Origin of the sequence: Mesorhizobium sp. M7A.F.Ce.TU.012.03.2.1, assembly GCF_004006095.1 — a bacterium.
GTDB lineage: Bacteria > Pseudomonadota > Alphaproteobacteria > Rhizobiales > Rhizobiaceae > Mesorhizobium.
Map to the genome: position 1 here is coordinate 2,832,386 of NZ_CP034779.1, position 225,988 is coordinate 3,058,373.

216 protein-coding genes, 2 tRNA genes, 2 rRNA genes and 1 pseudogene (1 of these 221 only partly in view) are annotated in these 225,988 nt (G+C 63.3%); 118 read left to right on the forward strand and 103 right to left on the reverse strand.

Translation table 11 applies throughout. The annotated features are described in order from the left end of the window. Positions 1–253 precede the first annotated feature (253 nt). The 12 genes from EJ079_RS13670 (at position 254) to EJ079_RS13730 (ending at position 15,962) form a co-directional block, all read left to right on the forward strand. A 23S ribosomal RNA gene (locus EJ079_RS13670) occupies positions 254–3,074 on the forward strand. A 152-nt stretch (positions 3,075–3,226) separates the two neighbouring features. Further along, positions 3,227–3,341, forward strand: a 5S ribosomal RNA gene (rrf, locus tag EJ079_RS13675). A gap of 248 nt (positions 3,342–3,589) precedes the next feature. After that, positions 3,590–3,666, forward strand: a tRNA-Met gene (locus EJ079_RS13680). A gap of 932 nt (positions 3,667–4,598) precedes the next feature. Beyond that, entirely contained in the window at positions 4,599–5,630 is a 1,032-nt protein-coding gene (locus EJ079_RS13690) for a substrate-binding domain-containing protein (RefSeq protein WP_013529471.1), read from the forward strand. Positions 5,631–5,726: 96 nt separating this feature from the next. After that, entirely contained in the window at positions 5,727–7,262 is a 1,536-nt protein-coding gene (locus EJ079_RS13695; protein WP_127809239.1) for a sugar ABC transporter ATP-binding protein, read from the forward strand. A gap of 76 nt (positions 7,263–7,338) precedes the next feature. Next, complete coding sequence (locus tag EJ079_RS13700) at positions 7,339–8,262, forward strand: ABC transporter permease (protein WP_236383556.1); 924 nt, start codon at positions 7,339–7,341, stop codon at positions 8,260–8,262. Between the two features lie 25 nt (positions 8,263–8,287). Continuing rightward, positions 8,288–9,268, forward strand: coding sequence for a sugar-binding transcriptional regulator (locus EJ079_RS13705; protein ID WP_127321031.1), 981 nt, complete (start codon positions 8,288–8,290; stop codon positions 9,266–9,268). Beyond that, a complete protein-coding gene (locus EJ079_RS13710; protein ID WP_127809240.1) occupies positions 9,265–10,260 on the forward strand; it encodes an aldo/keto reductase in 996 nt (331 codons plus the stop codon). The genes EJ079_RS13705 and EJ079_RS13710 overlap by 4 nt, the downstream gene beginning before the upstream one ends. 21 nt (positions 10,261–10,281) lie before the next feature. After that, positions 10,282–11,979 (forward strand): glycerol-3-phosphate dehydrogenase/oxidase, encoded by a 1,698-nt coding sequence (locus EJ079_RS13715; RefSeq protein ID WP_127809241.1) that lies wholly within the window; start codon positions 10,282–10,284, stop codon positions 11,977–11,979. A gap of 14 nt (positions 11,980–11,993) precedes the next feature. Further along, positions 11,994–12,812 (forward strand): aldolase, encoded by an 819-nt coding sequence (locus EJ079_RS13720; protein ID WP_174800347.1) that lies wholly within the window; start codon positions 11,994–11,996, stop codon positions 12,810–12,812. Positions 12,813–12,834: 22 nt separating this feature from the next. Beyond that, the gene (locus EJ079_RS13725; RefSeq protein WP_127809243.1) at positions 12,835–14,349 is read left to right on the forward strand and encodes an FGGY-family carbohydrate kinase; all 1,515 of its coding nucleotides are present in this window, start codon (positions 12,835–12,837) and stop codon (positions 14,347–14,349) included. After that, the gene (locus EJ079_RS13730) at positions 14,346–15,962 is read left to right on the forward strand and encodes a GMC family oxidoreductase (protein WP_127809244.1); all 1,617 of its coding nucleotides are present in this window, start codon (positions 14,346–14,348) and stop codon (positions 15,960–15,962) included. The genes EJ079_RS13725 and EJ079_RS13730 overlap by 4 nt, the downstream gene beginning before the upstream one ends. A gap of 12 nt (positions 15,963–15,974) precedes the next feature. On the opposite strand, the gene EJ079_RS13735 is transcribed toward EJ079_RS13730, so the two are convergent. Beyond that, on the reverse strand, positions 15,975–16,892 hold the full coding sequence (locus EJ079_RS13735; RefSeq protein ID WP_127809245.1) for a LysR family transcriptional regulator: 918 nt from the start codon (positions 16,890–16,892) through the stop codon (positions 15,975–15,977). 131 nt (positions 16,893–17,023) lie between these two features. On the opposite strand from EJ079_RS13735, the gene EJ079_RS13740 reads away from it, so the two are divergent. Both EJ079_RS13740 and EJ079_RS13745 read left to right on the forward strand, forming a co-directional pair. Next, complete coding sequence (locus tag EJ079_RS13740) at positions 17,024–17,662, forward strand: DsbA family protein (RefSeq protein WP_127397363.1); 639 nt, start codon at positions 17,024–17,026, stop codon at positions 17,660–17,662. A 40-nt stretch (positions 17,663–17,702) separates the two neighbouring features. Then, positions 17,703–18,314, forward strand: a complete 612-nt coding sequence (locus EJ079_RS13745; protein WP_127809246.1) for an NAD(P)-dependent oxidoreductase — start codon at positions 17,703–17,705, stop codon at positions 18,312–18,314. Between the two features lie 25 nt (positions 18,315–18,339). Here EJ079_RS13745 and EJ079_RS13750 read toward each other — a convergent pair whose 3' ends face one another. The 5 genes from EJ079_RS13750 to EJ079_RS13770 all read right to left on the reverse strand — a co-directional run bounded on the left by EJ079_RS13750 (position 18,340) and on the right by EJ079_RS13770 (position 23,820). Continuing rightward, complete coding sequence (locus EJ079_RS13750) at positions 18,340–19,140, reverse strand: ATP-binding cassette domain-containing protein (RefSeq protein ID WP_127809247.1); 801 nt, start codon at positions 19,138–19,140, stop codon at positions 18,340–18,342. Beyond that, positions 19,137–20,150, reverse strand: coding sequence for an ABC transporter ATP-binding protein (locus EJ079_RS13755; protein ID WP_164873787.1), 1,014 nt, complete (start codon positions 20,148–20,150; stop codon positions 19,137–19,139). Before EJ079_RS13755 ends, EJ079_RS13750 begins: the two co-directional genes overlap by 4 nt. Further along, positions 20,147–20,977 carry an ABC transporter permease gene (locus EJ079_RS13760; RefSeq protein WP_127809248.1) on the reverse strand — a complete coding sequence of 277 codons (831 nt, stop codon included), beginning with the start codon at positions 20,975–20,977 and terminating at the stop codon, positions 20,147–20,149. Before EJ079_RS13760 ends, EJ079_RS13755 begins: the two co-directional genes overlap by 4 nt. Beyond that, positions 20,974–21,960, reverse strand: coding sequence for an ABC transporter permease (locus EJ079_RS13765; protein ID WP_127809249.1), 987 nt, complete (start codon positions 21,958–21,960; stop codon positions 20,974–20,976). The genes EJ079_RS13760 and EJ079_RS13765 overlap by 4 nt, the downstream gene beginning before the upstream one ends. Positions 21,961–22,209: 249 nt before the next feature. Continuing rightward, positions 22,210–23,820 (reverse strand): ABC transporter substrate-binding protein, encoded by a 1,611-nt coding sequence (locus EJ079_RS13770; protein WP_127809250.1) that lies wholly within the window; start codon positions 23,818–23,820, stop codon positions 22,210–22,212. A gap of 370 nt (positions 23,821–24,190) precedes the next feature. On the opposite strand from EJ079_RS13770, the gene EJ079_RS13775 reads away from it, so the two are divergent. After that, on the forward strand, positions 24,191–25,381 hold the full coding sequence (locus tag EJ079_RS13775) for a Xaa-Pro peptidase family protein (protein ID WP_127809251.1): 1,191 nt from the start codon (positions 24,191–24,193) through the stop codon (positions 25,379–25,381). Positions 25,382–25,575: 194 nt separating this feature from the next. On the opposite strand, the gene EJ079_RS13785 is transcribed toward EJ079_RS13775, so the two are convergent. From EJ079_RS13785 to EJ079_RS13795, 3 genes are read right to left on the reverse strand one after another with little or no spacing between them, the layout of a single operon-like run. Next, positions 25,576–25,992 carry a cupin domain-containing protein gene (locus EJ079_RS13785; protein WP_127809252.1) on the reverse strand — a complete coding sequence of 139 codons (417 nt, stop codon included), beginning with the start codon at positions 25,990–25,992 and terminating at the stop codon, positions 25,576–25,578. 5 nt (positions 25,993–25,997) lie between these two features. Then, a complete protein-coding gene (locus EJ079_RS13790; RefSeq protein WP_127809253.1) occupies positions 25,998–26,861 on the reverse strand; it encodes a phosphoenolpyruvate hydrolase family protein in 864 nt (287 codons plus the stop codon). Positions 26,862–26,874: 13 nt separating this feature from the next. Next, positions 26,875–28,071 carry a Tm-1-like ATP-binding domain-containing protein gene (locus tag EJ079_RS13795; protein ID WP_127809254.1) on the reverse strand — a complete coding sequence of 399 codons (1,197 nt, stop codon included), beginning with the start codon at positions 28,069–28,071 and terminating at the stop codon, positions 26,875–26,877. Positions 28,072–28,183: 112 nt separating this feature from the next. Between EJ079_RS13795 and EJ079_RS13800 the strand changes: the two genes are divergently transcribed. The 9 genes from EJ079_RS13800 (at position 28,184) to EJ079_RS13840 (ending at position 36,300) form a co-directional block, all read left to right on the forward strand. Then, positions 28,184–28,879, forward strand: coding sequence for a TetR/AcrR family transcriptional regulator (locus EJ079_RS13800; RefSeq protein WP_127809255.1), 696 nt, complete (start codon positions 28,184–28,186; stop codon positions 28,877–28,879). 360 nt (positions 28,880–29,239) lie between these two features. Then, positions 29,240–30,556, forward strand: a complete 1,317-nt coding sequence (locus EJ079_RS13805) for an extracellular solute-binding protein (protein WP_023812445.1) — start codon at positions 29,240–29,242, stop codon at positions 30,554–30,556. A 70-nt stretch (positions 30,557–30,626) separates the two neighbouring features. Next, positions 30,627–31,532 carry a sugar ABC transporter permease gene (locus tag EJ079_RS13810; RefSeq protein ID WP_023812446.1) on the forward strand — a complete coding sequence of 302 codons (906 nt, stop codon included), beginning with the start codon at positions 30,627–30,629 and terminating at the stop codon, positions 31,530–31,532. 1 nt (position 31,533) lies between these two features. Further along, positions 31,534–32,493: a carbohydrate ABC transporter permease gene (locus EJ079_RS13815; protein WP_127268334.1), complete on the forward strand. Its 960-nt coding sequence runs from the start codon at positions 31,534–31,536 to the stop codon at positions 32,491–32,493. Continuing rightward, positions 32,490–32,711: a hypothetical protein gene (locus EJ079_RS13820; RefSeq protein WP_127268335.1), complete on the forward strand. Its 222-nt coding sequence runs from the start codon at positions 32,490–32,492 to the stop codon at positions 32,709–32,711. Before EJ079_RS13815 ends, EJ079_RS13820 begins: the two co-directional genes overlap by 4 nt. Continuing rightward, positions 32,708–33,811, forward strand: coding sequence for an ABC transporter ATP-binding protein (locus tag EJ079_RS13825; protein ID WP_127809256.1), 1,104 nt, complete (start codon positions 32,708–32,710; stop codon positions 33,809–33,811). The genes EJ079_RS13820 and EJ079_RS13825 overlap by 4 nt, the downstream gene beginning before the upstream one ends. Positions 33,812–33,917: 106 nt before the next feature. Next, on the forward strand, positions 33,918–35,003 hold the full coding sequence (locus EJ079_RS13830; protein WP_127268316.1) for an ABC transporter ATP-binding protein: 1,086 nt from the start codon (positions 33,918–33,920) through the stop codon (positions 35,001–35,003). A 149-nt stretch (positions 35,004–35,152) separates the two neighbouring features. Further along, a complete protein-coding gene (locus EJ079_RS13835) occupies positions 35,153–35,503 on the forward strand; it encodes a transposase (RefSeq protein ID WP_127809257.1) in 351 nt (116 codons plus the stop codon). Further along, entirely contained in the window at positions 35,452–36,300 is an 849-nt protein-coding gene (locus EJ079_RS13840; RefSeq protein ID WP_127809258.1) for an IS3 family transposase, read from the forward strand. Before EJ079_RS13835 ends, EJ079_RS13840 begins: the two co-directional genes overlap by 52 nt. Before the next feature lie 74 nt (positions 36,301–36,374). Here EJ079_RS13840 and EJ079_RS13845 read toward each other — a convergent pair whose 3' ends face one another. The 4 genes and pseudogenes from EJ079_RS13845 to EJ079_RS13860 all read right to left on the reverse strand — a co-directional run bounded on the left by EJ079_RS13845 (position 36,375) and on the right by EJ079_RS13860 (position 39,053). Next, positions 36,375–36,806, reverse strand: coding sequence for a DUF4437 domain-containing protein (locus tag EJ079_RS13845; protein WP_127397009.1), 432 nt, complete (start codon positions 36,804–36,806; stop codon positions 36,375–36,377). A 171-nt stretch (positions 36,807–36,977) separates the two neighbouring features. After that, the gene (locus EJ079_RS13850) at positions 36,978–37,949 is read right to left on the reverse strand and encodes an AraC family transcriptional regulator (protein ID WP_164873788.1); all 972 of its coding nucleotides are present in this window, start codon (positions 37,947–37,949) and stop codon (positions 36,978–36,980) included. Between the two features lie 401 nt (positions 37,950–38,350). After that, a pseudogene (locus EJ079_RS33895) lies at positions 38,351–38,464 on the reverse strand (AraC family transcriptional regulator); the annotation flags it as partial. A 10-nt stretch (positions 38,465–38,474) separates the two neighbouring features. Then, complete coding sequence (locus tag EJ079_RS13860; protein WP_245481867.1) at positions 38,475–39,053, reverse strand: TetR/AcrR family transcriptional regulator; 579 nt, start codon at positions 39,051–39,053, stop codon at positions 38,475–38,477. 99 nt (positions 39,054–39,152) lie between these two features. On the opposite strand from EJ079_RS13860, the gene EJ079_RS13865 reads away from it, so the two are divergent. Continuing rightward, a complete protein-coding gene (locus EJ079_RS13865) occupies positions 39,153–40,061 on the forward strand; it encodes an SDR family oxidoreductase (RefSeq protein WP_127318772.1) in 909 nt (302 codons plus the stop codon). Between the two features lie 60 nt (positions 40,062–40,121). Here EJ079_RS13865 and EJ079_RS13870 read toward each other — a convergent pair whose 3' ends face one another. Beyond that, positions 40,122–40,469, reverse strand: a complete 348-nt coding sequence (locus tag EJ079_RS13870) for a GFA family protein (protein WP_127268321.1) — start codon at positions 40,467–40,469, stop codon at positions 40,122–40,124. 119 nt (positions 40,470–40,588) lie between these two features. Here EJ079_RS13870 and EJ079_RS13875 point away from each other — a divergent pair, with 119 nt between their 5' ends. Further along, positions 40,589–41,887: an amidase gene (locus tag EJ079_RS13875; protein WP_127809261.1), complete on the forward strand. Its 1,299-nt coding sequence runs from the start codon at positions 40,589–40,591 to the stop codon at positions 41,885–41,887. A gap of 18 nt (positions 41,888–41,905) precedes the next feature. Here the strand turns inward: EJ079_RS13875 and EJ079_RS13880 are convergent, their stop codons facing one another. Genes EJ079_RS13880 through EJ079_RS13900 form a run of 5 tightly spaced genes read right to left on the reverse strand, consistent with a single transcriptional unit; the run spans position 41,906 to position 46,157 of the window. Beyond that, the gene (locus EJ079_RS13880) at positions 41,906–42,292 is read right to left on the reverse strand and encodes a hypothetical protein (protein WP_127809262.1); all 387 of its coding nucleotides are present in this window, start codon (positions 42,290–42,292) and stop codon (positions 41,906–41,908) included. A 42-nt stretch (positions 42,293–42,334) separates the two neighbouring features. Further along, entirely contained in the window at positions 42,335–43,315 is a 981-nt protein-coding gene (locus EJ079_RS13885) for a hydroxyacid dehydrogenase (RefSeq protein WP_127809263.1), read from the reverse strand. Between the two features lie 5 nt (positions 43,316–43,320). Next, positions 43,321–44,037 carry a FadR/GntR family transcriptional regulator gene (locus EJ079_RS13890; protein ID WP_013529506.1) on the reverse strand — a complete coding sequence of 239 codons (717 nt, stop codon included), beginning with the start codon at positions 44,035–44,037 and terminating at the stop codon, positions 43,321–43,323. A gap of 2 nt (positions 44,038–44,039) precedes the next feature. Further along, complete coding sequence (locus EJ079_RS13895; RefSeq protein ID WP_127318762.1) at positions 44,040–45,209, reverse strand: mandelate racemase/muconate lactonizing enzyme family protein; 1,170 nt, start codon at positions 45,207–45,209, stop codon at positions 44,040–44,042. Between the two features lie 60 nt (positions 45,210–45,269). Further along, a complete protein-coding gene (locus EJ079_RS13900) occupies positions 45,270–46,157 on the reverse strand; it encodes a sugar phosphate isomerase/epimerase (protein ID WP_027037785.1) in 888 nt (295 codons plus the stop codon). Between the two features lie 399 nt (positions 46,158–46,556). Between EJ079_RS13900 and EJ079_RS13905 the strand changes: the two genes are divergently transcribed. The 3 genes from EJ079_RS13905 to EJ079_RS13915 all read left to right on the forward strand — a co-directional run bounded on the left by EJ079_RS13905 (position 46,557) and on the right by EJ079_RS13915 (position 50,028). Then, on the forward strand, positions 46,557–47,612 hold the full coding sequence (locus EJ079_RS13905; protein ID WP_127269536.1) for a sugar phosphate isomerase/epimerase: 1,056 nt from the start codon (positions 46,557–46,559) through the stop codon (positions 47,610–47,612). 150 nt (positions 47,613–47,762) lie between these two features. After that, positions 47,763–48,950: a Gfo/Idh/MocA family oxidoreductase gene (locus EJ079_RS13910; protein WP_127269535.1), complete on the forward strand. Its 1,188-nt coding sequence runs from the start codon at positions 47,763–47,765 to the stop codon at positions 48,948–48,950. A gap of 226 nt (positions 48,951–49,176) precedes the next feature. Then, complete coding sequence (locus EJ079_RS13915; RefSeq protein WP_127809264.1) at positions 49,177–50,028, forward strand: sugar phosphate isomerase/epimerase; 852 nt, start codon at positions 49,177–49,179, stop codon at positions 50,026–50,028. 269 nt (positions 50,029–50,297) lie between these two features. Here EJ079_RS13915 and phnE (EJ079_RS13920) read toward each other — a convergent pair whose 3' ends face one another. From phnE (EJ079_RS13920) to EJ079_RS13955, 9 genes are all read right to left on the reverse strand, one after another. After that, a complete protein-coding gene (gene phnE / locus EJ079_RS13920; protein WP_164873789.1) occupies positions 50,298–51,656 on the reverse strand; it encodes a phosphonate ABC transporter, permease protein PhnE in 1,359 nt (452 codons plus the stop codon). Positions 51,657–51,664: 8 nt separating this feature from the next. Further along, on the reverse strand, positions 51,665–52,615 hold the full coding sequence (gene phnE, locus EJ079_RS13925) for a phosphonate ABC transporter, permease protein PhnE (RefSeq protein ID WP_127809266.1): 951 nt from the start codon (positions 52,613–52,615) through the stop codon (positions 51,665–51,667). Between the two features lie 57 nt (positions 52,616–52,672). After that, on the reverse strand, positions 52,673–53,581 hold the full coding sequence (phnD, locus tag EJ079_RS13930) for a phosphonate ABC transporter substrate-binding protein (protein WP_127809267.1): 909 nt from the start codon (positions 53,579–53,581) through the stop codon (positions 52,673–52,675). A 92-nt stretch (positions 53,582–53,673) separates the two neighbouring features. Continuing rightward, positions 53,674–54,531 carry a phosphonate ABC transporter ATP-binding protein gene (phnC, locus tag EJ079_RS13935; RefSeq protein ID WP_127809268.1) on the reverse strand — a complete coding sequence of 286 codons (858 nt, stop codon included), beginning with the start codon at positions 54,529–54,531 and terminating at the stop codon, positions 53,674–53,676. Between the two features lie 245 nt (positions 54,532–54,776). Next, positions 54,777–54,902 carry a hypothetical protein gene (locus tag EJ079_RS34195; RefSeq protein ID WP_281040156.1) on the reverse strand — a complete coding sequence of 42 codons (126 nt, stop codon included), beginning with the start codon at positions 54,900–54,902 and terminating at the stop codon, positions 54,777–54,779. Then, positions 54,892–55,509 carry a DapH/DapD/GlmU-related protein gene (locus tag EJ079_RS13940; protein WP_127809269.1) on the reverse strand — a complete coding sequence of 206 codons (618 nt, stop codon included), beginning with the start codon at positions 55,507–55,509 and terminating at the stop codon, positions 54,892–54,894. Before EJ079_RS13940 ends, EJ079_RS34195 begins: the two co-directional genes overlap by 11 nt. Continuing rightward, positions 55,506–56,213, reverse strand: coding sequence for a phosphonate C-P lyase system protein PhnL (gene phnL / locus EJ079_RS13945; RefSeq protein ID WP_127809270.1), 708 nt, complete (start codon positions 56,211–56,213; stop codon positions 55,506–55,508). Before phnL ends, EJ079_RS13940 begins: the two co-directional genes overlap by 4 nt. A gap of 2 nt (positions 56,214–56,215) precedes the next feature. Then, complete coding sequence (phnK, locus tag EJ079_RS13950; protein ID WP_127267988.1) at positions 56,216–56,992, reverse strand: phosphonate C-P lyase system protein PhnK; 777 nt, start codon at positions 56,990–56,992, stop codon at positions 56,216–56,218. Continuing rightward, on the reverse strand, positions 56,989–57,888 hold the full coding sequence (locus EJ079_RS13955) for an alpha-D-ribose 1-methylphosphonate 5-phosphate C-P-lyase PhnJ (protein WP_127809271.1): 900 nt from the start codon (positions 57,886–57,888) through the stop codon (positions 56,989–56,991). The genes phnK and EJ079_RS13955 overlap by 4 nt, the downstream gene beginning before the upstream one ends. Before the next feature lie 65 nt (positions 57,889–57,953). Here EJ079_RS13955 and EJ079_RS13960 point away from each other — a divergent pair, with 65 nt between their 5' ends. Continuing rightward, entirely contained in the window at positions 57,954–58,157 is a 204-nt protein-coding gene (locus EJ079_RS13960) for a hypothetical protein (RefSeq protein WP_127382629.1), read from the forward strand. A 2-nt stretch (positions 58,158–58,159) separates the two neighbouring features. Here EJ079_RS13960 and EJ079_RS13965 read toward each other — a convergent pair whose 3' ends face one another. The 3 genes from EJ079_RS13965 to phnG are packed head-to-tail and all read right to left on the reverse strand — an operon-like array spanning position 58,160 to position 60,346. Continuing rightward, positions 58,160–59,272 carry a carbon-phosphorus lyase complex subunit PhnI gene (locus EJ079_RS13965; RefSeq protein ID WP_127809272.1) on the reverse strand — a complete coding sequence of 371 codons (1,113 nt, stop codon included), beginning with the start codon at positions 59,270–59,272 and terminating at the stop codon, positions 58,160–58,162. Position 59,273: 1 nt separating this feature from the next. Beyond that, positions 59,274–59,885 carry a phosphonate C-P lyase system protein PhnH gene (phnH, locus tag EJ079_RS13970; RefSeq protein ID WP_127809273.1) on the reverse strand — a complete coding sequence of 204 codons (612 nt, stop codon included), beginning with the start codon at positions 59,883–59,885 and terminating at the stop codon, positions 59,274–59,276. Then, on the reverse strand, positions 59,885–60,346 hold the full coding sequence (phnG, locus tag EJ079_RS13975) for a phosphonate C-P lyase system protein PhnG (protein WP_127809274.1): 462 nt from the start codon (positions 60,344–60,346) through the stop codon (positions 59,885–59,887). The genes phnH and phnG overlap by 1 nt, the downstream gene beginning before the upstream one ends. 127 nt (positions 60,347–60,473) lie before the next feature. On the opposite strand from phnG, the gene phnF reads away from it, so the two are divergent. Then, a complete protein-coding gene (gene phnF, locus EJ079_RS13980) occupies positions 60,474–61,226 on the forward strand; it encodes a phosphonate metabolism transcriptional regulator PhnF (RefSeq protein ID WP_127809275.1) in 753 nt (250 codons plus the stop codon). A gap of 299 nt (positions 61,227–61,525) precedes the next feature. Here the strand turns inward: phnF and EJ079_RS13985 are convergent, their stop codons facing one another. From EJ079_RS13985 to EJ079_RS14010, 6 genes are all read right to left on the reverse strand, one after another. Next, entirely contained in the window at positions 61,526–62,545 is a 1,020-nt protein-coding gene (locus EJ079_RS13985) for a zinc-binding alcohol dehydrogenase family protein (protein WP_127809276.1), read from the reverse strand. Between the two features lie 66 nt (positions 62,546–62,611). Next, positions 62,612–63,577, reverse strand: a complete 966-nt coding sequence (locus EJ079_RS13990) for an ABC transporter permease (protein ID WP_023812479.1) — start codon at positions 63,575–63,577, stop codon at positions 62,612–62,614. Continuing rightward, positions 63,574–65,127, reverse strand: a complete 1,554-nt coding sequence (locus tag EJ079_RS13995; protein ID WP_127328220.1) for a sugar ABC transporter ATP-binding protein — start codon at positions 65,125–65,127, stop codon at positions 63,574–63,576. Before EJ079_RS13995 ends, EJ079_RS13990 begins: the two co-directional genes overlap by 4 nt. Before the next feature lie 155 nt (positions 65,128–65,282). Then, positions 65,283–66,275 carry an ABC transporter substrate-binding protein gene (locus EJ079_RS14000; protein WP_127272465.1) on the reverse strand — a complete coding sequence of 331 codons (993 nt, stop codon included), beginning with the start codon at positions 66,273–66,275 and terminating at the stop codon, positions 65,283–65,285. 300 nt (positions 66,276–66,575) lie between these two features. Next, a complete protein-coding gene (locus EJ079_RS14005) occupies positions 66,576–67,574 on the reverse strand; it encodes an aldo/keto reductase (protein WP_127809277.1) in 999 nt (332 codons plus the stop codon). Between the two features lie 60 nt (positions 67,575–67,634). Then, positions 67,635–69,140 (reverse strand): altronate dehydratase family protein, encoded by a 1,506-nt coding sequence (locus EJ079_RS14010; RefSeq protein ID WP_127809278.1) that lies wholly within the window; start codon positions 69,138–69,140, stop codon positions 67,635–67,637. A 226-nt stretch (positions 69,141–69,366) separates the two neighbouring features. Between EJ079_RS14010 and EJ079_RS14015 the strand changes: the two genes are divergently transcribed. From EJ079_RS14015 to gndA, 7 genes are all read left to right on the forward strand, one after another. Then, entirely contained in the window at positions 69,367–70,269 is a 903-nt protein-coding gene (locus EJ079_RS14015) for a GntR family transcriptional regulator (protein ID WP_127809279.1), read from the forward strand. A gap of 197 nt (positions 70,270–70,466) precedes the next feature. Beyond that, on the forward strand, positions 70,467–70,823 hold the full coding sequence (locus EJ079_RS14020) for a hypothetical protein (RefSeq protein WP_127809280.1): 357 nt from the start codon (positions 70,467–70,469) through the stop codon (positions 70,821–70,823). A gap of 98 nt (positions 70,824–70,921) precedes the next feature. Further along, positions 70,922–71,461 carry a copper chaperone PCu(A)C gene (locus tag EJ079_RS14025; protein WP_127809281.1) on the forward strand — a complete coding sequence of 180 codons (540 nt, stop codon included), beginning with the start codon at positions 70,922–70,924 and terminating at the stop codon, positions 71,459–71,461. 41 nt (positions 71,462–71,502) lie between these two features. Beyond that, positions 71,503–72,021, forward strand: coding sequence for a YcnI family protein (locus tag EJ079_RS14030; protein ID WP_127328226.1), 519 nt, complete (start codon positions 71,503–71,505; stop codon positions 72,019–72,021). Between the two features lie 53 nt (positions 72,022–72,074). Further along, a complete protein-coding gene (locus EJ079_RS14035; protein ID WP_127809282.1) occupies positions 72,075–73,712 on the forward strand; it encodes a copper resistance CopC/CopD family protein in 1,638 nt (545 codons plus the stop codon). A gap of 182 nt (positions 73,713–73,894) precedes the next feature. Continuing rightward, a complete protein-coding gene (locus tag EJ079_RS14040) occupies positions 73,895–75,040 on the forward strand; it encodes a serine protease (protein WP_127809283.1) in 1,146 nt (381 codons plus the stop codon). 230 nt (positions 75,041–75,270) lie between these two features. Next, positions 75,271–76,698 (forward strand): NADP-dependent phosphogluconate dehydrogenase, encoded by a 1,428-nt coding sequence (gene gndA / locus EJ079_RS14045; RefSeq protein WP_127809284.1) that lies wholly within the window; start codon positions 75,271–75,273, stop codon positions 76,696–76,698. A gap of 9 nt (positions 76,699–76,707) precedes the next feature. Here gndA and EJ079_RS14050 read toward each other — a convergent pair whose 3' ends face one another. After that, positions 76,708–77,763 carry a LacI family DNA-binding transcriptional regulator gene (locus EJ079_RS14050; RefSeq protein WP_127271211.1) on the reverse strand — a complete coding sequence of 352 codons (1,056 nt, stop codon included), beginning with the start codon at positions 77,761–77,763 and terminating at the stop codon, positions 76,708–76,710. Between the two features lie 404 nt (positions 77,764–78,167). On the opposite strand from EJ079_RS14050, the gene EJ079_RS14055 reads away from it, so the two are divergent. The 7 genes from EJ079_RS14055 (at position 78,168) to mgrA (ending at position 85,535) form a co-directional block, all read left to right on the forward strand. After that, positions 78,168–79,406, forward strand: coding sequence for an ABC transporter substrate-binding protein (locus EJ079_RS14055; RefSeq protein WP_127382134.1), 1,239 nt, complete (start codon positions 78,168–78,170; stop codon positions 79,404–79,406). 81 nt (positions 79,407–79,487) lie between these two features. Beyond that, positions 79,488–80,375, forward strand: coding sequence for a sugar ABC transporter permease (locus tag EJ079_RS14060; RefSeq protein ID WP_127322195.1), 888 nt, complete (start codon positions 79,488–79,490; stop codon positions 80,373–80,375). Beyond that, positions 80,372–81,310, forward strand: a complete 939-nt coding sequence (locus tag EJ079_RS14065; RefSeq protein ID WP_081738772.1) for a carbohydrate ABC transporter permease — start codon at positions 80,372–80,374, stop codon at positions 81,308–81,310. The genes EJ079_RS14060 and EJ079_RS14065 overlap by 4 nt, the downstream gene beginning before the upstream one ends. Positions 81,311–81,315: 5 nt before the next feature. Further along, positions 81,316–82,413 (forward strand): sn-glycerol-3-phosphate ABC transporter ATP-binding protein UgpC, encoded by a 1,098-nt coding sequence (ugpC, locus tag EJ079_RS14070; protein ID WP_023812494.1) that lies wholly within the window; start codon positions 81,316–81,318, stop codon positions 82,411–82,413. A 53-nt stretch (positions 82,414–82,466) separates the two neighbouring features. Then, positions 82,467–83,213, forward strand: a complete 747-nt coding sequence (locus EJ079_RS14075) for a sugar phosphate isomerase/epimerase (RefSeq protein WP_127809285.1) — start codon at positions 82,467–82,469, stop codon at positions 83,211–83,213. Positions 83,214–83,224: 11 nt separating this feature from the next. After that, positions 83,225–84,367: a Gfo/Idh/MocA family oxidoreductase gene (locus EJ079_RS14080; RefSeq protein ID WP_127809286.1), complete on the forward strand. Its 1,143-nt coding sequence runs from the start codon at positions 83,225–83,227 to the stop codon at positions 84,365–84,367. 121 nt (positions 84,368–84,488) lie between these two features. After that, positions 84,489–85,535: an L-glyceraldehyde 3-phosphate reductase gene (gene mgrA, locus EJ079_RS14085; protein WP_127809287.1), complete on the forward strand. Its 1,047-nt coding sequence runs from the start codon at positions 84,489–84,491 to the stop codon at positions 85,533–85,535. Here mgrA and EJ079_RS14090 read toward each other — a convergent pair. Continuing rightward, on the reverse strand, positions 85,486–86,613 hold the full coding sequence (locus EJ079_RS14090) for a trypsin-like serine protease (protein ID WP_127809288.1): 1,128 nt from the start codon (positions 86,611–86,613) through the stop codon (positions 85,486–85,488). The genes mgrA and EJ079_RS14090 overlap by 50 nt on opposite strands. 397 nt (positions 86,614–87,010) lie before the next feature. On the opposite strand from EJ079_RS14090, the gene EJ079_RS14095 reads away from it, so the two are divergent. After that, entirely contained in the window at positions 87,011–88,105 is a 1,095-nt protein-coding gene (locus EJ079_RS14095) for a serine protease (RefSeq protein ID WP_127809289.1), read from the forward strand. A 63-nt stretch (positions 88,106–88,168) separates the two neighbouring features. Here the strand turns inward: EJ079_RS14095 and EJ079_RS14100 are convergent, their stop codons facing one another. The 3 genes from EJ079_RS14100 to EJ079_RS14110 form a co-directional block, all read right to left on the reverse strand. Continuing rightward, positions 88,169–88,876 carry a hypothetical protein gene (locus EJ079_RS14100; protein ID WP_127809290.1) on the reverse strand — a complete coding sequence of 236 codons (708 nt, stop codon included), beginning with the start codon at positions 88,874–88,876 and terminating at the stop codon, positions 88,169–88,171. After that, entirely contained in the window at positions 88,873–89,253 is a 381-nt protein-coding gene (locus EJ079_RS14105; protein WP_127809291.1) for a hypothetical protein, read from the reverse strand. The genes EJ079_RS14100 and EJ079_RS14105 overlap by 4 nt, the downstream gene beginning before the upstream one ends. Positions 89,254–89,375: 122 nt before the next feature. Then, positions 89,376–91,571, reverse strand: coding sequence for a caspase family protein (locus tag EJ079_RS14110; protein ID WP_127809292.1), 2,196 nt, complete (start codon positions 91,569–91,571; stop codon positions 89,376–89,378). Between the two features lie 243 nt (positions 91,572–91,814). Here EJ079_RS14110 and EJ079_RS14115 point away from each other — a divergent pair, with 243 nt between their 5' ends. Continuing rightward, a complete protein-coding gene (locus EJ079_RS14115) occupies positions 91,815–92,219 on the forward strand; it encodes a Fur family transcriptional regulator (protein ID WP_109658718.1) in 405 nt (134 codons plus the stop codon). Positions 92,220–92,450: 231 nt separating this feature from the next. On the opposite strand, the gene polA is transcribed toward EJ079_RS14115, so the two are convergent. Beyond that, positions 92,451–95,402 (reverse strand): DNA polymerase I, encoded by a 2,952-nt coding sequence (polA, locus tag EJ079_RS14120; RefSeq protein ID WP_164873945.1) that lies wholly within the window; start codon positions 95,400–95,402, stop codon positions 92,451–92,453. 415 nt (positions 95,403–95,817) lie between these two features. Here polA and EJ079_RS14125 point away from each other — a divergent pair, with 415 nt between their 5' ends. From EJ079_RS14125 to EJ079_RS14160, 8 genes are all read left to right on the forward strand, one after another. Beyond that, a complete protein-coding gene (locus EJ079_RS14125) occupies positions 95,818–97,203 on the forward strand; it encodes a M20/M25/M40 family metallo-hydrolase (protein ID WP_127809294.1) in 1,386 nt (461 codons plus the stop codon). 124 nt (positions 97,204–97,327) lie between these two features. Then, positions 97,328–97,948: a ribonuclease D gene (locus EJ079_RS14130; protein ID WP_127809295.1), complete on the forward strand. Its 621-nt coding sequence runs from the start codon at positions 97,328–97,330 to the stop codon at positions 97,946–97,948. Between the two features lie 104 nt (positions 97,949–98,052). Then, on the forward strand, positions 98,053–98,256 hold the full coding sequence (locus tag EJ079_RS14135; RefSeq protein WP_013529550.1) for a hypothetical protein: 204 nt from the start codon (positions 98,053–98,055) through the stop codon (positions 98,254–98,256). A 110-nt stretch (positions 98,257–98,366) separates the two neighbouring features. Then, a complete protein-coding gene (locus EJ079_RS14140; RefSeq protein ID WP_013529551.1) occupies positions 98,367–98,621 on the forward strand; it encodes a GlsB/YeaQ/YmgE family stress response membrane protein in 255 nt (84 codons plus the stop codon). A 25-nt stretch (positions 98,622–98,646) separates the two neighbouring features. Further along, a complete protein-coding gene (locus tag EJ079_RS14145; protein WP_013529552.1) occupies positions 98,647–98,793 on the forward strand; it encodes a hypothetical protein in 147 nt (48 codons plus the stop codon). A 33-nt stretch (positions 98,794–98,826) separates the two neighbouring features. After that, positions 98,827–99,741: a hypothetical protein gene (locus EJ079_RS14150; RefSeq protein WP_127809296.1), complete on the forward strand. Its 915-nt coding sequence runs from the start codon at positions 98,827–98,829 to the stop codon at positions 99,739–99,741. 23 nt (positions 99,742–99,764) lie between these two features. Continuing rightward, on the forward strand, positions 99,765–101,735 hold the full coding sequence (locus EJ079_RS14155; protein ID WP_164873790.1) for an acyltransferase family protein: 1,971 nt from the start codon (positions 99,765–99,767) through the stop codon (positions 101,733–101,735). Between the two features lie 149 nt (positions 101,736–101,884). Next, positions 101,885–104,146, forward strand: a complete 2,262-nt coding sequence (locus tag EJ079_RS14160) for a transglycosylase domain-containing protein (protein ID WP_127809298.1) — start codon at positions 101,885–101,887, stop codon at positions 104,144–104,146. Between the two features lie 9 nt (positions 104,147–104,155). On the opposite strand, the gene EJ079_RS14165 is transcribed toward EJ079_RS14160, so the two are convergent. Further along, positions 104,156–104,521, reverse strand: a complete 366-nt coding sequence (locus EJ079_RS14165; RefSeq protein ID WP_127809299.1) for a nuclear transport factor 2 family protein — start codon at positions 104,519–104,521, stop codon at positions 104,156–104,158. A 162-nt stretch (positions 104,522–104,683) separates the two neighbouring features. On the opposite strand from EJ079_RS14165, the gene EJ079_RS14170 reads away from it, so the two are divergent. Next, positions 104,684–105,436, forward strand: coding sequence for an SDR family oxidoreductase (locus EJ079_RS14170; RefSeq protein WP_023812510.1), 753 nt, complete (start codon positions 104,684–104,686; stop codon positions 105,434–105,436). Between the two features lie 13 nt (positions 105,437–105,449). On the opposite strand, the gene EJ079_RS14175 is transcribed toward EJ079_RS14170, so the two are convergent. Then, positions 105,450–106,370: a zinc-binding dehydrogenase gene (locus EJ079_RS14175; protein ID WP_127809300.1), complete on the reverse strand. Its 921-nt coding sequence runs from the start codon at positions 106,368–106,370 to the stop codon at positions 105,450–105,452. Between the two features lie 197 nt (positions 106,371–106,567). Here EJ079_RS14175 and EJ079_RS14180 point away from each other — a divergent pair, with 197 nt between their 5' ends. Next, positions 106,568–107,377, forward strand: coding sequence for a helix-turn-helix transcriptional regulator (locus EJ079_RS14180; protein ID WP_127809301.1), 810 nt, complete (start codon positions 106,568–106,570; stop codon positions 107,375–107,377). A 69-nt stretch (positions 107,378–107,446) separates the two neighbouring features. On the opposite strand, the gene ybaL is transcribed toward EJ079_RS14180, so the two are convergent. Further along, positions 107,447–109,243: a YbaL family putative K(+) efflux transporter gene (gene ybaL, locus EJ079_RS14185; protein ID WP_127809302.1), complete on the reverse strand. Its 1,797-nt coding sequence runs from the start codon at positions 109,241–109,243 to the stop codon at positions 107,447–107,449. A 223-nt stretch (positions 109,244–109,466) separates the two neighbouring features. Next, on the reverse strand, positions 109,467–109,916 hold the full coding sequence (locus EJ079_RS14190; RefSeq protein ID WP_127809303.1) for a host attachment family protein: 450 nt from the start codon (positions 109,914–109,916) through the stop codon (positions 109,467–109,469). Between the two features lie 420 nt (positions 109,917–110,336). Here EJ079_RS14190 and cysG point away from each other — a divergent pair, with 420 nt between their 5' ends. The 6 genes from cysG (at position 110,337) to EJ079_RS14220 (ending at position 116,940) form a co-directional block, all read left to right on the forward strand. Continuing rightward, complete coding sequence (cysG, locus tag EJ079_RS14195) at positions 110,337–111,788, forward strand: siroheme synthase CysG (protein ID WP_127809304.1); 1,452 nt, start codon at positions 110,337–110,339, stop codon at positions 111,786–111,788. Further along, a complete protein-coding gene (locus tag EJ079_RS14200) occupies positions 111,785–112,078 on the forward strand; it encodes a DUF2849 domain-containing protein (RefSeq protein ID WP_027037731.1) in 294 nt (97 codons plus the stop codon). The genes cysG and EJ079_RS14200 overlap by 4 nt, the downstream gene beginning before the upstream one ends. 43 nt (positions 112,079–112,121) lie before the next feature. Next, positions 112,122–113,792, forward strand: coding sequence for a nitrite/sulfite reductase (locus EJ079_RS14205; RefSeq protein WP_127272508.1), 1,671 nt, complete (start codon positions 112,122–112,124; stop codon positions 113,790–113,792). Continuing rightward, the gene (locus EJ079_RS14210; protein WP_127272509.1) at positions 113,767–114,531 is read left to right on the forward strand and encodes a phosphoadenylyl-sulfate reductase; all 765 of its coding nucleotides are present in this window, start codon (positions 113,767–113,769) and stop codon (positions 114,529–114,531) included. Before EJ079_RS14205 ends, EJ079_RS14210 begins: the two co-directional genes overlap by 26 nt. A gap of 172 nt (positions 114,532–114,703) precedes the next feature. Beyond that, positions 114,704–115,237, forward strand: coding sequence for a DUF934 domain-containing protein (locus tag EJ079_RS14215; RefSeq protein WP_127809305.1), 534 nt, complete (start codon positions 114,704–114,706; stop codon positions 115,235–115,237). Positions 115,238–115,335: 98 nt separating this feature from the next. Further along, positions 115,336–116,940 carry a GMC family oxidoreductase N-terminal domain-containing protein gene (locus tag EJ079_RS14220; RefSeq protein WP_127809306.1) on the forward strand — a complete coding sequence of 535 codons (1,605 nt, stop codon included), beginning with the start codon at positions 115,336–115,338 and terminating at the stop codon, positions 116,938–116,940. A gap of 117 nt (positions 116,941–117,057) precedes the next feature. On the opposite strand, the gene EJ079_RS14225 is transcribed toward EJ079_RS14220, so the two are convergent. The 3 genes from EJ079_RS14225 to EJ079_RS14235 form a co-directional block, all read right to left on the reverse strand. Further along, positions 117,058–118,080 carry a fatty acid desaturase gene (locus EJ079_RS14225; RefSeq protein ID WP_127273297.1) on the reverse strand — a complete coding sequence of 341 codons (1,023 nt, stop codon included), beginning with the start codon at positions 118,078–118,080 and terminating at the stop codon, positions 117,058–117,060. Positions 118,081–118,231: 151 nt separating this feature from the next. Further along, the gene (locus tag EJ079_RS14230; RefSeq protein WP_127397791.1) at positions 118,232–118,609 is read right to left on the reverse strand and encodes a hypothetical protein; all 378 of its coding nucleotides are present in this window, start codon (positions 118,607–118,609) and stop codon (positions 118,232–118,234) included. Positions 118,610–118,708: 99 nt separating this feature from the next. Beyond that, entirely contained in the window at positions 118,709–118,909 is a 201-nt protein-coding gene (locus EJ079_RS14235) for a hypothetical protein (protein WP_127319283.1), read from the reverse strand. A gap of 239 nt (positions 118,910–119,148) precedes the next feature. Here EJ079_RS14235 and grpE point away from each other — a divergent pair, with 239 nt between their 5' ends. Both grpE and EJ079_RS14245 read left to right on the forward strand, forming a co-directional pair. Then, positions 119,149–119,784 carry a nucleotide exchange factor GrpE gene (gene grpE / locus EJ079_RS14240; protein ID WP_027161324.1) on the forward strand — a complete coding sequence of 212 codons (636 nt, stop codon included), beginning with the start codon at positions 119,149–119,151 and terminating at the stop codon, positions 119,782–119,784. Positions 119,785–119,903: 119 nt separating this feature from the next. Then, a complete protein-coding gene (locus EJ079_RS14245; protein WP_127319279.1) occupies positions 119,904–120,536 on the forward strand; it encodes a trimeric intracellular cation channel family protein in 633 nt (210 codons plus the stop codon). Between the two features lie 77 nt (positions 120,537–120,613). Here EJ079_RS14245 and EJ079_RS14250 read toward each other — a convergent pair whose 3' ends face one another. The 6 genes from EJ079_RS14250 to EJ079_RS14275 form a co-directional block, all read right to left on the reverse strand. Further along, positions 120,614–121,489 (reverse strand): GNAT family N-acetyltransferase, encoded by an 876-nt coding sequence (locus EJ079_RS14250; RefSeq protein WP_023812526.1) that lies wholly within the window; start codon positions 121,487–121,489, stop codon positions 120,614–120,616. Between the two features lie 180 nt (positions 121,490–121,669). Next, complete coding sequence (locus EJ079_RS14255) at positions 121,670–123,961, reverse strand: PAS domain-containing hybrid sensor histidine kinase/response regulator (protein WP_127809307.1); 2,292 nt, start codon at positions 123,959–123,961, stop codon at positions 121,670–121,672. Between the two features lie 138 nt (positions 123,962–124,099). Beyond that, positions 124,100–125,089: an MDR family oxidoreductase gene (locus tag EJ079_RS14260; RefSeq protein WP_127809308.1), complete on the reverse strand. Its 990-nt coding sequence runs from the start codon at positions 125,087–125,089 to the stop codon at positions 124,100–124,102. Between the two features lie 57 nt (positions 125,090–125,146). Continuing rightward, on the reverse strand, positions 125,147–125,635 hold the full coding sequence (gene lspA, locus EJ079_RS14265; RefSeq protein WP_127809309.1) for a signal peptidase II: 489 nt from the start codon (positions 125,633–125,635) through the stop codon (positions 125,147–125,149). A gap of 13 nt (positions 125,636–125,648) precedes the next feature. Further along, a complete protein-coding gene (locus EJ079_RS14270; RefSeq protein WP_127809310.1) occupies positions 125,649–126,506 on the reverse strand; it encodes an RNA methyltransferase in 858 nt (285 codons plus the stop codon). Then, positions 126,503–127,597: a class I SAM-dependent rRNA methyltransferase gene (locus EJ079_RS14275; RefSeq protein WP_127809311.1), complete on the reverse strand. Its 1,095-nt coding sequence runs from the start codon at positions 127,595–127,597 to the stop codon at positions 126,503–126,505. The genes EJ079_RS14270 and EJ079_RS14275 overlap by 4 nt, the downstream gene beginning before the upstream one ends. A gap of 135 nt (positions 127,598–127,732) precedes the next feature. On the opposite strand from EJ079_RS14275, the gene EJ079_RS14280 reads away from it, so the two are divergent. The 3 genes from EJ079_RS14280 (at position 127,733) to EJ079_RS14290 (ending at position 129,326) form a co-directional block, all read left to right on the forward strand. Beyond that, positions 127,733–128,425 (forward strand): YafY family protein, encoded by a 693-nt coding sequence (locus EJ079_RS14280; RefSeq protein WP_127809312.1) that lies wholly within the window; start codon positions 127,733–127,735, stop codon positions 128,423–128,425. 71 nt (positions 128,426–128,496) lie between these two features. Beyond that, entirely contained in the window at positions 128,497–128,892 is a 396-nt protein-coding gene (locus tag EJ079_RS14285) for a VOC family protein (protein WP_127809313.1), read from the forward strand. After that, the gene (locus EJ079_RS14290; protein ID WP_127271652.1) at positions 128,889–129,326 is read left to right on the forward strand and encodes an EVE domain-containing protein; all 438 of its coding nucleotides are present in this window, start codon (positions 128,889–128,891) and stop codon (positions 129,324–129,326) included. The genes EJ079_RS14285 and EJ079_RS14290 overlap by 4 nt, the downstream gene beginning before the upstream one ends. Here EJ079_RS14290 and EJ079_RS14295 read toward each other — a convergent pair. From EJ079_RS14295 to sppA, 4 genes are all read right to left on the reverse strand, one after another. Further along, a complete protein-coding gene (locus tag EJ079_RS14295) occupies positions 129,323–130,288 on the reverse strand; it encodes an ornithine cyclodeaminase family protein (RefSeq protein ID WP_127809314.1) in 966 nt (321 codons plus the stop codon). The genes EJ079_RS14290 and EJ079_RS14295 overlap by 4 nt on opposite strands. Before the next feature lie 37 nt (positions 130,289–130,325). Continuing rightward, the gene (locus EJ079_RS14300) at positions 130,326–130,694 is read right to left on the reverse strand and encodes a LapA family protein (RefSeq protein ID WP_127809315.1); all 369 of its coding nucleotides are present in this window, start codon (positions 130,692–130,694) and stop codon (positions 130,326–130,328) included. Between the two features lie 57 nt (positions 130,695–130,751). Continuing rightward, positions 130,752–131,036: an integration host factor subunit beta gene (locus EJ079_RS14305; protein ID WP_006200394.1), complete on the reverse strand. Its 285-nt coding sequence runs from the start codon at positions 131,034–131,036 to the stop codon at positions 130,752–130,754. An 82-nt stretch (positions 131,037–131,118) separates the two neighbouring features. Beyond that, positions 131,119–132,075 (reverse strand): signal peptide peptidase SppA, encoded by a 957-nt coding sequence (gene sppA, locus EJ079_RS14310; RefSeq protein ID WP_127269998.1) that lies wholly within the window; start codon positions 132,073–132,075, stop codon positions 131,119–131,121. Positions 132,076–132,476: 401 nt separating this feature from the next. Here sppA and lptC point away from each other — a divergent pair, with 401 nt between their 5' ends. From lptC to ptsN, 6 genes are all read left to right on the forward strand, one after another. Beyond that, complete coding sequence (gene lptC / locus EJ079_RS14315) at positions 132,477–133,190, forward strand: LPS export ABC transporter periplasmic protein LptC (RefSeq protein ID WP_127809316.1); 714 nt, start codon at positions 132,477–132,479, stop codon at positions 133,188–133,190. Continuing rightward, positions 133,177–133,758 (forward strand): LptA/OstA family protein, encoded by a 582-nt coding sequence (locus tag EJ079_RS14320; protein WP_127328297.1) that lies wholly within the window; start codon positions 133,177–133,179, stop codon positions 133,756–133,758. Before lptC ends, EJ079_RS14320 begins: the two co-directional genes overlap by 14 nt. Continuing rightward, positions 133,758–134,576: an LPS export ABC transporter ATP-binding protein gene (lptB, locus tag EJ079_RS14325; protein ID WP_013529586.1), complete on the forward strand. Its 819-nt coding sequence runs from the start codon at positions 133,758–133,760 to the stop codon at positions 134,574–134,576. Before EJ079_RS14320 ends, lptB begins: the two co-directional genes overlap by 1 nt. Positions 134,577–134,775: 199 nt before the next feature. Then, entirely contained in the window at positions 134,776–136,302 is a 1,527-nt protein-coding gene (rpoN, locus tag EJ079_RS14330; RefSeq protein WP_127809317.1) for an RNA polymerase factor sigma-54, read from the forward strand. A gap of 264 nt (positions 136,303–136,566) precedes the next feature. Continuing rightward, positions 136,567–137,151 carry a ribosome-associated translation inhibitor RaiA gene (gene raiA, locus EJ079_RS14335; protein WP_013529588.1) on the forward strand — a complete coding sequence of 195 codons (585 nt, stop codon included), beginning with the start codon at positions 136,567–136,569 and terminating at the stop codon, positions 137,149–137,151. Between the two features lie 122 nt (positions 137,152–137,273). Then, on the forward strand, positions 137,274–137,738 hold the full coding sequence (ptsN, locus tag EJ079_RS14340) for a PTS IIA-like nitrogen regulatory protein PtsN (protein ID WP_127412739.1): 465 nt from the start codon (positions 137,274–137,276) through the stop codon (positions 137,736–137,738). 67 nt (positions 137,739–137,805) lie between these two features. Here ptsN and EJ079_RS14345 read toward each other — a convergent pair whose 3' ends face one another. Then, positions 137,806–138,060: a DUF1150 family protein gene (locus EJ079_RS14345; protein WP_023760740.1), complete on the reverse strand. Its 255-nt coding sequence runs from the start codon at positions 138,058–138,060 to the stop codon at positions 137,806–137,808. A gap of 121 nt (positions 138,061–138,181) precedes the next feature. Beyond that, complete coding sequence (locus EJ079_RS14350) at positions 138,182–138,607, reverse strand: Hsp20 family protein (RefSeq protein WP_023760739.1); 426 nt, start codon at positions 138,605–138,607, stop codon at positions 138,182–138,184. A 315-nt stretch (positions 138,608–138,922) separates the two neighbouring features. On the opposite strand from EJ079_RS14350, the gene EJ079_RS14355 reads away from it, so the two are divergent. Next, entirely contained in the window at positions 138,923–139,867 is a 945-nt protein-coding gene (locus EJ079_RS14355; protein ID WP_127398895.1) for a nucleoside hydrolase, read from the forward strand. A gap of 36 nt (positions 139,868–139,903) precedes the next feature. Here the strand turns inward: EJ079_RS14355 and EJ079_RS14360 are convergent, their stop codons facing one another. From EJ079_RS14360 to EJ079_RS14410, 11 genes are all read right to left on the reverse strand, one after another. Further along, entirely contained in the window at positions 139,904–140,281 is a 378-nt protein-coding gene (locus EJ079_RS14360; protein WP_127809318.1) for a hypothetical protein, read from the reverse strand. 3 nt (positions 140,282–140,284) lie between these two features. After that, the gene (locus EJ079_RS14365) at positions 140,285–140,557 is read right to left on the reverse strand and encodes a hypothetical protein (protein WP_245481868.1); all 273 of its coding nucleotides are present in this window, start codon (positions 140,555–140,557) and stop codon (positions 140,285–140,287) included. Positions 140,558–140,708: 151 nt separating this feature from the next. Beyond that, complete coding sequence (locus tag EJ079_RS14370) at positions 140,709–141,323, reverse strand: LysE family translocator (RefSeq protein ID WP_127809319.1); 615 nt, start codon at positions 141,321–141,323, stop codon at positions 140,709–140,711. Positions 141,324–141,437: 114 nt separating this feature from the next. Beyond that, a complete protein-coding gene (locus EJ079_RS14375) occupies positions 141,438–142,889 on the reverse strand; it encodes an amidase (RefSeq protein ID WP_127809320.1) in 1,452 nt (483 codons plus the stop codon). Position 142,890: 1 nt separating this feature from the next. Continuing rightward, entirely contained in the window at positions 142,891–143,796 is a 906-nt protein-coding gene (locus tag EJ079_RS14380) for a ribokinase (protein ID WP_127397828.1), read from the reverse strand. A 153-nt stretch (positions 143,797–143,949) separates the two neighbouring features. Next, the gene (locus tag EJ079_RS14385; RefSeq protein WP_164873791.1) at positions 143,950–144,432 is read right to left on the reverse strand and encodes a hypothetical protein; all 483 of its coding nucleotides are present in this window, start codon (positions 144,430–144,432) and stop codon (positions 143,950–143,952) included. Then, on the reverse strand, positions 144,407–144,919 hold the full coding sequence (locus EJ079_RS14390) for a hypothetical protein (RefSeq protein ID WP_127809322.1): 513 nt from the start codon (positions 144,917–144,919) through the stop codon (positions 144,407–144,409). Before EJ079_RS14390 ends, EJ079_RS14385 begins: the two co-directional genes overlap by 26 nt. Next, positions 144,886–145,278, reverse strand: coding sequence for a hypothetical protein (locus EJ079_RS14395; protein WP_127322477.1), 393 nt, complete (start codon positions 145,276–145,278; stop codon positions 144,886–144,888). Before EJ079_RS14395 ends, EJ079_RS14390 begins: the two co-directional genes overlap by 34 nt. A 21-nt stretch (positions 145,279–145,299) precedes the next feature. Beyond that, positions 145,300–145,770 carry a hypothetical protein gene (locus EJ079_RS14400; protein WP_127809323.1) on the reverse strand — a complete coding sequence of 157 codons (471 nt, stop codon included), beginning with the start codon at positions 145,768–145,770 and terminating at the stop codon, positions 145,300–145,302. A 221-nt stretch (positions 145,771–145,991) separates the two neighbouring features. After that, entirely contained in the window at positions 145,992–146,867 is an 876-nt protein-coding gene (locus EJ079_RS14405) for a bifunctional helix-turn-helix domain-containing protein/methylated-DNA--[protein]-cysteine S-methyltransferase (protein ID WP_127809324.1), read from the reverse strand. A 124-nt stretch (positions 146,868–146,991) separates the two neighbouring features. Continuing rightward, positions 146,992–147,486 (reverse strand): DUF2244 domain-containing protein, encoded by a 495-nt coding sequence (locus EJ079_RS14410; RefSeq protein WP_127397029.1) that lies wholly within the window; start codon positions 147,484–147,486, stop codon positions 146,992–146,994. Between the two features lie 22 nt (positions 147,487–147,508). On the opposite strand from EJ079_RS14410, the gene nth reads away from it, so the two are divergent. Next, positions 147,509–148,333 (forward strand): endonuclease III, encoded by an 825-nt coding sequence (gene nth / locus EJ079_RS14415; protein WP_127397028.1) that lies wholly within the window; start codon positions 147,509–147,511, stop codon positions 148,331–148,333. Position 148,334: 1 nt separating this feature from the next. On the opposite strand, the gene EJ079_RS14420 is transcribed toward nth, so the two are convergent. The 5 genes from EJ079_RS14420 to EJ079_RS14440 all read right to left on the reverse strand — a co-directional run bounded on the left by EJ079_RS14420 (position 148,335) and on the right by EJ079_RS14440 (position 154,004). After that, the gene (locus EJ079_RS14420; RefSeq protein WP_127809325.1) at positions 148,335–149,843 is read right to left on the reverse strand and encodes a tripartite tricarboxylate transporter permease; all 1,509 of its coding nucleotides are present in this window, start codon (positions 149,841–149,843) and stop codon (positions 148,335–148,337) included. Positions 149,844–149,853: 10 nt separating this feature from the next. Further along, entirely contained in the window at positions 149,854–150,327 is a 474-nt protein-coding gene (locus EJ079_RS14425; protein ID WP_127271254.1) for a tripartite tricarboxylate transporter TctB family protein, read from the reverse strand. A 76-nt stretch (positions 150,328–150,403) separates the two neighbouring features. Continuing rightward, complete coding sequence (locus EJ079_RS14430) at positions 150,404–151,381, reverse strand: tripartite tricarboxylate transporter substrate-binding protein (RefSeq protein ID WP_127809326.1); 978 nt, start codon at positions 151,379–151,381, stop codon at positions 150,404–150,406. 424 nt (positions 151,382–151,805) lie between these two features. Further along, on the reverse strand, positions 151,806–152,687 hold the full coding sequence (locus EJ079_RS14435; RefSeq protein WP_127809327.1) for an NmrA family NAD(P)-binding protein: 882 nt from the start codon (positions 152,685–152,687) through the stop codon (positions 151,806–151,808). A 36-nt stretch (positions 152,688–152,723) separates the two neighbouring features. Further along, positions 152,724–154,004, reverse strand: a complete 1,281-nt coding sequence (locus EJ079_RS14440; RefSeq protein ID WP_127809328.1) for a serine hydrolase domain-containing protein — start codon at positions 154,002–154,004, stop codon at positions 152,724–152,726. A gap of 170 nt (positions 154,005–154,174) precedes the next feature. Here EJ079_RS14440 and EJ079_RS14445 point away from each other — a divergent pair, with 170 nt between their 5' ends. After that, complete coding sequence (locus EJ079_RS14445) at positions 154,175–155,077, forward strand: LysR family transcriptional regulator (protein ID WP_127809329.1); 903 nt, start codon at positions 154,175–154,177, stop codon at positions 155,075–155,077. A gap of 30 nt (positions 155,078–155,107) precedes the next feature. Here the strand turns inward: EJ079_RS14445 and EJ079_RS14450 are convergent, their stop codons facing one another. Next, positions 155,108–155,563 carry a DUF2214 family protein gene (locus tag EJ079_RS14450; RefSeq protein ID WP_127809330.1) on the reverse strand — a complete coding sequence of 152 codons (456 nt, stop codon included), beginning with the start codon at positions 155,561–155,563 and terminating at the stop codon, positions 155,108–155,110. Between the two features lie 199 nt (positions 155,564–155,762). Between EJ079_RS14450 and EJ079_RS14455 the strand changes: the two genes are divergently transcribed. After that, entirely contained in the window at positions 155,763–156,296 is a 534-nt protein-coding gene (locus EJ079_RS14455; protein WP_127379946.1) for a GNAT family N-acetyltransferase, read from the forward strand. A 137-nt stretch (positions 156,297–156,433) separates the two neighbouring features. On the opposite strand, the gene EJ079_RS14460 is transcribed toward EJ079_RS14455, so the two are convergent. After that, on the reverse strand, positions 156,434–157,204 hold the full coding sequence (locus EJ079_RS14460; RefSeq protein WP_127397554.1) for an IclR family transcriptional regulator: 771 nt from the start codon (positions 157,202–157,204) through the stop codon (positions 156,434–156,436). Between the two features lie 184 nt (positions 157,205–157,388). Between EJ079_RS14460 and EJ079_RS14465 the strand changes: the two genes are divergently transcribed. The 5 genes from EJ079_RS14465 (at position 157,389) to EJ079_RS14485 (ending at position 162,595) form a co-directional block, all read left to right on the forward strand. Then, complete coding sequence (locus tag EJ079_RS14465; RefSeq protein ID WP_127397555.1) at positions 157,389–158,363, forward strand: tripartite tricarboxylate transporter substrate-binding protein; 975 nt, start codon at positions 157,389–157,391, stop codon at positions 158,361–158,363. A 122-nt stretch (positions 158,364–158,485) separates the two neighbouring features. Further along, a complete protein-coding gene (locus EJ079_RS14470) occupies positions 158,486–159,022 on the forward strand; it encodes a tripartite tricarboxylate transporter TctB family protein (RefSeq protein ID WP_127397556.1) in 537 nt (178 codons plus the stop codon). A gap of 4 nt (positions 159,023–159,026) precedes the next feature. Further along, on the forward strand, positions 159,027–160,550 hold the full coding sequence (locus EJ079_RS14475) for a tripartite tricarboxylate transporter permease (protein WP_127269607.1): 1,524 nt from the start codon (positions 159,027–159,029) through the stop codon (positions 160,548–160,550). A gap of 15 nt (positions 160,551–160,565) precedes the next feature. After that, positions 160,566–161,750: a CoA transferase gene (locus tag EJ079_RS14480; RefSeq protein ID WP_127809331.1), complete on the forward strand. Its 1,185-nt coding sequence runs from the start codon at positions 160,566–160,568 to the stop codon at positions 161,748–161,750. Then, positions 161,747–162,595 (forward strand): citryl-CoA lyase, encoded by an 849-nt coding sequence (locus EJ079_RS14485; RefSeq protein WP_127809332.1) that lies wholly within the window; start codon positions 161,747–161,749, stop codon positions 162,593–162,595. Before EJ079_RS14480 ends, EJ079_RS14485 begins: the two co-directional genes overlap by 4 nt. Positions 162,596–162,599: 4 nt before the next feature. Here the strand turns inward: EJ079_RS14485 and EJ079_RS14490 are convergent, their stop codons facing one another. Both EJ079_RS14490 and EJ079_RS14495 read right to left on the reverse strand, forming a co-directional pair. Further along, entirely contained in the window at positions 162,600–163,076 is a 477-nt protein-coding gene (locus EJ079_RS14490; protein ID WP_127270867.1) for an NUDIX hydrolase, read from the reverse strand. 126 nt (positions 163,077–163,202) lie between these two features. Further along, positions 163,203–163,511, reverse strand: a complete 309-nt coding sequence (locus tag EJ079_RS14495; protein WP_127270866.1) for a hypothetical protein — start codon at positions 163,509–163,511, stop codon at positions 163,203–163,205. Positions 163,512–169,321: 5,810 nt separating this feature from the next. On the opposite strand from EJ079_RS14495, the gene EJ079_RS14505 reads away from it, so the two are divergent. Further along, positions 169,322–172,399 carry an autotransporter outer membrane beta-barrel domain-containing protein gene (locus EJ079_RS14505; protein WP_245481912.1) on the forward strand — a complete coding sequence of 1,026 codons (3,078 nt, stop codon included), beginning with the start codon at positions 169,322–169,324 and terminating at the stop codon, positions 172,397–172,399. A 35-nt stretch (positions 172,400–172,434) separates the two neighbouring features. Continuing rightward, on the forward strand, positions 172,435–173,013 hold the full coding sequence (locus EJ079_RS14510; protein ID WP_127328335.1) for an invasion associated locus B family protein: 579 nt from the start codon (positions 172,435–172,437) through the stop codon (positions 173,011–173,013). A gap of 87 nt (positions 173,014–173,100) precedes the next feature. On the opposite strand, the gene coaBC is transcribed toward EJ079_RS14510, so the two are convergent. The 5 genes from coaBC to ubiE form a co-directional block, all read right to left on the reverse strand. Next, positions 173,101–174,333 carry a bifunctional phosphopantothenoylcysteine decarboxylase/phosphopantothenate--cysteine ligase CoaBC gene (gene coaBC / locus EJ079_RS14515; RefSeq protein WP_127809333.1) on the reverse strand — a complete coding sequence of 411 codons (1,233 nt, stop codon included), beginning with the start codon at positions 174,331–174,333 and terminating at the stop codon, positions 173,101–173,103. A gap of 25 nt (positions 174,334–174,358) precedes the next feature. Next, positions 174,359–174,760: a type II toxin-antitoxin system VapC family toxin gene (locus tag EJ079_RS14520; protein ID WP_127809334.1), complete on the reverse strand. Its 402-nt coding sequence runs from the start codon at positions 174,758–174,760 to the stop codon at positions 174,359–174,361. Positions 174,761–174,762: 2 nt separating this feature from the next. Continuing rightward, positions 174,763–175,017, reverse strand: a complete 255-nt coding sequence (locus EJ079_RS14525; protein ID WP_127809335.1) for a hypothetical protein — start codon at positions 175,015–175,017, stop codon at positions 174,763–174,765. A 274-nt stretch (positions 175,018–175,291) separates the two neighbouring features. Beyond that, a complete protein-coding gene (gene ubiB / locus EJ079_RS14535) occupies positions 175,292–176,866 on the reverse strand; it encodes a 2-polyprenylphenol 6-hydroxylase (RefSeq protein WP_127379938.1) in 1,575 nt (524 codons plus the stop codon). A gap of 70 nt (positions 176,867–176,936) precedes the next feature. Further along, positions 176,937–177,713: a bifunctional demethylmenaquinone methyltransferase/2-methoxy-6-polyprenyl-1,4-benzoquinol methylase UbiE gene (gene ubiE / locus EJ079_RS14540; RefSeq protein ID WP_127328341.1), complete on the reverse strand. Its 777-nt coding sequence runs from the start codon at positions 177,711–177,713 to the stop codon at positions 176,937–176,939. A gap of 134 nt (positions 177,714–177,847) precedes the next feature. Between ubiE and EJ079_RS14545 the strand changes: the two genes are divergently transcribed. The 3 genes from EJ079_RS14545 (at position 177,848) to EJ079_RS14555 (ending at position 180,387) form a co-directional block, all read left to right on the forward strand. Further along, a complete protein-coding gene (locus EJ079_RS14545; protein WP_127266930.1) occupies positions 177,848–178,822 on the forward strand; it encodes an adenosine deaminase in 975 nt (324 codons plus the stop codon). A 146-nt stretch (positions 178,823–178,968) separates the two neighbouring features. Next, the gene (gene upp, locus EJ079_RS14550) at positions 178,969–179,598 is read left to right on the forward strand and encodes a uracil phosphoribosyltransferase (protein ID WP_127266929.1); all 630 of its coding nucleotides are present in this window, start codon (positions 178,969–178,971) and stop codon (positions 179,596–179,598) included. Positions 179,599–179,823: 225 nt separating this feature from the next. Next, complete coding sequence (locus tag EJ079_RS14555; RefSeq protein ID WP_127809337.1) at positions 179,824–180,387, forward strand: TIGR02281 family clan AA aspartic protease; 564 nt, start codon at positions 179,824–179,826, stop codon at positions 180,385–180,387. A gap of 84 nt (positions 180,388–180,471) precedes the next feature. On the opposite strand, the gene deoA is transcribed toward EJ079_RS14555, so the two are convergent. Genes deoA through EJ079_RS14585 form a run of 6 tightly spaced genes read right to left on the reverse strand, consistent with a single transcriptional unit; the run spans position 180,472 to position 186,721 of the window. Beyond that, positions 180,472–181,791, reverse strand: a complete 1,320-nt coding sequence (gene deoA / locus EJ079_RS14560) for a thymidine phosphorylase (RefSeq protein WP_127809338.1) — start codon at positions 181,789–181,791, stop codon at positions 180,472–180,474. Next, the gene (locus tag EJ079_RS14565) at positions 181,791–182,600 is read right to left on the reverse strand and encodes a purine-nucleoside phosphorylase (RefSeq protein ID WP_127809339.1); all 810 of its coding nucleotides are present in this window, start codon (positions 182,598–182,600) and stop codon (positions 181,791–181,793) included. The genes deoA and EJ079_RS14565 overlap by 1 nt, the downstream gene beginning before the upstream one ends. 30 nt (positions 182,601–182,630) lie before the next feature. After that, positions 182,631–183,023: a cytidine deaminase gene (cdd, locus tag EJ079_RS14570; protein WP_023812575.1), complete on the reverse strand. Its 393-nt coding sequence runs from the start codon at positions 183,021–183,023 to the stop codon at positions 182,631–182,633. 56 nt (positions 183,024–183,079) lie between these two features. Further along, positions 183,080–184,051, reverse strand: a complete 972-nt coding sequence (locus EJ079_RS14575) for an ABC transporter permease (RefSeq protein ID WP_127809340.1) — start codon at positions 184,049–184,051, stop codon at positions 183,080–183,082. Position 184,052: 1 nt separating this feature from the next. Then, a complete protein-coding gene (locus tag EJ079_RS14580) occupies positions 184,053–185,192 on the reverse strand; it encodes an ABC transporter permease (protein ID WP_023812577.1) in 1,140 nt (379 codons plus the stop codon). Further along, the gene (locus EJ079_RS14585; RefSeq protein ID WP_127328351.1) at positions 185,189–186,721 is read right to left on the reverse strand and encodes an ABC transporter ATP-binding protein; all 1,533 of its coding nucleotides are present in this window, start codon (positions 186,719–186,721) and stop codon (positions 185,189–185,191) included. Before EJ079_RS14585 ends, EJ079_RS14580 begins: the two co-directional genes overlap by 4 nt. Before the next feature lie 229 nt (positions 186,722–186,950). Between EJ079_RS14585 and EJ079_RS14590 the strand changes: the two genes are divergently transcribed. Then, positions 186,951–187,157, forward strand: coding sequence for a SlyX family protein (locus tag EJ079_RS14590; protein ID WP_174800349.1), 207 nt, complete (start codon positions 186,951–186,953; stop codon positions 187,155–187,157). A 22-nt stretch (positions 187,158–187,179) separates the two neighbouring features. After that, positions 187,180–187,587 (forward strand): hypothetical protein, encoded by a 408-nt coding sequence (locus EJ079_RS14595; RefSeq protein WP_127266920.1) that lies wholly within the window; start codon positions 187,180–187,182, stop codon positions 187,585–187,587. Here the strand turns inward: EJ079_RS14595 and EJ079_RS14600 are convergent. The 5 genes from EJ079_RS14600 to EJ079_RS14620 all read right to left on the reverse strand — a co-directional run bounded on the left by EJ079_RS14600 (position 187,582) and on the right by EJ079_RS14620 (position 191,454). Next, on the reverse strand, positions 187,582–188,043 hold the full coding sequence (locus EJ079_RS14600) for a GNAT family N-acetyltransferase (protein WP_127809341.1): 462 nt from the start codon (positions 188,041–188,043) through the stop codon (positions 187,582–187,584). The genes EJ079_RS14595 and EJ079_RS14600 overlap by 6 nt on opposite strands. Before the next feature lie 115 nt (positions 188,044–188,158). Continuing rightward, entirely contained in the window at positions 188,159–189,148 is a 990-nt protein-coding gene (locus EJ079_RS14605; protein WP_127266918.1) for a BMP family ABC transporter substrate-binding protein, read from the reverse strand. Between the two features lie 208 nt (positions 189,149–189,356). Continuing rightward, entirely contained in the window at positions 189,357–190,022 is a 666-nt protein-coding gene (gene msrA, locus EJ079_RS14610; protein ID WP_127809342.1) for a peptide-methionine (S)-S-oxide reductase MsrA, read from the reverse strand. A 100-nt stretch (positions 190,023–190,122) separates the two neighbouring features. Next, positions 190,123–190,446, reverse strand: a complete 324-nt coding sequence (locus EJ079_RS14615; RefSeq protein WP_127266916.1) for a hypothetical protein — start codon at positions 190,444–190,446, stop codon at positions 190,123–190,125. A 303-nt stretch (positions 190,447–190,749) separates the two neighbouring features. After that, a complete protein-coding gene (locus tag EJ079_RS14620; RefSeq protein ID WP_245481871.1) occupies positions 190,750–191,454 on the reverse strand; it encodes a hypothetical protein in 705 nt (234 codons plus the stop codon). 361 nt (positions 191,455–191,815) lie between these two features. Between EJ079_RS14620 and EJ079_RS14625 the strand changes: the two genes are divergently transcribed. Then, a tRNA-Ser gene (locus EJ079_RS14625) sits at positions 191,816–191,905 on the forward strand. Between the two features lie 191 nt (positions 191,906–192,096). On the opposite strand, the gene EJ079_RS14630 is transcribed toward EJ079_RS14625, so the two are convergent. Together EJ079_RS14630 and EJ079_RS14635 are read right to left on the reverse strand one after the other, a co-directional pair. Further along, complete coding sequence (locus EJ079_RS14630; RefSeq protein WP_127809344.1) at positions 192,097–193,314, reverse strand: FAD-dependent oxidoreductase; 1,218 nt, start codon at positions 193,312–193,314, stop codon at positions 192,097–192,099. 15 nt (positions 193,315–193,329) lie between these two features. Then, entirely contained in the window at positions 193,330–194,094 is a 765-nt protein-coding gene (locus tag EJ079_RS14635; protein ID WP_127395399.1) for an HpcH/HpaI aldolase/citrate lyase family protein, read from the reverse strand. Positions 194,095–194,203: 109 nt separating this feature from the next. Here EJ079_RS14635 and EJ079_RS14640 point away from each other — a divergent pair, with 109 nt between their 5' ends. The 27 genes from EJ079_RS14640 (at position 194,204) to EJ079_RS14775 (ending at position 223,721) form a co-directional block, all read left to right on the forward strand. Continuing rightward, the gene (locus EJ079_RS14640; protein WP_127809345.1) at positions 194,204–195,094 is read left to right on the forward strand and encodes a 2-hydroxy-3-oxopropionate reductase; all 891 of its coding nucleotides are present in this window, start codon (positions 194,204–194,206) and stop codon (positions 195,092–195,094) included. Between the two features lie 6 nt (positions 195,095–195,100). Beyond that, complete coding sequence (locus EJ079_RS14645; protein WP_127268820.1) at positions 195,101–195,913, forward strand: shikimate dehydrogenase; 813 nt, start codon at positions 195,101–195,103, stop codon at positions 195,911–195,913. Next, a complete protein-coding gene (locus EJ079_RS14650; protein WP_127268819.1) occupies positions 195,906–196,712 on the forward strand; it encodes an SDR family oxidoreductase in 807 nt (268 codons plus the stop codon). The genes EJ079_RS14645 and EJ079_RS14650 overlap by 8 nt, the downstream gene beginning before the upstream one ends. 31 nt (positions 196,713–196,743) lie before the next feature. Beyond that, a complete protein-coding gene (locus EJ079_RS14655) occupies positions 196,744–197,091 on the forward strand; it encodes a RidA family protein (RefSeq protein WP_023810158.1) in 348 nt (115 codons plus the stop codon). 50 nt (positions 197,092–197,141) lie between these two features. Further along, the gene (locus EJ079_RS14660; protein ID WP_164761873.1) at positions 197,142–197,930 is read left to right on the forward strand and encodes a FadR/GntR family transcriptional regulator; all 789 of its coding nucleotides are present in this window, start codon (positions 197,142–197,144) and stop codon (positions 197,928–197,930) included. Positions 197,931–198,241: 311 nt separating this feature from the next. Then, positions 198,242–198,952, forward strand: coding sequence for an SDR family oxidoreductase (locus tag EJ079_RS14665; RefSeq protein WP_127321703.1), 711 nt, complete (start codon positions 198,242–198,244; stop codon positions 198,950–198,952). A gap of 11 nt (positions 198,953–198,963) precedes the next feature. Further along, complete coding sequence (locus EJ079_RS14670; RefSeq protein WP_127397377.1) at positions 198,964–199,713, forward strand: SDR family oxidoreductase; 750 nt, start codon at positions 198,964–198,966, stop codon at positions 199,711–199,713. A 96-nt stretch (positions 199,714–199,809) separates the two neighbouring features. After that, positions 199,810–200,760: a LysR substrate-binding domain-containing protein gene (locus EJ079_RS14675; RefSeq protein WP_023810154.1), complete on the forward strand. Its 951-nt coding sequence runs from the start codon at positions 199,810–199,812 to the stop codon at positions 200,758–200,760. Positions 200,761–200,846: 86 nt separating this feature from the next. After that, a complete protein-coding gene (locus EJ079_RS14680) occupies positions 200,847–201,881 on the forward strand; it encodes an amino acid ABC transporter substrate-binding protein (RefSeq protein WP_127397376.1) in 1,035 nt (344 codons plus the stop codon). An 82-nt stretch (positions 201,882–201,963) separates the two neighbouring features. Further along, positions 201,964–203,127 (forward strand): ABC transporter permease subunit, encoded by a 1,164-nt coding sequence (locus tag EJ079_RS14685; RefSeq protein WP_127809346.1) that lies wholly within the window; start codon positions 201,964–201,966, stop codon positions 203,125–203,127. Between the two features lie 3 nt (positions 203,128–203,130). Beyond that, positions 203,131–204,210, forward strand: coding sequence for an amino acid ABC transporter permease (locus tag EJ079_RS14690; RefSeq protein WP_127395253.1), 1,080 nt, complete (start codon positions 203,131–203,133; stop codon positions 204,208–204,210). An 11-nt stretch (positions 204,211–204,221) separates the two neighbouring features. Then, the gene (locus EJ079_RS14695) at positions 204,222–204,986 is read left to right on the forward strand and encodes an amino acid ABC transporter ATP-binding protein (protein WP_127395254.1); all 765 of its coding nucleotides are present in this window, start codon (positions 204,222–204,224) and stop codon (positions 204,984–204,986) included. Positions 204,987–205,018: 32 nt separating this feature from the next. Beyond that, entirely contained in the window at positions 205,019–206,449 is a 1,431-nt protein-coding gene (locus EJ079_RS14700) for an FAD-binding oxidoreductase (protein ID WP_245481872.1), read from the forward strand. A 95-nt stretch (positions 206,450–206,544) separates the two neighbouring features. After that, positions 206,545–208,215, forward strand: a complete 1,671-nt coding sequence (locus EJ079_RS14705) for a thiamine pyrophosphate-binding protein (protein ID WP_127395255.1) — start codon at positions 206,545–206,547, stop codon at positions 208,213–208,215. Further along, positions 208,212–210,305, forward strand: a complete 2,094-nt coding sequence (locus tag EJ079_RS14710) for a hydantoinase/oxoprolinase family protein (protein WP_127395256.1) — start codon at positions 208,212–208,214, stop codon at positions 210,303–210,305. The genes EJ079_RS14705 and EJ079_RS14710 overlap by 4 nt, the downstream gene beginning before the upstream one ends. Next, positions 210,302–211,921, forward strand: a complete 1,620-nt coding sequence (locus tag EJ079_RS14715) for a hydantoinase B/oxoprolinase family protein (RefSeq protein WP_127320509.1) — start codon at positions 210,302–210,304, stop codon at positions 211,919–211,921. The genes EJ079_RS14710 and EJ079_RS14715 overlap by 4 nt, the downstream gene beginning before the upstream one ends. Beyond that, positions 211,918–213,120 carry a pyridoxal phosphate-dependent aminotransferase gene (locus EJ079_RS14720; RefSeq protein WP_127395257.1) on the forward strand — a complete coding sequence of 401 codons (1,203 nt, stop codon included), beginning with the start codon at positions 211,918–211,920 and terminating at the stop codon, positions 213,118–213,120. Before EJ079_RS14715 ends, EJ079_RS14720 begins: the two co-directional genes overlap by 4 nt. 3 nt (positions 213,121–213,123) lie before the next feature. Further along, positions 213,124–213,936, forward strand: a complete 813-nt coding sequence (locus EJ079_RS14725; RefSeq protein ID WP_127809347.1) for an NAD(P)-dependent oxidoreductase — start codon at positions 213,124–213,126, stop codon at positions 213,934–213,936. 364 nt (positions 213,937–214,300) lie between these two features. Continuing rightward, the gene (locus EJ079_RS14730; protein WP_013529641.1) at positions 214,301–214,525 is read left to right on the forward strand and encodes an alkylphosphonate utilization protein; all 225 of its coding nucleotides are present in this window, start codon (positions 214,301–214,303) and stop codon (positions 214,523–214,525) included. 259 nt (positions 214,526–214,784) lie between these two features. Next, the gene (locus EJ079_RS14735; protein ID WP_127269540.1) at positions 214,785–215,087 is read left to right on the forward strand and encodes a DUF982 domain-containing protein; all 303 of its coding nucleotides are present in this window, start codon (positions 214,785–214,787) and stop codon (positions 215,085–215,087) included. A 449-nt stretch (positions 215,088–215,536) separates the two neighbouring features. After that, entirely contained in the window at positions 215,537–215,626 is a 90-nt protein-coding gene (locus EJ079_RS14745) for a K(+)-transporting ATPase subunit F (RefSeq protein WP_032808122.1), read from the forward strand. Between the two features lie 20 nt (positions 215,627–215,646). Next, entirely contained in the window at positions 215,647–217,350 is a 1,704-nt protein-coding gene (gene kdpA / locus EJ079_RS14750; RefSeq protein ID WP_127809348.1) for a potassium-transporting ATPase subunit KdpA, read from the forward strand. 7 nt (positions 217,351–217,357) lie between these two features. Further along, complete coding sequence (locus EJ079_RS14755; protein ID WP_127270652.1) at positions 217,358–217,573, forward strand: hypothetical protein; 216 nt, start codon at positions 217,358–217,360, stop codon at positions 217,571–217,573. Beyond that, positions 217,570–219,663 carry a potassium-transporting ATPase subunit KdpB gene (kdpB, locus tag EJ079_RS14760; RefSeq protein ID WP_127809349.1) on the forward strand — a complete coding sequence of 698 codons (2,094 nt, stop codon included), beginning with the start codon at positions 217,570–217,572 and terminating at the stop codon, positions 219,661–219,663. Before EJ079_RS14755 ends, kdpB begins: the two co-directional genes overlap by 4 nt. A gap of 12 nt (positions 219,664–219,675) precedes the next feature. After that, entirely contained in the window at positions 219,676–220,242 is a 567-nt protein-coding gene (gene kdpC, locus EJ079_RS14765; protein ID WP_127321033.1) for a potassium-transporting ATPase subunit KdpC, read from the forward strand. 54 nt (positions 220,243–220,296) lie between these two features. Next, a complete protein-coding gene (locus EJ079_RS14770; RefSeq protein WP_127809350.1) occupies positions 220,297–223,032 on the forward strand; it encodes a sensor histidine kinase KdpD in 2,736 nt (911 codons plus the stop codon). Continuing rightward, positions 223,029–223,721 (forward strand): response regulator transcription factor, encoded by a 693-nt coding sequence (locus EJ079_RS14775; protein ID WP_127409005.1) that lies wholly within the window; start codon positions 223,029–223,031, stop codon positions 223,719–223,721. The genes EJ079_RS14770 and EJ079_RS14775 overlap by 4 nt, the downstream gene beginning before the upstream one ends. A gap of 12 nt (positions 223,722–223,733) precedes the next feature. Here the strand turns inward: EJ079_RS14775 and EJ079_RS14780 are convergent, their stop codons facing one another. The 3 genes from EJ079_RS14780 to EJ079_RS14790 all read right to left on the reverse strand — a co-directional run. Then, positions 223,734–225,170 (reverse strand): MFS transporter, encoded by a 1,437-nt coding sequence (locus EJ079_RS14780; protein WP_127409006.1) that lies wholly within the window; start codon positions 225,168–225,170, stop codon positions 223,734–223,736. A 211-nt stretch (positions 225,171–225,381) separates the two neighbouring features. Continuing rightward, positions 225,382–225,861 carry a DUF992 domain-containing protein gene (locus tag EJ079_RS14785; protein ID WP_023810132.1) on the reverse strand — a complete coding sequence of 160 codons (480 nt, stop codon included), beginning with the start codon at positions 225,859–225,861 and terminating at the stop codon, positions 225,382–225,384. Between the two features lie 94 nt (positions 225,862–225,955). Continuing rightward, positions 225,956–225,988, reverse strand: partial view of a DUF992 domain-containing protein gene (locus EJ079_RS14790; protein ID WP_127290636.1) — the 3' end only. 444 nt of this gene lie beyond the right edge of the window; the window shows 33 of its 477 coding nt (coding positions 445–477); its start codon lies beyond the right edge, outside the window; the stop codon is at positions 225,956–225,958.

A 225,988-nucleotide genomic window follows, 5' to 3' on the forward strand; every position in this document is an offset into this window, starting at 1 on the left:
ATGAGCTTGAAAAGGTTTGTGATTTGTCGCGGGAGACGCTCAATCTCCCGCATATGATGGGCTTGCCTAACCGCACCCTCGAACCGATCTCGAGAAGCTGGTCTTTTTGTGCCAATGACATCGAATTGGGTCCCGCACAGGATCCGGTTCAGGCGACAATCTCTTCGGGATTGCGCGGACGCTAACCTCGCAAGGGGAAGGCTGAAGCGACAGTCCCTTCGGGATTGCGCAGGTGGGCATTGGCAATGAGAACGATCAAGTGTCTTAAGGGCAATTGGTGGATGCCTTGGCATGCACAGGCGATGAAGGACGTGATACGCTGCGATAAGCTACGGGGAGGTGCGAATACCCTTTGATCCGTAGATTTCCGAATGGGGAAACCCACCTAAGGTACTTGGAAAATCAGAGCAGCCGGAGGTCGCAAGGCCGACTTGCTGCTGTGGTTTCCAAGTATCGATAATAGGTAACTTACCCTGAATACATAGGGGTAAAGTGGCGAACGCGGGGAACTGAAACATCTAAGTACCCGTAGGAAAGGACATCAACCGAGACTCCGGAAGTAGTGGCGAGCGAACCCGGACCAGGCCAGTGGCGATTGAGAGACAAGCGGAACCTTCTGGAAAGTAGGGCCATAGTGGGTGACAGCCCCGTACGCGTAATGCAATCAATCGTCCTCGAGTAAGGCGGGACACGTGAAATCCTGTCTGAAATTGGGGGGACCACCCTCCAAGCCTAAGTACTCGTGCATGACCGATAGCGAACTAGTACCGTGAGGGAAAGGTGAAAAGCACCCCGACAAGGGGAGTGAAAGAGTACCTGAAACCGATTGCCTACAAACAGTGGAAGCCCAAGGTTCGTCCTGGGTGACCACGTACCTTTTGTATAATGGGTCAGCGACTTAGTGTGACGAGCAAGCTTAAACCGCTAGGTGTAGGCGCAGCGAAAGCGAGTCTGAATAGGGCGTTCAGTTCGTCGCATTAGACCCGAAACCGAGTGATCTAGCCATGAGCAGGTTGAAGGTAAGGTAACACTTACTGGAGGACCGAACCCATAACTGTTGCAATAGTTCGGGATGACTTGTGGCTAGGGGTGAAAGGCCAATCAAACTCGGAAATAGCTGGTTCTCCGCGAAATCTATTTAGGTAGAGCGTCGACCGAATACCCCAGGGGGTAGAGCACTGGATGGGCTAGGGGTCCTCACCGGATTACCAAACCTAACCAAACTCCGAATACCTGGGAGTACTAGTCGGCAGACACACGGCGGGTGCTAACGTCCGTCGTGAAAAGGGAAACAACCCTGACCTACAGCTAAGGTCCCCAAGTTATGGCTAAGTGGGAAAGGATGTGAGGATCCCAAAACAACCAGGATGTTGGCTTAGAAGCAGCCATCATTTAAAGAAAGCGTAACAGCTCACTGGTCTAAATAAGGGTCTTTGCGCCGAAAATGTAACGGGGCTAAAGCCATACACCGAAGCTTAGGGTTTGGTCCGCAAGGGCCAAGCGGTAGCGGAGCGTTCTGTAAGCTGATGAAGCCATACCCGTGAGGGGTGGTGGAGGTATCAGAAGTGCGAATGCTGACATGAGTAACGTAAGGGGAGTGAGAGACTCCCCCGCCGAAAGACCAAGGGTTCCTGCTTAAAGCTAATCTGAGCAGGGTTAGCCGGCCCCTAAGACGAGGCGGAAACGCGTAGTCGATGGGAACCACGTTAATATTCGTGGGCTTGGAGGTAGTGACGGATCATTGAGGTAGTCCAATCTTATCGGATTGAACGGGCTGCTGCGTGGTTCCAGGAAATAGCTCCTCCTTATAAACCGTACCCGAAACCGACACTGGTGGTCTGGTAGAGTATACCAAGGCGCTTGAGAGAACTATGCTGAAGGAACTCGGCAAATTGCACGCGTAACTTCGGAAGAAGCGTGACCCTTTTCTACGCAAGTAGAGGAGGGTGGCACAGACCAGGGGGTAGCGACTGTTTATCAAAAACACAGGGCTCTGCGAAGTCGCAAGACGACGTATAGGGTCTGACGCCTGCCCGGTGCTGGAAGGTTAAGAGGAGGGGTGCAAGCTCTGAATCGAAGCCCCAGTAAACGGCGGCCGTAACTATAACGGTCCTAAGGTAGCGAAATTCCTTGTCGGGTAAGTTCCGACCTGCACGAATGGCGTAACGACTTCCCCGCTGTCTCCAGCATAGACTCAGTGAAATTGAATTCCCCGTGAAGATGCGGGGTTCCTGCGGTTAGACGGAAAGACCCCGTGCACCTTTACTATAGCTTTACATTGGCATTCGTAGTGGCATGTGTAGGATAGGTGGTAGGCTTTGAAACCTGGGCGCCAGCTCAGGTGGAGCCACCCTTGAAATACCACCCTTATTACTATGGATGTCTAACCGCGGCCCGTTATCCGGGTCCGGGACAATGTATGGTGGGTAGTTTGACTGGGGCGGTCGCCTCCTAAAGAGTAACGGAGGCGCGCGATGGTGGGCTCAGAACGGTCGGAAATCGTTCGCTGAGTGCAATGGCATAAGCCTGCCTGACTGCGAGACTGACAAGTCGAGCAGAGACGAAAGTCGGTCATAGTGATCCGGTGGTCCCGCGTGGAAGGGCCATCGCTCAACGGATAAAAGGTACGCCGGGGATAACAGGCTGATGACCCCCAAGAGTCCATATCGACGGGGTTGTTTGGCACCTCGATGTCGACTCATCGCATCCTGGGGCTGGAGCAGGTCCCAAGGGTATGGCTGTTCGCCATTTAAAGCGGTACGTGAGTTGGGTTCAGAACGTCGTGAGACAGTTCGGTCCCTATCTGCCGTGGGTGTAGGAATATTGAAAGGATCTGTCCCTAGTACGAGAGGACCGGGATGGACGGATCTCTGGTGGACCTGTTGTGGCGCCAGCCGCATAGCAGGGTAGCTATATCCGGACGGGATAACCGCTGAAGGCATCTAAGCGGGAAACCCACCTTAAAACGAGTATTCCCTGAGAACCGTGGAAGACGACCACGTTGATAGGCCGGGTGTGGAAGAGCGGCAACGCTTGAAGCTTACCGGTACTAATAGTTCGATCGGCTTGATCGTTCTCATTCCTTATGCTCATCGCTCCAAATCGGAGGATGACAGGCACAAAAAAGACCAGCGAATAGCCCCGAGAGGCACCCGACAGCTCCGCTGCCGATGCCTCTTTGTGCTCCTTCGCTCAAAAGCTTCTCGAACAACGTGCGTTTTGCCGACCTGGTGGTTATGGCGGAGCGGCTGCACCCGATCCCATTCCGAACTCGGCCGTGAAACGCTCCAGCGCTGATGGTACTTCGTCTCAAGACGCGGGAGAGTAGGTCGCTGCCAGGTCTGCTAAACGCACGTTGAACTCACATCCAATCGGATGGAGTGATGTCTTCTCTTTATGAAATGGCCCGCCAAGGGATCACGGGCCGCGTAAGCGGCCCTTTCATTTGGTCAGCTATATACCTATCTGTAGGCCTCGGCTTACACAAAAAAGCAAGCAAACGCTTGCTTAGGAACGCAAGCAAGCGCTTGCTTAGATTAGCAAGCAAACGCTTGCTAAGATTAGCAAGCAAACGCTTGCTAAGAGGTGACGCGGGGTGGAGCAGCCCGGTAGCTCGTCAGGCTCATAACCTGAAGGTCACAGGTTCAAATCCTGTCCCCGCAACCAAACTTCACTAAACAAACAGCCCGCCTCGTGCGGGCTCTTTTGTTTTTTGCCCTGGTGCCGGCGTTTAACCCGTCATGTCATCAGGCGCCCCCAAGCAGGCCAAGCCCAAGCCGCCAGACAGAAAACTCAAATCCTCTCCCCAACCAAACTTCGGTAAGCAAACAATCCGCCAGGAACAATGCCNCGCCCCCAAGCAGGCCAAGCCCAAGCCGCCAGACAGAAAACTCAAATCCTCTCCCCAACCAAACTTCGGTAAGCAAACAATCCGCCAGGAACAATGCCGGCGGACCGTTTTGATGTTCATCTTGGCTGGCCACCGATTGCCCCGGATCAGGCGCCCGCAACAAGGCGAAGCCCAGCTGCGGAACAAAAAAACCAATCCCGTCCCCTGCAAACCAATCTGCACCAAACAAACAGTTCGCCAGGCACCAGCCAGCGGGCCGTTCGCATTCGGGGGACAGCCGAAGGTTCTCGGAATACTCCGGGTGGTCAAGGCTGCTGTAAGCCGACGCAGCAGCAGACTTCTTGGCCAAGCGACATGGAGAGCGTCACGCCGCGCCCGGAGCAGATGCTTATCAAACAAGATCTGGGCTTCACGTGATAAGACGCGGCCGGCGGGAGGGCACCGCGCGAACTCCTGGGTGCAGATACTCCAACCACACTCCCCGGTTCGCGGCCAAAAAGGCCGGAAAGGCCTTGCCTGGCCCACCTTGGCGGCCTGCGACCACCTTCGTCGACCGGAGCGTATGACTCCCCGGAAGTAGGTTGTGAAATATATTTCAATATCTGAATTATATTGACAACATGCGCCGAGGTTGTAATGTCCCGATCGTCGGCTTTCGGAGGAAGGTCGGCATCATCAAATCCATACGGCAGCGCTCGGTGAGCGCCTGCGACGGTCATTGAGGATGGCTTCGGCCAAGGGAGGAAACTTGCGCAAATTTCTGAGCACGCTCGCAATCGCGGCGGCTGCATCGACCTGCTTTGGGTCGATGCAGGTACGCGCCGAAACCCCAAACCCGTTCAAATGCGAGCCGGGTGAAAAATACGTCATGAACGTCATGGTCTCGGGCGTCGAATACTGGTTCCCGGTCTATGAAATGTTCAAGCAGGCCGGCCAGCAGTTCGGCTGCGAGACCGCCTATACGGGTACGCCGGAATACGACGTCAACAAGCAGATCGCCACCTTCGACCAGGCACTGGCGCAGAAGCCGGCCGGCATATTGGTGCATCCGATGAATTCCGATCCATTCATAGAGCCGATCAACCGCGCCATCGAACAGGGCACCGCGGTGGTGACCTTCGCCGCCGACTCGCCGAATTCCAAGCGCGTCTCCTACATCACTTCCGACAACAATGCCGAAGGCACCTATGCCGCCGACGCCGTTGCCAAGGCGATGGACGGCAAGGGCGAATATGCGGTGCTGGAGAATCCCGGCCAGGACAACCACGACAAGCGCGTCAACGCGTTCGTTGCCCGCATGGAAGCCAAATGGCCTGACATGAAGCTCGTCGGCCGCGCCGCTTCGAACCAGGATCCCACCAAGGCCTATCAGGCGGTTCTGAGCCTGGCGCAGGCGCATCCTGATCTTGGCGCCGTGTTCATGCCGGAGGCCAACTCGGCCATCGGCGCTGCCCAGGCCGCCAAGGAAGGCGGTGGCAAGATCCGCGTCATGCTCGCCGACGTCAACGCCAAGATCCTCGACATGATCAAGGCCGGCGAGATCTTCGGCTCGGTCAATCCAAACCAGGGCATGCAGGGCTATATGGGCTTCATGCTGTTGTGGATGGCCAAGCATCCCGGCCTGATCGATCCGATGAACGACGCCAAGCGTTCGGGTTTCAACCCGATGAGCGTGCCCTTCGTCGACAATGGCTTCTCCATTGTCTCCAAGGACAATGCGGATGACTTCTACTGGGACAAGTACCTCAAGCGTCGCGGCACCAAGGGCATCGAGGAATAGTCTCGATCTCGCCGCCCGGCCTCGGCATGGCCGGATTAACCGGGAAGGAGGCTTCGGCCTCCTTCCTCCCCCGCAGGTTCATCGCAGGAGCACGGCGTGACCCAGGCGCCCATTCTTGAAATCCGTGGCCTGTCCAAGGCGTTCGGCCCGGTCAAGGCGCTGAGCGACGTACGGTTCGAGCTGCGGCGCGGCGAAATCCATGCACTGTGCGGAGAGAACGGCGCCGGCAAGTCGACGCTGATGAACATGATCGCCGGTGTATTGCAGCCCGACGAGGGCGACATCCTGATCGATGGCGAGCGCATTTCGATCCACTCGCCCGCAGCCGCGCAACGTCTCGGCATTGCGCTTGTCCACCAGGAGATCGCGCTCTGCCAGGACGCGACGGTTGCCGAAAACATCTACATGGCCGCGATCAACAGCCGGCGCGCGCCGCTGATGAATTTCCAAAAACTCTACGCCGACGCCCAGAAGGTCATGGACCTGCTCGCGCCCATTCCGGTGCGTACCAGGGTTGCCGACCTCTCCATTTCCAACCAGCAGCTTGTCGAGATCGCCAAGGCGCTGACGCTCGACTGCAAGGTGCTGATGCTCGATGAGCCGACCGCGGCGCTGACCGAAAGCGAAGCGCAGCGTCTGTTCTCGATCGTGCGCGGGCTCAAGGAGCGGGGCATTTCGGTGGTCTATATCAGCCACCGCATGGCCGAGATCTTCTCGCTGTGCGACCGCGTCACCGTCTTCCGCGACGGCCGCTACGTGGCGACCGATCCGATCGCAACCGTCTCACCGGACGATGTCGTACGCAAGATGGTCGGCCGCGAAATCACCCAGCTCTATCCCGACAAGCTGGCGCCGCAGGAGCCTGGGCGCCTGCTTCTCTCGGTCGAGGGGCTTTCCGATGGCCGCCGTTTCGCCGACGTCGATCTGCAGCTTCGTGCCGGCGAAATTCTGGGCATAGGCGGCCTGATCGGCGCCGGCCGCAGCGAGATCGCGCAAACGGTCTGTGGTCTGAGGCCAAGGACGTCTGGAACCGTCGCGCTCGACGGAAAGCAGCTCCGGCTGCGCGGCTATGGCGATGCGGTCAAGGCGGGGCTGGTCTACCTTTCCGAGGACCGCAAAGGCTCCGGCGTGTTCCTCGATCTGCCGATCGCGGCGAACATCTCCGCGCTCGACCTCGCCAGGCTGACCGGGCGCCTCGGCCTGCTTGACCGCAAGGCCGAGGATCGTCAGGCGAAGGAGCTGACCGGCAGGCTCGGCGTGCGCATGGCCGGCATCGATGCCGCCGTCTCGACGCTGAGCGGTGGCAACCAGCAGAAGGTCGCCATCGCCAGGCAGCTGTCCGTCAGTCCCAAAGTCATCATCATGGACGAGCCGACGCGCGGGATCGATGTCGGCGCCAAGGTCGAGATCCACCGGCTGCTGCGCCAGCTTGCCGGCAGCGGTGTCGGCGTCATCGTCATCTCGTCGGAACTGCCGGAGCTGATTGGCTTGTGCGACCGCGTTGTCGTGGTGCGCGAAGGCAGGATCGCCGGCGAACTCACCGCCAGCGAGCTCGGCGAGGAAGCCATCATCATGCTCGCCTCTGGCGTTCAAGACAGTTCAAATCAAAGGCAGGCCCAGAATGTCGCCTAGGGAATCAGGAGAAGCGCTCGTGCACGCCGAGATCAAGGCCGCCGGGCGGCGCATCAATTTCGCTCAGCTCGCCTCGATGCGCGAGGCCGGGCTGATCGTCATCATCCTGGCGCTGTGCATCGCCATGAGCTTCGCCTCGCCGCACTTCCTGACATGGGGCAATTTCCGCGCCATGCTGATGAGCTTTTCCATCGAAGGCATCGTCGTCGTCGGAATGACGATCCTGCTCATCGTCGGCGGCATCGACCTTTCCGTCGGCTCGGTCGTGTGTTTCTCGATGGTGGTCTCGGGTGCGCTGTTCCTTGCCGGCCTCGATCCCTGGACGGCAAGCCTGATCGGCATCGGCGTCAGCGCGCTGATCGGCGCGGCGATGGGCTTCTTCGTCACGGTGATAGGCCTCAATCATTTCATCACGTCGCTGGCGGCCATGGTCATCGTGCGCGGCATGTGCCTGGTCGTCACCAAAGGTACGCCGCTGTCGCTGTTCACCCTGCCGCCGGCCTTCAAGGCCATCGGCCAGGGCAGCTTCAACAACATCCCCTATGTCATCCTGATCTTCATCGTCGTGGTGGCGATCTTCGACTTCCTGCTGCGTCGCGCCACGGCCTTCCGCAAGGTTTTCTACACCGGCTCCAACGAGAAGGCCGCGCAGTTCTCCGGCATCAGGACCAATCAGGTGAAGTTCTGGGTCACGGTGCTGTGCTCGACGCTGGCCGGACTGGCCGGTGTCATCTACATGGCGCGCTTCGGCGCGGCGACACCGACCTTCGGCGCCGGCATGGAACTCAACATCATCGCCGCGGCCGTCATCGGCGGCGCCTCGCTCAATGGTGGCTCGGGCACCATCTTCGGAGCGATCCTCGGCATGGCGTTGCTGTCGGTGGTGACGAGCTCGCTTATCCTGCTCGATGTCTCGGTCTATTGGCAGGACATGATCAAGGGATGCATCCTGCTCGCAGCCGTATCGATCGATCACTTCCTGCATCGCAAGAAGTCCTGAACTCTAAAGGCACCGCAGCAAGACCATGGCCCCTCCCAACACCCGCGACGACATCGCCGCTGTTCGTCAAATGCACCAGGCGCTTGTCCTGCATTACGTCGAAGGCAAGACCCAGGCCGAGATCGCCGGGGAACTCGGCATCTCGCACGCGACGGTCAACCGGCTGATCAAGCGCGGCCACCAGCTCGGCCTCGTCGAGATCAAGATCAAGTCACCGATCGACCATCTGGTCGACCTGGAAGCACGGCTGGTTGCGCTGGGCGGCATCGAGCGGGCGATGGTGGTGCCGTCGGTCTCCGAGAATCCGCACACGGCCCTGCAGCGGGTCGGCGAGGCGGCGGCTGGGCTGCTGCTCGACACCATCAAGGACGGCGACACGATCTCGATCACCGGCGGCAAGGGCGTCAGCGCGCTGGTCGCCGGTCTCAAGCCGGGGCGCCGATATGACGTCGAGATCATTCCCGCAACCGGCCTGGTGCAGGGCAAGCACTACACCGACGTCAACCACGTCGCCTCGCTGATGGCCGACAAGCTCGGCGGCCGCGCCTATCAGATTCATGCGCCGCTGTTTGCCGACACCGTGCAGCAGCGCGAAATGCTGATGGGCATCAGCTCCGTCGCCGACGTGTTTCGCAAGGCGCGCGAGGCGGATGTCGCGGTGGTGGGTGTCGGCTCCATCCTGACCGACGATTCCAGCTACTACGACCTGCATCCGTCCTCGAATGCCGATCGCCAGGCGATCGAGAAGTCCGGGGCGACAGGCGAGCTGCTCGCTCATCTCATCGACCGCCAGGGCAAGCTTTGCAACTACTCGCTCAACCGTTCGCTGGTCTCGTTGACGCTTGACGAGTTCGCGACCATCCCGCGCTCGATCGGCATTGCAAGCGGCCCCAGCAAGGTCGCGCCGATCCTCGCCGCCCTGCGCGGCAACCATCTCGACACCATCGTCACGGACGAGGCCACGGGGCTCCAGATCCTCGAGCTGGCCGAACAGGAGGTAGCATGAATTCTCGACAGATCCAGCGGCAGATCGGCAAGTCCGGCATATCGGCGTCGGCCGTAGGCCTGGGCACCTGGGCGATTGGCGGGTGGATGTGGGGCGGCACCGACGAGAAGGAGTCGGTCAGGGCGATCGAAGCCTCGATCGATGCCGGCCTCAGCCTGATCGACACAGCGCCGGCCTACGGTCTTGGCCGCAGCGAGGCGATCGTCGGCACCGCCATCAAGGGCAAGCGCGACAAAGTGGTGATCGCGACCAAATGCGGGCTGAACTGGCATTCGGGCAAGGGCGGCCATTTCTTCGATCAGGACGGCAAGCCTGTGCATCGCTATCTCGGCGCCGACGGCATTGCCTATGAGGTCGAGCAGAGCCTGCGCCGTCTGGGCACCGACTACATCGACCTCTATATCACCCATTGGCAGGATCCGACGACCCCGATCGCCGAGACGGTGGCGGTGCTGGAAAAGCTCAAGGCAGCCGGCAAGATCCGCGCCATTGGCGCCAGCAACATCAGCGCCGAGGATCTTGGCCAGTATATCGATGCCGGCCAGCTCGATGCGATCCAGGAGCGCTATTCGATGATCGACCGCGACCTCGAGAGCAGCCTGCTGCCGATCACCCGCCGCCATGACATTGCCACCCTCAGCTACTCGTCGCTGGCGCTGGGCCTGCTCACCGGCACGGTCGACCCGGGCCGCACATTCGGCGGCGACGACCAGCGCAAGGACAACCCACGCTTTTCCACGGCCAACCGGCAGAAGGTCGCAAAGCTGAAAGAGGCCATCGCCCCGATCTCCGAGAGCCACCAGGCGTCGATGGCGCAGGTCGTCATCGCCTGGACGCTCGCCCAGCCGGGCATCACCTTCGCCCTGTGCGGCGCGCGCAATCCCGAACAGGCGCTCGACAATGCACGGGCCGGCGAGATCACGCTTGCGGCAAGCGAGCTAGCGGCAATCGACGCCGCGGCAGCCGCGCATCTCACCGCGATGGATGCCTGAGCAAAAAAGGCAACAGCCCCGATGAACCGAAGCCATACGTTAGCCGGTCTGCGCGACCGGCCTGATATCGCCGTGCTCGTCATCGGTGGCGGCATCAACGGCATCAGCGTCTTTCGCGAACTGGCCCTGCAAGGCGTCGATGTCGTGCTGGCGGAAAAGGGCGATTATTGCAGCGGCGCCAGCGCCGCCCTGTCGCGCATGGTGCATGGCGGCCTGCGCTACCTTGAAAACGGCGAATTCAAACTGGTGCGCGAATCGCTGCTCGAACGCGACCGGCTGCTGAGGAATGCCCCGCACTATGTGGCTCCGCTGCCGACGACGGTGCCGATCTTCGACATTTTCTCCGGTCTCGCCAACGGTGCGGTGCGTTTCCTGGGGCTGACGCGGCGGCCCAGCCGGCGCGGGGCGCTGGTCATCAAGGCTGGGCTTGCCATGTATGACCTTTTCACCGCTGCACGGCGTATGATGCCGACGCACCGGTTCAGGGGCCGCGCCGAAACCCTGAAGACATGGCCGGCGATCAACCCGGCGATCCGCAATTCGGCGACCTACTACGACGCCTGGGTGAGCCGGCCCGAGCGCCTCGGCCTGGAGATGCTGCTGGACGCCATGGCGAGCGCGACGAATGCCCGCGCCTTGAACTATGCGCAGGTGTCGTCGACAGGCGATGGCCTTGTCATCACCGACACGCTGACCGGCGAAGAGCTGCCGGTGCGGCCGCAACTGGTCATCAACGCCACCGGCGGCTGGATCGACCTGACCAACAAGGCCATCGGGGCAACGGCGCAGACGATGATGGGCGGTACCAAGGGGTCGCATCTGATCGTCGACAACGGCGAACTGCTCGACGCGCTCGGCGGCCATATGGTCTACTATGAGAACGAGGACGGGCGCATCTGCATCCTGTTTCCCTATCTAGGCAAGGTGCTGATCGGCTCGACCGACATCCGGGTGGACGATCCGGACCAGGTCCGTTGCGAAGAGGACGAGCAGCGCTACATCCTGCAGTCGCTCGCCTTCGTCTTCCCCTCGATCAAGGTTAGCGATGACCAGATCGTGTTCCGCTTTGCCGGCGTGCGTCCTTTGCCCGCCAGCGAAGACAGTTTTACGGGCCGCATACCGCGCGATCATTTTTGCGAGTTCGTCGAACCGGCCGGACATCTGCCGGCGACGTTGTGCATGATCGGCGGCAAGTGGACCACCTTCCGTTCGTTTGGAGCGCTGGCCGCCGACATGGCGCTGAAGCGGCTCGGCCTCGCGCGCAGCCAGGGCACGCAGGACATGGCCATCGGTGGCGGCCGCGATTTCCCCGCCGATCCGGACGCCTGGTGCGCGTCATTCGCCGCCGAGCATGGCCTGCCGGTCGAGCGCGCGCGCACACTTCTGCAGCGCTATGGCACGTCGGCCAGGGATTTCGTTTCGCACCCGGCGGGCGAACAGATGCTGCCGCGGTCGGACTATTCGGCAAACGAGATAGGGCGCATCATCGAGCGCGAGCAGGTCGAGTGCCTCGCCGACCTGTTCCTGCGCCGCACCGCCATCGCCATTTCGGGCGGTCTCAGTTTCGACCTCGTCAATGCCGTTCTCGACATGCTGGCGGCGCACAAGGGCTGGAGCGCCAGCGAGGCCGCCACCCAGCGCTCGACCTTCCTCACCTTGCTGGCCTACCGGCACGGCATCGATCTCCAGACGCATCAAAGGAGCGCCCTATGCGCATAAACAAGAAAGTCCGCATGAACCGGCTGTTCGATGGCGGCCGCTGCCTCGACGTAGCCATCGATCACGGTGTCTGCAACGAGCCGAGCTTCCTTGCCGGGCTGGAAGACATGGCCGGTGTCGTCACCCAGTTGGTCAAGGCGGGCCCCGACGCCATCCAGATGAACTACGGCCAGGCCGATCTGCTGCAGGCCGTGCCGGGCAAGGACAAGCCGGCGCTGGTGATGCGCATCGACATGGGCAATCCCTATAACAGGATACGCCACCGCGCGATGTGGGCGGTGCTGCAGAACGAAGCCGAGCCCTTGCTTGGCGCCATCGAGATGGATGCGGCTTGCGTCGTGGTCAATCTGTTCATGCTGCCCGACGAACCCGACCTGTTCCGGCAATGCGTGCAGAACATCGCCCGCGTGCGCGCCGATTGCGAGAAATACGGCCTGCCGCTGATGATCGAGCCGCTGGCCATGCTGCCGGTCGCAGAGCATGGCGGCTACATGGTCGACGGCGATGCCGAAAAGATCGTCACCTTGACCCGGCTTGCCCGTGAAATGGGTGCTGATATCGTCAAGGCCGATCCGACCACCGATCCCAACGACTTCCACCGCGTCGTCGAGGCGGCGCGCTGCCCGGTGCTGGTGCGCGGCGGCGGCAAGGAGGATCTGCGTGCCGTGTTCGACAAGTCGGCCGCCTTGATGGCACAGGGTGCGCTTGGCATGGTCTATGGCCGCAACATCTACCAGCACGCCAACCCGAGCGCTGTCGTGCGCGGGCTGATGGCGATCATTCACGACGATGCCGATGGCGGCACGGCCTGGGATCTGTACAACCAGGCCTAGGCTGCGGCCTCGGGAGGCGCCAATGGCAAGCTATATCCTCGGTCTCGATGCCGGCAACACCGTCATCAAGGCCATCCTCTTCGACCTGTCCGGCCGCGAACTGGCATTCGCCGCCCGTGACGGCCGCTCGTCCATGCCAAAGCCCGGACATGTCGAACGCGACCTCGACGAACTCTGGCGCAACGCGGTTTCGGTCATCGGCCAATGCATCGCTGAAGCCGGCATCGACGCCGGCGAGATAGTCGCCATCGGCTGCGCCGGTCATGGCAACGGGCTCTACGCGCTCGATCGCACGGGCGCGCCATTGATCGGCATCCAGTCGCTCGACACACGCGCGGTCGGCATCGTTGCCGAATGGGCAAAACAGAATGTCGGCGACCGCACCTATGCACATTGCCTGCAACGGCCGTGGGCGGCGCAGACGCCGACCCTGCTTGCCTGGCTCAAGCGCTTTTCGCCGGCTTTGTTCGCCAGCATCGGAACTGTGTTCCTGTGCAAGGATTTCGTCGTCAACCGCCTGACTGGTGCGCGCAGCAGCGACACTTCAGACATGTCGGGCTGCGGCCTGCTGCAGATGCAGGACCGCCGCTACGAGCCGGACCTGCTTGCCGCCTATGGGCTCGGCGATTGCATGGACCTGCTGCCGCCAGTGCTGGAATCGGCCGACATTGCCGGTCATGTGAGCGCGGAGGTGGCGGCCCTGACGGGACTGCGCGCCGGCACGCCGGTCGTCGCCGGGCTGTTCGATGTCGTCGCCAGTGCGGTCGGTTCGGGCGTGACCAGAACCGGCGCCGCATCGGTTATCGCAGGGACCTGGAGCATCAACCAGGTCATCACCGACGAACCGATCCGCGACCAGTCGATCTTCATGCTGTCGACTTTCGACCGCCAGCGCTATCTGGCGATCGAATCCAGTGCCACCTCGGCCGCCAATCTCGAATGGATCGTTCGCGAATTCCTCGAACATGGTGGCGAAGCCGGCAAGTCGCCGTTCGAATTGTGCAGCGAACTGGTGGCGTCCGTCGATCCCAACAGCGACATCCCGATCTATCATCCCTTCCTCTACGGCTCGCAGCAGAATGGCCATGCGCGCGCCGGCTTCTACGGCATCGCCGGCTGGCACAGCCGGGCCCATCTGCTGCGTGCGCTGTTCGAGGGCGTTGCCTTCGAGCATAAGCGCCATGTCGAGACCTTGCACAAAGCGGGCGCTGATTTCGACCAGGTGGTGCTGTCGGGCGGCGGCTCGCGCAGCAGCGTCTGGCCGCAGATATTCGCCGATGTGCTCGGCGTGCCCGTCACCGTGGCGCGCAGCCGCGAAACCGGCGCGCTGGGAGCGGCGATCGCGGCGGGCACCGGCGTCGGCATTTTCGCGGACTACAGCGCAGGTGCCGCCGCCATGACTGCGGCCGCCCGACATTTTGTACCCAACGAGGCGGTTGCCGATGCATATGCGGGACGGTATCGACTGTACGGCGAGATCAACCAGGCGATGACCCCGATGTGGGAGCGCATCGCCGGACAGCAGGCGCGCACGTGACCGAAGCTCCACCGTCCCCGTTCGGCAGTTACGACTACGTCATCGTCGGCGCCGGCTCCGCCGGCTGCGTGCTCGCCAACCGGCTCTCCGCCGATCCGCGCAACAATGTGCTGCTGCTCGAGGCCGGCGGCAGCGACCGCTATCACTGGGTCGATATCCCGATCGGCTATCTCTTCTGCATGGGCAACCCGCGCACCGACTGGATGATGAAGACCGAGCCGGAAGCCGGTCTCAATGGACGCAGCCTCAACTATCCGCGCGGCAAGGTGCTTGGCGGCTGTTCATCGATCAACGGCATGATCTACATGCGCGGCCAGGCAGCCGACTACGATGGCTGGCGTCAGGCCGGCAATGCCGGCTGGGGCTGGGACGACGTGTTGCCCTATTTCCTCAAATCGGAAGACTATCACGGCGGCAAAGGCGCCATGCACGGGAGCGGCGGCGAGTGGCGGGTCGAACGGCAACGGCTGTCATGGCCAATCCTTGACGCCTTCCGGGACGCGGCCGAGGAACTCGGCATTCCGCGCACCGAAGACTTCAACACCGGCACCAATGAAGGCTCGGGCTATTTCGAGGTCAACCAAAGGAAGGGCGTGCGCTGGAACACATCGAAGGCCTTCCTGCGCGGTATAGCGGCGCGCAAGAACCTGCGCGTGGTGCTCGGCGCGGAGACCGAACGGCTCGAATTCGACGGCCGGCGCGTCACCGGCCTGATTTTCCGCCGAGGCGGCCGCCTGCATCAGGTCCGCGCTGGACAGACGATCCTTGCGGCCGGTGCCATCAACTCGCCGAAGCTGCTCGAACTGTCGGGGGTGGGCCGCCCCGACCTGCTTTCGAGCATCGGCGTGGATGTTCGTCACGCCTTGCCGGGCGTCGGAGAAAACCTGCAGGACCATTTGCAGATCCGCACGGTCTTCAAGGTCGCCAACACCGCCACGCTCAACCAGCGCTACCACAATCTGGTCAGCCGTGCGTCGATGGGGCTGGAATACGCGCTCAAGCGCAGCGGGCCGCTGTCGATGGCGCCGAGCCAGCTCGGCATCTTCGCCAGGAGCGATCCGCGTCTCGCAACCCCCGACCTCGAATACCATGTGCAGCCGCTGAGCACCGACCGTCTGGGCGAGCCGCTGCATCGCTTTCCCGCGGTCACCGTCTCGGTCTGCAATCTGCGTCCCGAAAGCCGGGGCAGCGTGCACATGGGTTCAGCCGACGTGCGGGAGGCGGCGAAGATCCGGCCGAACTATCTTTCCACCGAGGGGGACCGCAGCGTGGCCGTCGCGTCGTTGCGTCATGTCCGCAGTTTGATGAAGGCACAGGCGGTGGCGCGCTTTGCGCCGGAAGAGATGCTGCCCGGCACGCAGTATGACAGCGACGAAGAACTCATCCGCAAGGCCGGCGATATCGGCACGACGATCTTCCACCCCGTCGGCACCTGCAAGATGGGTTCGGATACGATGGCGGTGGTCGACGACGGCCTGCGTGTTCACGGGCTTGGCGGGCTGCGCGTGGTCGATGCCTCGATCATGCCGACAATCGTCTCGGGCAACACCAACTCGCCGGTCGTCATGATCGCGGAAAAGGCAGCCGAGATGATCCTGCAAGAGGCCCGCTGACCGCCATCGGCTTCAAGCCGCGGCAACACCGCGCGATCGCCGTCTCTCGGCCGCCGCGAGCAGATCGACGAAGGTGCGCACCTTGGCGGGCCGGAACCGGGCCGGCGGAAAGACCGCGTGGATGCCGCCTGACGGCAGGCTCCAGTCGGCAAACACCGGCACCAGCCGTCCTTCGGCGATATCGTCGCTGACACTGTAGTCCGGAAAGACGCCGAGCCCGATGCCGGCGAGCACGCAAGCCAGGGCGGCGGGGCTCTTGTCGCACATGATCACCGGATTGAGCTCGGTCAGCACCGTCTCGCCATCCCTGGAAAACAGCCATTGGCCGATGCCGCGCAACTGGGTGTTGCCGACCCAGGCCAGCGATCTTGCCTGGCGCGGCGTCACGTCGGGCGGCAGGCTCGCCGCGAAGCCAGGGCTCGCCACCACGATCTGCCGGATCGTCCCCAGGCGCCGCGCCTGGTTCGAGGAATCGGTGAGCCAGCCGACGCGGATGCCGAGATCGATCTGCTCGTCCACCAGATTGCTGACGGCGTCGTCGAAGATCGCCTCGACGCGCATATGCGGGTAGGTTCTGAGATAGGCGGCCATGACCGGAGCCACGATCTTGGTGCCGTAGTCGAGTGGCGCCGTCAGCCTCAGCGTTCCGCTCGGTTCGACGGCTCCGCGCGAGATTTCGCCATAGGCCGCCTCCGCTTCGCGCAGGATGATCATCGCGCGGTCATAGAAGAGGCGGCCCTCTTCGGTCGGCGTGACACGCCGGGTCGTGCGTTGCAGCAGCGTTGCGCCCAGCTCCTCTTCGAGCTTGCCGATCTGATGGCTGACCACGGCCTTGGCGACGCCAAGCCGGTCGGCCGCGGCAGTGAAAGAGCCGGTTTCCATGACCGTGGTGAAGTAGGCGAGTCGATTGAGGTTCAGAAGTTCGGCCAAGCTGGCTGCCCTTTGTATGATCAGATCAGACAGTTTGTATAATTGGGCGCCATTTATCGCAAGGCTGCCGTCTGCCACATATGAGCGACGGCCTCGACGAGTCCGGTGGCCGGGCAGGAATGGCAGCGACTATGAGCAATTCAGAAGTGACCTATCTTTTCGATCCGCTCTGCGGCTGGTGCTATGGCGCCACTCCGATGCTCGACCGGTTGTCGGCCGCCGGCCTGAACGTCGAACTGCTGCCGACCGGCCTGTTTTCCGGCGCCGGCGCGCGTCCGATGGATGAAGGCTTTGCGGCGCATGCCTGGGCGAACGACCAGCGCATCGAGCGCCTGACCGGACAATCCTTCACGCCGGCCTATCGGCACAATGTCCTCAATGTCCGTGGGACCCTGCTCGACTCACATGCCGCCACACTCGGCATCAGTGCCGCTGGCCTGGAAGATCCCAGCCGCCGGCTTGCGGCGCTGAAGACGATCCAGCATGCGCGCTATGTAGAAGGACGCGATGTCGTGACGATCGGCGGTGTGGCCGAGGTGCTCGCCGCCGCCGGCATGGCGGACGCCGCCGAAATGCTCAAGGCGCCGACTGAAACATTGCTGACGGCTCACCGCGATCTGGTTGGCCGTGGCCGTGCGCTGTTCCAGCGCCTGCATGCCGATGGCGTACCTTCGCTCTCGGTCATCCGCAATGATGCGCCCCGGCTCATCGGTTCGAACGCGCTGTTCGGCAGCTTCGACAATCTCGTCGCCCATATCGCGGCGGCGTGATCCCATCCTCCAGACCCCAACAAGAAATAAGGAAACAGACATGGCAAAAGTCGCTCTCATTGGTGCATCGGGCGCCGTCGGTTCACGCCTTCTCAGGGAACTCTCCGATCGCGGCCACACCGTCACCGGCATTGCGCGCAACCCGGAAAAGATCGCCGCGCTTCCGGGCGTGACGGCGAAGAAGGGCGATGTCTTCGACAGACAAGGTCTCGCCGACCTGATCCGCGGCCATGACGCGGTGATCAGCTCCGTGCATTTCCTGGACAGCGATGCCGATACGCTGATCGAGGCGGTGCGCGCCTCCGGCGTGAAGCGCTATCTCGTCGTCGGCGGCGCCGGCAGTCTCGAAGTCGCACCGGGCAAGCGGCTGGTCGATAGCCCCGACTTCCCTGACATCTACAAGGCCGAAGCGCAGAAAGGCGCCGACTTCCTGGACAGATTGAAGACGGTCGACGACCTCGATTGGACGTTCCTGTCGCCATCCGCCATGTTCGTGCCTGGCGAGCGCACCGGCAAATTCCGCCTCGGCAAGGACACACTTCTCGCCTCCGACAAGGGCAGCAGCATTTCCTTCGAGGACTACGCGATCGTCATGGTCGACGAGATCGAGAAGCCAGCCCATATCAGGCAGCGCTTCACCGTCGGCTATTGAGCGAACGGGTGGCGGCGGCCGGGTCTCAATCGAGGCCGGCCGACGCCAGCCGCATCAGGGTCCGGTTCAATCTCGGTGCTGCCGCCATCAGCGCCTTGCCGATGGCCGATTGCGGTGCGTCGATGACGGTTTGGGCATCGCCACTTTCGGCAATCCGGCCGGCATCGAGAAGGATGACGCGGTGGGCGACCGACCTGATGACGCCGAGATCATGTGAAATGAAGAGATAGGCGATCTTTTCCTGGCGTTGCAGGTCGATCAAAAGCTCGAGGATCTCCCCGCGCACGGAGACGTCGAGCGCCGACACCGCCTCGTCGAGCACGATCAGCGACGGCTTCGTGGCGATGGCGCGGGCAATGGCGACGCGCTGCCGCTGTCCGCCGGAGATCTCATGGATGGCACGCGGGGCGAGGTTCGCCGTCAGCCCGACGCGCTCCAGCAAGGCGGCGATGCGGCGCGGGCGCTCGGCGCGGGAGGCGATGCCATGGATGCGTAGGGGATCGTCGAGCACACGCGCCACCGTGGCGCGCGGATTGAAGGCGGCCAATGGATCCTGGAACACCATTTGCAGGCGTGCGCGGCGTGCTCGCAGTGCTGTGCTGCGCAGGGCCAGGAAATCGTCGCTTTCGAATTCGATGCGCCCGGCGTCCGGCTCGATCAATCGCAGCACCAACCGCGCGATCGTCGACTTGCCGCTGCCGGAAGGTCCGGCTAACGCCAGCGTTTCGCCGGGGTCGATGTGAAAGGAGACATCGTCGACGGCAGCGATGGTCTTGTTGCCGCGACGGTAGCGCTTGGTCAGGTTGGACACCGCCAGCAGGCTCATGCGTGGAGCCTTGCTCGGTTCAGCAATGGCCTGGTGTCGAGGCCGATATGGGCATCAAGCAGTGCGCGCGTATAGGGCTGGGCCGGGGCGCCGACAATCTGCGCCGTCATGCCAAGCTCGACCAACTGGCCATGACGGAAAACAGCGACACGCTCGGCAAGCTCGGCCGCCAGCGCGATGTCGTGGCTGATGAACAGCAGCGTCATGCCGTCCTCGGTCACCAGGCGTCGGATCAAGGCGACGATCTCGGCCTGCACGATGGTATCGAGCGCGCTGGTCGCTTCGTCGGCGATCAGCAATTTCGGACCGGCCGCAATGGCTGCGGCGATCGCCACACGCTGCTTCTGGCCGCCGGAAAGCTGATGCGGGAAGGCGCGCAAGGCTGAGTCCGGGTCCGGCAGGCGGACGCGCTCCAGCAGGCTTTTGGCCCTGGCATAGGACTGGGACCAGGTGAGGCCGAGATGCGTGCGCGCTACTTCGGCGATTTGCTTGCCGATGGTCATGACAGGATCGAGGCTGGCGGAGGGGTCCTGGAAGACGAAGCCGATGTCGCGGCCGAGGCGGGGGATGTAGCTCTGTTTGAGGGAAGACTTTCGGACTTCGCGCCTTACGAGGCCCCCCTCTGTCCTGCCGGACATCTCCCCCTCAAGGGGGGAGATTACGCCCTTATTTCCGCCTTCGCCAATCACCAACGTTGCAGGAGATGAGCCGACAGCGAAACTGCCAATCTCCCCCCTTGAGGGGGAGATGTCCGGCAGGACAGAGGGGGGCGCCTTGGCGCCCAACGGCGGATGTAAGAACCAATCGATCCGCCCATCAACCTTGGCGGACGCAGGCAGCAGCCCGGCAATCGCCAGCGCCAGTGTGCTTTTGCCCGAACCGCTTTCGCCGATGATGGCGAGGCGTTCGCCATTGGTGACGTCGAGGCTTACACCCCTCAGCGCTGCGACCTCATTGCCGTCACGCCGATAGGTCACCGTCAGGTCGCGGATCGAAGCGAGCGTGGTCACGACAGGCCTCTCCTGACCGCTGTCGTCTCGACAATGCCTTCGCCGGCGAGATAGACGCCGAGCACGGTCAGCACCAGCGCTATGCCCGGGACAATCGACAGGAAGGGCGCGGTACGCAGGACAGCGCGGCCTTCGGCGATCATTCCGCCCCAGGTGACCCGGTTGGGGTCACCGAGGCCGAGGAACGACAACGCCGCTTCGGTGAGGATCGCGGCGGCGACGATCACCGACGACATCGCCAGCACCGGCGGCAGGGCATTGGGCAGCACCTCGCGAAAGGCGATCGCCAGCGGGTGCATGCCGATGACCCTGGCTCCGGCGACATAATCGCGTTCGCGAATGGAGAGGACTTCCGCGCGGGCGACCCGGGCTGGTCCGGTCCAGGTGCCGAGCGCGATGGCAATCACGACGACGCCGAGCGACGGTCCGACGACGCTGACGAAGGCCAGTGCCAGCAGGAAGCTCGGCACGGTCTGGAAGGCGTCGGTGATGCGCATCAGCACCTCGTCGACGAGGCCGCCGGCAAAGCCGGCCAATGTGCCGACCACGGCGCCGACGACAAGTGCGGCGGCCGCAGCCGCGAGCCCGACAGCCAGCGATGTGCGGGCGCCGTGGAAAAGCTCGGCCAGTACGTCGCGGCCAAGCCGGTCGGTGCCGAGCGGCAGCGACCAGTCCTGGAACGGCGGCAGCAGCGCCGGGCCGGCGATGGCCTGCGGGTCGCCGGGGAACAGCAGCGACGCCGACAGCGCCATAGCGATCAGCGCCGCCAGGAGCATGGCGCCGGCGACCGCCTCGGGCGTGCGCAGAAAGCGGCGGAGCGGGCTCATGCGCCGGCCTCGCTGGCGCCTACGCGCGGATCGAGCAAGGCGTAGGCGATGTCGACGAGCAAATTGATGACGATGACCAGGACGGCGCTGGTGAGGATAATGCCGAGCAGAAGCGGCGTATCGCGGGAGGCGACCGCCTCCTGCGCCAGGCGGCCGAGGCCGGGCACGGAAAACACGCTCTCGATAACGACGCTGCCGCCGAGCATCTGCGCCGATTGCAGGCCGAGCATGGTGACCAGCGGCAGCAATGCGTTGCGGGCGACGTGGGCGAGCACGATGCGGCGGCGTGACAATCCTTTGGCGCGTGCGGCCAGGACGAAATCCTGCCGCCAGACCTCGGCCATGCCGGCGCGCATCATGCGCAGATAGAGCGCCAGGTAGATGAATCCGAGGGCGGAAACGGGCAGGGCGAGATGGATGGCAATGTCGGCTGCGCGATCAAGGCCGGTCTTGTCAGAGGCCAGGGTTTCGATGCCGCCGATCGGCAGCCAGCGGAGGTCGACGGCAAAGACGACGATCAGCACCAGTCCGAGCCAGAAACCCGGCACGGCATAGAGCGCGAGCGAGCCGATCGACAGGAAGCGGTCGCGAAAACTGCCCGGACGCGCGCCGGCATAGATGCCGAGTGCCGAGCCGAGCCCGAAGGAGAGCGCGGTGGCGCTGACCATCAACAGCAGCGTGTTGGGCAGGCGTTCGAGGATCACGTCGCGGATCGGCCTGGAGAAGGTCACCGACTGCCCGAGATCGAGATGCAACAGCGCCCAGAGATAGTTGGCGAGCCGCGTCAGCTCCGACTGGTCGAGACCCCAGCGATGTCGCAACAGCTCGATCATGCCGGCGTCGCCACCGGTCGAGACGATATAGGCGTCGACCGCGTCGCCGGGGGCGGCCTCGAGCAAAAGGAACGTGCCGACGACGACGATCAGCAGCACGAAGACACTGCCGATAAGGCGACGGCGGATGAGCGTGAGGGCGCGGGTCATGCGGGCGTCGGAGGCTTGGCACTGAGTCGCCCAAGAGAGATGTCGCGCCTGAGCGCCCCCCTCTGTCCTGCCGGACATCTCCCCCTCAAGGGGGGAGATCGGAAGTCATTTATGGTTTCGCCAATGTTCGACGCTGCAGGAAAATCAGCCGACGGTGCGGCCAGCCAATCTCCCCCCTTGAGGGGGAGGGGGGCCTCGTAGGGCTCAACGCCTACGCTGATTTCGCGAACTTTCATCCGCCCAATTCTGTCACGATTCCAAATACGTGTCCGCCCAGTTCGACACCGCCCAGCGCGGGTTGTTGGCGATGTTGCCGACAGTGTCGCGCGCGACGCTGATAAAACTCCATTCGGCGACGTTGATCAGCGGCAGGTCGGTGGCCACCTCCTTCTGGAATTCCTTGTAGAGGTCGGTGCGGGCTGATGTATCGAGCGTCTCCGACGCCTTGGAGATGAGCGCATCGAGCGCGTCGTTCTTGTAGCCGCCCTGGTTGGAGAACGGCACGCCGTCCGGAATGCCGCTCTGCACCAGAATGGTGGTCGAGATCGCCGGATCGCCGCGGAACACCGGCGGGCCGACTGCGAGGTCGAAGGCGTGGTCGGTGTAGACCGCCTTGATGTGCGCGGCCGAGTCGTTGTTGACCAGCTGAGCATCGATGCCGATGGCGGCGAGCGCCTGGCGCAGATAGTCGCCGAACTGCTTGGTCTCGTTGAAATAGGGCGCAGGCAGCAGCTTGAGCGAAAAGCGGTTGCCGTCGGCGCCTTTCTTGTAGCCAGCCTCGTCAAGCAGCGCGTTGGCCTTGGCGACGTCGAAGGCATAGGTCGGCACGTCGGCGGTGTAGAATTGCGGATCGTTCTTCGGCACCGGGCCGGTGGCTGTCGCGGCATAGCCGAGGAACACCGTCTTGACGACGAAATCCTTGTCGATGGCATGCGCGATCGCCTGGCGGACCTTCACGTCTGCCAGCTCCTTGCGGCGATGGTTGATCTCGACGACGAGCTGATAGGTCAGCCCTTCGTAACCTTTGGAGATCACCTTCAGGCCCGGCACCTTGGAGATGCGGTCGAGGTCGGCCAGCGGCACGGCGGAAAAGGCCGCCAGTTGGATCTCTTCGGCCTCCAGCGCGCTCGCCGCTGACGTGCGATCCGGCAGCACCTGATAGATGATCTCGTCGAGATAGGGCTCGTCCTTGCCCCAGTAGTCGGCGTTTTTGGTCAGCCGGTAATATTGGCCGGCCTTGTACTCGCCGAATTTGAACGGTCCGGTGCCGATGGGCGCGTTGTTGGCCGGGTTGTCCTCGATCTTGCCGACCTCATAGATGTGCTTCGGCACCACACTGCTCAGCGCCGGCAGCGCGTTGCGGATCAGCTGGAACGGCGTCGGCTTGGCGAATTTGAACACGGCGGTGAGATCGTCGGGGATGTCGACGCTGGCCAGATCCTTGAATACGGTGCGGCCGAGATTCTGCAGCGGCTTCCAGATCTGCAGCGCCGAGAAGGCGACGTCGGCCGAGGTGAACGGCTTGCCGTCATGCCATTTGACGCCGTCGCGCAGTTTGAACGTTACCGAGAGCCCGTCGGCGGCACCCTCCCAGCTCAGCGCCAGCCGTGGCGCGAGACCGTCCTTGCCGTCGAAGGAGGCTTCGGCCAGCGTTTCGACGATCTTGCTGGAAATGAAGAAGACGCCGTTGGAGGCGACGATCGCCGGGTTGAGGTTGCGCGGTTCGGAATCGGCGGCAAGCACCAGCCGCCCGCCCTTCTTTGGCGTCTGCGCCCAGCCCGGTGCCGGCATTGCGGTGGAGGCCAGCAGCATTGCCGAGCCGGCAAGCATCGTGCGTCTGGAAATCGTGAAACCTGACATGATCGAACTCCGTCCTCTCCGCGACCCGGTCGGGTGCGCCAATACCCCTCGGACGCCGGCAAGCCCACCGGCATCCTTGCGGCGGCGATTATGAGCCTTGCCGAGGGTTTCGCCAGAGACGGAATTGGCGCATCCTCGCTTGGCTTTGAAATTTTCGTCCGCTGGACCAGTTTGGAGGGCGTGGCTCAATTTGATCATTCTGGTAGGACCAGATTGGTTGAATATGCGACGTATGACGGGACGGAGACATAGAGAGGCGACATTTCATCTGTTTCTGGCTGGACCAGAACGGGCAAAATGGTGCAGATTTGACCGCTGCCAAGGGATCGGGAGCGGAACAGCGGCGATCCGGCAATTCAGGGAGAGAGAGATGAACATTGCTCCGGGCAAGAATGCGGTCGGCAATATCCCGTTCGACCAGGCAAGGGTCGACCGGCTGATGGAGGAGGCCGGCATCGATGTGCTGCTCGCCACCTCCAAGCACAACACGCAATACCTGCTGGGCGGCTACAAGTTCATCTTCTTCGCCGCCATGGATGCGATCGGCCACAGCCGATACCTGCCGATCGTGGTGTACGAAAAGGGCGGGCCGGACCATGCAGCCTATATCGGCAACCGCATGGAGGGCGGCGAGCATCAGAACAACCCGTTCTGGACGCCGACGCTGCACGCCGCCTGCTGGGGCACGCTCGACGCCGCCAACCTTGCGGTCGAGCATCTGCAGAAGATCGGCAAGGCGGGCGCGCGCATCGGCATCGAGCCCGGCTTCCTGCCGTCGGACGCCTATACGCTGATCCGCAACGCATTGCCGGATGCCAGGCTGATCGATGCGACCGATATGCTGGAGCGCATGCGTGCCATCAAGACCGATGCCGAACTGGAGAAGCTGAGTAGGGCCTCCGAACTGATCACCGATTCCATGCTGGCGACCATCGCCTGGGCGCGCGAAGGCACGACCAAGGGCGAGATCATCGAACAGCTGCGGCGGGAGGAAACCAATCGCGGCATCCATTTCGAATATTGCCTGCTGACCCTGGGCTCCAGCCACAACCGCGCCGCCTCGCCGCATGCGTGGAAGCAAGGCGAGGTGCTGTCAATCGATTCCGGCGGCAACTATCACGGCTATATCGGCGACCTCTGCCGGATGGGCATTCTCGGCGAACCAGATGCCGAACTGGAAGATCTGCTGGCCGAGGTCGAGACGGTGCAGCAGGCGGCCTTCTCAAAAGTCAAAGCGGGCACGCTGGGCGGCGACATGATTTCCCATGCCGAGGGCGTGCTGAAGGCTTCGAAGGTCGCACCCTACACGGATTTCTTCGCCCATGGCATGGGGTTGATCACGCACGAGGCGCCGTTCCTAATGACCAACCACCCGGTGACCTATGAAGGCACCTATGCGGCCAAGCCGCTGGAGAAGAACATGGTGCTGTCGGTGGAGACAACCATGCTCCACCCGACGCGGGGCTTCATCAAGCTGGAGGACACGCTGGCGGTGACGGATGCTGGTTATGCGATGTTCGGCGACCGGGGTCGGGGCTGGAACAGGGGTGGTACTCTTTAGGACGAAGGCGGGCGCTGCCCCCGCCTGCCGGCACCTTCTCCCCGTATAGTGACGGGGAGAAGAGGGCAGCCGCGCCCTCGGCACCTATTTGAAAAAGGCGAAAGCGCCGATGACTGCGTCTTTCTCCCCGTCACTATACGGGGAGAAATGTCCGGCAGGACAATGAGGGGCAGCGCTACCCTAGAACAAGTTCATCACTGCCCCCGCGGGATCAGCCTGAAATCCGGCAGCTCGCGCAAAACCAGTTCAGGGCCGGCCGGCGAATAGACGACGAAAAGCTGCATCGGCCCGTCACCGGTGTTGAGCGTCGAATGAAAGCGGCTTTCCGGCACATAGATGGTGCAGCCGGGGCCGACTTTTTCGACCACCGGATTGCCTTTCTCGTCCTCGACCATCTGCTCGCCATGACCGGAGATGACGAAGATGATTTCTTCCGCGCCCGGATGGTTGTGGCGCGTGTGACCCTTGCCGGACGGCAGGTCGACGACGCCGCCGGAAAACCGGGTTGCGCCATTCACTTCGGGCGCCACCGTCAGCGCCAATTTTCCCCAGTCGAAGCCGAAGGCGCTGACGTCCTTCGGATAGACAAACATTTTGCTCTTGTCGGTCATCTCTCTCATCCCTTCTTTTTCTTCGTGGTCTTCTGGCCACCAAGTGTCACCGCCTTGAAATCGGCCGTCTGTTTGGCGATCGCGGCTTCCGCCGGCAGCCGTTCCATCGAGCTAGCGCCATAGAAGCCGTGCAGACCCTTGGCATGGGAGAGGATGTAACGGGCGTCGTCCGGCATCGAGATCGGCCCGCCATGGCAAAGCAGGATGACATCCTTGCGCACCGAGCGCGCGGCATTGGCGATGGCGTCGATCTCGACGATGCAGTCGTCGAGCGACTTGGCTGAGGTGGCGCCGATCGAGCCGCCGGTCGTCACGCCCATATGGGCGACGATGATGTCGGCGCCGGCCTTGGTCATGGCGCGGGCCTCGTCGGGGTTGAAGACATAGGGCGTGGTCAAGAGGTCGAGCTTGTGCGCCTCGGCGATCATGTCGACCTCGAGGCCGAAGCCCATGCCGGTTTCCTCGAAGCTTTGCCGCATGCTGCCGTCGAACAGGCCAATGGTGGGAAAATTCTGCACGCCGGAAAAGCCCATCGTCTTCAGCTCTGCCAGAAGCAGCGGCATGATGACGAACGGGTCGGTGCCGTTGACGCCGGCCAGCACAGGCGTGTGTCTGACCACCGGCAGCACCTCGTAGGCCATCTCCTTGACGATCTCGTTGGCATTGCCATAGGCGAGCAGGCCAGCGGCCGAGCCGCGCCCGGCCATGCGGTAGCGGCCGGAATTGTAGATGATGATGAGGTCGATGCCGCCGGCCTCCTCGGCTTTCGCCGACAGGCCGGTGCCGGCGCCGCCGCCGACGATCGGCACGCCCTTGTCGATCATTCCCCTGAATTTCTTCAATATGTCCTTGCGCGGTATGGCGGGCATTTTTTGAGATCTCTCACTGTCTGGCGATGTCGAGGAAGGCCGATGTTGCAGCCTTTGCGAATTCCGGGTCGTTGATATGCAGCGGCAGGCGCGTCACGCGGCGCTTGCCGTTGGGCTGGATGGTGCGCTCGATGGCTTCGAACAGAACGGCGTCGGCTTCCGGGTCGAAGAAGGCGCCGCCTTCGATGTCGAGCGCCGAGACGCCTTTTTCCGGAATGAGAAAATGCACCGGCCCTCCGCAGCGGGCGAGCCTGGTGCCGATCCACTCGCCGATCGCGCGGCATTCGTCCGCCGTGGTGCGCATCAGCGTGACATTGGGATTGTGTTCGTAGAACAGCCGATCGCGATAGGGCTCCGGAATGGTCGAAGGCGCCCAGAAATTCACCATGTCGAGCGCGCCGACGGAACCGACATAGGGCAGCCTAGTGCGGGCGATGGCGCCGAACCGATCTTCCGTTGCCGGCAGCACACCGCCGAACAGGAGGTCGGAGACTTCGGTCGTGGTGATGTCGACGATACCGGACAGCAAGCCGCTGTCGGCCAGCTTTTCCATGCTGCGGCCGCCGGTGCCGGTGGCGTGGAAGACCATGCAGTCATATCTGGAACGGAGCTGGTCGGCGATGGCGGTCACGCAAGGCGTTGTGACGCCGAACATGGTGAGGCCGATCGATGGTTTGCCGTCGGGTGGCGGCGCCGGCTTGGTTGTCATGCCTACGATCGCCTGGGCGGCATTGTGCAGCACGACACGGGAGAGCCGGTTCAGTCCGGCCATGTCGGTCACCGCCGGCATCATGATGATGTCGGAGACATCGACATAGGGTGCGGTATCGCCGGAGGCGAGCGTCGAGACCATGATCTTGGGCAAGCCGAGCGGCAGGGCGCGCATGCCCGACGTGATGATCGATGTGCCGCCACCGCCGCCGATGCCGATCATGGCTGCGACGTCGTTGCGCGATGGGGCAAAGCGGGCGAAGGCGATGCCCATCGCGGCGACCGCGGCGCCACGGTCATTGCCGCCGAGCACGGCGTCACGGCCGCCGGGATGATGGTCGGCGATTTCCATAGCGCCGATATCGACGGGGATGGTTGCGTCGCGCGTTCCGACATCGACACGGCAAACGATGGCGCCCGCAGCAGTGATCGCATCGGCCAGGAAGGCGAGCTCCTCGCCCTTCGTGTCCGCGGTACCCACCACATAAATACGCTTCATTTGCGCTCCCCCGATCCTGGCAGGCGCGATGCCGCCCCCATTGCTCATTGCCCGGGCCACTCGACGATGCGGACACCATTGCAAATTTTTGAGACGCGCGTATCGTATTGGCATGAATGTCTCACGTCAACAATCCGCTGCGAGCGACGACGCTGAACGGGCAACCGGCCCGGTGCCCGAACGTGGTCCGCGCGCGCGGACCAAACGGCTGATGCTGGAGACGGCAACAAGGCTGATGCAGGCGGGCGTCACGCCCTCGGTCAGCGAGGTCGCCGAGGCGGCCGAGGTTTCCCGTGCCACCGCCTATCGTTACTTCCCGAGCCAGTCGGCACTGGTGCAGGCCGTCGTCGACGAGGGGCTGGGGCCAATCCTCACCTGGCAATCGACCTCCGCCGATGCCGAGCGCCGGGTCGCGGAGCTGTTCGATACGGCCATGCCGCGCATCGAGGCCTTCGAGGCCACGTTCAAGGCAGCACTGAAGCTGTCGCTCGATCAATGGGCGCGGCGTCAGGCCGGCACGCTGGGCGGCGAGCCCGCCTTTACGCGCGGCCACCGCATCGACTTGCTGAAAGATGCGATCGCGCCGCTCGAGGGCCGTTTGCCGCCGCGCGACTTCAAGCGGCTGGCGCAGGCGCTGTCGCTGATCTTCGGCGTCGAGGTGCTGATTGTGCTCAAGGATATCTGGGGACTGGACAGCCGCCGGACGAGGGCGGTCGCACAGTGGGCAGCCGGGGCGCTGGTGCGTGCGGCAGTCGCGGAATCGATCGATGAAGGAGGCAGCCCCGATCCGAAGGCAGTCATGAAATAGAGCCTATCTGGTTCGACCAGATTGGCATGCACGCTACTGATCTTAGCCGTTGAGTGGGGTGTCGGACAATACCCAATCATATCACTGAGTAGGAAAATCTTGGTAAAACAGGCAGATAAAGCCGGAATCCGATGGCAATGACCACGTCAAGCTGTCAAGAAAGGGCTTGACGTGCATGCAAAATTGGTAATACCAGATTGGATCAGAAAAGCGGATCGAAAGTGAGGGCTGCGATCCATTTTCCGGCAGGGGCGAGGAGGCTCGAAACCGGGAAGGTGCGATCACGGGAGGAACTACCAGGGCCGGCCCCGTTGCCGGCTCGCACGATAAGGTAGAACGCGCACAAGGGAGGAAATCATTATGCGCAAGTTAGTGACCAGCGCACTTGCTGGTATCGGCTTAACGCTTGCCTGCGGAACGTCCGTTTACGCGCAGGACAAAGAACTCACCATATTCTGGGCGGAATGGGATCCGGCGAACTATTTGCAGGAACTCGTCAATCTTTACGAGGCCGAGACCGGCGTGAAGGTCACGGTCGAAACCACACCTTGGTCCGACTTCCAGACCAAGGCATTCACCGAGTTCAACGCCAAGGGCAGCGCCTACGACATGGTGGTCGGCGACTCGCAGTGGATCGGTGCCGCATCCGAGGCGGGCCACTATGTCGACCTTACCGACTTCTTCAACAAGCATAATTTGAAGGAGGTGATGGCGCCGGCGACTGTCAAGTACTACGCAGAATATCCGTCGGCCTCCGGCAAGTACTGGTCGATCCCGGCCGAGGGTGACGCAGTCGGCTGGTCCTACCGTAAGGACTGGTTCGAGGACCCCAAGGAAATGGAAGCGTTCAAGGCCAAGTATGGCTACGATCTCGGCGTGCCGAAGGATTTCAAGGCGCTGCGCGACATTGCCGAATTCTTCCACCGTCCCGACCAGAAGCGCTACGGCGTCGCCATCTACACCGACAATTCATATGATGCCCTGGTTATGGGCGTCGAGAACGCCATCTTCTCCTACGGCGGCGAACTTGGCGACTATGCCACTTACAAGGTCGACGGGATCATCAACTCCGATCAGAACGTCAAGGCGCTCGAGGTCTACAAGGAACTCTATTCCTTCACACCTCCTGGTTGGGCCAAGAGCTTCTTCATCGAGGACAACCAGGCGATCACCGAGAATCTGGCTGCGATGAGTATGAACTACTTCGCCTTCTTCCCGGCGCTCATCAACGAAGCCTCGAACCCGAATGCCAAGAACACAGGCTTCTTCGCCAACCCTGCCGGCCCGAACGGCGACCAGTTCGCCGCGCTCGGCGGCCAGGGCATCTCCGTCATCTCCTATTCCAACAACAAGGAAGAGGCGATGAAGTTCCTGGAATGGTTCATCAAAGACGAGACGCAGAAGAAGTGGGCGGAACTCGGCGGTTACACGGCAAGTGCCAAGGTGCTCGAGTCGCCTGAATTCCAGAACGCCACGCCTTACAACAAGGCCTTCTACGAAACCATGTTCAAGGTGAAGGACTTCTGGGCGACGCCGGAGTACGCCGAGCTGCTCATCGCGATGAACCAACGCGTCTATCCGTACATCACCGGCAATCAGGGCACGGCCAAGGAAGTGCTCGATTCGCTCGCCGCGGACTGGAACGCGACGTTCAAGAAGTACAACCGCGTGAAGTAAGCGGTACTAACGCTCGGAAGGGGTGGGAGCCCACCCCTTCCGTTTTCTTTTCTCAAGGAAGGAACTGGCTTTGGCCACTGCAGTCATGACCACGCTGGATCCCAACTCGCGCTCCGCCACCCGCGGCATGAGCGACCTCACGATCCGAAATCTCTTCATCATTCCGACGATCGTTTTCCTGATCGTCTTCAACATCTTTCCACTGCTCTATTCGCTCGGCTATTCGTTCACCGACTTTCGCGCGTCGAGCCCGGCGGCGGCCAATTTCGTCGGACTGCAGAATTATCGCGAACTGCTCAACGACCCGTTCATCTGGTCGAATTTCGCCATCACCGCCAAATATGTCATCGTCTCCGTGGTCGGTCAGGTCATCGTCGGCTTTGGCGTGGCGTTGCTGCTCAACCGCGATATCCCGCTGAAGGGCCTGCTGACGACACTGCTGCTGTTGCCGATGATGCTGTCGATGGCCGTCGTCGGTCTGTTCTGGAAACTGCTCTATGATCCGTCATGGGGTGTCATCAACTATGCACTCGGCCTCGGCAATTTCGAGTGGCTGTCCAACCCTGACATGGCGCTCTACGCGGTTGCCATCACCGACATCTGGATGTGGTCGCCCTTCGTCATGCTGCTGTCGCTTGCCGGCCTGTCGGCAGTGCCGAAGCACCTCTACGAGGCGGCGGCGATCGACCGCGCCGGCTCGTTCTATACCTTCTTTCGCATTACGCTGCCGCTGGTCGCGCCGATTCTGATGATCGCGATCATCTTCCGCACCATGGAGGCGTTCAAGACCTTCGATCTCGCCTACATCCTGACCAGCCAGCCAACCACCGAGGTGATCTCGATCCGACTCTACAAGATGGCGTTCCAGGAATGGCAGACCGGGCGCTCCTGCGCGCTTGCCTACATCGTGCTGATCATGGTGCTGGCTATCACCAACATCTACGTCAAATACCTCAACAAGGTGAAGGAGCGCTGAGATGGCCGCCGTCCGCACTTCTTCCGAAATCGGCTTCAATCGCGTCGCCATCGTCGTCGTCCTTTTGGTGACGATCATCTTCCTGGCGCCGATCTACTGGATCGCCTCGACGGCGTTCAAGCCGCGCAATCTTGCCACGACCATCCCGCCGACGGTGGTGTTCCAGCCGGAGATATCGCCCTTCGTCAAACTGTTCACCAAGCGCTCGCAACTGCGCAGCGCGCCGACGCCGGAAGAGTATGCGGCAGCGCCCTGGTGGGAGCGCGTCGTCTTCGACGGCGGTGAAAAGATCGTGCGCGACGGCAAGGGCCAGGTGCAATGGTCCGGCTATCCGAGCCGCTTCATGAACTCGCTGATCATCGCCATCACCTCCACGGTGCTGGCGGTCGGCATGGGCACCTTCACCGCCTATGGCTTTTCGCGCTTCAAGGTGAAGGGGGAGGCTGACCTGCTCTTCTTCATCCTGTCGACACGCATGCTCCCGCCGGTGGTGGTGGCGATCCCGATGTTCCTGATGTACCGGGCGGTCGGCCTCAACGACACGCATGTGGGCCTGATCATCCTCTACACCGCCTTCAACCTGTCCTTCTCGGTGTGGCTGATGAAGGGTTTTATGGATGAGATACCGAAAGAGTATGAAGAGGCGGCCCTGGTCGACGGTTACACGCGCATGGAGGCCTTCTTCAAGATCGTGCTGCCCGAGGCGGCCACCGGCATCGCCGCCACCGCGGTGTTCTGCTTCATCACCGCGTGGAACGAATATGCCTTCGCACTGATCATGACCAACCGCCGCGCCCAGACCGCACCGCCCTTCATCCCGAGCCAGGTCGGCTCGGGCCTGCCGGACTGGACGGTGATCGCCGCCGGAACCTTTCTGTTCCTGCTGCCGGTCGCGATCTTCACGTTCCTGCTCCGCAACCATCTGCTGCGCGGCATGTCCTTCGGAGCGATTCGCAAATGAGCTTTCGTGCCATCAACCAGAAATATCTGGAGCCCGGTTCGCAGGTGCTGATGGTGCTCGGCATCATAGCACTCTGCCAGCCCTGGAACCTGTTGTTGCACACATATGGCCTGACCATCATCCTGATCGGGCTGGTCGGCTTCAACGTAACCTCCAAGATCGCGCCTGAGGAAAAGGCCGGCACCGGCCAGGTGCGCAATCCGGGAGCACAGCATTGACCCAGATCGAGCTTCGCGGCGTCCAGAAATTCTTCGGCGCCGTCCAGGTCATCAAGGACCTGAACCTCAAGATCGCCGACAACGAGTTCATCGTTCTGCTCGGCCAGTCGGGCTGCGGCAAGACGACGACGCTGCGGGCCATCGCCGGGCTGGAAACGATCGACGAGGGCGACATCCTCATCGACGGCAAACCGATCCAGCATCTAAAGGCCGCCGACCGCGACATTGCCATGGTCTTCCAGTCGTTCTCGCTCTATCCGCATATGAGCGTCTACGAGAACATCGCCTTCCCCTTGCGCGCCACGCGCAAGAGCAAGACGGAGATCGACAGCGAGGTTCGCTCCGTCGCCAAGACGCTGCAGATCACCGATCTGCTGGATAAGAAGCCATCGGCGCTCTCGGGTGGCGACATGCAGCGCGTCGCCATTGGCCGGGCGCTGGTGCGGCGGCCGAAGGCCATGCTGATGGACGAGCCGATCGGCGCGCTCGACGCCAAGCTGCGCGAGGAGATGCGGGCCGAGATCAAGCGGCTGCACATCAAGCAAGGGTCGACGACCATCTATGTGACGCACGACCAGATCGAGGCGATGAGCCTCGCCGACCGCATCGTCATCATGCATGAAGGCGTGCTGCAGCAGGTCGGCTCGCCCGACGAGGTCTATTCGCACCCGGCCAATCTGTTCGTGGCGCAATTCGTCGGCAGTCCGGTGATGAACGTCGCCGATGCGGCAGTCGCCGACACGGCGTCCTCGGTCTCGGTGACGGTCGGCGGGGCTCCCGCCGGCTTCGAGTTCCCGCGGGCGCTGCTGTCGAAGCTCAACGGCCATGCAGGCGGCCAGCTCGCGCTCGGCATCCGGCCGGAAGGCGTTCTCATCCGCCGCGAGGCGACGGAGGGGTTTTTGCCGGTCGAGACGCAGATCGTCGAGCCGCTTGGCTCCTTCGACATTGTCGATCTCAAGGTCGGCTCAAAGATGCTGCGCGCACGCACCAAGAGCGGCTTCGTCGCCGGTCCCGGCCAGAAGGTGTTCGCCAGGATCGATCCGGCCCAAGCGCATTTCTTCGACACGGCAAGCGGCAAGTCGCTGGGAGTGAGATTGTGATGGCCGAAGGACACGAAAGGCCAATGACTTGGCCCTTCGAACAATCGAACGCCCGGAGCTATAGCGGAGGGCAGACGCCCTCGAAAAAGAGATCGGGACGATAGACATGGCCCATATCCAGCTCAAGAACATCTCGAAGACTTTCGGCAACCACACTGCGCTCACCGGGCTCGATCTCGATATTGCCGATGGCGAGTTCTTCGTGCTGCTGGGCGAGACGGGCGCCGGCAAGACGACGACGCTGCGGCTTATCGCCGGCCTGGAAAAGCCGAGCGAAGGCCAGGTCTTCATCGACGGCGTCGACGTCGCCGACTGGGGTGCGGCCGAGCGTGACGTGGCGCTGGTGCTGCAGCAATACTCGCTCTATCCGCGCTACACGGTGCGCGAAAATCTCGAATTCCCGCTGAAGCCAAAAATTCGCCGGCTGCCCGACGCCGAGATCAAGGATCGCGTCGACCGTGCCGCCCGTACGCTGCGGATCGAGCACCTGCTCGACCGCAAGACGGATCGGCTGTCCGGCGGCGAGATGCAGCGCGTCTCGATCGGCCGCGCCATCGTGCGCAAGCCGCGTGTGTTCCTGATGGACGAGCCGCTGTCTGCGCTCGACGCCAAGCTGCGCGAGGCGCTGCGGACTGAACTGAAGAACCTGCAGATGCAGCTCGGCGCCACCTTCCTGTTCGTCACCCACGACCAGATCGAGGCGATGTCGATGGGCGACAAGGTCGGCGTGCTCAACCATGGCCGCATCGTTCAGACCGGCACGCCGCACGAGATCTACAACAATCCGCGCGATACCTATGTGGCGAGCTTCGTCGGCTCGCCGCCGATGAACCTCATCGACGGCAAGCTTGTGAACGGCCGCGCGGTGATGGCTCCGTTGAACTTCGAACTGCCTTTTTCGGGGGGAGCCAAAGCGGGCGGGGCGACCGACGGTCGCCCGCTCGTCTTCGGCATTCGTCCCGAGGACGTCTATCTCGAGAGCGGCGCGCCGGTCGAGGCGCATGTTCACGACGTCGAGAACCACGGCGTCGAAAAGATCCTGACGCTGCGCGTCGGCGACGCGACACTGCGTGCCACCGTGCCGGCCAGGACCGACGTCGCCATCGAGCAGGCGGTGCGCTTTGCCTGGAACCCCGACAAGGTGGTGCTGTTCGACAAGGGCAGCGGCGTCAGCTTGCGACACGCCTCATAAAGCGCGTCGCGCTGAAACGGATTCATGCGACGCGCTTTAGGTCTTTGTTTTTGTGCATGTCGTTCTCCCAAAATTGGAGTGCGCCCCTGGGGGTGGACAGATCGTCCTGAGGAATTGACCATGGCTGTCGGGTTTTCGGAGAGAGAACCATGGCAAGACATCGTAGCTACAGCATCACGTTCAAGCGTCAGGTCGTGCAGGAATATCTGTCGGGCGAGACGCTGCACAGTTTGGCGAAACGGCATGACATCACCCGCACCCTGATCGGTGTCTGGATTGGCAAGTATGAGGCAGGCGGCTTCGATGAAGATACGGCTTCGGCCACTCTGATCACGGAATATGAGGCGCGGATCGCCGCGCTTGAGCGGCTGGTCGGCAAGCAGGCTCTGGAGCTGGAGTTTCTAAAGGGGGCTCTGAAAAGCGCTCCGCGGCCGAAAAGCGGGACTACATCCGCCATCATCGGCCCCCCGGCCTCTCCGTCGCCGAAGGATGCCGGCTGATGGATCTGGCGCGTTCGACCTTTTATGACCGTCCGCAATGGCCGGCCGATGACACCGCTATCGTTGAGACGATGTTCGCGATCTGCGACGAATTCGAGTTTTATGGCTATCGCCGCGTGAGCGCGGCCTTGCGCCAGCAAGGCTTTGTGGTGAACCACAAGAAGATCCGCCGCCTGATGCGCGATCACGACCTGCAACCGAAGGTCAGACGCCGGTTCGTCGCCACGACCGACAGCAATCACAACAGTCCGATCTTCCCCAATCTGGCAAAGGACATCGTCCCGACCGGTCCGAACCAACTCTGGGTCGGCGACATCACCTATGTCGCGCTACCGGTCCGCTTCGTCTACGTCGCCATCATTCTCGATGTTTGGTCGCGCATGATCGTCGGCTACGCCATCAGCCGCGCCATCGATGCTCGCCTGACGGGCGCCGCCTTGCGCGCCGCAATCGAGCGCAGAAAGCCTCCGCCAGGCTGCGTTCACCATTCCGATGGCGGCTCCCAATATGCCGCCGAGACTTACCGGCAGCTTCTCGCCGGCCACGGTCTGGCGGGCTCGATGGGCCGCAAGGGCAATCCTTATGACAATGCCAAAGCGGAGAGCTTCATGAAGACCCTGAAGCTCGAGGCGGTCTATCCGATGGCGCTTGAAACCTTCGAGGAGGTTGCCGAGCACCTTCCCCACTTCATCGACCAGGTCTACAACAAACGCAGGCTCCATTCGGCGCTGGGATATCTCAGCCCGCAACAGTTCGAGGATCAACATATCCGGCAGACGGGCAAAACCGCAGCCTGATCAGTGTCCACCCCCAGGGGCGCACTCCAAACCGAGGTCACTTTTGGGCGACATGCGTGAGGCCGCATCCCAGCCTATTTCTGGAAGTAGGTTTCGTAGGGCGTGTCGTTGATCAGCAGGATCACGCATTCCGTGTCGGAGACGCAGGCGTCGTCATGCATCTCATTGGCTTTCTGGGTCCAGTAGGATCCAGGAGGCAGTTCGACCTTGGTCGCCTCGCCGCCATCCATCTGCCAGTGCGCCCACAGCCCCTTTATAACCACCGCACGGTAATCCGCGGTGTGCGCATGGACCGGTGCACGCCAGTTGCCGGGAACCTTCAGCAACGTGCCTGCCGGACCCTTGGCCCGCTCGCCCCACAATGGGCCAAGACGATGCGGCTGGTCGGGTACTTCCGCCACATAGGGGATCTTGTCGGCCGGCAGGTAGCTGTCCTCGAGGGCAAAGGCGCGCCCGGGAACCGCAAGCATGACGGCGAGTGCGATGACCTTCAGATGATTTGGCATGGTTCTCCTCTTCGGACCCGACTGGACGCCGGCCGCTGGCTGCCTGGTTATGGCAAGCTATTGCATGCGGGTGGCCCGGCAATGGCATTGCGTCCGGAAGGCTTGGCAATTCATCCAGACCCGGCAATTCATCCAGACCCTGCGATCCATGGCCGCGGATCCGGGATCGTCTCAGCGGTTTTCGGAGGTGCCGTCGACGGTGCGCAGGTGGCTGGGCGCGATGCCTATGATGCGCTTGAACGCCCGGCTGAACGACGCTTCGGAATCGTAACCCAGTCTGGCGGCGACCACCGAAACCCGCATCCGATCGTCGATCAGCCATTGCCGCGCCTGGTGCATGCGTATCCGGGCGACATATCTCGCCGGTGTTTCGCCAACGACGGCCGTGAAGCGTTCGGCGAAGGCCGATCGCGAGGCGCCCATTTCGCGCGCCAGCGCTTCGACAGTCCAGTTCCTGTCGGGCTGCAGATGAATGGCGGCAAGTACGCGGCCGATGTCGCGATCCCTGATCGCCGCGATCCAGCCTCTGGTGTCGCCGCCGCTGTTTTCCACCCATGAACGGATGATGCTTGCAGCCAGTACGTCGGCCAGCCGCGCCAGCATGCCGCCGGAACCGGCGCGGTTCATGGTGATCTCGCCGGCCATGGCTTGCAGCAGATGCGGAATACCTGGCTCGCCAGCCATCAATTCCTTGGCGCGCATCATGTCCGGCATCATGCCCAGCAAGGGGTGCGATCCGTCCAGGTTGAAGTGCATGCTGCCGCAAAACAGCAAGATTTTCGGGCCGTGGCCGCCATTGGAGACATTGAAGACATTGTCCTGCAAAGGCTCGACAGTGTAGCTTTCGATCGGCACGGCAGGAATGCCAGGCGCGCTGGCAACGACATGCTCGGCGCCGCGCGGCAAGAGCAACGCATCGCCGGGTGTCAGCTCAATCCATTCTCCGGCTGGCGAGAACAGCCAGCATCCGCGGCGGCCAATGAAGTGAAACCGTGCTGCCTTCTGGGCAGGAAACAACACGGCCCATGGCTCCGAAAGTTCGCAGCGGCCATAGTCGACGCCATCTAGCCGCAATCCGCGCAAGATGTCGGTGAGCGGACCCTCCGAGGCCGGCAAGGCAGTCTTGGGCGAGGTGAAAACCATGCGGATTTTTCTGAAGCAGTTCATCGTTTAACGGAAACGTTGAACCGCTCTATCTCTTTGTTTTGACGCAATTCCGGACGGAAAAACCGCTTCACACTTTTCCTGGAATTGCTTTAGCCTGGAATCGCCAGTCCGTCACGGCCTCCATGCGTCGGTCAGGGCAACGAACTCGGGTCAACGGGTTCCTTCGGAGCTTCGCCAGGCGTAGGGACGGAGCATCAAACGAAAAACCCGCCTGTGCGGCGGGTCACTGGCGCAAATCAGCACCATAGACAGAAATGTAGCATAGCTGAGGTCATCGAGTTAAGAAAAAATTCCTATCGCGAAAAGCCGGCACAAAAGCTGCCGGGACCGCCGAACTGGCTGCTGCCTTTGGCAAGCTGAGTTCGAAACCCTGTGCGTCAGCTGGCCTGGCGGATATCGGCCTGTTCCTCGCCCCGGAGATGGCTGCGCGCCAAGCCGATGACGCGCTTGAAGGCGCGGCTGAAAGCGGCATCGGATTCATAGCCGAGACGCCAAGAACCATCACGGTTTTCGGGCCGGCGCCGTTGTGATGGCTGCGACGAAGCGGTTCAGGCCGTCCTCGACATAGGCGGCCACTTCGATCGCCGGGTCAAAGCTCCACCACAGCAGCGAGCCTTGCCAATGCGAGGCCATCAGCAGGCCGATGTCGCGTGGCGGGTTGGGCGTCTTGGCAAAACAGGCTGCAAGTGTGTCGCACAGGAACGCCTTCCAGGCCGCACCCCGCGCCCTGAGCACGGGATCGCGCAGATCCTCGCGTAGGACAAGCAGGCCTTCGGCATAGGATTCGATGCCGCCATAGAATTGCGACAGGGCCACCAGCAACGCGACCGCACCGGTGGGGGTTCTGGGAACGGTGGCTGCCAGCTTTCTGGTGTTCTCGTCGAGACCGTCCCAGGCGTGCAGCAAAGTGCGCTGTTTCAGCTGCGCCTTGTTCTTGAAGCGCTGCACCAGCGTTGCACCGGAGAGACCGCAGGCCTTTGCCAGACGCTCGAAGGTGAGTGCTTCGGGACCATGCTCGTGGATTAGCCGGTGCGCGGTCTCCAGCACCTGCTCGTCGGACTGGGTTTTTGGCCGTGTCATCTTGACATCCCGATATAACCGAATGATCATTTATATATATGGCGCGAACAGCACAAGCCAGCCTTGTCGGATCGATGAGTCCGTTTTTGGGAGAGTTCAATGACGCTGCAAGGGAAAGTTGCTCTGGTCGCCGGCGGGACGCGCGGCGCCGGACGGGGCATAGCGATCGAACTCGGCGCAGCCGGCGCCACCGTCTATGTCACCGGGCGCAGCACGCGGGCCCAGCAATCCGAATATGCCCGGCCCGAAACCATCGAGGAAACAGCGGAACTGGTCTCGGCGAACGGAGGCAAGGGCATCGCCGTTCAGGTCGATCATCTGGTGGCCGACGATGTGCGCAAACTGGTCGAGCGCATCCGCACCGAACAAGGCCGGCTCGACATACTGGTGAATGACATCTGGGGTGGCGAGAAACTGTTCGAGTGGGACAAACCGGTCTGGGACCACAATCTGGACAATGGCCTGCGCATGCTGCGGCTCGGCATCGACACGCATCTGATCACCGCGCACCATGCGCTGCCGCTGTTGATCGAACGTCCGGGCGGGCTGCTCGTCGAGGTCACAGACGGCACGGCCGAATACAATGCCGATCACTACCGGCTGTCGCCATTCTACGATCTCGCCAAGGTCGCGGTGACGCGCATGGCATGGGCGCATGCCCAGGATCTCGCCAAACACGACGCAACGTCCGTGTCGCTGACGCCCGGCTGGCTGCGTTCGGAGATGATGCTGGAAGCCTTTGGCGTGAGCGAGGGCAATTGGCGCGACGCCACCGCTGAGGTGCCGCATTTCGTCATTTCCGAGACACCACGTTTCGTCGGCCGCGCCGTTGCGGCTTTGGCGGCGGATCCGGACCGCTCGCGCTGGAACGGACAGTCGCTGTCCAGCGGCGGGCTGGCGCAGGTCTACGGCTTTACCGACCTCGACGGCTCACGGCCCGACGCCTGGCGTTATGTTCCCGAGGTTCAGGACGCCGGCAAGCCCGCCGATGCGACGGGCTATCGATAGGTAATTGGTTCCTGCGCAATTTCGGACGGAAAACCGCTGCGCACTTTTCCTGGAATTGCGTCAGGCGGACCGCCCGTCGAAATCGAAGACCGACAGCGTCGAAGGGTCGAGATCGGCCACGCAGTTAATGTTGATATAGGCGCTGCGTTCACGGCCCTCGCGGACATCCTCCGCAAAGGGATGGATGCCGCAAGCCCGGCAGAACCGGTGCGCGATGGCATGGTTGCCGAATGTGTAAGTGCCCAAATCGTCGCCCCAGGCCAGGACCCGCAAGGTCTCATGCGGAATGGCACACAGCAGGGCGCCCTTGCGCGTGCAGATCGAACAATTGCACCTGATGGCACCGGTCAGTTCGGCCTTGAATTCGAAGGCCACCTTGCCGCAGTGGCAGCTGCCTTTGTAGAGCATCGGGCTTTTCCTCGTATTCGACAGGGTGCAAAACTGCCTGCGCCGGGTTAAGTCTGGGCAAGCCATGCACTGGCCGCACCCCTTAAGACGTTCAAGGCGTCCGGAGCCCGACACCGAAAATGCAATCCGTTCGTGATCATCTGGAAATCATTCTTGCGCGCCTCGCCGCCCGTGCCGGCGAAGAGCACGTGTTCACGAAGCTCTATGCCGAAGCCGCACGGGCCGCGGCTGATGCCAGCGATGCCCGCAAGCGGGCAAGTGTGACGCTAGGGCCGCTCGACGGCACCATCGTCTCGATCAAGGACCTGTTCGATGTCGCCGGCGAGCCGACCACGGCCGGTTCGCTGATGCGCAAGACCGCGGCACCCGCCCAAAGCGACGCGGCAATTGTCAGCCGGCTGCGACAGGCCGGCGCGGTCATCATCGGCAAGACCAACATGACCGAATTCGCCTTCACCGCGATCGGCGACAACCAGCATTTCGGCACGCCTGGCAATGCCGTTGACGCCAGCCGCATTCCGGGCGGCTCGTCCTCGGGCGCAGGCGTTTCCGTCGGCGAGGGGACAAGCGAAATCTCGATCGGTTCCGATACCGGCGGTTCGATCCGCATTCCGGCTTCACTCAACGGTGTCGTCGGCTTCAAGCCGACAGCGCGACGCGTGCCGCTGACTGGCGCGTTCCCACTGTCCGCCACGCTGGACTCGATCGGGCCGCTTGCCCGAACCGTCGCCCAGTGTGCCGCCGCCGACGCCGTGATGGCCGGCGAGGTGCTGCCGACCGCGCTGACGCCGATTGCCCTTGCAGGGCTTCGCATAGGCATTCCGCGCGGCGTCCTTTTCGAAGAGACGGAAGACGAGGTGGCGACCGCGTTCGACCGCTGCCTTGGCAAGATCGAGCAGACAGGCGCGCGGATCGCCGACCTGTCGATCGACGATCTGCTTGCCGATTTGCGCGCGGCGACCAAGCGTGGCTCGATCGCTGCGATGGAAGGGGCCGAAGTGCATGCCGACTGGCTGGCGACAGGAGCGTCGGTGCCGGTCGACCCGCATGTCAGCGGACCTTTGTCGCGGGCGGCCATGCTGCCGACGCCTGTCTACATCAGGGCAATGCGCCGTCGCACAGCGCTCGTCGCCGCCATGGACGAGCGGCTGGCATCGGTCGATGTGCTGGCTCTGCCGACCACGCCGGTGACGGCGCCGACCATCGTCTCGATGGCTGACGGCGCCGAGCTGCGCGACCGCACCGAGGGCCTGCTGCTGCGCAACACGCAGGTTGCCAACCAGTTCGATCTCTGCGCGATCTCGATACCGATGCCGGGTACTCCGCTGCCCGCCGGATTGATGCTGGTGGCGCGCAACGGGCATGACCGGCGCCTGCTGCGGATTGCTGCCGAAATAGAGCAGCTGCTTGGCGCGTGACCAGGGCTGAACCGCCTATCAGTGCGACGAACAGTGCTTGCGTTCGCTGTCCTTGGCGGTCCGCACGATACGGGTCGCGACCAGCCAGGGCAGATTGTACTTCTCGCCGGTGATGGTCTGGGTGCGGTGCTCGATCGAACCCCTGACGACGATCTTGCCGGCATAAAGCGCGTCGGAAAGATCGGTTATCGCCTTGTCGGCCTGCGGCAATCCGCTTGGATCGATCGAGACGCCCTTGATGATCGCCCCGGTGGCAAGGTCGAGCACGCTGTTCGACGGGCAGGGCGCCTTGAAGCAGCGCAGTCCGTTGTCGCAATAGACATAACTGCTTTCGGCCGCGAATGACGGCATGGCGCAGAGCGAACAGACGACGACTACCAGGAATGCGAGCCGTGGATCGGACATGGCTCTCAACGTCGCGGAGAATTGGGGCGAAACCGCGATGTGTTACGGGCTCGCCGGAAACCGCCGCCGATAGTGATCGACCACTTCCGGATTGCGCAGATTGACCGGCAGCTTGTTGGCCAGCACCAACAAGGCTTCACCCGCCGCGCCGACGCCCATGCGCATCATCGATTCCTCGGTGATCCCGGCCATGTGCGGCGTGATGATGACATTGTCGAAGCCGAAATAGGGATGGTTCGACGGCAGCGGCTGTGTCGCAAAAACATCGAGCGCGGCACCGCCGATACGGCGTTTCTGCAACGCCTCGATCAGCGCATCGTCATCGATGACCGGTCCGCGCGACACGTTGATCAGCAGCGCATGCGGCTTCATGCGGGCGATCCGCTCACGGTTGATCAGGCCGCGCGTTTCCGGCGTCAGCGGGCAGCACAGAACGATGATGTCGCTCTGCTCGACGAGAGCGTCGATCGACAGGAAACCGACCTTGTCAGGCGCCGGCTGCATGCTGCGCGTCGTTGCCACCACCTTCAGGTCGAAGCCGTGCGCGGCGATATGGCCAACCGCCTGGCCGACGGCGCCGAGGCCGACGATGCCGATCGTCTTGCCGGCAAGCTCGCTGCTGGAATTGGCGTGCTCGCGGCCGGCGAGCCAGCCTTTGGTGCGCAGGTCGCGGTCAACGACACGGAAGTTGCGCAGCAAGGCGAGCGCCGCGAACATGACGTGCTCGGCAACCGAGCGGGCATTGACCGCCGGCACATTCGCCACCAGCACGCCGGCCGCCGCCGCTGCTTCCATCGGGATCATGTCGAGCCCGGCGCCATGACGGATTGCCGCCCGCAGCAGCTTTGCGCCGTCGAAAAGCTGTGGTGGCAGCGGCGCGCGCACGATGACGATATCAGCATCCTTCGCCTCGGCAGCCAGCGTGGCCGGATCGATGGCGGAGGCGACGACGAGTTCTCCGGCGCCGGCCAGCATGGCCGAGGCGCGCGGGTGCAGGGCGTGGGTCGTGAGGATACGGGCCATGTCGGTCAAGCTTTTTCGAGCGCCGGGCTTTGAGGTTCCTCGCCATGGCCCTCGATCAGGCCTTTCCAGTAGCTCTCAGCCCCTTGCAAATGGGCGCTCATCAGCGCCTGGGCGAGATTGCCATCGCGGCGCAGCAGCGCCTCATAGATCTGGATATGCTCGGCATGCGAGCGCACGTTGCGCTCGGGGTCGTTGAAATAGATCGGCAGGCGCTGCTCGCCCATCATGTAGTAGACGCTGCAGACATTGTGGAAGACGCTGTTCTTGGTGGCGCGCACGATCTCGAGGTGGAATTCACGGTCTTCCCTGGCAAGCCCTTCGCCGGCGGCAATGCGCTCTTCCGAAGCTTTCAGTATCTCGCGCAGCCGCTCGAAATTCTCCTCTGTGGCGCGCGAACAGGCAAGTTCGGCCGCCTTGATCTCGTGGATTTTGCGCAGTTCGACCGTTTCGTAGATCTGGATCGGGTCGAGCGGCAGGCCCGCGCGCGCAAAAAGCGCCATGGCCTCCACGCTGGCCTGCTTGGTGTCGATGTAAATGCCGGACTTGGCCCGGCGCTCGACGATGCGCATGGCCTCCAGGATGGCCAGCGCCTCGCGGATCTGGCCGCGGCTGACGGCGAAATGCTCCGCCAGTTCGCGTTCCGAAGGCGTTCGGCCGCTCTCCTTGTCCGAATGGGAGAACAGGTAGGCAGCGAGTTCCGCGAGGAGGTTCTTTTCTTTCATCGTCAACCGCGTTGCGCGTGCGCCTCCAGGAACCGCTCCGAAATGGTGAATCCCAGACCCGGTTTTTCCGGGATCGCTATCATGCCGTCCCTGGCTTCGACAGTCTCTTCGACCAGATCATGGATCATCGGGTTGGCGCCGAGCGAATATTCGACGGTGAAACTCGACGGCGAGGCGGCGCAGACATGCAAGCCTGCGAAAAAACAGGGCGCGCCGGCCCACAAATGCGGTGCAAAGCGCAGATTGAAGGCGCTGGCGATGGTGCCGATCTTCATCGCCTCGCTGATACCGCCGCAGAAGGCGGGATCCGGCTGGAAAATGTCGGCGGCTTTCAGCACCGCGAGATCGCGGAAGGCATAGCGTGTCGCCTCGCTTTCGCCGGTGGCGATCGGGACGGCACCTGACGCCCGCACTTCAGCCATGCCGGGCTTGTCGTCGGCGATGATAGGCTCCTCGAACCAGGCGAGGTCCAGATCGTTGACGAGATGGATGAAGCGCTTGGCCTCGGCCACCGTGTAGGTGCCGTGCGCGTCGACCATCAGTTCGACATCGGGGCCGAGCGCCTGCCGTGCGGCCCGCACGCGGCCGGCCGAAATGTGCGCCGCGCCATCCATGGCGCCCACCCGCATCTTCAGTGCCTTGAAACCGCCCTTGGCGATGTAGGATTTCAACTGCTCGCCGATGGCGTCGGCAGCCGCCCAGCCGCCGGACGCGTAAGCCGGCATGCGATCGAGCTTGCGGCCGCCCAGCAGCCGCCAGACCGGAACGCCAAGCGATTTGCCAAGAATGTCCCACAGCGCGATGTCGACGGCGCTGATGGCGGCGATGCTCATGCCGCGCCGCGCCAGTTGCGGCATGGCGTGGCCGCCACGCGCGGCGCTGTCGTGGCGCACGCCATTGTAGAGCATCTCCCATATGACGCCGATGTCCGCCGGATCGCGGCCGACCAGCTGAGGCCCGACCTCATGGTTCAGCATGTGGACGAGTGCACCGTAGCTGCCGGCACTGCCGGCGGCGTTCTTGCCTTCGCCCCAGCCGACCAGCCCGTCATCGGTTTCGATGCGCAGAATGGCGGCGTCGAAGGTCGTCACCTGACCGAAGTCGCTGCGGTGCTGCCGAGCGGCTTCGATCGGAACGCGGATCCACCAGGCTTGGACGGACTTGATACGCATATTCTTCCCCAGCCCCGCCGCCGGTCAGGGCGGAAGGGCGAATTTCCCAGAGGCAGTCGGCTACTTGATCAGCGGCAATAACGTTTCGGCGTTGATGCGCATCTGGTCGGTGTAGAATTTCTCGGTGAGCACGCTGGAGCCGTGGTCCTGGATGAACTTCAGCTGCTCGGGCGAGATGTCGACCGGATTGCGCTCGACCATGTCGGGATAGGGGGCTGCCGGCGTCCGGTCGACGGGCGCGACGAACTCATTGGTCAGCGCGCCGTCGTAGCCGATCTCGCGCAAGGTGGCGACGATCTTCGGCCAATCGATCTGGCCGAGGCCGGCGGCAAACCGGTTGTTGTCGGCGACGTGGAAGTCGAACAGGCGCTTTCCGACCTGCCGGATCGCGTCATGGACGTTAAATTCTTCCATGTGGATGTGGTAAGCGTCTAGGCACACGCCGCATTCGGGGCTGACCGCGTCAGCCAGCGCCAGTGCCTGGGCGCCGCGATTGAACAGATAGGTCTCGAAGCGGTTGAGGGGTTCGACAGCGATCTTGACGCCGACCTTCTTGGCGTGGGTGAAGCATTCACGGGTGGCGTCGACGACCCACTTCCATTCCTCTTCCTCGGTCCCGTCAGGCACGACCTTGCCGACGGTGGCCGGAACCAGCGTGATGATCTCGCCATCGAGTTCGCTGACCATGGTCAGCACGTCCTTGACATACTGAACGGAACGCTCGCGCTGGCCCTGGTTCCTGGCGGCAAGATTGCGCTCGCCCAGCATCAGGGTCACCGCGCCCCAGCAGCGAATACCATGCTCCTTCAGCAGCGCCCGGGTCTCCTTGGTCTTGTACTGCTCGGGCTCGCCGGAAATCTCGATCGACTCATAGCCGAATTTCTTGATGCGCTTGAGCGTCGTCTCCAAGGGTTCCGCGCGCATCCAGTTGTGCGTCGAAAGATGCATGGTCTGTCCTTCCCAAATCGTCTCTATGGTTCGCCTGCGACATGCATCGCCAAAAGGCGACACAAAGGTTCCTCCCCAAGGCGTTCCCAGCCTTTTTTCGCAAACTGGTTCGACCAATTGGGCCTGAAGCGAGGTCTACAGCAAATTCTCCAGATCGGCAAGAAGCGCTGGGGTGCAACTCTCTCAATGGATTGTTTCCTTGATTATATTGAGATATATAGGCCTGCAACAGTTGATTTTGGGGTCTTGATGGCGCATTGCGCGGCTTGACCAAATTTCCACATTTGGTAATACCAGAATGGCGGTGCGTGCAAGCACCCGTTGAGAAAAGACCAAAGTGGCTGGCCCTGCTTCCAATCGGCGCTATGCTCGGTCGAGAGAGAAATGAGGGAGGATGCGATGCCGACGACAATGAAGGGCCCTGGGCTGTTTCTGGCGCAGTTCGCGGGCGACGCCGCGCCGTTCAACTCACTGGCGTCGATCACCAAATGGGCGGCCGGTCTCGGCTACAGGGGCGTGCAGATCCCGACCTGGGACGCGCGGCTGTTCGACCTCAAGAAGGCGGCTTCTTCCAAGGCCTATTGCGATGAGGTGAAGGGCATCTGCGCTGACGCCGGCGTCGAGATCACCGAACTGTCGACGCATCTGCAGGGGCAGTTGGTCGCGGTTCATCCAGCCTATGACGCGCAGATGGATGGCTTTGCGCCGCCGTCGGTGCACAACAATCCCGCAGCCCGGCAGGAGTGGGCTGTCGAGCAGATGAAGTTCGGCGCTAAAGCATCGCGCAATCTGGGCCTGAATGCTTCAGTGTCGTTTACCGGCTCGCTGGCTTTCCCTTACCTCTATCCGTTCCCGCAGCGACCGGCTGGACTCATTGAGGAAGCGTTTGGCGAGCTCGGCAAACGCTGGAAGCCGATCCTCGACGTCTACGAGGACAACGGCGTCGATGTCGGCTATGAAATTCACCCCTCTGAGGACGTGTTCGACGGCGCCACTTTCGAGATGTTCCTCGACGCGGTCGGCGGCCACAAGCGCTGCAATATCAACTACGATCCGTCGCACTTCCTGCTGCAGCAGCTCGACTATCTAGAATTCATCGACATCTATCACGAGCGCATCAAGGCGTTTCACGTCAAGGACGCCGAGTTCAACCCGACCGGCCGGCAAGGCGTCTATTCCGGCTACCAGAGCTGGACCAACCGCGCCGGGCGCTTCCGTTCGCTGGGCGATGGACAGGTGGATTTCGGCGGCATCTTTTCCAAGCTGACGCAGTACAATTATGATTCCTGGGCGGTACTGGAGTGGGAGTGCTGCCTGAAGCATCCGGAGGATGGTGCGGCCGAAGGCGCGCCTTTCATCGAGCACCATATCATCCGGGTGACCGAAAAGGCATTCGACGACTTCGCCGCCGGCACCACCGACAAGAAGATGCTGCGCGCCATGATGGGCATCTAGCGCGGTTTCCCCTCCCCCTCGAGGGGAGGGTGGCCCGAAGGGCCGGGAGGGGTCGGTTCATGCCGAGCTCTGCCTCAACGACCCCACCCGATCCGCTGCGCGGATCGACCTCCCCTCAAGGGGGAGGTGAGCAACAGCGAGGAGCAAGATATGGTCGGCGCATCGAAGTCGGAAACGGGAGGCGGCCCGATCCGCTATGGCATGGTCGGCGGCGGGCAAGGCGCGTTCATCGGCGCGGTGCACCGGATCGCGGCGCGGCTGGACAATGATTTCGTGCTGGTTGCCGGTGCTTTGTCAGCCGACCCGGCCCGTGCCAAGGCCTCGGCCGCCGAACTGGGGCTCGACCCCGCACGCAGCTATGCATCCTATGCCGAGATGGCCAAGGCCGAGGCGAAGCGCCCCGACGGCATCGAGGCAGTGGCCATCGTCACGCCCAACAATGTCCATGTGCCGGCGGCAAAAGCTTTCCTCGAGGCCGGCATCCACGTCATCTGCGACAAGCCGCTGGCGACGACCCTGGCCGAGGCGAAAAAGCTTGCGGCGATAGTCGAGAAGACCGGCAAGGTGTTCGTGCTGACGCACAACTACACCGCCTATCCGATGATCCGGCAAGCACGCGAAATGGTCGCCAAAGGTGTTCTCGGCGACATCCGCATCGTGCAGTCCGAATATCCGCAGGACTGGCTGACCGAGGATTTGGCCGCGACAGGCCAGAAGCAGGCGGCGTGGCGCTCCGACCCCAAGCAGGCAGGCGCCGGCGGTGCGCTGGGCGATATCGGCACGCATGCCTACAACCTCGCCCGCTTCGTCTCAGGGCTGGAACTGGACTCCCTGTCGGCCGATCTCGACGCCTTCGTGCCGGGCCGGCTACTCGATGACAACGTCAACGTCATGCTGCGCTTCAAACCTATCGGCAAGACGCATCCGGCCAAGGGCATGATCTGGGCAAGCCAGGTGGCGCCCGGCCACGAGAACGGGCTGAAGCTGCGCATCTACGGCTCCAAGGGCGGGCTGGAATGGGTGCAGGCCGACCCGAACTATCTCTGGTACACGCCGTTCGGCCAGCCGAAGCAATTGATCACCCGCAACGGCGCCGGCGCGCTGCCGGTGGCGGGCCGTGTCAGCCGCGTGCCGTCGGGTCATCCCGAGGGCTATCTCGAAGGTTTCGCCAACATCTACCAGGAGGCCGCACGCGCCATCCGCGCGGCACGCCGCAAGGGCGGCAAGCCGCCCAAGGACGTCGTCTTCCCGACCATCCAGGACGGCGTCGAGGGCATGGCCTTCATCGAGGCCTGCGTGAAATCGTCGAAGAAGAATGGGGCGTGGACGAAGCTGTAGTCGCACGGCGGGTAACGAAGGCCCCCTCACCCGGATTGCCAGCCGAATTGCGAAGGGCAATTCGGGGCAATCCGACCTCTCCCCGAGGGGAGAGGAGGAAGCCGAGGCCCGTGCTCGTCTCTTCTCCCCTCGGGGAGAAGGTGACCGCGAAGCGGCCGGATGAGGGGACTTTGCGCGAAGCTGACGGGAACAGCCCGCACGCAGCATCAAATGGGGAGGGGCGTCGATGAAAATCGGCATGTGCATGTTCTTGTGGACGACGGCGGTGTCGAAGAAACACGAGCCGCTGTTGCGCGACATCAAGGCGACCGGCTTCGATGGCGTCGAGATACCGATCTTCGCCGGCGCGCCGGACGACTACAAAAAACTCGGCGATCTGCTCGACCGCATCGGACTGGAGCGAACCTCTGTTTCGGCCATGGGCGATCCGGCGATGAATTTGATCTCGGCCGACGCGGCGACGCGCAAGGCCGGGGTCGACTACATGAAATGGGCGATCGACTGCGCGCAGGCACTTGGCGCCAGCACGCTGAGCGGCCCGCTGCATTCGACGCTCGGGTCGTTTTCCGGCTCCGGACCGACCTCTGCCGAGAAAAAGCGCTCCGTCGCCTCGCAACGCGCCATCGGCGACCATGCCGGCAACAAGGGCGTCACCATCGGCCTCGAGGCGCTCAACCGCTTCGAATGCTATCTCCTCAACACGATGGCGGATCTGTCGGAGCATATCGACGCCATCGACCGGCCGCACATCAAGGCGATGTACGATACTTTCCACGCCAATATCGAGGAGGCCGACCCGATCGGCGCCTACACGAAACATCGCAGGAATGTCGTGCATATCCATATTTCGGAGAATGATCGCGGCGTGCCGGGGCGCGGCAACATTCCCTGGACAGAAACATTCTCAGCCATCCGCAAGAGCGGCTATGACGACTGGCTGACGATCGAGGCGTTCGGCCGCTCGCTGAAGGACTTGGCGGCGGCAACGAAGGTGTGGCGCGATTTTTCCGAGACGCCGGAAGCGGTCTATCGGGAGGGGTATAGGCATATCAAGAGCGGGTGGAAGAAGGCGGCTTAGGCGCCCTGACCCATTTTCTATTTGCGTTCGCGGCGGTTGCCAGGTGGTTCCCCCGCTCCGTCTCGGCTTCGCCGAGCCACCTCTCCCCCCTCCGGAGGGAGAGGAAAGGGAGCTTGGTGGCTGGTCTAGAAAGACAGGCGTCGGCTCGCACAGCCTGGCGCCTTTCCTCTACCCCGTCGATCGGGGGAGAGGTGTCGAGCGTAGCTCGACGGAGTGGGGGGCGATCCTTGGGCGCCGGACGAGACGACTTGCGCTTCTGCATCACAAGCCTACCCCTGCTCGGCCTGGATCCTGTTGTAGTCGTGGATTGTCCGGCTCAGCCGGCGGCGCAGGAAGTTGGAGATGTTGTCGAAGATGAAGACGACGAACAGGATCAGCAGCACCATGTAGAAGACGTTGGCCCAGTTGGAATTGGTGCGCATCGCTTCCCAGAGCTTGAGGCCAATGCCGCCGGCGCCGACGGCGCCGATGATGGTGGCGCCGCGGGTGTTGGATTCCCACTGGTAGAGCGTCTGGCTGATGAAGATGGGGATGACTTCCGGCATCACGCCATAGCGCTGCACCAGCAAGCCATTGGCGCCGGTCGACTTGATGCCCTCGCGTGGCTTGTCGTCGATGTTCTCGAGGCTTTCCGAATAGACTTTGCCGAGGGTGCCGATCTCGGTGAAGAAGATGGCGGCACTGCCTGCCAGTGGGCCGGGGCCGAAAGCGCGGGTGAAGAACAGCGCCCAGATCAACATGTCGACTGAGCGCATGAAATCAAAGAAGCGCTTCAGGATCTGGCTGAGCAACCCGCTGGGCGTGATGTTGCGGGCGGCGAAGAAGGCAAGCGGAAAGGCGACGATGCCACCGAGCAGCGTGCCCAGAAAAGCCATGACAATGGTCTGTAGCAGCTTCGTCCAGACGTCGCCGTGCTGCCATTGGGCGTTGTTCCAGATGTTGTTGCCGGCCAGCGCGAGGTTCGAGGTGCCCGGCTTGAGTTCGGGCCCGGACACGATCAGCGAGATGACTTCGCCAGCGGACTTGCCGAAGAAGGGTGAGCGTGTGTCGAACACGAAATTTGCCCAGCCGAGGAAGCGTTTGCGGACTTTTACCCGGTCTACGGTGACGCGCACCTCGCCGACAAAGCCCATCTTGGCGACGATTTCATCGTCATGCACGGTCACCCAGTCCGGCACAGGGCCCGAGACTACCGGCTTGCCGCTGGTCAACGCCACCGGCACTGTTTGTCCATGAGCAACAATGGTCGCATAGGTCTTGTCGAACGTGACGGACTTTGCTTGGCCATCGATCCGCACGGTGAAGGAGCCGTCGGCATTCTTGATTACCCAATCCGGATTGGGATTCTCGCCCAGCGCCGAAAAACGCGGATATCTGGGCGTAATCTCCGGCTGGTCGAGCCGGAATTCCGGTTGCAGATCGTAGCTGACCCATTGCGTCAGGAAGAGCGGCAGCCGTTCCCAATGCGATTCGCGCAAAACCTGCGGCAGGCTGAAGAACCATAAGGCATAGACGAGATAGAGCAGCGTGCCGACGAACAGGAGCAACGGGCCGAAGCGCTTGTAGGCCGGACGCCGGAACACGTGCGGGTAGCGTTCCTCGATCGCTTTGATTTCATCGACGGTCATGGCCATGGTCAGGTGGCGCTCATCAAAAAGGCCTGTTCGCCGACCAATTTGCGGCGCAGCCAGGCGGAGAACTGGTCGATGATGAAGATGGTCGTGAACAGGAGCAGCACCAGCGCCAGCGTCTTGGCGCCGAAGCCGCGCGAGATGGAGAGCTTCAGCTCCTCGCCGATGCCGCCGCCGCCGACGGCGCCGATGATCGTCGAGGCCCGAACATTGATCTCGATCCGCAGCAGCGTGTAGGACATGAAATTGGGCAGCACCTGCGGCAGGTCGGCGAAGCGCACCCGCTCGAACCAGTTGGCGCCGACCGCCGTCAAGCCTTCCTCGGCGCGCATGTCGATGTTCTCGTTGATCTCGTAGAACAGCTTGCCGAGTGCGCCGATCGAATGCAGGCCGATGGCGATGATGGCGGCGATGGGACCGGTCGAGACGATGGCGGCGAAGAGGCCGGCAATGACGATTTCAGGAAAGGCGCGCAGCAATTCCATGAGGCGCTTGACGACGAGCCGCAGCACCGGGTGCGGCGTCAGATTGCGCGCCGCGATGAACGAGAAGGGCACGGCGAAGACAAAGCCGATGAAGGTCGAGACCAGCGCCACATTCACCGTGGTCAGCATCAGCTCGAAATATTCGGGGATGTAGAGCCCGCCCCAGATATAGACCCGGCCGAGCGAAAAATTGAATTCCTGGGTACCGGTGTCGTGTGGCGAGGCGATGTCGAACAGCGCGCGCCAGACGTCGTTCCAGTCCTTGGGAACCAGCCAGCTCAGGAAATCCAGAATGTGCGGCAGGCGGTCAAAAAAGTGCCCGGCATTGGCTTCGTCGGCAAACCACATGCTGGAAAACATCGCAACAAGCAGCAAGCCAACGCCGAGTGCTGTATAGCGCCGGCGCAGGGACGTCTGGCTTCGCCAGGCATCGGCCATCTGGTGGGTGGGGGCTGTCACTGAAATGGTCATGATCGGAGATGCAGAAAGGGCGGTACTTTGAACGCACCGCCCTTTCCGGTTTCGCCGTTAGCCGCCGATGGCTGCCTTACGGGCTTCGACGATGACGTTGTAGAAGTCCGCCTTCACCGGGACGTAGCCGGTAAAGTCGCCGCCTTCGACGCCTTCGAAGCAGGCCTTGTCCTTGGTCGGCAAGGCGGTGAAGAAGGCGGCCAGCTTGGCGGTCATCTCGTCGCCGAGCGCGGCGCGCACGACCAGCGGGCCGTTCGGGATCAGGCCCGAGCGCCAGACTTCGACCAAGTCGTTGGGGTCGACGGCGCCCTTGGCGACTACCTTGTGGAAGCTACCGGAGGTGAAGCCGTTCTTGAAGTCGCCGACGCCCGAAGAATCGTCTACCGCGACATCGACCTTGCCGTCGCGCACGGCGAGAATGTTGTTCTCATGGCCGCCGTTGAACTGGGTCGAGGCAAAGAACGTCTCGTTCGAAGCGCCGGTGTCCTTCGGAATCTGGGTCAGCGGGATCAGATAGCCGGAGGTCGAATCCGGATCGGCATAGCCGAGTTTCTTGCCTTTGGCCGACTTGATGTCGGTGATGCCGGAGGATTTCAGTGCCAGGCCGATCGAATAATAGCCGGTGGCGCCGTCGGTCTGCTGGGTGGTGAGGATCGGGGTGACCGCCTTAGGGTCCTTGAGAACGACGCTGGCATAGCCGGAAGCGCCGAGTTCGGCGAAGTCGAGCGTGCCGCCGAGCAGACCCTGGATGACGCCGTCATAGTCGGCGGCGGGGAACAGCGAGACCTTTTCGAAGCCGAATTCGGCCTTCAGATGATCGGCGAGGCACTGGTAGTTGCGCAGGCGGTCGGTTTCGTTTTCACCGCCGAGAATGCCGACGCGAAATTCCTTCATGTCGGCGGAATGGGCCATGCTGGTCGCCATGGCGAGCACCGAAACGGCGCCAAAAACCATCTTCCTGAACATCTGTTATCTCTCCTGTAGGTTCCGGCCCCGCGCCGGCAGCGTTATCGATTTTGACAGGTGCCCTTGACGTGGGCTGGCGATCCCAACCGCTCTCAATACCCTGGGAATGCGGGCTCGAGCGGTCCGGCGGATGCGGCGATCTTTCGGCTGAAGGCAACGCTGGTCGAGGTGATGGCCTCGGAGATTTCCTGGCCATTGCTGTCGGCGCCATAGACGAGACGCACGGCCTCGCGGTTGAGTTCTTCCGGTGGGCCGTCGAAGACGACCTTGCCGGCGGCCATGCCGATGATGCGGTTGCAGTAGGTGCGCGCGGTATCCAGCGTGTGCAGATTGGTGACGACGGTGATGCCCTCGCGCAAATTGATGTCCTGCAGCGAATCCATCACCACCTTGGCGTTGAGCGGGTCGAGCGAGGCGATAGGCTCGTCGGCGAGGATCACCTTGGGCTGCTGCATCATGGCGCGGGCAATGGCGACGCGCTGCTGCTGGCCGCCCGACAGCGTGCCGGCCGGCTGCAGCGCGGTGCGGGCGATATCGAGCCGCTCGAGCGCGGCGACAGCCTCGGCGCACTCGGCGCGGGAAAACATACCGAGAAGGTTGGACATGGTCGAACGGTGGTTCAGCTTGCCGAGCAGCACATTGGTCAGCACGTCGAGGCGCGGCACCAGGTTGAACTGCTGGAAGATCATGGCGCAGTCGCGCTGCCAGCGCCGCAGCGGCGAGCCGCGCAGTTGCGAGACCTCGGCGCCGTCAAAAAAAATCGACCCCTGGCTGGGATCGATGAGACGGTTGATCATGCGAAGAAGAGTCGATTTGCCGGCGCCCGAACGGCCGATGACGCCAACCATCTGACCCTGCGGGATGGCGATGTTGATGTCGCTGACGGCGGTGTTCTTGCCAAATCGTCGGGTGACACCGCGGATTTCGAGCGTGGCGGAATTTGCTGGCATGGGGGCAGGTTCCAGTCCGGACCATTGATCGTCAGGCATTCGCCTAGCGCAGCCACATGAACCTGCCGTGTCGCGGTGATGTCAGTTTTGTTACGCTCCACAGGCCGGAGCCTGTGGCCGGCCCAGGACCAGCAGTCGAAGGTGATGTGGAATGCAGGCCTGGCGAGTTGGTGCCGATGGCAAGACGGCACCACGTGATGCGCACATACTCGCCCGTGGCGCGCTGGCGACGGCGAGGCCTTCCTTCAGGCGTTCCAGACAAGGGCCGTCATGGTGTCGAGAGGCACGTCATGCGGATAGCAGGGGCCAGGCGGTTTGCCCCGCTGCCCGGCGTCAGTGGCGGCCCATTCCTGGACGTCGCTATCCGCCATATTTCTCCAGGAAGGCCTCGGCCTCAAGCTCCCGGAAGTCATCCAACGCGGTCCGCAGCCTTGCATGATCCCAGTCCCACCAGGCGAGCGCCTGGTAGCGTTCGGCCGTGCGGCGATCGAAGCGCTCGCGGATCGGCTTTGCCGGCACGCCGGCGACGATGGTGTAAGGCGCGACATCTTTCGAGACGACAGCACCGGCGCCGACCGCGGCGCCATCGCCGACGATGACGCCGGGCAGGATGGTCGAGCCATGGCCGAGCCAGGTGTCGTGGCCGATGGTGACACGTTTGGCGCGGCGCTGGGCGAAGAATTCTGTCTCGTGCTCGGCATCGTCCCAGTAGTCCGAGGCGCGATAGGTGAAGTGATGCAGCGTCGGCCGCCAGGTCGGGTGGTTGGTGGCGTTGATGCGCACAGCGGCGGCGATGTTGGCGAACTTGCCGATTGTCGCGCACCAGACGGAGCAGTCCTGCATCATGTAGGAATAGTCGCCAAGTTCGCTTTCCGAGACCCGGCTGCGGTCGGCGATCTCGGTCCAGCGGCCGAGCGTCGAATTCTGTACATCCGCCGTCGGGTGGATCAGCGGCGTCTCGGACAATTTCCTGCTCATGCGGCGATTTTTCCGGACGCGAAAGCGGTGACGTCGATGATGCGGTCGGCAACCGCCTCGCGCACGTCGTGGTCATGGAAGATGCCGAGCAGGGCGACATCAGCCGCCTTCTTGGCGGCGATGAGTTCGATCACGACGTCGCGGTTCCTGGCGTCGAGCGAAGCGGTCGGTTCGTCGAGCAGCAGGATCGGATGCTCGGTGATGAAGCCGCGCGCGATGTTGACGCGCTGCTGCTCGCCGCCGGAAAAGGTCGCAGGCGGCAAAGCCCAGAGTTTCTCCGGCAGGTTGAGCTGTGCCAGCAAGGCGCGCGCCTTGCCGCGGGCAATCTCGCGATCCTCGCCGCGCTCGACCAGCGGTTCGGCGACGACATCGAGCGCCGAAACGCGCGGCACGGTGCGCAGGAACTGGCTGACATAGCCGATCGTTTGCCGGCGCACCGCAAGCACGGTGCGAGGGCTGGCGGTGGCCAGGTCGATCAGCCCGTCATCATGCGTGACGATGATCTGGCCTTCGTCGACGGCATAGTTGCCGTAGAGCATCTTCAGGATCGAACTCTTGCCGGCACCGGACGGGCCGCCGAGCACGGTGCATTCGCCGGCCCTGATCGAGAACGAGACACCGGCGACAACAGGCAGTTTGATGCCGTCGCGCAGGTGCATGGTGAAGCTCTTGGCAACGTCGGAGACAACGAGGGGGGTCGGCATGGTTATACCTGAAGTATCGAGGAAACGAGGAGCTGCGTGTAAGGCGCGCGCGGGTCGTCGAGCACGCGGTCGGTGAGACCGCTTTCGACGACGCGGCCGTCCTTCATCACCATCATGCGCTGCGACAAAAGCCGCGCCACGGCAAGGTCATGGGTGACGACGATGGCCGCCAGACCAAGATCGGTGACCAGACCGCGCAGCAGGTCGAGCAGGCGCGCCTGGACCGAGACGTCGAGGCCGCCGGTTGGCTCGTCCATGAACACCAGACGCGGGCCGGTGACGAGGTTGCGGGCGATCTGCAGGCGCTGGCGCATGCCGCCGGAAAAGGCGCGGGGCTCGTCGTCGATGCGGTCCTCGTCGATCTCGACGCGCGATAGCCAGTCGACGGCGGTGGCGCGGATCTTGCCGTAGTGGCGGTCGCCGACCGCCATCAGCCGCTCGCCGACATTGGCGCCGGCCGACACCGTCATGCGCAGGCCGTCGGCCGGGTTCTGGTGGACAAACCCCCAGTCGGTGCGCATCAGGAAGCGGCGCTCGGCCTCACTCATGCGGTAGAGCTCGCGGAACTGGCCGTCGCGCATGCGGTAGCTGGCGCTGCCGGAGGAGGGCAGCAGCCGCGTCGACAGGCAGTTGAGCAATGTCGTCTTGCCGGAGCCGGACTCGCCGACCACAGCCAGGACTTCGCCCGGCCACAGGTCGAAGGAGACGTTGTCGCAGCCGACGCGCGAGCCGTAGAATTTGGAGAGCGCCGAGACGCGCAGCAGCGGTTCGTCGGTCATTGCGCCGGCTCCATTTTTTCCGAGGCAAGATGGTTTTCCGGGGCAAGGTGGCCGTGATAGCCGTCCGCCCGCCGCTTCTCGCAATGATCCGTGTCGGAGCAGACGAACATGTGGCCGCCATGGTCGTCGAGGATGACCTCGTCGAGATAGACATTCTCGGCCGCGCACAGCGCGCAGGGCTGGTCGAAGGTCTGCACCTCGAACGGATGATCCTCGAAGTCGAGGCTGACCACTTCGGTGAAGGGCGGCACCGCATAGATGCGCTTTTCGCGCCCGGCGCCGAACAGCTGCAGCGCCGGCGAGCGGTGCATCTTGGGATTGTCGAATTTCGGCGTCGGCGACGGGTCCATCACATAGCGGCCCTCGACCTTGACCGGATAGGCATAGGTGGTGGCGATGCGGCCGTGCTTGGCGATGTCCTCGTAAAGTTTCACATGCATGAGGCCGTATTCTTCCAGCGCATGCATTTTCCGCGATTCGGTCTCGCGTGGCTCGAGGAAGCGCAAGGGTTCCGGAATCGGCACCTGGTAGACAAGCACCTGGCCCGCCGTCAGCGGATGTTCGGGGATGCGGTGGCGGGTCTGGATGATGGTGGCGCTGGCAGTATCGGTGGTCACCGCGACGTTGGCGACCTTCTTGAAGAAGGCGCGGATCGACACCGCATTGGTGGTGTCATCGGCGCCCTGGTCGATGACCTTCAGCACATCGTCCGGGCCGATGATCGAAGCGGTGACCTGGACGCCGCCGGTGCCCCAGCCATAAGGCATCGGCATTTCGCGCGAGGCGAACGGCACCTGATAGCCGGGAATAGCTATGCCCTTGAGGATCGCCCGGCGGATCATCCTCTTGGTCTGTTCGTCGAGATAGGCGAAGTTGTAGGTGGCGATGTCGGTCATGGCGATCACATCCACATTGTGCTATCGAATTGGCGTCCAGGACGCGGAAACAGGGGCGAAATCGGATGACCCAGACCGCTTGGCTGCATATCGGAATTCTGCTGCTGGCGTTCGTCGGCGTGATCGCCTTTATCCTCCGAAGAATGGTTTTTCCCGGAGCCAGGGAAGGCGCGCATGGCGGGAGCATTGGCATCGGCGGCGGCCACAGTGGCGGGCATGGCGACCATTCGCACGACAGCGGTGGCGGTGACGGCGGATCGGGCGACTAGGCTCATTCTGCCGCCTCCTTCTTGTCTTTCAGCATGTCGGCATTTTCGCGGGCGTCGTACTCGGCGCGCATGCGGCGCACGAGGTCGAGTTCGGCCTGGAAATCGACATAGTGCGGCAGCTTCAGATGCTCGACGAAGCCGGTCGCCTGGACATTGTCGGAGTGAGAGATGACGAACTCCTCGTCCTGGGCCGCGGCGACGACATCCTCGCCGAGCTCCTTCGCGCGCAGCGCCCGGTCGCAGAGCGCCATCGCCATCGCCTTGCGCTCGCTCTGGCCGAAGACGAGGCCATAGCCGCGGGTGAACTGCGGCGGCGCCTTGGCTGAGCCTTTGAACTGGTTGACCATCTGGCATTCGGTGACGCGGACAGTGCCGAGCGGCACCGCGAAGGGCAGTTCGGGCACGTCGAGCTCGAGCTCGACCTCGCCGATGCGGATCTCGCCGACGAAGGGATGATTGCGGGCATAGCCGCGCTGGGTGGAATAGCCGAGCGCCAGCAGGAAACCTTCGTCGCCGCGTGACAGCGCTTGCAGGCGGATGTCGCGCGCCATCGGGAATTCCAGGGGCTCGCGGGTGATGTCGCCGAGGACATGGTCCTGCGGCATCTCGCCATCCGGCTCGATCAGGCCTTCGCGGGCGAGGATCGCCGAGACGCGCGGCATGGCTTGCGCTTCGGTCTCGCGCTGCAGCGGTTCGGCGACATCAGCGCCGGCGGCAAGCTCGGGATCGAGAAGCCGGTGGGTGTAGTCGAAAGTGGGCCCGAGCAACTGGCCGCCGGGCAGGTCCTTGTAGGTCGCCGACACGCGCCGCTCGACCAGCATGGTGGCGGTGTCGATGGGCCTGGAGTAGCCGAAGCGCGGCAGCGTGGTGCGATAGGCGCGCACCAGGAAGATCGCCTCGATCAGGTCGCCACGCGCCTGGACGATGGCTAGGGCGGCCAGCTCCCGATCGTAGAGCGAGCCTTCGCTCATCACCCGGTCGACGCCGAGCGCCAGCTGCTCGACGATCTGGTCGAGGCGAAGCGCCGGCACCGAACGGTCGCCGCGCCGGCGGTCGGCAAGCAGGCTGTGGGCGTTGGCGATTGCGGCTTCGCCACCTTTTACCGCGACATACATCTTACGCCTCCATCGTCTTGATGCGTGTGGTGCGCGGCAGGCAGGCAATGCCGTTAGTGGTGGCGAGGATGATGTCGACGCCGCGCGGGAAGCGCTTGATATTCTGTTTCCACTGCTCGACGAAATGGCGCGGCATCTGCGCCGGCGCGATCGAGGCGCTGGTTTCGATGCCGGGACCTTCAAGCAACAGCGGCGTGCCGGAGACGAGATCGCCGACTTGCAGGATCAGCGTGGTCGAACGGTCGGGATAGTCCTGCGTGCCCTGCGAAAAACCATCGAAAGACATCATCTCGGCCGGGGCCGCGATGAAGGCGAAATGCGCATCGGCCGGTGTGTTGGCCACGGGCGCGCCCGTGTGGAACCCAAGCCAGGATCTGATGGCGGTGGAAGCTTGCAGGGCCTGGTCGAGCCAGAGCGGGGTGTCGTTGTCGCACAGCGCCAGTGCGATGGCGCCGGCGGTCGCCGAGAGCGGCGCCGGCGGGCGGGCGAAGGCCGGCAGCGGCTGCACGGAGCCTGGCCGCGCCATTGCGTCCATGACGGCGCGGAACACGGTCTGGGCATTGAAGACCGGATCGGCGAAACCGCCCTCGATCGATTGCGCTGCAATGTCCATCAGTCTTCTCCGCGAACCATGGTGAAGAAATCCACCTTCGTTGCCGCCGTCTCGGCGCGGCGTTTTTCATGCGCTGCGGTCAGAGCCGACCGCAGGGGCGCTATCAGCCCGGTCTCGACCCCATTGCGGCGGGCAGGGTCCTGCCACAGCGCGTCGGCGATGGCCGCCAGCTTCGCCTTCTGCTTGTCGCGGCCAAGCGCATAGCAATGGCCGACCTGACCGGAGGGCAGCCGGACGGTGGCGCGGGTAACGGTCGCCTCGCCGACATTGAAAGGGGCGCCGCCGCCGCCGATGCGGCCGCGCAGGGTGACAAGGCCGGTTTCGGGGCCGCGCAGCAACTCGGCGTCCGAAGGCAGTCCGGCCTCATTCCAGAGCCGTACGATGTCATCGCCGCTGGATTGCGAAAGGGTTGCCATGGCGGCTTTGCGCTCGGCCTGGTCGCGGGCTTCCTGTCCTCGCATCAGCAGCATTCCTATTCGTGAATTTGTCTATTGATATAGACAACCATACAAATTATACCTATTATCTAACGCGTGTCCATGACGGGTGGATGACAGCGATAGAAGACCGGGCGCTGGAGGTGGGGCAATGAAGGTCGGGCGGCTGTCAGCGGACAGCATCGAGCGGCGCAGTGGCGTTTCGCTGTGGCGGCAGATTGCCGACAAGATCCTGCATGCGATCGCCATCGGCGATTTCACGGAGAATGCAGCGCTGCCGCCGGAGGTGGCGCTGGCAGAGCGCTATGGCGTCAACCGTCACACGGTGCGCAGCGCCATATCAGCCCTTGTAAGGGAAGGCGTGCTGCGGGCCGAGCAGGGCCGCGGCACCTTCGTACTGTCGCGCAAGCGGCTGTCCTATCCGATCGGGGCGCGCACACGTTTTTCGACAGGGCTGCAAGGGCAAACGACGGAACGGCACATCGTCCTGCTCGCCTCGTCGGTCGAGCCGGCCAGCCAGCGCGTCGCCGAGGGACTGGGTCTTCCCAAGGGAGCCGATGTGATCCGGCTGGAAACGCGCGGCGAAGCCGACGGACGGCCGGTGTCGCGCGCTGCCGGCTGGTTCGAGGCCCGGCTCTTTGCCGGCATCGATGCCGCGATGGCGGAAACAGGCTCGATCACCGCATCGCTGGCGCGTTTCGGCATCGACGACTATCTCCGGCAATCGACCGTGCTGTCGGCGCGCCATGCCGATGCGGCGGACCTTGCCGACCTCGACCTGCAGCCGGGCGCCATCGTGCTGGTCACGGTCGCCGTCAATGTCACGCCGGACGGCCAGCCGATCCAGTTTTCCGAGTCGCGCTTCCCGGCCGAACGGGTGGAACTGAAGCTGTCGGCGCTGTAGGGAGTGACGGGCTCACTCGGTCGCGCTCACTTGTCAGCGGCGGCGCATTTGACTACCGCCTTCCCCCACTCCGTCTCGGCTTCGCCGAGCCACCTCTCCCCCCTCCGGAGGGAGAGGAAAGGCGCCACGCTTGGCGGCGGGAGAAGCAGGGAGTCTGGTTGAGGAGCGTTGGCTGCAATAGGCTCGCACCCTTCCTCTACCCCGTCGATCGGGGAGAGGTGGCTCGGCGAAGCCGAGACGGAGTGGGGGTCGACCTGCGCGGGCGTCGTCAATTCGGGCCGGGTTCGCCGTTTGCCATGTTATGATCCGACCTCGATCACAGCCTTGATCAGGCCCGATTTCTCATGTGCCCAACGAGCCAGATCGCGCGGCGTGCCGGCGAGTGTGGTGCGATGTGTGACGAGCTTGGCCAGGGGAACGGCGCCGTTGCGGATCGAGGCGGCGACGTGATCGAAGTCGGCGCGCAAGGCGTTGCGGCTGCCGATCAGCGTCATCTCGCGCTTGTGGAATTCCGGATCGGAAAAGCTGATGTCGTCCTTGACAACGGAGACCAGCACCAAGGTGCCGCCATGCGCGACATGGGCAAAGGCCGACTGCACCGACTGGGTGTTGCCGGTGGCGTCGAAGACCACATCGAAGCCTTCGCCTGATGTCGCTTGCCTGACCAGATCGGGCACCGCGCCGCGCGAGCCGTCGAGGGTCTGGAAACCAAGCTCATTTGCGGCGAAGGCGAGCCTTTCACTGCTCATGTCGAGCAGCGTCACGTCGAGTTCGGCGATGCGGGCGAAGATGGCGGTGCCGAGCCCGATCGGGCCGGCGCCGATGACCAGCGTGCGGGCGCCGGGGTCGGCGCGGGCGCGCCGCACGGCATGCGCGCCGATGGCCAGGAACTCGACTGCGGCGGCGTCGGCCAGCGACAGGCCGTTGGCCGGGTAGAGATTTTGCGCCGGCACCAGGATGCATTCGCACATGGCGCCGTCGCGATGCACGCCCAGCACCTCGATCCTGACGCAGCAATTCGGCTTGCCGTGCCGGCAGGCGATGCACTTGCCGCAGGAAAGATAGGGGTTGATCACCACGGGCTCACCAACGGCAAGATCGACGCCGTCGCCGGTCTCGATCACAGTACCCGACACCTCATGGCCCATGATGCGGGGATAGGCGAGGAACGGGTGCTTGCCCTCGAAAATATGGTAGTCGGTGCCGCAGATGCCGACATGGCTGACCGCCACCAGCGCCCAGCCGGGAGGCGGTGCCTCTGGTGCGGGCCGGTCTTCAAGGACGAGATCGCCGGGCGAACGGCAGAGGACGGCTTTCATGCGCTAATCCAGTCATGAAATCGCCGGCCCGTTGGTGTGGTGGGCCGGCGGTTGATTGCGGGATCGCTACTTGCCGCGGCGGCGCAGGCCGTCGAAGTAGACGATGATGATGATCAGCGCGCCGGTGATGATGCGCTGCCAGAACGAGTTGACGTTGAGCAGGTTGGCGCCGTTGTTGATGGTGGCCAGGATGAAGGCGCCGAGCAGCGGCCCATGCACCGAGCCGACGGCGCCGAACAGCGAGGTGCCGCCGATGACCGAAGACGCGATCGCCTGCAGCTCCCAGCCCTCGGCCTGCGTCGGGTTGCCGATGCCGATGCGGGCGGCCAGCAGCACGCCGACAAAGGCGGCGCACAGGCCCGACAGCGTGTAGGCCATGTAGATGGTGCGCTGGACATTGACGCCAGACAGGCGCGAGGCCTCGGCGTTGGAGCCGACCGAGAACAGATACCGGCCCCAGCGGCTGTGGTGCAGGAAGATATAGGCCGGAATGCCGACCAGGATCACCATCCAGAACAGGTTGGGGATGCCGATAAAGGAATTGCGCGAGAAGGCGGTGAAGGTGTCGCTGTTGATGTTGATCGAATTGCCGTTGGTCATCAAAAGGCCGATGCCGCGCAGCGAGGTCAGCGTTGCCAGCGTGATGATGAAGGGCGGCAGGCCCATCTTGACGATGCCGAAGCCGTGGAACATGCCGATGGCGACGCCGACCAGCAGCGTCACCAGAATGGCGAGCCAGATGGGGAAGCCGGCATTGATCATCATGGCCACGACCACCGTGGCGAAACCGACCACGGCGCCGACCGACAGGTCGATGCCGCCGGTGATGATGACGAAAGTCTGGCCGACCGCCATGATGGCGATCATCGAGCCCTGGCGCAAGAGATTGGCCATGTTGTTGGCGGAGGCGAAGCTCGTCGTCGCCACGGAGAGAAGAATCCAGAGCAGAACCAGCAGCGCCAAAAGCGTCAGCCCAAACAGGACGTTGTAGTTGCGCTTCGGTTTTTCGACGGCGATCGCCTCGGTGCTCATATCTGTCCTCCCAGCTTTTCTTGTTTCTCGGCGAGCGCCTGAGTGAGAATATCCTCGTGGCTGGCGGCGTGAAAACCGTGCGTCGCCACCAGTTTGCCGCGCCGGAACACATGCAGCGTGTCGGCGAGTTCATAGACTTCCGGCAGATAGGACGAGATCAGGATGATGCCGGCGCCCTTTGACAAAAGTGCGCTGAACAGGCGGTAGATCTCGGCCTTGGTGCCGACATCGACGCCGACCGTCGGTTCGTCGAAGATGAACAGCTTGGCGCCGTGCGCCAGCCATTTGCCGATGACGATCTTCTGCTGGTTGCCGCCCGACAGGCTGGATGCCAGCGCGCCGCGCGTCGGTGTCTTGATGCGCAGATCGGCGATCTGGCGATCGGCTTGCGTCTTCTCCTGCGTGCTCGAAATCAGCAGATTGTTCGAGATACGCTTGTAGATCGGCAGGTTCAGGTTGAAGCCGACTGGCAGATTGAGGCAGAGGCCCTGGTCGCGGCGGCTTTCCGGCGCCAGCGCCATGCCGAGCTTGATCGCGTCATGCTCGGAATTGACCTGCACCTCCTTGCCTTCCCAGAGGATCTGGCCGGCGGATTTGCGGTGGCGGCCGTAAAGCGTGGTGACGAACTCGCTGCGTCCGGCACCGATCAGGCCATAGAGTCCGACGATCTCGCCGGCGCGGACCGTCATCGAGACATTTTCGAAGCCCTTGCCGGACAGGTTCCTCGCCTCGATGAGGGCGGCGCCCGGCGTGAAATGCTCCTTGTGGTAGACCTGCTCGATCGAGCGGTTGATCATCATCTTGACCAGTTCGGCATCGTTGGTCTCGGCGATGTTGCGGGTGCCGACCAGCGTGCCGTCGCGCAGCACGGAAACGCGGTCGGCGAGCTCGAACACTTCCTCCATGCGGTGGCTGATGTAGATGATCGTCACGCCTTCGCCCTTCAGCCGACGGATCAGGGTGAAAAGCTGGTCGGCCTCCTTGCGGGTGAGGTAGGCGGTCGGCTCGTCGAAGATCAGGAATTTGGTGCCGCGCACGGTGGCGCGGGCGGCGGCTATCAACTGCTGCTGGCCGATGGTCAGGTCGCCAAGCGTGACATGCGCCGGCAGGTCGAAGCCGAGGTCGTCGATGATCGTCTGCGCCTGCCTGACCATGGCGCGCTGCTGCAGGATGCCGAAGCGTGAATTCTCCTCGCCGAGGAACATGTTGGCGGCGACCGTCAGGTGACGGCACAGCACGACTTCCTGGTGCACGGCATTGATGCCGAGCGCCATCGCCTCGTGCGGCGTCGCCAGGGCGGCCGGCTGGCCCTCCCAGGCGATCTCTCCGGAGGTGCGCGGCATGACGCCGGTCAGAAGCTTGATGAGCGTGGATTTGCCGGCGCCGTTCTCGCCGACGATGGCGTGGATCTCACCGGACTTGAAGGCGAGGTCGACCGGCTTCAGCGCGTGGGTGCCGGGATAGCGCTTCTCCAGCCCGCGCAATTCGAGGATGGTCCGCCCCGGTTCCAGCACAGGGGCCGGATGCAGTTCCTGCGCCGTCGATGTCATGACAATCCTCCCAGATTGGCCTCACGATTGGCACGCGGCGAGACAAGGATATGTCTCGAAAACAGCCTAGCCTACGCTTATGGATTGCCAAGTCGTTTGCGCGGCAGCTTGTCCCCGGGGCGATGTGCCCCGGGGACCATTGCGGATGCGACGGCTCAGAGCTTCGGATTGAGCAGCGCGTCGATCTTGGGGTCTTTCATGTTGTCCTTGGTCACCAGATTGGCGCCGGTGTCGACATTGGCTTCGACCTTCTCGCCCTTGGAAGCGGCGAGTGCGGTCTTGATGCCGTCATAGCCCATCCGGTACGGATCCTGGACGACGAGGGCGGAAATGACGCCGTCGTTGAGGAACTTGATCAGCTTCTCGTCGCTGTCGAAACCGACCAGCGCCAGCTTGCCGCCAAGGCTGTTTTCCGCGACAGCCTGACCGACGCCCTGCGCCATGATCAGGTTGGAAGCGAAGATGCCCTTGAGGTTCGGGTTGGCGGTGATCAGGTCGGTGGCGATGTTGAGGCCGGTGGTGGCCTGGCCGTCGGCATATTTATCGGCGACCAGCTTGAGGCCCGGATATTTGGCGGCCAGCTGTTCGGTGAAGCCCTGCTTGCGCTGTTCGAGCGAGCCGGCGCCCGGCGCGTTGGTGATCAGGGCGACGTCGCCCTCGATCTTGCCGCCGTTGGCGGCGCCGATGGCGGCTGCGAGGCCGTCGGCAGCGACGCGGCCGCCCTGGACGTTGTCGGTGGTCAGGAACGAGGTGAAGGCCTTGGAGTCGGCGCCGGAGTCGATGCCGATGACCTTGACCTTGGCAGCGGCTTCATCGATCGGCTTGCCAAGCGCCTTGAACTCGGTCGGCGCAATGACGATGGCCGCCGGGTTGCTGGCAACGGCGTTCTCGAGGATCGAGACCTGGCCGTTGACGTCGGTTTCAGCCTGGGCACCGAGTTCCGGCACGTTGACGCCGAGATCCTTGCCGGCCTTGCGGGCGCCGGCCAGAACGATCTGCCAGTAGAACGACGTGGTGTCCTTGACGATGATCGGAATGGTGACGTCCGCCGCCGAAACCGGCGCCGAATGCATGACGCCGGCGAGCATCGAAGCTGCTGCCAGCGCCATGACGGCGCGGCGGTTGAGAATGCTGGTCACGAATTTCATGAGGTTTCCTCCCTAAGTCGCCCGGTGAACGATACGGAAGCTCCGTCCGGATAGGCGTGGTCCAAAACAGAACTTTATCAATAAAAAACAATTGCCATGTTTTGATAATGCATCGAACAGATCGATGCAAGCGCTGTTTGATCAGTCCTTGCGAGGCCTGGCAGAGGCAAATCCACCGCGCTGCTCCCCATTGGCGCCGTCACACTTCCGTTCCGTTCCGGGAACGTATGGAATATTAATTCCATCATTTCGTCAATATAGAATGTCCATTCCTTCGTGTGACCGCAAGAGTATGGAGTTTCACACCAGCTCCTGCACCAGCGTGTGGGGACGATATCTGGCGTATTCCGTCTCCGGCACGTCGATGTCGAGCAGTTGGAGGTTGCGCGTCAGGTTCGCCAGCTTGGCGGTGCCGGTCAGCACGGTGGCGACGGCAGGTTCATGCAAGGGGAATTGGAACGCTGCGGCGGCGAGCGGATAGCCTCCCTCGGCGGCGATCCTTTCCATTGCGCCGACGCGGTCGAGCACGTCATGGCTGGCAGGGCGGTAGTCGAAATGCGCGCCTTGCACCGGCCCGGTCGCCAGGATACCGGAGTTGAACACGCCGCCAATGACCAAGGAGGTCTGCCGCGCCCGGCACAGGGGCAGCAACTCCGCTTCGGCGCTGCGGTCGAGCAAGGAATAGCGGCTGGCGAGCAGGATGCAGTCGAGCGGCGCCTCGCGCATCACGTCCAGACAGATCTGCACTTCGTTGACGCCAAGCCCATAGGCGGAAATGACGCCGGACCGTTTCAGCTCTTCAAGTGCCTTGAGGCCGCCGTCCATCAGGTTGCGAAAGTGCAGCTTGGTCTTCTCGACACCATGGGTGTAGGCGCCGATGTCGTGGACAAACAGGATGTCTATCCTGTTTAGGCCAAGCCGCGCATAGCTGAACTCGACCGACCGCATGATGCCGTCATAGGAATAGTCGTAGTCGAGCGCGAAGGGCAGCGGATCGACATAGGAGTGATCGGGAACCTGATCGTCCGGCACCGGGCGGAACAGCCGGCCGACCTTGGTCGACAGCACATAGGAATCGCGCGGCTTGTAGCGCAGGAAGTCGCCGAAGCGGCGCTCCGACAGCCCGAAACCGTAGAAGGGTGCGGTGTCGAAATAGCGCAGGCCGGCATCCCAGGCGCCCTGCAGCGTCTCCATCGCCGCTTCGCGCGAACAGGCGCGGTAAAGGCCGCCAAGTGCAGCGCCGCCGAAGCTGACCTCGGTGACTTCCAGCGCTGTCTGGCCGATGCGGCGTCTTTCCATGCACAACCTCCCCGTTGCCCGCCGCTGACCGGCGCGCAGTCTACTTTATATCAGTAAAATCTAAAGTGTTGCGCCCAGATGCCAGGGCACGAACTCGTTGTCGCCGTAGCCGAAGTCCTCGCTCTTGGTCTTGCGGCCGGAAGCCGTCTCGACGATCAGTTCGAAGATCTCGCGACCCATACCGGCGATGGTCTTTTCGCCCGAGGCGATGACGCCGCAATTGACGTCCATGTCCTCTTCCATCTGGTGGTACATGGTCGAGTTGGTGGCGACCTTGATCGACGGCGTCGGGCGGCAGCCGAAGCATGAGCCGCGGCCGGTGGTGAAGACGATGACGTTGGCGCCGCCCGCCACCTGGCCGGTCGCCGAAACCGGGTCGTAGCCGGGCGTGTCCATGAACACCAGGCCGCTGCCAGTGACTTTTTCGGCGTAGCCGAAGACGCCGTTGAGGGGCGTCTGACCGCCCTTGGCGACCGCGCCGAGCGACTTCTCCAGGATGGTGGTGAGACCGCCGCGCTTGTTGCCGGGCGAGGGGTTGTTGTCGATCGAGGCGCCATGCTTGGCGACGTGGTCCTCCCACCATTTCACGAAGCCGTCGAGCTTCTGCGCGATCTCCGGCGTTGCCGCGCGGTAGGCAAGCAGATGCTCGGCGCCGTAGATCTCCGTGGTCTCGGAGAGGATGCCGATGCCGCCGACGCCGGCCAGGATATCGACAGCCGCGCCCAGCGCCGGATTGGCCGTGATGCCCGACATGCCGTCCGAGCCGCCGCATTGCAGGCCGACGACGATCTCGCTGACCGGGATCGGCTCACGCTTCAACTGGCCGACTTCCTCGGCGATCTCGGCCAGCACGCCCATCGCTTTTTCGACCGATTTGCGCGATCCGCCGGCGTCCTGGATGTTGAAATGGCGTTTGCCCGCAGCGACGCCCTTCTGGCCGTATAGGGTGAGCTGGTTGACTTCGCAGCCGAGGCCGACCATCAGCACGCCGCCGAAATTCGGGTGGCGGGCGTAGCCGGCGAGTGTACGGTGCAGCACCATCATGCCGTCGCCGGTGCCGCTCATGCCGCAGCCCTGGCCGTGCACGATCGGCACGAAACCGTCGATGCCGGGATAGTTCGGCAAAAGCGTGCGGTTGGCGGTGTCGGCGATGGAATGGCAGACGGTGGCCGAGCAATTGACGCTGGCGATGATGCCGATGAAGTTGCGCGTGCCGGCGCGGCCATCGGCGCGGCGATAGCCCATGAAGGTGCGGGCGCGGTCGGCCTCCGTCGCGTGCTCGGCCTCGCTCGGCGGCACGACCGGCAAGCGGCCTGATTCGAAAACCAGATTGTGCGAATGAACGTGCTCGCCCGGCGCGATATCCTGTGTCGCGCGACCGATCGCCTGGGCGTATTTCACCACGGCCTCGCCGGCGGCGATCGGCTTGATCGCCACCTTGTGGCCGGGCTCGATCAGCACACTGGCGACGGCACCGCCCGGCAACGCGGTGCCGATCTCGATGCGGCCGTTGGCGACGGCGACATTGTCGGCAGGGGACAGGAGAATGCAGTTGGAGGCGTTCACGGGCGGTTTCCTGGGTGATCCTGGGTTGCGCGGACGGATTGACACGCGTCTGTTTAGAGATAATGTCTTTTATCGTGAAAAAACAGTTTTGCGTCAATTGTTTTTTCGTGGGGAGTTCCGCATGTCTGGGTTGTTCCGGGAAGCAATTTCGCTTCTCAGGGCCATGGGAACGTCATATTGCGCTTCAAACCGGCCGCCGCAAGCGACGGCGTGCAACGGGTCAGGGATGTCGAAGAGCAACAACGTCTACAAGGATGCCTACAACCGCTGCCTGCGGCTGCTCGACGAAACGCGCAGCCTGCCTTCGGAGCCGGAACTGGGCACCTTGCTTGGCGTCAGCCGTACGACCGTCCGCACCATTCTTGCGCGCATGGAAGAGACAGAGCTGATCGCCTGGGACAAGCGCGCCAAGACGGTGCTGCGCGAAGCGCGTCCGGACGATTTTTTCCCCGAAGAAGAGACCGACACGCTGGCCGAGATCATCGAACGGTCGTTCATGCGCAGGCTGCTCGCCGGCGGCGCCGAGGCCGGCATGCAGATCAACGAACTCGAACTGGCGCGTGAGATCGGCGTCGGCACCACCAGCGTGCGCGAGTTCCTGATCCGCTTCTCCCGCTTCGGCCTGATCGAGAAGCGCCGCAACAGTCACTGGGTGCTGAAGGGCTTTACGCGCGCCTTCGCGCTGGAGCTGACCGAAATCCGCGAGATGTTCGAACTGCGCTCGGCGGCCGCCTTTGCCGCTTTACCGCAGGACAGCGCGGTCTGGACCGATCTCGACCGCCTGGAAGACGAGCATCGCCAGTTGGCAAACGACATCGCCACCCGCTTCACCGAGTTCTCCGAACTCGACGAGCGCTTCCACCGGCTCATCCACCGGGCGTCGCGCAACCGCTTCATCGTCGATTTCTACGATGTCATCGCCATGATCTTCCACTACCATTACCAGTGGAACAAGGCGCAGGAACGCGAGCGCAACGAAGTCGCGATCGGTGAGCATCTGGTCTACATAGAGGCGCTGAAATCACGCGATCTCGGCAAGGTCGACGCCGCTTGCCGCAAGCACCTGAAGTCGGCGCGCCAGACATTGCTGACCTCGATCCCGGAGAGCCGATCGCTGCAAAAATCCTGAGCCGCATAGCGGCTCGGAGCCTCGTTTCATGCATGTCGTTGTCCCAAAACCGCTATACACTTTTGGGCGACATGCATTGAGCCTGCCGCGTTGGCGCCGCGGCGATTTGGCGATTTTCCACCCGCCAGCCTCGTGCTAGGAATGTCGCATTGCTGCGAAGAGGCAGGGCTTTGAGCGTATCGAGGAGACGGTGGAGCATGCCGGTCGCGCTGGTCGCGGCCTATCTGCTGTTGCTCCAGTCGACGCTCGGAGCATTCGCCTTCGGCACCGGTCCCAATGCATCGCAGCTCGACGCCTTCGGCAACGTCATCTGCACCCATGAGGGCGCAGCCCAGCTTCCCGGCGGCAACCAGCCGCCGTCCCATCTTCCGGCATGCTGCGTGCTCGGCTGCAGCATGGCTTCGGCGGCCTTTGCGCCGCCGCCCGGTGCTGGTCTGGCGCTGGGCAGCCTTTCCTTCAAAACGGTCGCCTTTGTTTTTCCGGCGGCCATCCATCTCGACTTTGCGCGTGAGCGCTCACCGTCGAACCCGCGTGCGCCGCCGCTGACGGCCTGAGCCTGTTTGCCCGGCGGAACCTTTTCGTGGGCGTACCCATCCAAAGATCAAACTGCTCGCGACCGGCAACGGCGCGACCTTCACTTCATGGAGCAACCATGTCCTATTTTTTCCCTGACGCCGCGCGTCTTATGCCCGGCGGCATTCTACGCGGCATCGAAGAGCGTGTCGGCATTGCCGTGCTGGCTCTTGCGCTGCTGTTCACAGGCTCCCAGTCCGTCCTCGCGCATGAATTCAAGGTTGGCGATCTCGAGATCGGCCACCCTTGGTCGCGCGCCACACCGGCCGGTGCCAAAGTGGCCGGGGGTTATTTCACCGTCACCAATAACGGCAGTGCACCGGACCGGCTGGTGTCGATTTCCTCCGATGTTTCTGAAAAGGCCGAGCTGCATGAGATGGGCGTCAAGGACGGCGTCATGACCATGCGTCCGGTTGCCGGGGGCTTGGAGATTCCGGCCGGCGGCAAGGTCGCGCTCGCACCCGGCGGCTATCATTTGATGTTCATCGGTCTGAAGCGGCAACCCAAGCAGGGCGAGAAGTTTTCCGCCACGCTGACCTTCGAAAAGGCCGGCGCCGTCAGCGTCGATTTTGCCGTCGAAGGCATGGGTGGTGGCGCCATGGACGACCACGCCGATTGATCGCGCCAGCTAGACAAATTTTGAAAATCCGAGGGACCATCATGAACAAATATGTTTTGTCGGCCGGCGCACTTCTCGCGCTCGGAACCAGCGCCGCCTTCGCGCATATCACGTTCGAAACCCAGGAGGCGGCGGTCGGCTCGACCTACAAGGCCGTTTTGCGCGTGCCGCATGGCTGCGAAGGCAAGGCGACGACCGCCGTGCGCGTGCAGATTCCGGAAGGGGTGATCGCGGTGAAGCCGATGCCGAAGCCTGGCTGGACGCTACAGACCAAGAAGGGCAAGTACGACAAATCCTACCAACTCTACGGTCAGGCGGTGACCGACGGGGTCAAGGAGGTCGACTGGAGCGCCGGCAGCCTGCCCGATGAATTCTACGACGAGTTCGTCTTCCGCGCGACGTTGACGGCGGATCTCCCGGCGGGCCAAAAACTCTACTTCCCGGTGGTGCAGGAATGCGACGGCGCCGCCGATCGCTGGATCGAGATCCCAGCGGCAGGGCAGGATGAAGACGCGCTGGAAAGCCCGGCACCCGGCATCAAGCTGCTGCCGAAGAAATGATCTCCCAAGCGGCGCGCCCTTTCGAGCGCGCCTCTCCTTTTCGTGGCGGTGACATGAGCACGACCTCCTTCCTGCAAACGGCTTCCATGACCGGCCAACGCGCCGGCCGGCTTGCCGCCGGCCTGTTGGCCGTGATCGTGTTTCTTGCCAGCCTTGCCGTGTCGGATCAGGCCTTTGCCCATGCCGCGCTGGTCAAGACCGACCCGGCCGACGGCGCGGTGCTGGCACAGGGGCCGGCGCAGTTCTCGCTGACCTTCAGCGAGCCGGTCTCGCCTCTGGTGCTGACGCTGGTGAAGCCCGACGGCAAGCCGGTTCCGCTAACGTCATTCCGGCTCAGCGACCAGACCGTCGAGATCGACAATCCGCAGCCACTCAAGTCCGGCACGCATGTCTTGAGCTGGCGCGTCATCTCCGCAGACGGTCATCCCGTCGGCGGATCGCTGCTGTTTTCCATCGGCGCGCCCAGTGAGCCGCCCGCCGTATCCGAAGCCGTCGACTGGCCGTTGCGGTCGGCTATCTGGACGGGCAAAATCTTTCTCTACGTCGGCCTTTTCCTCGGCGTTGGCGGCGCCTTCGCGCTTGCCTGGCTGGCCGGAAGTGGCCGCGCCGGGCAGCGCTTCGTTGCAGCTGCAATCCTGAGCGGGCTGGTCACGGCATCCTTATCGCTCGGTTTCCAGGGGCTTGATGCGCTTGGGGTGCCGCTCTCCCATCTGGCGCAGCCGGTCATCTGGCGGACCGGGCTCGGCACCAGTTTCGGCTCGACAGTGCTGGTCGCGCTGATCGCGCTGGGGCTTGGCCTGCTGTCGCTGGCCGGTCCCCTCGCCACCGCCAAACCATTGGCGCTGGCCGGCCTGGCCGGGGTGGGGATTGCCCTTGCCGCCAGCGGCCATGCCGGTGCCGCCGAACCGCAATGGCTGACGCGGCCGATGGTGTTCCTGCATGGGGTCTGCATCGCGTTGTGGGCCGGCGCATTGGTTCCACTCGGGCTGGCGCTGAAGAGGCAATCGGCGGAGGCCACGCCATTCCTGCGGCGGTTTTCTTGGGCGATCCTGCCCGTGGTGGCGGTGCTTGCCGCTGCCGGCATCGTGCTTGCCGTCATCCAGGTGCAAACACCCGCGGCATTGGTCGACACCGCCTATGGAAGGCTGCTGCTGATCAAACTCGGGCTGCTGGTCTTTCTGTTCACGCTTGCCGCCGTCAACCGCTGGAAACTCACCGCGTCGGCCGAGGCGGGATCGACGGAAGTTCAACGCAGGCTGGTCCGCTCGATCGGCGTCGAGATGTTGATCGTGTTGGCTATTTTCGGCGTTGCCGCCGGCTGGCGCTTCACACCGCCGCCCCGAGCCCTGGCGATTGCGGCAGCGCAACCGGTGTCGGTTCATATCCACGCGCTGCAAGCGATGGCCGATCTCAGCATCACTCCCGGCCATGCCGGCCCGGTCGTTGCCTCGATGGTCATCATGAGCGGCGATTTCGGCCCGCTCGACGCCAAGGAGGTGACGCTTGTGCTGTCAAAACCCGATTCCGGCATCGAGCCGCTGAAGCGCGCTGCGAGCAAGCCCGGTGACGGCACCTGGCGCGTCGACAATCTCGTCATCCCGGTGCCGGGCCGGTGGACGGTGCGCATCGACATCCTGGTCTCGGACTTCGAGATGGTGAAGATCGAGGCGCCCGTCGATATCAGGCCGTAGCGTCGGCCTTATTGTCCTCACGAAATAGCACCCGCAAAAAGGAGCGACCCAGTCGGCAAATGACGACTGTCAAAATGGTCGCTTTCGTTCGACCTTGGCGGCCATCACTTCGGTTTCGATGCCAATCGCGGTCGTCTCGCCCTATCGAGGCGCATTGGCAAGGGCAAGCTAGGACAAATCGCATGAAGAAGGATCAACGCCTCTCCACTGCGGGGAACGAGAATGCCGGGCGCAACAGGCGACCACCAAACCTCAAGGCGCTGGCTGCGCACAACGACCTTGGCGCTTTCATCGAAAAACTTGATCGTGATCCGACGGAGCCGATGCCTGTCGACATCATCAATCATCTCAGCCTGGGCCGATTTCCGGACGCCCGCAAGGTGGCTGAGCGGGTCTCTGCGCCGAAGGGCTATGTGCCGCGATTGGAATCGAGGCTCAACCTGCCTGTTGCGAAGGCCGTCGCGCGGCCTGAGGGCAAGCCGACGCGCACGGGCAGGCGAAACGAGGATCTGCTCAAGGCCTATGTTCCTCGCCATCTCGCCGTGCGAACGGTCCCACGGTTGCGACCGTTCTTTGCTGGACCGGACGGCGATATTGCCGTCAAGCGGTCGGGGCTTACGGCTATCGGCATGGATCTGGTGGCGTTTCCCTGGTCGGCGATAGGCCACATCCGCACCTTATCCGAAGGCAAGGAGCTTCCAGGAGGCACCGCCTTCATGGTTGGGCCGAACCTGTTGATGACAGCCAGCCATGTCATGCCGTGGGACTACAGCGGCAACTGTCAAATCGAATTCACGCCGGCTATGTACCCGGGTCACTCCCCTCGCTTCGGCTCCACATGGGTCAGCGACTGGTATGGCGTCAGGCATGACGGCTTCTGGGATATGGCGTTCAAAGCGGATGCCAGCGACTATGCAATCTGCAGGACGATTGATCCGATTGGCAACGTCTGCGGCTGGCTGGGTACGCAGGCCTTCGACGACCACGATGAGTATTTCGACCATCTTTACATGAGCGCTGGCTATCCTGATTTCGCCGCCGGATACCCGGCTGTCGAGCTGGCTGCCTTCATCAGAGATGTCGACGGAGACAAGCATGCGCGCGAGCTTGAAACGACAAACTTCGCCGGCCACGGGTGGTCGGGAGGACCTCTGTTCGGCTTCATCCGCGACGACTGGCGCGTCGTGGGAGTTTGCCATGGCCAGGAAACCGAGTTCGTGGTTCCCTTCCCGCCTTGGAACCCGCCTTGGAATGTGAATCTGCTCTTTGCCGGAGGGGACGCAATGGTGGATTTGGTCTACCATGGTTATGCCAACTACAATTTCTGAACCCGCTTTTCCCTCGACGCCGGCACCTGAATTTCCCGGCGGCTGCGCCAATTGCCAATCTTCTCGGCTCTGGTCTTCACGTTCGATCCGCGCAACACAATTCGGCGAGGCGGTTGACGCGGCCCGAAAGGCCCGTCAATCATCCCGTGAAGAATGGCATCCCGTGATGAATGGGCATCCCCGCAAATCGCGGGCTCGAACCAACAAGATCCGAAAGCAGGGAAGAAACGATGGAAAATGCCGAAATCGGCCTGATCGGCCTTGGCACGATGGGCTCCAACCTGGCGCTCAACATCGCCGAGCACGGGCACCGCATCGCTGTCTTCAACCGCACCAGGGCGCGCACCGACGCTTTCATCGAGAATGCCGGCGCGCTCAGGGACATGGTCGTGCCCTGCTACAGCCTGGAAGAGCTTGCCGCCGCGATCCGGCCGCCGCGCCCGATCATCATCATGGTGCTGGCCGGCAAGCCGGTCGACGAACAGATCGCGGCTCTGCGCGGCGTTCTGTCGGCCAACGACATCGTCATCGACGCCGGCAATGCCAATTTCCGCGACACGATGCGGCGCTTCTCCGAGCTTTCCGGCTCGGACCTCACCTTCATCGGCATGGGCGTGTCCGGCGGCGAGGAGGGCGCGCGCCACGGGCCGTCGATCATGGTCGGCGGTACGGAGGACTCGTGGAAGCGCGTCGAGAAGGTGCTGACGGCGATCTCCGCCAAGTTCAAGGACGAACCCTGCGCGGCATGGCTCGGCACCGACGGCGCCGGGCATTTCGTCAAGACCATCCACAACGGCATCGAATATGCCGACATGCAGATGATCGCGGAGATCTACGGCATCCTGCGCGACGGCCTGGGCATGGACCCGAAAGAGATCGGCACGGTGTTTGCCAACTGGAACAAAGGCCGGCTCAATTCCTACCTGATCGAGATCACCGCCAAGGTGCTGGCCGCTGACGATCCGAAGACCGGCAAGCCGGTGGTCGACATCATCCTCGACCGCGCCGGCCAGAAAGGCACGGGCAAATGGTCGGTCATCGAGGCGCAGCAACTCGGCATTCCGGCGACGGCGATCGAGGCGGCGGTGGCGGCACGCGTTCTGTCATCGATCAAGGACGAGCGGCTGGCGGCGGAAAAGGCCTATGGCAACGTCGGCGTGACGAAGATTTCCGGTGACAAAGATGCCCTGCTGAAAGATCTGGAACTGGCGCTGTTCGCCGGCAAGATCGCCGCCTACGCCCAAGGTTTTGCGGTGATGAGCGGCGCCTCCAAGGAATTCAACTGGAACCTGCCGATGCCGACCATCGCCAGGATCTGGCGCGCCGGCTGCATCATCCGCTCGCAGATGCTCGACACCATGGCGGAAGCCTTCAGCAAGGGCGGCGCCTCGACCAACCTCCTGATGGCCCCGGCCTTCATCGCGCTGATGCAGGAAGCGCATCCGTCGCTGCGCCGTATCGTGGCGAGGGCTTCGGAGGCCGGCTCGCCGGTTCCGGCGCTGTCTTCCGCACTTGCCTATTTCGACAGCTACCGTCAGGGCCGCGGCACCTCGAACCTGATCCAGGCGCAGCGCGACTTCTTCGGCGCGCACGGCTTCGAGCGCATCGACGACAAGGGCGCGTTCCATGGGCCGTGGGGAAGCGGTGCGGCTGGCTAGCCCAAGGGCCTAAACGGAAACCGGCGGGCTGAACGCCCGAACCTCGCTGGTGGCGACCAGGCGCTGCAACGAGCCGGGTGCGGCGCCGCCGATCCAGCCGAGCACGGAGCGGGCGAGATCGGAGCCGGCCAGGCGGAAGTTCTCGTTGACGACGAGCAATTCCGGCCGGAACAGGTGCAACAGGTCCGACGACTGCTTGGACACGACATCGACGTCGCGGCCAAGCTTGAGGCCGGCATCCTCGATGCCGGCGACGATCGCCAGTGTCGCGGCGGCAGCGCTGCTGACGAAGCCGTCCGGCCTGTTCTCGCGACGCATCACCTGCGCGGTCCTGGTCCTGATCTGCTCGATCGTGTGATCGATGGAAACGGTGTTGAACGGAATTTCGCTGGCTCCGACCTCGCTCAGCGCATCGGCAAAGCCGTTCAGCGTGTGGCCATAATAGGTCAGCCCGGGCGGCGGCGACAGAAGCGCCAGCTTGTGCCTGCCCATGCTCGCCAGGCGGCGCACGGCCTCCATCGCGAAAACATGGTTGTCGAAGTCATGGTAGGGATGGACGAGGCCCATGTCGGTGCGGCCATGCGTGGCAAAGGGCATGCCGTGCTCGAGCATGTAGCGGGCGCGCGGATCGTTCGGTTGGGTGCGCGAAATGATGACGCCGTCGGCCGAGCCGGTCTCGACGAGATAGCGGATCGGCTCCATCGGATCCTGCGAGCGGGAATAGGGCGTGACGATCAGGTGATAGGGCGTTTCGGCGAGCACTTCCGAAACGCCGTAGATGATGTCCGAGACAAAGCTCATGATCTCGCGGTCAGTGTTGAGCACGAGGCTGATGACATTGGTCCTGCCGGTGCGCAGACGCACGCCGGCGCGGTTCGGCCGGTAGCCGATCTGCTTGGCGACGAGCTGGACGCGGCGCCTGGTTTCGGCGCCGATTTCCGGGGCATCCTTCAAGGCGCGTGACACGGTGGTGACGCCGAGCCCGGTCATGAAGGCAAGCGTCTTCAACGTCGGCCGTCCCTGTGCCGAGGTCTCCCCGCTCTTGTCCGTACGCTGTCTGTCCATTCGTCCCGCCCGTCAGGCGCATAGCAGCCGCGAGCCATGTCGGCAATCGCCGTCATGGCGATACGATATGCGTTCCAGCCCCGGTAAAGTCTCAATATACTGAAACGTTACAGATTGCCATATCGAGTTACATGTCCCTCGCCCACGAGGTGGATGGTTCTTTTGCGAAACGCTTGGGATTCCAGGAGAAATCGCCTCTGCCGCCGCCTTTTTGCCCGTATCAGGCGGCATTTCGGTGTTTGCGCCGCAGCAAACCATGCTGCAGTGCATGAGAAGCGCGATCATCCATGCGAATTTGTTCGCAGCCCGAAAAAATATCGAGGGTGCTTCGTTGATGGGTTGCACAGCCCGCGCAATTGCCGTATCGAAAATCTGTAACGTTTCAGATTCTGGGAGGAGCCGAAATGCGATACAAACTTTTGACCGCTGCGCTGGCAGCGACGGCCGCGTTGCAGTTTGCCGGCCAGGCGGCCGCGACGGACCTGGAAGTCACCCATTGGTGGACGTCGGGCGGCGAGGCGGCGGCGGTTGCGGAACTTGCCAAGGCATTCGATGCGACCGGCAACCACTGGGTGGACGGCGCCATTGCCGGCTCCGGCGGCACGGCGCGGCCAATCATGATCAGCCGCATCACCGGTGGCGATCCGATGGGCGCCACGCAATTCAACCATGGCCGGCAGGCGGAAGAGCTGGTGCAGGCCGGCCTGATGCGCGACCTCACCGACGTCGCCACCAAGGGCAAGTGGACTGATGTCGTCCGGCCGAAGAGCCTGCTCGACGGCTGCACCATCGACGGCAAGATCTATTGCGTGCCCGTCAACATCCATTCCTGGCAGTGGTTGTGGCTGTCCAACGAGGCCTTCGAGAAGGCCGGCGTGCCGTTGCCGAAGGACTGGAATGAATTCGTGGCGGCAGCGCCGGCGCTGGAAAAGGCCGGCATCATCCCGCTCGCCGTCGGCGGACAGGCCTGGCAATCCTCCGGTGCCTTCGACGTCCTGCTTGCGGCTGTGGGCGGCACGGACACATTCCTCAAGGTCTACAAGGACAAGGATGCCAAGTTCGCCGCCGGGCCCGAAGTCGCCAAGGTCTTCAAGGCCGCGGACGATGCCCGCAAGATGGCGAAGAACACCAATGTGCAGGACTGGAACCAGGCGACCAACCTGGTCATCACCGGCAAGGCCGCTGGCCAGATCATGGGGGACTGGGCACAGGGCGAGTTTCAGGTTGCCGGCAAGACCGCGGGCAAGGATTACACCTGCCTGCCAGGCCTTGGGCTGAACGAGGTCATAGCCACGGGCGGCGATGCCTTCTACTTCCCGCTGCTCAAGGATGCCGACAAGAGCAAGGCGCAGGAGGTGCTGGCCGAGACGCTGCTCGATCCCAAGACGCAGGTTGCCTTCAATCTGAAGAAGGGATCCCTGCCGGTGCGCGGCGACGTCGATCTCAATGCGGCCAACGATTGCATGAAGAAGGGCCTCGCCATCCTTGCCAAGGGCGCCGTCATGCCGTGGACGGACCAACTGCTTTCGCAGGACACCCAGAAACAGAAGGAAGACCTTTTCGCCGAATTCTTCGCCAAGCCGGAACTGACCGTCGAAGACGCGCAGAAGCGCTTCGCCGACCTCATCGCTTCGGCGGACTGACGCTGGAGGCAACCCGCCTCGCTCCCGGCCTTGCGAGTGCAGGGCCGGGAATGCACCGCCCTTACCCAGCCGGCTGACGAGATGAGCAAGAGCGCACGCCCCAACCTTCTGTTCCGCAACCTCAATGCGAAGGTCGCCTCGATCCCGATGATCCTCACCGCCATGGTGGTTTTCGTCGGCGGCACCGTTTGGACGGTGCTCTATTCCTTCACCAATTCGAAGCTCCTGCCGCGGCTGAATTTCGTCGGACTAGACCAGTATTACCGGCTGTGGGCGGCGCCGCGCTGGCTGATCTCGATCGAGAACCTGTTGATCTACGGCGCGATCTCGCTGGTGTTCTCGCTGGTCATCGGTTTTCTGCTTGCCGCGCTGCTCGATCAGAAGATCCGCTTCGAGGACACGTTCCGCACCATCTTCCTTTATCCTTTCGCGCTCTCCTTCATCGTCACCGGCCTGGTCTGGCAGTGGTTGCTCAATCCGGATTTCGGCATCCAGCATGTCGTGCGGGACTTAGGCTGGACGAGCTTCAGCTTCGACCCGCTCTATAATTCCAGCATCGTCATCTACGGCATATCGATCGCTGCGCTGTGGCAAGGCACCGGGCTCATCATGTGCCTGATGCTGGCCGGCCTGCGCGGCATCGACGAAGACATCTGGAAGGCGGCGCGCGTGGATGGGATCCCGATGTGGAAGACCTATCTGTTCATCGTCATCCCGATGATGCGGCCGGTCTTCATCACCACGCTCGTCATCATCGCTTCCGGCATCGTCAAGGTCTATGACCTGGTCGTGGCCCAGACCAGCGGCGGCCCGGGCATCGCATCCGAAGTGCCGGCCAAATACGTCTACGACTATATGTTCTTCGCCCAGAACCTCGGCCAGGGTTTTGCCGCCTCGACCATGATGCTGCTCTCGGTGGTGATCGTCATCGTGCCTTGGGCCTATCTCGAGTTCGGGCGACGCAAATGAGCATTGCAGACATCACCGCTCAAGCAAGCGTTGCCGCCGGCGCGCGCCAGGAAATCGCAGGGCCCTACGGTCCAAAGCCGCGCCGCATGATTTCGCGCCGCAACGTCTTCCTCTACGGCACATTGTTCGTCATGGCGGTCTACTACCTCTTGCCGCTCTATGTCATGATCGTCACCTCGCTCAAGGGCATGCCGGAGATCCGGCTCGGCAACATTTTCTCACCGCCGCTCGAGATCACCTTCGAGCCGTGGGTCAAGGCGTGGTCAACGGCCTGCACCGGCCTTAACTGCGACGGGCTCTCGCGCGGCTTCTGGAATTCGGTGCGCATCACCGTGCCGTCGGTGCTGCTGTCGATCGCCATCGCCTCGGTGAATGGTTATGCACTGGCCAATTGGCGCTTCAAGGGCGCCGATACGTTCTTCATCATCCTGATCGTCGGCGCCTTCATTCCCTACCAGGTGATGATCTATCCGATCGTCATCATCCTGCGCGAAATCGGCCTCTATGGCAGCCTCAGCGGGCTGGTGATTGTCCATTCCATTTTCGGCATGCCGATCCTGACGCTGCTGTTCCGCAATTATTTCGCCTCGATGCCGGAGGAGCTGTTCCGGGCGGCACGCGTCGACGGCGCCGGCTTCTGGGGCATCTTCCTGCGCATCATGCTGCCGATGTCGCTGCCGATCTTCGTCGTCGCCATCATCCTGCAGGTGACCGGCATCTGGAACGACTTCCTGTTCGGCGTCGTCTACACCCGCCCCGACACCTATCCGATGACGGTGCAGCTCAACAACATCGTCAATTCGGTGCAAGGCGTGAAGGAGTACAACGTCAACATGGCCGCAACAATCCTGACCGGGCTTGTGCCGCTCATCGTCTACTTCATTTCCGGCAAGCTTTTCGTACGCGGCATCGCCGCCGGCGCGGTGAAGGGGTGACGGCGATGACGGCAGCCAATGATACCAGCGTTTCGATCCAGGACCTGTCGCTGAACTTCGGTGCGGTGACCGTCCTGGAGACGCTCAATCTCGATGTCGCCGATGGCGAGTTCATCGTGCTGCTCGGGCCGTCCGGCTGCGGCAAGTCGACCTTGCTCAACTGCATTGCCGGCCTGCTCGACGTTTCCGAGGGCCGCATCTTCATCAAGGGCAAGAACGTCACCTGGGAAGAGCCCAAGGACCGCGGCATCGGCATGGTGTTCCAGTCCTATGCGCTCTATCCGCAAATGACGGTGGAGAAGAACCTGTCCTTCGGGCTGCGTGTCGCCGGCACGCCAAGAGAAGAGATCGCCAAGCGGATCGCGCGGGCGGCTGAAATCCTGCAGATCGAACCGCTGCTGCAGCGTAAGCCGGCCGCCCTTTCCGGCGGCCAGCGCCAGCGCGTCGCGATCGGACGGGCGCTGGTGCGCGATGTCGACGTGTTCCTGTTCGACGAGCCGCTGTCCAATCTCGATGCCAAGCTGCGCGCAGAACTGCGCGTCGAGATCAAGCTGCTGCATCGCAAGCTGCAGAACACCATGATCTACGTCACCCACGACCAGATCGAGGCGATGACGCTGGCCGACCGCATCGCGGTGATGAAGGGCGGCGTCATCCAGCAGCTCGATGCGCCGCAGACCATTTACAACCGCCCGGTCAACCGCTTCGTCGCCGGCTTCCTTGGCTCGCCCGCAATGAACTTCGTCGATGGCCGCCTGGAAGACGCCGACGGCGGCTGGCGGTTCGCGGCCGAGGATATCAAGATCCCGCTCGGCACTTACGACTTTGCCAAGCCTCCGGCTCCCGGCCCCGTCACATTCGGTATCAGGCCCGAGCATGTCAGTCTGAACAGCGGCACCGGTTGGCCGTTTTCGATAGCCGCCAATGTCGAGGTGGTCGAACCCATGGGCTCCGACACGCTGGTCTGGCTGAAGCTTGCCCAGCAGAATTTCAGCGTCCGAGTGACCTCGGAACGCACGCCCAAGAATGACGAGGCGGTGACGCTTGGCTTCGATCCGATGCGCGCTTCGCTTTTCGACACTGCAACGGGCACACGCATCTAGCTTTTGAGAACCAACCTTCCAACGACAATCCCCAAGCGAAACGGACAGAGACGATGAATTGGTCATTCCAACTTTACAGCGCCCGCAATTTCCAACCCTGGGACGGTGTGCTCGCCATGCTCGGCAAGCTCGGCTACGCCCAGGTCGAAGGCTTTGGCGGCGTCTATGATGATCCCAAGGCATTCCGTGCCGAGCTCGACAAGAACGGGCTTGCCATGCCGACTGGGCATTTCTCGATCGACGCGCTCGAGAACGATTTCGACGGCGTGCGCAGAACCGCCGACGCACTTGGTATCACGCTGCTCATCTGTCCCTTCCTGATGCCCGATCAGCGGCCATCCGACGTGGCCGGCTGGCGCGGCTTCGGCGAACGCCTGGCCAGGGTCGGCGACGTCGCGAAAAAGGCCGGCTACGGCTTTGCCTGGCACAACCATGATTTCGAGTTCAAGAAACTTGCCGACGGATCGGTGCCGCAGGATCACATCCTGTCATCCGCGCCCGATGTCAGCTGGGAGATGGACGTTGCCTGGGTGGTGCGCGGCGGCGATGATCCGTTGTCGTGGATCGAAAAGCACGGCAAGCGCATCAGCGCCGTCCACGTCAAGGACATGGCCAAGCCCGGCGAGGGGCTGGATGAGGATGGCTGGTCGGATGTCGGCCATGGCACCATCGACTGGGCCGGCCTGATCAAGGTGTTGCGTGCCAAGAGTGCTGCCCAATACTACGTCATGGAACAGGACAACCCCAACGACATCGAGCGTTTCGCCCGCCGCTCCATCGCAGCCGCCAAAACCTATTAGGAGCAATCAGCATGGCAAAGAAACTTGGCATCGGCGTGATCGGCTGCGGCAACATCTCGAAAGCGTATTTTTCGCTGGCGCCGCTGTTTCGCGGCATCGAAATGCGTGCGTGCGCCGACATCAACATGGAGGCGGCCAAGGCGCGGGCGAAGGAGTTCAAGTTGCGCGCCGAGACCGTCGAAGACCTGCTCAAGGCCGACGACATCGACATCATCGTCAACCTGACCATCCCGGCGGTGCACTACGAAGTATCGAAGCAGATCCTCGACGCCGGCAAGCACGTCTATTCGGAAAAGCCGTTCGTGCTGTCGGTCAAGGAAGGGCTCGACCTTAAGAAGCGGGCGGAGAAAAAGGGCCTGCGGATCGGCTCGGCGCCAGACACTTTCCTCGGCGGCGCGCACCAACTGGTGCGCAACCTGATCGACACCGGCAAGCTTGGCAAGGTCACGAGTGGTACCTGTCATGTCATGGGCCACGGCATGGAGCATTGGCACCCCAATCCGGATTTCTTCTTCCAGCCGGGCGCCGGTCCCGTGCTCGATATCGGGCCTTACTACATCACCAATCTGATCCAGCTGATCGGACCGGTGAAACAGGTCGCGGCCTTCGCGACGACGCCGGCCAAGGAGCGGACGATCAGTTCAAAGCCGCGCGCGGGTGAAAAGATACCGGTCAACACGCCGACGACCATACATGGACTGCTGGAGTTCGAGAACGGTGCAGTTATAACGCTCAACACCAGCTGGGACGTCTGGGCCCACGGCCACGCGCCGATGGAACTCTATGGCGAGGCGGGTACGGTGTTCGTGCCAGACCCGAACTTCTTCGGTGGTGACGTTCGCTTCACCGACGCGGCCAAGCCGGTCAAGAAGCTGCCGAACTGGCCGCATCCGTTCGGCGTGCCCAACGAGATGCATTCGCAAGGCATGATGGCCAACTACCGCACATCGGGCCTCGCCGACATGGCAGTGGCGATCGCGGAAGGCCGGCCGCACCGCTGTTCGATGGAGCTGGCGCTGCACGCCGTCGACGTGATGACCGGGCTGTTGCGCTCCGGCGAAACCGGCAAGTTCGTCGCCATGCAGACCACCTGCGGACGGCCGGCCGCACTTGGCGTCAAGGAAGCCAAGGCGCTTTTGGCGAAGAAGAAATAGGGCAGCACACCTCAACCCTCTCCCCGTTCCGACGGAGAGAGGGTAAAGGTGAGGGGCAGAGCCAACTCGCCGCGCTGTCGCGATGCAGCCGACCGGCTCGCTGCCATTTGAGGATTTTCCGATGCCCTACACGCCTGCCGAAAACCGCTATGAAAAGATGATCTACAACCGCTGTGGCCGCTCCGGCCTGAAGCTGCCGGCAATCTCGCTCGGCCTGTGGCATAATTTCGGCAACGACACGCCGCACAAGACCAAGCAGGCGATCGCGCGCAAGGCCTTCGACCTCGGCATCACGCATTTCGACCTCGCCAACAATTACGGTCCGCCGCCCGGTTCTGCCGAAACCGCCTTCGGCGAGATCCTACGCACCGACTTCGCCGCCTACCGCGACGAGTTGATCATCTCGACCAAGGCCGGCTACGAAATGTGGGCCGGTCCCTACGGTGAATGGGGCGGGCGCAAATACATTCTGGCCAGCCTAGATCAGAGCCTGAAGCGGATGGGTCTCGACTATGTCGATATCTTCTATTCGCACCGTTTCGATCCCGACACGCCGCTGGAAGAAACCATGGGTGCGCTCGACCATGCCGTGCGCTCGGGCAAGGCGCTCTATGCCGGCATCTCGTCCTACAATTCGCAGCGCACGCGCGAGGCCGCCGATATCTTGAAGCAGCTTGGCACGCCTTGCGTCATCCACCAGCCGAGCTATTCGATGCTGAACCGCTGGGTGGAGGAAGATGGCCTGCTCGACACGCTCGAAGGGCTCGGCGTCGGCTCCATCGTGTTCTCGCCGCTGGCGCAAGGCATGCTGACCAACAAGTATCTCGGCGGCATTCCCGATGGCAGCCGTGCCTCCCAGGGCAAGTCGCTGAAGACAGCCTTCATCAACGACAAGACCATCGCCAACATCAAGGCGCTCAACGCCATCGCCGGCAAGCGCGGGCAGACGCTGGCGCAGATGGCGCTGGCCTGGGTGCTGCGCAAGGGCAGGGTGACCTCGGCGCTGATCGGCGCCAGCCGGCCGGAGCAGGTCGAGGACTGCGTCGGCGCGCTCAAGGTGCTCGACTTCAGCGATGCCGAACTCGCCGAGATCGACACCTATGCGCGCGAATCCGACATTAATCTGTGGGCGGCTTCCGCCGAGCGCAAAGGCCCGCCGCGAAAATAAGTCCTCTCGATAAGCCGGCAAGCAAAACGGCGGGAACCTCTCCCGAGGTCTTCATCTTCGCCTCGATCCAGCCGGTGTAGTTGGCCAGCCGCGTGTAGATGCCGTAGGCCTCCTTGTGGCCGCACGCCGCGCTGCCGTCCGCCGGGCCTTCGCCCCAGCTGACGACGCCGACCTGGACCGGGCCTTCGGCACCGGTCATGAACAGCGGGCCGCCACTGTCGCCGTTGCAGGCATCGCGCACGCCGCTGGTGGTGCCGGCGCAGATCATGTTGCCGGTCAGCGGGTCGGTCATGTCGGCGGCGATCGCATTGGCGGCCGCGTCGATGCCTTTTTCCGAATAGCGCATACGGCGGGACAGATCACCGAGCGCTGCCTTCAGATCACGCGCATAGATGGCCTTGATGCCGCTGTTGCAGGCCTGGTTCGGCTGCAGGTCGAGATCGACAACCATCAGCGTGGTCGGAAAGGTGCCGTCCTGCATCTTGCCCCAGCCGGTGACCGTCGTCTTGCCGGTCTCGGGGGTTGCCTCATGGGCGACCTTGATGGTCGGCGCATCGGCCGGTTCGGCAAGCCGGAGCAGGGCGAGATCGTTGTCGAGCGTTTGCTCGCTGTAGGCTTCGTTGACGATGACCTCCACCACCTTGTGGCGCTTGCCCTCGCTGAGATCGGTTGCACCGGTCAGCACGGTGACGCTCTCCGGCGAAACCGGCTGACCCTTGTCGTTGAGGCAGTGTGCTGCCGTCAGCACCCATTGCGGCGCGATCAGGCTGCCGCCGCAGAATTGGGCATTGGCCTGCGAGGCCGGGTTCTCGTCCAGCCTGTCGGTGGTGAGCAGCGCGACCTGGAACGGATAGGCTCCCTTTTCGGCCTGGTTGCCACCATAGACGCGGTCGGCCGCGTCGGGGTTCTCCGCCGCGGCTTTCGCCCTGGCTTCCGTCACGCGCTTCATTGGCGAGACCGCTGCCTCCGGTCGGGCGACCGCTTCGTCGGCCTGGGTGGAATTGGCTGCCGCAAGGGCGGCTGCGATGCCGAGCAGCGATGCAGCGGCGATCGGCCTGAACCGATGGATGATGTTCATCTGAAGCCCTCCTGATATGTACCCGAGCGGACCAGCCCCGGCGCATGATCAACAAAGCAAGCCTCAGACTGGTGGTCAGGCCGCGCAGCTTTCGTTGTAGCGGCACGGCAGGGACACCAAGTCAGGCACTGCTTCGCGTATCGCGTTCCTGTGCAGACCCCGTTCAAAACCCTATAGCCCCCCACGGGCTATGTGGAAGCTAATTGTCATTCCAATGTTGTATTAATTTAGGCAATATATCCGCGCGGGTGTCTTTAGCGGGGGCTTTTGACCGACCGCATAGGCGATGGTCATATTTCAAGTGCGGTAACCAAACTCCTTTTTCGACGCCACCACGATCTCGACAATATTTCTGTATTTTGATCCAGTCCTTGCTGACTTATGGGAGAGTCTCACCATGACAAAACTGACAAACGCACTCATTGCGTCCACATTGCTTTACACCGCAATGTGGACGGTTCCGGCTTTCGCCGCCGATCCTGGCTCCGCCAGTGCCGGCAATGGCGAAAGCGCGCGCGACGTGACTTCAGGCGACTACAAGCCCGGGCGGGCAAAGCCGATCGCGCCACCGAAGCTGACCGACGACGACAGCCGCGCCGCGCCGCTTGCCGACGAGGCAACGGCTGTCAAATCCTACGGCATCGTCGGACGGTCCGCCGATGGCAAGGAGATCAAGATCGAGCCGAGCGAAGCGCTGCGGGAGCTTATCATCAAGGAACTGAACGCTCCGGCCACCGGAAAAGACGGGGCCGAGCGCAAGACCGAGGATCCGGACCTCGGCGAAGGCGAAGCCGGCCGTCAGGTCTTCGGCACCGACGATCGCGAGCAGGTCAAGAACACCAAGACCTATCCGTTCTCGGCAATCGGCTATCTCGAAGCTAAATCGCCGAAGACGGGCAGCTTCGGCAGCTGTTCGGCAACGCTGATCGGCCCGCGCACGGTGCTCACCGCCGCGCACTGCCTCTACAGTCATGAGGACAAGGATTGGCTCTCCGACTATCTGTTCGTGCCGGGGCTGAACGGCAGCACGGCCGACGACGCACCGTTCGGCGCCTTCGCCTTCGAAAGCGCCTATGTGCTGCAAGGCTTCATCGACAACTACCAGGGTTATTATGGTTCGGTCCTGCTGTGGGATCTCGGCGTCGTCACGCTAAAGCAGGATGTCGGCACCAATCTCGGCTGGCTGGGCTATGCCAACTATGAGGATCTCGGCGATTTCACCGCCAATCTCGTCGGCTATCCCGGTGACAAGCCGATGGGCACGATGTGGAAGGCAAACTGCGAAGTGCACGCCGAAAACATCGCGCCGGAATATTTCCAGTATGACTGCGATACGTTCCCAGGGTCGAGCGGCAGCTCGGTCTATGCCTATGACAACAAGGCCAAGCAGCGCATCGTCACCGGTGTCAACGTGGCGGAAAGCCCCGACGCGAACACCGCCGTGCGCCTCAACGCTGCCAACGTCCAGTGGATCAACAGCCTGTATAAATAATCGCTGCGCATTCGCGGTGGAGACAAAGGCGGCGGCGCAATCCCGCCGCCTTTTTTCGCGCCGCTATTTGGCTGCGGGTGCAGGCGGGCCGTTGCGCACATAGTTCTCGATTGCCGAAGCGAAAGTGGGAGAACCCGCCTTGCGCTGCTTGTCTATGTAGCCGGCAAAATAGCTCCAGAACGAGACGGCATAGTCGCGGAAATAGGCGTCGGTCACCTTGCGCGAACACAAATCGCCGTCGACACAGAAGGACAGACGGTTGAGGAAATAGACGATGCGGTCGAAATTCTCGCTGAAATCGGCGAGCGGCATGTCGCCGCCGGAGGCGGTCATCGCCTCGATGCCGATCCGTTGCCGGAACACCTGCTCCTCGGTCGGCGAGGGGTTGGCGCTGAGCAGATTATCATATTTGGCGTTGAGGCCCGTCAGACGATCTTTCAGCGCGCGCTGCGCCTGCTGGTAGTCCTTGTTTTCCCAGAGTTCGACAAGCGACATGGTCTGCTCGACGCGCTTCTGTTCCTGGTTGGCCAGGAACTGATAGATCGAAAACATCAAGGTGAAGATGATGGCGAGACGCACCGCCATGCCCGACCAGGCATAGACCAGCATGCGCCAGTCGGGGTCGGTGAAGGGATTGCTCTCCTTCTTGATCTCGTGGGCGCTTGGCCAAGGGAAACCTTCGGTGGTTTCCGGCAGCGCCGTTTTGCCGGCCGGCGCCTTTGCTGGTGCGGTCACTGCCGTCTGCCTGGTGTTGCCCGTTGGCTTCTTCATCCGCAGCTGTCCAGTTCAATGGTGGCGGAGGGATCCAGCACAATGCCCGGCGTCTCCAGCTTCCGTTTCAGGCATTCCAGTTGCAGGCGCGAAATCATGAACTGTACGTCGGGCTCCGCCGCCCCCTTGTTGGGGGACGGCAAGGCTTCGACGACGCCGCGCGAGGCGCAGTTGCTGAGATCGACGATAACCGCGTCGCTGCCGCTTTTGGCGAACTGGTCGTACTGATCGAGAAAACACGTCGCCAGTTCCGAGTTGGTGACGATCTGCTTGACGCACAGGCCGCAGGCCTCGTCCGCCGAAGCGTTGGCGATCAGCAACAGGCCGCCGGCAAGGCCGGTTACCGTTCCACGCCAGGAAAACACAGAATTCTTCACAATCGATCCTATCCGTTTCATCCGGCCGTCATGCGCCAGGACGCGGCCGGGAATGTTCTCATATCGCGCCGATCGCGCAAGAGCCGCCACAGAGCCATATGGCCCTGGTCGCCGACATCCGCTCAGGCGCGCGGCACCGTTTCCATCGGGAAGATCATCACCGCGCCTTTCGGGCCGCTCTTGTCGGCAAGCCGCATCACCGAGCGGGTGGCCGGCGCCATGCCGAGATCGGTCAGCATGTCGGAGAAGCCTGCGGAGCCCATTCCGCGTGTCGCCGAGGCGACGCCGTCCTGTGCCAGGAAGCTCAGATCCTGCTTCTCGCTCTCCGGCGGCGCCTCGGTCAAAACAGCGATCATCCGCTCCATGCCGAAACTGGTGTCGGTGAAAGCCAGCAGCCCCTCTTCGAGCATGGCTTGCGGGGCGAGGCGTTCGGCAACGATATGAGTGATCGAATAGTCGCTGCCGACATAGAGCACGTTGATGTCGACCAGCAGGTCCGAGCCGTTCTTGGCCAGCACATGCACTTCGTCGCCCGGCGAGACGCGCGGCACAACCGAAGCCTGCAGCGGTTCGAGGCCATCCTTGTCGCGACGTTTGACCTGGAACTGGACGTCGACGTCCTCGGGCTTGTAGTCTGAGGCCGCCGCCAGCCGCGAAAGCCCGGTGGCACGGAAGATGGTGCGCAGGTTCCTGGCCGTTGCATCGGCCAGCTTGTGGCGGTCGTGAATGATGATCAGCGGCGGTTTGCCGCCCTCCTTCAGGCTCACGTCGCCCGACGCCGGCAGGAACCACAGCGCCGGCTTGTCGGTCGCATCCTTGACGCCGGGAACGGCATTCTCGCGCATCACCGCGAGGCGGAGGTCGGCGCTCTTGCCGGGTTCGACCAGCTCGATGTTGAAGCCGGTCTCCCTGGCTGTGGCCAGTTCGTCGAGAACCGCATCGACGAGAGCGGTTTCCTTCTCAAGTCCCTTGGCTATGGCCGGCCGCGCCAAGACGAGCTTGTAGTCGACGGCGATCTCCGCCACCCGCGCATAGGCGTTGGCGGGAATGTCGGCGACTTTGAGCGCCGGCTTCTTGTCGAACTCGACCGGCTTGACGCGGCTTTCCAGGTTTTTTGCCGACTGCACTTCCAAAAATCCGACAGCGTCGGACAGCGGCGATAACGCCGACGGCAGGATGGCGAGCTTGCTGCCGGTGGTGAGGCGATGCAGCAGCCCGGCGCCGATCGTCGCTTCGCCGTCCTTGATGACGACAGGCCACTGCATGACTGCATCGGTCTTGTCGGTGCCGAAGACGCGGGCATCCAGTTCGCCCTCGAACAGCGGTGTCGGCCGGGTGCGGCTGTCGGCCGAATATTGCTGCAGCACGGCCTGGCCGAGTTGGCGATAGGTTACGTTGGGATTCTCGGCCAGTTTGGACAGGATGGTGAAGGTGAACAGGCCCAAGCGCGGCGCATCCGCGATGCCCTTGGGCAACGGCATCTCGGGCGTCGTCTCCACCGTCTGCGCGGCATAGAAGGCGACCAGCTTGCCCTTGGTGATCGGTTCGCCACCGGTCGGCGTCAGGGTGAAGGCGGGCTTGCGCGTGCCATTGTCGTCGATGCCGCGCGAGCCAGCGACCGAAATCACCTCGTCATAGGCCTTGATCGCGGCAGCCCGCTCGGACTCGTTGCCGCCGACCAGGTCGGCGAACTCGACCTTGCGCTCCAGCTCGTCATCGACCTCGACGGCGCGTGTCGCGGTTCCGGAATGGCAGCAGTCGAACACAACCCATACGAAAGCACCCTTGTCGCGGATGGCGTCGAGTGCCGCGCCGATTTCGTTGTCGATCAGCGCATTGGGCACGCCGGCATCGCGGTTGATCCATTTGCCGATATCGACGGGCAGGAAGATCTCGTCGAGCCCGTCGGTCTCGTCGCCCTTGACCATCTGCGGCTGCTGGGCGCCGTGACCGGACAGATGCAGGTAGACGAAATCGTCGCGCTGGACCTTGGCAGCAAGGTCGGCCAATGCAGCCTTGATCGCCGCATGGGTCGGCAGGCCACTGGCGCCGGGGACATCCTTGGCGAGCAGCGTGACGTTTTCCGGCGCGAAGCGCACGGGGTCGGGCACATTCTTCAGGAGATAGTCGCGGACGAGGGCTGCATCGTTCTTCGGCCCGACAAGCCAGTTCCTCTGCGGCAGGTTGGGATATTCGGTGCAGGCGACCAGCAGCGCATGGTAGGTGCGCGATGCGGCCATGGTCCGGAACGATACCATGCCGGCCATGGTCAAGGCGGACGTGCCGACCAGCAGCGTCCGCCGCGTCAATTTGATCATGATTGCTTCCCCAAGCCCGACCGAATTTCCAAGCGCGGCAATCCTTGCCGAAGATATTGTCAGTATTTTGAACGTCACATCGCAGAGCAACCTGCCTGTTGCCCCGCTCCGATCGATGTTCTCGACCGCCTCGCGGGCAGAATGCTGGAAACAGTAGCAAAAATGCCTGTTCGTCGCTATCTGGATGGGACATGGATCGTTGTGCGCGGCACAAGCGACGCAAGGCGAGTTGGAAACAGGATCATGGCGGCAAGGGATGTGCTGACGAAGAACCAGCTGTGCGTGCTCGAGAAACTCGAGACCGCCAGCGGACCGCTCAGTGCCTACACCTTGCTCGACCAATTGCGCGAGCGCGGTTTTCGCGCGCCGCTCCAAGTCTATCGCGCGCTCGATACGCTGGTGAAGTCAGGTTTCGTGCATCGGCTCGAAAGCATCAACTCCTTCGTCGCCTGCGCCGAGCCGCACGACCACAGCCATTCGATGACCGCCTTCGCGATTTGCGACACATGCGGGCAGGTCACCGAAATGTCCGACCACGATGTCGGCCACCAATTGGACGAATGGGTGCGCTCCACCGGCTTCGCCGCCAAGAAGGCGGTGATCGAATTTCGCGGGACGTGTGCCAAGTGCCTGGCCGAAGCGGCCTAAGGCCCATCGCTTCGTCATCCTAGGGCGAAGCAGGAGCGAAGCGACGTCGCGGAGACCCTAGGATCCATGCCGTGACATGAGAATGTCGCGGCGGCCCAGATTTAAGGATACTTGGCGCAGCCTCGGAAGCGGCTTCATTTTGCACCGTTGCATCCAAGGCTAATGTAACGGCATGGATCCTAGGGTCTGCGCTCCGCTTCGCGTCGCTCCGCCCTAGGATGACGACGACGGCTAATGCGCCTCGTCCCAGTTGTTCGCCGCCCGCGCGTCGACGTGCAGCGGCACCGACATCGAGACCGCCGGCATCGCCGCGTTCTCCATGACGTGACGCACGACCGGGATCGTTGCCTCGACTTCCGCCTCGACGGTCTCGAAGATCAATTCGTCATGCACCTGCAGCAGCATGCGTGCCGAAAGGCCTGCTTTTTCCAGCGCCTCCTCCATGCGGATCATGGCACGGCGGATGATGTCGGCGGCGGTGCCTTGCAGGCGGGCGTTGATCGAGGCGCGCTCGTTGAACGCGCGGAGCGAGGGATTGGACGATCTTATATCGGGGTAATGGATGCGGCGGCCGAAGATCGTTTCGACAAAGCCATGCTCGCGGGCATAGGCCTTGGTCTCCTCGATATAGTCTCGGATGCCGGGGAAGCGCTCGAAATATTTCTTGATGTAGTTGCCTGCCTCCTCGCGCGGGATCGACAGCTGGTTGGCGAGACCGAAGGCCGAGATGCCGTAGATGATGCCGAAATTGATCGCCTTGGCGCGGCGGCGGACTTCCGAAGGCATGCCTTCGACCGGCACGTTGAACATCTCCGACGCGGTGATGGCATGGATGTCGGCGCCGTCGGCGAAAGCCTGCCGCAATTGCGGGATTTCGGCGACATGGGCGAGCACCCGCAGCTCGATCTGGCTGTAGTCGGCCGAGACCAGGCGGTGGCTCTTGTCGGTGATGAAGGCGGTCCTGATCTTGCGGCCTTCGGCGGTGCGAACCGGGATGTTCTGCAGGTTCGGGTCGGAGGACGACAGCCGGCCCGTCGTCGTCGCGGCCAGCGCGTAGGACGTGTGGACGCGCTTGGTGTCGGGGTGGATGAAGCCCGGCAGCGCATCGGTATAGGTCGATTTCAGCTTGGTCAGCTGGCGCCAGTCGACGATCTTGCGCGGCAGTTCGTGGCCTTCGGCAGCGAGATCTTCGAGAAGCTGCGCCGAGGTCGACCACTGGCCGGTCTTGGTCTTGGAACCGCCGGGCAGGCCCATGCGCCCGAACAGGATGTCGCCGAGCTGCTTTGGCGAGCCGATGTTGATGCGTTCGCCGATGAGCTGGTAGATTTCCTCTTCAAGGCGAGCGGCGCCCTGGGCCAGTTCGCCGGAGAGCCGCGACAGGATCTGCCGGTCGACCGAGATGCCGCGCTGTTCCATGCGCGCCAGCACCGGCACCAGCGGCCGCTCCAACCGCTCATAGACAGACACCAGGCCCTTGGCGGCAAGCCGCGGTTTCAGCACCAGCCAGAGCCGAAGCGTCACATCGGCGTCCTCAGCGGCATGAGCCGTCGCCTTGTCGATGTCGACCTGATCGAAACCGACGGAGCTTTTGCCCGAGCCGGTCACATCCTTGAGTTGGAGAGGGGTATGACCGAGCCACTTTTCGGCAAGCGCATCCATGCCATGACCATGGGGCGTGCCAGCATCGAGCACGTAGGAGATCAGCATGGTGTCGTCGAATGGCGCGACATCGATGCCGTAGCGGCTCATGATGACAAGATCGTATTTCAGATTCTGCGCCACCTTGAGAACCGATCGGTCTTCGAGCAGCGGTTTCAGCACGGCCAGCGCCTCGCGCAGCGGAATCTGGTTTTCGAGCGCGCCACCACCGAGCAGGTCGCCATTGCCGCTCATGTGGGCAAAAGGAATGTAGGCGGCGCGGCCGGGCGCTGTGGCGATGGCCATGCCGATGAGTTCGGCCTGCATCGGATCAGCCGATGTTGCCCGGACATCGAAGGCGGCGATGCCCGCCTCCCGTGCCTCGGCCACCCAGGCTTTCAGGGTCGAGACATCGCGAATGCAATGATAGGCAGAAATATCGATCTTGCCGGTGGCCGCGCGCTCCAGCCGCAGTGCCGCGAGCAGGGAAGGGGTATCGCCTTGTTTTGACGTCTCCGCCGTCCCGCCGGCTTCGTCCGGTTCAGTGCCGGACGCGTTTCGGGCAACCGGCGGCAACCCGGCCCCGACATCTGGGCCATGAGCATGATCGGCGCGTTCGACGGTGACCGCGACGGCCTGGACGTCGCCGGCGTCGGTGCTGGTCGCTTCCGCCACACGGCGGGTCAGTGACGTGAATTCCATAGTCTTCAAGAAACCGATCAGCTTCGGGCCGTCCGGCGCGTGCAGCACGAAATCCTCCAGTCCCTCGGTCACCGGCACATCGTTCATCAGCGTCACCAACTGACGAGAAATGCGCGCCTTGTCGGCATTGGCGATGATCGATTCGCGCCTCTTGTCCTGCTTGATCTCGCCGGCCCGGGCCAGCAGCGTGTCGAGGTCACCGAACTGTTCGAGCAGTTGCGCCGCCGTCTTCGGCCCTATGCCGGGCACACCAGGCACATTGTCGACCGAATCGCCGGTCAGCGCCTGCAGATCGACCATCTTCTGCGGCGGCACGCCCCATTTTTCTATGACTTCCGGAATGCCGATCTGGCGGTCCTTCATCGGGTCGTACATGGCGACCGTATCGCCAACCAGCTGCATCAGGTCCTTGTCGGAGGAGATGATGGTGGTATCGCCGCCGGCTTCGCAGGCGAGCCTCGCATAGGTGGCGATCAGATCGTCGGCCTCGTAGCCTTCGATCTCGACGCAGGGCAGGTTGAACGCCCTGGTCGCCTGGCGGATCAGGCCGAATTGCGGGATCAGATCTTCCGGCGGTGCCGAGCGGTTGGCCTTGTATTCGGGGTAGAGGTCGTTGCGGAAGGTTTTCGACGAATAGTCGAAAATGACGGCGAAATGCGTCGGCACAATGCCTACATCGGTGTTGCGGGCGTCGAGCATCAGCTTCCACAGCATGTTGCAGAAGCCGGAAACGGCGCCCACCGGCAGGCCGTCGGATTTGCGGGTCAGCGGCGGCAGCGCGTGATAGGCACGGAAGATGTAGCCGGAGCCGTCGACAAGGAAGAGATGATCGCCTTTTTTCATGCCGGCAGGGATAGCGCGGCGCGGCGGCTTGGTCCATGCCAAAGGCAGCGTCGACTATCGGTTCCGGCAACACCCTGACAGATCGCCGTCACCCTGCTCACGCCTATGTTACAAAACTGTAATTTTCGTGCCCTTGAATCGCCACGTTCAGAGACCCAAATACACGTCATCGGCAGTTTTCGCCGAGTCCGGAGCAAGGCCCGTCCCCCGCCTATCCCGGACACCTGCGGCAGCCTATCCCCCCTCTCCGGGCTGCCGCATCGTTTCGAGTAGAAGGCCGCCGTGGTTCCCCCTCCACCACGGCGGTCTTTTTTATCCCAGACAGACGTTTGCAGCCCGTGGTCCAATGATCGCGGGCTTTTCGTTTTCCTGTCCTGCCTTTACGGTTCGGGTTCTGAATCGAAAGGCTTCACATATGTCCGCAATTTCCCCCGTCCTCGACCGTCTCGACAACAATCTCGACCAGAGCCTCGAGCGCCTGTTCGGCTTGCTCAGGATCAAGTCGATCTCCACCGATCCGGCCTTTGCCGCCGATTGCCGCAAGGCGGCGGAATGGCTGGTGGCCGAACTCAAGCTGATCGGCTTCGACGCCAGCGTTCGCGACACACCAGGCCACCCGATGGTGGTTGCGCACCATGACGGCCCGGCCGGTTCGCCGCATGTGCTGTTCTACGGCCATTATGACGTTCAGCCGGTCGATCCGATCGAATTGTGGGAAAGCGATCCGTTCGCGCCTGCTGTCAAGGAGGTCGGGCCGGATCACAAGGTGATCACCGGACGCGGGTCGGCCGACGACAAGGGCCAGTTGATGACCTTCGTCGAGGCTTGCCGCGCCTGGAAACAGGTGCACGGCAATCTGCCTTGCCGCATCACCATCTTGTTCGAGGGCGAAGAGGAGTCCGGCTCGCCCTCGTTGAAGCCGTTCCTCGAAGCCAATGCCGACGAACTCAAGGCCGATTTCGCGCTTGTCTGCGATACTGGCATGTGGGACCGCGACACGCCGTCGATCTGCGTCGGGCTGCGCGGGCTGGTCGGCGAGGAGATCACGGTGAAGGCGGCCGATCGCGACCTGCATTCCGGCCTCTATGGCGGTGCCGCCGCCAATCCGATCCGCATCCTGGCCAGGGTGTTGGCCGATATCCACGACAAGGACGGCCATATCACCATCCCCGGCTTCTATGACGGCGTCGAGGAAACACCGTCGCAGATCCTGAAATCATGGGAGACGCTCGGCGAGACGGCCGAGACGTTCCTCGGACCGGTCGGCCTGTCGATCCCGTCGGGCGAAAAGGGCCGCTCGGTGCTGGAGTTGACCTGGGCGCGGCCGACAGCCGAGTTCAACGGCATCATCGGCGGCTATACCGGCAAGGGCTTCAAGACGGTGATCGCGGCGGAAGCCTCGGCGAAGGTGTCGTTTCGCCTTGTCCACAAGCAGGATCCCAAGAAAATTCGCGCTGCGTTCCAGAAATTCGTCAAGGAGCGGATTCCGGCCGACTGTTCGGTCGAATTCCATCCGCATGGCGGCTCGCCGGCAATCCAGCTTTCCTACGACTCGCCCTTGCTGGCCAAGGCCAAGAATGCGCTGTCCGACGAATGGCCGAAGCCGGCGGTGACGACGGGCAGCGGCGGCTCCATTCCGGTTGTCGGCGATTTCCAGACCTATCTCGGTATGGAATCGCTGCTGGTCGGGTTCGGCCTCGACGACGACCGCATCCACTCGCCCAACGAGAAATACGAGCTCAGCTCCTTCCACAAGGGCCAGCGCTCCTGGGCGCGGATTCTCGATGCCTTGACGCGCTGAGCGGCGGAACCCCTGTTTTCCTGTTGATTTTTCAGCGGATCGCGGCGAGGACGAACCACAAGACAAAGCGCTGCAGCGTCCCTTGCGGGTCAGGGGACACTGTAGGGCTCGACCGGAGAAGACAATGGCCGATATCCGTTTCCACAAGCATGATCTGCCCGACCTCTCGCATTACAATGTCGGGGCAGTGGCCATCGACACCGAGACGCTCGGGCTCAATCCGCATCGTGACCGGCTGTGCGTGGTGCAGATTTCGCCCGGCGACGGCACGGCCGACGTCATCCAGATCGCGCCTGGCCAGAAGAAGGCGCCGAACCTCGTCAGCCTGCTGCGGAACCGTGGCGTAACCAAGCTGTTCCACTACGGACGCTTCGATCTTGCCGTGCTCTACAATGCGTTCGGCGTGATGCCGGAGCCGGTGTTCTGCACCAAGATCGCCTCGCGGCTGACCCGCACCTACACCGACCGCCACGGGCTGAAGGACATCTGCTTCGAGCTTCTTGGCGTTGGCCTGTCCAAGGCGCAGCAATCGTCGGACTGGGCGGCCGAGACGCTGTCGCCCGAACAGCTCGAATATGCAGCTTCCGATGTGCTTTATCTGCACCGGCTGCGCGATGTGCTCGCCGGACGCCTGGCGCGCGATGGGCGGACCAAGGAGGCCGATGCCTGCTTCCGCTTCCTGCCGACGCGTGCCAAGCTTGACCTGATGGGCTGGGACGAAGAGGATATCTTCGCCCACAGCTGACGGTCGTCCGGCCAGCACATCGCGCAGCCGGTACCGGCTGGAACCGGATGCGGGCCGCGGCGTTCTGTCGGCTCAGTTTGTCGGTGCAATTGGGGGATGATGACATGGCGGACAGAAAGCCGATTGCGACCGCGCCGACAGACGGCTCCAAGGTCTCCGTCACGTGGAAGGATAGCGACGGCGTGATCAACGAATCCATCGCGCAATATCGCGACGATGGCTGGTGGGTCTATATCGACAGTCACACGCAAAAGAAGGTCGAGCCGACCAGCTGGCGCCCTGCCGCAAGCGACGATGACGATCAATGAGTGCGCCGCTGGTGAGGCTGGTCGCTTTCGAATAGCCTGAAGTCGTTGATATCGAGGCCGATTCGGAGCTTTCCGTTCCGCCGTCGCCCTCTTGCTCGGAGGAACTCTCTATGGGTGTCGAAAGCCTGCTCGTCTTCATCATCATCGGTGCCATCGCCGGCTGGCTCGCCGGTCTTATCGTTTCCGGCTTCGGCTTCGGCCTTATCGGCAACATCATCGTCGGCATCGTCGGCGCGTTCATCGCCGGCTGGCTGTTTCCGAGGATCGGATTTTCCATCGGCGGCGGCACTCTCGCCGCGATCATCCATGCCACCATCGGCGCCATCATCCTGCTGGTGCTGGTCAAGGTCCTGAAACGAGCCTGAGGCTCGACAACGCAAAGAGCGCGCCATGAAACAGAATACGCTCTATCTCGTCATTGGCGCGCTCGTCGTCGTGGTCATTGCGCTCGGCATCTACGTCTATCGCGAGCAGACCAAACCCAAGGGCGTCGAACTCAAGATCGACGACAAGGGCATTTCGATCCAGCAGAACTAGCCTGCACCGGTGGGGCAGATGCAGGAGCGCGACATGGGGGCTTCCGACGCGCCGGAAGGCGACGATCCGCCCAGAATTACCGTCGCGGAATGGGAGAGGCTGAACAGGCCGCCAAGGCGCGAGGCACTGTTGCGCTATCATTGGCGGGTGTTTCGCTTCCTGAGAGCATCCGCGCCGGTCTTCGATTTGCAGGGGCAAGAGCAGGTATTCCGCGATGGCATAGTCGCCACCGTGGCCTTCAACCGGCCCGAAATGATCGAATGGCAGATCCACCTGGTGCGCCGATACCTGGCCGAGCACGAGAGCTACATCGTCTTCGACAACAGCAAGAAGGACGAGGCGAGGCAAGCAATCCGCGATCTCTGCCGTCGCCAGCATGTCCCCTATGTGGCATTGCCGAAGAACAGGCTGGTCGTCAGCAGATCGCACGGTCAAGCGCTCAACTGGATCGTGCGGAATTTCTTGCCTGGGTTCGGGCCGAAGCTTTTCGGCTTCATCGATCATGACATCTTTCCAACTGAACCATTTTCGATCCGCGACCGGATGAAGGGCAAGAGCCTCTACGGCAGCGTGCGGCGCGATACGCCGACACCAGGCGGCTGGTTCCTGTGGCCCGGCTTCTGTTTTTTCGATGGAAGCCTGTTGCGGCGGCGGCTGGATTTCGCCCCGAGCTACAAGTTTCATATGGATTCCGGCGGCGGCAACTGGCCGGTGCTCTACAGGTCGATCGACCCGGCGATGGTTCGGTTCGCCGAAAACAAATCGCTTCGCTTCGGCGCGGGACATGATCAATCCGAGGATTTTTTCATGGTGGTCGATGGCTGGCTGCACGTGACTAACGCCTCGAACTGGAGGCGACAGCAGGTTGACAGGAGCGAACACATTCTCGCGCTGTTGCGGCAAGCCGGCGGTCCCGACCAGCCGGATGTGAAGTTCGAGCCCATCTGAAATCAGGTCTGAGGCGGGTGGTGTTGACAGAAGACGCTGAGGGGCCTGTTGCATTGCGGCCTGAAATCCAGGGGCTGCGTGGCATTGCCGTTGCCCTGGTGGTGGTTTTCCACATCTGGCCCGCGGTTCTTCCTGGCGGGTATGTCGGAGTCGATGTGTTCTTCGTCATCTCGGGCTATCTCATCACCGGTCTGCTTGCCCGCATGGCGCTGCGCGACGGCCGCATCTCGCTGATGGCCTTTTATTCGCGGCGAGTGCGGCGACTGCTGCCGACTGCGATCCTGGCCCTTCTTGCCACGCTCGCAGGAACGCTGGTCTTCCTGTCCATGGCACGTTGGGAAGAGACGGCAATCCAGGTCTCTGCCAGTGCGCTCTATGTGCAGAACTGGCGGCTTGCCTGGCAGGCGGTCGACTATCTCGGCGCCGAGGAGGCGGCGAGCCCGGTGCAACATTACTGGTCTCTATCGATCGAGGAGCAGTTCTATATCGTCTGGCCATTGCTGATGGTGGCAGGCCTTTGGCTGGCGCGCCGTCTCGGGCGGCCAGCGAAAGGCGTATTCCTCGTAGGGCTGACCGCGGTTTTTGCCGGATCGCTGATCGCCTCGGTTGTCATCACCCGGAGCGATCCGGCCGCCGCTTATTTCGTAACCCATACCCGTCTGTGGGAGCTGGCGCTCGGTGGCCTGCTGGCGCTGACGGTCCATCGGTTCAGGGCAGGGCTGCCATTGCGCGCCGCAATGGCCATGACCGGTATTGGCGCCATCGGGTTTTCAGCGCTTTTCTTTTCGGCCTCGACGCCATTTCCTGGCGCCGTTGCGTTGCTGCCGACCCTGGGGACGGTGCTCATCATTGCCGCCGGCGGCATCAAACTAGGCCGGTTTCGCGGGCTTGACGCCAGCATCCTTTGCTATGTCGGCGACCGGTCGTATTCGATCTACCTCTGGCATTGGCCGCTGGTTGTTTTCTATTCGGCGCATCGCCCCGCCGCCGGGCTCCTTGCAGGTGTCGTGCTGATCGCCCTGACGCTGGCAATCTCGGATCTGTCCTACCGATATGTCGAACAGCGCTACCGGCAGCCGCGGTCGGATACGGAACGGAAACCTCTGGCCTATGCCACTGCCGCCGTTGCCGTCTGCGTGATGGTGTCGGGTGGGCTCGGCTATGCGCTCGACAGGCAAGACGTCGATATCAGCCTGATCGGGACACCGAATTATCCAGGGCCGGCAGCGCTGCTTGCCAACGCTTCGGTTCCGCGCGACGTGGAACTGCTGCCATCCCTCGGCAAACTCAGGCGTGACGTACCGATCGTCTATCGACTGAAATGCCATCAGGAGCAGGACAGCACGCAAGCTGTGGGCTGCCAGCTCGGCGATCCCCAGGGAACCAGGACCATTGTCGTCGCAGGCGATTCACACGCAGCACAATGGATCCCTGCCATCGACAAGATTGCCAGGGACCGCAAGTGGAAATTGGTCACCTTCACCAAGGCTGCATGCCCTTTCACCCTTGCCGCTGTGACGGATGACGGTAAGCCGTATGAGGCCTGCGCAACATGGCGCGACAACGTTCTCGCCGAGATCAGGAAATTGCGGCCAGACCTGATGTTCACCAGCCAGTCTCGCTATTCCGACACACCGGAGCCGGCAATGATCGACGGTTTGCGCAGCATCTGGAGCGACTTGAACAGAACGGGCGTGCGTATTATCGCCATTCGGAACACGCCTTTCGTCAAGTTCGATCCCGGTGATTGCCTGGCCGCCGATGCCGACAAATGCGTCAACGCGCGACAGGAGGTGGAGACGAGCGATGTCTTCGCCCTCGCCGCGGGGGCATTGCCAGGGGTCCGTGTCGTTGACATGAACGATGCCTTATGTGGCAAGGACAGCTGTTCGGCCGTGGTCGGCAACATCATCGTCTGGCGCGACCATCACCATATGACGGCCACCTATGCGCTGGCGCTGGCGCCCTATCTGGCGAAGGCGGCGGGTCTCTAGCGAGATATCAAGGCGTAGCGGCTTTTTCGCATCAACATCGTTGACCAACGCCAGGGCCGGCATTCGAACACGACTTAACCCGCCTTTAAACCGCCGCATCTACTCTTCAACCCGAACGCCATAGGCATCGGGGATATCAAGCACAGCGCATGGCGAACCGCAGGGACAGTCGCATCGAACCCAGTTTCGAGGGGCCGCCGCAGGCGCGGTCCTCGGCGGGTCTTTCGGTGAACGAGGAGGATCGCGTCGTGCCGAGCAATCGCAAAGCCTCCGCAAAACGCAAGCCGGCCAAAGGGAAATCGTCGCGGGCCAAGCGCGGCAGAAGCCGGCGCGGCCTGTTCGGTGTGCTCGGCCGGCTGTTCTACTGGTGCTTCGTGTTCGCCATCTGGGGCGGCATCGCGGTGGCCGGCATCGTCGTCTACTATGGCGCCAAGATGCCGGCGGCGACGACCTGGTCGATTCCCGACCGCGCCCCCAACATCAAGATCGTCTCTGCCGACGGCCAATTGCTCGCCAATCGCGGCATGAGCGGCGGCGAGGCCGTCGGCCTGCATGAAATGTCGCCCTATATCCCGGAAGCCGTCATCGCCATCGAGGACCGGCGCTTCTACTCGCATTTCGGCATCGACCCGATCGGGCTGTCCCGCGCCATGGTCACCAATGTGCTTGGCGGGCGTTTCTCGCAGGGCGGTTCGACGCTGACCCAGCAATTGGCGAAGAACCTGTTCCTGACACCCGACCGCACGCTGGAACGCAAGGTGCAGGAAGTGCTGCTGGCGCTGTGGCTGGAGCACAAGCACACCAAGGACCAGATCCTCGAAATGTACCTGAATCGGGTGTATTTCGGTTCCGGCGCCTATGGCGTCGAGGCCGCCTCGCGCCGCTATTTCGGCAAGAGCGCGCGCGACGTCACCCTGTCGGAAGCCGCATTGCTTGCCGGCCTGTTGAAGGCGCCGTCGCGGCTGTCCCCGGCACGCGATCCGAAGGCGGCCGAGGAACGCTCGCAACTGGTGCTTGCCGCCATGCGTGACGAGGGAAAGATCAGCGCCAAGGAAATGACCTCGGCGATGAGCGCGCCGGCAACGCGCGCGCCGTCCTACTGGACCGGCTCGGAGAATTATGTCGCCGACACCATCATGGAGGAATTGCCCGACCTGATCGGCGATGTGCGCGGCGACATCGTCATCGACAGCACCGTCGACCTCAACCTGCAAAAGCTCGCCGAACAGTCGATCCGCAGACTGATCGACGAGAGCGGCAAGAAGCTCAACGTCACACAGGGCGCGCTGGTGTCGATCGACGATTCCGGTGCGGTACGTGCCATGGTCGGCGGCTACGACTATTCGACGAGCCAGTTCGACCGTGCTTCGGAGGCACGTCGCCAGCCGGGCTCGGCGTTCAAGCCGTTCGTCTATATGGCCGCGCTCGAAGCCGGTCGCACGCCCGACAGCATCCGCAACGATGCGCCGATCAAGATCGGCAATTGGACACCCGACAATTACGGCGGCAAGTATTTCGGCAAGGTGACGCTGGCCACCGCGCTGGCCAAGTCGCTGAACTCGGTGGCGGCGCAACTGACCATGGAGGTCGGGCCGAACGCGGTCGTCGAGGCGGCGCACCGCATGGGCATCCAGTCCGACCTGATAGCCAACACCTCGATCGCGCTCGGCACTTCGGAAGTGACGCCGCTGGAGCTGACCTCGGCCTATGTCCCCTTTGCCAATGGCGGCTACAAGCCGGACATCCATTTCATCCGGCGCGTGACGACCACCGAGGGCAAAGTGCTTTACGACAGCGGCGGCGGCAGCGCGCCGCGCGTCGTCAAGCCTGAGATCGTCGGCATGATGAACTCGATGATGACGGGCACGGTTGAGATCGGCACTGCCCGGAAAGCGGCTTTCGCCTGGCCATCGGCCGGCAAGACCGGCACCAGTCAAAATTCGCGCGACGCCTGGTTCGTCGGCTACACCGCCAACCTCACCACGGGTGTGTGGTTCGGCAATGATGATGGCAGCCCGATGAAGAAGGTCACCGGCGGCGCACTGCCGGCGCAGGCCTGGCACGAATTCATGGTTGCGGCCCACGAGGGTGTGCCGGTGCGGCCGCTGCCCGGCACCTGGAAATCGACGCCAGCCGACACTATCGTCCCCGACGAGATACCCTCGGCGAACAACACGGCGCCGGTTCCGTCAACCTCGGTCGGCCAGCAGGCACCGGCGCGGCCAGCAGCGCCGGTTGCCCAAGCACCGGCCCGCGCGGCCCGTCCCGCCCAAACCGTCGATGCCGATGGCCTTTCCATGCCGGAGGATGACGGCGCCACCGCGTCGATCAAGCATCCGGTGCCGCTAAGCGACGTGGGCGGTCCGCGCAAGAAGCGGCAGACCTCGATCCTCGACCTCCTTGGCGGCTGAGTAGATCCGCTAATTCGCCTTTGGCTTGGCGCTGCCCAACTTCTTGCTGTCAAAGGTCAGTTTGTCGCTGTGAATCTTGCCTTCGCTGATGGTGAGGTGCTTGGCGCAGGAAAGCGCGCCGGACGACTTTGTCATCAAGTCATACATCAGCAGCGCCTGGTGATCGTCGCCGAAGGCCGCGATCATGCGCACACCGGTCACATCCTGTGATAGTTTGGTCAGGCCCTCGAGATAGGGTTTCTTGCCGGTCGATTGCTGCATCGGCCCATCAAAGACGACGTCGTCGGCGACCAAGGATGCTGCTTTTTCGAGGTCGTGGCTTGTCCACGCCTTGGTGAAGGCGGTGGCTATGTCGAGGGGTGCTGTCTGTGTCATGGCTCTGTCCCGATTGATTGATTCAGAACCCCGCGCCCTTTCCGCATTCACGGACCAACGGCGAGCGGGCCCGCCAGTTCCCTCATCGAGGTGAATGGTGACATTTCGGCCTCTCGCCACCTCGGCGGCGTTCGGCTACATCTGCCGGCCGGAGACCTTGAAATGACTGAGCTCGACACCCGAAAGACCATCGTGCTGACCGGCGCCAGCCGCGGCATCGGCCATGCCACCGTCAAGCGTTTTTCGCGCGAGGGCTGGCGCGTCATCACCTGCTCCAGGCAGGCTTTCGCCGAGGACTGCCCGTGGCCGGCCGGGCCGGAAGACCACATCAAGGTCGATCTCGCCGATCAGGAGGATGTCGGCATCGCCGTCTCCGAAATCCGCCACCGGCTGGAAGCGCATGGCGGCCAGCTGCACGCGCTGGTCAACAATGCCGGCATTTCGCCGAAGCTCAAGGACGGCAACAGCCGCATGGATTCGATCGACACGCCGATGCATGTCTGGCGCGACGTGTTCCAGGTCAATTTCTTCGCGCCGATCATGCTGGCGCGCGGCCTGTTCAAGGAACTGGCGGCGGCCAAGGGCTCGATCGTCAACGTAACCTCGATCGCCGGAACCCGCGTGCATCCCTTCGCCGGCACGGCCTACGCGACATCGAAGGCGGCACTAGGCTCGCTGACGCGCGAGATGGCACATGATTTCGGCCCGCACGGCATCCGCGTCAATGCCATTGCGCCCGGCGAGATCGACACCGCGATCCTGTCACCGGGCACTGACAAGATCGTCGAGACCATTCCTCTCAGGCGCCTTGGCACCACGGCCGAAGTCGCCGACATCATCTTCTTCCTATGCTCGCAGCAGGCGTCCTATGTGACGGGCTCGGAAATTCACATCAATGGCGGCCAGCACGTGTGACAAAACAGGATGCTCATCCTGTTATGGTGAGAACGGCCTTGCCGCTGAAGCTGCGCTGTCGCAGTGCGTCCAGCGCTTCGGCGATGTCTGTCCACGGCACGGTCAAGGCCACGCGCGTTTCGAGCCGGCCGGCCGCGACCAGAGCGAGCAGCGAGGCGATGTCCTCGCCAATGCCTGGACCGGACGTGTAGTACGCAAAAGTCTGAAGCCTTGCTCCCTCATGATCCGGAACGAACTGGCGGAACCCGACAGGCGTCAGTTCGCCGCTGCTCGAACCGAACATGACGATGGTCCCGCCAGGTGCGATGCGTTCGATCGCGTGTGCGAGGCTTTTGCCGCCCACCGACTCCGTGATCAGCGAAAACGGTCCCTCGGCCAGCTCGATCGCTTCGACAATCTGCTCGGCGCCGAGGCCGCGGAGATCCTCGGCGTGCCGGGCAGCGGCGATTGCCGTCACCGAGGCGCCCTGCTCGCGGGCAAGCTGGACCTGGAAACGACCGACCGCGCCGCTTGCGCCGGTGATCAAGACCTGCTGGCCGGCGAGGTCCCCGCCATGGCGTAGAGTCCTCAGCGCCGTCGTACCGGCGACAGGAAGCGTGGCTGCGGAAACGAAGCTGACGTCATCCGGCAGGACGGCGAGACGGTCGGTTGGGACTGCGATGCGTTCGGTCCAACCAGCCTCGTCGACCAACGCGACAACCCGGGCGCCGACGGTTGGCCCGGAACCATCGGCTGCTCTCCGTTCGACAATCCCCGCAATGTCCTGGCCGGGTATCCAGCCCTTGGGGCGTATGGCAAGCAGGCGCAGTTCGCCGCGATTCAACGAAGTGGCGTGGACCGAGACAAGCGCTTCATTCGAGGCCGGTTGAGGCTCGGCGACGTCGGCGAGCCTCAACCCGGTCGCACTTTCGGGAGAGATGACCAGGGCGAGCATGGCGTACCTTGTTGCTGGCTTGCCGGTGCCAGCTTGCGTTGGAAAGCACGGCAAGCTGAGTACCCATGTGGGTAGCGAGCCATACCGGCGACGGCGCGCAGCCTCACACGATCAACCCTGCGCGAACCGGAGCCTATCGACTTCCGCGGTTAAAGAATTTAGCTATCATGGCGGTTCATCGCTTATAACAGTCAATCATGAGACAGCCCCTCAGCTACCCCTGGCTTGATCTCGATGTGGATGACCCTTCCGCGTTGTCGATTGCCGTGCGCGTCGACATCCCCGACACCCGAGCGGAAGTCCCCGCCCACCGGCACCGCAAAGGCCAGCTCGTCTTCGCGCTCGGCGGCGGCGTCACATGCCGCGTCCCAAGCGGTCTATGGATGGTGCCGCCGCATTGCGGGGTGTGGATCCCCGGCGGCATGGAGCACAGCAATGTCGCGACCGCCAACGCCCGGATTTTTTTCGTCTACATAGAGCCGGGAGCCGCCGACCTGCCGGAGCGGTGCTGCACGCTTTCGATCTCGCCACTGCTGCGCGAATTGATCATCGAGCTTTCCGATCGGCTGCAGGACGACGAGGCGAGGGGCGAGCTCTTGACCAAGATACTGCTCACCGAATTGTCACGCATGCCTGTCCAGCAATTGCACCTGCCGATCTCATCCGAGCCGCGCTTGAACAGGATCGCCGAAGCGTTGGCGCAAGACCCTGCCGACCGCAGTACGCTGGCGGACTGGGCCAAGCGCATGGCGCTCAGCGAGAGCAGCCTCGCCCGCCTTGTGACAAAGGAGACAGGGCTGAGTTTCGGGCGCTGGCGCCAGCAATTGCACTTGATTGTTGCAATTCGGGAACTGGCTTCCGGCAAGAGTGTCCAGCAAGTCTCGGGCGATCTCGGCTATGGTTCGGTCACGGCCTTCATCACCATGTTCAAGAAGGCGCTTGGGAAGCCGCCGGCCAAATACCTCAGTGGTATCGCGCAAAATGGCGGCTCTGCATTCGTGGCGTAATGCTCACTTGAAGGCTGGGTCGAGCCGATCACGTTGCCAGCGCGCGAGAGTGCAGCTTGGGCTTGGGACTCAGGCCACCGATGGCTCGGCGGTTTCGCGCCTCAACTCCGGTTTGGAACCGAGAACTTCTTCCACAATCCCGCGCGCAATCTCGCGTTCACCCATGATCACCGTATCGGCGCCCAAACCCTTGAGATGTTCGACCTCGGCATCGGAATGGGCACGAGCGGTGACGTTGATACCGGGATTGGCGGCGCGGGCTCGGAGAACGATCTGACCGGCTTCGAAGGCATTGGGGATGGCAAGGATCAGCCGGCTGGCGCCTTCGGGATTGGCGGCGGCGAACACTTCGGCATTGGCCGCATTGCCGGCGACGGTCTCGATGCTGTCCGCTTTCAGCTTGGTCAGGGTCTTGTCGGCGTCCTCGATGACCAGGAAGGGCAGTGCCGCGTCTTTCAGCGCCGAGCCGACCAGGCCACCGACACGGCCGTAGCCGATGAGGATGGCATGGCCGGTGAGTGCCGTCTTTGGCGGCGGCCCGTCCTCCCTTTTCGCCGTTGTCGCGACAGAGGCCACCTGGCCCGGCTCCGTCGCCGGACCAACCGGTTTTGCTTCGACCGGCGGTGCCGTCCTGGCGGCGCGCCGTTCCAGCCACGGCTTCATCCAGTCGATGGCCAGGAACATCAGCGGGTTGAGGACGATCGACAGGATGGCGCCGGCCAGAATGAGGTCGCGACCTTGTTCGGGCAACAGTTTCAGCCCGACGCCGAGCTCGGCCAGGATGAAGGAGAATTCGCCGATCTGGGCAAGGCTTGCCGAAATCATCAATGCGGTGGCCAGGGGATAGCCGAAGGCAACGACGATGACGAACGCCGCCAGCGATTTGCCGATGACGATGATGGCCAGCGTTGCCAGGATCGGCCAGCCATTGCTGATCAGGCTGAACGGGTCGAACAGCATGCCGACCGAGACGAAGAACAACACGGAAAAGGCATCGCGCAGCGGCAAGGATTCTTCGGCGGCACGGTGACTGAGTTCGGATTCGCTCATGATCATGCCGGCGAAGAATGCGCCCAGCGCCAGTGAGACCCCAAACAGTTTGGCCGCGCCAAAGGCGACGCCGAGCGCTATGGCAAGCACCGCCAGCCGGAAGAGCTCGCGCGAGCCGGTGTGGGCGACATAGTGCAGGATCCAGGGGATGACCCGGCGGCCGACCACCAGCATGACGACGACGAAGGCGGCGACCTTGGCCAGCGTGATGCCGACGACGCCCCAGATGCCGTAGCTGGCCGGCAGCGACAGCAGCCCGCTCGCATGGGCGTCGGTCTGCTCCTGGCCGCCGAGCACGCCGGCCAGCGCCGGCAGCAGCACCAGCGCCAGCACCATGGCCAGGTCCTCGACGATCAGCCAGCCGACAGCGATGCGGCCGCGCTCGGTCTCAATCATCCGCCGCTCTTGCAGAGCGCGCAGCAGCACGACCGTCGAGGCGACCGATAGTGCCAGGCCGAACACCAGTCCCGCGCCCATCGACCAGCCGAGCATCCACGACAACCCGGCACCGAGTGCGGTGGCAAAGCCGATCTGGACGACGGCGCCCGGCACGGCTATGGCGCGCACCGACAGAAGATCCTTCAACGAGAAGTGCAACCCTACGCCGAACATCAGGAGGATGACCCCGATTTCGGCCAGTTCGTTGGCAAGGCCGGCATCGGCGACGAAGCCAGGCGTGTTCGGCCCGACCAGCACGCCGGCTACGAGATAACCGACCAGCGGCGGGATACGGAAGCGGTTGGCGAGAGCCCCGAAGATGAAAGCCAGCCCCAGACCGGCGACGATGGTGGCGATAAGGGGCGTGTCATGCGGCATTGTCTATGGAGCGCCTTTCAAAAACAGCGATGTTGGATGAGCGCCGCCCAAAGCCGCCGCCTGTTTGGCAATATGGTGGATGGTATGTCGGCGATGCAACCCGCGAATCCGTGAAATCGACGGCGCTGCCGCAAAAATTTGACCGGCAGCTGAGAAGCTGCCGGCCGGATCGGAATTTGTGCGGTGCTATTCGTCTCGATCCGTCAGGGCCGATCGACAATGATCAGCCTGCCCGCAGCAGGGCCTCGATTTCCGGTATGGCATGGTTGGTCAATGTCTTGGGAATTTCGGCGGTCACCTTGTCCTCGACCTCCTTGTGCAGCTTTTTGCGCATTGTCCCAAGCACCACCGGCGGTGCGACGAGCACGATCTCGTTGAATTCGCCGTCATGCGCGAGCTTGTAGAGCCGGGCGGCGATTTCATCGGCGAAACGCTCCTTGCCGATGCGGTGCCAGTCCGTATCCTGGACTGCGCTGCGGTGTACGGAGGGACCATCATTGTACCGGCCCGGGCTGTCGCTGCCTTGCTCGCGGGTGGGCGGGTTGTCCTGCTGTATTTCCTGCACCACCTCGAGATTCGGATATTTGTTGTCGCCGGCGTTCCTGAGGAAAAGCGCCTTCTCGCCATCGGCCACCATGACCCAGATACCGTGCTTGAGTATGATTGTGTTCATGATGACAGGCTCCTTTTCAGCCGCGTGGTGGCCTTTCGTGGCGTTCCGCAGCCGGGGTTTCGATCCGATATGACAGGCCTTTTGAGAACGCGCCCCGAGCCACTAATGTTCCAGTCGGCCGCCGCGTCAGCGTTGAACATTCTGGCTATCCAGAGTTCGCGGCTTTAATCTACTAATTTGGTAGAATTTAGAAAAAACAGTTTTGCGGCTTTTCTCCCCGGGCGCTAAAAGACCCGGAAAACAAGGCCTGCGACAGCAGCTTGAATCCGCTCCATCTGCAAACGAGAAATATTTTTCTCTTGGCTGGGATGCTTTCAGAAAAGCAATTGCATCCCGACAAGGGATGCGCGAGTGCGTTCCTTCTGGTTTCTCGCGCCCGCGCGTAGAACTGCAAGCTCATTCAGGATTCCGCTCGCGTCCATGTCGCACACTGCTCCCAAGCTCAGCGCCTTCCCCGTGTTCATGCGGGTCGAGGGCGAAGCCGTGGCCATCGTTGGCGGCGGCGAAGAGGCACTGGCCAAGGCGCGGCTGATCGGACAGTCGAGCGCGGTCCTGCGGATCATCGCGGAACACGCCGAGCCCGACCTGCTCGCCTTCATCGCCCAGGCCGGCGCGAGCCATTTTGCCGCCGCTTACGACGCATCGCAGCTCGAAGGCGCGATCATGGTGTTTGCCGCCAGCGGCGACGAGGAACTCGACCGTCGGGTGGCTGCGGATGCGCGCCGCCTAGGCATTCCGGTCAATGCCGTCGACCGGCCTGAGCTTTGCGATTTCTTCACCCCGGCGCTGGTCAACCGCGCGCCGGTCGCCATCGCCATCGGCACCGAAGGTGCAGGCCCGGTGCTTGCCCAGATGTTGCGCGGCCGCATCGACCGCATGCTGTCGCCGTCGCTCGGGCCGCTGGCAATTCTTGCGGCGTCGTTTCGCGGGGCTGCCGAGAAGCTGCTGCCGAAAGGCAATGCCCGCCGCCGCTTCTGGAATGATTTCTTCTCTGGCGCTCCTGCGCGCGCGGCCGAAGCCGGCCAGCTTTCGCAGGCGCATGACGCTGCCGTCGATCTTCTGCTGTCGGACACGCCCGCTTGCGGTCACATCGCGCTGGTTGGCGCCGGTCCGGGCGCCGAGGATCTTTTGACCTTGCGGGCCCATCGTCTGCTGATGGAAGCCGATGTCATCGTCCATGACGCGCTGGTGCCCGAGGCGGTCGTTGCCATGGGGCGCCGCGATGCCGAGCGCCTGCCGGTCGGAAAGCGTAAGGGCTGCCACACCAAGAGCCAGGCTGAGATCAATGCGCTGCTGGTCGAGCTTGGCCGTGAAGGCAAGCGTGTCGTGCGGCTGAAGTCAGGCGATCCGCTGGTGTTCGGCCGGGCGGGCGAAGAGATGGCCGCACTTCGTGATGCCGGCATCGCCTATGAGGTGGTTCCGGGTGTCACCGCGGCCTTTGCCGCCGCCGCCGATTTCGAACTGCCGCTGACCTTGCGCGGTGTCTCCTCGTCGATGGTGTTCACCACCGGCCACGACCTCAAGGGCAATTCGCTGCCCGACTGGGCCAAGCTCGCCATTTCCGGCGCCACCGTCGCCGTTTATATGGGCCGCTCGGTGGCCGCCGAGGTTGCCGGACGGCTGATCGAGGCCGGTCTGTCGCCGGACACCGCGGTGGCCGTGGTCGAGAATGCCAGCCTCGCCAACCGGCGTCGCTTCCACGGCACGCTTGCCGACCTGCCGTCGCTGGAAGCGCGCGCCGATCTTTCCGGCCCGGTCATGACCATCATCGGCGATGCGGTCGCCGGCGCCAACTTTGAGCGATCCGAGCCGCTGGCGGCACACAGGCATGAAGGTGCGTCCAGTTCGATCGCCGAAGGAGTTCAGCAATGAAGATACTGACCGCCAACCGCCTCACCGACGGCATTGCCGTCTGGTACGCCGACGGCGGCTGGGCCGAGACGGTGGACCATGCTGACCTCGCCCACGACAAGGCAGCCGAGGACAGGCTCGAGGCGATCGGCGCCAAGGCCTATGCCGCCAACGAAGTGGTCGACGTCAATTTGATCGACGCTGAAGTCGTCAACGGTGTCGTCCAACCGGTGCGGCTGCGCGAGAAGATCCGCGCCGCCGGCCCGACCATCCGCAACGATCTCGGCAAGCAGGCTGCGCGGGCAGCATAACCAAGACACCAGGCATGGGCGGACGCGCCCTGAAAGACCAAGCATGTACCGTTACGATGAGTTCGACCACGATTTTGTCCAGGCCCGCGTCGCCGAGTTCAGCGACCAGGTGCAGCGTCGTCTTGCCGGCGAGATCACCGAGGACCAGTTTCGCCCATTGAGGCTGATGAACGGCGTCTATCTTCAACTGCATGCCTACATGCTGCGCATCGCGGTGCCTTACGGCACGCTGAACGGCAAGCAGTTGCGCATGCTTGGTCACATCGCCCGCAAATACGACAAGGGCTATGGCCATTTCACCACCCGCCAGAACATCCAGTTCAACTGGCCGGCGCTGTCGGACATTCCGGCGATCCTGGCGGATCTCGCGAGCGTTGAGATGCATGCCATCCAGACCAGCGGCAATTGCATTCGCAACGTCACCGCCGATCACTTCGCCGGCGCTGCCGCCGACGAGGTCGCCGATCCGCGTCCCTACGCGGAAATCCTGCGGCAGTGGTCGTCGGTGCATCCGGAATTCTCGTTCCTGCCGCGCAAGTTCAAGATCGCGGTGACGGGTGCCGAGCGCGACCGCGCCGCCATTCAGACCCACGACATCGGCCTGCACCTGAAGAAGAACGCCGCCGGCGAACTCGGTTTCGCCGTCTATATCGGCGGCGGCCAGGGCCGCACGCCGATGGTTGCCCGCAAGATCCGCGACTTCCTGCCGGAAGCCGACCTTCTGTCCTACTGCACGGCGATCCTGCGCGTTTACAACCTCTATGGCCGCCGCGACAACAAGTACAAGGCGCGCATCAAGATCCTCGTCCATGAGACCGGCGTCGAGGAGATCACCCGCCAGGTCGAGGCCGAGTGGCAGGAGTTGAAGGACGCCGAGCTGAAGCTGCCGGAAGCCGACATCCGCGCCATCGAGGCCTATTTCGCGCCACCGGTGCTCGCCGGACGGCCGGAAGGCGACCAAGCGGTCAAGCTGGCGCGGCTCGATTCCAAGGGGTTCTCGGAGTGGCTCGATCAGAATGTCGTGACGCACCGCCATCCCGACTATGCGGCGGTGACGATCTCGCTGAAGGGCATCGGCGAGGTGCCCGGCGACGCCTCGGACAGCCAGATGGAAGCAATCGCCGACATCGCCGAGAAATATGGCTTTGACGAACTGCGCGTCAGCCATGAGCAGAACCTGATCCTGCCGCATGTGGCCCGCGCCGACCTCAAGGCGGTCTATGATGCGCTGGTCGGCATCGGCCTGGCGACGGCCAATTCCAATTTGATATCGGACATCATCGCTTGCCCGGGCCTCGACTACTGTGCGCTGGCCACGGCGCGCTCGATCCCGATCGCGCAGGAAATCTCGCGCCGCTTCGCCTCGCTTGAGCGGCAGCGCGAGATCGGCGAACTGAAGCTGAAGATCTCCGGCTGCATCAACGCCTGCGGTCATCACCATGTCGGCCATATCGGCATCCTCGGGGTCGAGAAGAAGGGCTCTGAGCTCTATCAGGTGACGCTGGGCGGCTCGGCCGACGAAAACACCTCGGTCGGCGAGATCATCGGCCGCGGCTTCTCGTCGGAAGAGATCACCGACGCCATCGAGCAGATCGTCGAGACCTATCTCGGCCTCCGGCTCGACCCGCAAGAGAAATTCATCGACGCCTACCGCCGAGTCGGTCCCGCGCCGTTCAAGGAGGCGCTCTATGCTGGCGAAGCCAAGGCCGCTTGACCGTATCGGAGACGTCGATGACGGTATCGCCGCCAAAGCGGCGGGGCTCGATGCGCTCTATGGTCATCTGAAGCCGATCGAGATCATCGAACGCTCGGCCCGCGAACTGTTCCTCGACGAGATCGCGGCGGTGTCGTCGTTCGGCGCGGATTCGGCTGTGCTGCTGCACATGATCGCCAAGATTGACCGGACGCTGCCGGTCATTTTCCTCGACACCGGCAAGCATTTCGAGGAGACGCTCGGCTATCGCGACGCGCTCGCCGCCGATTTCGGGCTGACCAACATAAGGGTGATCAAACCCGAGGAAGCAGCACTCGAACGGATCGATCCGACGGGCAATCTGCATCAGAGCAACACCGACGCCTGCTGCGACGTGCGCAAGGTGGAGCCGCTGGCGCGCGGTGTCGCGCCATTTCGTGCCTGGCTCACCGGCCGCAAGCGTTTTCAGGCCGCGACGCGGGCGGCGCTGCCGGTGTTCGAGGCGGTCGGTCCGCGCATCCGCATCAATCCGCTGGCGCATTGGACGACATCGGACCAGGCGGACTACATGCGCGCGCATGCGCTGCGCGAAAATCCGCTGGTCGCCTATGGCTATCTGTCGATCGGCTGCTTCCCGTGCACGCAGCCGGTGCAGCCGGGCGAGGACGCGCGCAGCGGCCGCTGGGCCGGTCACGCCAAGACCGAGTGCGGCATTCACCTGTCGGGGCTGGAGAAGTCGCTGACCGACGCATCCCTTTAGGATATGCTGATATTCAGGTGAGGCTGGCCTGCAAACGGCAGCTTCCTGCGCTTCCGGTGCTCACGTACTTCAAGTACGCTCCGCTCCGGTTCTCGGAAGCTGCCATTTTCGACTCAGCCTGACCTGAATCTCAACACATCCTTGGTTCGTTTGACTATTTAGGAACTTTTTGATGACTGAACCGACGACACCGGAGACCCGACTCTGGACCCCTGCGGGTTTTCACGACGATGAGTGGACGCATGCCGAAAGCGCCGATGCGCTGTCCGGCAACGGCCGCTTCATCCTGCCGTTGCAAGTCTTCCTCGATCTGGATCCGGAGGTGCGCCGCTCGGCCAAGGAACGGCTCGGCGTCCTGCTGCAGCCTGGTGATCAGCTCGAGAAGATTGCCGACCTGCTCGACCAGCTGTCGCTGGTGGCATTGGCCTTCCCGGCCTTCAGCGACGGCCGCTCCTTCTCCAAGGGAGAACTGCTGCGCGGCCGCTACCATTTCGAAGGTGCCGTTCGCGCCACGGGCCAGGTGCTGGTGGACCAACTGCCGCATATGCTGCGGCTGGGCTTCGACGAGTTCGAGATTTCCAATGCGGTGCTGTTGAAGCGCCTGGAGGAGGGCCGCACCGGCGGATTGGGGCTCTACTACCAGCCAGCCGCCGTGCCGGAACCAAAAGGCCCGAAATACTCCTGGCGACGCGTTCGCAGCAGCTGACGTTGCGGTAATTCCGCGCGTCTTTACATCAGCCGTGTTCAGGCCTTCTCTTGATCATCCGGATGGAAAATCCGTGGAACGATCGGGGAGGGGTCTTCATGCGTTACGACTATGTCATAGCCGGCGGTGGGTCCGCCGGCTGTGCGCTTGCCGCGCGGCTTTCGGAAGATCCATCGAAAACGGTCTGCCTGATCGAAGCTGGCGGCGAGGGCAGGGATATGCTGATCCGTGCTCCGGCTGGCATTATCGGCATGCTTTCCGGCCGGCCCAGGATCAACAACTGGGCCTTCGAAACCGTGCCGCAGCAAGGTCTTGGCGGCCGCAAGGGCTACCAGCCGCGCGGCAAGGCGCTGGGCGGCTCCAGCGCCATCAATGCAATGCTCTATGTCAGGGGCCATCACAGCGACTATGACGAATGGGCAAATCTGGGCTGCGAGGGCTGGTCGTGGGATGAGGTTCTGCCCTATTTCCGGCGCGCCGAGGGCAATGAGCGCGGCACTGATGCCTTGCATGGCGGGGACGGCCCGCTGAAAGTGTCGAACCAGCGCTCGCCGAGGCCGATCGCCAAGGCCTTCATAGAGGCTTGTGCCGAAAACCAGATTCGCGCCTCGGACGATTTCAACGGACCGGAACAAGAGGGCGCCGGCTATTTCCAGGTGACCCAGTTTGCCGGTGGCGCCCGTAATGGCGAGCGCTGTTCGACTGCCGCCGCCTATCTCCATCCGGTGATGCAGCGGACCAATCTGACCGTGATCACGCGGGCGCACGCCACAGGCATCGTCCTTGCCGGCAAGCGCGCCACCGGCATCCGCTACCGGACGCGCAAAGGCGAGGCAGTGGCACAGGCGTCGCGCGAGGTGATCCTCTGCGGTGGTGCCTTCGGTTCGCCGCAGCTTCTGTTGCTGTCGGGTATCGGCCCGGCGGCCGAACTTGCCGTGCATGGCGTTCCCGTCGTCCACGAATTGCCGGGCGTCGGCAAGAACCTGCAGGACCACCTCGATTTTATCGTCGGCTGGAGATCGAAGGACACCGATATGCTCGGTATGAGCCCGCGCGGCGCGTGGGGTTTCCTCAGGCACATCGCGCAGTGGCGGCGGGATGGAACCGGGCTGATCGCCTCGCCGTCGGCCGAGAGCGGCGCTTTCGTCAAATCCGACCCGGCGCTTGAGCGCCCTGACCTGCAGCTGCAATTCGTCATCGGCCTGGTCGAAAACCATGCGCGCACGCTGCACTACGGCTTCGGCTTTTCCTGTCATGTCTGCATATTGCGGCCGCACTCGCGTGGCGAGGTTGGGCTGGCCAGCGCCGATCCACTTGCCGCGCCACGCATCGATCCGCGCTTTCTCGGTGACCAGCGCGATGCGGAACTGCTGCTGAAAGGCGTGAGGATCACCCGGCAGGTGCTGGCTTCGCCGGCGCTGACGCGCTACCGGCACAAGGAAATGCACATCGCCGGCGAGCCGAGCGATGCCGATCTGATGACCCATATCCGTACCCGCGCCGACACGGTCTATCACCCGGTCGGCTCCTGTCGGATGGGGGTCGACGAGATGGCGGTGGTCGATCCGCAACTCAAGGTGCGCGGGCTTGAAGCCTTGCGTGTCGTGGACGCCTCGGTGATGCCGACACTGATTGGTGGCAACACCAATGCCCCAACCATCATGATCGCCGAAAAGGCCGCCGACATGATCAGGGCTGCCTGATCGGAGCTCCAGGCCGCGGCGCCCATGGCGCGGCGGTCTTTTTGTTGTGACGCAATTGCCCAGGGAAAACGCTACGCGTTTTCCCTGGAAAACCGTTCACACTTCTCCTGGAATTGCTTAAGCCGCCGCCCGTGCCTCGCGGAACGACACCAGCTTGCGGCGGTTTTCGTCCCACAATGCCAGTTTGACGCAGCGCAAGCTTTCGAGCAGCGTAACCCGTCCGATGTCGCGCAACTCGGGATAATCCCGCAGCACTTCCTGCAACCGGTAGCACGGCACCTTGGCCGAGAGGTGATGGACGTGATGGACACCGATGTTGCCGGTGAGCCAGTTCAGCACCGGCGGGAGATCGTAATACGACGATCCGTGCAAGGCGGCGTGCTGGAATTCCCAGTCGGCATCCTTCGCCCATTCTGTTTCCTCGAACTGGTGCTGGACGTAGAACAGCCAGATGCCGGCCGAACCGGCGAGGATGACGATCGGCAGGTGAACCACCAGGAAAGCGCCCGGGCCGACGAACCAGATAAGGACGGCTGCTGCGACCGCGATGCCAAGGTTGGTGGTCATCGACGACACCCAAGGGGTCAGGCCGCCGCGCATCATGCCGACGGGTAGCCTCTGCTCGAAGATGAAAAGCCAGATCGGACCGAGCCCGAACATCACCAGCGGATGGCGATAGAGACGATAGGCGAGGCGGCCCCGCCACGACATCTGCCGGTATTCTGCAACGGTCAGCGTCCGGATGTCGCCCATGCCGCGTTCGTCAAGATTGCCGGCGCTGGCGTGGTGCGTCGCGTGGGCGCGCCGCCAGCAATCGTAGGGCGTCAGCGTCAGGATGCCGAGCGCGCGGCCAATCCAGTCGTCCGCGTAACGATTGGCGAAGAAGGAGCCGTGGCCGCAATCGTGCTGGATCATGAAGATGCGCACCAGAAACCCGGCCGCGGGGAGGATGAGGACCAGTCCCCACCAATGGCCATAGGCATAAGCCGCCGAAGACAGCCCCCAGAGTATGGCGAATGGAATGAGGGTGATGGCGAGTTCGACGGCGCTGCGCCGCCTGTCAGGCTTCTTGTAGCGGGCGAGAATCTTCAACCAGGCGCGCTTGCTGTTGGCGACCGCCTCAGGGGAAATCATGTTCATCAGGAAGCATAGGCGGGGCGCCTCGCCGCCGCAAGGCAACATCACGCAAAATTACTGTGCGTAATTGTCGCGTGGCTTGGCGATCGAGCCTGCCAACCCGCCAAATCGACCTGCTGATGGCTCTGAGCGTCGGTTTTCCGCTGGTCGATCGCTATTCGCGATCGAGGATAGGGCAGCCGCGCTCGGTGCCAAAAGTCACGCGCACGCGGTCGCCGCCCTGTCTGCCGCGGACCGTGATCTCCCGGCGGCCGACGGACTCTATCCTTGCGCGGCGGATGCCCATTCGGTCTGCCTTGTCGAGAGCCCGGTCTTCCGTGCAGCCTCGTTGACGGCGGTCGCGCCGATCGTCGCGACGGGGGCCTTCGCAATCGTCGTAGGCGGGGTCGCAATCTTCCATGAGCTTCAGCCGCGGGCCATGTTTGCCCAATTGCAGCTGAAGATTGTCTGCTTGTGCCGGAAAGGCCGCCAAGGTGAGGGCGCCGAGGCCGACAAACGCTATCAGCGATGAGGTGATCGAAACCTTGCGCATTTACGTCCTCCATTGAACCACAACACATCTATCCTTAGATGGTTCGGCTCTCCCCGGCTATTGCCGATAGGAGGTTTGCTGCCAAGATCGATTGTTGCGTTACGGCCGGCGCCAGCCGATGTCACCGCGCTCCGCCCCATCGAGGCGGTCGAGCAGTTCTCTGAACCGATCGGGGATGTCGGCCTCGGTGCGGAAGGCCGGCAAGGTGCGCAGAAAGCGGGTCACCGCCTCGGCGCCGAACTGGCGCCTGATCTCGATGGCCAGCCCCTCTGCCTTTTCGCCCATGTTGCGGGTCATCATCTCAAAATCCTGTGTCGGCTTCGAAACTCCTGCAGCAAGAGAATGGTTCCCCCATCATGCCTGTATGGCAAGCAAAGCCCGCGGTTAAGGTAAAATTTGAATTAAAGTCGAAATGTCTTGCCTGTCATTGTCCGGCCTTGGCCGGCGGCTTCCATAGTCGCTTACCCCTTGATTTTTGGCCGCCAAACATCGATATCGGGCACAAAATCCACATCATTCGAGATTGACGGGAAACGGCGATGAGCGACCAGGCAAAAGACGAACGCGCGCCCGACGAAGTCGAGGCGACCGAGCCCGCAGCCGAGCGCACGGAAGGCAGCACCGACGGCGACTATGAAGCCCTTGTGCGGCTGCTGAAGGAAAATGAGGAGCTGAAGGACCGCGCGCTGCGCGTGGCGGCGGAGATGGAAAACCTGCGTCGCCGCACGGCGCGCGATGTGCACGATGCGCGCACCTACGCGGTCGCGAATTTCGCCCGCGACATGTTGTCGGTGTCGGACAATCTGCGCCGCGCGCTGGATGCGATTCCCGCCGAGGCCAAGGCATCGGGTGACGCCGGCTTCAAGGCGCTGATCGAAGGCGTCGACCTCACCGAGCGCGCCATGCTGTCGGCGCTGGAACGGCATGGGGTCAAGAAGCTCGCGCCTGAAGGCGAGAAGTTCGATCCCAATTTCCACCAGGCGATGTTCGAAGTGCCCAATCCGGATGTCCCGGCCAACACCGTGGTCCAGGTCGTGCAGCCGGGCTATTCGATCGGCGACCGCGTGCTGCGCCCGGCCATGGTCGGCGTCGCCAAGGGTGGTCCGAAGTTCGCCGCCGCTGAAGCACCGGTTGAGCCGGGGCCGGTGAATGAGCAGGCTGAGAAAGATGCGTAGTTAGGGCAGTAAGGGAGTAGGGGAGTAAGGGAGTAGGGGAGTAGGGAAGCGTACCAACGGTGCGGCTTTGTGATAAACATACTCTCCTATTCTCCTCTTCCCTTACTCCCCTGGTCTGCATGAATGCCATCGCGCTTCTCGACTATGCCGGTGTCGCCGTCTTCGCGGCGACCGGGGCGCTGGCGGCTTCGCGTAAGCAACTCGACATCATCGGCTTCCTGTTCCTGGCCAGCGTCACCGGGATAGGCGGTGGCACGCTTCGCGACGTTATCCTCAACCTGCCGGTTTTCTGGGTCGCCAACTCCGGCTATGTGCTGGTCTGCGCCGCGGTTGCGGTGCTGGTCTTCTTCAGCGCGCATCGTGTCGAATCGCGCTGGAAGTGGCTGCTCTGGCTCGACGCCATCGGGCTCGCCGCCTTTTCGGTGATGGGCGCGGCCAAGGGGCTTGCGATTACCGGCTCGCCGGTCGTGTCCGTCATCACCGGCGTGCTCACCGCCACTTTCGGCGGCATTTTGCGCGATCTCCTTGCGGGCGAGCCATCGGTGCTGCTCAGGCCCGAAATCTACGTCACGGCGGCCCTTGCGGGTGCAGGCCTCTACACGCTTGGCGATCTTGCCGGACTGCCGCCGCTCGCCTCGAACCTCGCCGGCTTTGCGGCGGCGTTCCTCGTGCGCGGTGGTGCGCTCAAATTCGGCTGGTCATTTCCGTCCTACAAGAGCCGACCCGGCAGGCGGCCGGAAGATATTTTGTGAAAGGAAGCGAATAGCGAATAGAGAGTAGCGAATAGGGGTTGAGCGAGATAGCTCCCGCTATTCTCTATTCGCCAGCGTCACGCAGCGAAGCGCTGGGCTTCGCCGCCATAATAGTTGACGTAGCGTGCGCCGATCTCCTTGACCGGCATCACGACGAATACATCGACCGTCGAGAATTCGCGATCGATGACGCAACCATCGCCGATGCGGGCACCGACGCGCAGATAGCCCTTGACCAAAGGCGGCATCGCGGCGATCGCCGCCTTGGCATTGACGGCCTCGATCGGCATCAGATCCATCGAGCAATAGCGCCCGGACACAGCGCGCACGTCCCAGGCCGAATTCGTCCGGCAGTGGTGGGCGAGGTAGGTGAGCGCTTCGGCATGCGCCGCCGGCACGGTGCCGTGAAAGGACGCGCAACCGGTCATCACACCGATTTCGTAATGATTGATGTAAGCCCAGATGCCTTGCCACAACGCCTCGATGGTGCGCTTCGAGCGGTATTCCGGCAAAACGCAGGAGCGGCCGAGTTCAAGGAAACGCTGGCCGGGGTGGCGGGCGATGAGCTTGGTCAGCTCGAATTCACCTTCGGAATAGAAGCCACCGGCCGTGGCCGCGATTTCTTGCCGCAGCAGCCGATATGTGCCGACGATGCGGCGATGTTCGGGACCGGAAAGCGTGGTGTCCAAAACCAGCAGATGGTCGCAGAGCGGATCGAACCGGTCGGCGTCCCGGCGGTCATGGGCCTGGAACAGGTCCTTCCTGGCGCCAAGTTCGTCGTAGAACACCCGGTAGCGCACTTCCTGCGCGGCCGCGATCTCGGCCTCGTTGCGAGCGAGCCGCACTTCAAGATTGCCTATACGGCCCAGCGCAGCGCCCTTTATGACGGAATCGACGTTACGTCCGGCAAGCAAGGCGCTGCTGGCGTTCGGCCGAGTGTCACATTCCGGCATAACTGTATGCACGAGTGATTCTCCTTCGAGCCATCCCTCTTGGCACGGGGATACGGTGTAGGTGCAACAGGATTGTGACAGTACCGTGATACGACGTCATGGGCAATACTTCGTCGGCTGGCGAATACGATCAACCGGCTACGTTTAAGTGATCGCCTGTGCCGAATGGCGGTGGAAAGCTCAGGCCGCGACGACCTGCCCCTCGACGGCATTGACCAGCGCTTCGGGGTCGAGCGGTTTGGTGACAAAGCCGCTGGCGCCATGGGCCAACACCGCATGACGGGTCTTTTCCTGGCTGTCGGCCGACAGCACCATGATCGGCACCGGCCGCACGGCACTTTCTTCCTCATGGCGGCGGATGGCGGCGATCGCGTCCAGCCCGTCCATGACCGGCATGTGCAGATCCATCAAGACCACGTCGAAGCGGTCCTTGTGCGCGGCGCCGGTGACAGCCTCGACGGCGGCCTTGCCGTTGCCGACCACCTTGACGCGATGCCCGGCCTTCAGCAGCGTGGCGCGGGCCAGCATGGCGTTGATGTCATTGTCCTCGGCGATCAGCACTGACAGGCCGCGCTGGCGGTTGCCGACGGCCCGCAGCGACGGTGCGCCGCGCTTTTCCGGCGGCGGCGGGCCGAGGCTCGGAGCATGGCTGCTCAGCAGAACACGCAGAAGTGTTCCGCCACGCACCGGCCTGGCCAGGAAGGTTGCGTAGCCGCTGGCGCGGAACTCGCCAAGCATGCCGCGATCGGTCGGGGCGATCAGCGTGATCGCCTCACAGTCGGAGAAACCGCTCTGGCGCAGGCGCTTGAGCAGCCTTCCGTCGCCTTCTTCCATCGCTGCATCGACCAGGATCGCATCGCAGCCGGCGGCGAAAGGCGCGGCCTGTGCGGCAGTGGTGGCGATGTCGACCGCGCCGCCATTGGCGCGGATGGTGCGGGCGATGGCGTCGGCCTCGACAGCGTTCTTCGACAGGATCACCGCGCGTCTGCCCGAGAGAGCATTCTGGTGGCCCTGTGGCGCTTCGGTGGCCGCTATCGCAGGGATTTCGAAGACGAATTCGGATCCCTGGCCGAGCCGGCTGGATACCGAGATCGTGCCGCCCATGGCGGCCACCAGGCGCCTGGAGATGGCAAGGCCGAGGCCGGCCCCGCCATGCGTGCGTGTCGACGTGCCGTCGGCCTGTTCGAACTCCTCGAAAATGCGCTCCAGGTCGGCATCACGAAGGCCCGGACCGGTATCGGCGATGGTGAAGCATATGCGGTCGCTGGTTTCGGTGCGTGCGCGTGCTATGCTCACCAGCACGCCGCCGCTGTCGGTGAACTTGATGGCGTTGCCGATGAGGTTGAGAAGCACCTGCCTGACCTTGCCCGGATCGGCGGTGATCAATTGCGGCACGTCGGGTTCGACATGGCAACCCAGTCCGATATCCTTGGCGAAGGCGCGCGCGGCCAGCAATTCGATAATGTTGTCGGCGATCTCGCGCACCGACATCGGCTGCGGCTCGGGATCGAAGCGCCCGGCTTCGATCTTGGAATAGTCGAGAAGATCCTCGATCAGGGCAAGCAATGCGCTGGCCGAGGTCGAGACGGCGCCGACATAGGTCTGCTGCTCCGGCGACAGGCTGGTGTCGGCGAGCAACCTGGCCATCCCCATGATGCCGTTCATCGGGGTGCGGATTTCATGGCTGACGGTGGCGAGGAAGCGCGATTTGGCCTGGCTGGCATATTCGGCCCGTTCGCGCGCGGTGATCAGCGAGGATTCGGCGCGTTTGCGGGCGGTGATGTCGCGGGCGATGGCGCGGTGTGAAACGGCGCCGCTGTCCTTGTCGCGCACCGACAGTTCGATCCAAGAGAACCAGCGCTGCCCGCTCGGCGTGCTGATGGAGACATCGGTGGAACTCAGACACTCATGGTCGGAAAAGGCGGCATCGGGAACCATGCCGACCTCGATGCCCAGTTCTGCCAGGGTCTTGCCGGCAAGGTCGCGCTGGTCGACCTCGACGAGATCGGCGAAGACCTTGTTGGCATAGACGATGTAGCCGTCGCGGTCGCGATGGATGACGAGATCGCCAAGCGCGTCGATCAGGCCGCGAAAGCGCTCGTCGCTCTCCTGCATCTCCCACATGCGGTCGGCCAGCGTCTCTATCTCGGCGCGGCTGCGGGCAGTGGTTTCGTCAAGAAGGGCGGAGGTGCGATGTTCGCTCCGCCTGGCGCGCAGATGCAGGGCAAGGCCGGCAAGGCCGGTTGCCAGCAATGCGACGCTGATGAAGATCGGTGCCCCGGTCAGATGCGCCAGCCCGGCCACCAACACGATGGCGACGAATGTCAGAAAGGGCAGGCTTTCGCGCCTGGAGAATTCCGGCTCGGGCACCAGCGGCGGCGCGGCGACGAAGCGCCGCGTCGACGCCGGCGGGAGCACCGCATCGACGTCGTCGCCAGTGTCCGCCTGTTGGCTGCCGGATTCCGCGATCATGCGAAATCCTTGCCAGACAGAGATTATGGAAAATTGCGGCGGATCGTTCGAATTTTAGCGGATGAGCGCTTTTTGCCGAGGCGCGGCGGGTTTGCCACCAGATCTGGCGATTCCATCCCTTCCGGCAGTTGGGCGGAGTCACATATCCACGACGACGCGGCCGCGGATCTTGCCGTCGACGATGTCGCGCGCGGCATCGACGATGCCGTCGAACCCGATGGTGCTGGACAGGCTGGCGAGCTTCTGCAGATCGAGGTCGGTGGCGATGCGGCGCCATGCCTCGAGGCGGACTGCTTTCGGCGCCATCACTGAATCGATGCCGAGCAATGAGACGCCGCGCAGGATGAAGGGCGCGACGCTGGCCGGCAGGTCCATGCCGCCGGCCAGGCCGCAGGCGGCGACCGCGCCGCCATAGGAGGTCATCGAGAGCACATTGGCCAGCGTGTGGCTACCGACGGCGTCGATGCCGCCGGCCCAGCGCTCCTTGGCCAGCGGCTTGGCCGGCTGGGCAAGCTCGTCGCGCGATATCACTTCGGCGGCGCCAAGGTCGATCAGATAGGGGCTTTCGGCATTGCGGCCGGTGGAAGCAATGACATGGTAGCCGAGGCTGGACAGGATCGAGACCGCTACCGAGCCGACGCCGCCGGCCGCCCCCGTCACCACCACCGGGCCGCGATCGGGCAGGATGCCGTGCCGTTCCAGGGCCATGACGCAGAGCATGGCGGTGTAGCCTGCGGTGCCGACGGCCATCGCGTCATGCGTGCTGATGCCTTGCGGCAGCGGCACCAGCCAGTCGCCCTTGACGCGGGCACGGCCTGCATAGGCGCCGAAATGGGTTTCGCCGACGCCCCAGCCGTTCAGAATGACCTTGTCTCCGGTGCGCCAGTCGGGATGCGAGGACGAGACGACGGTGCCGGCGAAATCGATGCCCGGCACCAGCGGCCAGCGGCGGATCACCGGCGCCTTGCCTGTGATCGCCAGGCCATCCTTGTAGTTCACCGTCGTTGCCTCGACCGCGACGGTGACATCGCCTTCCATCAGGTCGGCCTCAGTGAAATCGGTTACGTTGACCGACTGCTTTTTCTCGGCGTCACGCGAAACGAGGATGGCTTTGAAGGTTTCGGACATGTCTTTCTCCGCGATCTTGTTTGGCGACATGAACTGTGCGGCGATGGCCGCACGGGGTCAATCCTTGGAAGGCCTGGCTTTGGGTTCGCGTCCCCAGCCGAACAGCTCGTCGAAGACGACCAGTGCCGCGCCCACCGAGATGAAGGCGTCGGCAAGGTTGAAGACGGCGAAGGACCACACCGGCGTGTGAAACAGGATGTAGTCGATGACGTGGCCGTAGACGGCGCGGTCGATCAGATTGCCCAGAGCGCCACCGACGATCAGCGCAAAGCCGGTGCGGGCAAGGATCTGGGACGGCGCGATCCGCGTCGCCAGGAACAGCACGAAAGCAACGACGACAAGCGAGATGACGATCAGCCCGGTGTCGCCGAAGGACGAGAACATCGAGAAGGCGATGCCGGTATTGTAGGTGCGGAACAGCGCCAGGAAGGGCAGCAGATCAACCTTCTCCTGAAAAGGCAGATCGGCCTCGACCAGGTATTTTACCCACTGGTCGAGCGCGATGGCCGCGACGACGAGCAGTGCGTAGGGAGACCATGATCTCACGGGCGGGCAACCTTCATTGCTGGTCCAGGATTGGCTCGAGCTTGAGCGCGCCGCGCCGGATCTCGAACAGCATGATGCCGGTGGCAACGGCCAGATTGAGCGAATCGGCACGGCCGGCTTGCGGAATCCTGAGCAGCCTGTCGCAGCTCGCAGCCAGGCTTTCGGGCAGTCCCTGCTGCTCGTTGCCCATCATCAGCAGCACGGGCCCGCGTGAAAAATCGACCGAGCGGTAGTCGACGGCGCCTTTCAGGTGGGTGCCGGCGACTAGCCCTGAGAAGCCGCCTCGCCAGGTAAGGAAAGCCTCGGTTGTCGCCTTGGCCACCGGCACGGCAAAGATCGAACCCATGGTGGCGCGCACCGTTTCCACGGAGAACGGATCAGTGGTATCGCCGACCAGGATGACGCCTTTGGCGCCGACTGCATCGACGGTGCGGATGACGGTGCCGAGATTGCCGGGATCGCGTACCCGGTCGAGAGCCACCCAGACGTCGCCATTGTCGGCGCGGACATCCTTCAAGGCGAGGAATTTTTGCGAAAAGACGCCCACCACCATTTGCGGATTGTCGCGACGGGTGATGGCGACCAGCACCTTTTCCGACACTTCGAGCACCATGCCGCCGGCGGCAACCGTGCGTGCGGCCACCTTCTCCACCGCCGCGTTGCCGCGCCCGGCCTTGGCGAAAACCAATGTCCTGATCTGCCAGCCGAGATCGAGCGCATCGATAACCAGCTTCAACCCTTCGGCCATGAAGGCGTTCTGCTGGTCGCGGAATTTCTTCTGAGCGAGCGCCTTGATGTCCTTGACCAGCGGATTGGCGAGGCTGGTGACCTCCTTCACCTGGCCAGGTGCGCCTGCATGCCGCTCGTTCATTCAGCCACCCAGCGCGAAAACAATGAGGTCGAGAGCGCCCGGCCAGCGGACTTTTCACGGATGATCAGCTCACCCGATTCAATCTTGCCGCCCATGCCGGCAAAGGTATCGCGCATCAAGGCGTGGATGGCGAAGAAGGAGGCGCGGATCGAATAGGCGGTCAGCACCACGGCAAGCGGCTTCGGCGTCAGGATCGCCCGGCAGAGATCGGTCAAATCGGGCAGGTCCTCGAACAATTGCCAGACCTCGCCCTTAGGGCCACGGCCATAGGCCGGCGGGTCGAACAGGATGATGTCGTAGCGGCTGCCGCGGCGCTCCTCGCGCTCGGCGAATTTGACCGCGTCGTCGACGATCCAGCGGATCGGCTTGCTGCCGAGGCCGGCCATCTCCTGGTTTTCACGGGCCCAGCCGATCGCTTTCTTCGAGGCATCGACATGGGTGACCTCGGCGCCGGCGCGAGCCGCCACCAATGAGGCGAGACCGGTATAGCCGAACAGGTTCAGCACCTTGACCGGCCGCTTCGCCGCCGCGATCAGCCCGGCCATGTGATCCCAATGGGAGGCCTGCTCGGGAAAGACGCCGACATGACGAAACGAGGTGAAACGGCCGAGATAGTCGATGCCGTCATGCTTCATCGGCCAGGTCTCGCCGAGCGGCAGCTTGGGGAAACGCCAGCGGCCGATGCCCTCCTCGTCGGTGTCGCCGGTGAAGACGGCGTCGGCACGCTCCCATTCCTTTGCCGGCAAGGCCTTTTGCCAGATCGCCTGGCCCTCGGGCCGCACGATACGGTAGGGGCCATATTGTTCGAGCTTTTGGCCGGTGCCGCTGTCGAGCAGCGCATAATCGGCATTGGGCGCCACTTCCAGGATCACGGGAAGATGTTCGGTGGGCAGGGCGCCTTCGCGGCGGGCCAGGATGCGCGGGGCCGAGTTCGGTTCGGAACGACTTTCCGTCTTCGACTCATGGCGCTCGCGCGGTGGTGCTTCCGGTCTGGCAGGAGCCTGGCCGGGACGCGGACGTGACACGTCCGCCGCACCCTTCGCGGATGGATGTGGACGGTTGTCGCGGCGTTTGTCGCGAAAAGACTTCAAGCGGGGGCAACTCCGAACGGCGTGGCCGCTTTTGACATAGGGCAACCGGCTTCGCAACCAACTCCGACAGGTCGGCCTCTCCGGTTCAGGTTGGCCGTGGTGGACCAATGTCAAGGAAACAGGCAAATCTAGCGGATGTCCCGCTCCGAACGCCTACTCGACCTCATACAGTGCTTGCGCCGGCATCGCCGGCCGGTGAGCGGGCACATGCTCGCCGACGAGATGGGCGTTTCGATCCGCACGCTCTACCGCGATATCGCGACGCTGCAGGGCCAGGGCGCGCCGATCGAGGGCGAGGCGGGTGTCGGTTATGTGCTCAAGCCCGGCTTCATGCTGCCGCCGCTGATGTTCAGCGACGAGGAGATCGAAGCCATCGTGCTCGGCTCGCGCTGGGTCGCCAAGCAGCCCGACCAGCGTCTCTCTGCCGCCGCCGCCAACGCGTTGGCCAAGATCGCGGCGGTCCTGCCGGACGATCTGCGCGAGGATCTCGACGCGAGCACACTGCTGGTCGGCCCTCCCGCCACGGCCATCGAGACCATCGACCTTGGCCTCGTACGGCAAGCCATCCGCAACGAGCGCAAGCTCGGCTTTCTTTACCGCGCCCCCGGCGGCGCTGCGTCCGAGCGTGTCGTGTGGCCATTTGCGCTGGGCTTCTTCGACAAGGTGCGGGTGGTGGTGGCGTGGTGCGAGATGCGGCACGGTTTCCGGCATTTTCGCGCCGATCGCATCGCCGAACTCCAAGCAACGGACACGCGCTATCCGCGTCGTCGCCAGGCGCTGCTCAAGGAATGGCGGGCAACGCTCGACAAGCCGCGTGGTTCGAGATGACTGCTGCCATAATCTGACAGTAGCCCATCTTATGGTCGCCAAGTCGAAGCACCGAACCTTGGAGAGCAGATATGGCCATCCCGAATTTCGTCATCCTCTATGTCGACCAGCCGCTTGAGAGCGGCGCCTTCTACAGCGCGCTGCTCGGCCGTGAGCCGGTTGAAAGTTCGCCGACCTTCGTGCTGTTCGTGCTCGATGCCGGCTTCAAGTTCGGCCTGTGGTCGCGCCATACGGTGGAGCCGGCAGCCGCCATGTCAGGCGGTGGCGCCGAAATCGTCTTTGCGCTGGATACGCCCGATGCGGTCGATGCCACCCATGCCGACTGGTCCGGGCGCGGGCTGACAATTCTGCAGACGCCAACCGACATGGATTTCGGCCGTACTTTTGTCGCGCTCGATCCCGACAATCATCGCCTGCGCGTCTATTGGCTGTCCGATGGCGAACAGGCCAATGGTGACCAGAAATGAGCGCGTACTGGATCGCGGTGGCATCGGCCGAACATGTCCGGCGGGGTCGCGCAGCCGGCTTCATGCAGGTCAACCACGGCAAGGCGGCACCGCTGCGTCGCGTCAAGCCAGGCGATGGCATCGTCTACTACTCGCCGAACACTGTTTTGGGCGAGAAAGATGGCCTGCGGGCCTTCACCGCGATCGGCATCGTGCGGGAAGGCGAGCCCTATCAGGGCGATATGGGCGCCGGCTTCACGCCCTTCCGCCGCGATGTGGCGTGGGCCAAGGCCGAGGAAGCGCCGATCAAGCCGCTGCTCGACAGGCTGGACTTCACCATGGCCAAGTCGAACTGGGGTTATCAGCTTCGCTTTGGCCTTTTCGAAATCGGGGATCACGATTTTCGTGTGATCGCCGACGCGATGAGCGCCAAAATGGCTGTACCGGCGAACTAGGCCGTGAGCGCCTTGTAGACGGCAATGCCGGCGGCAAGATCCTCGAGCGCCGCGCCGACCGACTTGAACAGCGTGATCTCCCCAGCGCTCTCGCGACCCTTCTTCTGGCCGCGCGCTAATTCGTGCAGATCGGCGACGATGGTTTCCGGCTTCAGCACGCCGGAGGCCAGCGGTTGGACGATGTCGCCGGCTTCCTTGGTGGCGCCGGCGCGGGTGTCGACATAGACGCGGGCAAGCCTGATCGCGTCGTCGTCGCTCTCGCGCATCGTCGGCGTAAAGCCTCCGACCAGGTCGACATGGGTTCCCGGCCGCAACAATGCGCCCTTGATCAGCGGCGTCGTCGTGATCGTCGCCGAGGAGACGATGTCGGCCTGCCCAAGCTCGGCATCGAGATCGCTCGCCGCGCTGGCTGCAAAACCCTCGGCGCGCAGGTCGGCGGCGACTTTCTCGGCATTGGCCGGGGTGCGGTTCCAGATGCGGATGGTCTTGATCGGCCGTACGGCCGAGTGCGCCTTGGCGAGGAAGGGCGACAGCGCGCCGGCGCCGACCACCAGCAGCCGCGAGGCATCGTCGCGGGCGAGATAGGAGGCCGCGAGCGCCGAAGCGCAGGCGGTCCGCCACTGTGTCAGCCGCTGGCCGTCGATCAAGGCTTCAGGTTCGCCGGTGGCGCCGTTAAGCAGAAGGTAGAGTCCCATCACCGCCGGCTTGCCGATGGCGTTGTTGTCGGGGGACACGGTGACGATCTTGACGCCGACGTGACCGCCGGTCGATGTGCCCGCCGCGTTGAGATCGGTCCAGGCCGGCATCAAAAGCAGTGTGGAGGCGGCACCATCTGGCCGCTCGATCGTATGATGATGCCTGACCGGCTGCACCGCACCGTCGCGAAACGCCGTGCGCAGCGTCTCGACCAGCCCGGCAAAGCTCAGCGCATGGTCGACCTCTGCGGCCGAAATGGTCAGCATGAAAAACTCCGTGGGGACAAAACCGCCGACGGGCGGCTCAAGCGGTCGGCTTCGGCAATGCGGACCCTTGGGCGGACCCTTGGGCGGAGCCTGGGGCCTGGCTTTGCGGTACCGCCGGCGCACGGCTGACCGCCTGGCGCAGGTTCTCGGCTTCGACGCCGCGCTGGCGCGCCAGCTTGCGATAGCGGCCCTGCTTGACCCAGGTTGCCAGGCTGCCGATGATCATGCCGATGGCGAGTGCCAGGAACAGGAAGATGAACAGCGGCAAAGTCAGGGTCAGCTTCGGATTGCCGGGGTTGAACGGATCGAGCGTGAAGGCGACCAGTTCGCGGTTGGCAACGGCGAGTGCGATCAGGATGATCGCCAGGGGCACGAAGATCGCGATGAGCATGAAGCGATTGAACATGATGTTTTCCGTCGGAAGCTGGCCTGTCCGAAAGGCCGTCAGGCGCTGACGTCGCGCCTACTTGCCGCCGTTCAGCCTTTCACGCAGTTCCTTGCCGGTCTTGAAGAACGGCACCCATTTCTCCTCGACCTCGACGGATTCGCCGGTGCGCGGATTGCGACCGGTGCGGGCGGGACGATTCTTCACCGAAAAAGCGCCGAAGCCTCGCAACTCGACCCGGTTGCCTTCGGCAAGGGCGTCGGTGATTTCATCGAAGATGGCGCCGACGATGTTTTCGACGTCGCGCAGGAAAAGATGCGGATTGCGCGTGGCAATAATCTGCACAAGTTCGGACTTGATCATGAGACGGGTCCCCGTGAAAGCAGTGCGGTCAAAATTATGAGGATGATTTTATTTGCTTTTTTCACTTGCCCCAAACGGCGTCTCAAGGGTGCCAGACGGAAACGAGACCGTCAAGAAACAAGCGGTCGGCTCCGAGTTCATGGATGACGTCGCCGCTGTAGGCGGGCAGGCCGAGCGCACTGCCGATGGTTTGCGCCATCGCTTTCGAGAACAGGAAGCCGCCGCGCTGTTCGGTATCCTTCCACTCGACGACCTTGAGCTTGGCATCGACGCCCTTGGTCGCCAGCCAGTCGACCGCTACCGCCTCGCCGCCGACGGCGTCGATCAGCCCGTTGGCAACGCCCTGGCGCCCGGTGAATATCGAGCCGTCGGCAAGCGCCAGCGCTTGTTCGCGGGTCATCTTGCGGCGTTCGGCGACGATGTCGACGAACCAGTTATAACTGTCGAGGATGAGTTTGCGAACCATGGCACGCTCGTCGTCATTGGTCGGCTTGAAGGGAGAGGGTGCGGCTTTCAGCGGCGAGGATTTCACCTCCTCCAGCTTGACGCCGAGTTTGTCCATCAGGCCGCTGACGTCGGGATACTGGATCAGCACGCCGATCGAGCCGACGATCGAGGTCTTGCGGGCAACGATGTGATCGGCGGCACTGGCGATCATATAGCCGGCCGATGCGGCGAGCGTGCCGACTTCCGCCACCACCGGCTTGTCGGCGGCCAGCTTGCGCACTTCTTCATAGATCGATTCACCACCGACGGTGGTGCCGCCAGGCGAATCGATCGACAGGATCACGCCTTTCACCTTCGATGAAAGACGGATGGTTTCCAGCCGCTTGATCAGTTCCTCGTCCTCGGTGATCGTGCCTTCGATCTTGACCTTGGCAATATGGTCGACCGTCGAGCCACCGAAATCGTCGCCATAGAACCAGGTTGAAAGCGCAATCACCCCAAGGGCTACGATGCCTATGGCGACGACGCGCCAGAATGTCAGCTTGCGCCGCAAACGGCGGCGGTCGATCAGGTCGTCGGCTCTCAGTGCCATGGTCAGCCTTTCAGTCGGCGGGAGGAGACGCTTTTAGACCATGATCCGCCCATCTGGAAGCAGTTCTCTTTTGCGTATGGCGAGACAAGTCAGCACCTGGACGTGAGGTGGCCATCTCCGTCGACAGTCGACCGGCCCGGGCTGGGCGCTCTACAAGTATTGGTCTGCTCACATGTTTGTGCAATCGCCCCAGGTCGGCGACGAGACCGACGGCGGATAAATTTTACGCCGCGTGTCTGTTTCTGCTATGGAGAACACGCAGTTGTGCGGACCTCGTTTTCGTCTGTACAAAGGCGGCTGTCACATTTTTGCAGTTTTCGTGCGCTTGTGCTTGCTTGAAAGCGCCGGCGTCCCACCTATAGGCGGTGCTCAAGGGTGGGCAGGGTTAAAGAAAGCAGTGAATGTTAGCGCGACCGATTGAACCGACCAACGCCGAGGCGGTGTTGGCTCCCCCGGCGGACGGCCGGACGCGCGGCGACGCTTTCGACCGTGCACAGCGTCATTCGCGCCGCGTGCGCGTTCTCAAATTTGCCGTGCCGGTGGCCGCGGCACTGATAGCGGTCGCTTTCCCGGTCTATTCCTATCTCGCCGCACCCGTCGCCGTGAAGGTTCAGGCGGAAGGCACTGCCTTTTCCAACGGCAAGCTGGTGATGGCCAATCCCAAGCTCAACGGTTTCACCAAGCAGAAGCAGCCTTATTCGATGACGGCGCTGCGTGCCATTCAGGATGTCAGCACGCAAGGCATCATCGAGCTGGAAGGCATCGACGCCAAGGTGCCGATCGCGCCCGACAATGTGGCGGCGGTCAAGGCCTCGCACGGCACCTACGATCGCGACGGCAATACGATGAACCTGACCAGCGACGTGACGATCACCACGACCGACGGCATGCAGGCCAAGTTCAAATCGGTCTTCCTCGACATGGGCAAAGGCACTATGAAGACGGGAGATCCCGTCGATGTCAGCCGTGGCGGGTCGCGGATCACAGCGGATACGATGTCGGTCCAGGACAATGGCAAGGTTCTGGTTTTCGAGAACAAAGTGCGCGTCAACATCGATTCCTCCGCCTTGAAGGCGGCACAGGGAAACAGCGGAGAAACCAATGCGGCTCAGTAGTTCGACGCGGCTCGCGGCTGCAACTTCAGCGTTGCTGCTGCTCGGACTCGTGCCGTCATGGGCGCAGACGACCAGTCAATCAGGCCTCAAACTGTCCGGCGACAAGCCGATCCAGATCGAGAGCGACAAGCTGGAAGTCCGCCAGGCCGACAGTGTCGCCATCTTCACGGGCAATGTCAGCGTCGTCCAGGGGCCGACATTGATGAAGGCCGGCAAGATGACGGTCTACTACGTCAAGGACCCCAACGCCGCTGCCAAGGGCACGGAGGCCGCGGGTGCGGCGATGACGGGCTCGGCCAACATCGATCACCTGGAGATCTCCGACAAGGTTTACATCAAGTCGGATGCGCAGGTCGCGACAGGCGATCAAGGCAGCTTCGATATGAAGAGCCAGGTTCTGGTGCTTTCGGGCAAAAAGGTCGTTCTGTCGCAAAACGACAACATTCTGGTGGGCTGCAAGCTTACCGTGCAGATGAAAAGCGGGCTGGCTCAGGTGGATCCATGCGCTGGGCAACGCGTCCAGATGTCGATCACGCCGCCGCCGAAATCGGGAGCGACGAACCCCTGATGGCCAGCCTGTCGTCGCTGACGGCGCGTCTTCCGGGACGGGCCGCCGGCAAGCTTTCGGCGCCGGCCACGGTGACCGTAGATGCGGGAAAGTTCAAGGGAACCCTGATCGCCAAGGGGCTGACCAAGAGCTACAAGGGCCGCAAGGTCGTCAGCGGCGTCACCATCGGCGTGCGCGCTGGCGAGGCCGTTGGGCTGCTCGGCCCCAACGGCGCCGGCAAGACGACCTGTTTCTACATGGTTACCGGCCTCGTGCCGGTGGATGAAGGCACGATCGAGATCGACGGCTTCGACGTCACGTCGATGCCGATGTACCGTCGCGCACGCCTCGGCATCGGCTATCTGCCGCAGGAAGCGTCGATCTTCCGCGGCCTCAATGTCGAGCAGAATATCCGCGCGGTGCTGGAAGTGGTCGAAAAGGACCGCAAGGTGCGCGAGCGCAATCTCGACGAACTGCTCGAGGAATTCCACATCAGCCATCTGCGCAAGGCGCCATCCATGTCGCTTTCGGGCGGCGAGCGGCGACGCCTGGAAATCGCGCGAGCGCTGGCGACGCGTCCGGCCTACATGCTGCTCGACGAGCCTTTCGCAGGCATCGATCCGATCGCCGTCGCGGATATCCAGCAACTGGTGCGCCACCTGACGGCGCGCGGCATCGGCGTCCTCATCACCGATCACAATGTGCGCGAAACGCTCGGCCTCATCGACCGCGCCTACATCATCCATGCCGGCCAGGTGCTGACCCATGGAAGGGCCGACGAAGTGGTGGCGAACCCGGATGTGCGGCGACTTTACCTCGGCGAGGGTTTTACGCTCTGAGCGTGAAATTTGTTTCCTGACACGATTTTTCCGGTTCGAGCGGCGCTTTTTTCTCGATTTTGCTCCGGGATAACGCTCCGGTAAGCGCGTTTTGCTACCAATTGCCTTGACAAGCAAAAGCCGGGCCAGTTTTTATGGCCGGCTGCAAAATTCTTGCCCGGAAGTCGGGATGCGTAGACGAGGCGTTTGAAACCGAACCATGGCGTTGGCGGCCAAACTACAGCTACGACAATCGCAGTCGCTGGTGATGACGCCGCAGCTGATGCAGTCGATTCGGCTGCTGCAGTTCACCCATGTCGAGCTTGAGCATTTCATCGACGAGGAAATCGAGCGCAATCCGCTGCTGGAGCGCGCCGAGCCGCAGGACGATGCCGCCAGCGACCAGGCGCAGAAGATCGAGGCGGAGCCGCAAGCCACCGCCGAAGGCGACTGGTTCGAAAACGAGACGCAGTGGAGCGCCGAGGCGATCTCGGACAAGCTCGACACGTCGCTGGAAAACCTGTTCCCCGACGACCCGGGGACCAGCGAGCGGCTCGGTCCCGACCTGACGGCACAATGGAAATCGGCTTCGGGCAATGGCGCGGGTTCCTCATCCGAGTGGTTTGACGCCGGCGATATGGCGACTGCTGCGATCACGTTGCGCGACCATGTCGGTGAACAGGTGGCGCTAGCCTTCGCCGATCCGGCTGCACGGCTGATCGCCGCCGAACTCGCCGACGGCCTTGACGAGACCGGCTATCTGCGTGCCGACCTGGCCGAGATCGCCGCTCGTCTCGGTGCGGATGCCGCTGCCGTGGCGAAGGTGCTGGCGGTGTGTCAGGCCTTCGAGCCGGCTGGCCTGTTTGCCCGCGACCTGGCCGAATGCCTGTCGCTGCAACTTGCGGTGCGCAACCGGCTCGATCCGGCGATGAAGGCGCTGGTCGCCAATCTCGAACTCCTGGCACGACGTGACTTTCATGCATTGAAACGGATATGCGGTGTCGACGAGGAGGATCTGCTCGACATGCTGGCGGAGATCCGGGCGCTCGATCCCCGACCGGGCATGGCGTTTTCGGGCGGCGCCAGCGACGCGATCGTCGCCGATGTCGAGGTGCGCGCGGCCAATGACGGCAGTTGGACGGTCGAACTCAATGCCGAAACGCTGCCGCGGGTTTTGGTCGACCATATCTATTTCGCCCAGGTCTCACCGCAGGCCAAGAACCAGGCGGAAAAGGATTTTCTGGCCGAATGCCTGCAGAATGCAAACTGGCTGACGCGCAGCCTCGACCAGCGGGCAAAGACCATCCTCAAGGTCGCCTCGGAAATCGTTCGCCAGCAGGATGCCTTCCTCGTCCATGGCGTGCGCCAGCTGAAGCCGCTCAATCTGCGCACGGTGGCCGACGCCATCGGCATGCACGAATCGACGGTCAGCCGGGTCACAGCCAACAAATATATGCTGACGCCGCGCGGCGTGTTCGAGCTTCGCTACTTCTTCACCGCCTCGATCGCCGCGTCGGGCGGCGGCGATGCGCATTCCTCGGAAGCCGTGCGTGACCGCATCAAGCAGTTGATCGACGAGGAAAAACCCGTCGACGTGCTTTCCGACGACGCGATCGTCGACATGTTGCGCGAAAGTGGCGTCGACATTGCAAGACGTACGGTCGCCAAGTACCGGGAAGGCATGAATATCCCCTCTTCGGTGCAGCGCCGACGCGAGAAACGGGCGATGGCCAGCGCCGGGCGCTGAGGCGGGTCGATTTCCACAGGCCGGCACTTCATTGACAAGCCGCGGTGAAGTGGCTAGAAGCCCGCCCGCATGAGAAGGGCTAGAAGCCTGCATGCGGATGGTCCGTCACGACGTTGGCCTCGGGACGGTCAAAGGGCGGCTTGTGATCAACCGGAAAGTTTGGATTTAAAATCGGCGCAAGTGACGCCGCAAAGCTTGTGCGCACGGATCACGAGTATAAACTCGGGCCAGTTTGAAGCCTGAGCAAGGAAGGTCAGTTTTCAGATGAATCTGCGCATATCGGGAAAACACATGGATATCGGCGATGCGTTTCGGACACGCATCAATGATCGCGTCGGCGAAGCGATCGGCAAATATTTCGATCGCGGCTTTGCCGGACATGTCACGGTCATCAAATCGGGCTCGCGCTATTCGGCGGACTGCATGATCCGGCTGGATTCCGGCGCTTCGCTGCAGGCCACCGGCGATGCCCAGGATCCGACGCTAGCCTTCGAGGCGGCGGCGGACCGTCTGGAAACCCGCCTGAGGCGCTACAAGCGCAGGCTGAAATCGCACAATTCGGGCGCCGCCAACGGCCAGCCGACCGACATCGCCTACACGGTGATGGCGCCGCTTGCCGATGACGACGAGGACATTCCGGAGAATTTCGCGCCCGCCATCGTCGCCGAATCAACCATGACGCTGAAGACCATGTCGGTGGCGTCGGCGGTCATCGAGCTCGACACCAAGGACAGCCCGGTCTTTGTCTTCCGCAATGCGGGAACCGACCATCTCAACATCGTCTATCGCCGGCCCGATGGAAATATCGGCTGGATCGACCCGTCGACGACCAAGGTCGCGCAAGCGTGACGACAAAGGTCGCACGGTGACGACAAGGGTCGCACGGTGACGACAAGGGTCGCACGGCAATAAGAGCCGGCCGCACGAGGGGTGGGGACTGGTGACGGCAGGCGAACAAGGGATTTTCTAGCATGGATCTGAGCGATCTTATCAACGTTCCGGCGATACTGCCGGCGTTGAAGGCGAACTCCAAGAAGCAGCTGCTGCAACTGCTGTCCGAACGGGCAGCGGCGATTTCCGGCATTCCGGAGCGGGAGGTGTTCGACACCATCCTGCAGCGTGAGCGGCTGGGTTCGACCGGCGTTGGCAACGGCATCGCCATTCCGCACGGCAAGCTGGCCGGCGTGAAGCGCATTGCAGGTGTTTTCGCCCGGCTGGAGACGCCTGTCGATTTCGAATCGCTGGACGATCAGCCCGTCGATCTGGTGTTTCTGCTGCTGGCGCCGGAAGGGGCGGGCGCCGACCACCTCAAGGCACTGTCGCGCATCGCGCGGGTCCTGCGCGATGCCGACACGGTGGCCAAGATCAGGGGTACGCGCGACGCCTCCGCTATCCACGCGCTTTTATCGGACACCCAGGCTTCGCACGCGGCCTAAACTTCGAGGATGATATTGCCACAGGGCCGCCATGGGCGGCCCTTTTCCGTTTCAGCCGGAATCGCTCTCAGTGAATGGCGACCGTGGTCAGGTCGTTTTCCATGGCGCCGGCCAGAGCGCGGTCACGCGCATCGGAAAGCAGGATCGGCTGGCCATTGGCGGCAAACAAGGCCCACAGTTCCATGCCGGGGGCGATTTCGCCGAGATTGGGGAAACGGCCGAGCAATTCGTCGCTCGAGACCTTTCTGAGATAAGCGACCGAGCCTTCGCCGAGATGAGCGAATTCGCCATTGGTCATGGTGATGTTTTCAGTTCTGGTCATTTCAAAGCCTCCTTGGCGCGAGGACGCCGCTCAAGGCCATCCCGCATGAGAGCCATTTCAATTTGCTGCATCGTGCTTTCGGAAAGTCGGAGCCGATTTCCGGCCGATGCAGTGGTAAAGATCAGTCTTTCACCGATATGTTTATTTTCCGTACCAGCCGTTCGGACTCAGGCCGATCGAGGTCGATCGACAAAAGACCGTTCTTCAACTCCGCCGCGATCACCCGCATGCCGTCGGCCAGCACGAAACAGCGCTGGAACTGGCGTGCGGCGATGCCGCGATGAAGAAATTCGCGCTCGGTGTCGTCGGTCTGACGGCCGCGCACGACCAACTGGTTTTCCTCCGTGGTGACATCGAGATCGCTTTCGGCGAAACCGGCGACCGCCAATGTGATGCGCAACCTTTCGGTCTTGCCGTCGGCGCCGCTGAGGCGTTCGATGTTGTAGGGAGGGTAGCTGTCGCCGGATTTCGCCAGGCGTTCCAGGGTCTTTTCCATGGCGTCGAAACCAAGGAGAAGCGGGCTGGAAAAGGGCGTCATTCGGCTCATGTTACACTGTCCTCTCAAGAGCGACATAAAGTGGAAAAACCCAGATGGCATTTTTCCCGATGGCCTTGATATGGTCCGCCCCGCGACCAAGTTCAAGCCGTCAACAGACCCGCTCAAAAAGACCAGGCGTGGACTCACAGGAATGACCCACATGGCGCTTGAAACGGCGAGCAGATGCAAGGAGAAGCGCGCAGGTCGGGAATTGTCTTTCCCGGTCGAGCGGTTCGACATGGCAGCTCGCGACCGCTTCGGCGTCATTTGGATGTTTCGATCGGATCGGTTCAAGCCCACGACCTCGCCAAACAAGGAATTGAAATGCCCCAATCACGCAAGATCATCATCGACACGGATCCCGGTCAGGATGATGCCGTCGCCATATTGCTGGCGCTCGGCAGCTCCGAACTGGAGATCGTCGGCATATCAGCCGTTGCCGGAAACGTGCCGCTGAAGCTTACCGAAAAGAATGCCCGCAAGATCTGCGAGTTGGCTGGCCGTCCGGACATCAAGGTCTATGCCGGCGCCATCCGGCCCCTGATGCGCGAATTGGTCACCGCCGAGGAAGTGCATGGCAAGACCGGCCTCAACGGACCGCAATTGCCCGAACCGACGATGAAACTGCAGGACCAGTACGCGGTCGATTTCATCGTCGAGACGCTGATGGGGGAAGAAAGCGGCACGATCACGCTTTGTGCGCTCGGCCCGCTCACCAACATTGCGCTGGCGCTGATCCGCGAGCCGCGCATTGCACCGCGCATCAAGGAAATCGTGCTGATGGGCGGCGGCTTCTTCGAAGGCGGCAATGTCACCCCGACCGCCGAATTCAACATCTATGTCGATCCGCAGGCCGCCGATGTCGTGCTCAAATCCGGCATTCCGATCGTGATGATGCCCCTCGATGTCACCCATAAGGCGCTGACCACCGCCAAGCGCACGCAAACCTTCCGCGCGCTCGGCACCAAGGTCGGCACCGCCACCGCCGAGATGCTGGAATTCTTCGAGCGCTTCGACGAGGAGAAATACGGCACCGACGGCGGCCCGCTGCACGACCCCTGCGTCATCGCCTATCTGTTGAAGCCTGACCTGTTCAAGGGCCGCAACTGCAACGTCAGCGTGGAAACCGCCTCGGAACTGACCATGGGCATGACAGTGATCGACTGGTGGGGCGTCACCAAGCGGCCAAAGAACGCCATGGTGATGCGCGACATCGACCATGACGGTTTTTTCGCGTTGCTGGTGGATAGGTTGGGGCGGCTTAACTGATCGTCAGAACAGAACTGAACTTGTGAGCACGCGTCTTCACCGATTGAGAAACCGATAGGTGTCTCCGCCGCGCTTATGATGTTGCCGCTCGATGGGGATGACCGAACCGACGAGGTGCGGCATCCCCAATTCATCGTCGATGGATGTCACCGCGTTGCTGCCATCAAGGCGGACGTCGTATGTGTAATACAGCCCACGCCCGGCGGCCATCTTCGGATTGATGGGCATTAACCTGACATACTCGACGGTGCCCATCACACGCTGAGTTGCCACAACCGGATTGTCCTGGTTCATCGCAATTGGGATCAGCGCCGCCAGAGGCAGTGTGCAGAAGAAAGTGACACCAATAACCGCATCGCAGTATTCTGCCTGAAACAGAAGCAGGCGGTTTTTGAGAGAAAATGCTGTCGCCATGGTTCAATTCACGAATCGGTAGAAGACGAAGCCATTGTCGCGCGTGACGCGTTCAATGCTTGTGCGCGAGCCGATCAGATGCGGGCGATCGTCATCGATAAGGACAGACGAACCGTTCTCGATAGAAACCAGATATATGCCGCGGCCATGGTCCAACTGGACACTTTCGACGTTTGCGTCGAATGTGTCGACCGATCGGATCGGGCTGGCGTCGTTGGCCCATTTATTTGCCGCCGACATGATCATAATCGCAAACGCACCGATAAAGAGTATCACGCCAGGCGCGTTCCTCTTCAAACCATTCCAAGTCCAAAAGACAGACATGAGTCCCTCAACACATATTCATGTGGTGGTGAGAGAGCACACTTTCAATCTGTTGCCATTCCAAGGCGCTGCAACTCTTTTCGTCCCGGCTCTCGGCGAGCTGTTACTTCGCCTTAGAAAACGCCAGCCACAGGCCGCCGCCGACCATGAAGCTGCCGCTGATCCTCGACAAAAGCTTGATGCGGCCGGCCGACAGCAGGCGCCCGGCGCGGCCGGCGGCCAGCGCATAGGTCGAATCCGAGAAGGTGGCGAAGATCATGGCGGTCAGGCCCATGATGGCGATCTGCAGCGAGTAGTTGCCTTGCGGCGAAATGAACTGCGGAAAGAAGGCGCCGAAGAAGATCAACGTCTTGGGGTTGCTGAGCGCCACCAGCAGGCCCTGCAGGAAGAAGCCGCCGCGCGGTTTCCTGGCCGTTCCATCGGCGTTCAGCGTGCCCTTGGAACGGAACATCTGCACACCCATCCAGATCAGATAGGCGGCGCCGATCAGCCGCACCCACTCGAACCAGTGGCCCATGCCCGAGATCAGTGTGTTGAGGCCGATGCCGACGATGGCGATCATCACGGCAAGCCCTGCCTGCGTGCCGGCGACATTGGCGAGACCGGCGCGGGAGCCATGGCGGATGCTGTTGGCGATGATCAGCGTGACCGTTGGGCCCGGCACCAGGATAATGACGATGCAAGCGAGGACATAGGCGGCGTAGAGTTCCAGCGACATGACTTTTCCCCAGGAATGCCGCCGATGCGGCGCGGCTTGAGGACAATCAATGCATAGCAGCGCAGCCGGTGCAAGCCGCTAACTAGCGCCCTGCGACACGCCAGTCCGCCCGGTTCAGGCGCCGGTCTGCCAAGGCAGCGTTGCCTCATAGGCCGCCGCCGCCTTCAGCACGGCGAGGTCGCCGCGCGGCCGGCCGATCAGTTGCATGCCCATCGGTCGGCCCCTATCGTCGAAGCCGACCGGCACGTTGGCCGCCGGGCAGCCGCCCAAGGTCGCGAAGGCGGAAACCTGCATCCAGCGGTGATAGCTGTCCATTGCGCGTCCGGCGACCTCACGCGGCCAATGCGTATCGACATCGAAGGGGAAGACCTGCGCGGTCGGCAGCGCAATCAGATCATAGCGATCGAAGATCGACAGCAGCGTGCGATGCCAGGATGTCCGGGTCACGGAGGCGGCGCGGATCTGTGGCGCCGTCAGCCGCATTGCGTTCTCCACTTCCCAGATGGCTTCCGGCTTGAGCAGGCGGCGCTTCGCGGGATCGTCATAGTGGGTCTTGAGCGCACAGCCGCTGCTGGCCTGGCGCAGCGTCACGAAGGCCTGCCACAGCGCTTCGAAATCGAAATCCGGCAGCAACGGTTCAGTCGCGAAGGATGCTTCCGCAAAGCGGCCGAGTGCCGCCTCGCACAGACCGAGAATGCCTGTTTCAACCGGCAGATGACCGCCGAGGTCACCGAGCCAGGCGATGCGGCCAGCAGTTGCCGGTATTCCAAGCCCTTCGAGGAACGAGCCGGGTTTCTCGTAGGACAATGGCGCGTGCGGGTGGTAACCGGCCTGCACATCGAGCAGCAGTGCCATGTCACGGACGTTGCGGCCCATCGGCCCGTCGACGCCCATCTGCGCATGAAAGATCTCTAAATCCGGTCCGCCGGGAACAAGTCCTTGCGACGGGCGGAAGCCAAAAACATTGTTCCAGGCGGCCGGGTTGCGCAGCGAGCCGCCGAAGTCGCTGCCATCGGCGACGGGCACCATGTCGAGCGCCAGCGCCACCGCCGCGCCGCCGCTCGAGCCGCCGGCGGTCAGGGCCGGATCGAACGCGTTCAGCGTCGGCCCGAACACGGCGTTGTAGGTGTTGGAGCCGAGCCCGAATTCGGGGACGTTGGTCTTTCCGATGATGATGGCGCCGGCATTGCGGATGCGCTCGACGAAGAAATCGTCTTCCTGCGGCACGAAATCGGCGAAGATCGGCGAGCCGAAGGAGGTCCGGAGGCCCGTCGTCGAGGCGAGATCCTTGATGGCGATGGGCAGGCCGAAGAGCGGACCCGCAGCTTTGGCTCGCGACAGGCTGGCATCGGCCGCATCGGCTTCGCGCAGGATATCGGCGCGATCGCGCAAGGAGACGATGGCGTTGACCTGCGGATTGACCGCCTCGATGCGATCGAGGAATGCCGCCACCACCTCGCGCACGGAAAGCTCTCTCTCCCGGATCGCGCCGGCGAGTTCGACCGCGGACAGGCGGCAGATGTCGCCTGCCGGCGGCACGGCATGTTTCGTTTGAGGACGCAGCATTTTAATGGGTTTCCTGCAGCGCCTGATCGACGTCTTTGGCGAGCGGGATCGCCGGTTGGGCGCCAGGCTTCAGGCAGGCCAGCGAACCGGCCGCGCCGGCGCGCGCCAGCGCCTGTTCGAGCGCGAGGCCCGACGACAGGCTGGCGGCGAAATAGCCGCAGAAGGTGTCGCCGGCGCCGACCGTGTCGACAGGCGTTATCTTGCGCGCAGCAACGGCCAGGAACTCGGTCGGTGTCGCCGCCATCACGCCGTCGCCGCCGAGCGTGACGACGACGATGCGGCCGGTCTTTCCGGCAAAGTCGCGCATGCGGGCCGCCCGGTCGCGGCCTTGCAGCGACAGCGCTTCGCCATAGAGGTCGAACTCGGTTTCGTTGGCGACGATATAGTCCGCCTTTTCGAGAAAGCCGGCTGCCTGCCCCTGGAAAGGCGCCGTGTTGAGCACGGTGATGGCGCCGGCCGCCCTTGCCTGGTCGAGGGCGGCATCGACGGTGGCCAGCGGAATCTCATTTTGCAGCAGCACGACGTCGCCTTTTTTCAGAAAGGCCTTGGAGAGATCGCCGGGGACCACGGAAGCGTTGGCGCCCGGCACCACGGCGATGATGTTTTCGCCGTCGTCGGCGACCATGATCAGTGCCGTGCCGGTCGAGGCGTGAGTCTCGGCAACGCCGGACAGGTCGACCTTGCCGTCGCGTAGCAATGCCAGTGCCTCGGCGGCGAAGCTGTCCCTGCCGACGGCGCCAACCATGCGCACCGAGGCGCCGGCGCGTGCGGCGGCCAGCGCCTGGTTGGCGCCCTTGCCCCCGGGCGCGGTGGTGAAGGCCGAGCCGCCCACCGTCTCGCCGGGGCTCGGCAAGCGGTCGACCTTGGCGATAAGGTCGAGGTTGATCGAGCCGATGACGATAATCAAGCAGGGCCTCCTGGCAACGCAACTTCAAAATGTCGGAGCGTCTTCGTGCATCCGGGCGAACGCAGATCGTTCCGATTGCGTGGAAGCTAACCCGTAAGGCCGCGGCTTGCCAGACCACGCGCATGGTCCAGTCCGATTTGAGGTGTCGTGGCCTTATTCGCAGCGCACGGTGACCGTGCCCTGATAATTGCCGGCGGGAAAGATACCGCTCGACTTGGTGGCGGTGAGGTCGACCTGCATCGCGTGGGTGCCGTTGGCAACCCTCTGCGGCACACTTCCGTTGACATCGACCCCCGAGCCATCGAGGCGGAAGACTGAAGCGAAGATCACGTTGGTGCCGCCGCCGCTCGGTGCGGAGGAGAATGCGGCAGGCGCCGGCGCCGAAACCGAATAGCAGTCAAGCAAGTTAAGTATCGAGCACAACAGGGAACTTGCCACCACGGTGGCGCTGGCGCTCGATCCGCCTGCCTGTTTAGAGCCCAGTATGTTGATGGCGGGATTGGCCTTCATCGTTCCGGACGCCCCGACCATGATGGTGCAGGTGCCGATGATCGCTGCCTGCACCGGAAGGCAGGAACCGGCAAGTGCAGCCATCGCAAACAGCGCGCGGCTACTGCTTCTTCTTTTTCTTGCCATCGCCATTTCCGGTCCTGATGCTCCAGCCTTCGTTGGCCCACCCCGGTGATGCGGCTGCGGGAGCGGTGGCGGCTACGCTGGCCGTCTGGCCGTCGGCGCCGAGGCCCATTTTGAGAAGTTTCAGTTCCAGATGCAGGCGCTCGACCTCAAGCTCGTAGAGGCGGCTGCAATCGACGCGCTTCGGCGTACGCCCGATCGGGATCACCACCCGGCCGTAAGTGGCGACATCATTGTCGGACTGGCTGTTGCCTCTGATAACGCCGAGATCGACATAGGCCCCGGAGCCGGAGACGGCGGAACGGCATGTGGTGCCGTCCGCGGCACGGACCTCGTCCTGGCCCTGAGGCAAGGTGACACCGGGCAGGTTGAAGCCGCTCTCATTCTGGTTGAGGTTATAGACGTCCTCGGCCCCGGCCGGCGAGGCACCCGCCCAAGCAGCCGCGAGCGCCAGTGTCAGGACTTGCGGCGCCCGAAGAACTTTCCGCATATCTGTGCCCTTATCTGCGTTTGTTGATTGGGAAAGGGAATGCTTTCGGTACAGATACGCACTTTACGCTCGCCGGCGCCATCAAAGGGCACGACCACAAGGACAGAACGGGAAGCCTGGGAAGCCAGCTGGAAGACATTTGGAGAGATTCTGGCATCTACCGGCTGAAAATCCTGATCGTAGACGTGGATTTCGACCCGGATCTTCCTGTCGTAGGGATTGGCAGGGAAGATGCGGACCGCGAAGACGTCGGTGAAGCTGTTGATCTCGCCACGCATCGGCGACATCGATTGTGCCTTGACGGCAATGGGCGCCAATCCGATGGCCAGTGCCGTCGCCAGGATTCGAACATGTTTCAACGACCCCTCCTTCGCTGCGCGTCATTCGCAGCGCAGCGTTACCGTTGCCTGATAATTGCCGTTGGCGAAGCGATTGCTGCCGCCTTTGATTCCGGCGAGGTGAACCGAGACGAGATCGGCGCCGGGTGTGGTGATGCTGGTTGCCGAGCCGGTCTCGACGATGGCATGCGCGCCGGTGGCGGAGTAGGTCGGCGTCCAGGTCGTCGACGTGCTGTCTGCCGATGGCACCGTCATGGTGGTGACCGGATCGACGCTGAGCGACACACCTCCGGTCGTCGTCAGCGTCACGGTCCCAGCCGAGCCGCCGCTGTTGTGGGAACTGAGGGACTGGAGATCGGGGCTGGCCGTCATCGTGCCGTTGGTGGCAACGACAAGCGTGCAGGTGGGCGCGATCGTGCCATTGAAGATGACATTCTGCGTCGCGGCCAACGCGGCCTCGTCGATGCTGGCAACCAGCAGAGCTGCGCCGCAGGCGGCGCGAAACAATGTCATCGGGACCTCCTATCAAGCCGGATCGTCCGGATTAATATGAGGGCATCATCACTTTATCGTGGTTAATTTAGAGTTACCTAAAATAACGGCTTAAAATAACAATTACAGGAACCGGAGGTTGCTCTCGGTTGCAAAGGCGGAAACCACAGTGGAAATTGCGCTTATACTTAATAACGCCGATATACCTATGTTTTTCTTCAAAATTTCGAGAAAAATCGATATTACGATACCTGCCCGGCTTCCCAGCCCAGAATGGCGCGCTTGCGGGTCAGGCCCCAGTGATAGCCGGTGAGGTCGCCTGATTTACCGATGGCGCGGTGACAAGGCACCACGAAAGAGAGCGGATTGGCGCCGTTGGCCGCACCGACCGCACGGCTGGCGGACGGTGCGCCGATGCTGGCCGCGATCGAGGAATAGGTGCGGGCCTTACCCATCGGGATCTTGAGCAGCGCCTCCCAGACGCGAACCTGGAAGTCGGTGCCGATCATGACGACATGCAGCGGCTGGTCGGGGCGCCACAACGTTGGGTCGAAGATACGGGCGGCATAGGGACCGGTAGCAGTCATGTCCTCGACGTAGACGGCGTTCGGCCAGCGGCTGGACATGTCGGCGAAGGCGGCGCGTTCCTCGCCGGGGTCGCTGAAGGCCAGGCCTGCAAGCCCGCGCTCGGTGGCCATGATCAGGGCGGTGCCGAACGGCGAGGAATGGAAGCCGTAGCGGATGGCGAGCCCGGCGCCGCGTGTCTTGTAGTCGCCCGGCGACATCGCCTCATGCGTGACGAACAGGTCATGCAGCCTGCCCGGGCCGGACATGCCCAGTTCGAACGAGGTCTCGAGCAGCGGCATGCCGGAATCGAGCAACCTGCGCGCATGGTCCAGCGTCACCGCCTGCAGGAAGGCTTTGGGCGACAGGCCGGCCCAGCGGGTGAAGAGTTTTTGCAAGCCGGTCGGCGTCTCGCCGACCTCCTCGGCCAGCTCTTCAAGGGAAGGCTGGTCACGATAGTCGAGACTGATCTTCTCGATGGCACGGCGCACGATCTCGTAGTCGCTGCCTTCAGGCGTGATATCCTTTTTGAGGACCGCGGTGTGTGTGCTCATGGAACTGTCTCCTTGAGCCGGAATATCGCCCCTCGGGGCGTCGATCGCCACCCGAAACTTGCCTTCCTGCGGCGCATACCCAGATGGACACGGAATTCGAGCCCAGGAACCGCTCGTGGCAGGCTCAGCGTGCCTTGGCGGTCGCCAGCGCCCGCGAAAAGGCGGTGGCAAAGCTCTCGCGGGAATCGGGGTCCAGGAACGATCCGATCGGCACGTTCTGCCCTTGGCCTTCCACCGTCATCCCTGTGATGCCGATCTCGGCGTGACGGGCCACCGAAAACCGCGCCCAGAACGGATTGAAGCGATGCGCTTCCGATTTCCCCGAGGGGGCGGTCTTGCGGATGTCGAGGCTGGTGCGCGAGACCGAGACTTCCTCGCGTGCGCGAGCGGCACGATAGTTGATGCGAAAGGCGATGTAGACGGCGACCACGTCGAGGCCGAAGAAGCCGAACACCGGCCAGGCGCCGCGCGACAGGAAAAACGCGCCTGTCACCAGCCAGCCGAACAGCAGCGCGCCCATCAGGATGAAGAAGCCTGTCCGGCCCAGCGACCGGTGCGGGGTCAGTAGCGCCTGAAAGAATGGCTCGTCGGCCTGAAACGAGGCGTTTGTGTCGCTCATGGCGGGATATTATAGGAGGGAAATGGCGAGCCCCAAGTCCAAAGATTCTTCCATGTCCAAAAAAGAGCTGTTGCCCGCACGGCGCGATGGGTCGAACGCCAAGCCACGCCCGCGGCCGGTGCGGCGCACCTCGCGCTACAGCCCGGCCGAAGTGCACGAGATATTCCGGCGCTTTTCCGTCCAGAGGCCCGAGCCGAAGGGCGAACTCGAACATGTCAACGCCTTCACGCTGCTGGTGGCGGTGGTGCTGTCGGCGCAAGCGACGGATGCCGGCGTCAACAAGGCGACGCGGGCGCTGTTCAAGGCCGCCGATACGCCTCACAAGATGCTGCCGCTGGGGGAGGCAAGGGTCGGCGAATATATCCGCACCATCGGGCTGTGGCGCAACAAGGCGAAGAATGTGATTGCTCTGTCGCAGGCGCTGATCCGCGACCATGGCGGCGAGGTACCCGACAGTCGCGATGAATTGGTCAAGCTGCCCGGGGTCGGGCGCAAGACTGCCAATGTCGTGCTCAACATGGCCTTCGGCCAGCACACGATGGCTGTCGACACGCATATTTTCCGCATCGGCAACCGGCTCGGGCTGGCGCCCGGCAAGACGCCGGAACAGGTCGAGCAAGGATTGTTGAAGATCATTCCGGACGAATATATGCGCCATGCACATCACTGGCTGATCCTGCATGGCCGCTACGTCTGCAAGGCGCGCAAGCCGGATTGCCCGGCCTGCGTCATCGCCGACATCTGCAAGGCCGAGGTCAAGACGACCGATGTGCCGGCACCGCTGGTGCCGATCGCACCGCTCGACCCTGTCGAAGAGATTCAGGACCGAAGCGGAGCGACGGCGTAATTCAACTCTCCTCCACAAACACCTCTTCGCGCTTTTTCTTGACCGCCGGCAGGAAGACGATGACGAGCACGGCGAGCGCGATGAGCAGCAGGCCGGCGCTGATCGGTCTGGTCACGAAGGTGCTCGGGTCGCCGCGCGAGAGGATCATGGCGCGGCGCAGGTTTTCCTCGAGCAGCGGGCCGAGCACGAAGCCGAGCAGCAGCGGCGCCGGTTCGCAGCGCAGCTTGGTCAGGAGATAGCCGAGGAAGCCGAAGAAGGCGACGGCATAGAGGTCGTAGACGTTGCTGTTGACGCTGTAGACGCCGATCGAGCAGAACGCCATGATGATCGGGAAAAGCACGTAATAGGGGATCGTCAGCAGCTTCACCCAAAGCCCGATCAGCGGCAGGTTGAGGACGATCAGCATCAGATTGCCGATCCACATCGAGGCGATTATACCCCAGAACAGCGCCGGCTGTTCGGTAGCGACATTGGGGCCGGGCACGATGCCCTGGATGATCATGGCGCCGATCATCAGCGCCATGACCGGGTTGGCTGGAATGCCGAGCGTCAGCATCGGGATGAAGGAGGTCTGCGCACCGGCATTGTTGGCCGATTCCGGTCCGGCGACGCCTTCGATGGCGCCCTTGCCGAACTCCTGCGGGTTTTTCGAGACGCGTTTTTCGACCGTGTAGGACGCAAAAGCTGCCAGGATCGCGCCGCCTCCCGGCAGGATGCCGAGCGCCGAACCGATGATCGTTCCGCGCACGATGGGCGCTGCCATGCGCCGAAAGTCCTCGCGGGTCGGCATAAGGCCCGTGACCTTGCGGATCATCACGGAGCGCTCATCCTCGTTTTCGAGGTTGCGCAGGATCTCGGCGACGCCAAAGACGCCGACCGCCACCGCAACGAAATTCAAGCCGTCGGCATATTCCCGGATTCCAAGCGTGAAGCGCGGCGTGCCGGTGTAGATGTCGGTGCCGACAATGCCGAGCAGCAGGCCGAGCACGACCATGGCCAGCGCCTTGACGATAGAGCCGTGGGCGAGCGCGACGGACGAAACCAAGCCGACGATCATCAGCGAAAAATACTCGGCCGCGCCGAATTTCAGCGCGATCGCCGTCAGCGGCGGGGCAAAGATGGCGACGAGGAACGTCGACACCGTGCCGGCAAAGAACGAGCCGATGGCCGCGATCGCGAGAGCCGCTCCGGCGCGGCCGTTCCTGGCCATCTGGTAGCCGTCGATCGCGGTCACGGCGGACGAGGATTCGCCCGGCATGTTGATGAGAATGGCGGTGGTCGAGCCGCCATATTGCGCACCGTAATAGATGCCGGCGAGCATGATGAGGGAGGAGACCGGGTCGCCGATCTGGAAGGTGATGGGCAGAAGCATGGCGATGGTCGCGGTGGCGCCGATGCCGGGCAGGACGCCGATCAGCGTGCCGAGAAGGACGCCGATCAGGCAGAAACCGAGGTTGGTCAACGACGTCGCCGTCGAAAAGCCGAGCGCGAGGTTGTCGGGGAGATCCATGCTCATCGCCTCACGATGCCGACCCTGGGGCCAGCCACGGGCCGAAGCGGCGGAACGGCAGGCCGAGCGCGTAGCTGAAGACGAGGAAGGCAAACAACGTCAGGCCGGCCGACAGCACGAGCGCGGTCAATGGCTTCATGCGGCGGCTGGCAAACGACGCGATCAGCGCCGTCAGGAAGATCGACGGGATGAATCCGAGGCCGCGCACTGTCAGGCCGAAGAAGATCGGAGCAGGCAGGATGAGCAGCATGCCGCGCCACGCAATGTGCCCGATCGCTTCGCCCTCGACGCGTACGGCCTGGACGAGAATGACGGCGCCAAGCAGGATCAGTACGATCGCCAGGACCAGCGGAAAATAGCCTGGCCCCATGCGCAAGGCGGTGCCGATTTCGAGACCGAGCGATTGCAGCGCGAACCATGCGCCGAAACCGATGAACAGGGCGGCGCACAGGCCGTTGGCCCTGTCGATCGCGAAAGGTTTCATGATGGTTCTCCCAAGCCCGCAGTGGGTAGCGGATGCCGAGCGGAATAGGGGCGCTGGTGGCGCCCCTATTCAAACCTCAGTCGGCGTACTGGCCGGCGGCTTCGATGATCGGCTTCCAGCGCGCGATCTCGCTTTCCAGCTTGGCCTTCAGTGCGGCGGGCGTCGCATCGGCCTCGGGCGACGGCTTGGTGCCGAGTTCGGCGAAGCGGGCCGCGACGTTCTGGTCCTTCAGCGCGACCTGCAGCGATTTCGACAGGCGTTCGGTGATCCCGGCCGGCGTGCCCTTGGGTGCATAGAGGCCATGCCAGATGCCGACCTGCACATCGGGAAGGCCGGCTTCCACCGTCGTCGGCACGTCCTTCAGCACATCGAGGCGCTCCGGCGAGGTGACGGCATAGGCCTTGATGGTGCCGCCCTGGATCTGCTTGGTGGTGTTGGTCGTCTGGTCGCACATGATGTCGACCTGGCCGCCGAGCAGATCCGTCATGGCCGGGCCGGTGCCCTTGTAGGGCACGGTGACCAGCGGCGTCTTGATGGCGCTCATGAACAGCATGCCGCATAGATGCGAGGCCGCACCGATGCCGGCATTGGCGACGGTAATGGAATCCTTGTTGGCCTTGGCGTACTCCACCAACCCCTTGAGATCGGTCGGCTCCAGGTCCTTGCGGCCGACGATGGTCATCGGCACCTCGGTGACGAGGCCGACATATTCGAAGGCGTTCAGCGTGTCGTAGGCGAGCTTTCTGTACAGCGTCGCACTTGTCGCCATGCCGATATGATGGAGCAGCAGCGTATAGCCGTCAGGCTCGGCGTTGGCGACGCGACCGGCACCCAGCGTGCCGCCGGCGCCACCGACATTTTCGACGATGACCTGCTGGCCGAGATCCTTCGACATCGCTTCCGCGACGAGGCGCGTGACCGTGTCGGTCGGGCCGCCGGCTGCAAACGGCACCACAACGGTGATGGTGCGTTCAGGATAGGTCTGCGCGCCGGCAGTGAACCCATAAAGCGCGACGGCCGCGGCAGCAGCCAGAGTGGCGACAAATCTTCTCATCGTGATCTCCTCCCGGGATATGAATCTCCAACCGCTGCGCGGAACTCCTCTCAACACCGGCTGCGCATGAAGCAACAACTAGGGCAAGCTAGCAAATAGCAACCGGGCTCAAACGGCAAACTGCCGATATCCGCAGATATCCGCACTCAAAAGGTTCTCAGAGTTTGGGTTCACAAAGCTGGCGATTGATCGCGAGATGCGCCTGCAATTTCATGCGGCATCCCATCGCCCTCTCGACAATCGGCTGGGCGTCGCCTCCTGGCCTGCGGAACGTACCGAAGCCGAGGCGTGGGATCACAACGCCCTGTGTGGTGATGATTCCATGATGGTGTCCTTTCGCGGATGTGGCGGCGGGGCTACACGCGCGCCCCGCCGCTTCGCGCCGCCGCTGGTTCGGGAGTCCATGCGGTAAGTCGTGATCCCATCAGGCGGCTGTCTTGCCTTGGCACGCCCTGACGAGTTCGACGATGACGCTTTCAAGTGTCGTGGTGCCCTTCACCGCTGATCGGCCGTGGTCGCTGAACTCGATCCAGCCCTCGTTGAAGCCGTCAAGCATCCGGATCCGGGGTGACGGATTTTGCGTGCCCTGGGAACGGAAGATCTCCTCCCAGCTTTCACGCAGCACTGTCTCGACCCTGACCGGGCGCTCCAGCACCGTGGCGAAGGCGCGGGCGAGATCGTTGGGTGAGACGCGTGCGGACCCTTCCAGCTCGACGACCCGCGTCCCGCTCCAGTCCTCACGGAGGAGCATGGCGGCCTGGCGCCCGACATCTTGCGTCGCAACCATCGGGAACGGTCTGTCAGCCGGCTGCAGGAAGCTGCGCAACACGCCTTCATCGCGCGCCGAGGGAACGTCCCAGAGCGCATTTTCCATGAACCAGCCGGGCCTCAGGAAGGTGATCGGAAGGCCGATCTCCCCCAGCGACTGTTCCATCAGCATGCGCTGGGTCAGCAGGTTCTCGTGCGGAGCATCAGCGCCGATTGTCGACAAGCAGACCACCTTGCCGGGACGCGCCTCGGCCAAAGCCGCCGCCACGGTCGCGATGACGCGCCTGGCCTCGGGAAAGCCGGGCTCCGGGTCGAACTCGGAGGGCGGCAGGATGAAGACGCCCGTGGCACCCCGAAACGCTGAAGTCAGGCTTGCCGCATCGTCCATCTCGGCCAGGGCGACGTCACAGCCCCGGGTTCTCCACTCCGCCGCCTTGGCCTTGTCGCGCAGAACGGCGCGGACGGGTAGTCCCCCGGCGAGAAGGCTGCGCGCAAGTGCGCCGCCGACCTTGCCGGTGATTCCGGTGATTGCGTACATGATGGTTCTCCAGATGTTGATGTCGATCGCCTGGGTTCAGGCAAGTCCGGCATAGAGGCCGCGCTCGAACGCGCCGTAGAGCGCGACGACCCGCTCGTCGTAGAAGGGCAGGACCTGGGTGAAGAGCGCGCCTGTGACATGCTTCACCGGATCGAGCCAGAAGTAGCAGTTGAGCAGACCTGCCCAGGAGATGCTGCCGGCGGAGCGCCCGTTCGGTCCTGCCTGCATGTTGATGTCGAAAGACAGACCCCATTTATGCGGCTGTCCCGGGAACTGGTCGAAGCTGCGGGAATAGGACGGCTGCGCCGAATGCATCTCCTGGACGTTCAGCTCGCCGATCTGGTTCTGCATCATCATGGCGACCGTCTCCGGATGCAGGATTCGCTCGCCATGCAGCGTGCCGCCGTTCAGCAGCGCCTGCAGAAAGGCCATGTAGTCGCGCGGCGTCGAGAAGGCGCCGCCGCCGCCCATGAAGAACTCCGGCCGCTGCGGCATCTCGAAGGGTGCCGGCTCCAGCCCGCCATCGGCGCGGCGGCTATGGAAGCTGGCGACACGCCGCTTCTGCTCGGTCCCGATCAGGAAGCCTGAATCCTTCATGCCGAGCGGCGCGAAAATGTTCTCGCGAAAGTAGATTTCGAGCGACTGATCAGACACCGCCTCGACCAGCTTGCCGACCCAGTCCATGCTGATGCCATATTCCCATCGCTCGCCGGGCTCGAATTCGAGTGGGGCGGTGAAGGCGGCGGTCCTACAGGTCGCGATGTCGGGCATGCCCGTCACTTTCTCGTAGCGGGTCAGAGCCTCGCTCCAGATCGAGTAGGTGCAGCCGGAGGTATGCGTCAGCAGATGGCGAACCTTGATCGCGCGCTTGGCCGGCCGCAGTCGCGGCGTTCCATCCTCGGCAAAGCCGTCGAGGATTTGTGGAGAGGCCAGTTCCGGCAGGTACTTCGACGCATCATCGTCCAGATGCAGGCGGCCCCGTTCGACCAACTGCATGCAGGCCGTCGCCGTGAACGCCTTGGTCATCGACAGCAGCCAGAATACCGTGTCGAGCGTCATCGGTGCGCCCGTTGCGACGTTGGCCTTGCCGAAGGCACCTTCGTAGACCATGCCTTTGCGCGTCGCCGCGACGGCGATGACACCGGCTACGTCGTCGTTTGAGACGCCTGCCTGCAAGGCGGCGTCGATCGCCTTGAACTGCACTGACGAGCCGGCTGGCATTCTTTTGGCCAAGGCGGGGCTGACCGTATCGAGAGCCAGAATGGCCCCCAGCATTCCTCCGCGCTGAAGCATGGTTCTGCGTGTGATCTGGTTCATGACCAACTCCTTTCTGGATCGAGGGAAATCCGATTTTCCCGGCCGCTCGCCCGCAATGTTGCCAGGACGTCACTTGTAAGTCGTGCCATGACATGATTCACGCGCATTAGAATCAATGTTACAGTGACTCAGATTCACTATTGCTCGCCTCGGAGGCGAAGGGGAATCGAATGGTTTTCGACACGCGGCTTCTGACCGGCGTCGGGGTTCTGGCAGCGGTTGCGGAGGCTGGGAATTTCGCTCGCGCCGCGGAGATGCTCGGCCTGACGCCTTCAGGGGTAAGCCGGGCCGTCGCGCGTCTGGAGGCGCGGGTCGGCGTGCGGTTGTTCGATCGCAATCCGCGTGCAGTCACCCTCACCGAGGAAGGACGCCGCTTCCACGCACAAGTGATGCCGCTTCTTGCAGGCCTGGATGAGGCGGCTGCCGAGGCCGCGGGCGCGGCGGCGCTCGTACGCGGCCGGCTGCGCGTATCGGTGGACCCGTGGTTCGCACGCATGGTGCTCGCGGCCGGGCTGCAGCGGTTCCTCGCCCGCTATCCGCTGCTGATGCTGGATTTCTCGACCAGCAACTACCGCGAGGAGATGATGACCGGCGTGGACGTGGCGATACGCTTCGGGCCGCCCGATGCCTCATCCCTCATCATACGCAAGCTCCTGGAAACCCCGATCCTGACAGTTGCGGCGCCGGCCTATCTCGAACGGCACGGCCAGCCACAGTCGCCGCACGACCTCGTCCATCACGAGGCGCTTCTCTTCCGTGATCCTCAAACCGGCCTTCCTTTTCCATGGGAGTTTCTCCGGGGCGGGGAGATCGTCAGGGTCAAGATCTCAAGCCGCCTGGTGTTGGATGATCCTTCCGTCGCGGTCACAGCCTGCGTAGCGGGCCAAGGCATTTTCCAAAGCCTCGCCATCGGCCTTGCGCCGTTCCTGGCACGGGGAGACCTCGTGCCGATCCTGCGGGAGTGGTCGGAAGAACTTTATCCGCTCTACGCCTATCACCCATCGCGCCATCTGCCGCCGGCTAAGGTCAGAGCATTTCTGGATTTTATCCAGGAGATTGCCGCTAGTTTATAATCGAGACCACCTTGCGAATAGAGTTCGGCCTCAATAGCCGTAGCCGCGCGCCATCGCCGCGGCGAAGACCGGGATGAGCAGGAAGATGAAAGCTTCGGCGCGGATGTAAGTCTTCACGGACGCAAGCTCGGCCGCCGGTACCTGGAACGAGGCATTGCCGCTCGCCTGCCTGTTCCAGGATATGAAGCGGACGGTCGGGATGATCGACAGCAGGCCGACCATGACGAACGCCGCTATCTTGGCCCAGAACACCCAATTGTAGACGTAGAATTCCCAGCCCTTGAGGCCATAGAAGACGCGGCCGATGCCGACGACGATGATCAGCGTGGCAATGATGCCGTAATGGCGGTCGATGCCGGCGAGCCTCTTGAGCGTCGCAGCGCCCAGATCGCCGCGGATCAGGACGAATTCGGCGCCGATGATCCCCGCCAGCGAAAAAACCAGCAGATGATGGAAGATCGCAAGCACAAGATCGGTGGTGTCCATGCTCTTTCCCTGGGGTTGACGGCAGCAATGCGCGCCTGAAAGGTCGCGCTGGCAGGCGTTGAATCGGCCTGCCGTGAAAAAATAACACCGTCTCGCAAAATTCCCATAGCGGCGCCTGGATGATGGGCCGTGTTGCGCTGGCCCCTTGCGCCGCACCGGCGATTTGCTAAGCGCTGGCGATCCGTACGAGGCAGATCCCATGAACAATCCACAAGCGACCAGCGCCCCTGTCATCGAAACGAAGCGCACCATCCTGCGGGCACACCGGCTGGATGATTTCGACACCTATGCCGCGATGTGGACCGATCCCGTCGTCACCCGCTTCATCGGCGGCAAGCCGCGCACGCGCGAAGAAAGCTGGATGCGCTTCCTGCGTCACGCCGGCCTGTGGTCGCTGCTCGGCTATGGCTTCTGGGCGATTGAGGAGAAGGCGACCGGACGCTTCATCGGCGAGGCCGGGTTTCACGACCTGAAGCGCGACATGGAACCATCGATCGAAGGCATTCCCGAGGCCGGGTGGGCGCTGGTTCCGGCCGTGCACGGGGCGGGCTTCGCCACCGAGGTGGTTGGCCGCATCCTGGCGTGGAGCGAAGAGATTTTCGGGCGCGAGAAGACCGTCTGCATCATCGATCCGGAAAACGGCGCGTCGCTGAGGGTGGCTGCGAAGTGCGGTTACCGGGAAGTGGTGAAGACCACCTATCACGACACTCCGACCATCCTGCTGGCGCGGTGACCTGAGCCGCGGGCTGACAGCTGCCGGCGCCGGCATGATGGCGCCTGTCGCCAGCAATGATGACGAGGCGGGCCGCGCCAAGAACCGCTGTGGTCTGGTCAAACTGACTTGAGCGGGGCTTCCAACGAGAACGTGTTCTACGGCATGGCGTCCGCTGCCAGGCTTGCCCGCTCGAGCATGGAGGCGTCCTCGCCGAAGGCGCGGGTGGCGCGGGCCGCCGCCTCGAGCAGCGGCCGCTTCATGCGCTGCAGAAATGCCGCGTCGACGCGCGTGCTGGGTCCAGCCAGGGTCAAGGCGCCGAGCAGGACGCCTCCCGGGCCGAACACCGGCGCCGACACGCCCCCCGTCTCGGGGTCGCGGTCGCCCACGGCGAGGCAGTTGCAGGTCTTGCGGATGGTCTCGTACGGTTCGCCCTGCTGGCCCGAAAACGCTGCAAGCACGCGGCCGCCGGAGCCGAGCAGCAAAGGCAATACGTCGCCTTCGCGTATCGTGTAGCGGATCGGGTGCTTGGATTCGACGCGGTAGAGACAGGTGCGGACGTCGCCCGAGCGAACATAGAAGGCAACGCTCTCCCAGCTTCGCTCGGAAAGATCGCGCATGATCGGCAGCAGGATATCGACCGCCACGACCGAACGCTGGTAGAGCGCACCGAGCCGAAAGGTCGCGGGTCCGACGCGGTAGCGCCCATTGTCGAGGCGCTCGAGCAATCGTCCGCGCATGAGGGAATTCGCAAGCCGCAGGATGGTGCTCTTGTAGAGGCCGGTGCGCGCCGCGATTTCGGCCAGGCTGAGCGACCGGTCATCCGTGGTGAAGGCATCGAGGATGGCAATGGCTCGATCAAGCGCGGCAACACCGTCCGCCGAGGTGCGATCTATTTCCCCATCTGCCGATTTGCTTGGCGAGTCCATGGTGGTTCCAGTTTGAAGAAAGCCGAGCGACGCGACTCTGTCGCGCCGCCAAATCGTTCTGTCCAGTAGAATATCGTTTCCGTTGACAGAACTCCGTAACATCTGCTTGAAATCGATGACGGGTCTGGATGCAGGCGCGTTTTGGCGGGCACCGGAGGAGGTGTCGTGATTTGGAGGAATCCCCATGCTGAACAGACGCAGATTTTTGATGAGCACCGCAGCCGTGGGTGCCGGGCTGATGACGTCGCATCTTTCTCCCGCTTACGCCGAAGGCGCGCCCCAGATACAGCTCTTCGTGCCTGCCGCACCGGGTGGCGGCTGGGACCAGACGGCGCGCACGATCGACCAGGTGCTGCGCAGTGAAAAGCTGATCTCGGGTTCGCAGATCACCAATGTCGGCGGCGCCGGCGGGACTGTCGGGCTGCCGCAATTCATCAGCCAGTGGAACGGCAAAGGCAATTCCCTGATGGTTGCCGGCATGGTCATGGTCGGCGCCATCATTGCCAACAAGGCCGCGAACAATCTGACGCAAGTCACCCCGATTGCCCGCCTCACCGGCGAGTTCGAGGCCCTGGTCGTGCCGGCGGAGTCACCGTTCAAGACGGCCGCTGATTTCGTCGCCGCGCTCAAGGCCGATCCGACAAAGGTTCCCCTCGCCGGCGGCTCCGCCGGCGGCTCGGATCACATCTTGTTCGGCTTGATTGCCAAGACGGTCGGCGTGCCGGCGACAAACCTGTCCTACGTGCCGTTCGCCGGCGGCGGTGAGGCGTTGTCGGCGCTGCTCGGCAACCAGGTCGCGGCCGGCATCTCCGGCTTTGGCGAGTTCTCCGAGCAGGTCAAGGCGGGCGCGCTGCGGCTGCTCGCCATCTCGGCTGACAAGCGTCAGGACGGCATCGACGCACCGACGTTGAAGGAAGCCGGCATCGATGTCGAACTGTTCAACTGGCGCGGCGTCTTCGCACCGCCCGGCGTTTCCGACGCCGACAAGGCGGCGATGGTCACAATGATCGAGACCATGGCCAAGAGCGATGCATGGGCAACCGAATGCAAAAACCGCAACTGGACGCCCATCCTTTTGACTGGCGACGACTACGCAAAATTCCTCACCGAGGACACGGCCCGCATCACCGCGATCCTCAAGGATCTCGGCCTCGCCTGATGTCTTCAGGGGGCGGTTAGAGTGCCGCCCCCTTCCCATCTCGCCTGCCGCATGGACATATGATGCGGCGAAACTGCGGATGCGGCCGGCTGGAGGATGCCGGCCATCTTGGGAGGATACCGATGAGCACCAGCGACCAGCAGGCGGCGCCGTTGCGCCTTGCCGTGCCGGAATTGTTGATAGGCATCGGGCTCCTGGCCTGCGCCGGCGCCGTCGCCTGGCAGACGCTGGCAATCCCGGTGTCGCCGCTCTACTCCAAGGTCGGCCCGACCGTCTTTCCCTACCTCACCATGTTCGGCCTGGTGGTTCTTTCGCTGTTGCTCATCCTTGCCGCGCTTCGCGGCGGCTGGCAGCCGGAGGAGGAAAAGGAGACGCCGACCGACTGGAAGGCGATGGGCTTCGTCGTCATCGGCCTGATCGCCAATCTGCTGCTCATCCGGCCGCTCGGCTTCACGGCGGCATCCGTCATCATGTTCGTTCTGGTCTGCTACGGCTTCGGCAGCAAGCGCACGCTGCGTGACGCAGTGCTCGGCCTGATCCTGGCGCTGGCCGCCTATTTCGGCTTCGCCAGGGCGCTTGGCGTCAACATCGGTGCCGGTTTCATCGAGAACCAGCTGAACACGGTCATCGATGCGTTCATCACCATGTTGAGGGGCTGACGCCATGGAAACGCTCGGACATCTCGCACATGGCTTCTCGGTTGCCTTCACCCCGGTCAACCTTCTGTGGTGCCTGCTTGGCACCACACTCGGTACCGCCATCGGCGTGCTGCCCGGTCTTGGACCGGCGCTGACCATCGCGCTGCTTTTGCCGATCACCTATCAGGTGGCGCCGGAAGCATCCTTCATCCTGTTCGCCGGCATCTACTACGGCGCCATGTATGGTGGTTCGACGACGTCGATCCTGCTCAACACGCCCGGCGAAAGCGCCACCATCGTCACTGCGTTGGAAGGCAACAGGATGGCGCGCTCCGGGCGCGGCGGCGCGGCACTCGCCACCTCCGCGATAGGCTCGTTCGTCGCCGGCACGATCGGCACGATGGGCGTCGCTTTCCTGGCGCCGGTGGTGGTCAAATTCGCATTGGCCTTTGGTCCGGCCGAATATTTCTCTTTGATGGTGCTGGCCTTCATCACCGTTTCGGCGGTGCTCGGCTCGTCTTCCGTACGCGGCCTGACCAGCCTGTTCGCCGGCTTCGTCATCGGCATGATCGGCGTAGACCTGCAGACCGGCCAGCCACGCTTCACCTTCGGCACGAACGAACTGCTTGATGGCGTCGATGTCATCATTGCCGCGGTTGGCCTGTTTGCCGTCGGCGAGACGCTCTACATGGCCTCGCGCCGCTATGCCGGCAAGGACGAGATCGTGCCGCTGAAGGGCTCGCTCTACATGACGGCGGCCGAGTGGGGGCGTTCGTGGAAACCCTGGCTGCGCGGCGCTGCGATCGGCTTCCCGATCGGCGCCATGCCGGCCGGCGGCGCCGAAATCCCGACCTTCCTGTCCTATGCCATCGAAAAGAAGCTGTCGAAGCACAAGGAGGAGTTCGGCACCGTCGGCGCCATCGAAGGCGTTGCCGGCCCCGAGGCCGCCAACAATGCCTCCGCCGCCGGCGTGCTGGTGCCGATGCTGACGCTTGGCCTGCCGACCTCCGCGACCGCGGCGATCATGCTGTCGGCCTTCCAGAGCTACGGCATCAATCCCGGGCCGCTGCTTCTCACGACCCAGGGCGACCTCGTCTGGGGGCTGATCGCCAGCCTGTTCATCGCCAACGTGATCCTCGTCGTCCTCAACCTGCCGCTGATCGGGCTGTGGGTGCGGTTGCTGAAAATCCCGGCGCCGCAGCTTTATGCCGGCATCCTGGTGTTCGCCACGGTCGGCACCTATGGCATTTCGCAATCGCCCATCGACCTCGTCATCCTCTATCTCCTGGGGGCCGCCGGCTTCCTGATGCGGCGCTTCGATTTCCCGACCGCGCCCGTCATTATCGGCATGATCCTTGGACCGCTCGCCGAAACCCAGTTCCGCCGGGCGATGACCATCTCGAACGGCGACTGGTCGGTGTTTTACACCCACAAGCTGTCGCTGACGCTGCTGACGCTCGCCTTCATCGGCCTCGCCGGCCCGCATATCTGGGCCTTCATCGAGCATCGGCGTCGGCGCGGACCGGAGCATGTGCCCGGCGATGCCTGATCGATCCATGACGCCATGACAGAACTGCTTTCCGGTATTCGCGTCCTCGACCTGACCAATGTGCTGGCCGGTCCCTACTGCGCCTATCAGCTGGCGCTGCTCGGCGCCGATGTGATCAAGGTCGAGGCGCCGCAAGGCGGCGACCTGGCCCGCCAGCTCGGCGGCTCGCCAAAGCTGAACAGCGCCGGCATGGGCGCATCGTTCCTGGCGCAGAACGCCGGCAAACGGTCGGTGGTGCTCGACCTCAAGCAGCAAGCCGATCGCGAGCGCTTTTTCGATCTGGTGGCCAGCGCCGACGCCCTGGTGGAGAATTTCCGCCCGGGCGTGATGGATCGGCTGGGGCTTGGTTACGAGGCGCTGAAGACGGTCCGTCCAGGCCTCGTCTATTGCGCGATATCGGGTTTCGGCCAGACCGGGCCGATGCGCGACAATCCCGCCTATGACCAGATCATCCAGGGCCTGTCGGGGATCATGAGCATCACCGGAACACCGGAAACGGCGCCGCTGCGGGTCGGCTATCCCGTGGCCGACACGCTTGGCGGACTGGTCGGCGCGTTCGCCATCACCTCGGCGCTGGTGCGGCAGAAGACGAGCGGCGAGGGTGCCTTTCTCGACGTCTCGATGCTCGAATGCACACTTTCCGCGCTTGGCTGGCCGGTTTCCAACTATCTGACCGCAGGCATCGACCCCAAGCCGATGGGCAATGAGAACATGACGGCGGCACCCTCCGGTACGTTTCGCACCGGCGACGGGCTCGTCAACATCGCCGCCAACAAGCAGGAGCAGTTCGTGGCGCTGTGCCGGCTGATCGGCCGGCCGGAACTGGCCTCCGATGTCCGCTTTGCCGAGCGCGAGACGCGCAAGCGCAACCGTGCGGCGCTTAAAGTCGAAATCGAGGACGCCCTGGCGGGCGCCTCGGCGGCTGCCTGGGAAGAGATGCTCAATCGCGCCGGCGTGCCTGCCGGCAGGGTGCTGACGATCCCGCAAGTGCTGGCCGAGCCGCAAGTGATCGAACGCCGGGTGACCGCGAATTTTGATGATGTGGCCGGCATGGACAAGCCGCTGACCGTTCTGCGCGGCGGCTTCATGGTCGATGGCGAGGCGCCGTTGCCGACAAAGCCGCCGCCGGCGCTCGGCGAACATATGGGCGAGGTGTTCGCCGACCTGCCACCCCGCGCCAAGACAAAGGCACGCGCATGAGCGACACGGAGAAGACGGGCCGTGAGCGCGGCGAGGAATGGTGGCAGACCGACATCATCGAGATGCGGCCTGGTGTCATCCGGCTGCGCGGCTACGAGATCCAGGATCTGATCGGCCGCGTCAGCTTCCCGGCTGTCATCTGGCTGATGCTGCGCGGCGAACTGCCCGGCGAGGACCAGGCAGAGTTGCTCGGCATTGCCTTGGGAGCCGCCGTCGACCACGGACCGCAGGCGCCATCGATCGCCATCGCGCGCATGGCCGCAACCTGCGGCGTTGGTATCAACAGCGCCATGGCCTCGGCCATCAACGTTCTCGGCGACGTGCACGGTGGCGCCGGCGAGCAGGCGCTTTCCTTCTATGGTGACATTGCCGTGGCAATCGATGCCGGGATGACGCTGAATGAAGCGGTCTCGACACGGCTCGACCGGTTCTTCGCCGAGGAGAAGGGCTATGTGCCGGGGCTCGGACATCGCTTCCATCCCGTCGACCCGCGCGCGCCGCGCTTGCTGGAACTGACCCGCGAATTTGCCGCACGCGGTGCCGTCAACGGACGTTTCGCCGATATTGCAGAAGCGATCGAGGCGGACGTCGCGCGACGCAAGAGGAAAAAAATACCGCTCAACATCGATGGCGCTACCGCCGTCATCTATGGCGAACTCGGTTTTCCGCCAGCGCTGACGCGAGGGCTTTTCGTGCTGTCGCGCTCGGTCGGCATCCTTGCGCATGCCTGGGAGCAGTCGCAGCAGGCCGAGCGAAACAAAGGGCCGCTGCCGCGCGAATGGCTGTGGACCTATACCGGCACGCCGGTGCGGCCGTTTCCCGAAAGCGATGAGCCCGGCGAGTGAGGCTTTACGCCTGGTCCACCTGCAAAGGCTGAGGAAGCTTCAGCGTCTTCACCAACGTTGAAAGATCAGGCTCGTCGATGAGCATGGCTGCGTCGGCTGGCGCCAGCCAGGCCCGCTGGCGTCGTTTGGCTTCCTGCCAGTCGGCCAGTTCCTCGCTCACCTCGAGCAGATAGACGATGACGTCGACGCGGACAAAGCGATTGGCCAGCCGCTTCCAGTAGGAATAGGTGCCCGCCGGCTGCTTCAGCGTCTTGCCGAGCACGCCGGCTTCCTCCTGTGCCTCGATGGTGGCCGCCTTGCGTCCGCTCTTGCCCTTCATCGGCCAGCCCTTGGGGACGATGAAGCGCCTGGTGGTACGCGACGTGACCAGCATGACCTCGATGTCGCCGCGCGCGGTCAGCCGAAAGGGAATAGCCGCCACCTGGCGGATCCTCTCGCCCTTTTTTGCCTTGCGTACGGCCTTTTTCTTGGTGGCTGCCATTCGTCAATCCAGTCGATGCAATGCCGCATAGCGCGACAAGGCATCGTTGCAAAACCAAAACTTCGCATGTGCCGAAAGACACTCGAAATACTTAAGTCGGCTAAATAAACGAAAAAGGCCTTGATGTCAGCGGCAATTGCTCACGGCGGTGGTGCCGATTATCTGGGTCTGGCAGCTTGGCTTGAGCTGCTGCACGACCGGGGGCGGCTGCTGAACGATCTGGCGGTCCTGGGCGCGGTACTGCTGCTGTTGCTGCTGATATTGCTGCCGTTGTATCCTGTTTTGCAGGATTTGCAGGTCGTTCTGCCGGATCAGCGCATTGTTGCCGGTAGCGGAATTGAGCGCCTGCGCGGAAGCCGGCAGGCAAACGCCCGCCAGCACTGCCGTGGCCAGCATTGCCACTGTGAAGATCGTTGATGGCCGAAGTGCCGACATTCGCTCATTCCCGCGAAAAAACTCTGCCCACTGATATAGGATGTTTGCGCGGCGATGCCATGGCCAGCGGGTCGAGCATCACGAAATCGGGCAGTCCGATCGCTTTGTTCTGCGATTCCCGCTGCGAACCGCAGATAGTCGTCATATGACGACTATGAAACGTCGGTGGCTTTGGCCAGTGTCCGCACGTAAATTTTCGGTTTCATCCGGCATAAGTTAATGCATTCTAATTGAGTCAGAGCTCCGCAAGTGGGAATGCGGATGCTCTGTTTTAATGCATTGAACCTTATTGCGCAGTGCCGGCATCCTTATTGCAATTGCATGAGCATAGCGGTGGCGTCGCCTTAAGCAGGCATTGAGGCGCGCCCCCGTAAAACGGGGGGTAAGTGCATGGCTTTGTTTTCAAAGCGTGGTGGCTTTGCCATCAAACGCGCATTCGCGGTTCCGGGTTCCGGTATCGACGCTGCCAATGCCCATGTGGCAGAGGTATCCCAGCAAGCAGGGCTTGCCCGCCAAGCGCTGCCCGGCAGTTCGCCTTGTTCGCTTCGTGCGGCGCAAGCGTGGACTTTGTTCAAACTTGGACCGGTGGCACGTGCGCAAGAAGCGTCTGGCTCGGGTCGCCGTCGCCGGCCAGGTGTGATTGCCGGACGGTTGATGGTCCTTCTCGGCGCCACCGCGCTGGTGGGTTTTCCGCCGATACCGGCGGCGCATGCTCAGTTCGTCATAGACGAGAACGGCCCGGATGCTCCGGACAGGGGACCTGGTGGCTTTGACGCAGATGGCGATAATGGCGATCCCGGCGGATCGATTACAAATGCGACTCCTGGAGCCGTAAACAACACCCCGCAGATAAACGTCAACGCATCTGGATTTGTCGGCACTGCCAATGGCGGCGATGGCGGCGACGGCGGCGAAGGCCTGGCTGGAACGCCCATTGAAACCAATGGTGGTGAGGGCGGCAATGGCGGCGTGGGTGGATCCGTCGACATTCTCAACAACGCTGTGATTTCGACCATCGGCACGGGACATCATGGCTTCGAAGCTTCTGCGGTCGGTGGCAATGGCGGCAGTGGCGGCGGCGCCCTTCCGGCGATCGCGAACCTCGGCGGCGACGCCGGAAGCGGCAACACCGGCGGCAGCGCCAACGCCGTTGCGTCTGGCACCAGCGACATCACGACGACGGGCGACTTCTCCTACGGCATCTTTTCCAACGCCAGCGGCGGCAATGGCGGCCAGGGCGGTGACAACATCGTCAGTCTCGGCGTCGATGCTGGTGACGGCGGTGATGGCGCTTCCGGCGGCACCGCATCGGCAAGCAACGCCGGCAAGGTGGAAACATCGGGATTGGCCTCTTATGGCATGCTGGTGCGGTCGGCAGGTGGTGTGGGTGGCAATGGCGCCGATGGCGTCGGGGTCGTCAGCGGCGGCGGCAATGGCGGCGGCGCCACTTTGGGCGGAAATGCCACGGGCAGCAATTCGGGCGGCATCATAACGCATGGTGATTTCGCCAGCGGCATGGCCGTCCAGTCGGTCGGCGGCGGCGGTGGTGGCGGCGGCGACGCCTTCGGCCTGTTCGGCGGCGGTGGCACCGGCGGCGCAGGCAATGATGGCGCCAATGCAACCGGTACCAACACCGGCAACATCACCACCGATGGTCGGGGTGCTATTGGCATGCTGGTCGAATCGGTCGGCGGCGGCGGTGGTGACGGTGGCGGGGCAGCCGGCATCGTGTCGATCGGCGGCACAGCCGGCGGCGGCGGCAAAGGCGGGACTGTCATCGCCAATGTCGGCGGCACGATAACAACTGGCGCTGACGGCAGCGGCGATGGCGCGCATGGCGTTCTGGCACAGTCGGTCGGTGGTGGGGGCGGCAATGGCGGCTTTGCCCTGTCGGTCGCCCCGGCAGTCGCTGTCGCGATCGGCGGCGGCGGCGGAACCGGCGGCAATGCCGGAGCCGTCAACGTCAACCAGGCCGCGACCGGTCCGACGGTCGACACCAACGGTCGTTCGGCCATCGGCATCCTCGCACAGTCTGTGGGTGGTGGCGGCGGCAATGGCGGTGGCGCCTTTGCGCTTGGCGGCATCGTGTCTGTTTCGGTGGGCGGCAGCGGCAGCGCGGCCGGCAACGGAGACGAGGTCACCTACAACATCGCAAACGCCAAGGTCACGACGCGCGGCACCGATTCCATCGGCATCCTCGCCCAGTCGGTGGGCGGCGGCGGCGGCAATGGCGGCTTCGCTCTCGGTGGCGCGGGTCTCGTGGCTGTCGGCGTCGGCGGCTCGGCTGGTTCAGGCGGCTTCGCCAGGAAAGTCGACGTCACCACCGGCGGCTCGGTCGAAACCCTGCAGGACCGGTCGGCAGGCATCGTCGTCCAATCGCTTGGCGGCGGCGGCGGCAATGGCGGCTTTGTCGTAGAAGGCGCCCTCTTCGGAGCGAGCGTTGGAATCGGCGGCAAGGGCAGCGGCGGCGGCGATGGCGGCGACGTGTTCTTCCGCACCGCCAATGGCGGCCAGCAATCGATCATCACGCGCGGCACCGACTCGATCGGCCTCGTCGTACAGTCGGTCGGCGGCGGTGGCGGCAATGGCGGCTTCGTCGGCACGTTTGGCGCGATCGCCAATCTGGGCATCGGTGGTGGCGGCGGCGCGGCAGGCGCGGGCAAGGCAGTCAATGCGACCTATAATGGTTCGGTCGAAACCTTCAAGGAAAGGTCGGCCGGTATCATCGTGCAATCGATCGGTGGCGGCGGCGGCAATGGCGGCGGCGTCATCGGTGTCGGCCTTGGCCTGACCGTCGGCATCGGCGGCAGTGGCGCGGGCGGCGGCGCCGCGGGCAAGGTCGTCTACAACTCCACCACCACGAATATCACAACCCACGGCGCCGACTCCGCTGGCCTGATCATTCAATCGATCGGCGGCGGCGGCGGCAATGGCGGCTTTTCGTTCAATGGCGCTATCGCTGCGACCATCGGCATCGGCGGCAAAGGCGGAGGGGCCGGCGAGGCCGAGACGGTCAGGGCCACAATTGGCGGCGGCTTGATCCATACGATCGGCGATCGCTCGACGGGCATTATCGCGCAATCCATCGGCGGTGGCGGCGGCACGGGCGGCGGTTCCGCAGGACTGAACCTGGGCCTCGGCATCGGGATCGGTGGTAAGGGCGCCGGCGGTGGCAGCGGCAAGACCGTTGATGTCATCAACGGCGCCGTCGTCCAGACCGAAGGTATTCAGTCGCACGGCATCATGGCGCAGTCGGTCGGCGGCGGCGGCGGCTCCGGCGGCTTTGCGGTGACGGTTGGCGGACCTTCCTTCTCGCTGGGCGGCAATGGCAGTTCCGGTGGTGGCAGCCAGAAAGTCTATGTCGAAAATACGGCTCGGATCACCACTGACAGGGACCTCTCGATCGGCATCTTCGCGCAGTCGGTCGGTGGTTCAGGTGGTGATGGAGGCTTGGCGGGCGCCGGTGGTGCCTTTGCGGCCGTCGCTGTCGGTGGCCAGGGCGGCGCTGGCGGGGCAGGTGGCCAGGTCGAGGTCAAAAACACCGCAAACATAACCACCAAAGGCGCGCTCGCGCACGGCATCCTGGCGCAATCGGTCGGCGGCGGCGGCGGCAATGGCGGCAGCGCCGGTGCGGTCGCGGTTGGTATATTCGGTGCGGCTGGCGTCGCGATCGGCGGCGGCGGCGGCGATGCGAACCTGAGCGATCAGGTTACCGTCACCCACAAGGGCGACATCCACGTCGGCGGCGCGGGCGCGAAGGCCATCCTGGCGCAATCGGTCGGCGGTAGCGGCGGCAATGGCGGCAATGCCTATTCCGGAGCCTTCAGCGCCGGTTTCTACGCATCGGCAGCGGTCGGCGTTTCGGTTGGCGGCGAGGGCGGCGATGGCGGCCCTGGCGGCAAGGTTACGGTCAGGGCGGACGGCAACATCATCGCCGACACCGACGCGGTCGGCTCGGGCGGCATCGTGGCACAGTCGATTGGCGGCGGCGGCGGCAATGGTGGCCGTGCGGCCACGATGGCCGGCTCGGTCAGCAACGGCGTCAATGTCAGCCTCGGCGTTACTGTCGGCGGCTGGGGCGGCGACGGTGGCAGGAGCGACCTGGTGATCGTCGATACCGGCCTCAGCGGCGGCGGCAGCATCGTCACCAAGGGTTACCAGGCTGGCGGCATTCTTGCCCAGTCGGTTGCCGGCAGCGGCGGCAATGGCGGCGATTCCTGGGCGGCGGCTGGCGGTTACGGCGTCAATGTCAGCGTTAACGCGACCGTCAGCATCGGCGGTGGCGGCGGCGACGGCAATGTCAGCGACGATGTGCTCGTCCACAATGCCATGACGGTGCAGACGGATGGCGACATGAGCGCGGCGATCCTTGCGCAGTCGATCGGCGGCGGCGGCGGCAATGGCGGCTCGACCAACGGTGCGACCGCCGATCTGGGCGGCGGCCAAGGCGTCAACGTTGCGGCCAACGTGACCGTCGGAGGCGGGGGCGGCACCGGCAATATCTCCGGCGCGGTCGACGTGATCAACACCGGCAATTTGACGACCAAGGGCGATTTCTCCTCAGGCATCGTCGCGCAATCGCTGGGCGGCGGCGGCGGCATGGGCGGATCGAGCAACGCCAAGGCGTTCCACCTTGGCGGCACCAGCGAGACGAGTGTCACCGTCAATGTCGGCATTGGCGGTTCGGGCGGCTCCGGCAACGATGCGGCGTTGTTCCGCCTGGATGACGGCAACAACGTCATCGGCGCCGGCGTGCATGTCGACAATTCCGGGGTAATCCGGACCCAGGGCTTCAATTCCATCGGTATCCTGGCGATGTCGGTCGGCGGCGGCGGCGGCGGCGGCGGCGCGGCTTCGACCGACGAGGAGATCGTTGGCGGAGGCAGCGAAGGCGAGACGTCCGTCGGCATCGGCGCGGCGATCGGCCTCGCCGCGGGTGGTGCCGGCAATGGCGGCACGGTCTCTGTTACCAACCGGAGCCTGATCGTGACCGACGGCGCCGATTCGTATGGTATCAGCGCCAACTCGATCGGCGGCGGTGGTGGTGTCGGCGGCTCGGCGACATCGGGCGTATTGGGTAAATATGCGATCGGTGGGGCGCTTGGCGGGGCAGGCGGCGGCGGTGGCAGCGCTTTCCAAGTCGACGTCTTCAATCTCGCCACGGCCGGCATCTGGACCCAGCAGGAGCGTTCCATCGGCATCTTCGCACAGTCGGTGGGTGGCGGCGGTGGCGCCGGTGGCGCCGGCGAAAGCACCGGTCACACCGATGAATCGGAAGTCAGTGTCAACCTGTCACTGGGCGGGTCCGGCAACGTTGGCGGTAACGGTGGCAAGGTCAATGTCGAAAACAGCGGCTGGATCCTGACCGAGAAGGCCTATTCGCACGGCATACTGGCGCAGTCGATCGGCGGCAGCGGCGGCGTCGGCGGCGCTTCGGGCACCTCGGCCAAGGACTCCAATGTGGCCATAACCTTGAGCCTCGGCGGCGCCGGCGGCACCGGCGGCAAGAGTGGCGAAACCGTTCATGTGACTAATTTCGGGTCGGGCGAGATCCTGACCAAGGGCGATAATTCGCACGGCATCTTCGCGCAATCGGTGGGCGGTGGCGGTGGCGCGGCGGGCGCCGGCTCGACCGAGACAGGCAGCGCGGAAACGTCGGTGACGCCGGCGCCGCCGAGGCTCAAGGTTATGGCCACATTGGAGTCCTTGGCCGAGGTGCCCGAAGCGCCGCCGACGCCGCCGCCGCCGACCGACATCGCCAGGATACCGATNGCGCCGGCTCGACCGAGACAGGCAGCGCGGAAACGTCGGTGACGCTGGCGATCGGCGGGCTGGGCGGTGGGGGCAGCAGCGGTGGCGACGTAATCGTCGACAATCATGGCAAGATCACCACGCTCGGCTATCTTTCGCACGGCATTTTCGCGCAATCGGTAGGCGGTGGCGGCGGTGCTTCGGGTGCCGCAGCCAACGCTTCGGAGGCCGACATGACGATCGGCGGCGCGATTTCTCTGCCGAGCGGCGACGGCTCCAATGGCGGCCATGTCACGGTCAACAATGACGGCATCATCGAAACCTGGAAGGATGGGGCGCTCGGCATTTTCGCCCAGTCCGTTGGCGGCGGCGGCGGTTATGGCGGCGTGGTATCGGCCGACACGGCGGGAGACGAGTCGGTTGCGCTGCAGCTTGGCGGCTTCGGCGGCAATGGCGGCAATGGCGGCAAGGTCGATGTCACGGTTTCCGGCACCATCATCACCCATGGCGAGCGCGCGCATGGCGTGGTCGCGCAATCGGTCGGCGGCGGTGGCGGCTATGGCGGCGACGCCAAGGGCAAGAGCTCGAATGCATTGGCCATTGGCGGTCTCGGCGGCAATGGCGGCGATGGCGGCGATGTTACCGTCATCCGCACCGGCACGATCACGACGACGGGCAAGGATTCCATCGCCATCATCGCGCAGTCGGTCGGTGGCGGCGGCGGCATCGGTGGTGCCGGTTTCGGCCGCTTTGGCGCCGACGACGACGGCGGCGGGCCAAACGCCATCGGCTTCAACACGCCTGGTGGCACCAAGGGCACCGGCGGCAAGGTGACCATCATCCAGTCCGGCGCCATTGAGACCGATGGCGACCGTGGCCACGGCGTCGTTGCCCAGGCGGTGGGCGGTGGCGGTGGCGCCGGCGGCATGGATTCGCTGGCCATGGGCCAGTCGGCGGCCGGCTCGCAAGGTGGTATCGGCGACGCTGCGGCGTCGGCCGCTAGCACGGACAGCCAGGTCTGGGTCAAGGGCGCAAGTTCGTATGCGATGTTCGGCCAGAGCGCGACAGGCGACGGCAATGCCCATGCGGTCGATCTGACGGCGGGTGACAGCCTGTTCGCGCAAGGTGCGGATTCCGTGGCTGTCTATGGCGAGAGCACGGCCAAGGGCGCCAAGGGCAACATCACCATCAACCTGAATGGCCAGTACACGATCGGCGGTGCCGGAACCGGCGTGGCGGCGATGCTTGTCGGGGGCGCAGACAACACGCTGAACAACCACAGCCTGCTCTATGCGATGGGGGCAACGCCGAGTTTCACCATCCAGGCGTCGCAATTTCAGGCATTCCAAGCCTTCCTGTTGGCGCCCGGTCCCGTCGTGCCGACGAATGCGATCCTGGAATCGCTTCTGGACGATTTCAGCCCACTGGCTATCACCGGCACATCGGGCGATGACCATGTGGAGAATTCGAAGAGCGCCGACACGCTCGGACGGGTGATCGGCAACATGGACCTCGGCGGCGGCACGAACAGCTTCCACAATATCGCCGACGCCTCGATGGTCGGCCTCAAGACCATCGATCTCGGCGGCGGCAAGTTCACCAATGACGGGCTGTTTACCAATCAGGGCATCGGCGTCGTGGCCAAAGTGGATGTCACGGGCGGCTTCACGCAGATATTCTCGGGCGACTTCGTCACCGACGTCGATCTCAACAACCAGATCACGGATGCCCTGGCACTAACGGTGGCCGGAGACTTCGATGGTGAGGCGCCGTTGAATTTCCTGTCGATCGACAAATTGTTCGCCGAATATGTGCTGGCCACCGGATCGGCGATGACCGATTCCGGCATCACGCCGACGACGCTGCATCCGGCGGTCGGCTTCAATTTCCTGACCAAGGTGGTCGGCGGAACGGATCTGGTTCTCTATGCCGACAATCCGACTTTCCTGGAGTTGGCACAGGATCCTAACTCCGGCACGACCGATCCCGGCGTCTTCCAGATGGCGCAGTATCTCGATGATGTCGAGGCTTCTTCGAGCCCAGACAATCCGATGGCGCTGTTGATCAACATGCTGCGCTTCCTGCCCGATGAAATGGAGCTCGGCTCGGCCCTGACGCGGCTGACGCCGCACTACGCCGTGCACACATTCGAGATGATCAACCGCTCCACGGACATCATGCTGGAGGCGGCGCGCGAATGCACCGGCGTTCCCGCCTACAAGGATCCCGACGGACGCTGTGTCTGGGCGTCGATCAGTCCGCAAGCCGAGTACAGCCGCGACGCTGGGGCCGGCACCACCAGCCGAGACGACGTCATGAAGACGATGTCGCTTGGCGGCATTGGCGAGGTCAGCCAGCACTGGTCGCTCGGCGCAACGATAGGCCGGACCGAATTCGACTCGAAGATCGATTTCAACGGCGAATTGCTGTCGGCCACGACAGGCGAATCCTGGCAGGCGTATGCGCTGGCGAAATATGCCGACAAGAACTACTTCATCGACTTCGCAGTCGGCGGCGGCACCGGCTCCTTCAAGGGCGAGCGCGATACGCATCTCGATCAGGTGGCCTTCATTCCGGGCGAAACGCTGATCGGCGATTATCTGCCGGAGGCATTGCTGCCTGGCATCGGCAACAGTGTCACCTACACGCAGAAAACCACCCAGTTCGGCGGTTCGGCGCGGCTCGGCATAACGCAGGAGATGGGTGTTTTCTACCTGCAGCCGACCCTGCAGTTCGACGCGCGCTGGCTGCGTGTTTCCGGCAAGGAAGTGGGCTCGGTTGCCGCCTTCAACTTCGACGGCAGCGCCAACATGTATTATTCGGCGACGCCGGCTTTCGAGATCGGTACCGACATTGCACTCAGCGACATTGCCAGCCTTCGCGTCTACGGCAAGGCTGGCGTGGAGTTTTCCGACAAGGAGTGGGAAATCGAAGGTCGCTTCGCGGCGGCGGAGAATCTGCCTGGCAACCCCGCATTGCACTTGACGGAGGCCGTCGATTCGCCGCTCTATCGGGTCGGCGCCGGCCTTGAGCTGAACGGCGTCAATGGCGTCGGCATGTCCGTCAGATATAATGGCGCCTTCGGCGAAACGGTTAAACAGAACGCGATCAGCGCGTCTCTCAAGGTCAGTTTCTAGCTGGCCCGAGGCGGAGCCGGGCGGGAGGGATCTTGATGAGGAAGTACGCGTACTTCGTGGCGATGCTGGGTGTTGCCTGCACCGTCGGCGTGGCGGCCGTGGCGGCGCAAACCAAGAGCGACAAGGCGGTCACGGCACCCGCTGCCGCGGATGCGCCGCAGTTGCCCGGCGGCGCGTCGGCACTGTCTGAAACCCACGGCGACTGGACGGTCAATTGCCAGATATCGGGCACGGCCAAGACCTGCAGCCTGTCGCATCAGCAATTCAACAAGCAAAGCAATCAGCGGCTGCTGGCGATCGAGCTGTCGAGCAAGACCGGCGAGGATGCCATGGGCACGCTTGCGTTGCCGTTCGGCCTGGCGCTGGCCAAGGGGGTCAGCCTGACCATCGACGATCAGAAGCTGGACGGCAGCCTGGCGTTCAACACCTGCCAGGTCGTCGGCTGTCTGGTGCCGGTGGTGTTCGATGCGACTGTCACGCCGCTGCTGAAATCAGGCACCACACTGAAGATCGACGCTTTCGCGGCAGATACCGGACAAGCGGTGAACTTTTCCATTCCGCTCAACGGCTTCGCCGGCGCGCTTGCCCGGACCGCGCAGCTTTTGACCAATTGAGGTAGAGCCGCAGGACTTAAAGCGCTGCCTGAATGTCGTCTCGCGGCAGGGCAGTGCGTCACTGCCTCAGAACGTCTCTGCGTCGGTTCAAACGATGATGGTTTTAAGCCTTTCGGCGATCAAGGCGGCGAGCCGCGCCGCCACATCGTCCTTGCTCATCTCCGGCCATTCCTCGACGCCAGCCTTTGACACGATCCGCACCCGGTTGCGATCGCCGCCCATCACGCCCGAAGAACCGACGCCGCTTCCCTGCGACACGTCGTTGGCGACGATGAGATCGGCGCCTTTTTTCTTGAGTTTGGCCTCGGCGTTGCGCAGGAGATCCTGCGTCTCGGCGGCGAAGCCGATAACCAGGCCGGGTCGCTGGCTGTGATGGCCGACGCCGGCGAGAATGTCGGGATTTTCGACCATGCGCAGCACCGGCGGCCCTTCGCCGGCGACCTTTTTGATCTTCTCACCGGCTGAATTCTCGGTTCGCCAGTCGGCAACGGCGGCGACGAACACCGCCGCGTCGGCAGGCAGGAGCTGTTCCACCGCGTCGCGCATCTCCTGCGCACGTTCGACATGGATGGTCTTCACGCCAGCCGGATCGGCAATATCGACTGGGCCGGAAACGAGGCGCACATCGGCGCCGAGCCTGGCCAGTGCTGCCGCTATGGCATGGCCCTGCTTGCCGGACGAACGGTTGGCGATGTAGCGCACCGGGTCGATGGGCTCATGCGTGGGGCCGGAGGTGACGATGATCCTGCGCCCCGACAGCGGCTTCGGGCCGACGTCGAGCAGTGCCTCGATCGCGGCGACGATCTCCAGCGGCTCGGCCATGCGGCCTTCGCCCGCTTCATTGCTTTCGGCCATCTCGCCCCTGGCCGGACCGACGAAGGTGACGCGGTCTTTCTGCAGCGTCGCGCGGTTGCGGCGGGTGGCCGGATGCGCCCACATTCTGGGGTTCATGGCCGGCGCCATCAGCACCGGCTTGTCGGTGGCGATGAGCACCGTGGAGGCCAGATCGTTGGCGTGGCCATTGGCGAGCTTGGCCATCAGGTCGGCGGTGGCGGGCGCCACCACCAGCAGGTCGGCCTCGCGCGACAGCCTGATGTGGCCGACATCGTGCTCGTCCTGGCGGTCGAACAGTTCGGTAAAGACATGGTCGGCGGAGAGCGCGCCGGCCGACAGCGTGGTGATGAATTCCTGCGCGGCCGATGTCATGACCACCCGAACCGCGGCCCCGCGCTCGCGCAGCCGGCGGATCAGATCGAGCGCCTTGTAGGCGGCTATGCCACCGCCGATGATGAGCAGGATGCGCTTGCCGGAGAGGCTCATGCCTGAGGCCAGTTCTTGTCCAGTGTCATGCCGGCTTCAGCGCCGGTTCGATATCGGTATGGATGAAATCATTGCCCTTGAAAAGCAGCGGCAGGTTTCGCGTCTTGGCCAGGGCATAGGCGAAGCAGTCGCCCATGTTGAGTTTGGCCGGATGGCCACTGCCACGGCCATAGAGTGTATAGGCTTCAATTCCGGCCTGCGCATGTTCGGCAGATAGAGCGACGATGGTGACTTTCAGTCTCGCCAAAAGGCCCGTCAACTCCGCTGAGCCGGCCGAACCATAACGTCCGACAATAACCGTGCCACACTCCATCAGAGTTGCAGCGCTCATCAATATCCGTTGATTTCCGGCTAGGCGCTGGGCGATCGCCGGTGCATCGGATTCCTGTTTCAGGATGGCGACGATTGCTGAGGTGTCGACCACCATGGTCACTCGTCCTCGACAAAGGACCAAAGGTCATCGGTGAGTTTCTTCTGATCGAAATCCACTTTTTGCAATCGTCTACCGAACTCGAGGATTTCCTCTGCAGTCACAATATCGTCGTTACGTTCGTTGGCTCTCGACACATCCTTCAGCAACAGGGTTCTCGCTTCCTGCTCCATCGAGATTCCATGTCTCGCGGCCCGCTCACGTAGTTTTTGCTTTAGGTCGTCGTCGAGATTGCGGATGGTCAGAGTGCCCATGACTATTCTTGCACCCCTGCCGTCGGCCAAAATCTGGTTTCGCCCTCGGCTGCTATTCCCGAGCGGTCGAAACCTTTCGTAGTCGGAAGCCCGACGGATGCGGCAAGCACATCCCGCGCCTCCTGCTCCATGGAAACGCCGCGCGCCGCGCCGCGTTCGCGCAGTCGCTGCATGACATGGTCTTCCAGATTGCGAACCGTGATCCTAGCCATATACGTAATATAGCCATCTCGGATTCCGACTGCAATGACAGCGCTGCTGTCATTGCCTGCACTCAGATGATCTTCCAGGCGATATAGACCAGCGTCAGCGCAATTACCCAGAGTGCCCAGCGGCCGGAGCGGCTGTAGCGCGCCTCGGCCTTGCCGATGGCGTCGGCGGTGGTCTCGTCGAAGCGCAGGCCGTGCTCGGCCATCAGGTCGATCTCGCGCGACAGCCGGTCGGTGCGCGCCGCAAGCTCGGGTATCTGGCGGGCCAGGGTGAGCAGCGCCCGGGCGCCGTCACGCGCATCGATCATCATGCCACGCGGCCCAAGATTACCTGATATCCAGTCGCCGACCACCGGCTCGGCCGTCTTCCACATGTTGAAGGCCGGGTCGAGCGTGCGCGCCACGCCCTCGACCACCACCATGGTCTTCTGCAACAGGATCAATTCGGGCCGCGTCGCCATGTCGAAGAGTTCGGTGACCTCGAACAGCAGCGTCAGAAGCTTGGCCATCGAGATGGTCTCGGCCGGCTGGCCATGGATCGGCTCCCCGATCGCCCGGATCGCCTGCGCGAAGGCTGCGACATTGTGCTGGCGCGGCACATAGCCGGCCTCGAAATGGACCTCGGCGACACGCAGATAGTCGCGCGTGATGAAGCCGTAGAGAATTTCGGCGAGGAAGCGGCGCTCCTTCTTGCCGAGCCTGCCGGCAATGCCGAGATCGACGGCAACGATGGTGCCGTTTGCCTCGACGAACAAATTGCCCGGATGCATGTCGGCATGGAAGAAGCCGTCGCGCAGGGTGTGGCGCAGGAACGACTGGATGAGATTGGCTGCGATCGCCTTCAGATCGTGGCCGGCGGCCTCCAGGCCGGCAATGTCGTTCATCTTGACGCCGTCGACCCACTCCATGGTCAAGACGTCGCGGCCGGTGCGCTCCCAGTCGACGGACGGCACGCGAAAGCCGGGGTCATCCCTGGTGCTTTCGCCGAGCTCCGAGAGAGCCGCCGCCTCGAGGCGAAGATCCATCTCGATCTTGGTGGTCTGCGCCAGCGTCTGGGTGACCTCGACCGGCCGCAGCCGGCGGGACGAGGGGATGTATTTCTCCTGCAGGCGAGCGGCGAGGAAATAGCTTTCGAGATCCTGGAAGAAGCGGCGGCGCACGCCGGGACGGATCACCTTGACCGCCACCTTGGTGGCGATGCCGTCATGGAGAGCGTCGGCGGCATGGACCTGGGCGATGGAGGCGGCGGCGACCGGGTCGCCGAATTGCGTATAGAGATCGCCGACCTTGCGCCCGAGCGAAGCCTCGACCGCCGCGATGGCCTCGGCCCTGGGGAAGGTGTGCATCTTGTCCTGCAACGTGGCGAGATCGAGCGCCATGTCGTTGCCGACGACGTCGGGCCGTGTCGCCAGGAACTGGCCGAGCTTTACATAAGATGGACCGAGCCGGACGACCGCCTTGGCCAGCCGGTCGCTGCGCTCATAGGCCAGCGCGCGGCGGCGGGTGAACAGCCGCGCCATCCGCCATCCGAACTTCGGCAGGCCGGACAGTTCCTCACCCGGCAGAGCGGCGACGACACCCTCGCGGACCAGCACCCAGCCGGCCCTTACGAGCCGGAATCCTGCACTGACATTGCTCATGGCAGCGCCAATCCTGCCGGCTCTTTGAACCGGCATAGCACGTGTAGATTGTGAGAAATGCGGTCCGGCTTCAAAGCTTCCAGCCCGAATGAAGCGCTGCAATACCGCCGGAGTAGTTGCGGAAGGAAACGCGGTCGAAGCCGGCGCGGGAAATCATCGTCGCGAAATTCTGCTGATTGGGAAACCTGGCGATCGATTCGACCAGATAGGAATAGGGTTCGCCGTCGCCAGTGACCATCTTGCCGATCTTTGGAATGGCGTTGAACGACCAGGCTTCGTAGGCCTTGTCGAGAAGCGGCATCTCGACCTCGGAAAACTCCAGGCACAGGAAGCGCCCGCCGGGCTTCAGCACGCGAAACGCTTCGCCCAAGGCCACTTCGATGCGCGGTACGTTGCGGATGCCGAAAGCGATGGTGTAGGCATCGAATGTGGCATCAGGGAAGGGCAGTTCCTCGGCATTGGCCTCGACGAAATCGGTGTTGCCGGACAGGCCCTTCTTTTCGGCCCGGTCGCGGCCGACGGCCAGCATCGAGCCATTGATGTCGAGCACGGTGGCATGGGCATTGCCGTGGCTGGCATCGACGATGCGGAAGGCGATGTCGCCGGTGCCGCCGGCAACGTCCAGCACGCGCCAGCCGATCCTTTTGGGAGGATTGAGCCAGGTGACCATGGCGTCCTTCCACAGCCGGTGCAGGCCGGCCGACATCAGATCGTTCATCAGGTCATAGCGGTTGGCGACCTTGTGGAAAACATCGTTGACCAGGGACTGCTTGTCGCCAGCCCCTACACGCTTGAAACCATAGGAGGTTTCCATGCCGCCCGCGGCCGTGGTTCTCTCAACTGACATTTTTTTGATCCGTCATAAAACCGGCGGGACCATAGCCGATCGATGGTGCGGGCGCTATTGTTTAAGGCGCGGTGTTCAGCCGCGCTTCCAGGTGGCGGGTTTTCGAGACCTGGACGGACCGACGGGATGGTTGAATGCCTTTGAAAGCGGAACTGCACTGCCACATCGAAGGGGCAGCGGCGCCCGAACTCGTCATCCGCCAGGCGCAGAAATACGGCAAGGACACCTCGCCCTACATCCAGAACGGTTCCTTCGTCTGGCATGATTTCACCTCCTTCCTGGCGGCTTATGATTTTTCCGCCGATCTGTTCCGGACCGAGGAGGACTATGCGCGGCTGGCCGACCATTATCTGACCAGTCTCGCTCGCGACGGCGCCATCTATTCCGAGGTGTTCACCTCGCCGGACCACGCGAAAAAGGCCGGCCTGTCGCCCAAGGCCTATACCGATGCGCTCGGCGAAGGCATGGCCCGCGCCAAGGCCAAGACCGGCATCGAGGGCCGCATGATCGTCACCGGCGTGCGCCATGTCGGCGTCGAGTCGATCGAGCAGGCGGCGCGCTTTGCGGCGCGCTGCGGGCATCCGCTGGTCACCGGTTTCGGCGTCGCCGGCGATGAGCGCATCGGCGATATGGAGGACTATGTCAGGGCTTTCGAGATCGCCCGCGAGGCCGGGCTCGGCATCACCATCCACGCCGGCGAATTGACGGGCTGGGAGACCGTCCAGGCGGCGCTCGATCATATCCGTCCGTCCCGCATCGGCCATGGCGTGCGCGCCATCGAGAACCCGGACCTCGTCCGGCGCATCGCCGACGAGGGCGTCGTGCTGGAATGCTGCCCCGGTTCCAACATCGCGCTCAAGGTGTTCGACAGTTTCGCCGATCATCCATTTCCGGCCCTGCAGGCGGCCGGCTGCAAGGTGACGCTCAATTCCGACGATCCGCCCTATTTCTGGACCTCGCTGAAGCGGGAATACGACATTGCCGCCGAGCATTTCTCGATGAACGAAAAGGCGCTGGCCGCCGTCACCCGCACCGCCATCGAAGCCGCTTTCGTCGATAGAAAGACGAAGACCGCGCTTCTTGCCCGGTTGAACAGCGCGGCACGCTGATTTCCGCCGACAAAGCTGTGGTCGGTGCGGGCCAAGCGGTTCCTTGGCCGGCGCATTGCCGCTAGGGTTCGCTCAGGCAGCTTGAAGCGCGGCGCGTCCGAAAGGGCCATGCGCGCATTTTCGGGCGCAGGCATCAGGAGAACACCATGCAGGGCGTCACCGTCGTCGACCACCCGCTTGTCCAGCACAAGCTGACCATCATGCGCAAGAAGGAAACCTCGACGGCCGGCTTTCGCCGGCTGCTGCGCGAAATCTCGCTGCTGCTCGGATACGAGGTCACCCGCAACCTCGAACTGACGACGACGACCATCGAGACGCCGATGGAAACCATGGAAGCGCCGACGCTTGAGGGCAAGAAGCTGGTCTTTGCCTCCGTGCTGCGCGCCGGCAACGGCTTGCTGGAAGGCCTGCTCGACCTGGTTCCGGCGGCCCGCGTCGCCCATGTCGGTCTCTACCGCGATCACGAAACGCTGGAAGCGGTCGAATATTTCTTCAAGGCGCCGAGCGATCTCGCCGACCGGCTGGTGATCGTCGTCGATCCGATGCTGGCCACCGCCAATTCGGCGATCGCGGCGATCGACAAGCTGAAAGAGCGCGGCGCCACCAACATCCGTTTCCTTTGCCTGCTGGCGGCGCCCGAAGGCATCGAACGCTTTCTCAAGGCGCATCCGGACGTTCCCGTCTTCACCGCTTCGATCGACCGCCAGCTCAACGAGAAGGGCTACATTATGCCCGGCCTCGGCGACGCCGGCGACCGCATGTACGGGACCAAGTAATACCAGGCAAAGTCACCTGGTGCGATTTACCAAATGTTTACGCAAAGGCGCGGTTTTGGCGCGCGTTAAAGCGGCAAACACCATCCGGGTCTAACGATCGGCTGTCACTACGGCGCCGCGCGTCCATTTCGGACGCGCAAAGGACGCTGTAGCACTTTGATATGCGCGTGAGCCTTTCCGAAAATCGATCCCGATTTCCGGGGGGTCATGCGGCGAGGCCGATCCATGCTGCGCAAACTTCTGATCCTCGCCGTTTTCGCCGGTTCATCGGCATCGATACCGATTGTGTATCAGTCCAATCCGCAACTCGTCGAAAACCTGCTGAGGTCGGCGGTGCCGGGCAAACAAGCGGTCGAAGCCCAACCGGGCGTCAATCTGGCATCGGTCCCCAACAAGCCCGCGGCACCGCTGCCGATGGGCCGCAAGGTGGTCGTCGCGGCAGACGAGCGCGGACACTTTTCATCGGGCTTCAAGCTCAATGGACGTCAGGTCGACGGCATGGTCGACACCGGCGCGACATTGGTCGCCATCAACATGTCGACGGCACGCCGAATCGGCTTGTCGCTGAATGCTTCGGACTTCAGCCACGAGGTCAACACGGCCAACGGCACCATCAAGGCGGCCGTGGCCATGATCGACCGCCTGCAGATCGGCAACATCACGGTCAATGACGTCCAGACCATCGTGCTCGACGACAGGGCGCTGCGCACCAATCTGATCGGCATGAGCTTTCTCAACCGGCTCGACAAATACCAGGTCGAGAACGGCACGCTGCTGCTCGTCCAGTAAGGCTATTCGTTTTCCGCAATTTCCAAGGGAAAGCGCTATGCGCTTTCCCGGGAAAACCGGTCCACCACTTTTCCTGGAATTGCTTCAACCGCGCGGCAGAATCCGCCGGATGACCGACTTGTCGGCGGGCGGCTTCGAGGCGCCGACCGTATAGGCCGAAAGCACGGTAGCCGCGGCGGCCTCGGCATCGGCCGATGAGCGGGCATGGATCAGCGCCAGCGTCTCGCCGGCCCCAACCTCCGCACCGACCGGCAACAGCCTGGTGATGCCGACCGCGGGGTCGATCTTGTCGTCCGGCCGCGTGCGTCCACCTCCCAGGCCGACCACGGCGAGCCCGATATCGCGGGTGGCGATGCCGGTGACGAAGCCGTTTGCGGTCGCCTTGACGGCAAATTCGATCGCCGCCGCCGGCAGATACTTTTCCGGTTTCTCGATGAAATCGGCGGGGCCGCCAAGCGCGGCCACCATGCGTGCGAAGGTGGCGGCGGCGCGGCCGCTGGCGAGTGTCTCGGTGGCGCGCCGCATGCCATCCTGGTTGGACGACACCAGCCCGGCCGACTGCAGCATTTCGGCGGCCAGCGCCAGCGTCACGTCCTCGAGCCGACGGTCACGATACCGGCCGGTGAGGAAATCAACGGCGTTGCGCACCTCGACGGCGTTGCCGGCGGCCGACGCCAATGGCTCGTTCATGCCGGTGATCAACGCCGAAGCCTTTAGTCCGGCGCCGTTGGCGATCTCAACCAGGCTGTTGGCGAGTGCGGTGGCGTCGCGCGATTTTTCCATGAAGGCGCCGTTGCCGACCTTGACGTCGAGCACCAGCGATTGCAGCCCGGCCGCCAGCTTCTTCGACAGGATCGAAGCGGTGATCAGCGGCACCGATTCGACCGTGCCGGAGACGTCGCGGATCGCATAGAGCCGTCGATCGGCGGGCGCGAGGTCGGCGGTCTGGCCGATGATGGCACAGCCTGTTTCGAGCACCGCCTTGCGAAACAGCGCGACGTCGGGCTGGCTGATGTAGCCGGGGACGGCGTCCATCTTGTCCAGCGTGCCGCCGGTGTGGCCGAGGCCGCGGCCCGAGATCATCGGTACATAGGCGCCGCAGGCGGCGACGATCGGCGCCAGCATCAGCGAGACATTGTCGCCGACGCCGCCGGTCGAATGCTTGTCGGTGACCGGGCCGGGCAGGTCCGACCAGTCGAGCACATCGCCGGAATCGCGCATCGCCAGCGTGAGCGCCACGGCCTCGTCGCGGTTCATGCCGTTGAAGAACACCGCCATGGCGAAGGCGCCGGCCTGGCCATCGGTGACGGCGCCCGACGTCACGCCCGCGACGAAGCCGGCGATCTCCTCTTCCGACAGCCTGAGGCCATCGCGCTTGCGGCGGATGATTTCCTGGGGAAGCATCAGGTCTCCAGCAGTCCGTCGTGGAACACGCGCTGCAGGATCGTTGCGAGCCGCGCGCCGCCTACCGGTGCCATGTCCTTGGTCTCCTGGTGCGATAGCTCGGCCCCGGTCATGCCGGCCGCCAAATTGGTGATGACCGAACAGGCGGCGACGCGCAGTCCTAGGAAGCGGGCGAGAATGACCTCCGGTACGGTCGACATGCCGACCGCATTGGCGCCCATGATGCGCGCCATGCGGATCTCGGCCGGCGTTTCGAAGCATGGGCCGGAGAACCACATATAGACGCCCTTGTGCAGGGTGGTGCCGGTCGCATTTGCCGCCCGCTCGATGGCCTGGCGGATGCCGGCATCATAGGCTTCAGTCAGGCCGACGAAACGCCGGTCGCTTGGTTCGCCGATCAGCGGATTGGTGCCCGAGAAATTGATGTGGTCCGATATCAGCATCACCGAGCCCGGCGGCATGTCCGGATCGACCGAACCGGCGGCATTGGTGAGGATCAGTTTCGTGATGCCGATGCCGGCAAGCACTTCCAGCACCGGCCGCATCGCCGCGGCAACGCCGTGCTCGTAGTAATGGGCGCGGCCCGACAGCATCAGCACCGGCGCGCCGGCAAACAGCCCCGCCACCACCTCGCCGGCATGTCCGGTGACACCGCTTCTGGGAAAACCGGGCAGGTCGGCATAGGAGATGCGGATCGGGCCCTCGATCTGGTCGACCAGACCGCCGAGGCCCGAACCGAGCACCAGTGCCGTGGCGGGCGCCAAGCCGTCCAGCCTTTCGACGAGATGATCCAGGGCTTTTTCCGTCATCGCTGCCAGCTGTTCATTTGAGCCCGTTGTTCATTTCAAAATATCGCCGCGGAAGCCGTAAGGCAGCATGTCGCCCATGGTCACGGTCTCGGCCACACCTGCATTGTCGCAGAGATAGAGCTTTGTTTCCGGCCGGCAGAATTCGGCCAGCCGCTGGCGGCAGCCGCCGCAAGGCGAGCATTTCGCCATGCGTTCGGCGATGACGGCGATTTCCACGATCTTGCCGCCGCCGCCCATGATGTAGTGGCCGAGCGCCGTGGTCTCGGCGCACCAGCCTTCCGGATAGGAGGCGACTTCGATGTTGGCGCCGGTAAAGACGCGCCCGTCCTCGGTGCGCAAGGCAGCGCCGACCGGAAACTTCGAATACGGCGCGTAGGCCCTGGCCATGGCGGCCTTGGCGGCCTCGAACAGATCATGCGACATTCAGGTGTTCTCTCCGATGATCGTGTTCAAAACCCGGCGCAAAGCCGACCCGCCGCTCAACGTTCCTTGACATAAGGCACGCCGCCGGCGCGTGGCGGGATTGCCTTGCCGATGAAGCCGGCGAGCAGGATGACGGTGAGGATGTAGGGCAGCGCCTGCATGAACTGCGCCGGCACCTTGCCGATGATGGGCAGCGGTGATCCCTGCAGGCGGATCGACGCCGCGTCCAGGAAGCCGAACAGAAGGCAGGCGAACATGGCGTTGACCGGCTTCCACTTGGCGAAGATCAGGGCTGCCAGCGCGATGTAGCCCTTGCCGGCGGTCATGTCCTTCACGAAGCCGCCATTTTGCACCATCGACAGGTAGGCGCCGGCAATGCCGGTGAGGATGCCGGTGCAGATCAGCGCCCTGTAGCGCAGCCAGGCGACGGATATGCCGGCAGTATCGACGGCGGCCGGGTTCTCGCCTACGGCGCGCAGCCTGAGGCCAAAACGGGTGCGAAACAGCACCCACCAGGTGAACGGCACCATCAGGAAGGCAAGATAGACCAGGATCGAGTGGCCCGACAGGAGCTCGGCATAGATCGGTCCGATGATCGGCACGTCGCGGATGGCCTCGGCGCCCGGCAAGGTGATGGCCTCGAAGCGCTCGCCCGGTTGCAGCGCCGGCGTGCGCCCGCCCTGCTGGAACCAGGCCTGGCCGAGGATGATGGTCGAGCCGGCGGCGATGAAATTGATCGCCACGCCGGAGACGATCTGGTTGCCGCGATGGGTGATCGAGGCAAAACCGTGGATCATGGCAAAGGCGACCGAGATCAGGATCGCCATGCCGAGGCCGAGAAAGGCCGAATGGAACACGGAAGCGGCGGCCGCACCGGCGAAGGAGCCGACCAGCATCTTGCCTTCGAGACCGATGTCGAAGATGCCGGCGCGTTCCGAATAGAGGCCGGCGAGGCAGGCAAGCAGCAGCGGCACCGAAAGGCGGATGGTGGAGTCCAGTGTCTGGATGATCGCGTTGAACACATCCATCTCAGGCACCTTTCCCCTTGACCGCTTCCATGCCCACCGATCGCGGACTGAACGAGGCGAACAGCGCCTGGATGTAGGGCCGGAACATGTGCTCGAGGGCACCGGCAAACAGGATCACCAGGCCTTGAATGATGACGATCATGTCGCGGCTGATCGCCGGCATCTCGAAGGCGAGTTCGGCGCCGCCCTGGTAGAGCATGCCGAACAGGATCGCCGCCAGCACGATGCCGACAGGGTGCAGGCGGCCCATCAGCGCCACGGCGATGCCGACGAAGCCGGCGCCGGAAACGAAGTCGATGGCGACATTGTGCTGATCGCCCATCACCGGATTGAGTGCCATCATGCCGGCCAGCCCGCCCGAGATCATCATGGCGGTGATGATGATGCGGGTTTCGGAGATGCCGGCATAGCGTGCCGCTTTCGGGCTGTGACCGTAGGTGCGCATTTCATAGCCGAGCTTGGTGCGCCAGATCAGCAGCCAGACCAGGAAGGCCATGACCAGCGCCAGCAGGAAGGTGACATTGAGCGGCGCCGAACGGATCTTGGCGCCGAACAGCTCGATGATCCAGTTGAGCTTGGGCAATTCCGCGCCGGCGAGGAAGTTACGCGTCTGCGGCGCTTGCGAGGCGGCTGGCTTCAACGGGCCGACCAGCAGGTAAACCATGATCGAGGCGGCGATGAAGTTGAACATGATGGTGGTGATGACGATGTGCGAGCCACGCTTGGCCTGCAGATAGGCCGGGATGAGCGCCCACAATGCGCCGACCGCCGCCGCGGCAATGATCGCCAGCGGGAAGGTCAGCCACCATGGCAGTGTGCTGTCGAAGCTCAGGCAGACGATGGCGATGCCGAGGCCGGCGATGTAGGCCTGCCCTTCGGTGCCGATGTTGAACAGGCCGCAATGCGCGGCCACCGCCACCGAAAGCCCGGTGAAGATGAAGGTGGTGGCATAAAAGAGGGTGAAGGCGATGCCTGTGCCTTTGCCGAAGGCGCCCTCGACCAGGATGACGGCTGCGCGCAACGGATTCTCGCCGACCAGAAGCACGACGAAGCCGGCGACGACGAAGGCGACGAACAGATTGATCAGCGGGATCAGGCCATAGTCGGCCCAGGCCGGCAGTTTGGCGTAAGGCGCGCTCAAAGTGCTGCCTCCTGGTGCTCGATGCCAGCCATCAGCAGGCCGAGTTCGCCCTCGGTCGCTTCGGGACCGCGCTCGCCGACGATGCGGCCGGCAAACATCACCAGGATACGGTCGGACAGCGAACGGATCTCGTCCAGCTCGACCGACACCACCAGCACCGCCTTGCCCTGGTCGCGCATGGCGATCAGGCGCTTGTGGATGAATTCGATGGCGCCGACATCGACGCCGCGTGTCGGCTGGCCAACGATCAGAACACCAGGGTCCTGTTCCATCTCCCGCGCCAGCACGATCTTCTGCTGGTTGCCGCCGGAGAAATTGGCGGTCTTCAGCCGGCAGTCGGCCGGGCGGATGTCGTATTTGGCGATCTTGTCCCTGGCATCGTTGCGGATGGCATCGATGTTGAGGAACGGCCCCTTCAAATAGCGGGGATCATCGTGATAGCCGAGGATCGAATTCTCGTTCTCCTCGAAGGCCAGCACCAGGCCGACGTGATGGCGGTCCTCCGGCACATGCGCCAGGCCGCGGTCGCGCAGTTCGCCCGGGTCGGCCGCACCGGTCAGGTCGATCGGCTTGCCGTCGAGCATGACCGAGCCGGACACCGCACGCCTGATGCCGGAAATCGCCTCGAGCAGTTCGGATTGTCCGTTGCCGGCGACACCGGCGATGCCGACGATCTCGCCGGCCCTGATATCGAAGGAGATGTCGTCGACCATGGTTACGCCGCGCGTATCCTTCACCGTCAGGTTCTTGACCGCGAGCTTGACGGCGCCGGCCTCGGCCTCGCCCTTTTCGACCCGCAAGAGCACGCGCCGCCCGACCATCAGCTCGGCCAGTTCCTCGACAGTGGTCTTCCTGGTTTCGCGCGTCGCCACCATCGTGCCCTGGCGCATCACCGACACGGTGTCGGTGATGGCCATGATCTCGCGCAATTTGTGGGTGATCAGCACCACCGTCTTGCCCTGGTCTTTCAATTGCCCGAGGATGCGGAACAGGTGGTCGGCCTCGGCCGGCGTCAGCACGCCCGTCGGCTCGTCGAGGATCAGGATCTCGGCGCCGCGATAGAGCGCCTTCAGGATCTCCACCCGCTGCTGCAGGCCGACCGGCAGCTCCTCGATGATCGCATCGGGATCGACTTCCAGCCCGTATTCGCGCTCAAGCCGCTCCAGTTCGGAGCGTGCCTTGGCGATGCTCTTCTTCAAGAGCGCATCGCTTTCGGCGCCGAGGATGACGTTCTCCAGCACCGTGAAATTGTCGACCAGCATGAAGTGCTGATGCACCATGCCGATGCCGAGCGCGATGGCGTCATTGGGGGTCTTGATCGAGGCCGGCTGGCCGCCAACGCGGATTTCGCCGCTGTCGGCCTGGTAGAAGCCGTAGAGGATCGACATCAGCGTCGACTTGCCAGCTCCGTTCTCGCCGACAATGCCGTGGATCGTGCCGCGACCGATCTCAAGATTGATGTCCCGGTTGGCGCGCACCGCACCAAAACTCTTGTTGATGCCGATCAACTCGATTGCGGCTTGCGCCATGCAGCCTGTCCCACTCTTATTTTTTTATCGCTTGGTCAAAACGCCTAGCATGACGCTCCGCCCGTGCCAATTGGCGGAGCCGGTTCACTCTCGACAAATCCCGGTGCGCTTGTCAATTTGCAACGTGGCCGGGGCCTTCACATTCGCTAGTATGACGGCGCCGAAATTCGCATCACGGCGCAAGACATCGCGGTGAACGACATCGCGGTGAGACTGGGGAATTCACATGATCACGCCCGCCGACCGGCTGACGACGCTGGAAATACGCGCCGCCGAGCAGGAGAAGACCATCGAGGAACTGTCCGGCCAGATCGCCGAGCAGTGGAAGGTGATCGAGCGCATGCAGCGCAAGCTCGACGCGCTGACGGATCGCTTCCTGGCGCTGGAGGAGCAGACAGGAGATGAAGTGCCGGTAACCAAGCCACCGCACTGGTGAGGAAAAAGGGAAGGTGCACGCCTTGGTCAGTGAAAGCGATCGCATCGCGCGGGCCGGCGAATATGTGCTCGGTCTTATGAACGACAAAGACCGCGAACGGGCCGAACGTGACCTGGAGGTCGATCCCGCCTTCCGCGACGCGGTCGCGCGACTTGCCGAGCAGATGTATTTCTTCGACCGTTACGGAAAACGCGACCTGCTGCCTGGCAGGCATTGGGAACTGGTTACCCAACGCCTAGCCGAGTTACCTCAGATGCGCAGCGTCGAGCTCGGCGGCAATGAGGTCAAACCGCGCACGGTGATCCGAAGCCTGTCCCGGCCACCATACGGCATTGGCGTGCACGCGCTTGGCGGCCGGCGCGGAGTTGTCGTTGCCGCCGGGCTGATGGTGGCGTTCGCGCTGGGCTGTCTCGTCGCGAAGCTGCTATAGGCGAGGCCGGCGCGACATCAGCGCCATCTTCTCGCCGTCCGAGCCGCTTATCTCAACGGTATTCCAGCCGAGAGCCGCGTAGAAATCACGCGCATCCCATGTGTAGAGATGGAGCATCTCGACGCCCCGTGACGCCGCATGGGCTTCCGTTGCCTTGACCAGCGCGGTGGCGATGCCTCGGCGTCGATACCTTGCATCGACGACCAACCCGGCCAGCCATGGCGTCAGATCATGTACGGGCTCCAGCTCGTGGCGGACCAGCAGGCATGTCCCGACCGGGGTGTCGCCGATCCGGGCAACGAATGCCGCCTCGAAGCCGTCACCGGCAATCAAGCCACGAAGCCCTGCCGCATCTTCCCCGAGCGTCCTTCCGGTTCCCTCGAAAAACGTGGCCAGGCGCAGCTGGGCTACCGCTGCTACGTCGTGCTCGCCCATGGGTGCGATCTTCGGCTGCATCTGTATCCCGAAACGGTGGCCGGCACGGAGCGAACGTTTCGCTCGATCCGGTAAAGACAAAACCGCCGGGCTGGCGCCCGGCGGTTTGCAGATCATGCCTGTGTGTTCGTGCCGCTCAATAGGGGCAAGCGTTGTCAGCCGTATAGTCGTGCACTTCGGTCTTGCCGGCAATGATGTCGGCCTTGGCCTTTTCGACGGCCGCCTTCATCTCGTCCGTCACCAGCGCCTTGTTGTTGTCGTCCATGGCGTAGTCGACACCGCCTTCCTTGAGGCCCAGATTCTCGACTCCGCCCTTGAAGGTGCCGTTCTTGCCGTCCATGAAGGCGGTGTAGACGGCGACGTCGACGCGCTTCAGCATCGAGGTCAGCACCTTGCCCGGCTGCAGGCCGTTCTGGTTGGAATCGACGCCGATGCCGAGCTTGCCGGCATCTGCCGCCGCCTGCAGCACGCCGACGCCGGTGCCGCCTGCCGCGGCGTAGATCACGTCGGAGCCCTGGTCGATCTGCGTCTTGGCGATCTCGCCGCCCTTGGCCGGATCGTTCCAGGCAGCCGGCGTGTCGCCGGTCATGTTCTGGATGACATCAGTCGCACCCGCCGACTTGGCGCCGCCGACATAGCCGCATTCGAACTTGCGGATCAGAGGGATATCCATGCCGCCAACGAAGGAGACCTTCTTGGACTTAGATGCCATCGCCGCCAGGATGCCGACGAGGTAGGAGCCCTCCTGTTCCTTGAACTTCAGCGACCGCACGTTCGGCAGATCGACCTGGTCGTCGATGATGGCGAAGTTCAGGTCGGGATATTCGGCGGCGACCTTGGTCAGCGCGTCCGTCCAGGCAAAGCCGGCCATGACGATCGGGTTGCGGCCGTCCTCGGCGAAGCGGCGCAGCGCCTGCTCACGCTGCGAGGCATTGGAGACCTCGAATTCGACGTAGGCCGTGCCGGTTTCCGTCTTGAATTTCTCGGCGCCGTTGTAGGCAGCCTCGTTGAAGGATTTGTCGAACTTGCCGCCGAGATCATAGAGGATGGCCGGCTGGACATCCGCGGCGAAAGCCGGAAGAACCATTGCGGTTGCGGCCAGGAGGCCGAGAACGATACGTTTCATGTGATCCACACCCTGTCGGTTATTTTTTCCGTTATGCACCGCATGCCTGCCCGGTTCTCCGGCAGGCATACGACGTCAGCCAGGAGTGTACTCCCTCCCGCTCGGCGGCAATCTGGCATGGCCCGAAACAAAATTCACGCGGAATTTTGACCTTTTGGAAAAGCTTGATGCGGGCAAGCCGCACCGCAGCTTGTCCTTGCGCCAAGTGTTACGTGGACGCGGTGACAGGGATGACGCAAGCGACGCCGGTGCCTTTGAGGTTGCACGTGCCGTAAGGGTTCTTCGCCAGATATTGCTGGTGATCGGCTTCTGCGAAGTAGAATTCGGCCGCCGGCGCGATCTCGGTGGTGATCCTGCCGTGGCCGGCACCGCGCAGCGAGGTCTCATACGCATCGCGCGAGGCGCTCGCCGCCCGCAATTGCGCCTCGTCGCTCGTGTAGATCGCGGAGCGATAGGCGGTGCCGACATCATTGCCCTGGCGCATGCCTTGCGTGGGGTCGTGGCTTTCCCAGAATAGCTTCAGAAGCCCAGCATAGGAGACGATCTCGGGGTCATGGACCACCAGCACCACTTCGGCGTGGCCGGTAAGCCCTGTGCAGGTCTCCTGATAGGTCGGATTGGGCGTGAAGCCGCCGGCATAGCCGGCCGCGGTGACCCAGACGCCTTCGATCTGCCAGAACAGCCGCTCCGCACCCCAGAAGCAGCCCAGTCCGAACATCGCCGTCTCCAGCCTCTCGGGATAAGGACCTTTGAGCGGTCTTTTCAAGACCTTGTGTCTGGATGCGGTCGGGATCGCCCTGGCGCGGCCCGGCAGGGCCTCGGAGGGCTTCGGCAGATTGAGCTTCTTGTTCAGCATGTCGCTGAGAAAGAACATGCGCGGCTCCTCTCCGGGTGAAACGCAAGAAGCCGCATGACGGCGGCTTTGTTTGAGCATCGGATTCCCAAAACCGGCAACCGCTTTTGGGTCCGATGCTCTAGGTGGCGGCGAACTGCCCAGCACGCGGTGGCCGCCTGTAGCCTATCGCATAGAGCAGGAAAGCCAGCACCGCGAACACGGCGAAGCCCGGCTGGTTCAGCACCCAGGCGACGGCGCCGTCCCACAGCAGCGGGCTGGCCTTGGTTCGGATGAAGGTTTCGAAGGCGGCCCTCGTGTCGGGCGAGACCGCCAGCCAACTGGTGTTGAGCGGGGTCAGCACCAGCACGGAGGCCGCCACGGTGCGTGTCGCGTCGAGCACCGCCATGATGACGGAAATCGACAGCGCGATCATTGCGGCAAGACGAAAGACGAAGCGAAACATTAGAACCCTCCTCCGGGCTGGTCCCCTCCCGAGGGGCCTTTCAGAGATAGAATGCGCATGGCTGGATCGCAATCGCCATACGCGAATTTGCAGACTCCAAACTCAGGTCAACAGAAGGCCGGACGACAGTCGGTTGGGTAGCTTTTCATTGACATGTGAGGGCAGCTATGCTAACAATTTGGCGGGGTGCTGATTTGCGCCGACGACCCGCCGCACAGGCGGGTTTTTGCGTTTGGTGCCTCGCAAACCGACGTGCCGGCCAAGTCTTCAAAGACCGGGTGAACCCGGATCCGTTGCCCTGCGCTATGCGGCCGGCTCCCTTTTGCGCCGATGGACACGCCAGACGGCAAAAACGCCGCCGCCAATGGCGCCGATCACCAGGCCGGCCAAGCCGGTGAACACGGCGAAATAGCCGCAGGCGCCCTCGAAACAGCTCATCTTGGTGGCATCAGCGATCACCGAGCCGATGGCGAATCCGCCCACGGCGCCGATGACCGCGCCCAGGACGATGCCGAGCAGCGCGGCGACGACCGAGACGAAGACAGGCGGGCTTTCGGTTTCCGGATTGACATAAACGGCATCGGCTTCGGATCCACGGCGCAGCAGATAGATGCAGAGGAACCCGATGGCGATTTGAGCAGCGGTGATGGCAAGCGCCTGGCCCGAAAAGACGAAATCCGAAATCGTCAGTGCACAGGCCTGCCAGGCCACCAGCCAGATGATTGTGGCGACCTGCCAGATGGTGAACTGGCGCGGGAAACGGGCCGAGCGGCCGAAGGCGAGGCCGAGCAGGTAAAGCCCCCACAGGATGGTGACGATGTCGACGGCGAGCCCGCCATAGACAAGGTAAAACACGCTGTCTGGCAGGCCGGTGGCGCCGACCGCGGGCCAGACGGAGATCAGGCCGTAGACCGACCACGCCATGACGAAGACGAGCCAGCCCACCGGCACGAAGGAAAGCCCGCTGTCCGGCCGCCTGACTGGCGTCTGTCCATTGCTCGATGTCATGTCCGCACAATGCCCCCGCAAAGCCTCGGCACCCGACAGGCAACTCCGGGGGAAGTCAAGGGCGGCCGGCCCGGCGGTCGTGCCTGTGCACACCATTGCAGCGGCGGCGCCCGTAAAAACGGGCATGCCGGCCGCCTTGTGAAACACTGTGTGGCCGGCAAAGCGAATAGACGGCTGATATGGCTTGGCATTCGGCGCCGGATCGACTAGATGAGCCCCGCGCCTGTTGCTTCGACGGCTCAGGTGCGGGGAAGGGCGTTCGCTGGTTGGCGGCGCCGACGGCGGAAGTTCCGCCTTGCCCCAAGGGAGGTGCATCTCCCCAATCCGCGCGGCAAAACCGGCCGACGCGACATGCATGGACGGAGAGGTGGCCGAGTGGTTGAAGGCGCACGCCTGGAAAGTGTGTTTACGGGAGACCGTAACGCGGGTTCGAATCCCGCTCTCTCCGCCAGTTTGCACCTAGGTGTGATCAAGATAGGCGCGCCCAGGCAATATGATCTGGCGCAGGCTGCCGACGCTCATCGCGATCTCGAGGCCAGGAGGACAACCGGGGCGCTTGTGCTTGGTGCAATCTCGAACACGACCGACGTCCCGTAGTGAATTGCATCGCCAAATCAAAACGGGGTGGTCGATCGTCTCGCCCTAGATCACCGCTTCCTCGAGGAACGGCTCGTTGCGCTCTATGCGTTCGTAACAGAATGGCGAGAGATCGAGCGTCTGGAAAGCCCCGTGAACGATAAGTTCTGAAACTCCCCGGCCCACGGCTGGCGACTGTTGCAGCCCGTGCCCCGAGAAGCCGTTGGCAAACATGAAATTGGTCACCTGCGGGTGGAAGCCGACGATGCCGTTGTGGTCGAGCATGTTGTACTCGTAGTGGCCGGTCCAACTGGTCTGGACCTTGAGTGCGTCGAAAGACGGAATGCGGTGCCAGAGTGCCGGCCAGATGTAGTCGTCGAACTCTTCATGGTGCATTTCAAAGTCGTCGTAGCCGGCCGGTCCGTCGCCCTGCGGCGTGTTGCCGGTGAGAAAAAGCTCGCCTTCGGGACGCACGAATGTTCCGGAAAGGTCGATGACATTGGGCATCCGGCCGGGGATCGGGTTGGCGCTGGCGAAGACGAAGCTGTAGCGCTTGTAGGGCGCGACCGGGATCGACAGGCCGGCCATGGCTGCCACCTGCTGCGCGCGCGGGCCCGCGGCGTTGACCAATGTTCCGCAACGAACCGTCTGTCCGGTCGCGAGGCGCACCGAGATGACCCGTCCATCGGCAATATCCAGCCCTGTCGCTGCATTGTCGATATACTCGACGCCGCTGGCGCGGGCGGCGCGGCGGAAACCGTTCATCAGCCCCACGGAATCGAACCAGCCCTCTTCCCTGGCCCCCCAGGAACCGCCACCGAGATCCTCCACATTGAGCCAGGGGAAGCGATCCTTCAGCGGGCCCGGCTCGAGGAACACTGTGTGGGCCCCAAAACTGCGCTGCAGATCGACGCGCTCGCGGGCCGCTTCGACGCCGTCGGGTGAACAGCAGTAAAGATATCCATGCTCCTTGAAGCCGAGGTCGGGCGCCGGTTCGTCCTTGTAGAAAGGTGCCATACGCTCCTGAAATCCGCGGATGATCTCGATGCCGAACTGGCTGATCTTCACATTGATCGGATTGGAATATTGCTGCCGGATCGCGCTGGTGGACAGCGCCGTCGATGAAAACTCGTAACTGCTATCGCGCTCGACCACGAGGATCGAGGCACCGCTGCCCAGCGCCTGGCTCAGCCAGTAGGCCGTGGACGAGCCGACAACCGCTCCGCCGACGATGACGATGTCGTAGGCGTTGCGCGATGGCGCTTTGTAAGGCGGGATCCCCATGGCTCCGACTCCAAGCTACTGGTTGAACAAAGCGATCAGGGCATCCGAGCCCCGCGCAAGAAGGCCAAGGTCCGAACCGACGGCAACCATGGTGAAGCCTTCGGCAAGGTAGCGGTCGGCATCGGCCTTCGCCGGCGCCAGGATGCCGCTTGCCTTGCCTGCCGCCGTCGCGGCCTTGCGCACGGACGAGATTGCCTCCTGGACATGTGCCGCGCCGGGATTGCCCATCGCGCCCATATTGGTGGAAAGATCGCCGGGACCGACGAAGAGAACGTCGACGCCGTCGACCGCCGCGATCTCGGCGGCATTCGCCACGCCCAATTGATCCTCGATCTGCACGGCGAGAAGTTGCTGCTCACGCGCCTTGGCGTGGTAGCCGGCGATGCGGCCGAAGGCGTTGGCGCGGTGACCGACCGAGAAGCCGCGAAATCCGCCGGGCGCATAGGTCATGGCCGCGACGATGGCGCGGGCCTGATCGGCGGTTCGTACATTGGGGATCATCAGGCTGCGTGCGCCGATATCCAGCGCCTGCTTGATCAGATTGGGATCGTCGGAGGGCAGCCTGACGACAGCCTCGCTGTCGAAGCCGCCCATCACCTGAAGCTGCGCCATGATGCTGCGCAGATGGTTGGGGCTGTGCTCGCCGTCGATCAGAACCCAATCGGCTCCAGAGCCGGCGACGATCTCCGTGGTGAGCGCCGAAGCCAGCGAGCACCAGATGCCGATGTGAGCCCGGCCAGCCGCGGTGGCGGCTTTCAGCGTGTTGAGGCGTTCTTGCATCTTGCGATCGTCTCCAATCATCTGGTTGAAATTTGTATGATGTCCTATATCATATGGCTACAAAACGCTGCAAGATGCGATGTACGGACTTTCGAATGGGAGCTGGAGAATGAGGATCGGGTTCATCGGGCTTGGCGTCATGGGAGCACCGATGGCGCGTCACCTGGCCGATGCCGGGCATGAGATCGTCACCGTTCTCAATCGCTCCCCTCTGCCGCAGGGCCTGACCGCATCGGTGGTCGCGTCCGCCGCCGAAGTGGCACGGGGGTCCGAGATCGTCGTCACCATGCTGCCCGACACGCCTGACGTCGAACGCGTCCTGTTGGGCGAGGACGGCGTCCTGGAAGGACTGTCAGCCGGCAAGCTGGTCATCGACATGAGCTCGATCAGCCCCATCGCCACGGCGGCGTTCGCGGCGAAACTGCGAGAGAAGGGAGCCGGCTACCTCGACGCCCCGGTCTCGGGCGGCGAGGTCGGCGCCAAGGCGGCAAGCCTCACCATCATGGTCGGCGGCCCGGCCGCCGAGTTCGAGCGGGCGCTGCCGATCTTTGAGACACTCGGCAAGAACGTCACTTTGATCGGCGAGCAGAATGGCGCCGGGCAGACCTGCAAGATCGCCAACCAGATCATCGTTGCGCTCAACATCGAGGCCGTGGCCGAAGCGCTTGTCTTCGCCAGCAAGGCCGGGTGCGACCCGGCGAAGGTTCGCGGCGCCCTGATGGGTGGCTTCGCCGCTTCCCGCGTCCTGGAAGTGCATGGCCAGCGCATGATCGACCGGACCTTCGCCCCAGGCTTTCGCATCAAGCTCCACCAGAAGGATCTCAACCTGGCGCTTGACAGTGCCCGCGCCCTTGGCGTGGCGCTGCCGAACACCGCCATGGCGCAGCAACTGATGAATGCCTGTTCGGCCCATCCAGGTGGCGCCGAGGCCGATCACTCGTCTCTCGTCCGGGCGCTGGAGATCCTCAGCGGCCACGAACTGTCAAAAGAAAAGGAGTAAAAACCGATGCGCGGAACCGGCAAGGCCGAGATCTTCGTGATGCTGGCCCATCCCGTGGCCCACGCCAAGAGCCCCGGCATATTCAACGAGATCTTCGAGCAGAAGGGCCTCGACAGCCTCATGGTGCCCTTGAGCTGCCGCCCGGAGGATTTTGAGACCTTCTGGGCCGGCATCACGGCAGCCGAGAATATCAGGGGCGTGATCATCTCGGTGCCGTACAAGGTTGCGGTCTACCACAAATGCTCCGCCGCGCATGACCGCGCCGCGCGGGTGGAAAGCGCCAACTCGGTGCGACGGCTGCCGGATGGCAGCTGGTATGCCGACAATTTCGACGGCGTCGGCTTCATCGATGCGCTCAAGGCGAACGGGCATCAGATCGCCGGCCGCCGCATTCTTCAAGTCGGTGCCGGTGGCGCCGGTGCTTCGCTCGCCTATTGTCTCGCGGAAGCCGGCGCCGACGAAATCCGCCTTACCGACATCGATACGGCGCGCGCCGGGAAACTGGCGGCGCTGGTTGGCCGCGCGTTCCCGAAATGCCGCATCCAGGTCGGAGAGGCCGAGCCTTCCGGCATGCATATGGCGATCAACGCCACGCCTGTCGGCATGCATGCCGGCGATCCGCTGCCGCTTGACGTCAGCCGGCTGACCCCGGATATGACGGTCGTGGACATCATCATGGAGCCTGCGGAAACCGCTCTGCTGCGGGCGGCCAAGGGGATCGGCTGCCGCGTTCAACCGGGACGCCCGATGATGGATTTCCAGGTCCGGGCGATGTCCGAATTCTTCGACATCGAAGGCAAGGACCGCGGCCATGGCTGAGACACCGACTGCCGTCGTCATCGGCGGCACCTCCGGCATCGGACGCGCTATCGCGCAGCGCTTCGCAGAAGACGGTTATCATGTGGTCGTCTCCGGCCGGGATGCGACGAGGGGCAATGAGGCGGCCGGCTCCTGCCAGGCGGCGGGCGCGCCGCGTGCGCTGTTTGTCCAGACAGATGTCGCAGATAGCGGCTCAGTCGAGGCTCTGGCACGGATTGTCAGCGACGGGTTCGGCACGCCTCACGTCGTCGTCAACTGCGCCGGCATCTTGCAGAGCGGCAAGTACGTCCTTGATCAGGATCTGGACGAGGACGAGAAGATGTGGCGGGTGAATTATCGCGGCACGCTGTTGGGGTGCCAGGTGTTTGGCCGGCTGATGTCGGCCGCCCGGCGAGGCGCGATCCTGAATGTCGGCTCGCTCGCCTCTTTCGCGCCGCTGTCGCTGCCCGCCTACACGCCGGGAAAGCATGCGGTCCTGGCCCTGACCCAGATCCTCGCCGCCGAACTCGGCCCGCATGGCGTTCGCGTCAATGCGGTCGCGCCCGGCTATACACTTTCCGATGGTCTGAAGACCAAGATCGCCAGGGGTGAACGCAACCCCGAAGCCATACAGGCCACCACGGCGCTGCGACGCTTCGTCGAGCCGCGCGACGTCGCCGAGGCGGCATTGTTCCTCTGCTCGGAGCGCGCCGCTTCGATTACCGGCGTCACCTTGCCGGTCGACGCCGGCTGGCTGGTTCAGGCGCCTTACGCACAATATCTGCAGGGAAATCCCATCCGGCAAACGCCGGCTATCTGACAAGGATAATCCAGTGATCAATATCTCGCCAGTGAGCGACATCCAGCGCTTCGACTTCGATACCCGCATACACCATGGCGTCATCCATAACGGCACGCTCTACCTCACCGGCCAGGTCGCGAGGCCCGGCCAGTCCGCGGCCGACCAGATGCGCGAGGTGCTCGGCAAGATCGATGCGCTGCTTGGCAAGGCGGGCACGGACAAGACCCGCATCCTTCATGTGCAGATGTGGCTGGACGACATCAGGGATTTCGACGAGGTCAATGCGGTGTGGGACGCCTGGATGCCCGGGGAGCACGCACCGGCGCGCTCATCGGGCGAAGGACGGATGGCGAAGCCCGGAATGCTGGTCGAGCTGATCGTCACCGCGGCGGTTTGAATGGTCCTGCCGGTTCGGGCATCATCCCGAATCTGGCGAGAGGGAGACTGATGACGAAGCGCAAGCCGCTTTCCACCGTCGTGGCGGAGAGCCTGTCCGAGAAGATCCGCTCCGGACAGCTGCTGCCCGGCGCGCAATTGCCGACTGAGGCGGAGCTTTGCGCCGAGTACGATGTCAGCCGCACCGTGGTGCGGGAAGCTGTGGCGCGACTGCGTTCCGAAGGCCTGGTGGTGCCGCAGCAGGGGCGCGGCATGTTCGTCAGCGAGACGCCGGCGCCGCGCAACTTCTCGATACCGGACGAAGCGCTCAGGACCTTGCCGGAAACCATTGCGCTGCTCGAGCTGAGGTTGAGCGTCGAGGTGGAGTCGGCGGGATTGTGCGCGGAACGGCGCACCGATGCGGAAGCCAGCGCGATCCGCACCTTGATGGAACAGGTCGACGCCCAGCAGGCCGATCCCGCCGTCGTCCAGATCCACTACGACTATGATTTCCACCTGGCGATCGCCAAGGCGGCACGAAATGAATTCATTCACGGTTTCCTAAGCTATCTCGGGCCGATGATCGTCCCGCGCTTCCAGCTCGGCTATCTGGTCACGCCCGAACTCAAGGACAGCTACTACGCGCGCATACACAGCGAACATAAGACAATCGTCGACGCCATCGAAAGGCAGGATGGCCGCGCCGCCCGCCAGGCCATGCGCAAGCACCTGCACAACAGTCTCGGGCGGGTGCGCGCCCTGGCCCGAGCCTCTGGCGTGGAGGCAATCGAAGCCGAGCAGAAGGCGGCGGCGGCCTCACTTTTCACCGACATGAAAAGGCCTGTCTCGACAGGCGGATGAGGCTGTCTCGACAGGCGCATGAGGCCTCGCGAATTCGATCGCATCGGCGCGCCTGGGCCGAAAATTAGACATCCATTGCGAAAGCCGTGTTTTTTGTTCCGTCACCGGCTGCGCGGGTTTCCCAAGGGCTGAAGGCGCCAGCTTGCCAGCGTTTCCTTGGGTTTTCGGCTGCTGCGGTTATCCGAACACCCCAACGGATTTTGGAGGCATCCGAAATTTTCGAAAGTTTATCTTTCCTTTTTGCTGGTTTTCTTGGTTTCGCGGCATCGGCCCGGGCCGCAAACTGAAAACAGACAATCAGGAAAGCCCACGTGACGACAGCCTTCATCACCGGTGCGACGAGCGGCATAGGGCGGGCCATCGCGATCGCGCTGAGCGACGCCGGCTACGACGTCTATGCGGTCGGGCGCAGCCAGGCCGCGCTCAAGGAGCTGCAGGCACAGCGGCCCGGCATCGTGCCGATTGCCGTCGACGTCACCGACCGCGAGGCCCTGGAAGCGGCCCTGGCGGATCTCACCATCGACGTGCTGATCAACAATGCCGGGGTCATGCCGCCGCTCGGCAACTTCGCCGATATGAAGATCGCTGACATCGACACCACGCTCGAGGTGAACCTCAGCGCGGCAATCCTGCTCACGCGCCTCGTCGTCCCGCAAATGCGCGAGCGGCAGTCCGGGCATGTATTGTTCACCGGCTCCACAGCGGGCCACGCGGCATACTCCAACATTGCCGTCTATTCAGCGACCAAGGCGGCGATATCAGGCTTTGCAGCAGCGCTGCGCGCCGACCTCTCCCCATCGGGCGTACGCGTCACCGAGATCGTTGCCGGCCGTGTCGAGACGCAGCTCTACCAGGACATCCTCGACGCCAACGCGCGCGCAGCCATGTACGCCAGCAAAGTGGTGCAGCCGGATGACGTGGCCAGGATGGTCGTCGCTGTGCTTGGGCTCCCCGCGTGGGCCGACGTTACCCGTTTCGACATCATGCCGACTTGGCCAACCTCGCCAAGCGGTACCAAGTAAGGAAAACTGGGATGAAAGATCTTTCCGTTCTGATCGTTGGCGGTGGTGCCGGCCTCGGTGCCCTCTTAGCCGAGATGGCTGTCGAGGCCGGAGCGGCAAAGATCGGCATCATCGACATCAACCAGGAAGCCGCCGAGTCCGCGCTGGCGACCGCGAAGGCCAGCGGACTGCCTACCGCGACCGCCCTTTGCGACATCCAGGTAGGCCCACAGTGCCACGCCGCATTCGAGGCGATCGTTTCGAAACTCGGGCGCGTCGACACGCTGATCAATTGTGCCGCGATCTACCCTCGCCGCCCGCTCCTCGAAATCACCGACGCCGACTGGGATGCCTCCAACGGCATCAACATCAAGGGCACCTACCACATGATGGTGGCGGCGGTTCGCCACATGCAATCGCAGGAGCCGAAGAGCCGCGTCCGCGGCCGGATCGTGAACCTGACCTCGGTCGACGCCTTCAAGGCGCATCCGCAGAACGCTCACTATGCGGCGACCAAGGCCGCCGTCGTCAGCCTTACCCGATCCTTTGCCCATCACGTGGCGAAGGACGGCATTCTGGTGAATTCGGTGGCGCCGGCCGGCATGGCGACGGAGAAGGCGAAAGCGCTCGGCTTCCTGGAGGAACTGGCCAAGGCGAGCCCGCTCGGCCGCGGTGCCGAGCCAAAGGAGATTGCCGAATGGGTGCTGATGACGGGCAGCCCCAAGAACACTTACATGACCGGTGAAAACGTAATTGTTTCAGGTGGTTACATATACGCCTAAGTCTCTTTCGCCGCGGGCGACTGAACTCTGGCAGTGCATGACCGAGGCAGTGCATGACCGACCGGGCCACAAGCAGGGAAAGGAACGGAATTTTCGATGACCGGCAAGCTGCGCCTTCCCTCGCTGAATGCTCTGCGCGTGTTCCACGCGGTCGCGCAGCACAAGAGCTTTCGGCAGGCGGCGGATGAATTGCTGGTCACGCCGCAGGCCGTCGGACAGCAGATCAAGCTTCTGGAGGATACGCTCCAGGTAACGCTGTTCGAGCGTAAGGGCCGGTCGATCGAACTGACCGAGTCGGCCATTCTTCTGTCGCACTATGTCAAAGCCGGCTTCAACGAGTTTGCCGAAGGCGTTCGCCGCGTCACCAAGTCGAACTATCGGGACCGCATCAACCTGAATGCGAGCCCATACTTCGCCACGCATTATCTCCTGCCGCGGCTTTCGTTGTTCCGGGAAATCTTGCCGGGCGCGGACCTGCGCCTGACGACCATGGTCGACCTGCCCGATTTCGGGCGCGACGATATCGATATGACGGTCCAGTGGGGCTACGGCAACTGGTCCGACTATGAAACCACGTTGCTGGTGCCGGATCCGAAGATCATCTGCTGCACGCCGGCGATCGGCGAAAGGATCAAGTCGGCGCATGATCTGACACAGTTCACGTTGCTCGACACCGTCAAGTCGAAGCGTCTGTGGCCGGACATATTGCGCCACCTTGGCGTGGAACTGACGGATGGCGACCGCAGCATCAGCTTCGACGACGCCGCGACCATGCGCCGGGCGACCTTGCAAGGCATAGGTGTGGGCTTGGTTTCCGTCATCGATGCCGAGGAAGATTTCCGGGCGGGCACGCTGGTCGCGCCGATCGGCCGCGACGCCATTGCCGACATGAAGCCGGAGGAAGTCCCGGGCTTCTATCTTGTCGTCCCACGCGGACATCTGCGCGTGAAGGCGGTCGCGGCACTTCACCGATGGCTGGCTCAGCAGGATTGGCGCGGCGACCTCACGATTTCCTCGTTACCGAAACCGGCCCCGCTTTCCGACTAGAAGCGGCTTCGAGACCGAGGCCTGAAAGACGCCTTTCGGGCCTCCAACAACAAGAAACCAAACAACCTCAACAGTGGAGACGGAACATGAAAATGATCAAATGGGGGGCTTCGGCCCTGGCCCTTGGCCTCGTGCATTTTGCGGCGCCGGCGGAAGCCGCTGGCGGCAAGACGCTCGAAACCGTCAAGGCACGCGGCATGCTGAACTGCACCGGCCATGACGGCTCCTATCTCGGCTTCGCCGAGGTGGACGACAAGGGCAACTGGAAGGGCATGGACATCGACCTCTGCAAGGCGGTGGCCGCGGCCGTGTTCGGCGACCCTGCGAAGCTGAAAGTCGTTCCTATCAGCTGGGCCCAGCGCTGGCCGGCCCTGCAGTCCGGCGATGTCGACATCATCGTCAAGGCCTCGGGCGGCACGCTCAGCCGCGACACCGAACTTGGGCTGCAGTTCTCCATGTCCTACTATCTCGGGACCACCAAGGTGATGGCGCACAAGGAGCTGAACCTCAAGTCGCTCAAGGATGCCGCCGGCGGCACGATCTGCATTCCCGCCGGCACCTCGCAGGAACAGCAGGTCGCTGCCTATACTGCCAAGCTAGGCATCAAGCTCGAACCGGTGCTCATCGAGAAGACCGAGGAGCTCGAGCAGGCCTATTTCTCGGGACGCTGCGATCTTTATGCGCAGTGGGGTCCGACACTGGCCATTGCGCGCATCGCCAAGAGCAAGGTCGACGACCATGTCATCCTGCCCGACGTGCTCGCCGTCGAGCCTGAAGTCATGATCATGCGGCAAGGCGACGACAACTGGGTCGACATCGCCAACTGGACGCTGAGCACGCTGATCTTTGCCGAGCAGGAAGGCATCACATCGAAGAACGTCGACGAGATAAAGGCCAAGCCGACTTCACCGCAGGTCGCCAAATTCCTCGGCGTCACGCCAGGCATGGGCAAGGGTCTCGGGCTCTCCGACGACTGGGCCTACAAGGTGATCAAGAACGTCGGCAACTACGGCGAAATCTTCGATCGCGATCTCGGCAAGGACTCGCCCTACAAGATGGATCGCGAACTGACCAATTTGTGGAACAATGGCGGTGTCCTGTTCCCGCTGGTTGTTGATTGATCCGTTCTGAACGCATCCCGCTCCAGGTCCCGCCCGGCTCCCGCCGGGCGGGACCGCGCGGCAATTCGGGAAGGATTTCTGAATGGTCAGCCTGCTGAGAAATCAAAAAGTCCGCAACGCACTGTTGCAGATCCTGTATGTCGGCTCGATCGCCGCGATGGTGCTTGCCGGCATTGTGATCGCCAGACAGAACCTGGCGGCGCAGGGGATCACCTCCGGATTCGACTTCCTGTTCAAGTCGACGGGCTGGGACCTGAACTTCTCGCTGCTGCCCGCCACGGCCAACGACCCTTATTGGTGGTACTTCCTCATCGGGATCATCAATACGCTGTTTCTGGGAACCGTCGGCCTGACGCTGGCGACGATCGTCGGAACGATCGTCGGCCTGGCGCGGACATCCTCGAACGAATTGGCCCGGCTGCTCGGCCGCACCTATGTGGACATCTTCCGAAACATCCCGCTGATCCTCCAGGTTTTTTTCTGGTATGCCGTCATCACCCATCTGCCGACGCCGCGCGCCGCGCATGAGGGATGGGGCTTTCTCCTCACCAGCCGGGGGCTTTACATCCCGTTCCCCAATGTCAGCAGCGCCGCGCTCGCTGCGGCGACATTGGCTGTGATTGCCGCCATCGCGCTGCCGATCTGGCTGGGCAGGACATCGCGCCTCAGCCTGCCGGTCGGCCAGCGTGGCGGCATTCAGCTTGCCGGCACGGCGGCGGCACTTGCCTGCGCGGCCATCGTTCTGGTGGCCGGCCGCCTGGCCGACTCGCCGCTACTCGATTTTCCGGCGCTGCAAGGTCTCAATCTGCGAGGCGGCCTGCGCATTCCGCCGGAGTTTGCGACACTGGCCATCGCGATCGCCATCTATGGCGGCTCCTACATCGCCGAGATCGTGCGCGGCGGGTTCAAGGCTGTCGGCAAGGGCCAGGTCGAGGCGGCTCTTTCCCTGGGCCTCGGCCCGTGGCGGGTCTTCATGCTGGTGCGGCTGCCGCTGGCACTACGCGCCATGCTGCCAATCCTCGCCAACCAGTATGTCTGGCTGATGAAGGCGACCACAATGGGCATCGCGGTGGGCTTCACCGATTTCTTCATGATCGTGGCGCTGACGATCAACCATTCCGGCCAGACAATCGAAGCGATCGGCATCCTGATGGCTGGCTTCCTCGTCATCAACCTCAGCCTCGCCGCCATCTTCAACCGCATCAACAAAGCAATCGCCCTCAAGGGCAACCAGTTGAGGGGGTGAGGGATGGAAATGGTCGTTGTCGCCCCTCCTGCCATTGGCAAGATCGAGGATCTGAGGCGGCGCTTCTTTGCGACGCCCCTGCAGGCATTGCTGTCGCTGGCTTCCCTGGCGGTCATGGTCTTCCTGGCCTGGAAGCTCCTGAATTGGGCGGTTTTCTCGGCTGTCTTCACGACGAGCGGCGGACCCGAAGCCTGCCAGGCGGCGGCGGGAGCCTGCTGGTCGGTCATTGCCGCGCGATGGCGCATCATCCTGTTCGGCCTCTATCCCTATGACGAGCAGTGGCGGTCGGCCCTGGCTTGCCTGATCGTCGTGGTCATGACGGTGCTAAGTTGCGTTCCAGCCTTCTGGTCGGGTCGCCGCATCGCACTCGTATGGGGAGCCGGAACGGCGCTTTTCTACGTGCTGATGAAGGGCGGCGTGCTTGGTCTGCCCTATGTCGGCGAGGAGGCCTGGGGCGGACTGGCGCTGACCCTGTTCATCTTCGTGACCACCTGCCTGATCGGCTTCCCGCTGGCGATCTGCCTGGCGCTGCTGCGCCGCTCCGGCCTGCCATGGATTTCCCGCACCTCCGGCCTCATTATCGACGGGGTGCGTTCATTGCCTCTGATCTCGATCCTGTTCACCTTCGCCATCGTGCTGCCGTTCGCACTGCCGCAATGGCTGGTGGGCGACAAGCTGTACCGGGTGATCCTGGGCTCGGCCCTGTTTTTTTCCGCCTATCAGGCGGAGATCGTCAGGGGTGGGATGCAGGGCGTTCCCAGTGGGCAAGAAGAGGCAGCCATGGCGCTTGGCATGCGCTATTGGCAGCGCGTCGGCCGCATTCTTCTACCGCAGGCCATGCGCAATGCGCTGCCGGCGACGATCAACCAGTTCGTGATCTCGTTCAAGGAAACCTCGCTGGTGATCATCGTCGGCTTCTTCGAGATCCTGGCCTCCGGCAATGCCGCCTACGGCACCGGCGAGTGGCGCTTCGCCTATGTCGAGGTCTATGCCTTCATCGCCTTCATCTACTTCATCTTCGTGTTCAGCCTGTCCCGCTATGGCGCTTTTCTCGAGCGCCGTATGTCGGTCGGCGAACGATAGGGGGCGTTTACGTGCTTTCAGGAAACTCGCCCCGATCCAGCGGCCCCGCGGTGCTGATCGAAAATCTCGACAAATATTACGGGACATTCCAGGCGCTGCGAAAGTTGAGCTTGTCCGTGGATCGCGGCGAGAGGATCGTCGTCTGCGGCCCGTCCGGCTCCGGCAAGTCCACCATGATCCGCTGCATCAACCGTCTGGAGCAGCACAATGGCGGCCGGATCACCGTGCTCGGCACCGAGCTCAACGACGATGTCGGCAACATCGACGGGATCAGGCGGGAAGTCGGCATGGTGTTCCAGCACTTCAACCTGTTTCCACACATGACGGTGCTGGAGAACTGCATGCTCGCGCCCATGATCGTGCGCAAGGTGCCGCGCGCGGATGCCGAGGCGACCGCCCGGCGCTATCTGGAGAAGGTACGCATTCCCGAACAGGCGATGAAGTATCCCGGTCAGTTGTCCGGCGGCCAGCAACAGCGGGTCGCGATAGCGCGTGCCCTTTGCATGCAGCCCGAGATCATGCTGTTCGATGAGCCGACCTCTGCGCTCGACCCGGAAATGATCGCGGAAGTGCTCGACGTCATAGTCACGCTCGCCTCTGAAGGCATGACAATGATCTGCGTCACGCATGAGATGGGTTTTGCGCGCCGGGTTGCCGACCGGGTAATTTTCATGGATGGAGGCGAGATCGTCGAACAGGCGCCTCCCGATGAATTCTTCACCTCCTCCCGCAACGAGCGCACGCGGCAGTTCCTGTCGCAGGTGCTTGGTCACTGATCGATGCAACGATCCCGCGTCAGGCCGCAGCCATGTCCGTGACTGATCCCGTCACCGCCTTGCGCGAGATGCTCGGACCGAAAGGCTGGCTTTCGGGCAGCGATGCAAGGCCCTATCAGCGCGATTGGCTCGATCGCTACGGCGTCGCGGCTCTGGGCGTGGCCAGGCCTGCGGATACCTCCGAAGTAGCCAGTGTCGTAAAGACATGCCACGCGGCCGGCCTGGCGGTCGTGCCGCAAGGCGGCAACACCGGGCTTTGCGGCGGCGCCGTCGCCGATCGGCCGAATGCGGTGATCGTTTCGCTTTCGCGCATGACGGCGATCGGCAAACCGGACTTGGACAGCGGCTCGATCCTCGTCGAGGCGGGAGCCGTGCTTGCCGCGTTGCACGAGGCGCTGGAACCGCACGGCCTGATGTTTCCGATGCATCTCGGCGCGGAAGGCAGCGCCAGGATCGGCGGCCTGGTCGGCACCAATGCCGGCGGCAGCCAGGCATTCCGGTATGGCATGATGCAAGACCTCGTGCTTGGCCTGGAGGTCGTGACCCCTGACGGGGCGATATGGAACGGGCTGCGCGCGGTGCAGAAAGACAATGCCGGCTACCAGTTGCGCAAGCTCTATTGCGGCGCGGAAGGAACGCTTGGCATCGTGACGCGCGCGATCCTGCGGCTCTACCCGATGCCGCGGCGGCAGGCGAGCGCGCTTGTCGTCATGTCCGATTTCGCCGCGGCGGTTTCGTTTGGCACCTTTCTGCGGGGCGAGGTGGGGGAATTCCTGACCGGGCTCGAGTTCTTCTCCGACATCGGGCTGGGACTGGCCCTCAAACACCTGCCCGACCTCGCCTACCAGTTGGAGGCACGCGGCGAGGTCTATGTGCTGGTCGAACTGGCATCGGGCGCCCCCCGCGTTCCGCTCGACGAGATACTGGCTTCGGCGCTGGAGTGGGGCATGGAGCAAGGCCTGGTGCTGGACGGAGCATTGGCGGCGACGGGCGCGCATCGCGCACAATTCTGGCGGCTGCGAGAGGAGCAGCCGGAAGGACAGAGGCTGGAAGGAGAGCAGCTGAAGCACGACATCTCGGTGCCTCCGGGCGCTATCGCCCGTTTCGTCGAGGCCGGCGCAGAGATCTGCGACGACATTCTTCCCGGCGTGCGGATAAACCCGTTCGGGCATCTCGGCGACGGCAACATCCACTACAATCTGTCGCCGCCGGAAGGCCGCGCCGATTTTGACGGCAAGGCCGAGCGGTTCGCCGAGGCGCTATCGTCGCTCGCCACGGAAATGGGCGGCAGTTTCGCGGCCGAGCATGGACTTGGCCGCGCAAAGATCGCCATGGCCGACCGAAACCGCAGTCCATTGGAACGCGAACTCATGGCGCGGCTCAAGGATGCATTCGATCCACGGGACACGATGAATCCGGGCGTGCTGGTGCACGCTGCTCGGCAAAGAAAAACTTTCGAATAGACGGCATTTCTTGATTTCGCCCCGAACCGCCTGCGTGCACCTATGAACCGAAGGCAGGCTCGATCGACCTGCCGCCAAAGTGAGGATGTCGAAGCATGATCCGCAATGGCGGCCGCCTTCTCGTCGAGTGCCTGATCGGGCTTGGCGCGACCAGGAGCTTCGGCGTGCCCGGAGAAAGTTATCTGGCCGTCCTGGACGCGCTGCACGACACGCAGGGAAAGCTGGACTACACGCTTTGCCGCAATGAAGGCGGCGCGGCGTTCATGGCCTCGGCCTACGGCAAGTTGACCGGCTCGCCAGGCATCTGTTTCGTGACGCGCGGCCCAGGCGCCACCAACGCCAGCATCGGCGTTCACACGGCCATGCAGGACAGTTCGCCGATGATCCTGTTCGTCGGCCAGGTCGGCACCGACATGAAGGGCCGCGAAGCGTTTCAGGAAATCGACTACCGGGCGGTGTTCGGCACGGTCGCCAAATGGGCGGTCGAGATCGACGATGTCGCGCGCCTGCCCGAGATTGTGGCGCGGGCATGGACGACCGCATTGACCGGACGACCTGGTCCCGTCGTGGTCGCGCTGCCCGAGGACATGCTGACCACCATGACTGAAGCGGCTCCGCTCAGCGCACCGGCGGCCATTTTCGAGCCGGCACCGGCGCCGGAAGCGATCGCTTCGGCCTTCAAGCTGCTGGCCAAGGCCGAGAGGCCGGTCCTGCTCATGGGCGGCGCCAACTGGACCGTGGACGGACGCGCGGCGCTACAGGCTTTCGCAGAGGCTTCCGACATTCCTGTCGTGGCGGCCTTTCGCTATCAGGACCAGTTCGACAACCATTCGCCGGTCTTTGTCGGCGAGGCCGGCGTCGGCATGGTGGCGCATGTCAAAGCCCTGCTCCGCGAGGCCGACGTGATCCTGGCCGTCAATGTGCGTTTTGGCGAGATGACCACGGATGGCTATACGCTGCTGTCCGTGCCGGTGCCGCGCCAGAAACTGATCCATGTCCATGGCTCCGATCGCGAGATCGGCAAGATCTATGTGCCGGCCATCGGTATCCATGCCGGGCCGAACGCTTTTGCCCGGGCGTTGACGCCCGTCAAAGGCGGCTGGGCGGACTGGCGCGCCGCGGCCCGCAAAGCCTATGAAGGGACATTCGGCGCGCCCGTCCAGCCCGGCCCGGTGGACATGGTGGAGGTCAGCGCCTGGCTGCGCGAAAACCTGCCTGCCGACGTCATTCTCACCAACGGCGCCGGCAATTTCACCGTCTGGCCGAACAAGTTCTTCAAGTTCGGGCCGGACGCACGGCTGCTCGCCCCGCAGTCTGGCGCCATGGGCTACGGCCTGCCGGCGGCAATTGCCGCCAAGGTTGCGTTTCCAGAACGCACGGTCGTCTGCTTTGCCGGCGACGGCGACTTCCAGATGAATTGCCAGGAACTCGGAACCGCCATGCAGGCTGGCGCGCAGCCGATCGTGCTGATCCTCAACAACGGCATCTACGGCACGATCCGCGCCCATCAGGAGCGCCACTATCCGGCGCGCGTTTCGGGCACGTCGCTCGAAAACCCTGATTTCGTGACACTGGCAAAGGCCTATGGCTTCCATGCCGAGCGGGTCGAGGCGACGCGCGATTTCGCGGCGGCGTTCGATCGGGCGCTCGGATCCGTGACGGGAGCGGTCCTCGACATCGCCATATCTCCCGAAGCGCTGACGCCCCGACAGACCCTTTCCCAGATGCGTGACGCCGCGCTCGCTTCCCAGAAGGCCAAGGCATGACCTCCAAAGACGACATCCGTCTCGGCGCGGACATCGGCGGCACGTTCACCGACGTCGCGCTCGACCTCAGGGGAACGATCTTCTCCACCAAGGTGTTGACCAATTATGCGGCGCCCGAGCAGGCGATCCTGGACGGCATTGCCGTCGTCACGCGCGATGCCGGTATCGCGCTTGCCGAGATCGGCATCATCATCCACGGCACGACGCTGGCGACGAATGCGCTCATCGAACGCCGTGGCGCCAAGACCGCGCTGGTCACCACCGAAGGGTTCCGCGATGTCATCGAGATGCGGACCGAAAACCGTTTCGAGCAGTATGACCTCGACCTGCAGTTGCCGGCGCCGCTAATCCCGCGCGAGCACCGTTTCACGGTAAAGGGCCGGATCGGTGCGGAAGGCCAGGAGCTTCAACCGCTCGACGAAGCCGCCCTGGAAGGCATTGCCGACCGGATCGCGGCCGGCGGTTTCGGCTCCGTGGCGATCGGCTTCATCCATGCCTACACCAACCCTGATCATGAGCGCCGGGCACGCGCTATCCTGTCCCGCAAGCTTACCATCCCGATTTCGATCAGCGCCGAAGTCTCGCCGCAGATGCGCGAGTTCGAACGCTTCAACACGGTCTGCGCCAACGCCTATGTGCGGCCGCAGATGGCGGACTATCTCGCGCGTTTCCAGACCCGCTTGAAGGAGATGGGCGCCGAGTGCCCGGTCTTCATGATCCATTCGGGCGGCGGTCTGATCTCGGTGGAGACGGCCTCGGAATTTCCCGTGCGCCTCGTTGAGTCCGGCCCGGCCGGCGGCGCCATCTTCGCCGCCGACATCGCCAGGCGATTCGGCCTGGAAAAGGTCGTCTCCTATGACATGGGCGGCACCACTGCAAAGATTTGCCTGATCGAGGATTATGCGCCGCGCACCGCCAGAACCTTCGAAGTGGCGCGTACCTATCGCTTCTGCAAAGGTTCCGGCATGCCGATCTCCATTCCCGTGATCGAGATGATCGAGATCGGCGCCGGCGGCGGGTCGATCGCCTGGGTCGACGCCATGGGCCGCATCCAGACCGGTCCCGAAAGTGCCGGATCGGAACCTGGCCCGGCCTGCTACGGCCGCGGCGGCAGGCGCCCGGCCATCACAGATGCCGACCTGGTGCTCGGCAAGCTCGATCCCGACAATTTCGCCGGCGGCGCCATCAGGCTGGACACGTCCGCATCCGAACAGGCGATCCTGCGCGATGTCGGCGAACGCCTGTCGCTCGATGCCATGGCGACGGCCTTCGGCATCTGCGAGGTGGTGGACGAGAACATGGCCAATGCCGCCCGCGTCCATGCCGTCGAAAACGGCAAAAACATTTCCGACAACGTGATGATCGCCTTCGGTGGCGCGGCCCCGCTTCACGCCGCAAGGCTTTGCGAGAAACTCGGCATCGACCAGTGCATCGTCCCCAAGGGCGCGGGCGTCGGATCGGCGATCGGCTTCCTCAAGGCTCCGTTCGGCTACGAAGCCCTGGCATCCCGGCTGACGCGGCTGTCGCAGTTCAAGCCGGCCGAGGCCAATGCTTTGCTCGATGACCTCAAAGTGTCAGCCGAAAGCTTCGTGCGGGCAGGGGCCAACGGTACGATCACATGCGAAATCACCGCCTTCATGCGCTACGCCGGCCAGGGCTGGGAAATCCCCGTGCCGCTGCCGGACGAGCCGTTCGGCAATGATGCCGCAACCACGCTCGAGGATTTGTTCCAGGCGAATTACCAACGCTTCTTCGGCCGCGCCATCGAAGGACTTGGCGGCCTGGAAATCGAGATCGTCACCTGGTCCGTGAAGGCGACGGATGTCCGGCCTGCTGTCGCCAGGCACGAGCTGATCACCGGCAAGCGGACCACTCAGCCGGCAACAAGCCGCGCGGTGTTCGATCCGGCCAGCGGTGCGCCACGGACCTATGGCATCGTCGAACGGGAGGGGCTGTGCACCGGCGATCGGGTGGCGGGCCCGGTCATCATCGTCGAACGCGAGACGTCCACCGTCGTCACCACGAGCTTCGACGCCGTCATCCAGAGCGACGGAGCGATCCTTCTGATCCGCAAAGGCAGCCAGGCATGAGCGACATCAGTGAAATCCGCATGCAGGTTATGTGGAACCGGTTGATCTCGGTGGTCGAGGAGCAGGCCCTCACCTTGCTGCGCACGGCTTTCTCGACATCGGTGCGCGAATCCGGCGACCTGTCGGCGGGCGTGTTCGATCCCCGCGGCCAGATGCTGGCACAGGCGGTGACGGGAACGCCCGGCCATGTCAACACCATGGCCGAGGCGGTGCTGCATTTCATGAACGAAATCCCGCGCGAAACCATGTTCGAGGGCGACACCTACGTCACCAATGACCCCTGGTTGGGCACGGGCCACCTGCACGATATCACCATGGTGTCGCCGTCGTTCCTGAACGGCGAATTGGTTGCGTTCTTCGCCTGCACGGCGCATGTGGTCGATGTCGGTGGGCGCGGCTTTGGCGCTGACGGCAAGTCGGTCTACGAGGAAGGCATCCAGATCCCGATCATGAAGTTCGCGGAGAAGGGCAAGGTCAATCTCGATCTCGTCAGGATCCTGCGCGCCAACGTCCGCGAGCCGAACCAGGTCGTCGGCGATTTCTATTCACTCGCCGCCTGCAACGAAGTCGGCCACCGACGCCTCGTCGACATGATGAAGGAGATCGGCCTGGCATCGCTGGACGGGCTTGGCGAGTTCATCTTCTCGCGCACCCGCGACGCCATGGTCGAACGCATCAAGGCGATGCCCAAAGGCAGCTGGTCGAACGCGCTGGTGACCGACGGCTACGACGAGCCGGTGAAACTCGCGGCGACCGTCACTGTTCGGGACGCCGGCGTCGAGGTCGATTTCACCGGTACCGACCCGATGAGCCGATGGGGCATCAACTGCCCGATCATCTACAGCAAGGCCTATGCCTGCTACGCGTTGAAATGCGTGGTGGCGCCCGATATTCCTAACAATGCCGCGTCGCTCGCCTTCTTCACCGTGTCGTCTCCGGTCAACATCCTGAACGCCGTGCGGCCGGCGCCGGTGGCGCTCAGGCACATCTTCGGCCATATGGTTCCCGATCTGGTGCTCGGCGCGATCGCCAAGGCGATGCCCGGCAAGATCCTTGCCGAGGGCGCCGGCGCACTGTGGAACATCCATATCTCGGTTCGGCCGGTCTCCGGCGGTTCGGGCCGCCGCGCCGAGGTGCTGATGTTCAATTCCGGCGGCATGGGCGCGCGCCCCGGTCTCGACGGATTGTCGGCGACGGCTTTCCCCTCCGGCGTCCATACGATGCCGATCGAGGCAACGGAGCACACCGGCCCGATCGTGATCTGGCGCAAGGAACTGCGGCCCGATTCCGGCGGCGACGGCGAGTTCCGCGGCGGGCTCGGGCAGGTTATCGAAATCGAGGCGATCGAGGGCCATGAATTCGACTTTTCGGCCATGTTCGACCGCGTCAATCATCCCGCCCACGGGCGCAACGGCGGCGGACCTGGAGTGGCCGGCGTGGTCAGGCTGGACGATGGCACGCAGATGCGACCTAAAGGCTGGCAGCATGTTCCGGCCGGCCGTCGGCTGATCCTCCAATTGCCGGGCGGCGGCGGCTATGGCGATCCGTCCAAGCGCAGCACCGAGGCGCGGGCGAACGACCGCTCCAAGGAATACATTTCGGAGAACGGCAAATGAGCTACATTGCCTCGCGCCTGTCTGCGGTGAAGCCGTCGGCGTCCATGGCTGCTTCGCAGGCAGCCAGGGCCCTGCGCGCCAAGGGCGTCGACGTGATCGATCTTGGCCTGGGCGAGCCGGATTTCCCGACACCGAGCCATATCATCGAAGCGGCGCATGTCGCCGCGAAGGCCGGCCAGACGCTATACACGGGTGCCGCCGGCACGGCCGAGGTGCGCGAAGCCGTGGCCGGCAAGTTCCGCCGCGAAAACGGACTGGACTACACGGCGGACGACGTCGTCGTGGCCAATGGCGCCAAGCAGATCATCTTCAACGCGCTGATGGCGACGCTGGAGTCTGGTGACGAAGCGATCCTGCCGGCGCCCTACTTCGTCTCCTATCCCGAGATGGTGAAGCTGCTCGGCGGCAGGCCTGTCCTCATCGAGTGCCCGGAAACTTCGGGCTTCCGGCTGACGCCGGAGCTGCTCGAAAAAGCCATCACTCCAAGGACGAAATGGCTGTTCCTCAACATGCCCGGCAACCCCTCCGGCGCCATATATTCGCAATCGGACCTGCGGGCACTCGGAGCGGTTTTGGCAAGGCATCCGCAGGTGCTGGTGCTTTCCGACGAGATTTACGAGCACATCCTGTTCGACGGACGCGACTTCGTCTCCTTCGGCAAGGCTTGCCCGGAACTCAGGGACCGCACCCTGATCGTCAACGGCGTCTCCAAATCCTATGCGATGACCGGGTGGCGTGTCGGCTATGCCGCCGGGCCGGCGCCGCTCACCAGGGCGATGGCGATCATCCAGAGCCAGTCCTGCACGTCCGTCTGCTCGATCGCGCAAGCGGCGACGGTGGCCGCGCTCAACGGCCCCCAGGACGAGGTGGCACGCTTTCGGCAGGCGTTCGAGGCGCGCCGCGACCTTGTCGTCGACGGCATCAGGCGGATCAACGGTCTTACGCTTTCGCCACCGGAAGGCGCCTTCTATGCCTATATCGGCTGCGCCAGCCTGATCGGCCGCAGGACCCCAAAAGGCGTCGTGCTCGAGGACGACACGGCAGTGGCGAATTATCTCCTGAACGAAGGGCGCGTGGCCTCGGTGCCGGGCGCCGCCTATGGACTTTCCCCCTATTTCCGCATCTCGACCGCGACCGGCGAAGAGGTGCTGACCGAAGCGATCGCGCGCATCAACGCCGCCGTCGCGCAAGTGGAGTAAATCATGCCGCATTACGAACGCATCCTGATCACCGGCGCGGCCGGCCGCCTCGGTTCGGAACTGCGAAAGGGGCTGGTGCCGCTGGCAAAAACGATCCGCCTGGCCGGCCGCGAACCGTTCGGCGATCTTGCTCCACACGAGGAAGAAGCGGTCTTCGACCTCGCCGATATGGAGGCGACGATTGCCGCCACCAAGGATTGCGACGCGATCGTGCATTTCGGCGGCGCACCACTCGAATGCGAATGGCAAACCATCCTGAATTCCAGCATCCGCGGCTCCTATCACATCTACGAGGGCGCCCGGAAACACGGGGTGAAACGAGTCATCTATGCCTCCTCCGTGCATGCCGTCGGCTATCACGAGGTCGAGGCGCATATCGGCGTCGACGCGCCGGTGCGTCCCGACAGCCTCTATGGCGTGTCGAAGAACTTCGTCGAGAGCCTGAGCCGGCTTTACTGGGACAAGTTCGGCATCGAGACGGCGTGCCTGCGCATCTTTTCGTCCTTCCCCGAACCGGCGGACCGTCGCATGCTGTGGTCATACCTCTCCTTCGCCGATTGTGTGCGTCTGGTCGAGGCAGCTCTCACCGCGCCGCGCGTCGGCCATACGATCTCCTTCGGCCTTTCCGACAACAAGGTGAAAACGGTCGACAACAGCGGCGCCAACCATCTGGGGTTTTCTCCGCAGGATAGTGCCGAGCCGTTCCGCGCAGCGGTCGAGGGGAAGACGCAGATTCCGGATCCCAAGGCGCCATCGGTGCAGTATCTGGGCGGGTGGTTCTGCGAGCTTGGCCATCCGGACGACAAGCGGGCGTAGCTATCGAAATACCAATCCGCTCGATGGCGCAGACCGGAAGCCGAGATGCGGCAGGCGATGGATTCACGCATGGTGGCGGAGATCGAGGAGGTTGTCGGCGGCGCCGGCTTCGATGTGCCACGCTGACCACGGTCATGGATCAGATCTGGCAGCGGCACCTGCAGACGATGCCCGACCTTCCCGCGCAAGCATTTCATCCACCATGGGCGTCGAAGGCTTAGAGATTTATGCGCTGCGCGCTTCTCGCGCACATGTTCCACGTCGGCCACCAGATGGCCGCCTGAAATGTTGACGGTTGCCGGTCGTCATCGGTTTTGGGATTCTCACCTGATCTGGTAGTGGGATCCAAATCACAGGAGATGGCATGCCGAACGATGTAATCGTGCGCGACAGCAATGGCGCTCAATTGAATGACGGTGATTCCGTAACGCTGATCAAAGACCTCAAAGTCAAAGGCACTTCGGAGACGATCAAGCGCGGCACGTTGGTGAAGGCCATCCGCCTGAACGGCAATCCCGGCGAGATCGAATGCAATACCAAGCAAGTGAAAGGCCTGGTGCTCAAGACCGAGTTCGTGAAGAAGGCGTGAGCCTCAAGGCGGCAAGCGATCTCGATGGCTCCTTCGGGATTTTGGAGAGCCTGCCGTCGCCAAGGGGGCTGCGGAGCCGTTGAGCGGCCGGCACCCGGTCGTTGCGCTGCGAATTGATAACTTCGCCGACCAGGCACAATCAAAAAAATCGCCAAGTCCCAAGCTGGAACCTCCGGCCTCATTGCGCGTTTCACGGCGTCCCGTTCGCGGACTCGCCCGGATATCTCTCCAAGCGCGCGAAAAACCAGGAGCCCGCTTCATGCACGACAAGCTGTTTCATTCACCGGTCGCACTGTCGGTCGGCCTCGGCTTCAAGCGCGAGATTGCCTCGCTGGCCGAAATGCACGATTTCCTCACCAATTGGACGACCTCCCGCCGCGGCCCGCTTTACCGAAACGCGGTGGAGACATGTGATCTGGCCGTTCCAGGTTATGTGAGCGTCGAGCAGGCGCGCCGGGCGTTGCTCGAATTCGCGCAAGCCGCCGGCATCCTGTGGCCGGACCTCGAGCCGGTGGCGGGCGTGCACGCCGTTGCGCGTGGCTATGGCGGCTACGCCGCCTGAAGATTGATGTTCTCCGTGGCGGCTAAAGCCACACCACCATAGAAAGCCCGGCTGGCCCTCAGCCGGGCTTTCGCGTTTCCGGCAGCTCGCAAGGAAATCGCAATCCTGTAGCCGTGTGTCTTGGGCGACAATCCCTGCGTGGAGTGTCGGGAAGAGCCCGCGCAAAAAATCTTTATGAAATTCCTATTTCTTTCCACTGCGCCCCGTCTCGAACCTTTATGGCGATCGGGTCCATATTCCTTTTAGAAAATACAACCGGTTCAGTCGCCAAAGATGCGACGGGACACTTTCGAGATATTGCGAACTCTCCTGTCAAATTCGCAAAGTACAAAAGAACAAAAGGAATAAACACAATGGATATGGCCGTTATCGGAATCGGAATTTTGTTCTTTGCCCTTTGTTTCGCCTACATAAAAGCTTGTGACGCGCTCTAGAGCGAGGCTGAAAAAATGATCGTCGACTATATTCTCGGTGGCGGCGTTACGCTGTTCCTGCTCGCCTACCTGACATACGCCCTCGTTCGTCCAGAACGCTTCTGAAGGCACGGAAAGCCACACCCATGACACTGAACGGTTGGATACAGATCCTGGTCTATTGCGGGATCGTCGTTTTGCTGGTGAAGCCGCTCGGCGGCTACATGCACCGCGTCTTCAACGGCGACCGCACGCTGCTTTCGCCGTTCCTTCGCCCGCTTGAGCGTGGGCTTTATCGTATTTGCGGAACCAGCGAACGCGAGGAACAGCACTGGACCACCTACGCGGTCGCCCTGCTGCTCTTCAATCTCGCCGGCTTCCTGGTGCTTTATGCGCTGCAGCGTCTGCAGGGCAGCCTGCCTTACAACCCTGCCGGCATGACAGCGGTTGAACCAGGGCTGGCCTTCAACACCGCCGCCAGCTTCATGACCAACACCAACTGGCAGAACTATGGTGGCGAGAGCACGATGTCCTATCTCGTGCAGATGGCCGGACTGACGGTGCAGAACTTCGTTTCGGCGGCTACCGGTATTGCCATCGCCATCGCGCTGATCCGCGGCTTTGCGCGGGCGTCCGGCAAGTCGATCGGCAATTTCTGGGTCGATATGACCCGCTCCACACTCTATCTGCTTCTGCCGTTCTGCATCGTGCTGACGCTGGTCTATGTCTGGCTCGGCATGCCGCAGACGCTCGGCGCCTACGTCAACGCCACGACGCTGGAAGGCGCGCAACAGACCATCGCCGTCGGCCCGGTCGCTTCGCAGGTGGCCATCAAGATGCTCGGCACCAATGGCGGCGGTTTCTTCAACGCCAATGCCGCGCACCCGTTCGAGAACCCCGACGCGATCTCCAACCTGATCCAGATGGTGTCGATCTTCGCCATCGGCGCCGCCTTGACCAATGTCTTCGGCCGCATGATCGGCAACCAGCGCCAGGGCTGGGCGATCCTCTCGGCCATGGGCGTCATGTTCATCGCCGGTGTCGCCATCTGCTACTGGGCGGAAGCCGCCGGCAACCCGCTGGTGCATGCGCTGGGCATCGACGGCGGCAACATGGAGGGCAAGGAGAGCCGCTTCGGCATCGCCCTGTCGGCGCTGTTTGCCGTCATCACCACGGCCGCTTCCTGCGGCGCCGTCAACGCCATGCACGGCTCCTTCACCGCGCTCGGCGGCATGATCCCGATCATCAACATGCAGCTTGGCGAAGTTATCGTCGGCGGTGTCGGCGCCGGTCTCTACGGCATCCTGATGTACATCGTCGTCGCCGTCTTCGTCGCCGGCCTGATGGTCGGCCGCACGCCCGAATATCTGGGCAAGAAGATCGAGGCCAAGGAGGTCAAGATGGCTATGCTGGCCATACTGTGCCTGCCGCTGGCGATGCTGATCTTCACGGCCATCGCCGTCGTGCTGCCGACCGGCGTGGCGTCGATGGGCAATGCCGGCCCGCACGGCTTCTCCGAGGTTCTGTATGCCTACACTTCGGCGGCGGCCAACAACGGTTCGGCCTTTGGCGGCCTCAGCGGCAACACGCCCTGGTACAACATCACGATCGGCATCGGCATGCTGATGGGCCGCTTCCTGGTCATCATCCCGGCGCTGGCCATTGCCGGCTCGCTGGTGGCGAAGAAAACGGTTCCGGCTTCCGCCGGCACCTTCCCGACCGATGGCCCTCTGTTCGTCGGGCTGCTGGTCGGCGTCATCCTGATCGTCGGTGGCCTCACCTTCTTCCCGGCGCTCGCCGTCGGGCCGATCATCGAGCACCTGGCGATGGCTCACGGGCAGACCTTCTGAGACCGTCATGTCCTGGTTCAATGCCATGCGCCGCAAGGTCGGCCACAGGGACGATCACCGAAAGGAGGAGAGACCTCCTCCTTTCCCGACCCTGTCGACGTTTCTCGGCCTTGCGGCAGTCATGCTCGTCCTCTGGCTGCTGGCCTACGGGCCGCCGCATTTCCTTTCGGCATCCAATCATCGGGTGCCGTCCAACAACACCGAAGCCGGAGCTTCAAAATGAGCAACTCGAAATCAGCAAGCATCATGGATGCACGCATCCTGGTTCCCGCCATTGGCGGCGCCTTCCGCAAGCTCGATCCGCGCACGCTGGCCAGGAACCCGGTGATGTTCGTCGTTGCCGTCGTCTCGGCGCTCACCACGGTGCTGTTCGTGAAGGACCTGGTCACCGGAGGCGGCAATCTCGGCTTTACGCTGCAGATCATCATCTGGCTTTGGTTCACCGTGCTGTTCGCCAACTTCGCCGAAGCGGTCGCAGAAGGCCGCGGCAAGGCGCAGGCGGATTCGCTGCGCAAGGCACGCACCGAGACCCAGGCCAAGCTCTTGACCGGTGAGGACCGCACCAAATACAAACTCGTGCCCGGCACCAGCCTCAAGGTCGGCGATGCCGTCCTGGTCGAGGCCGGCGACATCATCCCGTCGGACGGCGAAGTGGTCGAGGGCGTCGCGTCGGTCAATGAGGCGGCGATAACAGGCGAATCGGCGCCGGTCATCCGCGAATCCGGTGGCGACCGTTCGGCGGTCACCGGTGGCACCCAGGTGCTGTCAGACTGGGTCCGCGTCCGCATCACCGCCGCCTCCGGCCATACCTTCCTCGACCGCATGATCTCGCTGGTCGAAGGTGCCGAGCGCCAGAAGACGCCGAACGAGATCGCGCTCAACATCCTGCTCGTCGGCATGACGCTGATCTTCGTGCTGGCCACCGCGACGATCCCGAGTTTTGCCTCCTACTCGGGCGGCTATATCTCGGTGACCGTTCTGGTGGCGCTGTTCGTCACCTTGATCCCGACCACGATCGGCGCGCTGCTTTCGGCCATCGGCATCGCCGGCATGGACCGTCTGGTGCGATTCAACGTGCTGGCCATGTCGGGTCGCGCCGTGGAAGCCGCAGGCGACGTCGACACGCTGCTGCTCGACAAGACCGGCACGATCACACTCGGCAACCGCCAGGCGACGCAGTTTCGCCCGGTCAAGGGCGTCACCGAACAGGAACTGGCCGACGCGGCTCAGCTAGCCTCGCTCGCCGACGAGACGCCGGAAGGCCGCTCCATCGTCGTGCTGGCCAAGGAGAAATACGCCATCCGCGCCCGCGACATGGCAACGCTGCACGCCACTTTCGTGCCCTTCACAGCGCAGACCCGTATGAGCGGCGTCGACATCGATGGTTCATCGGTGCGCAAGGGCGCCGTCGATTCCGTGCTTGCCCATGTCAACCAGTCGGCAGCCGCCGCCCATGGCACGCGCCCAAGCAGCGAATCCATCCGCGATCTCCAGTCCATCGCCGACGAGATCGCCAAGTCCGGCGGCACGCCGCTGGCGGTCGAACGCGACGGGCGCCTGCTCGGCGTCGTCCACCTCAAGGACATCGTCAAGGGCGGCATCAGCGAGCGTTTCACCGAACTGCGCCGCATGGGCATCCGCACGGTGATGATCACCGGTGACAACCCGATGACGGCGGCGGCTATCGCCGCGGAAGCCGGCGTCGACGACTTCCTCGCGCAGGCCGCACCGGAGGACAAGCTGAAGCTGATCCGCGACGAACAGGCCAAGGGTAAGCTGGTGGCCATGTGCGGCGACGGCACCAACGATGCACCCGCCCTTGCACAAGCCGATGTCGGCGTCGCCATGAACACCGGCACGGTTGCCGCCCGCGAGGCCGGCAACATGATCGATCTCGACAGCGATCCGACCAAGCTCATCGAGATCGTCGAGATCGGCAAGGCGCTCTTGATGACGCGAGGTTCGCTGACGACCTTCTCGATCGCCAACGACGTGGCCAAGTATTTCGCCATCATTCCGGCGATGTTCGCCGTCTTCTACGTCGCACCGGGACAGACGACCGGCCCGCTGCAGGCACTCAACGTCATGCATCTGGCGACGCCGCAAAGCGCCATCCTGTCGGCCATCATCTTCAACGCACTGATCATCATCGCGCTGATCCCGCTGTCGCTGAAGGGCGTCAAATATCGCGCCATCGGCGCCGGCGCGCTGCTCAGCCGCAATCTTCTCGTCTACGGCCTCGGCGGCCTCATCGTGCCTTTCGTAGGCATCAAGGCGATCGACATGATCGTCACCGCGCTTGGCCTTGCTTAAGGAATTACGCTCATGTTCAAACAGATAAGACCCGCGATCATCATGATCGTCTTCTTCACGGTCCTGACCGGCCTGATCTATCCCTTGGGCATGACCGGCATCGCCCAGGCGATCTTCCCGCGCCAGGCCAATGGCAGCCTGATCGAGAAGGATGGCAAGGTTATCGGCTCCGAGCTGATCGGCCAGGGCTTTGCCAGCGACAAGTATTTCCATGGCCGCCCCTCGGCCGCCGGCGACGGCTACAACGCCGCCGCCTCGAGCGGCAGCAATCTCGGCCCGACCAATCCCAAGCTGATCGACCGCATCAAGGGCGACGCGGAAAGACTGAAGGCGGAGAATCCGAACCAGCCCGTCCCGATGGACCTGGTGACGACGTCCGGCAGTGGCCTCGATCCCGATATCAGTCCCGAAGCAGCTTACTTCCAGGCCGCCAGGGTGGCCAAGGCCAGGGGGATCGATGAAGCCAAGGTCAAGGCGCTTGTCGATGCCCAAGTCGAGGGCAGGGAGCTTGGCTTCATGGGCGAGCCTGTGGTCAATGTGCTCGGTCTCAACCTTGCGCTGGACGCCGCGAAACAGTGAATGGTGCGGGCCGGGGATCGACAGTATCCCCCGCGCCATCCATGATCGGTCCCGATGCCGGACGACAGAAACAACGACGCCAGACCTTCTCCCGACGCACTGCTTGACCATGCCGAGCGGGAAGGTCGCGGCCGGCTGCGTATATTCCTGGGTGCCGCTCCCGGCGTAGGCAAGACCTACGAGATGCTGATGTCGGGCCGCGCCAGGCTGACCGACGGCGTGGATGTGGTGATCGGTGTCGTCGAGACGCATGGGCGCAAGGAGACACTGGCCCTGGTCGAGGGTTATGAGGTCATTCCCCGCCGCAAGGTCGACTACAAGGGGCGCATCCTCGACGAGATGGATATCGACGCCATCCTCGCCCGGCGCCCGGCGCTGGTTCTTGTCGACGAACTCGCCCACACCAATGCGCCCGGCAGCCGCCATCCCAAGCGCTATCTCGATGTCCAGGAAATCCTGACGCACGGTATCGACGTCTACACGACGCTCAACATCCAGCATGTCGAAAGCCTGAACGACGTCGTCGCCCAGATCACCAAGGTCAGGGTTCGCGAGACGGTTCCCGATTCCATCATAGACCAGGCCGACGATGTCGAGATCATCGATCTCACCCCCGACGACCTGATCAAGCGGCTCGAGGAAGGCAAGGTCTATTTCCCCAACACCGCGCAGCGCGCGATCGAGAACTATTTCTCGCCGGGCAATCTGACGGCGCTCAGGGAACTGGCGCTGCGGCGCACCGCGCAGCGCGTCGACGACCAGTTGCTGATCCATATGCAGGCCCACGCCATTCCCGGACCGTGGGCCGCGGGGGAAAGGGTTCTCGTCTGCGTCGACGCGCGTCCGGGCGGGGCGGCGCGTATTCGCTACGCGCGCAGGCTGGCCGACCGGCTCCGTGCCCCGTGGACGGCGCTGCATGTCGACAGCCCTCGCTCGGCCAGCATGCCCGAAGCGGACAAGGATCGGCTCGCGACGAACCTTCGCCTTGCGGAGCAGCTCGGCGCCGAGGTGACCACCATTCCCGGTCAGAACATCGCGCAGGACATTGTTCGCCATGCGACGGCGAACAATTTCACCCATATCGTGGTCGGCAGGCCGACCCGGTCGCGCTGGCGGGAATTGATCGAAGGCTCGCTCACCTACGATCTCATCCGCAATGCCGGCGACATCAGCGTCCATGTGATTTCAGGAACCGAACGCAACGCCGAGGTGACGTCGAGGAGCGTCAAGGCGGCGGACGAGCAGTGGCAGTTCGAGATCTGGCCCTATCTCAAGGCCACGGCCTTTGTCATCGGTTCGCTCGCCTTCGCCGTCGTTCTCGACCAGTTTCTCGACGTTCGCAACCTGGCGATCATTCTTCTCATCGGCGTACTGGCATCGGCGGTAACCGGCGGTCTGTGGCCGGCTCTGTACGCTTGTTTCGCCAGCGCCCTTGCTTTCAATTATTTCTTCCTGGAGCCTCGCTATACGCTGACGATCCGGGATCCGGAGAGCATCGTCGCGCTCGGCGTCTTTCTCGTCGTTGCGGTCATCGCCAGCAATCTGACGGCGCGCGTGCAGCGCCAGGCGGTCGCCGCCCGCTCGCGGGCGCGGGCCACGGAAGACATCTACCTCTTTTCAAAGAAGCTCGCCGGCGCCGGTACGCTCGACGACGTCCTTTGGGCCACGGCCTTCCAGATCGCCTCGATGCTGAAGCTGCGCGTGGTGCTGCTTTTGCCGGAAGACGGGACGATCACCGTCAAGGCCGGCTATCCGCCGGACGACACGCTGGCCGAGGCCGACATCGCCGCCGCCCGCTGGGCCTGGGAGCACAATCGTGCCGCGGGTCGCGGCGCTGACACCCTTCCGGGCGCCCGGCGCCTCTATTTGCCCTTGCGGACGGGGCGCACGGCCATCGGGGTCGTCGGCCTCGACAACGACAAGCAGGGTCCGCTGCTGACGCCCGAGCAGCAGCGGCTGCTTGACGCACTGGCCGACCAGGCGGCGGTCGCCATCGAGCGTATACAACTGGTTGCCGACGTCGACCGCGCCAAGCTCGCCGCTGAGGCGGACAGGCTGCGCTCGGCGCTGCTCACCTCCATTTCCCATGATCTGAAAACGCCGCTCGCCGCCATCATGGGCGCGGCCGGCACGCTGCGGGATTTTTCAGCAGCGCTTCCCGAACCGGACCGGGCCGAACTGCTGTCGACGGTGCTCGACGAATCCGAGCGGTTGAACCGCTTCATCGCCAATCTGCTCGACATGACCAAGATCGAGTCCGGCGCGATGGAGCCGAACTACGCCTTTCACTATGTCGGCGACATCGTCGGCTCCGCCTTGCAAAGGGCCAGGAAAATCATTGGCGAGCACAAGATCGAGACCGACATCCCCAGGGATTTGCCGATGTTGAAGGTCGACCCGGTGCTGTTCGAGCAAGCGTTGTTCAATCTTCTCGACAATGCGGCGAAATATGCCCCGGCAAGCTCGACGATTCGCATGCAGGGTTGGACCGACAATGGCTCCGTCCTGCTGCAAATCATGGATGAAGGGCCAGGCATTCCTCCCGGCGATCTGGAACGGATTTTCGACACGTTCTATCGAGTGCGCAAGGGGGACCAGATCCGCGCCGGTACGGGGCTCGGCCTGTCGATCTGCCGCGGCTTCGTCGAAGCGATGGGTGGCACCATCATGGCGGCAAACCGGACCGACGGTTCGGGCGCGGTGTTCACCATCAAAATGCCCAGGCCGGCAAATCCGCCCAATTTCGACGCTTCGAATACCGACGACCACGACGTGGGTGACCTGGCATGACAAACTCGAACGTCAGGATATTGGTCGTCGATGACGAGCCGCCGATCCGCAAGCTGCTGCGCGTCGGGCTCGGCAGTCAAGGTTATGCGGTCAGCGAGGCGCCGAACGCGAAGGTGGCGATCGAGCTGATGGAGGCGGAGAAGCCGGACCTCGTCCTGCTCGACCTTGGGCTGCCCGGCATGAGCGGTCATGAGTTGCTGCGCAAATGGCGCGACGATGGTCTCGACATTCCAGTGGTCATGCTGTCCAGCCGAACCGACGAGGCCGGCATCGTCCAGGCCCTGGAACTCGGCGCCGACGACTATGTCACCAAACCTTTCGGCATGAACGAGCTGGTGGCGCGCATTCGCGTGGCGCTCCGCCACAAGTTCCAGCAACAGGGCGAGAAGCCGATTTTCCAGACCGGCGATCTCAGCGTCGACCTGGTCAAGCGCATCGTCAAGGTCGAGGGCAAGGAGGTAAAGCTGTCGCCGAAGGAATACGACATCCTGCGCATGCTGGTGCAGCACGCCGGCAAGGTGCTGACCCATCATTTCCTGTTGAAGCAGGTCTGGGGCGACTCGACCGATGTGCAGTATCTCAGGGTCTATGTCCGGCAGCTCAGGCAAAAGATCGAGAAGAGCCCCGACCAGCCGCGCTACATCACCACCGAGACCGGCGTCGGCTACCGCCTGCGCGAGGCCGAATGAGCAGGCCAGGTTTTAGCCGATAGCTTCCCGTGGCTGGCCAAGCGGTCTGGAAACCCGCAAAGCCGCGAGGCAGCCGACAATGCCGAGCGGCACGAAGGCAAGAAACAACCACGACGCGACATTCGCCGCCGCGTCGTGGTTCAGGCCTTGCGAAAAGCCGCTGGCGTTGGCGACGATGCCGGCGAGTGCGGCGCCCACGGCATAGCCGATGCGCTGCATGGTCGGCACCGCCGCCGAGGCGATGGTCTGCTCGCCCTCCGGGGCGGAGGCGACGATGACGCGCGTCAGGAACGGCCAGGCGATGCCGAAGCCGCCGCCCTGCAACAGGGCACACATCAGGATCAGCGGGATGGAGCCCAGGGGTATCGCATACGCAAAGCCGGCGATGCCGGCCGCGATCATCACCGCGCCGCCGACGATGATCAGCCGCTCGCGCTGCGGCGGCGCGTTGGCGACCAGGATCGAGAGGATCGACCAGGCTATCGATTCGGCGGCGATGATGTAGCCGGTCGTCAACAGCGGAATGTCGTGAAGGCTGGTCAGCAACAGCGGTCCGTAGACGCCGAAGGAACAGGTCGCCACCGAAAAGGCGGCAACCATGGTCATGCCGGCGCCGACCGGCGTGCGCCATGAGAACAGCCGCGCCGGGAACAGCCGCGAACGCGGCTTCAGCGCGTCGATGGTGAAGAACAGCACCAGGCCGATGAGTCCGAGGGCCATCAGCAGCGAAGAGCGCAGCAAGGCGATGTCGACGCCGGCCGAGGCGATCAGCACCACGGCGACGGCAAGGCAGCCAAGGGCCGCGAACGGGAAGGGCGGCGCCTTACCCGTGCTCGTCTTGGGTTTCGTCGCCTGCGGCGTGTCGAGCACGAGGAAGCTTGCCAGCGCCATGGCGGCGCCGCCGAGTGTGAAGATGCCGAAGGCCCAGCGCCATGACAACAGCTCGGTCATGATCGCGCCGAGCAATGGTCCGCTGAAGGCGGCGACGCCCCAGATCGCCGACATGATGCCGAAAAGCTGCGGCCAGATGGCGCGCGAGAACAGTCGTTCGACCGAGACGAAGGCCAGCGACACCAGCGCACCGCCGCCAAGTCCTTCGATCAGGCGGCCGGCGAGGAACAGCTGCATGGAAGGCGAGGTGGCGCATATCAGCGCGCCTGTTGCGTAGAGCAGCGCGGCGACCACCATGTTGGTGCGCAAGGGGACATAACTCACCAGTCGTCCGGCGGCCGCGCCGGCAACGATGGCGCCGAGTTCGTAGATCGCCAGCGACCAGCCGACGAGCTGTACGCCCGCCAGTTCGCCGACCATGGCCGGCATAACCGTTGCCACCATCGTTTCGTTGGTGGCGTGCAGCAGAATGCCGAGGCTGATGAAGCAGAAGCGCGCCAGGTCGCCGCTTGCCCACAATACGCGCCAGTCGACCCTGTTCGTGCTGATCTCGGTCATTTCCACCCCCGTCTTGCATATCTCGACGCCAGCGCAGGACGCCAGAAGCCAGTACGGGTTTCCGGCAGGACCATGCGAATCGACAGCGCTGGATCGAGGCGTTGTTGCGCTCGGGGCAGGCTTGTAAAACCTCAACCGGGGTTGAGCTCAAGCGTTTTTTTGAGGGCCGTTCGCGCGGATGCCCCTTCGGTTGGCGGGCTTCGTTGCGCGATCAATTCTCGGTGCTGCGCAGCTGGAATTGGCTGACGCCGATCGCGAGGTTCATGCCAGTCTGCGTCTGCAAGCTGAGCGGCTGCAAGGTGAAGGCCTGAGAGGAGCCGCCGACCAGCAGATTGGCGCCGGCGCCGACGGCGGCCGTCACCTCCGCGCTGGCGCCGATATAGTCGCCGGCCAGCGCACCCGGTGCATAGATGTTCTTCAGCGGCGTCAGCACGATCCACTGCATGACCGTCTGCTTCGTCGTGCCGATGTCGAGGCCGTATTTGTTGACGGCGCCGAAATAGGCTTCCGGCGCGAAGCTTTTGTCGGCGGGGTTGAAGGTGCAGCTCAGGTCCTTGCTCGAGCCGAAGATGAAGCCGGTGCCGCCGCCTATGGCGCAGTCAAGCGTACCGACTTCCATGCCTCGGTCCTGCGCCTGCACCGCTCCGGATAGCGTGGTGAACATGGCGGCAGCTATGGCTGTCTTCAGCATGATGGTTCCCCCTCCAAAATCAAACGGCGCGAAACCATCCTATCTGGTTCCGCGCCGCGGGGTGAGGGGTCATGGAGCGCACGGCTCCATGCAATCACTTGAATGAGTGGATCAGCTGGAGCGAGGT

Excerpts from the sequence above, each read along its gene's own strand:
- EJ079_RS14040 (WP_127809283.1), top strand. The coding sequence starts at position 73,895 with ATGAAGAAGGATCAACGCCTCTCCACTGCGGGGAACGAGAATGCCGGG.
- gndA (WP_127809284.1), top strand. The coding sequence starts at position 75,271 with ATGGAAAATGCCGAAATCGGCCTGATCGGCCTTGGCACGATGGGCTCC.
- EJ079_RS14640 (WP_127809345.1), top strand. The coding sequence starts at position 194,204 with ATGAGGATCGGGTTCATCGGGCTTGGCGTCATGGGAGCACCGATGGCG.
- EJ079_RS14160 (WP_127809298.1), top strand. The coding sequence starts at position 101,885 with ATGGCGAACCGCAGGGACAGTCGCATCGAACCCAGTTTCGAGGGGCCG.
- EJ079_RS14135 (WP_013529550.1), top strand. The coding sequence starts at position 98,053 with ATGGCGGACAGAAAGCCGATTGCGACCGCGCCGACAGACGGCTCCAAG.
- EJ079_RS14615 (WP_127266916.1), bottom strand. The coding sequence starts at position 190,446 with ATGTTTCGCTTCGTCTTTCGTCTTGCCGCAATGATCGCGCTGTCGATT.
- EJ079_RS13785 (WP_127809252.1), bottom strand. The coding sequence starts at position 25,992 with ATGACCGACAAGAGCAAAATGTTTGTCTATCCGAAGGACGTCAGCGCC.
- EJ079_RS14770 (WP_127809350.1), top strand. The coding sequence starts at position 220,297 with ATGCCGGACGACAGAAACAACGACGCCAGACCTTCTCCCGACGCACTG.
- EJ079_RS14605 (WP_127266918.1), bottom strand. The coding sequence starts at position 189,148 with ATGAAACGTATCGTTCTCGGCCTCCTGGCCGCAACCGCAATGGTTCTT.
- EJ079_RS14165 (WP_127809299.1), bottom strand. The coding sequence starts at position 104,521 with ATGACACAGACAGCACCCCTCGACATAGCCACCGCCTTCACCAAGGCG.
- EJ079_RS14375 (WP_127809320.1), bottom strand. The coding sequence starts at position 142,889 with ATGCTGCGTCCTCAAACGAAACATGCCGTGCCGCCGGCAGGCGACATC.
- EJ079_RS14475 (WP_127269607.1), top strand. The coding sequence starts at position 159,027 with ATGGAAACGCTCGGACATCTCGCACATGGCTTCTCGGTTGCCTTCACC.
- EJ079_RS14260 (WP_127809308.1), bottom strand. The coding sequence starts at position 125,089 with ATGTCCGAAACCTTCAAAGCCATCCTCGTTTCGCGTGACGCCGAGAAA.
- EJ079_RS14705 (WP_127395255.1), top strand. The coding sequence starts at position 206,545 with ATGATCCGCAATGGCGGCCGCCTTCTCGTCGAGTGCCTGATCGGGCTT.
- EJ079_RS14715 (WP_127320509.1), top strand. The coding sequence starts at position 210,302 with ATGAGCGACATCAGTGAAATCCGCATGCAGGTTATGTGGAACCGGTTG.
- EJ079_RS14470 (WP_127397556.1), top strand. The coding sequence starts at position 158,486 with ATGAGCACCAGCGACCAGCAGGCGGCGCCGTTGCGCCTTGCCGTGCCG.
- EJ079_RS13895 (WP_127318762.1), bottom strand. The coding sequence starts at position 45,209 with ATGCGTATCAAGTCCGTCCAAGCCTGGTGGATCCGCGTTCCGATCGAA.
- EJ079_RS14215 (WP_127809305.1), top strand. The coding sequence starts at position 114,704 with ATGACTGAACCGACGACACCGGAGACCCGACTCTGGACCCCTGCGGGT.
- EJ079_RS14585 (WP_127328351.1), bottom strand. The coding sequence starts at position 186,721 with ATGGCGCAAGCCGCAATCGAGTTGATCGGCATCAACAAGAGTTTTGGT.
- phnF (WP_127809275.1), top strand. The coding sequence starts at position 60,474 with ATGAAGGTCGGGCGGCTGTCAGCGGACAGCATCGAGCGGCGCAGTGGC.
- ybaL (WP_127809302.1), bottom strand. The coding sequence starts at position 109,243 with ATGCCGCATGACACGCCCCTTATCGCCACCATCGTCGCCGGTCTGGGG.
- EJ079_RS14005 (WP_127809277.1), bottom strand. The coding sequence starts at position 67,574 with ATGGAAAGACGCCGCATCGGCCAGACAGCGCTGGAAGTCACCGAGGTC.
- EJ079_RS14725 (WP_127809347.1), top strand. The coding sequence starts at position 213,124 with ATGCCGCATTACGAACGCATCCTGATCACCGGCGCGGCCGGCCGCCTC.
- EJ079_RS14405 (WP_127809324.1), bottom strand. The coding sequence starts at position 146,867 with ATGAGCACACACACCGCGGTCCTCAAAAAGGATATCACGCCTGAAGGC.
- EJ079_RS14065 (WP_081738772.1), top strand. The coding sequence starts at position 80,372 with ATGAGCATTGCAGACATCACCGCTCAAGCAAGCGTTGCCGCCGGCGCG.
- ubiB (WP_127379938.1), bottom strand. The coding sequence starts at position 176,866 with ATGAGCAATGTCAGTGCAGGATTCCGGCTCGTAAGGGCCGGCTGGGTG.
- EJ079_RS13835 (WP_127809257.1), top strand. The coding sequence starts at position 35,153 with ATGGCAAGACATCGTAGCTACAGCATCACGTTCAAGCGTCAGGTCGTG.
- EJ079_RS14680 (WP_127397376.1), top strand. The coding sequence starts at position 200,847 with ATGAAAATGATCAAATGGGGGGCTTCGGCCCTGGCCCTTGGCCTCGTG.
- EJ079_RS13965 (WP_127809272.1), bottom strand. The coding sequence starts at position 59,272 with ATGTATGTCGCGGTAAAAGGTGGCGAAGCCGCAATCGCCAACGCCCAC.
- polA (WP_164873945.1), bottom strand. The coding sequence starts at position 95,402 with ATGAAAAAAGGCGATCATCTCTTCCTTGTCGACGGCTCCGGCTACATC.
- ptsN (WP_127412739.1), top strand. The coding sequence starts at position 137,274 with ATGGATCTGAGCGATCTTATCAACGTTCCGGCGATACTGCCGGCGTTG.
- EJ079_RS13770 (WP_127809250.1), bottom strand. The coding sequence starts at position 23,820 with ATGTCAGGTTTCACGATTTCCAGACGCACGATGCTTGCCGGCTCGGCA.
- EJ079_RS14510 (WP_127328335.1), top strand. The coding sequence starts at position 172,435 with ATGAGGAAGTACGCGTACTTCGTGGCGATGCTGGGTGTTGCCTGCACC.
- deoA (WP_127809338.1), bottom strand. The coding sequence starts at position 181,791 with ATGCTTCCCCAGGAAATCATCCGCCGCAAGCGCGATGGCCTCAGGCTG.
- EJ079_RS13820 (WP_127268335.1), top strand. The coding sequence starts at position 32,490 with ATGAGCTTTCGTGCCATCAACCAGAAATATCTGGAGCCCGGTTCGCAG.
- EJ079_RS14280 (WP_127809312.1), top strand. The coding sequence starts at position 127,733 with ATGTCCCGCTCCGAACGCCTACTCGACCTCATACAGTGCTTGCGCCGG.
- EJ079_RS14030 (WP_127328226.1), top strand. The coding sequence starts at position 71,503 with ATGAACAAATATGTTTTGTCGGCCGGCGCACTTCTCGCGCTCGGAACC.
- EJ079_RS14390 (WP_127809322.1), bottom strand. The coding sequence starts at position 144,919 with ATGCGGAAAGTTCTTCGGGCGCCGCAAGTCCTGACACTGGCGCTCGCG.
- EJ079_RS14150 (WP_127809296.1), top strand. The coding sequence starts at position 98,827 with ATGGGGGCTTCCGACGCGCCGGAAGGCGACGATCCGCCCAGAATTACC.
- EJ079_RS14720 (WP_127395257.1), top strand. The coding sequence starts at position 211,918 with ATGAGCTACATTGCCTCGCGCCTGTCTGCGGTGAAGCCGTCGGCGTCC.
- EJ079_RS14295 (WP_127809314.1), bottom strand. The coding sequence starts at position 130,288 with ATGCTGACCATTTCGGCCGCAGAGGTCGACCATGCGCTGAGCTTTGCC.
- ugpC (WP_023812494.1), top strand. The coding sequence starts at position 81,316 with ATGACGGCAGCCAATGATACCAGCGTTTCGATCCAGGACCTGTCGCTG.
- EJ079_RS13995 (WP_127328220.1), bottom strand. The coding sequence starts at position 65,127 with ATGACATCGACGGCGCAGGAACTGCATCCGGCCCCTGTGCTGGAACCG.
- raiA (WP_013529588.1), top strand. The coding sequence starts at position 136,567 with ATGAATCTGCGCATATCGGGAAAACACATGGATATCGGCGATGCGTTT.
- EJ079_RS14180 (WP_127809301.1), top strand. The coding sequence starts at position 106,568 with ATGAGACAGCCCCTCAGCTACCCCTGGCTTGATCTCGATGTGGATGAC.
- EJ079_RS13940 (WP_127809269.1), bottom strand. The coding sequence starts at position 55,509 with ATGAGCAGGAAATTGTCCGAGACGCCGCTGATCCACCCGACGGCGGAT.
- mgrA (WP_127809287.1), top strand. The coding sequence starts at position 84,489 with ATGCCCTACACGCCTGCCGAAAACCGCTATGAAAAGATGATCTACAAC.
- EJ079_RS14200 (WP_027037731.1), top strand. The coding sequence starts at position 111,785 with ATGAAGATACTGACCGCCAACCGCCTCACCGACGGCATTGCCGTCTGG.
- EJ079_RS14420 (WP_127809325.1), bottom strand. The coding sequence starts at position 149,843 with ATGGATCTCCCCGACAACCTCGCGCTCGGCTTTTCGACGGCGACGTCG.
- EJ079_RS13910 (WP_127269535.1), top strand. The coding sequence starts at position 47,763 with ATGGTCGGCGCATCGAAGTCGGAAACGGGAGGCGGCCCGATCCGCTAT.
- EJ079_RS14205 (WP_127272508.1), top strand. The coding sequence starts at position 112,122 with ATGTACCGTTACGATGAGTTCGACCACGATTTTGTCCAGGCCCGCGTC.
- EJ079_RS13775 (WP_127809251.1), top strand. The coding sequence starts at position 24,191 with ATGAACATTGCTCCGGGCAAGAATGCGGTCGGCAATATCCCGTTCGAC.
- EJ079_RS13750 (WP_127809247.1), bottom strand. The coding sequence starts at position 19,140 with ATGAGCCTGCTGGCGGTGTCCAACCTGACCAAGCGCTACCGTCGCGGC.
- EJ079_RS14270 (WP_127809310.1), bottom strand. The coding sequence starts at position 126,506 with ATGAACGAGCGGCATGCAGGCGCACCTGGCCAGGTGAAGGAGGTCACC.
- rpoN (WP_127809317.1), top strand. The coding sequence starts at position 134,776 with ATGGCGTTGGCGGCCAAACTACAGCTACGACAATCGCAGTCGCTGGTG.
- EJ079_RS14300 (WP_127809315.1), bottom strand. The coding sequence starts at position 130,694 with ATGTTCAATCGCTTCATGCTCATCGCGATCTTCGTGCCCCTGGCGATC.
- EJ079_RS14035 (WP_127809282.1), top strand. The coding sequence starts at position 72,075 with ATGAGCACGACCTCCTTCCTGCAAACGGCTTCCATGACCGGCCAACGC.
- EJ079_RS13960 (WP_127382629.1), top strand. The coding sequence starts at position 57,954 with ATGACCCAGACCGCTTGGCTGCATATCGGAATTCTGCTGCTGGCGTTC.
- EJ079_RS14050 (WP_127271211.1), bottom strand. The coding sequence starts at position 77,763 with ATGGACAGACAGCGTACGGACAAGAGCGGGGAGACCTCGGCACAGGGA.
- EJ079_RS14360 (WP_127809318.1), bottom strand. The coding sequence starts at position 140,281 with ATGGCGACAGCATTTTCTCTCAAAAACCGCCTGCTTCTGTTTCAGGCA.
- EJ079_RS14425 (WP_127271254.1), bottom strand. The coding sequence starts at position 150,327 with ATGAAACCTTTCGCGATCGACAGGGCCAACGGCCTGTGCGCCGCCCTG.
- EJ079_RS14235 (WP_127319283.1), bottom strand. The coding sequence starts at position 118,909 with ATGATGACCCGCAACATGGGCGAAAAGGCAGAGGGGCTGGCCATCGAG.
- EJ079_RS14145 (WP_013529552.1), top strand. The coding sequence starts at position 98,647 with ATGAAACAGAATACGCTCTATCTCGTCATTGGCGCGCTCGTCGTCGTG.
- EJ079_RS13885 (WP_127809263.1), bottom strand. The coding sequence starts at position 43,315 with ATGGCCCGTATCCTCACGACCCACGCCCTGCACCCGCGCGCCTCGGCC.
- EJ079_RS13985 (WP_127809276.1), bottom strand. The coding sequence starts at position 62,545 with ATGAAAGCCGTCCTCTGCCGTTCGCCCGGCGATCTCGTCCTTGAAGAC.
- EJ079_RS14455 (WP_127379946.1), top strand. The coding sequence starts at position 155,763 with ATGAACAATCCACAAGCGACCAGCGCCCCTGTCATCGAAACGAAGCGC.
- EJ079_RS13715 (WP_127809241.1), top strand. The coding sequence starts at position 10,282 with ATGAACCGAAGCCATACGTTAGCCGGTCTGCGCGACCGGCCTGATATC.
- phnL (WP_127809270.1), bottom strand. The coding sequence starts at position 56,213 with ATGCCGACCCCCCTCGTTGTCTCCGACGTTGCCAAGAGCTTCACCATG.
- EJ079_RS14645 (WP_127268820.1), top strand. The coding sequence starts at position 195,101 with ATGCGCGGAACCGGCAAGGCCGAGATCTTCGTGATGCTGGCCCATCCC.
- phnG (WP_127809274.1), bottom strand. The coding sequence starts at position 60,346 with ATGCGAGGACAGGAAGCCCGCGACCAGGCCGAGCGCAAAGCCGCCATG.
- phnE (WP_127809266.1), bottom strand. The coding sequence starts at position 52,615 with ATGACCATTTCAGTGACAGCCCCCACCCACCAGATGGCCGATGCCTGG.
- EJ079_RS14635 (WP_127395399.1), bottom strand. The coding sequence starts at position 194,094 with ATGCAAGAACGCCTCAACACGCTGAAAGCCGCCACCGCGGCTGGCCGG.
- EJ079_RS14650 (WP_127268819.1), top strand. The coding sequence starts at position 195,906 with ATGGCTGAGACACCGACTGCCGTCGTCATCGGCGGCACCTCCGGCATC.
- EJ079_RS14060 (WP_127322195.1), top strand. The coding sequence starts at position 79,488 with ATGAGCAAGAGCGCACGCCCCAACCTTCTGTTCCGCAACCTCAATGCG.
- EJ079_RS14755 (WP_127270652.1), top strand. The coding sequence starts at position 217,358 with ATGTCCTGGTTCAATGCCATGCGCCGCAAGGTCGGCCACAGGGACGAT.
- EJ079_RS14025 (WP_127809281.1), top strand. The coding sequence starts at position 70,922 with ATGTCCTATTTTTTCCCTGACGCCGCGCGTCTTATGCCCGGCGGCATT.
- EJ079_RS13905 (WP_127269536.1), top strand. The coding sequence starts at position 46,557 with ATGCCGACGACAATGAAGGGCCCTGGGCTGTTTCTGGCGCAGTTCGCG.
- EJ079_RS14210 (WP_127272509.1), top strand. The coding sequence starts at position 113,767 with ATGCTGGCGAAGCCAAGGCCGCTTGACCGTATCGGAGACGTCGATGAC.
- lptB (WP_013529586.1), top strand. The coding sequence starts at position 133,758 with ATGGCCAGCCTGTCGTCGCTGACGGCGCGTCTTCCGGGACGGGCCGCC.
- EJ079_RS13870 (WP_127268321.1), bottom strand. The coding sequence starts at position 40,469 with ATGCTCTACAAAGGCAGCTGCCACTGCGGCAAGGTGGCCTTCGAATTC.
- EJ079_RS14780 (WP_127409006.1), bottom strand. The coding sequence starts at position 225,170 with ATGACCGAGATCAGCACGAACAGGGTCGACTGGCGCGTATTGTGGGCA.
- EJ079_RS14685 (WP_127809346.1), top strand. The coding sequence starts at position 201,964 with ATGGTCAGCCTGCTGAGAAATCAAAAAGTCCGCAACGCACTGTTGCAG.
- EJ079_RS13890 (WP_013529506.1), bottom strand. The coding sequence starts at position 44,037 with ATGAAAGAAAAGAACCTCCTCGCGGAACTCGCTGCCTACCTGTTCTCC.
- EJ079_RS13765 (WP_127809249.1), bottom strand. The coding sequence starts at position 21,960 with ATGACCCGCGCCCTCACGCTCATCCGCCGTCGCCTTATCGGCAGTGTC.
- EJ079_RS14670 (WP_127397377.1), top strand. The coding sequence starts at position 198,964 with ATGAAAGATCTTTCCGTTCTGATCGTTGGCGGTGGTGCCGGCCTCGGT.
- EJ079_RS14355 (WP_127398895.1), top strand. The coding sequence starts at position 138,923 with ATGCCCCAATCACGCAAGATCATCATCGACACGGATCCCGGTCAGGAT.
- kdpA (WP_127809348.1), top strand. The coding sequence starts at position 215,647 with ATGACACTGAACGGTTGGATACAGATCCTGGTCTATTGCGGGATCGTC.
- EJ079_RS14630 (WP_127809344.1), bottom strand. The coding sequence starts at position 193,314 with ATGGGGATCCCGCCTTACAAAGCGCCATCGCGCAACGCCTACGACATC.
- EJ079_RS14490 (WP_127270867.1), bottom strand. The coding sequence starts at position 163,076 with ATGGCAGCCACCAAGAAAAAGGCCGTACGCAAGGCAAAAAAGGGCGAG.
- EJ079_RS13805 (WP_023812445.1), top strand. The coding sequence starts at position 29,240 with ATGCGCAAGTTAGTGACCAGCGCACTTGCTGGTATCGGCTTAACGCTT.
- EJ079_RS14225 (WP_127273297.1), bottom strand. The coding sequence starts at position 118,080 with ATGAACATGATTTCCCCTGAGGCGGTCGCCAACAGCAAGCGCGCCTGG.
- EJ079_RS13900 (WP_027037785.1), bottom strand. The coding sequence starts at position 46,157 with ATGCATCTTTCGACGCACAACTGGATGCGCGCGGAACCCTTGGAGACG.
- EJ079_RS14690 (WP_127395253.1), top strand. The coding sequence starts at position 203,131 with ATGGAAATGGTCGTTGTCGCCCCTCCTGCCATTGGCAAGATCGAGGAT.
- EJ079_RS14075 (WP_127809285.1), top strand. The coding sequence starts at position 82,467 with ATGAATTGGTCATTCCAACTTTACAGCGCCCGCAATTTCCAACCCTGG.
- EJ079_RS14115 (WP_109658718.1), top strand. The coding sequence starts at position 91,815 with ATGGCGGCAAGGGATGTGCTGACGAAGAACCAGCTGTGCGTGCTCGAG.
- msrA (WP_127809342.1), bottom strand. The coding sequence starts at position 190,022 with ATGTTCTTTCTCAGCGACATGCTGAACAAGAAGCTCAATCTGCCGAAG.
- EJ079_RS14660 (WP_164761873.1), top strand. The coding sequence starts at position 197,142 with ATGACGAAGCGCAAGCCGCTTTCCACCGTCGTGGCGGAGAGCCTGTCC.
- EJ079_RS14440 (WP_127809328.1), bottom strand. The coding sequence starts at position 154,004 with ATGAACCAGATCACACGCAGAACCATGCTTCAGCGCGGAGGAATGCTG.
- EJ079_RS14090 (WP_127809288.1), bottom strand. The coding sequence starts at position 86,613 with ATGAACATCATCCATCGGTTCAGGCCGATCGCCGCTGCATCGCTGCTC.
- EJ079_RS14445 (WP_127809329.1), top strand. The coding sequence starts at position 154,175 with ATGGTTTTCGACACGCGGCTTCTGACCGGCGTCGGGGTTCTGGCAGCG.
- EJ079_RS13880 (WP_127809262.1), bottom strand. The coding sequence starts at position 42,292 with ATGTCCGATCCACGGCTCGCATTCCTGGTAGTCGTCGTCTGTTCGCTC.
- EJ079_RS13915 (WP_127809264.1), top strand. The coding sequence starts at position 49,177 with ATGAAAATCGGCATGTGCATGTTCTTGTGGACGACGGCGGTGTCGAAG.
- EJ079_RS14220 (WP_127809306.1), top strand. The coding sequence starts at position 115,336 with ATGCGTTACGACTATGTCATAGCCGGCGGTGGGTCCGCCGGCTGTGCG.
- sppA (WP_127269998.1), bottom strand. The coding sequence starts at position 132,075 with ATGGCACTGAGAGCCGACGACCTGATCGACCGCCGCCGTTTGCGGCGC.
- EJ079_RS14710 (WP_127395256.1), top strand. The coding sequence starts at position 208,212 with ATGACCTCCAAAGACGACATCCGTCTCGGCGCGGACATCGGCGGCACG.
- EJ079_RS14020 (WP_127809280.1), top strand. The coding sequence starts at position 70,467 with ATGCCGGTCGCGCTGGTCGCGGCCTATCTGCTGTTGCTCCAGTCGACG.
- EJ079_RS14000 (WP_127272465.1), bottom strand. The coding sequence starts at position 66,275 with ATGAAATTCGTGACCAGCATTCTCAACCGCCGCGCCGTCATGGCGCTG.
- phnE (WP_164873789.1), bottom strand. The coding sequence starts at position 51,656 with ATGACCGTCGATGAAATCAAAGCGATCGAGGAACGCTACCCGCACGTG.
- EJ079_RS14140 (WP_013529551.1), top strand. The coding sequence starts at position 98,367 with ATGGGTGTCGAAAGCCTGCTCGTCTTCATCATCATCGGTGCCATCGCC.
- EJ079_RS13800 (WP_127809255.1), top strand. The coding sequence starts at position 28,184 with ATGAATGTCTCACGTCAACAATCCGCTGCGAGCGACGACGCTGAACGG.
- EJ079_RS14525 (WP_127809335.1), bottom strand. The coding sequence starts at position 175,017 with ATGGGCACTCTGACCATCCGCAATCTCGACGACGACCTAAAGCAAAAA.
- kdpB (WP_127809349.1), top strand. The coding sequence starts at position 217,570 with ATGAGCAACTCGAAATCAGCAAGCATCATGGATGCACGCATCCTGGTT.
- EJ079_RS14735 (WP_127269540.1), top strand. The coding sequence starts at position 214,785 with ATGCACGACAAGCTGTTTCATTCACCGGTCGCACTGTCGGTCGGCCTC.
- EJ079_RS14305 (WP_006200394.1), bottom strand. The coding sequence starts at position 131,036 with ATGATCAAGTCCGAACTTGTGCAGATTATTGCCACGCGCAATCCGCAT.
- EJ079_RS14480 (WP_127809331.1), top strand. The coding sequence starts at position 160,566 with ATGACAGAACTGCTTTCCGGTATTCGCGTCCTCGACCTGACCAATGTG.
- ubiE (WP_127328341.1), bottom strand. The coding sequence starts at position 177,713 with ATGTCAGTTGAGAGAACCACGGCCGCGGGCGGCATGGAAACCTCCTAT.
- EJ079_RS14350 (WP_023760739.1), bottom strand. The coding sequence starts at position 138,607 with ATGAGCCGAATGACGCCCTTTTCCAGCCCGCTTCTCCTTGGTTTCGAC.
- EJ079_RS34195 (WP_281040156.1), bottom strand. The coding sequence starts at position 54,902 with ATGGCGGATAGCGACGTCCAGGAATGGGCCGCCACTGACGCCGGGCAG.
- EJ079_RS14565 (WP_127809339.1), bottom strand. The coding sequence starts at position 182,600 with ATGACGGAAAAAGCCCTGGATCATCTCGTCGAAAGGCTGGACGGCTTG.
- EJ079_RS14785 (WP_023810132.1), bottom strand. The coding sequence starts at position 225,861 with ATGCTGAAGACAGCCATAGCTGCCGCCATGTTCACCACGCTATCCGGA.
- EJ079_RS14250 (WP_023812526.1), bottom strand. The coding sequence starts at position 121,489 with ATGCCGGAATGTGACACTCGGCCGAACGCCAGCAGCGCCTTGCTTGCC.
- EJ079_RS14130 (WP_127809295.1), top strand. The coding sequence starts at position 97,328 with ATGGCCGATATCCGTTTCCACAAGCATGATCTGCCCGACCTCTCGCAT.
- coaBC (WP_127809333.1), bottom strand. The coding sequence starts at position 174,333 with ATGAGCCTCTCCGGCAAGCGCATCCTGCTCATCATCGGCGGTGGCATA.
- EJ079_RS14745 (WP_032808122.1), top strand. The coding sequence starts at position 215,537 with ATGATCGTCGACTATATTCTCGGTGGCGGCGTTACGCTGTTCCTGCTC.
- EJ079_RS14575 (WP_127809340.1), bottom strand. The coding sequence starts at position 184,051 with ATGGATGTGTTCAACGCGATCATCCAGACACTGGACTCCACCATCCGC.
- EJ079_RS14675 (WP_023810154.1), top strand. The coding sequence starts at position 199,810 with ATGACCGGCAAGCTGCGCCTTCCCTCGCTGAATGCTCTGCGCGTGTTC.
- EJ079_RS14450 (WP_127809330.1), bottom strand. The coding sequence starts at position 155,563 with ATGGACACCACCGATCTTGTGCTTGCGATCTTCCATCATCTGCTGGTT.
- EJ079_RS13705 (WP_127321031.1), top strand. The coding sequence starts at position 8,288 with ATGGCCCCTCCCAACACCCGCGACGACATCGCCGCTGTTCGTCAAATG.
- EJ079_RS14485 (WP_127809332.1), top strand. The coding sequence starts at position 161,747 with ATGAGCGACACGGAGAAGACGGGCCGTGAGCGCGGCGAGGAATGGTGG.
- EJ079_RS14100 (WP_127809290.1), bottom strand. The coding sequence starts at position 88,876 with ATGAAGAAGCCAACGGGCAACACCAGGCAGACGGCAGTGACCGCACCA.
- EJ079_RS14055 (WP_127382134.1), top strand. The coding sequence starts at position 78,168 with ATGCGATACAAACTTTTGACCGCTGCGCTGGCAGCGACGGCCGCGTTG.
- EJ079_RS14460 (WP_127397554.1), bottom strand. The coding sequence starts at position 157,204 with ATGGACTCGCCAAGCAAATCGGCAGATGGGGAAATAGATCGCACCTCG.
- phnC (WP_127809268.1), bottom strand. The coding sequence starts at position 54,531 with ATGCCAGCAAATTCCGCCACGCTCGAAATCCGCGGTGTCACCCGACGA.
- EJ079_RS14370 (WP_127809319.1), bottom strand. The coding sequence starts at position 141,323 with ATGTCGCTGGAACTCTACGCCGCCTATGTCCTCGCTTGCATCGTCATT.
- phnH (WP_127809273.1), bottom strand. The coding sequence starts at position 59,885 with ATGGACATTGCAGCGCAATCGATCGAGGGCGGTTTCGCCGATCCGGTC.
- EJ079_RS13830 (WP_127268316.1), top strand. The coding sequence starts at position 33,918 with ATGGCCCATATCCAGCTCAAGAACATCTCGAAGACTTTCGGCAACCAC.
- EJ079_RS14095 (WP_127809289.1), top strand. The coding sequence starts at position 87,011 with ATGACAAAACTGACAAACGCACTCATTGCGTCCACATTGCTTTACACC.
- EJ079_RS14125 (WP_127809294.1), top strand. The coding sequence starts at position 95,818 with ATGTCCGCAATTTCCCCCGTCCTCGACCGTCTCGACAACAATCTCGAC.
- EJ079_RS14465 (WP_127397555.1), top strand. The coding sequence starts at position 157,389 with ATGCTGAACAGACGCAGATTTTTGATGAGCACCGCAGCCGTGGGTGCC.
- EJ079_RS14290 (WP_127271652.1), top strand. The coding sequence starts at position 128,889 with ATGAGCGCGTACTGGATCGCGGTGGCATCGGCCGAACATGTCCGGCGG.
- EJ079_RS13845 (WP_127397009.1), bottom strand. The coding sequence starts at position 36,806 with ATGCCAAATCATCTGAAGGTCATCGCACTCGCCGTCATGCTTGCGGTT.
- EJ079_RS14775 (WP_127409005.1), top strand. The coding sequence starts at position 223,029 with ATGACAAACTCGAACGTCAGGATATTGGTCGTCGATGACGAGCCGCCG.
- EJ079_RS14385 (WP_164873791.1), bottom strand. The coding sequence starts at position 144,432 with ATGGCAAGAAAAAGAAGAAGCAGTAGCCGCGCGCTGTTTGCGATGGCT.
- EJ079_RS13815 (WP_127268334.1), top strand. The coding sequence starts at position 31,534 with ATGGCCGCCGTCCGCACTTCTTCCGAAATCGGCTTCAATCGCGTCGCC.
- EJ079_RS14545 (WP_127266930.1), top strand. The coding sequence starts at position 177,848 with ATGCCTTTGAAAGCGGAACTGCACTGCCACATCGAAGGGGCAGCGGCG.
- EJ079_RS14285 (WP_127809313.1), top strand. The coding sequence starts at position 128,497 with ATGGCCATCCCGAATTTCGTCATCCTCTATGTCGACCAGCCGCTTGAG.
- EJ079_RS13745 (WP_127809246.1), top strand. The coding sequence starts at position 17,703 with ATGGCAAAAGTCGCTCTCATTGGTGCATCGGGCGCCGTCGGTTCACGC.
- EJ079_RS13760 (WP_127809248.1), bottom strand. The coding sequence starts at position 20,977 with ATGAGCCCGCTCCGCCGCTTTCTGCGCACGCCCGAGGCGGTCGCCGGC.
- EJ079_RS13740 (WP_127397363.1), top strand. The coding sequence starts at position 17,024 with ATGAGCAATTCAGAAGTGACCTATCTTTTCGATCCGCTCTGCGGCTGG.
- EJ079_RS13990 (WP_023812479.1), bottom strand. The coding sequence starts at position 63,577 with ATGAGCACCGAGGCGATCGCCGTCGAAAAACCGAAGCGCAACTACAAC.
- EJ079_RS14190 (WP_127809303.1), bottom strand. The coding sequence starts at position 109,916 with ATGAACACAATCATACTCAAGCACGGTATCTGGGTCATGGTGGCCGAT.
- EJ079_RS13720 (WP_174800347.1), top strand. The coding sequence starts at position 11,994 with ATGAACCGGCTGTTCGATGGCGGCCGCTGCCTCGACGTAGCCATCGAT.
- EJ079_RS13790 (WP_127809253.1), bottom strand. The coding sequence starts at position 26,861 with ATGCCCGCCATACCGCGCAAGGACATATTGAAGAAATTCAGGGGAATG.
- grpE (WP_027161324.1), top strand. The coding sequence starts at position 119,149 with ATGAGCGACCAGGCAAAAGACGAACGCGCGCCCGACGAAGTCGAGGCG.
- EJ079_RS14620 (WP_245481871.1), bottom strand. The coding sequence starts at position 191,454 with ATGACATCGAGCAATGGACAGACGCCAGTCAGGCGGCCGGACAGCGGG.
- kdpC (WP_127321033.1), top strand. The coding sequence starts at position 219,676 with ATGTTCAAACAGATAAGACCCGCGATCATCATGATCGTCTTCTTCACG.
- EJ079_RS14345 (WP_023760740.1), bottom strand. The coding sequence starts at position 138,060 with ATGACCAGAACTGAAAACATCACCATGACCAATGGCGAATTCGCTCAT.
- EJ079_RS13795 (WP_127809254.1), bottom strand. The coding sequence starts at position 28,071 with ATGAAGCGTATTTATGTGGTGGGTACCGCGGACACGAAGGGCGAGGAG.
- EJ079_RS14230 (WP_127397791.1), bottom strand. The coding sequence starts at position 118,609 with ATGCGCAAGGTTTCGATCACCTCATCGCTGATAGCGTTTGTCGGCCTC.
- EJ079_RS14495 (WP_127270866.1), bottom strand. The coding sequence starts at position 163,511 with ATGTCGGCACTTCGGCCATCAACGATCTTCACAGTGGCAATGCTGGCC.
- phnK (WP_127267988.1), bottom strand. The coding sequence starts at position 56,992 with ATGACCGACGAACCGCTGCTGCGCGTCTCGGCGCTCTCCAAATTCTAC.
- cdd (WP_023812575.1), bottom strand. The coding sequence starts at position 183,023 with ATGTCGCATGATCTGTTCGAGGCCGCCAAGGCCGCCATGGCCAGGGCC.
- EJ079_RS14110 (WP_127809292.1), bottom strand. The coding sequence starts at position 91,571 with ATGATCAAATTGACGCGGCGGACGCTGCTGGTCGGCACGTCCGCCTTG.
- EJ079_RS13860 (WP_245481867.1), bottom strand. The coding sequence starts at position 39,053 with ATGACACGGCCAAAAACCCAGTCCGACGAGCAGGTGCTGGAGACCGCG.
- EJ079_RS14555 (WP_127809337.1), top strand. The coding sequence starts at position 179,824 with ATGCTGCGCAAACTTCTGATCCTCGCCGTTTTCGCCGGTTCATCGGCA.
- EJ079_RS14245 (WP_127319279.1), top strand. The coding sequence starts at position 119,904 with ATGAATGCCATCGCGCTTCTCGACTATGCCGGTGTCGCCGTCTTCGCG.
- EJ079_RS14410 (WP_127397029.1), bottom strand. The coding sequence starts at position 147,486 with ATGAGCGACACAAACGCCTCGTTTCAGGCCGACGAGCCATTCTTTCAG.
- EJ079_RS14320 (WP_127328297.1), top strand. The coding sequence starts at position 133,177 with ATGCGGCTCAGTAGTTCGACGCGGCTCGCGGCTGCAACTTCAGCGTTG.
- upp (WP_127266929.1), top strand. The coding sequence starts at position 178,969 with ATGCAGGGCGTCACCGTCGTCGACCACCCGCTTGTCCAGCACAAGCTG.
- EJ079_RS13875 (WP_127809261.1), top strand. The coding sequence starts at position 40,589 with ATGCAATCCGTTCGTGATCATCTGGAAATCATTCTTGCGCGCCTCGCC.
- EJ079_RS14600 (WP_127809341.1), bottom strand. The coding sequence starts at position 188,043 with ATGCAGCCGAAGATCGCACCCATGGGCGAGCACGACGTAGCAGCGGTA.
- cysG (WP_127809304.1), top strand. The coding sequence starts at position 110,337 with ATGTCGCACACTGCTCCCAAGCTCAGCGCCTTCCCCGTGTTCATGCGG.
- EJ079_RS13700 (WP_236383556.1), top strand. The coding sequence starts at position 7,339 with ATGCGCGAGGCCGGGCTGATCGTCATCATCCTGGCGCTGTGCATCGCC.
- EJ079_RS14400 (WP_127809323.1), bottom strand. The coding sequence starts at position 145,770 with ATGACATTGTTTCGCGCCGCCTGCGGCGCAGCTCTGCTGGTTGCCAGC.
- EJ079_RS14730 (WP_013529641.1), top strand. The coding sequence starts at position 214,301 with ATGCCGAACGATGTAATCGTGCGCGACAGCAATGGCGCTCAATTGAAT.
- EJ079_RS13710 (WP_127809240.1), top strand. The coding sequence starts at position 9,265 with ATGAATTCTCGACAGATCCAGCGGCAGATCGGCAAGTCCGGCATATCG.
- phnD (WP_127809267.1), bottom strand. The coding sequence starts at position 53,581 with ATGTTCAGGAAGATGGTTTTTGGCGCCGTTTCGGTGCTCGCCATGGCG.
- lptC (WP_127809316.1), top strand. The coding sequence starts at position 132,477 with ATGTTAGCGCGACCGATTGAACCGACCAACGCCGAGGCGGTGTTGGCT.
- EJ079_RS14520 (WP_127809334.1), bottom strand. The coding sequence starts at position 174,760 with ATGGTGGTCGACACCTCAGCAATCGTCGCCATCCTGAAACAGGAATCC.
- EJ079_RS14255 (WP_127809307.1), bottom strand. The coding sequence starts at position 123,961 with ATGATCGCGGAATCCGGCAGCCAACAGGCGGACACTGGCGACGACGTC.
- EJ079_RS13850 (WP_164873788.1), bottom strand. The coding sequence starts at position 37,949 with ATGGTTTTCACCTCGCCCAAGACTGCCTTGCCGGCCTCGGAGGGTCCG.
- EJ079_RS13955 (WP_127809271.1), bottom strand. The coding sequence starts at position 57,888 with ATGACCGACATCGCCACCTACAACTTCGCCTATCTCGACGAACAGACC.
- EJ079_RS13725 (WP_127809243.1), top strand. The coding sequence starts at position 12,835 with ATGGCAAGCTATATCCTCGGTCTCGATGCCGGCAACACCGTCATCAAG.
- EJ079_RS14080 (WP_127809286.1), top strand. The coding sequence starts at position 83,225 with ATGGCAAAGAAACTTGGCATCGGCGTGATCGGCTGCGGCAACATCTCG.
- EJ079_RS14175 (WP_127809300.1), bottom strand. The coding sequence starts at position 106,370 with ATGCTCGCCCTGGTCATCTCTCCCGAAAGTGCGACCGGGTTGAGGCTC.
- EJ079_RS14430 (WP_127809326.1), bottom strand. The coding sequence starts at position 151,381 with ATGAGAAGATTTGTCGCCACTCTGGCTGCTGCCGCGGCCGTCGCGCTT.
- nth (WP_127397028.1), top strand. The coding sequence starts at position 147,509 with ATGGCGAGCCCCAAGTCCAAAGATTCTTCCATGTCCAAAAAAGAGCTG.
- EJ079_RS14435 (WP_127809327.1), bottom strand. The coding sequence starts at position 152,687 with ATGTACGCAATCACCGGAATCACCGGCAAGGTCGGCGGCGCACTTGCG.
- EJ079_RS14700 (WP_245481872.1), top strand. The coding sequence starts at position 205,019 with ATGTCCGTGACTGATCCCGTCACCGCCTTGCGCGAGATGCTCGGACCG.
- EJ079_RS14015 (WP_127809279.1), top strand. The coding sequence starts at position 69,367 with ATGTCGAAGAGCAACAACGTCTACAAGGATGCCTACAACCGCTGCCTG.
- EJ079_RS14170 (WP_023812510.1), top strand. The coding sequence starts at position 104,684 with ATGACTGAGCTCGACACCCGAAAGACCATCGTGCTGACCGGCGCCAGC.
- EJ079_RS13865 (WP_127318772.1), top strand. The coding sequence starts at position 39,153 with ATGACGCTGCAAGGGAAAGTTGCTCTGGTCGCCGGCGGGACGCGCGGC.